Origin of the sequence: Arthrobacter sp. NPDC080073 (assembly GCF_040686575.1) — a bacterium.
In the GTDB taxonomy this organism is placed as follows: domain Bacteria; phylum Actinomycetota; class Actinomycetes; order Actinomycetales; family Micrococcaceae; genus Arthrobacter.
Window position 1 is genome coordinate 1 of sequence record NZ_JBFBKR010000004.1, and the last position, 225,892, is coordinate 225,892.

Below are 225,892 nucleotides of genomic sequence, written 5' to 3' on the forward strand. Positions count from 1 at the left end.
CCAGCTATGACGCCGGGGTGCTGACATTGCGGATCCCGGTGGCCGAGAAGGCCAAACCGCGCCGGATCGAGATCGAGTCGGAGAAGAGCCAGCACTAGGAAATCAACGCCTAGGCCCCGGACCGGGCCGGGCGCGCAAGACCGGGAGCATTGGACCGGCCGCCGGCAAGTGAAGGGCGATGCAAACCAGGCACGCCACCGCGCGAGTTGCGCACCGAAAAAGCGGCCCCCGACGATGTCTCCCGCACCGATGGTCCCCGGCCCCAGCGGGCCGGGGACCATCCCCACACCTCAGGGCCCCGGCAACAGGGACCGAAAGGAACAACAGCAGGAAAAGCGGGACCATGAAAGAGCACAGCCCGGACCTCTACAAGGTGCTCCACCTGGATCCGGCAGCCACGGCACGTGAAGTCAGCCGCGCCTACCGGGCACTTGTTCGCGCCCACCATCCCGATACCCGCGCCCCGGGAGCCGTGGCCGCAGACCCGGACTCCGGCGCACAAGAACTGCGCGACCCGGAACTGCGCGACCAGGAACTGCGCGACATCATGGACGCCTACGCCGTTCTCCGCGACCCGGTCAAACGGGCCGCGTACGACCGGCAGCGGGCGGGATCCCCACGGCCCGAAAACGTTCCGTCCCCGCGGCACCCACAAGGACCTTCCGTCCGCTCATCGCAAGGACCCTCCGGCGCCGCCCTCATCATCGGCCCTGTGCGGTGGGAAAACACCGGGAGACCGGCCCCGAGGCGGCAGGTCGCCGGGGAGCCGGTCACGGGCGCACGGGATCTGTTCCATCAATTGCAGGACCGCCGAGCAGGGGCCGGAGAACCCGCACCGGGCAGGTACCGGATCCCGTGGTGGATGCCGTGGTGGATCCTTCATTGAATCAACGCCGACACCGGCGCTGCCATCGCCGCGGTCCGGATATGGGCAGGAGATCCCCGGCACAGTTCCATCGGCGCCGGACAAGGGGATCCGGGATAGGGCCTTGACGACCGTTCCCTGCCGGCATGACGGAGTTCCTTTTCCAGGAGACCTGGACATACCACTCTAGATGGAGGGGGTCTGCTGCTCCGCCTCTGATTTCTTCGGCTCAGGACGGCTGGTCAGCATCCGCCAGGCCAGGACGGCTGCCGCTGCGGCACCTGCGGCAGCAAGAGCGGAAGCAAGAAACGTCTTTCCCGAAGGTTGTCCGGCTGGATGGAGTTTCCGTTCCGCACGCAGTACGGCCCGCGAGGCAGCCTTTCGTGCCCGGTTGGCAACCTTCCTGTTTCCTGTCAGCGTGAGAACCACACCGTGAACCACGTCGGGGACGTGGGCCTCGTCGAGCCTGGACACCGCCCACCGGATGGCCGCTTCGGCCTGGGGCGAGGACTTAACGGACGCGTTCTTGATCCATTTTTCGGCACGGTCCCGGGCAGCATATGCGGCTTCGTTCGCAGCGCGGGAAGCCTTGGTCTTTCCAATCATTGCTCACTCCTCAGCGGTGGTGGCTGGCTGTCCCGTGACAGCCTACGCCCGCACCCCGTGGCGGAGAAACCCATACCCCGCCGCCGCACCCGGACGGCCCGGGCCCCACGGCTCCCCCTGGTCTACGCTCTCAGCTTTCCGCCCCGGCCCTAACGCCGTCGGTATACCCGGGAGCCATCATGGGTCTGGGTGACAAGATAGGCACGCGGTAGAAAGGGCCAGCCGCAAAGTCAAGGAAGCAGTGCGCGACGCCACCGACAACAAAAAGCTCAAACCACAAATACGTCGTCGTCCGTGTTCAAAGCATTCGCCGCGGAAAGGATTCCCATTCTTCTGTCGCGCGACAGAGATGGCGAGTCAGCCGTCGCCCGGGTATGTGAGCGGATTCCCGCTTGGATGTTAGTGGACCAGTCCGGCGACAAGGTTGATGGTGGTGGCCAGGACGATGGCTCCCAGCACGTACGAGAGCAGCGCCTGGCGGAGGGCTGTGTACCTGATGGCGTCGGAAGTCAGGTCGGTGTCCGAGACCTGGAACGTCATGCCGATCGTGAAGGAGAGGTACGCAAAATCCGCGTACTTCGGCTGCTTCTTTTCGTTGAAGTCCACCCCGGCATTTTCGCGGTAGTAGATGGTGGCGTACCGGAGGGTAAACAGGGTATGAACCAGAAGCCAGGAAAGCGTGATGCTGCCCAGCGCCAGGGCTATGATGGCCGCCTTGAGGCCGCCCTGGGCGGACCCTGCCTCGAGCAGGATAAGACCGATACCCCCGAAGCTGGCCAAGGTCGCTGCCAGCACGAGGATGTCCGAAGCGATCCGGCCCGGGTCCTCCCGGATGGCATGCGCTGCCGTGTCCGTGGCATCCAGGCGGCTGATCACCGACCATGCCCAGATCAGATAGGTCACGCACGCTGCCGCCCATCCAACAACCGGAGCATACGCCCAGGAGCCCAGACTGCCGACGAGCAGCGCGACGGCCATCCCTATGATGGCCATGGCCGCGACGCGCACGCCGGAGCGGTGGACGGTGGCACTGAAAGTCGGCAAGCTCATCACCCGATCATTGCATCCCACGGCAGGGGCCGCTAAGCCCGCGGCTTGAGCTGTCGTGGTTCAGGGCGCCGCCGCGGTTGTTGCGGCGGGGCTTGGGCAGCCGCGAGGCGACCGAAATCGTCTTGGGGGCCAGACAGGGATGAAACTCCCGTCTGCTCCTCCACAGACCCGAGCCGAACGGTTTTCGGCGAGGCAACGCTGCGGGGCTAATCATCATGCCTGACGGTGGCGGAACTTCCGGAATTGGCCGGTGAAGAACTGTGCGGGATCCGGGAACGACTTCTGACCCTTCCGCCGGAAACCGTGCTCCGGACTGGCCATGGCGGGGACACCACCATCGGGGCCGAAGTGGAGGAACTGGCGCAAGCAAAGCAGTAGGCGTGGAGGAGTTCCGCTTACGCCTCCGCTCTGGCGGCGACTTGCAAGCAAGCGTAGCGTTTTTTCGAAGAGGCCTGCGCAAGCACGGTGTCTGACTGTACGGCGCTTAAAAGCCACAGAGGAGGCCAGAATGGCGGGGTGGAATGCGGATACGGCGGCTGGTCCACTAGGGGCTGGCTCTGTGACGTTGGTCGAGGGTTCATCCTTCTGTATTTCGTCATCCAACGGTGATATTCAGCCCGATCGTCCGCATGGCCTCTTCGTAGCCGACGTCAGGATCCTGTCGATCTGGCGCCTGACGGTGGATGGACAGGCGCTTGAACCACTCACGGCGGAGACCAAGGAGCCGTTCCGTGCCGCATTTGTTGCAAGGATTCCCCGGTCCGATGGTTACGCGGATAGCCCACTTATTGTAGAAAGGCTGCGGGAAGTCGGGGCTGGCCTCCAGGAGCAGCTCACCGTCCACAACTACTCCCAGGAGCCTGCTGAGTGCCTCATCGTCCTGGAAATAGGGGCCGACTACGCGGACCTCTTCGAGGTGAAGGAGGCACGGATCCGGCGACGGTGGGAGGAAACACGAGAAGCAGAAGACGGAATGCTCACCATTCGGGGCAGTTGGCAGGACGTCCGCAAGGGCACCGCTGTCCACGTTTCCGGTGCCGACGTTTCCGGTAACACCGTTCAATATCGGGTGTCGGTACCCGCTCATGGGCAATGGAGCACAGTCCTGACCGTCCTGCCCACCGACGATGGAAACCAGGCACCGGCTTTCACCCATTCCGAGGGGGATAGCCTGTCCCCTCGAGACCGACGCAGGCGGGAGTGGGTGGCGAAAATCCCAGTACTGCAGGTGACCAACCGCTCCGTGGAACGGACGCTGCGCCGCAGTTATGACGACCTGGGTGCTCTGCGGATCGAGGACCCCGACCATCCGGAGCGCGTTGTCGTCGCCGCCGGTGCACCCTGGTTCATGACCCTATTCGGAAGGGACTCCCTGTGGGCCTCAGTGATGGCGATGCCGGTAGACCCGTCGCTCGCCCTGGGCACACTCCAGACCCTCGCCGACCGCCAGGGCACCGTGGTGGACCCCATGACGGAAGAGGAACCCGGCAAGATCCTCCACGAGGTCCGGCTCGATGTCTCCAGCGGCCTGTCCCTGGGCGGCAAGTCGAACTACTACGGCAGCGTGGACGCCACACCCCTGTTCCTGATGGTGCTTGGAGCCGTCAGCCGATGGGGATTCGCCACGGACACCATCAAGGCCCTGCTGCCCCACGCCGACCGCGCACTGGACTGGATCGTGAACTACGGCGACAAGGACGGCGACGGCTTCGTTGAGTACCAACGGCTCAACGACCAAGGGCTGCTCAATCAGGGCTGGAAAGACTCCTGGGACGGCATCAACTTTGCCGACGGCACCCTCGCCGAGCCGCCAATCGCGCTCTGCGAAGTCCAGGCCTACGTTTACGTCGCCTATCTGTCACGGGCATGGCTGGCGTACGACGCCGGCGACATGGCCTTGGGCAACGAGCTCAGCGACCGCGCGGCGCGCCTGAAGAAGCAATTCAACGAACAGTTCTGGATCCCAGAGCGCGGGTACTACGCCATCGCCCTCGACGGCAGGAAACGGCAGGTCGATGCCTGCGCCTCGAACATGGGGCATTGCCTCCTCCAAGGCCTGATAGACGAAGACAAGGCCCAGCAGGTCGCTGCGCACCTGATGTCACCGGAAATGTTCAGCGGCTGGGGCGTGCGCACCCTGGCCAGCAACATGGGCGCCTACAACCCGGCCAGCTACCACAACGGCTCCGTCTGGCCCCACGACAACGCCATCATCGCGGCCGGCCTTCTCCGGTACGGATTCGTTGCCGAAGCACAAAGAATCGCCACCGGGATGATGGACGCCGCGGAGTTCTCCGACGGGCGCCTCCCGGAACTCTTCTGCGGCTTCAGCCGCGACCACCTCGCCACCCCCGTTCCCTACCCCACCGCCTGCTCGCCCCAGGCATGGGCAGCCACAGCACCCATCCAGATCGTGTCTAGCCTGATGCGATACGACCCGGTCGTGTCAGCCGGCAGCGTATGGCTCGATCCCGTTCTTCCGGAGTCCTTCGGTGACCTGCACATCTCCAACGCCCCGCTTGGCGACGGCCGCATCACCATCGACATTGCCGGCTCCGTCCCGTCCATCAAGGGACTACCCCCGGGGATGGCCCTTCACCGGGGTCACCGACCATGGATGTCCGAACTGGTTGAGGAAGCGGTACGCCGTCGCGTGAACGTCCGCCCCACGTCGAAACCCCTTCGTTAAGGTCCAGTTCATTCACCAACGCACGCTGTAATGGACCCCTTTCCAGGGACCCGGGGCTGTTGACCCATCTCACCCGAAGGGAGCGCCCCCAACTCTTTGAGGCCACTCCCCTCCTGTAGCCCCAGCGAAGCCAACCGGACTGCTCCCTCGCGGACGACTGGCCGCACTCGAGGCCCAGGCGTGGCCGCCGAATCCCCATGGGGAGCACGTCGTTCTTCCCTCCGGGGTACGTCGCCAAGGGCGCGGCCATCCAAGGCCACCGCCGTGTTACCAGACCATTTCTACTGGCCAATGAATGCGACTCGAGTCTCCGCCCTCGTGAGCCCCAGCGCTCGAAGTGCGTTCCGTTTGGAGCATTCAGTTGTTCCAAAGGTCTCTCGTTGTTCGACTCCATGCCATAACGAATCGCTATGTAGGTACATAAAAGCCGACTTTGTGTGACCGACACCGTAAACCTTAACTTGATGTCTACGGCCAGCCCGCAAAACCGTAACACGACAACATGCGAGTGAGCTCACAGCAGGACCAACCGGATATCTCACTCGAAATCTCTTTCCCAGAGCCCAGGTGTAGCGGCAGCCGATGTCACCCATCCCCAACGGAGAAGAAATGACTGGAACCCTTCCAAAGAAGACCCCGGCAAGGGCCGCAGTCGCGGCTTGGATCGGAACGACGCTTGAGTACTACGACTTCGCCGTGTACGGCACCTCGTCCGCGTTGATTCTGAACGTCCTCTTCTTCTCGCCCGAGCTACCCCAGGGCATCAGCGTGCTGCTCTCCATGATCACGTTCGCGGTCGGTTATGCGGTACGCCCCCTCGGCTCGCTCATCCTTGGGCCGATGGGTGACCGCCGCGGCCGCAAATTCGTCATGATGATCACGTTGTTCGGCATCGGCGGCTGCACCTTCCTGATCGGCTGCCTGCCCACGTACGCCCAGATCGGTCCTCTCGCTCCGATCCTGCTCGTTCTGATCCGCGTCATCCAAGGACTGTGCCTTTCCGGCGAGCAGCCCAGTGCCATCACCATGAGCCTGGAACATGCATCCGAGGGCCGCCGCGGGTTCCTCGCAAGCTTCACCACGTTGGGCTCCTCCTCGGGCACCCTGCTCACACTGCTGGTCTTCATCCCGATCGCCGCCATGCCCTCGGAGCAGTTGCTGACCTGGGGTTGGCGGCTTCCGTTCTGGGCCTCCGCCGTCGTAGTCGTCGCTGCATACCTGATCCGCCGCCACATCCAGGAGCCGCCCGAGTTCGTAAAGGTCCAAGCCGCCAAGGTGAACGTCGCCCCGCTTAAGCATCTCCTGCGCTTCCACTGGCGCGCGGTGCTGCGGATCGTATTCTGTGCGCTCATCGCAGGCACTAGCTACATGATGCAAACCTTCTCGGTAGCATTCGGGACCGCCGGATACAAGCTGGATAAGCCGACCATGCTCCTGACGACCACCGTCTCGGCAGTGATTGCCCTCGGAATCACGCCCCTGGCAGGATTCCTTGTGGACAAGATCGGCCGCAAAACGATGTTCCTCATTGCAACGGGCGGCGTAGGCATCACAATGGTGCCCTACCTGTGGTCAATCACGACCGGCAACTGGTCGCTGATCTTCCTGTTTGGCATCATCAACTACTCCCTCTTCTACTCAATGGTGAACGCGTCATGGCCCTCGTTCTTCGCAGAGATGTTCCCGGGCCGGCTGCGTGTCTCCGGACTCGCCCTCGGCACCCAGATCGGGTTTGCCATCTCGGGCGTCATCGGCCCCGTTCTCTCGACAGCACTCGCTGGCCCCAACCTGAAAGATTGGGTCGGCCCGTCGATGGTCGCACTCGGGTTCATGGTCCTGGCAGGAATCTCAGCCCTCACCGCCAAGGAAACCAAAAAGTACACGCTCAAGGAACTCGACGATGTGCAGCAGAGTGAGCGGGAGAAAGCCGTCATCACTGCCGCGACCGTATCCCCAAGCACGGCTACACACGGTCTCGCTGGTTAGCGTGGCATATACAAGTCACGCGTAGTTGCCGCCGACCTACCGTACATCAGCGCAATCACGATCGGGGCGGCCGCTGGTCAATAGGCCAGCGGCCGCCCCACGAGGTTGACGCAGAGAGTGAACGCAACCAAATCTGTTGCCTCGACCCGTATCGCTGTGATCTCGGAACGCGTCATCACACGCAGCCCCCAGTCTTTTAACTGCCCCATAAAGAAGAAGTGCACCCCCCACCTGACGTCAAGGCCACCTGACAAGGGAGGACTGGGCCTTAGGGTCGAGCTCCCACTCGTTCCCGGACGTCTCAATCCGGTTACACATGTGACATGGCAACCCATTCCCCACTCGGACCCTAGGTCTTCCATTACGGTCATAGTGTCATGTACCATTTCACATATCACGTGACATGGACCACAGATCGATGTTTCACTTGCTCCCCACATGGAAGATCACTATGACCCTTTCAGAAATTGCGGACGGCAGGATCGCTCCCCGTTTCGGCATCAAGCTAGACAACATTTCGAAGCACTACGGCGACCACGTCGTCCTTGATGATGTTTCCCTGCACGTCCAGCCGGGGACTGTCACTGCTCTTATTGGCCCCTCTGGCGCAGGCAAGAGCACCTTCTTGCGGTGCATCAACCTCCTGGAGCGGCCCGATTCCGGCACCATCCGGGTGGCCCAGCACACCATCGAGCCGGGCACGGACGTCAACAGCCGGGATCTCGCGGCACTTCGGCGCACTGTGGGCATGGTGTTCCAGTCATTCAATCTCTTCCCGCACATGTCCGCGCTAAAGAACATCAGCTTCCCGCAGCAGAAGGTCCTCGGGCGCAGCAAGGAAGAGGCCGACGAGCGCTCGATGCAATTGCTTGAGCGCGTGGGCCTCAAAGAGAAAGCCTCGCAGCACCCGGGGCGATGCTCCGGCGGCCAGCAGCAGCGCATTGCGATTGCCCGCGCCCTGGCCCTGGATCCGGGCATCATGCTCTTCGATGAACCGACGTCGGCGCTCGATCCGGAGGTAGGACTCGAGGTCCTGGCCGTCATGCGCGAGCTTGCCGCCGATGGCATGACGATGATCGTAGTGACCCACGAGATGCAGTTCGCCCGCGACGTCTCCGACACGCTCGTGGTCATGGCCGATTGCAAAATCATCGAGCAGGGTGATCCCCGGGCCATCATGAGCGATCCGCAGGAGGCCCGCACCCGACGATTCCTGCGCGCAGTGCTGGAGCGCTGACATGGACGCACTTTCCGCGGTCCTTCAGGGGCTCCCAATGACGATCATGCTGACGCTGTCTGCGTTCGCGATTGGCATCGTCGGTGCCGTTCCACTCGCGGTGGGCTTGTCTTCGTCGAACCTTCTGGTTCGCCTGGCGTCGCGGCTCTTCGTGGACCTCATCCGCGGCGTGCCGATCATCGTGTGGCTGTTCCTGCTCAAATTCGGCATCCAGATCGGCACTTTCAAGTTCAACCCGGTGGGCGCGGCAGTGGTTGGCCTCGGCGTCGTCTCCATTGCCTACCTTGCCGAGATCTACCGAGGCGGGCTACAGGGTGTGCCGCGTGGCCAGGGCGAGGCGGCGAACGCCCTCGGCTTGACCCGCGGGGCCACCTTCTACCGGGTGATGGTCCCGCAGGCCTTCCGGATCGTCTCCCCCTCGATCGCGACCTATCTGACGGGCCTACTGAAGGACTCCTCGATCGCCTCGACGATCATCGTCACTGAAATGGTCTTTCAGTCCCAGGCCTTCGCCCGGCAGCACCCCAGCGTGGAAGGGATCCTGCCCTACATCATCGTGGGCATTCTCTACATTGCTCTAAGCCTTCCGGTCGCCTACTTGTCCCGCCGACTCGACTCCCGCATGAGGAAGGCCATCTACGCATGACCTGGCTAACAGAATGGGCGGGCTACCTCCCGCAGATGATGTCCGGCCTCGGCGTCAGCCTCCTGATCGCCGGCATCTCGATCTTCTTCGGCTATCCGTTGGGACTGGCACTCAGCCTCATGGTGACCGCCAAGAACCTCGTCGTCCGCACCTTTGGCCTCGCCGTCGTCGAAATTGGCCGCGGCGCACCGGCCCTGGTGATCCTCTACCTCTTCTACTACGGTTTGCCGAAGTTCGGGATCGCGTTCGAAAGCATCACTGCAGCTTGCCTCGCCCTCACATGGAACTCGGCGGCGTACTCAAGCGAGATCATGCGGGCAGGCCTACAGTCGGTGGCCCGCGGACAGCTTGAGGCTTCCAACGCCCTTGGCTTGTCGAAGCGCGACACCTTCCTCCGGGTCATCATGCCGCAAGGCATGCGCTCGGCAATCCCCGGGCTCATGGGAGTCGCGATCCAGATGTTCCAAGGGACGTCCCTGGCGTACGCGATCGCAGTCCCGGAGCTCATGAAGTCTGCGTACAACATCGGCAGCCAGGACTTCAACTACCTGCAGATCTTCACGCTCGCGGGCCTCTGCTACGCCGCCATCTCCATGCCGGCCACGTGGATCACCGTCTTCTTCGAGAAGCGCATGGCCCGGCACGCGTGAATATCCCACGCGCCTCACCGCTCCACCGACATCCTGCAGCACCCCAACACCACTAGGAGGAACCATGAATACCTACCGTCTCAAAGGCGCCGGCATCCTGACTGCCAGCGCGATCGCCCTCAGCCTCGGCCTGACAGCCTGCGGCGGATCCTCGGGCGCAAGCACGGCTTCGTGCACGCCAAAGCACCAAGGCATCCAGACCGTCGCACCGGGGAAGCTCACGGTCGGCGTCATCGACATCCCGCCGTTCAGCAGCTACAACAGCGGAAAGCCCAACGGCATCGACATCGCGATCGTCAGCAAGATCGCGAAGGACGAGTGCCTCGAACCCGCCTACCAGCAGGCCACCTACGCAGATGCCGTGCAATCCATTTCCGGCGGCAACATCGACCTCGCGGTGGGCACCATCGACGCAACCGAGAAACGCCTCAAGGCCGTCGATTTCTCCGCGTCCACCTACCTCGACGGCATGGGCATCGTTTCCAAATCGGGCGCCACCACCGTCTCGGACCTAGAGAAGATGAACAAGGTCGGCACGATCGACGGCTACCTCTGGGTTGAGGACCTCAAGAAGATCCTGGGCGACAAGTTGGTCACCTACCCCAGCAGCGTCGAGCTCAAGGCGGATTTCGACGCCGGACGCCTGGACGCCGACGTCGACGCATACGGCGTGCAGGTGCTTCAGTTCAAGGGCGCCTCTGGGGTCAAGGTCGCCCTTGCGAACGAGAAGCCGGACGCACGCGTCGGAGCAATCGCACACGCACCCGAGGCCGCGTTCCCGATGACCAAAGGCAACAAGAGCCTGCAGGACGCACTCAACGCAGGCATTAGCGCACAGCGCGCCGACGGCACCATCACCAAACTCCTGACCGACGCAGGCCTGTCCGAAGGACTCGGAAAAGTCGCCGAGAAGCAGTACGTCGTTCCGGCGAGCTAGCCCCTTCCAGCTGACGCAATTCAGCAAACCCGGGTGCCGGGTTTCGGCCCGGCACCCATTTAGACCACCTGTGCAATGTCACATGGTAGAATAGCTGTGAGGTACCTCACGGCAGCACAATGACGGCGCCGCGTGTGCCCCACCGAAAGGACCAACCATGACTGAAACCCGCAAGCCCTGGCACGGCGTACTCGTCGCAACGGCGCTGCCGTTCAAGGACGATCTCAGCATCGACTACGACGCCTACGCTGAGCACGTCCGCTTCCTGGCCAACGCAGGCTGCAACGGCGTAACCCCCAACGGATCACTGGGCGAGTACCAAACGCTCAGCGATGAAGAGCGTGCCCGCGTCATCACGACGGCCGTCGAGGCCGCACCCGAGGGCTTCACCGTAATGTCCGGCATCGGCGCATACGGCGGGCTACAGACGCAGAAATGGGCCGAGCAGGCCGCCGAGGCCGGCGCCAAGGCGCTCATGTTGCTCCCCCCGAATGCATACCGCGCCAACGACGACGAGGTGGTGGACCACTACCGCCGCGCCGCCGCCGTCGGGCTGCCGATCGTGGCCTACAACAACCCCATCGACACCAAAGTGGACCTGACACCGCAGCTCATCGCCCGTCTCCACAGCGAAGGCCTCATAGTCGGCGTCAAGGAATTCACCGGCGACGTGCGCCGCGCCTACGAAATCAAGGAACTCGCCCCTGAAGTGGACCTTCTCATCGGCACCGACGACACCGTCGTCGAGATGGGCCTCGCCGGTGCCGTCGGCTGGGTAGCCGGCTACCCCAACGCGATACCGGATTCCACCCTGGAGCTCTACCGGCTCTCAACCTCAGGCGACCTCTCTGATCTGGAACGCGCCCGCGAGATCTACCGCGACCTGCACTCCCTCCTGCGTTGGGACAGCAAGACAGAGTTCGTCCAGTCCATCAAACTGTCCATGGATATCGTTGGCCTCCACGGAGGCACCTGCCGCCCACCACGAGGCCCCCTCGCCCCCGCAGTGCGCGACGCCGTCATACGCGATACAGAAGCAGCCCTCGCCAAGGGCTACAAATAAACAAGAGGTGAGCGAGCGTCTCCGCAAAACCCGCCAAAGGTGAGCGAGGGTTTGGTGGGAGATGCACAAACCGGGCCGTTGCCCGGCGACGCCGAAGGGCCGAAATCCCACCAACCCAGCCATAACAAGAGGAAAAGGAAAGCATGAGAACCAACCGCATCTTCCACGCCGTGGACTCACACACCGAGGGCATGCCCACGCGCGTTATCACGGGTGGCATCGGCACGATCCCCGGCGCCACGATGGCCGAGCGCAGGCTCTGGTTCATGGAGAACAGCGATTGGATCCGCACCCTCCTCATGACCGAGCCGCGAGGCCACGCGTCCATGAGCGGGGCAATCCTTCAGCCCCCGACGCGAGCGGATGCGGACTTCGGCGTCCTGTTCATCGAGGTCTCCGGTCTCTTGCCGATGTGCGGGCACGGCGCCATCGGCGTCGCAACAGTGCTGGTGGAAACTGGAATGGTCGAGGTAGCCGAGCCGGTCACCACCGTCCGGCTCGACACCCCGGCCGGCCTGGTTGTCGCCAAGGTGGCGGTGAAGGACGGGCACGCCGAATCCGTCACCATCCGCAACGTGGCTTCCTTCGTGGATCGCCTGGATGCGGCGGTCGAAGTCCCTGGCTACGGCGCCGTCGCTTACGATCTGGCTTTCGGCGGCAACTTCTACGCGATCGTTGACCTGGACAGCCTCGGATTGCCCTTCGAGCGCTCCCGAAAGGACGATCTGCTCAAGGCAGGTCTCGCCATCATGGACGCCATCAACGCCGACGACGAGCCTGTCCACCCTGAGCGCGAGGACATCCGCGGTTGCCACCACGTCTACCTCAAGGCCCCTGGTTCCACGGCGGAGCACTCCCGCCATGCCATGGCGATCTATCCCGGCTGGTTCGACCGCTCCCCTTGCGGCACCGGCACCAGCGCTCGGATGGCGCAGCTGCACGCGCGCGGCGAACTCGCCCTGGACACAGACTTCGTCAACGAGTCCTATATTGGTTCGCGCTTCATCGGTCGGCTGGTGGAAGAGACCGACGTGGCAGGGCACTCCGCGGTCGTACCCACCGTTACTGGACGGGCTTGGCTGACCGGAACGGCCCAGTATTTCCTCGATCCCACCGATCCTTTCCCGGAAGGATTCCTGCTGTGACCCTTCCCTACTTTGATGCTGCGGCGGTGCGGGCGGCGGCCCCGTGGACGACGGCGATCGCCGCCCTCGAGCGGGCACTCCTGGATGGCGTGGACCCTGAGGAGGACAGCCCCAGGATCTTCAGTCCCGCTCCGGGCGGGGAGTTCCTGCTCATGCCCGGGATCGGGCAATACTACAGCGGGGTCAAGGCCCTCACTGTTGCCCCTGAAAACCCGGCGCGGGGACTCGAGAAGATCCAAGGCATCTACCTGCTGCTCGATTCGGACACCCTGGCTCCCCTCGCCGTGATCGATGGCAACGAACTCACGGCCATCCGCACCCCTGCCACCACCCTCCTCGCAGTAAGGCATATTCTCGCCGCGACCCCCGGGGGTGCCCCGGAGGCGCCGCGTGTGCTCGTCTTCGGGGCGGGCGTCCAAGCCCTCAACCACCTGCGGGCGGCGAGCGCGGTGCTCCCGGCGGCAAGCTTCGCCGTCGTCGGCCAGCGCCCCGAGCGCGTGAAGATTCTCGTCGAGAAGCTTGCGTCCGAGGGAATCGAGGTCCGTACGGCGAGCGCGGCAGGGGCATCCAGCGCCGATGTGGTGCTCTGCACGACATCGGCGCGTACTCCAGTGTTCGACGGCGGTCTGGTCGCCCCGGACGCTGTGGTCGCCGCGGTAGGCCAGCACGGGCTGGACGCACGTGAGGTGGATGCTTCGCTCGTGCTGCGCAGCGACGTCGTGGTGGAGGGTCGGGCCTCGGCGTGGCGGGAAGCCGGAGACCTTATTCCGGCCCGCAGCGTCGGGGAATGGAAGACGATCCGCCCCGCCAACCTGCGCGAGCTGGTCAAAGGCGAATTCGAACGGACTCCGGGCCGGCCCTGCGTGTACGCGGGAGTGGGCATGGCATGGGAGGACCTCGTAACCGCGGCCTTGGTGTATGAAGGAGGCACTAGACCATGACGCCTGCACAAGGAGTGCCCACCGTGCCAGCCAACAACAAGCTTCCCATCGCGCCTCTGGGCCGCCAGCGAAGCCTCCGTGAGTCCGTCACCGAGTCGCTTCGCGCGGCAATCATCGCCGGCACCCTCGAGGAAGGCACCATGTATTCGGCTCCGGCTCTCGGTGCGGCCTTCGGCGTCTCGGCCACTCCGGTGCGCGAGGCGATGATGGACCTCACCCGCGAAGGCCTGGTCGAAACAGTGAAGAACAAGGGCTTCCGCGTCACCAGCATGAGCGATCGTGAACTCGACGAAATCACCCAGATCCGCCTGCTGATCGAGCCGCCGGTCATGGCGGACGTCGCCGGAGCGGTCCCACCGTCTGGCATAGCCGTTTTACGCTCATTGGCTGACAACATCGTCGAGTCGGCGCGCGAGGGAGACCTGGCCGGTTACCTTGCTGCCGACCGAGACTTCCATGCCGAGTTGCTCCGCTATTCGGGCAACAACCAGCTCGTTGAACTCGCCACCAGCCTGCGCACCCGAACCCGTATGTACGGACTCAAGACTTTGAGCGAGAGCAACCGCCTGGCCGACTCAGCCCTGGAACACCACGAACTGCTTGACCTCGTCGAAGCCGGCGAAGGGGCCGCCGCACAGGAATTCATGCGCCGCCACATCGGCCACGCCCGGGGCCTCTGGGCCACCGGGGAGAACGAGGAGGCGCCACCCGAGGAGCAACAGACATGAACCGAAGCAGCGACGTCCTCGTCATCGGTGCCGGGGTCATCGGGGCGGCCACCGCCTACTTCGCCGCGCGGCAGGGCCTCTCGGTCACGGTCATCGACAAGGGCCTGCCTGCCAGCGGCACATCATCGGCGTGCGAGGGGAACATCCTCGTCTCGGACAAGGAACTCGGTCCCGAACTCGAGCTCACGCGCTACTCCCTGGGAGTCTGGCACGGCGACCTTGGCGATCACAAGAAGCTCTGGGAGTTTGAATCCAAGGGCGGAATCATCGTGGCCTCGCGCGAGAGCAGCCTCGCTTCTTTGAACCGCGTCATGGCCGTGCAGACCGGCTACGGCGTAGCGGTTGAGGAGCTGGACCAAGACGCGCTGCGCGAAGCCGAACCGCATATTTCCACCGAGGCTCTGGGCGGCGCAAGCTATTCCGAGGACTGCCAGGTCCAGCCAATGCTCGTCGCGGCCCACCTGGTCCGGCTTGCAACCGAGGCCGGAGCGCGATTTCTGGCGGACACCCCCGTGACCGGCTTCCTGCGTAGCAGCAACCGCATCACCGGCGTCAAGACTCCTCGCGGAGACTTCTCCGCGGACGCTGTGGTGAACTGTACGGGCACTTGGGCGGGCGAGCTCGCCAGAATGGCAGGGGTCAGCGTGCCGGTCCTTCCCCGGCGCGGCTTCGTCATGGTCACCGAACCGCTCCCGCCGATGGTCCACCACAAGGTCTACGCCGCCGAGTACATCGCCAATGTCGGCAGCTCCGACGCTCGCCTGCAGGCATCACCGGTGGTTGAAGGCACCCCCAGCGGCACCATCCTGATTGGGTCCACGCGTGAACGCGTGGGCTTCGACCACACCGTGAGCACAAACGCACTGAGCCTGCTGGCTCGCAACGCCACTGCGTTGTTCCCCTTCTTGGAGCATGTCAAGGCCATCCGGCACTATCACGGCTTCCGCCCGTACTGCCCGGACCACCTGCCGGTGATCGGGCACGACGAGCGCGCTCCCGGGCTCTGGCATGCTGCCGGCCACGAAGGCGCCGGAATCGGCCTCTCCGCCGGGACCGGCAAGCTCCTTGCCCAGGCACTGGTTGGCCAAGCCCCGGACCTCGACCTTTCGCCCTTCGCTCCCGCCCGCTTCGGCGAACCCCCTTCCGGCGAACCAGCACGCCACCCCAGTTCGCATCACCCCACATCACCGCCGTCCGCAGAACGCAAGTCCGCAGAACCCCGCGAGGAGGCCAGCGCATGAGTACCCCAACACGAGGCTCAGCAGAGGCGCAGCCAAGCGCCGGCGTCGTTCGCGTGCGCTTTGATGGGCGCCCGCTTGAGGCAGCTCCGGGCCAGAGCGTCGGCGCTGCCTTGACCGCCCAAGGCATCACAGCCTGGCGTGCCACGCGCAAAGGAGAAAAGCCGCGCGGGCTGTTCTGCGGAATCGGCGTGTGCTTTGACTGCCTGTTGAGGGTCGATGGCGCCGCCAACCAGCGCGCGTGCCTCGTTGAGGTTCGCGAGGGCATGGAAATTGAGGGCTCATGCCCTGCGGATCCCTCGGAAGAACTCGGAGGACGAGCATGACGCCCATCGTCAGCGCAGACGTCGCCGTCGTAGGCGCGGGTCCCGCCGGCCTTGCCGCAGCCGTTTCGGCCGCCGAAACCGGTGCCGCGGTGGTACTCGTGGACGCGGGCGCCCAGCCGGGCGGCCAGTTTTGGCGGCACCGGCCCGAGACCGTGGTGCCGGTGCCGGATGGCCGTGGGCACCACGGCTGGAGGAGCTACCTGGACCTCCGTTCGAGGTTCGACGCCGCTCGCGGCCAAGGCCGGGTCACGTACCTTCCCGGACTCCAGGTCTGGATGGCACAGCAAAACCAGCCAACTCAAGCGGACGACGCCGGCTTCACCTTGCGCACGACGCCCACCGTCGCGGTGGCGGCTTCAGGGGCGGCCGCCGGCCCCCAAACCGTCGTCGCGCGCCGCCTTGTCCTCTGCCCCGGCGGGTACGACCGCCAGCTTCCGGTTCCCGGCTGGGATCTCCCCGGCGTGATGACCGCCGGCGGCATCCAGGCCTTCATCAAGGCCAATGGAATTCTGCCCGGGAAGCGCTTCGTGATCGCAGGGACCGGCCCTTTCCTGCTCCCGGTCGCTGCGAATATCGCCGAGGCAGGCGGCAAGGTCCTCGCCGTGCTCGAGTCCTCCTCCCCGACGGCCTGGCTGCCGCATCTGCGTGCTGCCGCGGGAGTGCCGGAGAAGGCGCTTGAGGGCGCGGCGTACGCCGCAGTCTTCGCCCGGCACCGGATTCCGTACCGCACACGCAGCATCGTCACCGAAGTCCTCGGATCCCGGATCTTCGGTATGGATCGCGCGTCCGGCGTGCGCACGGCCAAGGTCGATGTTGAGGGCAGCGCCAGGCCCGGCACAGAGCGCATCTACGAAGAGGTGGACGTGGTGGGCTTCGGCTGGGGCTTCACGCCACAAATGGAACTACCCCTGTCATTCGGCATCGAGACCCAGCTCGACGCCGACGGCTCGCTGGTCGGAGTCGTCGATGAGCGCCAGCAGTCCAGCGTCCCGGGCCTATATCTCGCGGGAGAGGTCACCGGCGTCGGCGGGGCAACATTGGCCGTCCTTGAGGGCATCACGGCCGGCACTGCCGCAGCGGGCGGTCCCATGATGCGGGAGAAAACTGCCGTGCGGCATCGCCGGTTCGCAGAGGCAATGCACGGGGCGCATCCGGTTCCCGCTGGTTGGCAGGACTGGCTCACTCCGGAGACCACCGTATGCCGCTGCGAGGAAGTCACCGCTGGCCAGATCACGGAAGCCCGGGAAACCCTGGGCGCCCGCGATGCCAAGAGCCTCAAATCCTTCACCCGCGCCGGAATGGGTTGGTGCCAAGGCCGCGTTTGCGGCTTCGCGTCGGCTTGCCTTGGCGCGCGGCCGGGCGCTTCGCCAACCGCCGAGTCCCTCTCCGGCGTCGCCAAACGGCCCCTCGCTGCGCCCGTGGGCATCGGCGAGCTCGCCGCCCTGGACGCAAACGACCACTGATTCTTCAGTCACCCCCCCTGGAAGGAGACCGAGCATGACCACCGTCGCCCAAAACACGCCCGGAAAGCAATCCGGCGCCAGCGCCGTAACGCCCACTACCGACACCGAACTGGAATCGTTCCTCGCCGCTGCCCAGGCTGCCGCGGTGCCGCTCGCCGCCTTGCGGCCTGCCGAACGGGCAGGGCTGCTCGACGCCGTCGCCGACGCCCTCGACGCCGCCGCAGACCAGTTGGTTCCGGTAGCGCAACGCGAGACCCGTCTGGCCGAAGGCCGCCTGCACGGCGAGCTCAAGCGGACCACATTCCAGCTGCGCCTTTTCGGGGAGCTGTTGCGCGACGGCGGTTACCTTGACGCCCGGATCGACCACGCCGACGCCGACTGGCCTATGGGCGCTCCCCGGCCGGATATTCGCCGTGTACTGGCGCCGTTGGGGCCGGTGGTCGTGTTCGCGGCAAGCAACTTCCCCTTTGCGTTCTCGGTGGCGGGTGGAGACACTGCCTCGGCACTTGCTGCCGGAAGCCCCGTGCTGCTCAAGGCCCACTCCGGTCATCCTGGGCTTTCCTTGCTCACCGCCGAGGTTGTCACCTCTGCCCTTGCCGCAGCCGGCGCTCCCGAAGGCACTTTCGCGCTTATCACCGGGACTGCCGCCGGAGCCGCCGCCCTGCGCGATCCGCGGATCAAAGCCGGTGCCTTCACAGGTTCCATTCCGGGCGGACGCGCACTCTTCGACATCGCGAGCTCACGTCCGGAACCCATCCCCTTCTTCGGCGAACTGGGCAGCAACAACCCCGTCTTCGTCACCGAGGCTGCGGCCGCAGAGCGCGGCCCGGAGATTGCCGAGGCCTTCGTCGGTTCCTTCACGCTTGGGGCGGGACAGTTCTGCACCAAGCCCGGCACGCTGTTCGTCCCGGCCGGTTCCGGCCTGGTGGATGCATTGCGCGACGCCGTACTGCCTCCGGCCGTGCCTCTCCTCAATGATCGGATCCAGTCCGGCTACGTCGAAGGGCTGCAGGGCTTGCAGGCCAACCCCAGGCTGAACGTCCTGGCCCAGGGCCCCGATCCCCTGGCGGACCCGCCGAGCCCCACCCTCCTGCTGACCACAGCCACGGACATGCTTGCCGAACCGCACGCGCTCCAGGCCGAGTGTTTCGGCCCCACGGCTGTGGTGGTGGCGTACGACGACGAATCCCAGCTTCCGCTGATCGCTGAAACCTTCGAGGGCCAACTGACCGCGACAATCCACGGAACGGATTCCTGCCGCGTAGACGGGCTCGTGGAGATCCTCGCACGCAAGGCCGGGCGAGTGCTCTGGAACCAGTGGTCTACTGGCGTGTCGGTCACGTATGCCCAGCAGCACGGCGGCCCCTACCCGGCGACGACGGCGGCCGGCAGCACCTCGGTGGGCACAGCCGCGATCGAACGCTTCCTGCGGCCCGTCGCTTACCAGGGCTTCCCGCAGCACCTGCTGCCCGAGGCCCTGCGCGAGGAGAACCCCCTCGGCGTGCCGCGCCTCGTGGACGGCCGTCGGGAGAATTAGCCGCTCCGGGGGCCTCATACTCATGATTCCGGCAACCCCCTCCCAAACATGTCCTGTTCCGAAGGAGTCCTGTTGCTTGTATTGAAGTGGTTGCAGCCGGTCCTCCGGCAGTACTGGAGGTTGCGATCCGGCCTGGTTGGCCTCCCCAATCCCGCCGAGGACTTGGGGCAGCAGACCCTCATCCGACGTCTGGAGGCGGATGACTCCTACTGGTGGATCCTCGTCGGCGGCATACATGTTCCGGGATTCGGTCCCCACGACAAGCAACAACAAGGCCAAGCTGGACCGGGAACATAGCCAGTTTGCTGATGCGGACATCCCATGGCCCCCGAAGGGCCCGCCACCGACGAAGGCTTTCACGCCAAAACGATGAGTTGGGCCAATTTTCGACAAAAACAAGGCCCCCAACCCTGCGTTTCCGCAGGTCGGAGGCCCTTCACTGTGTCGCTAAAACTGTGGAGCTAAGGAGATTCGAACTCCTGACCTCTTCGATGCGAACGAAGCGCTCTACCAACTGAGCTATAGCCCCTGGTCAACCGTGGGTTGCCAGTGTCCCTAGGCTACAAACTATTTTCGCGCTTCGCCAACCAAGACTCGAACGTGTCTGTTCCCGTCCGCTGGCTTGGCACCAAATTCAGTCCGTTCCGAAGATATTTGCCCATCGCTCCCGGCAACGGCACCTCCACGATCCGCCCGGCATGTCCCGGAGCTTCTCGCCAGATCTCAGCGAGTTCACGCATGGTCCGGATGTCCGGTCCGCCGATGGTTCGTGTCCGGTGCCGCTCCGGAGACGGCGCCGCCAGCGCCTCCGAAAGCAACTCGGACGCTACATCCGACGGTGAAATCGTTTGAAAGCGTGCGCCCTTGAAGACCGGTATAAGGCGAATTTTCGCCCCGGTCTGGAACACTGCCGCCACGAGGCTGTGGAATTGGGTAGCCCGTACAACCACTGTCTCAAGCGCCGAATTCGCGTAGACCCGTTCTTTCCGGGCTTTGGAGACATAGAATGCCGCGTCGCTCTTGTCGCAGTTGATGATCGAGAGGAGAACCGCCCTGCGGACGCGGGCACCGGCCGCTGCGGCGAGCAGGCGCGCGCCGCCGTCGGCGAAATTCTTGCGGGCCTTCCCGAACCGCCCTTCCAAGCAATCAATCACGACGTCGGCCCCCTGCAGGGCTTCCGCCAGCCCGGCGCCTGTGGTGACGTCAGCCTGAAAGTAGCGGGCGCCGTCGTGATGGACCGGTGACGCCTCCGACGGCGGGCGGCGGCTCAGGACCGTCACGTCCAGTCCGGCGTCGAGCGCCAGACGGACGACTTCGCGGCCGACTTGTCCCGTGCCCCCTGCGACGCAGACCGTAGTCAAGGGAGGCTATGCCCGGCGGCGCTGCAAAACGTCGTCGAGGTTGCTGAGGGCGCTCTGAGGCTTGCCGTGCTGCGCCTGGACCGACGGGCCCGTGGACGGCGGGCTGGCCGGCTTCAGCGACGGCTTGCCGAGAGGCTTGGGAGCCTCAGGCAGGTCGAGGGGCTCGGGTGCCGGCCGGGGCGCCTTGGCGGCGTCGACATACGTTGGTTTGGGAACGTCCACCGGCTGCCATTCAGATTCCTTGGATTCCGCCGTAAACCGGACCGTGTTGTCGCCAGCGGCGACGGCAACGTTGAGGGCCGCCTGCCGAAGTTCGACGGCGGTCAGGCGCGTCGCCTCATGGGCGTGGGCTTCCGCGTCGAAGATCTTGGTATCCGGGCGGTCCGATGCCGGAGGACTCTCGCGGGGACTGTCGGCTGTGGGACCCATTGCGCTGCGGAAGGCCCTGTTCATCTTCGCCCGACGGTCCCTGATGGCCAACTGGCGAAGCAGGAAGACGGTCCCGGCGACGCCGACGATGGACACCAGTGGCAGCCAACCCGAAACGAGGCCGAGAATGCGCAGCACACCGGAAACGGCTGCCGTGAGCAGCAGGAGGAGACCGGCGAGAGCAAGAGCGCACCGGCCGTATCTGACTTTGAAGACCGCTGTATCCGATGCAGCATCACGCCGTTCGCCGGCGTCGGCCGATGCCTCGGGCAATGCGGTTGCGGTGCTCTGCATGGTTTCCATTGCTTTCTCCTGCCGAGGGGTGATTGACAGAACCACCCCGGCTTGCAGTTCATGAGCGTCTTCGTCGATAACATCCGCTGGAATGTCACCGGCCACTTGGACGTGGTGGCCATGATTCCGCAGTATGTATGGCGCAACCCAAACAATCCACAGCGCGACATCAATGACCAATATCACCGAGCTGCTGAGAGGGAAGTCCACAATCAAAACCGTAGAAGCAAATACGCAGAGGCCACCGCATTGCCCGCGGTGTGTCGTCGGAGAGTCGGCAAATCAGTGGATTTACCGACTCTCTTCACCCAAACGGACTAGTTTGCTCCGCGTCTCAGCCAAGCAGCCAGCAAGCCCCCGGGGACCTCCTCCGAGGTCAAGGCAAAGCTTCGATGGTCAGCCCACTCCCCGTTGATGTGAAGGAAACGCTCACGACGGCCTTCGTCCCGGAATCCCAGCTTCTCAACAACCCGCAGGCTCGGCCCGTTCTCGGGCCTGATGTTGATCTCCATCCGGTGGAGTCCAAGTGCCCCAAAACAATGGTCAGTCGCCATGGCAACCGCAGTTGGAGCAATTCCGCGACCGGCCCGAGCCTGGTCGACCCAATAGCCGAGCGTGGCAGTCATCGCCGACCCCCACATAATCGAGGAAACCGTCAGCTGCCCGACGATCCTGGGCTCCGCGAATCCGGGAGTGCGCTCCGTGATCACAAACGGAAGGGCACTCGCTTGACGAGCCTGCGCGTTAAGGGAAGCCACCATCTGCCGGTAGTTCGGTAGTCGGCCACCAGGGGCAGGGTTCGAGGCTTCCCAAGGCGCCAGCCAATCACTATTGCGCGAGCGGACCTCGGTCCATTCCTTCTTGTCCCGGTAGCGAATGGGACGCAAGATGAGGTCCCCGCTCTCCAGCGTCACCGGCCAAATGGCCGACCCCCACACGGGACCTACTTGCTGAGGCCGGCAGCAAAGCCCGGCAGCCACTCACGCAGACCGGGACCGAGGTCTTCGCTGTCGCACGCCAGCTGGACGCAGGCTTTGAGGTAGCTGAGCTTGTCCCCGGTATCGTAACGACGGCCGCGGAAGACCACTCCGTAGACGCCGCCACCTTCGCCCTCTCCCGCCGCGAGTACCTGAAGTGCATCCGTCAGTTGGATCTCTCCTCCGCGGCCCGGCTCGGTTTTCTCGAGGACGTCGAATACGGCGGGGTGAAGCACGTAGCGGCCAATCACGGCCAGGTTGGATGGAGCCTCGTCGACAGCTGGCTTTTCCACAAGTTGCTTGATGCGGACGTAGCCGTCTTCGCCGATATCGTCGATGTCCGCGCAGCCGTAGGCGCTGATCTGGGAGGGCTCGACTTCGATCAGGGCTATAACGGATCCACCGGTTTGGTGCTGGACCTCGATCATGTCGCTGAGGAGCGTGTCCCGGGCGTCGATGAGGTCGTCACCGAGAAGGACCGCGAATGGTTCGTACCCGACGTGCTGCTTTGCACGCAACACTGCGTGCCCCAGCCCCTTGGGGTCGCCCTGGCGGACGTAGTGAATGTCGCCGAGGTTGCTGGTCGCCTGCACCGAGTCCAGCTTAGTCGTGTCTCCCTTGGCCTCCAGAGTCGCTTCCAAAGCCGGAACCCGGTCGAAGTGATCTTCCAACGCACGCTTGTTGCGGCCGGTGATCATGAGGATGTCGTTGAGTCCCACGCTCACGGCTTCTTCAACAACATATTGGATGGCCGGCTTGTCTACTACCGGGAGCATCTCTTTGGGCATGGCTTTTGTCGCAGGCAGAAACCGGGTGCCGAGCCCGGCAACAGGGATAACGGCCTTGCGGACGGCGCAGTTATTGGAAGTCACCGGACTAATCTAACGGAAGGAACTGGACAATGGGCAAAAGGGAACGTGCTGGACTGGAGAGAACCCACCACTCCTTCGCCATCTTCGGGGCCGCACAGCCGCGAGAACTGGAGCAAAAGTGACTTTGAAAGACGATATCCGCCGGGACCACCGCAAGCGCCGGCTCGCCTTGACCGGACAACAGCGTGCTGACGCTGGAACGGGGATCGCCCGCCACGGCCTCTCGTGGGCGGATGGGGTTGCCCGGCGGAAACCCTCGACTTTTGCGGCCTATGTCGGGGTGGCTGCAGAGCCGCCAACGCTGCCCTTGCTTGCGGCCCTCCATGCCGCCGGGCACAGGATCCTTCTTCCCGTCTGTGAACCGGAACGACGTCTGAGCTGGGTCTATTGGATACCAGAGACACCATTTGTCCGCTCGAAGTACGCCCCGATTGACGAGCCCGTGGGCGAGCGATACGACAGCGACGTCATCAAGGATGCGGCTGGGATCTTCCTCCCGGCGACCGCCGTCGATGAGGGCGGAAACCGTATTGGCCAAGGGGGCGGCTACTACGACCGGCTCCTCGGCAAGCTCGACGCCGACGGGCAGCGTCCGCCGACTGTCGCCGTTGTATATGACCACGAAGTGCTGCCCGCGGGGACGATCCCGGCCGAACCGTTCGACAAACCCGTGGCGGAGGCGCTGACCCCATATCGGATCGTCCGGCTGGCTCCGGTCGATTGATCCGGGGTTTCCGGCCTGTTTACTCGGTCACGTTCCGTGGTAGCGGCCCCGACTCCGGATGATAGAATTAGCACTCAGGCCCCGGGACTGCTAATGGACGGAACAATCCGCTTTGGCAGCCCAGGACCTCTAGTTCGTCCCGGAGGAGGATCACAAGTGCCCACATATGCCTATGCCTGCAGAGACTGCGGACATGCCTTTGACATCGTTCAGGCTTTCACGGACACCTCCCTGTCCGACTGCCCTGAATGCGGGGGTTCGTTGCGCAAGAAGTTCAACAGCGTGGGCGTCGTCTTCAAGGGATCGGGTTTCTACCGCACCGACTCCCGGGATTCCAAGGGAAGCACCGTTTCGGCCGCTCCAGCCCCGGCTGCGCCTGCGGCTCCAGCCTCGGTTCCGGCGGCTGCCGCGAGCTGATTGCGGTTTCCGACTGCCTTCGGTTTTTCCACATAGCTCACCGATTTCCACATAGCGCAACCGGGCCCTGTCACGGACCCGGGCGTCCGGTTAGCGTGGGCCCATGCCCGCAACCCCGAACGTATCCAAAGGCTCCACGTCTGCCGGACCTTCACCGGTTCCGCGCAATAGGCTCCTCGTGCCGGTCAACGGGGGCAACACGCGCCGTCTTCACGCTGGTCCCTTCAAGGCTGGCCGGCGCATGGGCGCTCCCGCGGGACACTCCAGGCACCGCAGCTTCGGCAGCTGGCTAAACCGCAACCGCCGCCTCGCGGTGGCTCTGCTCCTATGCGTGGCGGTGGGGATCGTCGTCCATCAACTGACTCCCGTTTCGGAACAACGAGCCACGGTCCTGGCCGCCGCGCGGGACCTTCCTGCCGGGTCCACTTTGACGGATTCCGACCTCAAGGCCCTCGACGTCCTTCCTGACGGAGTTCCGGCCGGCGCACTCACTTCCGGGGCTGGATATGGCGGGAAGCAGCTTGCCTCGCCCCTGCGGAAGGGGCAGATCCCCACAGACGCACAACTCCTGGGACCGGGTCTGCTAACCGGTACCGCGCCCGCGACGGCGGCCGTTCCACTTCGCATGGCCGATCCCGCTTCAATTCAGCTCATCTCGCCGGGCCAGTTGGTCAACGTTGTTCTCACCGCAGCTGACGGATTTGACGGGCCTGACAAGAAATCCGAGCTCCTGGCAGCTACGGTCCCGGTTTTGTGGACGTCCGCGCAAGGAGGCAAAGCCGGCCAATGGTTGGGCACGAACGAGGCGGACGGCCTTGTGGTTGTCGCTGCCACTCCGCAACAAGCCGAAATCCTTGCCGGAGCTTCGACCCGCGGGAAACTGTTCTTTGTACTCGTCAATCCCTCTGACAAGCGGCAGATCCAGACCCAGGCCGGATAGTCACGACCATGATGGAACGTTCAGCCCCAATGCGGGGGCCTTTGCTCCTTCAGCCAGGCATCGTGATCGTAACCAGGCTCATCACCCCACCGGCGTGGATCATCTTCGGAGGCTTTCTTTGGCAGAACGCTCTCGCCCGCATGCTTCCGCTCCGGCACCGGCTTCACTTGTGTTTTCTCCTGCTCGCCCAACTTTGTGTCAGCGCCTACTGCGTCGGCACCGGTGTCCGCGGAGTGCCTGGATTGAGTGCTTTTGCTTTCCGCCATTGCGCTTCCTTAGGGGATGACCGGTCCCGAGCCAAGGCCTTGCGTACCGCCAGGGCCGGCCGCGGCCGGGTCCGGGTGACCGTCCAGTTCCAATTGTTCAACATCGATGTCCAGGAATCCATCCTGGACGGCACCGTACGAGGGTGCTACCGGCTTCTCCAGTCCCAGATAGGATCCAATGCGATCAGCGCAGGACGAGGGATCCGTGAATACTTCGATGGTCCACAGGGACATGTAACGCCAGCCAAGGCGTTCCAGGAGCTGGGGCCGGAGCCGGCTTCGCTCCCTGACGCTCATGCGGCGGTATCGTTCCGTGCCATCCGACTCAATGGCCACCGGTGTTGGCATCTCGGTGTCATCACGGCCTATGGTGTGCACCGGATCTGTCGCGACGGCGATGTCCAAGGCTCCGTCATAGTGGTGCCACACCCGGGCTCCGCGGGCACGGAGTCGCTCGCCCAGATCCGCTACCAACGGATCCTCTCCGAGCGCTTGCTCGCTGGCCGCGGCCCTGGTGGCTGGCGTTCCCAGATCCGAATTCCCGGACAGTTCACGGTCAAGGAGTTCATGGAACTCCACGGCGCCGTGAGCCAACCTGTCCAGATCGAGGTCCTCCGGACGGAAGCAGCTCAGGACGTGCAACGATCTCCGGGCGCGGGTCATTGCCAAGGCAAATTTGTTTCGGCCGCCTTCGACGGACAGGGGTCCGAAACTGTGCAGCGCCCGGCCATGCGGGGTGCGCCCAAAGCCCAGGGAGAAGATGATGTGGTCGCGGACGAGTCCTTGCGCGCGCTCCAAATCCACCACGCGGAAGGACTCCGCGCCGGCGTTGAAGAAACCCGACAACAGCGGATAGTTAGGAAGCTGAAGCCTGATGGCTTCGCCGATCCTTGCGGCGTGGCGCAGGCTTGCGGTGACCACAGCGAGCGAGGTCCGCGGCCTAAGGCTGGCGTGTTCAAACACCAGGTCAACCACGCGGTTCACTTCAGCAGCGACCGATTCAACACCTTCGTGATCCGCCCCAGGCAGGCCGGTACCGTCCGGGATGTACTCAACCACTACCGAGCGGTCCAACCCTGTTACAGATTGGCCGTCCGGCAGCCGGCGCAGGCCACCGTTGTAGTAGTTCTTGCTCAGCTGGAGCAAGAGGTCTTCGTCAACCGCCCGATACACCCAGTTCAACTGCCACGTGGGCAGGACCCGGGCCAAGGCACTGAAAGCACTGTCTACGGTCTCTTGGCTGGCGGCACCGGCCATGGGGGGTTCCACGGCAACACTGAAGGTGCGGGCATTGGCGATCTTCGAGTCGCCAAAGGCAACCACTTGCCGGGCCCGGGCGATCGCCGGCAGCACGGCCTGCAAGGATGTGCTCTCAGCGTCGAGAATCACCACCGCATCGAACTTCTGCTCTGCGGGCAAGAGGCCGGTCAGCAAGTACGGACTGATGGACCACACGGGAACCAAGCGGGAAACAAGGGCAGGCGCCTGGGCGCTGAGCGCCGAGAGAGTGACGCGGCCGTCCTTGATGAGGTTCCGCAGCAGCTCAGATTGGCGGGGATGTTCAGCGATTCCAGCACGCCACATTTCGGCGAGTTTCCAGCGCAGCCGGGCGGCTCCGCTGGCGATGTGCGCGTGGTCCGCGAGACGGTACTCCGCTTCGAGACGGCGGAGGGAATCGCCGTCGGACATGGCGAGGTAGTCGTCACCGCTGATCATCGCTTCCAGGGCGGACTGCCACCAGGCAAGGTCCAGTTCCGCGGCAACGGATTCGGCGGGAACTTCGCGTTCAGCCAAGTCGGCGAGAAGCTCGGCGAGTCCATGCTCGCGCATATTCTCGACCAGAAGTGTGCGCTCCGGGAGCGTTTCCAGGGTTCCCGTGTCGGCCACAAGGCGCTCAAGGCGCTGCATGAGATCTTCGTAGCGGGTCGCGTGGAGATCGCCGCCGCCGGCAGTGTGTTTCAGGAAATCGCCCAGACGGCGGAGATCCCGGTCCAGTTCGCGGTAGCTGGCGCCCAGGTCCGCCAGCCCGGAGGGCACGGCCGGATGGCGCTGTGTGGTCGCGTACTCTGCCCACAGTGCCCGCTGTTCCTGAACGAGCACCAAGGAGCTGTGCAGATCCGCAATGTGGACACCGGGCCGGACGTACTCCTTTGCCACGCGACGCAAGCGGGAGCGCTGCATCGAGGGCATCTCCACTCCGCGCTCACGACGCCAGGCGGAGGTAGCGGTAGCCGAAATCAGATCGTGGACTGGCCGGTCAAAAATATCCGGGGTGAATTTGTCCAGGCTTTCCCGCACCGCCATCAAAAGCTCAAGCTGGGCGCCCCATTCTGCGAAGTTCGCCCCAAGCCGGATTTCGGAGTGCTCCGCAACCTGGTTCATCCGCTCCCGCAACCGGGGAAGCTGTTCGGCGGCACTGCTGGCCAGTTGCTGGGCTTCCTCAGTCTCCTTGCGGGTGACCAGGCGTGCCCCGTACCAGGGGCTCGACGTCGATGCACGGCTGAAGCTGCCAAGCTCGGCCGCGCGTCGGAGTCTTTCAGCCAGCTCAGCGCGGTCTTTGATATTGTCCAGCACGCTGCGCTTCAAGCGCACGGTCGTGGCCGGGGCAGGCTGGATCGAGGTCAGCTCCGCGAGCGACTGCATCGCCTGATAGGGCGAGCATCCCCAGCGCTGGCGTACATTATGCAAAGACGCGACATGGTCCATGAGGGCATGGCGGTGCTCGGTCAGGGTCTTGTGGAGATTCGCAAGCTGCGGCTCCAGCGACTTTTCGTTGCGGATGATCGCGCTGACCAGCTGGCCCTTGAGCTGCTGGGGCGTGGCACCGTTGCCCGGCCTGAACAGCATCGATTCAAGGCCCAGGGCTTCAAAATGGGCCGCCAGACCGTTGAGGCTCGCCCGCCGGTCGCCCACGACAAGCACCGATTTTCCCTCATTGACGAGGGCACCGATGGCATTGATCGCCGTCTGGGTCTGGCCGCTGCCTGGCGGGGTGCTCACCACGAGCGAATCGCCTGCCCGCACGGCATCCACCACGTACTGCTGGTCCGGGTCCGCATCCAGGAGCAGCGACTCTTCGGCGGGGTCGCGCTCGTCGAGGTTCGGGAACCGTCCGGACTTGATGGGTTCGGGTTCCACGTCCCCGCCGTTGGCTGCTTCAAACAGGGAGGCCACGACGCTGCTGTTCTCGTTGATCCAGGGGTCTTCCAGGTTCCCGGACAGATCCGCCAACGTCGTGATGAGGAGATTGGGGGTTACCTCGGCACCGTGGATCGGTTGCACCAACGTGGCCAGTCGGTCAAGGACCGGCTGCGGATCAAGGCGTGCGGTGTTGTACGCCATACGGCTCACGGCGTTGACGTCAAAGACAATGCCATGGACTGCCTTCAAGTGCCGGACCAACGCGGGGTTGATGCCCGCCTGCTCGGTGAGTTGCAGCTCGTAGTCATCTTCGCCCGGCCGCGCCGTGAGTGAGATGGCGGCCAACATAACAGGGGCTGAGACTCGTTGGGGTTTTCCTCCGACCGCCGATGTCCACACCACCGTGCCGCAGGACAGATAACCGGCGTCGATCCCCCGGTCGTTTCCCAATTCGAAGATCTTGGAGCGAAGGTTCCTGGCGGCACGCGCGGCAACAAGATACTGCTGACGATCCCGGATCAGGGTGGAAAGCCGGGTTCGACGCCCGGCGAGGAGCTGTGCCAGGCCTGAGGGGTGGCCGTTGCTCAGGTCTATCGACCCTTCCGGCGTCTTGACGAAACGCAGCATGCTGTCTGCACCAGTCACGGGCTTGAGCCCGGACAGCCATTTCCGGAGCTCCAGGGAGCTCTCTTCGTGGCTTTGACCTACTGACACCGCTGCCTTCTTTTCTGTGATAGCTCGAGACGACTTGGACCAAATCGGCATACTTTCGAGGGTAGCGGGAATCGACCGGCAGTCCGCACCGCAACACTGGTCGAAAGGCAAATTACCCCTGATTTCAGGGGAGATGCAAAGTGACCGGCCCCTGGAACAGGGGCCGGTCACTCAGAATGCTATTCCCACTCGATGGTTCCCGGCGGCTTGCTGGTGACATCAAGTACCACGCGGTTGACCCCGTCAACCTCGTTGGTGATCCTGTTGGAGATCCGGGCGAGGAGGTCATAAGGGAGCCTCGACCAGTCGGCCGTCATGGCGTCCTCGGAGGAAACGGGACGCAGCACGATCGGGTGTCCGTAGGTGCGCCCGTCGCCCTGCACGCCAACGCTGCGGACGTCGGCCAGCAGTACCACAGGCATCTGCCAGACGTCGTTGTCGAGTCCGGCTGCAGTGAGTTCGGCCCGCGCGATGGCGTCTGCCTTGCGAAGCAGGTCGAGTCGTTCCTTGTTCACTTCCCCGACAATGCGGATACCCAGGCCGGGTCCGGGGAACGGCTGGCGACCGACGATTTCCTGCGGCAAGCCAAGCTGTGCGCCCACGGCACGAACCTCGTCCTTGAACAAGGCGCGGAGCGGTTCAACGAGTTCGAACTGCAGGTCCTCGGGCAGGCCGCCCACGTTGTGGTGGCTCTTGATGTTCGCGGCACCTTCGCCGCCGCCGGATTCGACGACGTCCGGGTACAGGGTGCCCTGCACGAGGAACTTGATGCTCTCGCCTTCGGAGGCAGCTTCGGCGATAATGGCCCGTTCTGCTTCCTCGAACGCACGAATGAACTCGCGGCCGATGATCTTACGCTTGGTCTCGGGATCGCTGACCCCGGCCAGGGCGGAGAGGAATCGCTCCTGCTCGTTGGCGACATAGAGTTTGACTCCGGTTGCCGCAACGAAGTCACGCTCGACCTGTTCGGCTTCGCCTTCGCGCAGCAAGCCGTGGTCCACGAATACACAGGTCAGTTGATCGCCCACGGCGCGCTGCACGAGGGCTGCAGCGACGGCCGAGTCGACGCCGCCGGAGAGGCCGCAGATGACCTTGGCGTCACCGATCTGCCGGCGGATCCGGTCCACCTGCTCTTCGAGGATGTTGCCGGTGGTCCAGTTCGGCTTCAGGCCGGCTCCGTTGAACAGGAAGTTCTCCAGAACCTGCTGGCCGTGGACAGAGTGCTTTACTTCCGGGTGCCACTGCACGCCGTAGAGATGCTTCTCTTCGTTCGCGAAAGCAGCCACAGGTGCGCCTGCGGTGGTCGCGAGGACCTCGAAGCCTTCAGGAGCCTCATGAACGGAGTCTCCGTGGCTCATCCAGGTGTTCTGGGAGTCCGGGACACCCGCAAGGATGGAGCGCGGTCCGCCAACGGTGGTGGCCTCGGTTGCGCCATACTCCCGCAAACCGGTCTGCGCGACCTTGCCGCCGAGCGCGTTCGCCATCGCCTGGAAGCCGTAGCAAATACCGAAGACCGGGACGCCGGCCTCGAAAAGGTCCGCGCCAACCTTGGGGGCACCCGCGGCATAAACGCTTGAAGGTCCGCCGGAGAGGATGATCGCTGCCGGATTCTTGGCCAGAAGCTGCTCGGTGGTGAACGTGTGCGGAACAATTTCCGAGTACACATTCGCTTCACGGACGCGGCGGGCAATCAGCTGCGCGTACTGGGCACCGTAGTCAACAACCAGCACCGGCTTCTGGGAAGTCTGAGCTTCAGAACTGAAGGGTGCGGTGGGAGTAGTCACCGTAACAGCCTACTTTGCCCGGATGCCCCGGTGCACCTTGGAGCCGGTCGTGAAGCCCGGAAACCAGCCCGGAAACTGCCCGACGTTAGCGATCTCACAATGCGCGCCGGGGCACGCCCGTCAGTAGCGCTTGGAAGCCTGCGGATTCGCGGCGAGTTCCATCTCTACCTCCGAGTGGAACTTCTTCTCCACGATGAAGGACATGAGAGGGACAACGCCGCCCAGGGCGAGCAGGATGAGCTTCGTGAACGGCCAGCGCATGAGCGACCACAACCGGAAGTCCGAGATGAGGTACAGCACGTACATCCAGCCATGGACGATCAGGACGCCCACGGAGACGTTGACGCCGCCCAGGACCGCCTTGGACTCAGCATCGGCAAATCCAAAACCGAACGGCTGACCAGTGATTGCATTGGTCCCGCCGGCGAAGAGATACACGCCGAACACATAGCGCGCGACGAGCTCGGCGCACAGGAGCAGCAGCATGGTACCGGTGAGGTAGGCCATGACTTTATAGAACTTCAGGGCCGAGCGGATCTGGGCCGTTGTTCCGCCGAAGCGGCGTTTCTTGGCCGCGCTTGGCTTTGCGGCAGATTCTCCGGACTGTTCGGGCTGGATGGCCGGTTTGGGCTCAATCATGGCTTTACCTGTTCTGGCTTGGTAATTGCTGGCAAATCGTCTGGCGGGAATTCGTCCTCGGGCTCTTCCTCGTCTTCTTCGAGGGTGCGCCGGTAGTCATCGGCCACCATGCGCCACCAAATGTAGAGGGCGAATCCTGCAAAGACCACCCATTCCACGGAGTAGAAAAGGTTGAGCCAGTTGATCTGTTGGTTGGGGGGCTGGGCCGGGATATTCAACGGCTTCAGCTGCGGTGGAAGTGCGAGGGTCTTGCCCGCCGATACTTCCGAGGTGGCGGCGATGAAGCCGGGATAGCTTGAGACGTCCCATGTGTTGATGAGTTCCGCGACGGAAACCGCAGACGAGCGGCCCGCTCCGGCGTCGACGTTTGGCACTGGTGCCTCGGACGGCAGGAGCCGTCCGGTCAGCTCAATGGTGCCCGACGGCGGCGGCCCGGCTTGGGCAGGATCGGCGACCCAGCCGCGGGCCACGGGGATCCAGGTCTTCGCGGAGGCGCCTGCGCCGCGCAGGACCGGGGCGCCGTCGACAGCAAACGCGGTCACTACCCAGTACCCTCTTTGCCCGGCGAGCAACCGGCCCTCCACCAGGACCTGTTTGGTGGGGTCGTAACTGCCCTTGGCGCTGACCATTTGGTCTGATGCCGAACCCGGGAAGAACGTTCCAGGCTGAAGTTGCCCGGTAAGCGGCTTGACTTGCTCCACCGCGGGGTCCTCAACCGGGACGTCGCTCTGGGTGGATCTGCCGAACTGCCACTGGCTGAGCAGCACAAAGACCCCGGAGAGCAGGAGCGCGAAGACAAGTCCTGCGATCCAGCGGGGCTTCAGAGCGGTTTTCAACACCCCTTAACCGTACTTCGTCAAGCTGTAGAACAGCTAAACGAAAGGCCTGCCCCCTAGTGGTCGAAGAACACCAGGCTGGAATTGATCAGTTCGGCGATGACTTCGGGATCGTGGGCGCGCCGGAGGGATTCCCTGAACGATTCCTTGGACAGCGAGCGGGCCAAGGTCGCGAGGACTTCCAAATGGTCCGAGAATGAACTGGCGGGGGTAGCAATGAGCAGGACCAAGGTTGCCGGTCCGTCGCTGGCGCCGAAGTCCAAGGCGTGTCCGAACTTCGTGACACCGACAGCGATGGAGACCCGGGAGACAAACTCGCTGCGGGCATGCGGAAGGCCAATGCCGCCCGGCAACCCGGTGGCAAGTTGGTGCTCACGGGAGTTGACGACTTCGAGGAAGCCCTTGAGGTCCGTGATGCGCCCGGCGGCGTAGAGTCGTTCGGCGAGCTGGCCCGCGGCATCTGTTTTGTCGACCGCTTCCATCTCCAGGATGACGGTCTCCGGCGTCGTCAGTTCGGCATCATACGGGTCCAGTGGTTCCGCCAAGTCGTTTTCCCTCCAGTGTGCCCAGCCAACCCGGGCCGCTTAGCGGAGGGGGACGATATCATCGACACCCATGCGCGCAGCATCGGCCGATTCGTCGTCGGGCTGCTGTTGGCTGAGCCGTTCAGCTTCCACCCGGGCCAGGTAGTGCTTGATTTCGCTTTCCCGCTGCGCGTCGCTCCAGCCAAGAATATCTCCCATCAGCTTAGCGACAACAGGGACCGCGGAAACACCTCTGTCCCACGACTCGATCGAGATACGCGTGCGCCGGGTCAGGACATCATGGACATGCCGTGCACCCTCATGGGTCGCGGCATACACGACCTCTGCTGAAAGATAGTCGTCTGCCCCCGGCAGCGGCTCGGCCATGGCCGGGTTGTCCTTGATGATCGCCAGCACTTCCGGGGTCATGGAGCCATAGCGGTTGAGCAAATGTTCCACCCTTGCGACGTGGATCCCTGCCTCATCAGCGGTTCTTGCCCGCCGGTTCCATGCGGCTTTGAACCCCTCGGCGCCCAGGAGCGGGATGGTGTCGGTGCAGCTCGCGGGTACGCGCTCGTCCATGGCCCGGGTCGCTTCGTCCACGGCGTCCTTCGCCATGACCCGGTACGTGGTGAACTTTCCGCCCGCAACCACCACCAGGCCCGGAACGGGGTGCGCCACCACGTGTTCGCGTGAAAGTTTGGCGGTGGAGTCGCTCTCCCCCGCCAGCAGCGGACGGAGACCCGCATACACGCCCTCAACATCCTCACGGGTCAAGGGCCGCTTCAAGACCCGGTTGACGTGTTCAAGAACATAGTCGATGTCCTTCGAGGACGCGGCAGGATGCGCCTTGTCGAGCTTCCAGTCGGTGTCCGTCGTGCCGATGATCCAGTGCCGCCCCCAAGGGATGACGAACAGCACGGACTTTTCGGTCCTCAGGATCAATCCGACCGTGGACTGAAAGCGGTCGCGCGGGACCACAAGGTGTATGCCTTTGGAAGCGCGGACCTTGAGCTGGCCGCGATCCGTCACCATGGCCTGGGTCTCGTCCGTCCAGACTCCCGTGGCATTGACTACTTGCTTGGCGCGGACTTCGATGATGCTGCCGTCTTCCTGGTTTTCCACCTTCGCGCCCACCACGCGTTCGCCCTCGCGGACGAACGACACCACGCGCATCCTGTTCACGGCGTGCGCCCCGTAGTGTGCCGCAGTGCGGACGACGTTGACCACCAGCCTGGCGTCGTCGACCTGTGCATCGTAGTAGCGGATGGAGCCGACGAAGGCATCGCTCTTGAGGCTGGGCGCTGCCCTGAGGGTTCCGCGCCGGAAGAGGTGTTTGTGCATCGGCACACCGCGGCTGTGGCCGGACGTGAGGCCAAGCGTGTCATAGAGGAAGATCCCGGCACCAACGTAGGGCCGCTCCCAAAAACGCCGGGTCAGCGGGTACAGGAACGGGACCGGCCGGACAAGGTGGGGTGCGACCTGTTGGATCAGCAATCCGCGTTCCTGGAGAGCCTCCTGGACCAGCGCGAAGTCCAGCATTTCCAGGTATCGCAACCCCCCGTGAATCAGCTTCGAGGACCTGGACGAGGTTCCCGAAGCCCAGTCCCGGGCCTCAACGATGCCCACGGACAAGCCGCGGGTCACCGCGTCCAAAGCCGCGCCGGCCCCGACCACGCCTCCCCCGACAATCAGGATGTCGAGTTCCTTGCCAGGCTCAGTGGTGCTTTTGAGAACGTCTATGGATCTGGCCCGGGCCTGCGGACTCAATGCACCTGTTGATGCATCATCCCTTTGCGAACCATCTGCAACACTGCTCATTGGACGCCTCCCATCGCACAAAGCCCGTAGTTCCCCACACTACTTCTTGTCCAGCGGCTTGGGCAGGGTTTTCGCGGGCCGGCTAACGCGGACCGAGTGGAGGCTACCGGCCCGAGTAAGGCGAGACGACGACGTCGACCCGCTGGAACTCCTTCAGGTCCGAGTAGCCGGTGGTCGCCATGGAACGGCGAAGCGCGCCGATCAGGTTGGACGTGCCGTTGGTGTGGTGGCCTGGCCCGAAGAGCACTTCCTCGAGGGGACCGACTGTGCCGACGTTGACCCTGTCGCCGCGCGGCAGCTCAAGGTGGTGGGCTTCCTGGCCCCAGTGCCAGCCCTTGCCCGGGGCTTCTTCCGCACGGGCCAAAGCGCTGCCGAGCATGACTGCGTCGGCGCCCATGGCGATGGCTTTGACGATGTCACCCGAAGAACCCATGCCGCCGTCGGCGATCACGTGCACGTACCGTCCACCGGACTCATCCATGTAGTCGCGGCGCGCAGCAGCGACATCGGAAATGGCGGAAGCCATGGGCGAATGGATGCCGAGCGCACGGCGCGTGGTGGTCGTTGCGCCGCCGCCGAATCCCACCAGGACGCCGGCCGCTCCGGTACGCATGAGGTGCAGGGCCGGGGTGTAGCCGGCGGCCCCGCCGACGATCACCGGTACGTCGAGTTCGTAGATGAACTGCTTGAGGTTCAGCGGTTCATGATTCTTTGAGACGTGTTCGGCCGAGACGGTGGTGCCCCGAATGACAAAAATGTCGACGCCGGCGGCCACCACGGTCTTGTAGTGCTCTTGCGTACGCTGCGGCGTCAACGAGCCGGCCACGGTCACGCCGGATGTACGGATTTCCGCAAGCCTGGTGGTGATCAATTCGGGCTGGATGGGGGCCTTGTAGAGCTCCTGCATGCGCCGTGTGACCGTCGGGCTGGCCGTTTCATCCGCAAGGGCAGAGATCTCGTCCAGCACGGACTGGGGGTCCTCGTACCGCGTCCACAAGCCCTCGAGGTCCAGAACGCCCAGACCGCCCAGCCGGCCAAGTGCGATGGCCGATTCAGGCGACATCGCGGAGTCCATGGGTGCGGCGATCACCGGCATCTCAAACTTGTAGGCGTCAATCTGCCACGAGACGGAAACGTCCTTGGGGTCGCGCGTCCGGCGGTTGGGGACGATCGCGATGTCATCCAGGGAGTAGGCACGACGCCCACGCTTGCCACGGCCAATCTCAATCTCGTAAGTCACTGCTCTAGGTTATCCCAGTGCGGCGTGATGTACCGGCAGGGTGACGTACAGCATGACGACAGGCGATGCGTCGTAAAACAGGCGAGCCCGCTACCTCCATGGGGGAGGTGGCGGGCTCACATGTTGCTGCCTGGGACGGGAGCACCGTCTAGCGGGAACCGTAGTTCGGAGCCTCGACGGTCATCTGGATGTCATGCGGGTGTGACTCCTTCAGCCCGGCCGCAGTGATGCGCACAAACTTGCCGCGTGCCTTGAGCTCGGCGATGGTCGGAGCACCCGTGTAGAACATGGTCTGGCGGAGGCCGCCGACCAGCTGGTATGCCACCGAGGAGAGCGGGCCGCGGTAGGCGACGCGGCCTTCGATGCCCTCCGGGATGAGCTTGTCGTCGCCGGAAACGTCCGCCTGGAAATAGCGGTCCTTCGAGTAGGAGGTGTTCTTGCCACGGGACTGCATCGCGCCCAGGGAACCCATGCCGCGGTAGCTCTTGAACTGCTTGCCGTTCACGAAGATCAGCTCACCCGGCGACTCGTCACAACCGGCCAGCAAGGAGCCGAGCATGACCGTGTCCGCACCGGCCACGAGGGCCTTGCCGATATCGCCCGAGTACTGCAGGCCGCCGTCGGCGATCAGCGGAACACCGGCAGGGATGGCAGCCTTCGAGGACTCGTAGATGGCCGTGATCTGGGGGACGCCGACACCGGCGACAACGCGGGTGGTGCAAATGGACCCCGGGCCCACGCCCACCTTGATGCCGTCGGCACCGGCGTCGATCAGTGCCTGGGCGCCCTCACGGGTGGCGGCCTGGCCGCCGATGATGTCAACGTGCGCGGCGACGGGATCGGACTTCAGGCGCGTGATCAAGTCCAGGACGCCCTGAGAGTGGCCGTTGGCGGTGTCCACGAACAGTGCGTCGACGCCAGCGTCGATCAGGGTCATGGCCCGTTCCCAGCCATCGCCGAAGAAACCGATGGCGGCGCCGACGCGGAGCCGGCCTTCCTCGTCCTTCGTCGCGAGGGGGTATTGCTCGGCTTTGGTGAAGTCCTTGGTGGTGATGAGGCCCTTGAGGCGTCCCTGCTCGTCAACGAGTGGCAGCTTCTCGATCTTGTTCGTGGCCAGCTTGTGCGAGGCCTCTTCGCGGCTGATGCCGACTTGGCCCGTGATGAGCGGCATCTTGGTCATGACGTCGCTGACAAGCCGCAGGGGGAAGTCGGACTCCGGCACGAAGCGGGTGTCGCGGTTGGTGACAATACCCAGCAGACGGCCGTCCGTGTCGATGACAGGCAGGCCGGAAACCCGGTAACGCGAACACAGTTCGTCCAGTTCCTGAAGGGTGGCTTCCGGGTGGATGGTCAGGGGGTTGGTGATCATCCCGGACTCGGAGCGCTTGACGCGGTCGACGTGGTCAGCCTGGTCTTCGATGGACAAGTTGCGGTGGATGACGCCAAGGCCGCCCTGGCGGGCCATGGCGATGGCCATGCGCGACTCGGTGACGGTGTCCATGGCGGCGGACAACAGCGGCGTCTGGACCGAAATCCGCTTCGAGATCCGGGAGGAAGTATCAGCCTCTGACGGAATGACGTTGGTGTGGCCGGGCAGCAGCAGGACGTCGTCGTAGGTCAGGCCAACAAAGCCAAAGGGATCGTGTTCGGGCTGGGTCATGAGTGCGCCTCTTACCTTGGTTCTTGGGGGTTGCTCTGGTAGGGGTTGCAGCTGATGACCAGCCCGTCATTACGGGACTGGCCTGTGCAGAAAGGTTCTGAATAAATAGTAGAACCTCGCCGCCGATCCCCATATTCCGCGAGGGCAATGTGAGCAACAGCACCCGGCGGCCGCCGTCGAGCGCTCCGAGGTCGGGCGGCGCGGCCCGCTTAGCTCCAACCCGTGGCGGCCATCCATCTTTGCTGGAACATCGGAGCCATGCTCTCCACGTACGTCTTGGAGAGGTGGTTGTTGTCGATGTAGACGAAGGTGTTGCCCACAACCCCGGGGCATTCGCCGCCGTTGCAGATGAGGTCGGTCATATCCAGGATGGACAGGCCTTGATACTTGCCTTTGAGTGCGGCAAGGGGGTCTTCAGGCGCCAATTGCTGCGCTTGGCCGCGGTTGCAGTCAGGACTGTGCCGACCTTTGACCACGACGCAATCGGCCATGTTGAAGTCGAACCTCGGGTTGTCGCGCACGGCAACGACGTCGATGCCCTTGTCGCTGAGCCACTTCACGGTGTCTTCGAATCCGACGGTCAGCTTTTCATCGGGCGAAGAGGGTGATGCTGCGGTACCCACGAGGAACACGGCGGTGGGCTTCTTCGCATCGATTTGCTGCATGACGGCCTGGTTGAACGTCCTGCACTGATCGCCGAGGCCGGTGCTGTCAACGCTAAACGGACATCCGCCGAGCAACAGGTGGTAGAGGCTCCACTGTTGCTGGTCAGCCATCGGCGCCACGGCAGCCATCCACTGCTCTGCGTGGGAGTCCCCGAGCACCAGAATACTGCGGCTCGCGTCCGCGGGCTGGTTGTTCTGGCCGCAAGCGCCTTGGAGGAGCTTCGATGCGGGTTTCAAGTCACCCGTACACTGGCTGGGCAGGTGCACCCAATCCTGGGCCAGCTTTTCCGCCGTCGGGAGGAGGACCGCTGTAGGACTGGCTTCATTGACGTAGCCGGGGACCAAGGCAGCTGCGCCCGGATTGTCCTTTTCTGCCTGATCCATGGCGATCTTGGCGCTGACCGTCTGCTGCACGTTGAAGGCAAGCAAGGGAACGGCGGCTACGCAGATGCAGAGCGCAATTGCGACGACGGCGCGGCGGCGGTTCGCCTCAGGCCACTTCCATTCCCTGACCGGCTTTTCGACAAACTTGGTGGTCAGGACCGCCAGGCCCAGCGCCGTCGCGATAATGACCGACCCCGAGAGCCATCCGGCATGGTCTTTTCCACTCCAGACGAGGGCGAGGACCAGCAACGGCCAATGCCACAGATATAAGGCGTAGGAGTTGTCGCCCAGCCGGACAAGGGGTTTCGAGCTCAGTATCCGATCCACACCGAAGCGGCTGCTGGTCTGGCCCGCCACGATGATGAAGGCCGCTGCCAACGTGGGCCACAGGGCGACGAAACCAGGGAACGCCGTCTGGACTTGGAGCACGATTCCACAGCTCAGCATCGCAACGACGCCAACCCAGCCCATCACTACCCGAACGGACTTCGAAAGCTTCAGCGCCGGCAGGATGAGTGCAACCAGCGTTCCAACCGCGAATTCCCAGAGTCTGGCGAAGGTGTCGAAGTAGGCGGTGGTTTGGTTGACCGCGGTGGCAATGATTGAGTACGTGAGCGATACCAAGAAGATCAGGCCAAACACATACATCAGCGCTGCCCGGTAGGGCAGGGCGTATTTTCTGCAAACCAGCGCAACGAGGGCGAAGATAACCGGCCACAGGATGAACACCTGGCCTTGAACAGAGAGCGACCAGAAGTGCTGAAGTGGACTCGCCTGGCTGTGGTCGGTGGCGTAGTAGTTGACCACGTCGTGCTGCAGGAGCCAGTTCTGGAAGTAGAAGAGTGAAGCCCACACCTGGTCGACCAGAGCTGCCCAACGGGTTTTCGGTACCACCGCGAAAATGGCCGCCAAGGTGCCCAACAGGACGATGACGGCGGCAGGGAGCAGCCGACGGAACAGATGGAGCCAGTGCCTCGGCAGATCCATGGCCCGGCGCTGCTCAAAACGCCTCGTGAACTGCAAGGTCATGAGGAATGCCGAAACCAGGAGGAAGACATCCACCCCGCCGGAGACCCGGCCAAACCAGATGTGGTAGGTGACAACCATGAGGACGGCAACAGATCGAAGCCCCTGGATTTCAGGACGGAACGTCGATTTAGGCGCCGAATTCTGCATCTCGCCGCTAGTTCGCCGCAGCGCAATCGGGCGCGTGGTTGTCAAAGTCTTGCCTCCAGGGTGCTACTCAAACCGTCTACCCTACTGATTCGAAAAGTTCATCGTCAATTGAGACCGCGTTCAACCAACTTCCTACGATCCATTAGGACACAAGCGGCTGGGAGCTTCCGGAACGTTTTCTGGGTCAATCCTCCATGCCTATAGCGGGCGTCCGGTGGTCATCCGGCACCAGCGCAAATGCAGGAGGCCCGGCCCCAAAGGGGACCGGGCCTCCTGCATCGATCAACCAGTGTTAGTGGCTGTGGCCTGCGTGCTCGTCTTCCTCGGCCGGCTTCTCGACAACCAGGGTCTCGGTGGTGAGAACCAAGGCTGCGATGGACGCGGCGTTCTGGAGCGCGGAGCGGGTGACCTTGACGGGGTCGATCACGCCTGCGGCGATCAGGTCCTCGTACGCTCCGGACTTCGCATTGAAGCCGTGGTTGTCTTCCAGCTCGGCAACCTTGGCAACCACGACGTAGCCGTCGAAGCCGGCGTTCTGGGCGATCCAGCGAAGGGGCTGGGTCAGGGCGCGGCGGACGATGCCGACGGCGGCAGCCGCGTCGCCTTCCAGTGCCTTGACGGAAGCGTCCTCGTCCAGAGCCTTGAGGGCGTGGATGAGGGCGGATCCACCGCCGGAGACGATGCCTTCTTCAAGAGCAGCACGCGTGGAGGACACTGCGTCCTCGATACGGTGCTTCTTTTCCTTGAGCTCGACCTCGGTGGCTGCGCCGACCTTGATGACGCCGATCCCGCCTGCCAGCTTTGCAAGCCTCTCCTGCAGCTTCTCCCGGTCCCAGTCGGAGTCCGTGCGGGTCAGCTCGGCACGGATCTGGGCGACGCGTGCTGCGACATCCTCAGGAGTGCCAGCGCCGTCAACGATGGTGGTGTTGTCCTTCGTGACAGTGATCCGGCGGGCGCTGCCGAGGACCTCGAGGCCAACCTGGTCCAGGGACAGTCCGAGCTCCGGGGAGACAACCTGTGCGCCGGTCAGCGTGGCAATGTCCTGCAGCATGGCCTTGCGGCGGTCGCCGAAGCCCGGAGCCTTGACGGCAACCACGTTCAGGGTGCCACGGATACGGTTCACGATCAGCGTGGACAGTGCCTCGCCGTCGATGTCCTCGGCAATGATGAAGAGCGGCTTGGCAGCCTGCAGGGCCTTCTCGAGGAGCGGCAGGAACTCCTGCAGCGCGGAGATCTTGCCCTGGTTGATCAGGATGAGCGCGTCTTCCAGAACGGCTTCCTGGCGTTCCGCGTCAGTGACGAAGTACGGGGACAGGTAGCCCTTGTCGAACTGCATGCCCTCGGTGAGGACCAGTTCGGTCTGCGTGGTGGAGGACTCTTCGATGGTGATGACACCATCCTTGCCGACTTTGTCGAAAGCCTCGGCGAGGAGCTCGCCAACCTCATCGCTCTGGGCGGAGATCGCGGCAACGCTGGCAACCTGGGTGCCTTCTACTTCGCGGGCGTTCTCCAGGAGGCGGGCAGCCACGGCCCGCACGGAAACCTCGATGCCGCGCTTGATTTCGCCAGGAGCGGCTCCCGCGGCAACGTTGCGCAGGCCTTCCTTGACGAGGGCCTGTGCCAGCACGGTGGCCGTGGTGGTGCCGTCGCCTGCGACATCATTGGTCTTGGTGGCGACTTCCTTGGCCAGCTGCGCACCAAGGTTCTCATACGGGTCGTCGAGTTCGACTTCGCGGGCGATCGTCACACCATCGTTGGTGATGGTGGGAGCTCCCCACTTCTTGTCCAGAACGACGTTGCGGCCACGCGGGCCAAGGGTGACCTTGACGGTGTTGGCGAGCTTGTCAATGCCTGCTTCGAGCGAGCGACGGGCAGCGTCGTTAAACGCAAGCTGCTTTGCCATGGTTGTGTCCTTTCAAGACGGAAAACCCGCACCGCTGATCCGACCGGAAGAAGTCCGACCCGATCTGCGATGCGGGATCCAAGGGAATTACTTAACGACGATCGCCAGAACGTCGCGGGCGGACAGAACGAGGTATTCGTTGCCGCCGGTCTTGACTTCAGTTCCGCCGTACTTGGAGTAGATGACGACGTCGCCAACGGTTACGTCGACGGGCACGCGGTTGCCGTTGTCATCGAAGCGGCCGGGGCCAACTGCAACAACTTCGCCTTCCTGCGGCTTTTCCTGTGCAGTGTCCGGGATGACCAGGCCGGAAGCCGTGGTCTGCTCTGCTTCGAGCGGGCGGACAACGATGCGATCCTCGAGAGGCTTAATGGAGACCGACACTCGGATCTCTCCTTTACGTGAGGTAGTACATGGACTATCAAACCAGGGGTGCCGTGGCGGGCTTACCGTCGTCGCGGTGCCGGTAAGTTGCCTGGCGGCATGATTAGCACCCGCCTAGGGAGAGTGCTAATCAAGACTCTATGTAAGCATTAGCACTCGGTCAAGGCGAGTGCCAGAATTCAGTCATGGGTGAACGTCCGAAGGGGCAGCTTCCGGGTCAAGTAGCTCATTGCCCGGCGAGGTCGTCGAAGTCGACGTCCTCGCCGTCGTCGTATTCTTCTTTCGGTCCGGTTCCGCGGTTCAGGTAGAGGACTACGCCGCTGGCGAGCGCGACGACGCCGAACACCACCAGCCCGACGATCGCCCCGATGCGGGCACCGGTGTAGCTGTCACGGATGTCCCGGGCTTCATCCGTGGCGTCCTGGACGCTCTTTCCGGTCATGGAGTAGGTGGCGGCGTTGAAAGAGTCGAGGAAGAAAATAATGATCAAGAGCGCGATGCAGACAATGGCAATCAAAGCACCCACGATGAGCGCAGGGCGGGCATACTTGGAAAGATTTCCGGCGAAGGGACGTTTATCGGGGGCAGAGGGAGAACCATTGGCGTCGTCAGGCTGGCGTACTGGGTTGTCTTCCATGGCATCAACCCTATCGGCCCGAGTGGTCCCTGATCCCTCCCGACGCCGGATCACTGGCGAGCACTAGGCTAGTTCCCATGGCTGACACATCCCCGGACCAGATTGCCCCCTTGCTGACAACGGAAGGTTGGGAGCTGCTGGCGTCCTTGGGACCGTACCGCGATGGCGAAGCCTTCGCCCTGAATGCGCGCCTCCGCAAGGACGGCCACTCCCCCGCGCTCGTGGCCGCCGTCCTCACCCAGTCCAGGCTCCGCACCCGGGCCGAGGCCAAGTTCGGCGAATTCGCCCGGCAGATGCTTTTCACCCAGGCCGGACTGGAACAGGCCACCCGGCTCAATGTCGCAGCCAGGCATGCCGAACGCTTCGCCAAGGCGGGCACGCAGCACGTCGCGGACCTGGGCTGCGGGCTCGGAGCCGACTCCATGGCCATGGCCTCCATGGACATCAAGGTCACCGCCGTGGAACTCGACGAGACCACCGCAGCGTGCGCCACGATCAACCTCATGTCCTTCCCGCACGCAACGGTGGTGCATTCCGACGCCACGTCGGTGCCCCTCGACGGGGTCGACGGCGTGTGGCTCGATCCGGCGCGCCGCACGACGTCGTCGTCGGGAACCACACGGATCTGGGACCCCGAGGCGTTCTCGCCGCCGTTGTCCTTCGTTGAATCATTGGCCGCTACCGGCAGGTCCGTGGGGGTCAAGATGGGCCCGGGGATGCCACATGATTCGGTTCCGGCCGGCTGCGAGGCACAGTGGGTTTCGGTGGGAGGGGACGTCACGGAAGTAACGCTGTGGTTCAATGACGTCTCCCGCCCGGGCATCCGCCGCGCTGCCCTTGTGCTCGGGCCGCAGGGCGCGGCAGAGATCACCAGCGGCGAAGATTTCGACGGCGGCCCGGTGCCCGGCGTCGGGCCCGTGGAGGGATACCTGTACGAACCGGATGGCGCGGTGATCCGCGCGGGCCTGGTGGCCGACGTCGCGCTCCGGCTCGGCGGCCACCTGGTGGACCACCACATTGCCTATATCTGCGCTCCGGAACTGGTGGAGACCCCGTTCGCCCGCGCCTACAAAGTCCTGGAAGTCATGCCGCTGAACGTCAAGGCCCTCAAGGCCTGGGTGAAGGCCAACCGCATCGGCGTCCTCGACATCAAGAAGCGGGGCACCTCCGTTACCCCCGAAGAGCTGCGGAAACAATTGCTGCCGCCCGGAAAGGGCCCGGCAAAATCCCGCGGCAGCAAAACAGCCACCCTGGTCCTCACGAGGATCGGCGAGGAAAAGGTGGCTGTTGTCGTGGAGCCGGTAGCGGCCGCCTGAGCTGGACCCTGGACCGCGGCGCCCTATTGGGCGCGCGTGAACTCCTCGGCCGCGGCCACTTGCTCCGGTGTCGGTGTAATCCCCGTGTAGAGCACAAACTGTTCGAGTGCCTGGATGGTGGCCACTTCAGCGCCGCTGATCACGGTCTTCCCTGCTGCACGGCCGGCCTTGATGAGCGGCGTCTCTGCAGGGAGGGCGACGACGTCGAACACCACGTGCGCAGCCGCCACCGCCTCTTCGGGGAAGGACAGTGAGCCGGAGTCAGGTCCGCCGGCCATGCCGATCGGGGTCACGTTGACGAGCACATCCGCCGTTGACTCGCCTACGTCGGCCTGCCAGCCGAAGCCGTAGAGCCCGGCAAGGGACCGCCCGGACTGTTCGTTCCGGGCAACCACGGTAACGCGGGAGAAGCCGGCGTCGCGGAAGGCAGCCGCAGTTGCCTTGGCCATGCCCCCGGAACCACGGAGCAGAACCGAGGACGCCGGGTCGATCGCGTTGCGCTCGATCAACTGCGCGATCGCGGTGTAGTCCGTGTTGTACGCGGTCAGCACGCCGGCGTCGTTCACGATCGTGTTGACCGAGTCGATAGCGGCGGCCGAAGCGTCCATACGGTCAACCAGGGCGATGACATCTTCCTTGTAGGGCATCGAGACGGCGCAGCCGCGGATGCCCAGGCCGCGAACACCGGCGATCGCATTCCGGAGGTCGGTGGGAGCGAAGGCCTTGTAGATCCAGTTCAGGCCGAGCGCTTCGTAAAGGAAGTTGTGGAAACGCGTTCCGTTGTTGCTCGGCCGGGCAGAGAGAGAAATACAGAGCGTCATGTCTTTATTGAGGATCGGCATAACGGGACTTCCTTCGCGTAGCGGGTTCTCTGCCCAGCCTAGACGGGGAGCTAGCCTTGGCGCGCCTTGAAGCGAGGATTCAGCTTGTTGATGACAAAGGTGCGGCCGCGCCGGCGGACGACTTGCGCGCCGGGGATCTTCTTGAGGGCACGCAGCGAGTTCCTGACTTTCATGGGGTTCTCCTTCTCGGGTTTTGACTTGTTTGATTGCGGTTTTGTTCTACCGGGGCTGGAGCTCGGCTAAAGGGTGGATTCGAGTTCAAAGGGGTCCTCGAGTCCGGCGAAGCCGAGCCTCATCTCCGCTTCGCTCAGCGCGCATCCGTCCAGGAGTGCCCGGATCTCGGCGTCGTCGAGGTCTTCCCCTCGTCCGGTCACGGCCAGCACCGTGCCCCGGTCGCCGAAGTGGGGATGCCAGTCAAGGACAGCGTCGACGTCGGGGAGTCCCTTTCCTTGTTCCAGGCCCTTACCGTCGAGGACAGGGGCGTTGCCCGCGTCCGCGAGCCACTCGCCTGTGCCTTCGAGCCAGACGCGCGGCCCGATTCCCTGCACCGCGATCCGGACCTTGGCCGCCGAGGCAATCCACAAACGGCCCCGCATCCAGTGGCATCCCTCGGCCAGCTTGGGTAGCGCCTCCTGGAATCGTCGTGGATGAAGCGGACGCTCCACTTTGTGGAGCACGGTCCGGAATCGCCCTGACTCCTCCTCGAGCGGAACCCTCACGGAACCACGACGAACCCTGGCCAGAGCCTCGGCGCCGTCGTAGCAGCCGGGCCGGAAGTCGTCGTCGCCCGCGGAAACGACGGCGTGCGGCGCAAGCTGCCCGAGCAGTTCCAGCCCTAGGGTCCAGTCCTCGCTTGAGTCCGGACGCAAGCCCGCCAGCTCTGCCCCAAGACCGGCGTGCACCATGACGGTGTCCGCATGGCCCAATTCCCCGATGAGAAATTCTCCGCTGGTGCGCTCATCCTCCGGCATGGCCGTGAAGCCGGATTCATACAGGGTGTGCTTGTCCCAGATGTGGTCTTCCAGTCCTGAGGGATCGATTGCCAACACGGCGTTGTCGATGACGGCGGGCCGTTCCAGGCCGCGCTTGAGTTCGGCCACCGCCATGTCCACTGAGACCCCGGGAGGCAGGCCCAGGACGATGTGGTCATGGCCGGAGGACGCGAGGCGTTCCGCCGTCGGGACAACATCGAGGCGGACAGTACAGCTGAGGCAGCCGTGTTCCAAAGCGGTTTGCGCCTGCTCCACCAGTTCACCCTTGCGGAAGATCCTTCGCAGGACGATGGAGCCGTCCAGGAGGTCGTGCAGGACCACCACAGAATCGCGGTGGGTCCGCCCAAGCCTGGCGGTGGCCGCTTCGCGGCATTGACTGTCCAGTGAGCTGACAACAGTAAGATGCATGCCGACCATCTTAGATGCAAATCATTCTCATTAGCAAATGGCTTTGGTTCTCCTTTTTACCTCGCGGTCCATCATGCGGTACCGTACCGCCCCTGCATTAGACTTGAGCCAACCGCTGACGGCCCCACGGCGGGCATTGCTCAGGGCGTTTTTGGCAAATACCGAGGGGACCCACGTGCAGATTGATTTCGCTTCATCCAGGCAGTCGACCCTGGGGGTGGAATGGGAGCTCGCGCTCGTCAACGCACGCACCGGCGAATTGGTCTCGGTCGCCAATGAGGTCCTGCGGGGCGTGGCATCGCGGCATCCGGACCTGAACGAAGACGACGAACATCCGCACATCAAGCGGGAATTGCTCCTGAACACCGTGGAACTCGTCACGGGCGTGTGCAACACCGTCAAGGAAGCCAAGGAAGACCTGGCCCGCTCGCTTCAGGCCGTCAGGGAAGTCACCGACCCCATGGGTGTGGAGCTTTTCTGCGCCGGAAGCCATCCCTTCAGCCCGCCGCAGCTTCAGCCGGTCTCGGACAAAGAACGCTATGCCAAGCTGATCGACCGCACCCAATGGTGGGGACGGCAAATGGTCATCTACGGAGTCCACGTCCACGTCGGCCTGGACCGCAGGGACAAGGCGCTCCCCATCCTCGATGGACTGGTCAACTACTTTCCCCATTTCCAGGCATTGTCCGCCTCGAGCCCGTTCTGGGGCGGCGAAGACACCGGTTATGCGTCACAACGCGCGCTCATGTTCCAGCAACTGCCCACGGCAGGGCTGCCTTTCCAGTTCCCCAGCTGGGCCGAATACGAGTCCTATGTCCAGGACATGTTCACTACCGGGGTGATCGACACCCTGTCCGAAATCCGCTGGGATATCCGGCCCGTACCGAATCTGGGCACCATCGAAATGCGCATTTGCGACGGCCTGGCCACCCTAGAGGAAGTCGGCGCTGTTGCGGCCCTGACCCAATGCCTCGTGGACGAGTTCTCCACGATCCTGGACAACGGCGGCAGCATTCCGACCATGCCGCCATGGCACATCCAGGAAAACAAGTGGCGCGCCGCCCGTTACGGCATGGACGCGATCATCATCCTCGATGCCGAAGGCAACGAGCAGCTCGTCACTGAGCACCTGAAGGAAACGCTGCTGCGCCTGGCGCCTGTCGCGGAGAAGCTCGGGTGCTCGGCGGAACTGGCCGACGTCGAAAAGATCATCGCCCGCGGAGCAGGCTACCAGCGCCAGCGCCGCGTCGCCGCCCAGCACGACGGCGATCTTCACGCTGTCGTGCAGGATCTCGTGCAGCAAATGCGGTCCGTGCCGACCGCATAGCCTCCAGCCGGGTTCCTCCGCCTACACAGAAACCGTGGTCACCGGCAGGGAGGAATCCGGAGCGAACGCGACGCCGCTGGGGCTGATTCCCGCCATGATGAGCTGCGAGCCCAAGGCAGCGACCATGGCGCCGTTGTCTGTGCACAGTGACAGCGGCGGCACATGCAGGGTGATGCCCGCCGCGTCGCAGCGTTGCCGCGTGAGCTCACGGAGCCGGGAATTGGCTGCAACTCCGCCGCCCAGCAGAAGATCCGTGATGCCGTTCTCCTTGCAGGCCAGCACAGCCTTGGACGTGATGACATCCACGACGGCTTCCTGGAATGCGGCGGCGATATCGGCAACGGGAACGTCCTCGCCCCGGGCTTCGAATTGCTCAACGCAGCGCGCGACGGCGGTCTTGAGCCCGCTGAAGGACCAATCGTAGCGATGCGGTCCCGGCTCCTCCGCGGTTCCCATGTACTTCGGTTGCGTCAAGCCGCGCGGAAAGCGGATGGCCTTGGCGTTGCCTTGCTTGGCGAGTTTGTCGATGGCCGGTCCACCCGGGTAGCCAAGGCCCAGGAGCCTCGCCACTTTGTCGTAGGCCTCCCCTGCGGCGTCGTCGATCGTGGAGCCGAGCATCTCGACGTCGTCGGTAATGCTGCGGATGCGCAGGATTTCCGTATGCCCTCCCGAAACCAGCAACGCACCGAGATTTTCCGGCAGCCGGCCGCCCGAACCGAGCCCTCCAGTGCCGCCGGCGGCGCCGTCAAGGAGCCCGACGCCGACGTGCGCCACCAAGTGGTTGATCGCGTAGAGCGGCTTGCCCGTGGCAACCGAGAGGGCCTTGGCCGCACAGACACCCACCATGAGCGCCCCTGCCAAGCCGGGTCCGGAGGTCACGGCGATGGCGTCGATGTCTTCCAGCGTCACACCGGCCTCGTGCAGGGCCTCCCGCAGCGTGGGTACGAAGGCGTCCAAGTGAGCACGGGAGGCGATCTCCGGAATGACGCCGCCAAAACGGACATGCTCATCCATCGAAGAGGACACAGTGTTGGTCAGCAGGGTGGTGCCCCGGACAATTCCCACGCCGGTCTCGTCGCAGGAGGACTCGATCCCGAGCACGAGAGGCTGGACGGTGGCGGGTTGGTTCGCGTGGCCGGGTTGGTTCATGCCGGTGTTCCTTCAGTCAATGTCAGCCTCATGATGAGGGCGTCCGTGCCGTCGCGGTAGTACCGCCGGCGGACGTGGATCTGCTCGAAGCCGAACCGCACGTAGAGTGCCTGCGCCCGTGGATTGTCCTCGCGGACCTCCAGGAGCACTTCCACCGCGCCGCGCCGCCGGGCCTCTTCGATCAGTTCCGTGAGGATGGCGGAGCCGATTCCCCTGCCTTCGAATTCGGGCACGACGGCGATCGTCTGCACGTCCGCGATCGGTTCGATGCACATGAGCCCGGCGTAGGCCACAATCTGCCCGTCAGCTTCGGCCACCACATAGCGGCGGGTATCAACCTGGGCAAGTTCATCGAAGAACATCTGCATCGGCCACGCGTCCACCGGGAAAAGCCGACGTTCGAGTATCTCGACGGCGGTGACGTCGTCGGCGGTCATGTCGCGCAACGTCACGCCGTCGAGCTTGAACTGGTACGTGGGTTTCACAGGGCACGCTTCCTAGGGCCAGGCACTTGCGCGTCGGATTCCCGCAAATACAAGGGAGTGGAATCCGGCAGTTCCGCGCCGGCCGCGAGGAGGGCCATGGCGAACTGGCCCAACGAGGCCGCGTCGGGCTGGGTGGCGCTGAATTCCTCGTTCGCGTCGACGACGTCCGCGTAAATGCCGCCGCCGGCACCGAAGACCGGGAGATCGGGCAGCTCCGAGGCGAACCCGACGTGCGGACCGTCCACGAGTTGCGGTAGCTGGCCATCATTGAGCGTGTAGCGCGCCCAGTAGACCTCCTTGCGACGGGCATCCGTGGCCACTAGGAACTCGGCCTGCGCCTCGGTTGACTCGGCCACCTCCAAAGCGATCGCATCCAGGCTCATGAGACCGAAAAGGGGTTTGTTCCAGGCAAATGCCAAAGTGCGGGCAGTTGCAATCCCAGAACGGAGGCCCGTGAACGGCCCGGGGCCAACACCGGTGACGATCAGGTCGATGTCCGCGCCGCTCACTCCGGCGTCGGCCAGAAGCTTCTCAATCCCGGGCGCCAGGACTTCGGCATGGCTGCGGGTGTCCTCCGTGGCGAAGGACTCCACGACACCCTCGATGGCGTCGTCCGAGATGAGCGCCGCACTCGCCACGGCCGAAGTATCAATGGCCAGGATCAGCATCGGGCACTCTCCTCCAGTATTTCGGGCACGGCGCTCCAGCGAGGGCCAAAGCCGCGGAAAACGATGGTGCGGGGTTCGTCGTCGTTCTCCGGGTCGAAATCCAACACGGCATCCTGGCCAGCTTCCGGCCGGGTTGCCGCCGTGCCGCCCACCGTCCGATGCATCTCGATGTCCAGGCGGCTATCCGAAAGGTGTTCCACGCGCTCGCGCCCCCACTCGACCACTGTCACGGAGTTGTCCATCGTGTTTTCGAGGTCGATGTCGTCGATTTCGGCAGCTGATGCCAGCCGGTACGCATCAACGTGGACCAGGTCAGGGCCGCCGGGGCGCGGCCCGTCCGGCAGGTTGGGGTGGATCCGCACCAGGACAAACGTTGGTGAGATGACGCCGGCACGGACGCCCAGTCCTTCGCCGAGTCCCTGGGTGAAAGTAGTCTTGCCGGCGCCGAGTTCGCCTGTCAGGACCAGCAGGTCACCCGGCTCAAGGACCTCGGCGAGCGCCGAGCCCAAAGCGTGAGTCTGCTCCGCCGTCGCGACTTTGACGGTCCGTTCCCACAACGCTTCTTTCAACGGGATTTTGTCAATCGGGGCCCCGCTCACCGGGCATCCGCCCCCGGGGTCTCGTTGATGTAGATGCGCGGGACGCGTGGGCCGATGCGGGTGACAATCTCATAGTTGTTGGTCCCAGCGGCGGCGGCCCAGTCGTCCGCCGTCGGGCCGCCGTCGGCGCCGTCACCAAACATGACGGCTTCGGCACCGAGCCAGCCGGCTTCGTCCGTCACAGCGTTTCCAAGGTCGATGACCATCTGGTCCATGGCGATCCGGCCCACAACGGGGTAGTTGACTCCGTTGACCCGCACCGGTCCGCCGGTGGCGACGCGTGGCACGCCGTCGGCATAACCGAGCGGGATCAGGCCCAAGGCACTCTCGCTGGACGTCCGGTAGTTGAGCCCGTAGGACACCCCCTGTCCTTCGGGCACCCGCTTGCAGTTGGAAACGAGGGTCCGGACCCTCATGGCGGGACGGAGCCCAAGTTCCGCGGAGATTTGTCCTTCGAAGGGGGATAGTCCGTAAAGCCCGAGCCCCACGCGGACGAGGTCGAAATGGGCATCCGGGCGGGAAAGCGTGGCGGGCGTGTTGGCCAGATGCCGGACTTCGGTGTCCACCCCGGCGTCCTCGGCCACGGCAATCGCTTCCCGGAAAGCCGCCAACTGCTCATCGGTCTCGGGACGGTGCGGTTCATCGGCCACGGCCAAGTGCGAGAAGATGCCCACGACGCGCAGGAGGCCCTCGTCCTGGTATTCCATGGCCTGGCCCACCAATTTGTCCCATTGGGCGATCGTGGAGCCGTTGCGGCCCAGGCCGGTGTCCACCTTGAGATGGATGCGGGCGGGTCGTTCCTGTTCGCGTGCCGCGGCGACCACCGCGTCGAGTTCCCAGCCGGAGATCCCGACGTCGACGCCGGCGGCGACTGCCGCTTGGAAGTTGCTTTGGGTGGTGTGCAGCCAGGCCAGCATGGGGGCATCAATTCCAGCCGCGCGCAGGGTCAAGGCCTCCGAAATATGGGCAACACCAAGCCATCGGGCGCCGGCTTCGAGCGCCGCGCGCGCCACCTGCACCGCGCCGTGCCCATATGCGTCGGCCTTGACCACGGCCATGACCTTTGCGGGTGAGGCGATAGCCACAAATTGGCGAACGTTGTGCCGGATGGCGTCCAGGTCGATGACGGCTGATCGTTCGAGGACCGTTGCCGAACCCGATGTCGTCGAGGGCTCGAAACTGGCAGCTGCTTCGTAAGTCACCCTCACGATTCTAGTGCCGCGACGGCGATCGGGTTGACTCGCCGTGAGCGGGCTGACTGGGGTGAGCGGCTTGTCCGGCGGGGTGGGCGGCTTGTCCGGCGGGGTGGGCGCTGCTCAGGCGTCCGAGTTGTGGGCGATCGTCGCTGTTGCGCGACGTTGGGCCCCGGGCGGGACGTCCGCCACAATGTCCTCGAGGAAAGCGAACCGTTTGAGCCACTGGCTGGACTGCCGCTCCCTCCGGGCGTTCGCTCGCTGCCACCAATCCGCTATGTCTCCCCAACCGGGTGCAGCCAGCGAGCCACCCACTTCCTGTACCGCCAGCGAGGCGCAAAGATTGGCAAAGCGGAGCCGGTCTCCCAAAGGCCATCGGGCCAGGCAGCCCACAACAAACGCCGCACCGAAGCAGTCGCCCGCTCCCGTGGGGTCGTACGCTGTCACGGGAAGGGACGGGACCCACTCCTCCTCGCCGGTTTCGGAATCCACAGCCATGGCTCCCTGCGCTCCCAGCGTCACTACAGCCACCGGAACGCGGTCGGCCAGCGTGTAGAGCGCAGACCAGGGGTTGTCCTTGCCGGTGAAGGCCATCGCCTCCCGCTGGTTCGGCATGAAGGCGTGGAAATTGCTGAGCTGGTCCAGCCGCTTCGAGGACCACACTCCGGTCGGATCCCATCCGGCGTCGCCGAAGAGTTTGACGCCGGCCTTCCTCGCCGCCAGCATCCAAGGCTCCGGCTCCTCGTCGAGATCCGCGACGGCTGCGAGCGCTTTGGGCGGATCGCCAATCAGTTCGGACGCGCTCATGGGCGAAGGATGCCCGTGAGTGACCATGGAACGATCCTGATCGACGCACAAGGAGACTGTGACAGGAGAATGCCAGCCCTCGAACCGCCTGGACAGGGAGAGGTCCACGTGCTCCTGGCTTTCCAGGATCCGCCAGTTGAAGTCCCCGTACCCGTCGTCGCCGAACGCCGCAGCGAGGCTGGTCCTCAACCCAAGCCGGGCAGCCGCGATGGCTTGGTTGGCCACGCCGCCGGGGCAGGTCCCCATGCCTTGGCTCCACACTTCGGTACCCGGTTCCGGGCTCCGGTCCAGTCCGGTAAAGATAATGTCCTGGAACACAGTGCCTGTCAGAAGGAGATCGCAGCCTGAATCGGGTCCGTCCGCCTGCACATCCCCTCGGATAGCGGCAAGGGGGTCGAATCGCGTCCCGGGCGTTGCGTCCATGCACGGCAGACTACGCCGCGGCCACGATTGTGCATAGCTTTCAGAGTTCCTGGTACATCACGTGCAGCCCCACGTAGCCAAGGGTCGGATGCTGGAAGGCCTCGGGGATGGTCGCCAGGATGCGGAAGCCCATGGACTGCCACAAGCCCACCGCGCGGACGTTGCTTTCGACGACGGCGTTGAACTGCATCGCCCTGAACCCGGCATCCCGGGCAGCAACCAAGGAATAGGCACAAAGTGCTCGAGCGATTCCCTGCCCGCCGTGATCGGCATGGACCATGTAGCCGGCGTTGGCCACATGGCTTCCACCGCCGCCCTGGTTGGCGTGCAGTTCCCCGGTACCCAGCACTTCGCCGTCGCGCACTGCCACAAAGGTCAGGCCGGGCGCTTCCTTGAACCATTTGTTCCGGGCAGTTTCTTCGGAAGTGTCGCGGTCCCAGGTAAAGGTCTCCCCTGCCCGGATCACCGGTTCCAGGACCGCCCAGATCCCGGGCCAGTCGCTTGCCCGGGCGGGCCGGATCTCGTAGCTAGCGGCTGCCGACGTTCCTGCTTCGCTGGTTGAATGGCTCACCTCCGTTACGGTACCAGCCAGCCCTGCACTGATGGCCTTGTTGGGCTGGCTGCAGTGCGAGGGAGGTCAGGAGTAGTGTTTTCGCTGGGACGCAGAGGATTTTCGCTTTGCGGGGCTCGTGGAATTGCGTTGGATACAGGAGGTAGCGGTGTCGTTGATCCGTCGCGTAGCCTTCCTGTCACTCCACACTTCGCCCATGGAGCAGCCGGGTTCGGGCGACGCCGGCGGCATGAATGTCTACGTCCGGGCCCTCGCCATGGCGTTGGCGGATCTTGGCGTGGAGGTTGAGATCTTCACGCGTTCGACGTCGGCCGGGCAGCCCGCCGTCGAACATCCCGGTCCCGGCGTCTGTGTCCATAACGTCCTGGCGGGCCCGCCCCGGAAACTGCCCAAGGAGGAACTTCCCGAGCTCCTCCACACCATGGTTGCCGAAATCGAGAGGATCCGGCAACGGCAACCACACGGCCGGTACGACGCCATCCATTCCCACTATTGGGTGTCCGGCGTTGCCGGCCTTGAACTCTCCGCATTGTGGAACGTGCCGCTGATCCACACGATGCACACCATGGCGAAGGTCAAAAACCTCGTGCTCGAATCCGGCGAGCGGCCCGAACCGCGCCTACGCGAAGACGGCGAACAGAGGATTGTGGATGGAGCCGCTCGACTCGTGGCCAACACTCCCGCCGAGGCCCAAGAGCTCGTATCTCACTACAACGCCGATTTCGACCGCATAGACATCGCTCCCCCCGGAGTTGACCTCACCGTGTTCACCCCGGCGTTCCGCGCCCGGTCCCGCGCCGAGCTTGGCGTGCGGCCCGGCAGTTTCCACCTGCTCTTCGCCGGACGCATCCAGCGGCTCAAGGGCCCGCAGGTATTCATCCAAGCCGTTGGCATCCTCCGCAAGAGGCGGCCCGACATCGATCTTGAGCTGACCATCCTTGGCGCCTTGAGCGGCGCCAAGGACTTCAATCTGCAGTCGTTCATCACGGCCGCCGGGCTCGACGACGTCGTAACGCACCGTGCGCCCGTCAAGGCGCCGAAGCTGGCGGGCTGGTTCCGTTCAGCCGACGTCGTGGTGATGCCATCCTTCAGCGAATCGTTCGGGCTCGTTGCCCTTGAGGCGCAGGCCTGCGGCACTCCGGTGGTGGCCACCAACGTTGGCGGCCTGTCCCGCGCCGTTGCCGACGGACGTACGGGTATTTTGGTTGACGGCCACAATCCCTCCCGCTGGGCCGACGTCATCGAAGCCCTGTACGACGATCCCCGCACCCGCGAAGATATGGGCCGTGCCGCCGCCGTGCACGCCGAGGCCTTCGGCTGGCAGAGGACAGCGGCGTTCGCGCTCGAGAGCTACCACGCAGCCATCGGTGCTGTCCTCGTCCGCCCAAGCTAGACCCTCGCTCACCTATAAGCCCAATCCCGACGACGCTCGCTCACCTATGAGCCCAATCCCCCAAACCCTCGCTCACGTATGAAGGCGTGGCTGGTAGATTGTCGCGAACAGTGTTCCCGCGGAGTTGAGGACAAGGATGTCTGAAAACAAGAACTTGAGCGACCTTGAAATTGCCCAGAATGCAGCGATACGTCCCATCGAGGAGGTCGCGGAGCGTGCCGGGATCAACGTGGACGCATTGGAACTGTACGGCCGGTTCAAGGCGAAAATCGATCTCGCCAAGCTCCGTCTCCCGGACGTCAAACGCGCGGGCAAGATAGTCCTCGTCTCTGCCATGTCCCCGACGCCGGCGGGTGAGGGAAAGTCCACAACCACGGTAGGACTTGCCGATTCCTTGGCACGGGCCGGCCACCGCGTGATGGTCGCGTTGCGCGAACCGTCCCTCGGACCGATCCTGGGCATGAAGGGAGGAGCGACCGGTGGCGGCTATTCCCAGGTTCTCCCCATGGACGAGATCAACCTGCACTTCACCGGCGACTTCCACGCGATCACCTCAGCCAACAACGCCCTCATGGCCCTTGTGGACAACCACATCTTCCAAGGCAACGAGCTCAACATTGATCCGCGCCGCATGACGTTCAAGCGGGTCCTCGATATGAACGACCGCTCGCTGCGCGAGGTCATCATCGGCCTCGGTGGGCCCGCTCAGGGAGTGCCGCGACAGGACGGTTTCGACATAACCGTGGCCTCGGAAATCATGGCCGTCTTCTGCCTCGCGACGGACTTGGATGATCTCCGCGAGCGCCTCGGCCGCATCACTTTCGGCTACACCTATGACCGGCGGCCGGTTACGGTGGCCGATCTCGGTGTCCAGGGTGCACTGACCATGCTGCTGAAGGATGCCATCAAACCGAATCTCGTGCAGACCATCGCGGGAACCCCGGCCCTGGTGCATGGCGGCCCGTTCGCCAATATCGCGCACGGCTGTAATTCGCTCATCGCCACGCGAACGGCCCAACAGCTTGCGGACATCGTGGTCACGGAAGCGGGATTCGGCGCCGACCTCGGGGCCGAAAAGTACATGGACATCAAGTCGCGCATCGCGGACGTGGCGCCGTCCGCCGTCGTCGTTGTCGCGACCATCAGGGCGCTGAAGATGCAGGGCGGCGTTCCGAAGGAGCTTCTCAAGGAGCCGAACGTTGAGGCGCTCGCCGCCGGCGTCGAGAACTTGAAACGGCACGTGCACAACGTCGAGAAGTTTGGCGTCACACCGGTTGTTGCAGTCAATAGATTCGCGTCGGACACAGCAGAAGAGCTCGAATGGCTGCTGGCTTGGTGCGCGCGGGAGGGAGTGCAGGCGGCGGTCGCGGATGTCTGGGGCCGCGGTGGAGGGGGCGACGGCGGTGATGAGCTCGCGGCGAAGGTCGCCGCGGCGGTGGCGGCAGCAGCGCCGTCGGACTTCCGACATTTGTATCCTCTGAGCCTGTCTGTGGAGGACAAGATCCGCACGATCGCGCAGGAAATCTACGGCGCCGACGGCGTGGAATTTTCCGTTCCCGCGCTCAGGCGCCTCGCGGACATCCGGCGAAACGGCTGGAGCGGAATGCCGGTTTGCATGGCCAAGACGCAGTATTCATTCACCGACGACGCCTCCCAGTTGGGTGCCCCCAAGGGATTCACGGTGCACGTGCGCGAGCTGATTCCCAAGACCGGTGCGGGCTTCATCGTCGCATTGACAGGTGCAGTCATGACCATGCCCGGACTGCCCAAGGAGCCCGCCGCGATGCGAATGGACGTCGATGAGCACGGAAATCCGGTGGGCCTCTTCTGACGCACGCTCACGTATGTGCCATATTTACGAAACCCTCGCTCACCTATGTGCCACTTTCGCAGAACGCTCGCTCACGTATACGGCCCTTTCGGGAAACGCGCGCTCACCTACAGCTCCCGAGCACGACAAGACCTACTGCCGAATCCCGAGCCTGTGGATAACTTCTGCAGGCACCCGCCCATTTGCGCAACAATGCGGGTATGCGAAACGAGATTGCCCTTCCCTCCGAACTGCTTTCAGGACCGTTCACGCTAGCCGAGGCCCAAGCCCAGGGTGTGCCGCGCAGCCGTCTGCTTCGCGCCGACGTCGAACGCGTCAGCCGTAGCCTCTACCGTCCGATCGGCTGGGACTTCGATCTTGAGTCCGCCGCCCGTGCGCTATCGGCCGCTACTCCCGGGGCCTGGATCTCCCATGTGACGGCAGCGCGCCTTCGCTGCTCCTGCCTTCCGCCGTGGCTTGCCGATTCGACAGAGCTGCACCTCAGCAAGCCGCGATCGTTGCCTGGAGCCCGCCGCAAAGGCGTGATCGCGCACAGGGTGATCGCGGCCGTGAACGAGGTCGAATCAGTTGATGGAATACGGATCAGCACGCGCCCCCGCACTTGGCTGGACATGGCCCGGGTGCTTCCTCTGAACGACCTCGTCTGCATGGGCGACGAGCTGATTCGCGTACCCCGCCAGGCGCTGGAAGGGCGGGACACCCCGTTCGCGACCCTTGAAGAACTGCGCGCCCTCGTGGAACGGCATCCAAATTTACAAGGCGTCGTGCGTGCCCGGCAGGCGCTCGAACTGATGCGCGTGGGCGCGGATTCCGCGCCTGAGTCCCTGCTTCGCTTGGCCATGCTGGACGCTGGAATCCCCGAACCGGAACTTCAACTCAAGTTGCGAAGTGACGATCCGTTCTCGCCGTCGGCGGATTTGGGGTTCCGCCAAAGGCGGGTCGCCATTCAGTACGACGGCGGCCATCACCTCGCGGAGGCCCAGACACTCAGCGATCGACGCCGGAACAAGGCCTTCGAAGCAGCCGGATGGACGGTCCTCGTCTTCCGCAAGGAAGATTTGGCAGATGGTTTCGAGCTGGCAACCAAACAGATCAAGAAGGCACTGCGATCAGCGTGGGTCGATCCCGCCGTCGCATCCGGTTTTGCAAGCGCCGTGTAGCGAGCGACCGTTAAACGACGGACGCCCGCTCACTTGTAAGTGAGCGAGCGTCCAGCCAAAACCCGATATAAGTGAGCGAGCGTCCACCCAAAACCCCACACAAGTGAGCGAGCGTCCGGGCCAGGCCGGGCAGCCGGGCGGCCGGGAAGGGCAGCCAGTCCGGCAGGCCGGAAGCGGGCGCTAGCGCTCGACGTCGCCGCGGATGAAGGCCTCGACCTTTTCGCGGGCGAGGTCGTCGTTGAACTGCTCCGGCGGGGACTTCATGAAGTAGCTGGAAGCGGACAGCAGCGGGCCGCCGATGCCTCGGTCCAGGCCGATTTTGGCGGCGCGGATGGCGTCGATGATCACGCCGGCGGAGTTCGGGGAGTCCCAGACCTCAAGCTTGTACTCGAGCGACACCGGGGCGTCGCCGAAGTTGCGGCCTTCGAGGCGGACGAACGCCCATTTGCGGTCATCGAGCCAGGCGACGTAGTCGGAGGGGCCGATGTGGACGTCGTCGGCGTGGAGCTTGGCTTCGACGTTGGAGGTTACGGCCTGGGTCTTGGAGATCTTCTTGGATTCCAGGCGGTCGCGCTCGAGCATGTTCTTGAAGTCCATGTTGCCGCCGACGTTCAGCTGGTACGTGCGGTCCAGGGTGACGCCGCGGTCTTCGAAGAGCTTGGCCATGACGCGGTGTGTGATGGTGGCACCGATCTGGCTCTTGATGTCATCGCCGACGATCGGCACGCCAGCCGCGGTGAACTTGTCGGCCCATTCCTTCGTGCCTGCAATGAAGACCGGCAGGGCGTTGACGAAGGCAACACCGGCGTCGATGGCGCACTGGGCGTAGAAGTGCGCGGCTTCCTCCGAACCGACCGGCAGGTAGCAGACCATGACGTCGGCCTTGGCCTCGCGCAGTGCGGCGACGATGTCCACTGCGTCTTCCGGAGCCTCGACAATGGTCTCGCGGTAGTACTTGCCCAGTCCGTCCAGGGTGTGGCCGCGCTGCACGGTCACGCCGGTGGATGGGACATCGGCGATCTTGATGGTGTTGTTCTCGCTGGCTCCGATGGCGTCAGCGAGGTCGAGGCCGACCTTCTTGCTGTCGACGTCGAAGGCAGCGACGAACTGGACGTCATTGACGTGGTACTTGCCGAACTCAACATGCATCAGACCCGGAATCGTGGCCTGGGGGTCGGCATCGCGATAGTAGTGGACACCTTGGACCAGCGAAGCGGCGCAGTTACCTACGCCGACAATGGCGACACGAATCGGATGTGAAGACACGGAACTCCTTCGAGAACTAACCTCAGGTACCTAGCGCGTCCGTACCTGGATGTACGACGGCGTCTTAAAGGCACAGCGCCATTCGGCGCTCTTTGCATTGTAGCCAACCTGAACGGGGCCGGCTTTGTTCCCGGCCGGCCCCGCAAGTGTATTAAGTTTCGGAATCTACTTCTGCGCCCACAGATTGATGTCCGATTCGACGGCGAACTCGTCGATGGCAGTCAGTTCCTCTGACGTGAAGTCAAGGTTGTTGATCGCGGACACGGTGTCCTCCAGCTGCGCGACACTTGACGCGCCCACCAAGGCCGATGTCACAGGCGAACCCTTGGGCTGCTCGCGCAGGATCCAGGCGATAGCCATCTGGGCGAGGGTTTGGCCGCGTCCTTCGGCAATGGCGTTCAAACCACGCACCCGGCTCAGCTTTTCCTCGGTCAGCGCTGATTGGGACAAGAACCGTTCCTTGGCGGCGCGCGAGTCCGCGGGAATGCCGTTCAGGTAACGGTCGGTGAGCATCCCCTGTGCCAGCGGGGAGAAGGCGATGGATCCTGCGCCAACCTGGTCAAGCGTTTCGTAGAGGTTCGGCGAACCGTTCTCGGTCCAGCGGTTCAGCATGGCATAGCTGGGCTGGTGGATGAGAAGCGGCGTGCCCATCTCCTTGAGAATCCGGGCGGCCTCGAGGGTCTGCTCGGGGGTGTAGGACGAGATTCCTGCATAGAGCGCCTTGCCGGAACGGACTGCGTGGTCCAGGGCGCCCATGGTCTCTTCCAGCGGGGTTTCGGGATCGGGACGGTGGCTGTAGAAGATGTCCACGTAGTCCAGTCCCATGCGCTGAAGCGACTGGTCCAGGCTGGAGAGCAGGTACTTGCGGGAGCCCCATTCTCCATACGGGCCGGGCCACATGTAGTAACCGGCCTTGGTCGAAATGACGAGCTCGTCGCGGTACGGCTTGAAGTCGTCCTTCAGGTGCCGGCCGAAGTTCGTCTCAGCCGATCCGTCCGGCGGCCCATAGTTGTTGGCAAGGTCGAAGTGGTTGACTCCCAGATCAAAGGCCCGCCGCAGGATGGCGCGCTGCTCTTCGAAGCGCTTGTCGTCGCCGAAGTTGTGCCATAGTCCCAACGAGATCGCGGGAAGTTTGAGGCCGCTGCGTCCGACGCGGCGGTAGGGCATGGTTTCATAGCGGTTTTCCGCAGCCGAATAAGTCATACCTACCATCCTGCCACCGCCTCCCAGCCTCGAAGGCCGGTGTCCGTCATGTGGGCGCGGTCACTTCGGGCGCGCCGTCACTTCAGGCGCACGGTCACTTCAGGCGCACGACGGCGGCACTCTCCCCCGGGAGCGTCAGCTTTCCGTTCCCGACGGCGGCCGCGGAGTCCGTTGCGAGCAAGACTTCGCCATCCATGTCCTTCGTCAGGGTCCGGTCCCCGAAGTTGCAGGCTACCCTCACCGCGCCCCTGCCAAGAACCAGCCACTTGTCCTCTTCGCTGAAGTCGACATGGGTGTCCGTGAACCCGCCGCCCGCAAGCTCCGGCGTCGAGCGCCTGAGGTTCGCCAACGCCCGGTAAAGGTCCAGCAACCGGGCGTGATCGCCGTCGTGCGCCTCCTCCCACTTGAGCTTGGAGCGTTCAAACGTCTCCGGGTCCTGGGGGTTGGGCACCAGTGCGGGGTCCCAGCCCATCCGTTCGAATTCCTTGAGCCGGCCTTTTGCTGTGGCCTCGGCCAGCCATTCCTCCGGGTGCGATGTGAAAAACTGCCAGGGTGTGGACGCGCCGAATTCTTCGCCCATGAAGAGCATCGGGGTGAACGGCGAGGTCATGGTCAGTACGGCGGCCAGCGCCAGCCTGCCGTAAGACAGGCTCGAACTCAGGCGGTCCCCGGCGGCGCGGTTGCCGATTTGGTCGTGGTTTTGGTTGCAGACCACCAAAGCGGCAGGATGGACCAGCCCCGGGCGAATGGGGCGGCCGTGATGCCTGCCGCGGAAGCTTGAGTAGCTCCCGTCATGGAAGAAACCGTGTTCGAGTACCTTTGCCAGCGCACCCAGGGAATCGAAATCCGCGTAGTAGCCGGTTGTTTCCCCGGTGAGGTTCACGTGCACGGCGTGGTGGAAATCGTCGCTCCACTGCCCTTCCAGGCCGTAGCCATTGGTGTCCCGGCGGTAGATGAGGCGGGGATTATTCAGGTCCGATTCCGCGATCAAGGTCTTGGGGATGCCTGTTTCGGCTTCGATGCCGTCCGCGAGGCTGGCCAGGTCTTCCAGGATATGGACGGCCCGCTCATCGCGGAGGGCGTGTACGGCGTCGAGGCGCAGCCCGTCCACGTGGAAGTCGCTCAACCACATGGCCGCGTTGTCCAGGATGTACTGGCGGACGTCGTCGGAGCCGGGGCCGTCCAGATTCACGGAGTCGCCCCATGTGTTGCCTTCGCCGGACTTCAGGTAGGGACCGAATTTCGGCAGGTAGTTCCCGCTCGGCCCCAGATGGTTGTAGACCACATCCTGGATCACACCTAGTCCGGCAGCGTGCGCGGCGTCCACGAATCGCTGATAGGCCTCCGGTCCCCCGTAGGCCTCGTGGACGGCGAACCACAGCACGCCGTCGTACCCCCAGTTGTGGTGACCGTTGAAGGCATTGACCGGCAGGAGCTCCACGAAGTCGATTCCCAATTCAACGAGGTAGTCCAGTTTCTCCACGGCCGCGTCCAGCGTGCCCTCCGGAGTGAAGGTGCCAAGGTGAAGCTCGTAGATGACCGCGCCGCCGAGCCCGCGCCCCGCCCACTCCGAGTCGTTCCACGCATAGGACGAGGCATCGAAGGTGCGGGAAAGACCATGCACCCCGCCCGGTTGCCGTTGCGACCTCGGATCCGGGAAGGGACCCTCACCATTCACCAGATAGCCGTAGTCGGTCCCGGCCCGCCAGGGTACGTCCGCCGTCCACCAGCCCGCCGCGCCGTCGTCGTGCGACCGCATTTCGTGGTGCTGACCTTCCGCGAGCAGAGTCACGGACTCTGCAAACGGAGCCCACACATCGAACTGTTTCTTCGCGCTGGTCTTCTCAGCCATCGCTCCCCCTCAATCGTCTCGTCCGGGCTTTCGTTTGCCCGCCGTTGTTGGTGCTCTGGCTAGCTAATGGGTACGAGCAAGGCCACTGGGTATCTCTGCAGAAGCCTTGCGACGTCAACCTCGCCGGGAGGGTAGCTGTTGCCTGTGAGCTCGTCCTGGACCGCGCTCCCAAGACGAATAAAGGTGTCCATCCACCCGCCGTTCCGTTCAAGCTTCCGCGGGAGCCTCGTGGCCAAAGTGATCGCACCGCCGCCGGCGGCAAGGACGCCACGGTCGAAGGCGATGAGGTGTTCGGCCGCGGGACCCTGGGCGTCGATGGGACTGTAGCCACCGAAAAGCTCCGGCCGGTCCCGGCGCAGGCGCAGTGCACGGGAAGTCAGCAGCAGCTTGGCCAACTCGTCCCGCGCCTCAGTCTGGGCACCGGCGTCGAGGGCTGCGAGAGCGGCCCTGCGCCGTTCGAAGTCGACGGCGCGCCGGTTGTCGGGATCAGTGAGTGAACGGTCCCAGAACTCTGTGCCCTGGTAGACGTCCGGTACGCCCGGCATGGTCAGTTGGACAATCTTTGCCGACAGTGAGTTGGACGTCCCATACGGGTCGACAAGGGCAACGAACTCCTCCAGGGCGGCCGTCACCTCCGGCACATCGAAGACGGCGTCGACGGCGGAGGCGAGCTTCGCTTCGAAGCCCTCGTTCGGCTCGGTCCAGTTGGTGGAGTTGCCGGCTTCTCGTGCCGCTTTGACGACGTAACCCTGGAGGCGTTCACGGCTGGCCGGCCAGGCACCCGCGATGGCTTGCCATACGAGGACAGCGAGTGGCCCGTCGGGGATCGGTGCCAGGTCCTGCATCTGGTCCACGAACGCTTCCCATTCGGGGACCGCCTCGGAGATAACGGAAATCCTGGCCCGGGTGTCTTCGCTGCGCTTGGTGTCGTGCGTGGTGAGGGTGGTCATGGACAGCGGCAGCAGTGCCTGGCGGCGTGCCATGCGCTCGTGGAATCCAGCCGTGGACAAGGAGAATTCCGTGGGATCCGCTCCCACTTCGGTCAGCGTGCCAAGGCGCGTGTAGCGGAAGAACGCGGTGTCTTCCACGCCCTTGGCCATGACCATGCCGGAGGTCTGCTGGAAGCGCCGGCCCAGTTCACTGCCGGCGTCGAGCAGCAGCGGAAGCAGCGCCTTGAGGACCTGAGCAAGCTCCGGCCTGGTCCGGGCTGCCCGTTCAACGGCCTCTACCAAGGCGTCTTTGCCATACGGCAGATAGCTCCGGTAGACGTGAAACGAAGCGATGGTTTCAGCGAGGGCGTCGGCCACCTCTTGATTGGGTAGCTCCGGAGACTCCGGGACGAGCCGCGCGAGCCGCAGGACTTCCGAATGCAGGATGCCGTCCGTGATGCGCCGCTTGGTGCCGTGGATCATGGCCTGGTAGTCGGCGGCGGAGCCGGTGCCCCGGAGCCTGGCATCCAAGGCGTCAAGCTGCGCCTCGGCGTCGGGATCCACGAAAAGGCGGTCGACGTCGGCGAGGGCGTCGTAGCCTGTGGTCCCCTCGCAATCGAAGTTCTCCGGAAGCTCCTCCCCCGGCTCCAGGATCTTCTCGACAAGCAGATAGGAGCCACCCGTGGTTTCCTTCAGGCGTTCCAGGTACCCGGCCGGGTCCGCGAGCCCGTCGGGGTGATCGATCCTCAGTCCGTCAACGAGCCCGTCACGGAACCATCGGGCGATCTCCGCGTGGGCTTCCTGGAAGACCCAGGGAATTTCGACCCGGATCCCGGCGAGCGTGCTGACCGCGAAGAACCGGCGGTAATTCAGCTCGTTGTCGGCCCGGCGCCAGCCAACCAGCTCGTAGTGCTGGCGCGCATGGACGTCCCTGGCGTTGTCACCGCTGGTGTAGCTTCCTTCGGCCAGCGGGAAGCGGTGGTCAAAGTAGCGCAATTCGCCGTCGACCACTTCCAGCTTGTCGACGTCTGCGTCGCTGCCGAGGACCGGGAGCCGGAGCTTTCCGCCGCCGAAGTCCCAGTCGACGTCGAACGCTTCCGCATAGCGAGAGGCTTTGCCCTCTTTGAGGAGGGACCACCACCAGGCATTTTGCGGGGGCGACGCGACGCCCATGTGATTCGGGACGATATCCACCAGGACCCCGAGTCCGGCCTCCCGTGCCGCCTTGGAGAGCGCGGCGAGTCCTTCGGCCCCGCCGCGGGAAGCATCAACGGTGGAGGGGTCGGTGACGTCGTAACCGTGTTCCGAGCCCTCCTCCGCCGTCAGGATGGGCGACAAGTACACCCAGTCCACCCCGAGCTCGCGCAGATAACCCGTGAGGGCAGCCGCGTCCTGGAGCGTGAACGAGGGCCTGATCTGGAGCCTGTATGTGGAGAGGGGTGTCCTCATGATCCTCCGTCCTTGTGGGTGCGCGGCTTTCTGGGCTTCTTCGGCGCAGCGGCAGGTTTGGTTTCGGGGGCGGCCTTCGTCTCCGGGGAATGGTGCTTTTTCGGTTCAGGCTCGGTTTCCGGCACAACCTGGCGCTTCCGGGTGGAGGGTGGCGGCGTGGCTGGCGCGGTTAGGGAAGCCGTTTCGGCGGTGGTTGTCTGCGACAACGCGGCGAGGGATGCGGCCACCGAGTGATCGGGTTCCGTGTCCGGGAGGCTGTGTGCCCGCAATACGACGAGCGACTTGGCCTCGACACCGAGGACTGCTTCCGCCGGCACGAGTTCGGTGTCGGCACCGCCGCCCGCGGTGTCGATGATGATGTCCCAGGCGGGTGCGTACTCGTCCGAGGGCACCTTGAAACCGACTTCCTCGTCGTGGGCATTGAAGTAGAGCAGGAAGTTGACGTCCGTGATGCGCCGTCCCTGGTTGTCCCGGCCGCGTATCCCGTCGCCGTTGAGGAAGACGCCCACGGAGCGGCCGAAAGCGCTGTCCCAGTCCGACGGCGTCATGGTGCTTCCATCGACGTCAAGCCATACGATGTCCGGAAGCCTCTCGCCTTCGCCGCGCAGCACCGGGCGGCCGTCGAAGAAGCGGCTCCGGCGGAAGGTGGGGTGCTTGGCGCGCAGAGCGCTGACCGCGGCCGTGAACTCGACGAGGGGCTGGTCCACGCTGTCCCAGTTGATCCAGGTCAGCTCGGAGTCCTGGCAGTAGCCGTTGTTGTTGCCCCGCTGCGTCCGGCCCAGCTCGTCACCGTGCAGCAGCATCGGGACACCCTGGGACAGAAGCATCGAGGCGATGAAGTTCCGCTGCTGGCGGGCACGAAGGCCCAGGACCTTGGGATCCTCCGTGGGCCCCTCGACGCCGCAGTTCCAGGAGCGGTTGTGGGATTCGCCGTCGTTGTTGCCCTCGCCGTTCGCCTCGTTGTGCTTCTCGTTGTAGGACACCAGGTCAGCCAGCGTGAAGCCGTCGTGGGCGGTGACGAAGTTGATGGAAGCCACCGGGCGGCGGCCGGAGTGCTCGTAAAGGTCCGCCGACCCGGTCAACCGGGACGCGAACTCGCCCAGGGTGGACGGCTCGCCGCGCCAGAAGTCGCGGACGGTATCCCGGTACTGGCCGTTCCATTCCGTCCACTGCGGCGGGAAATTGCCCACCTGGTAGCCGCCCGGACCGACGTCCCACGGCTCGGCGATCAGCTTGACCTGCGAAACCACCGGATCCTGCTGAATGAGTTCGAAGAAGGTCGACAGTTTGTCCACGTCATAGAACTCCCGGGCCAGGGTGGAGGCGAGGTCGAAGCGGAAGCCGTCCACATGCATTTCGGTGACCCAGTACCGCAGGGAATCCATCAGCAGCTGCAGCGAATGCGGGCTGCGCACGTTCAATGAGTTGCCGGTCCCCGTGTAGTCCATGTAGTGCTTGAGATCGCCCTCCATCAGACGGTAGTACGCGGAGTTGTCGATGCCCTTGAAGGACAGCGTCGGGCCAAGGTGGTTGCCTTCGGCGGTGTGGTTGTACACGACGTCGAGAATGACCTCGATGCCTGCCGTGTGCAACGTCCTGACCATGGCCTTGAAGTCCTGGACCTGCTGGCCGGTGTCGCCCTTGGAGCTGTAGCTGTTGTGCGGGGCAAAGAACCCGATCGTGTTGTAGCCCCAGTAGTTGTTCAACCCCTTGTCCTGCAGGATGCCGTCATTGACGAATTGATGGACGGGCATGAGTTCGATGGCCGTCACCCCGAGCTTCTGCAGATGGGAAATCACGGCCGGGTGGGCCACGCCGGCGTACGTGCCGCGCTGCTCCTCCGGAACCTCGGGGTGGAGCTGGGTCAGGCCCTTGACGTGCGCCTCGTAGATCACGGAGCGGTGGTACGGGATGCGCAGCTGCTGGTCGCCGGCCCAGTCGAAGAACGGGTTGATGACCACGCCCAACATCATGTGCGGCGCCGAATCCTTGTCGTTCCGGGAATCCGGATCCCCCATGTTGTAAGAGAAGAGCGCCGGGTCCCAGTCGATCTGCCGGTGGACGGCCTTGGCGTAAGGGTCCAGGAGGAGCTTGTTGGGATTGAAGCGCTGCCCGGCGGCAGGGTCATACGGACCGTGCACGCGGTAGCCATACTTCTGTCCGGGCTGGACGTGCGGCAGGTAGCAATGCCATACATAGCCGTCCACCTCGTTGACCGTGTAGGAAATTTCGTCCCCGTCGTCGTCAAAGAGACACAATTCCACCTTTTCCGCCTTCTCGCTGAACAGCGCGAAGTTGGTTCCCGTGCCATCGAAAGTGGCCCCCAACGGGTATGCGCTTCCTGGCCAAACGTCCATGTGTTCTCCTTCAATTGCCGGATAACTTTCTGCCAGCCTAGCGAGACTATGTGACTTTCAAGGAACATCCGGGATCATCCGGCGCGATGTTCACCGAGAAATCGGAAGACGCCCGGGACCGCCCGGGCGATATCGGAAGCGGCCAATGGCCCACCCGCCGAGGCTGCGCTGCCCGCCATTCCGTGGATGCTGGCGCCGACGGCGGCTACCGCTGCCCAGCGCTCATCGGGGGCGATTCCCAGCGCGGCGAACGGCCCGTCGTCGTCCAGCCCGGATTCCGCGTAGGCCGCAGCCAGCGCGCCGACTATCCCGCCAAGGACGTCCCCACTGCCTGCCGTTGACATCCACGGGCATCCGTCCGATTGGCTGAAGACCGCCCCGGAGGGCGAAGCAACCACCGTTGTGGCACCTTTGAGCAGGACGACGGCACCGGTGTGCTCGGCCGCAAGCCGGGCGAAGTGCACGGCTCGCGATTCCACGTCCTCGCGCGTGACGCGCACTTCGCCTCGGCCAAGAAGTGCCGCGAGTTCCCCGGCGTGCGGGGTGAGAATCCAGTTCGGCGGGCAGCGTTCCGGCAGGAGCTCCAAGGCTCCGGCGTCGACGACGGCGGGCTGGCCGGCGCCGGCCGCCGCGTCCAATACGTCGCGGGCACGGTCGAGTTGCCCGGCTCCGTCCAGGCCAGGACCGAGCAACCACGCCTGGACCCTGCCGGGCTCGGCCGGCTCCCAGATGGCTTCGGGCGTTCGTGCCAGGACCTGCCGCGCCACGACTTCCGGGCCGAGGTACCGCACCATTCCCGCACCGGCCGCGGAGGCGGCCTCGACACAGAGCACCGCGGCTCCGGTGTAGCGCTCGGAACCTGCCACGACGCCGAGGACTCCCCTGGTGTACTTTTGGGCCCGGCGCCCCGGGTCCGGCAGGACGGCGGCCAGGTCGGGGGCGGAGAAGCGGCGCAGCGCAGGTGCCGGAAGATACTCCTCGATGCCGATAGGTACGAGCAACACCTTGCCGGCACAGCCCTCACCCGGATCGGCCATCAGTCCGGCTTTGAATCCCCCGAATGCCACGGTCAGCCGCGCCGTCAATACGGGCCAGTGGACCTCGCCTGTGTCGGCGTCCACTCCGCTGGGGATATCGCAGGCCACAACAAATTGGGGCCTTAGCTCCTCCAAGGCAGCAATCAATTCCGCGGCAGGGCCGCCAAGGCCGCCCCGGGCACCCGTGCCCAGGATCGCGTCAATGACCACGTCGTCGCCGGCAGTCAGCACGGCTAGTTCTTCGGGGTTGTCCTCGTCCAAAACATGGACGCGTCCGCCGGCAGCCCCGAAAGCCGCGAGCGCGTCAGGATGCGCGGAACCGGCGGTGAGTACCGCCGTCGTGCGCATGCCACGCCTCGCGAGCATTGCCGCGGCGTAAAGGCCGTCCCCGCCGTTGTTGCCTTTGCCCGCCAGCACCGTAATGCTCGAGCCGTAAAGGCTGCGGCCTGCCGAGCGGAGTTCACGCACGACGGCGTTTGCCAGCCCGTGTGCCGCGCGTTGCATGAGAACAGCGCCTTCGCCCGTATCGAGGAGCGGTTGTTCCGCTGCCCTGATTTGTGTTCCGGTGAAGGCGCTGATCATGGTTGCTTGCGCTGCTAGGCTTCCGCGATGACCATGGCAGTGGCGATTCCGCCATCGTGGCTCATGGACACGTGCCAGCGCTTCACGCCGATGGACTCGGCAACAGCCAGTACGGTGCCCTTCACTTGGATAGTGGGGCCGTTCTGGTCCAGGCCGATCCAGCAGTCCTGCCAGTTCATGCCCGCTGGAGCTCCGAGGACCTTGGCCACTGCTTCCTTGGCCGCGAAACGGGCGGCCAAGGACCGCGTGTTGAGTTCGCGCTCCGCGGGAACGAACAAACGGTCACGAAGGCCCGGGGTCCGTTCAAGTTGGCGCCCGAAACGCTCTATGTCTACGACGTCTACGCCTATGCCAACAATCATGCGGCTATTCTACGGTCACGCTCTTGGCCAGGTTGCGCGGCTGGTCCACGTCGTACCCCTTGGCTTTGGCCAGCTCTGCGGCAAAAATCTGCAGCGGAACCGTCGTGAGAAGCGGCATCAGGAGCGTAGGCGTCTGAGGGACGTAGAAAACGTGCTCGGCATAAGCCCGCACTGCTTCGTCGCCTTCCTCGGCGATCACCAGGGTGCGCGCACCGCGGGCGCGGATTTCCTGGATGTTGCTGACCACCTTCGCATGGAGGGAATCGCGGCCCCGCGGCGACGGAACCACCACAAAGACGGGCTGCCCCTCGTCGATCAGAGCAATCGGACCGTGCTTGAGCTCACCGGCGGCGAACCCTTCAGCGTGGATGTACGCGATTTCCTTGAGCTTCAACGCGCCCTCGAGTGCCACCGGGAAGCCCACGTGGCGGCCCAGGAAGAGCACCGACTTCTCGTCCTTCATGCTGCGGGCGAGCTCGCGGAGGGGGCCTGCGTTGTCGAGGATCTTCTGGATGTGTGCGGGTATTTTGCCAAGGTCCGCCAGGACGTCCTTGATCTGGCCGGAGAAGATATTCCCGCGAAGCTGGGCCAGGTAGAGACCAAGGAGATAAGCGGCGGTGATCTGGGCCAGGAACGCCTTGGTGGAGGCGACTGCGATTTCCGGACCGGCGTGGGTGTAGAGAACGGCGTCGGATTCGCGCGGGATGGTGGATCCGTTGGTGTTGCAGATAGAGATCGTCTTGGCGCCCTGCTCACGGGCGTAACGGACGGCCATCAGCGTGTCCATGGTTTCGCCGGACTGGCTGATGGACACCACCAGTGTGTTCGCGTCTACTATCGGATCGCGGTAGCGGAATTCGTGCGCGAGCTCCACCTCGGTGGGGATGCGGCACCAGTTCTCGATGGCGTACTTGGCGACCATTCCGGCGTATGCGGCCGTGCCACAAGCCAGAACGATGATCTTGTTGACCTGCTTCAGCAGCGCGGGGTCGATCCGGAGCTCGCTCAAGGTCAGCTGGCCGTTAATGTCCGAGCGGCCGAGGAGGGTCTGGGTGACTGCGTCGGGCTGGTCGTGGATTTCCTTTTCCATGAAAGAGCTGAAGCCGCCCTTTTCCGCCGAAGCCGGGTCCCAGTCAACGTGGTATTCCTTGCCCTTGGCGGGGGCCCCGAAGAAGTCTGTGATCTCCACGGTGTCGGCGGTGATGGTGACGATCTGGTCCTGGCCCAGCTCGACGGCGCGGCGCGTGTGGTCGATGAAACCGGAGACGTCGGATCCAAGGAAGTTCTCGCCTTCGCCCAGTCCTACGACAAGGGGGGAGTTGCGACGGGCGGCGACCACCACGTCCGGCCGCTCTGCGTGCACGGCGAGGAGCGTGAACGCGCCTTCGAGCCGCTGGCAGGCAAGCTGCATCGCTTTGGTGAGCTTGCCGTTGGATGAGTCACCGTTGAGCTGGTTGCGGAAAATATCGCCCAGAAGTGCTGCCGCTACCTCGGTGTCCGTCTCCGATTCGAAAGTGACACCCTTCGCGATGAGCTCCTGCTTGAGCTCGGCGAAGTTTTCAATGATTCCGTTGTGGATCATGGCCAGTCGTCCGCCGTCGGCCAGATGCGGATGGGCGTTCTGGTCGGTGGGTCCGCCGTGGGTGGCCCAACGGGTGTGGCCGATGCCCGTCAGCGAGTCCGGGAGCGGATTGTCCTCGAGCTCGTTCAGTAGATTGCTCAGTTTTCCGGACTTCTTCCGGGCTGTGATGGTTCCATGAGCCACCACTGCAACTCCGGCTGAATCATAACCCCGGTATTCGAGCCTCCGGAGTCCTTCAAGCACGACATCGAGGGCTGAGTGCCCGGCATCTGCCCGGCGGGATGAATTGCCAACGTAACCTACGATTCCACACATGCCTACTAGAGTAGCGGTAGCCCCGCGGAACGGACGTAGGATATCCGGGCCCGCAAGCAGGCCAGACCGCGGAATATGCCGGATCGCGTACCTTTTCCGGAGAGCGTCCTCACACAAAAATCTGCCCGCCGTTCATGCTGTATTTCCGGATCAGCCACCAGAGGGGCAGAATCTCTATAGTGACTTTGCAACGCAATGAAGCGAACGGCGACAGCTCCTCTCCGTTCGTGGAGCTGGACAGGCAGACGTGGTCCCGGCTGGCGGCACAGATGGAGCAGCCGCTTAACGAAGAGGACATCATTCGGCTTCGCGGCCTCGGTGATCCCCTGGACATGAAGGAAATCCGGGAGGTCTACCTGCCGCTCTCCCGCTTGTTGCACCTCTATGTCCAGGCATCACAACAGCTTCATGCAGCCACAACCACCTTCCTTGGCGAGCAGACCCAGCGCACGCCCTTCGTGATCGGCGTCGCAGGTTCGGTAGCTGTCGGCAAGTCCACTATCGCCCGCGTGCTGCGCGAAATGCTCCGCCGCTGGCCCGGCACCCCGAACGTCGAACTCATCACCACCGACGGTTTCCTGTACCCGCTCGCTGAGTTGAAGCGCCGGCATTTGCTCGAACGCAAGGGCTTTCCGGAATCCTACGACCGCCGGGCCTTGCTTCGATTCGTGAGTGCGATCAAGGGGGGCGCCGAAGAGGTCCGCGCTCCTTGGTATTCGCACGTCACCTACGACATCGTCCCGGACAAGGAAGTGGTGGTCCGGCGGCCTGACGTCCTCATCGTCGAGGGCCTCAACGTGTTGGCACCCGCCCGTCCCCGGCAGGACGGCCGGCAAGGCCTGGCCCTGAGCGACTTCTTTGACTTCTCCATTTACGTTGACGCCAAGACCTCATACATCGAAGACTGGTACGTGGACCGTTTCCGCAAGCTTCGAACCACTGCGTTCGCCCAGCCCGAATCCTACTTCCACCGTTACGCGACGCTCTCCGACGCCGAAGCGGAAGCTACCGCACGCGGCATTTGGAAGCGCATCAACGAACCCAACCTTGAGGAAAACGTGCTTCCTACCCGCGGCCGGGCGCAACTTGTCCTCACCAAGGACGCGGACCATTCCATCCGCCGCATGCTGCTCCGAAAGGTCTAGCACGGATGTGCCAGAACCGTGCCCCCAGCCGAAGGTCGTTCGCGACGCTACTCGCGGCAGGTGCGGGAATGGCTGCCTTGGCGGCCTGCACGCCGGATGGCCGGGCCGCGTCGCCCACGGCCGCACCGCCCCCCTCGGGTCCCCAAACCGCGACGCCGACGCCGACAGTAGCGGCCACGACGGCGGCGCCCTCCGGAGCGGCGAGCGGGCCGCCGTCGGGCGCACCGCCGTCGAAGGCTCCGCCCTCAGCGGTTCTGTCCCGACAGTTTTCCCTGAGCGACCCCGCGAGCCAGTGGGTCATCGTCAATAAGCACCGGCCACTGAGCCCCTTGCAGTTTGTCCCTGCCGACTTGGCACAGCCCCGCGTGCAACTCGCGGTCAGCGGCGAGGCGTCCCTGCTCAACAGCACCACCGCCGGAGCAGCCGAAAAGCTCTTTGCCGCGGCCGCGTCGGCCGGAGTCACAATGACCTTGGCCTCTGGATACCGTTCCTTCCAGACCCAGACCGCCACGTACAACGGCTATGTGAGCACGCGCGGCCAGGCCTCGGCGGACACGGCCTCCGCGCGTCCCGGCTTCTCGGAGCACCAGACCGGATGGGCATTCGATATCGGCGACGGCGGCGGGGCGTGCAGCTTCGAGCCTTGCTTCGCCGATCAGCCAGCTGCCGTTTGGGCCAAGGCCAACGCGTACAAGTACGGATTTGTTGTCAGGTACCCGTGGATGCTCAATGAAATCACCGGCTATTACTACGAGCCGTGGCATTTGCGGTTTATCGGGGTTGAGGCTGCAACGGATATGGCCAACCGTGGTATCCGCACCCTCGAGGAGTACTTTGGGCTCGAACCGGCGCCAGGCTACCCCTAGCGGTTGATTAACCAAGGAGACCTGAACTACCTCATCGAGCGCCGGAACGCCAAGTTAGGCATCTCGGAAGAAGAGCCGGCTGCCGATCCCACCATCACGCTCCTCACCGAGATCCGCGACTCACCTGCTCCAACGGTAGGCATTTTGAAATAACTGTGGCCCGCCTCCTCACGGAGACGGGCCACAGTTGTTTGGTTTTTGGGACCTATACCGCCAGCTCGCGCGGAATGGCGAGGCGGTCTTCGACGACGCCGGCAAGTTCAGTGCATATGCGGGTGGCGGTTTCCATGTCCGCCGCCTCCACCATCACACGCACCAGCGCTTCGGTGCCCGATGGCCGCAGGAGCACCCGGCCGGTGTCACCAAGTTCGTGTTCGGCGGCGGCCACCGCAGCGGCGACGCCTTCATCCGTGGCGGCACGTGACTTGTCCACGCCCTTCACGTTGATCATGAGTTGCGGCAGCTTGGTCATGACGCGGGCAAGGTCTTGGAGGGTCCGGCCCGTGCCGGCCACCTGGGCGGCAATCTGCAGACCGGTCAGGACACCGTCGCCTGTAGTGGCGTAATCGGAGAAGATCACGTGGCCCGACTGCTCTCCCCCAAGGCTGAAGCCGCCTTCGCGCATTGCCTCCAGGACGTACCGGTCCCCCACCGCGGTCTCGCGGAGCGTGATTCCAGCCTCGCGCAAGGCGATCTTGAGTCCGAGGTTGCTCATCACGGTGGCTACCAGGACGTCGTCCTTCAGTTTTCCGGACTTCTTCAACGCGAGGGCCAGAATCGCCATGATCTGGTCACCGTCAACCTCGTTGCCTTCGTGGTCCACGGCCAGGCAGCGGTCGGCGTCGCCGTCGTGCGCAATGCCAAAGTCCGCACCGTGCTTGACGACCGCTTCCTTGAGCTGGCCAAGGTGGGTGGAACCGACGCCGTCGTTGATGTTCAGACCGTCGGGTTCGGCACCGATCACCACAACTTCGGCGCCGGCGCTGGCGAAGACCTGCGGGGAACAACCGCTGGCTGCGCCGTGGGCGCAGTCCAGGACAACCTTGAGACCTTCGAGGCGGTGCGGCAGGGTGCCGAGCAAGTGGACGATGTAGCGGTCCTCGGCGTCCGAGAAGCGCTGGATGCGGCCGACGTCGCCGCCCACAGGACGTGAAGGTTCCTTGCCGAGTTGGGCCTCGATTGCGTCCTCCACCTCGTCCGGGAGCTTCTGGCCGCCGCGGGCAAAGAACTTGATGCCGTTGTCCGGTGCAGGGTTGTGCGAGGCCGAGATCATCACCCCGAAATCGGCATCGAGATCGGCGATGAGGTAGGCCGCCGCTGGCGTAGGCAGCACCCCGGCGTCGTAGACGTCAATGCCGGAGCTTGAAAGTCCGGCTTCCACCGCTGCAGCGATAAACTCCCCGCTGGCGCGGGGATCCCGGGCCACCACGGCGCGGGGCCGCTTTCCGTCGGCTGCACGTTCGTGGCCAAGGACCACCGCAGCTGCTTGGGCCAACTGAAGAGCAAGCTCCGCGGTGAGCAATCCATTGGCGAGACCACGCACGCCATCTGTTCCAAATAATCTAGCCATCGCGTCCCAGTCTAGACGACGGTTGCAGGGGTCGAAGGAACGAGTCCCGGAGCCCTTTGATACCCCTTCAGCCGCGCGATCGCTAGAGTGGAACTACTTGACTTGCGCTTTCTGCTCCACTCTAGTAATGCACCTTAACAAGAATCTACGATTGCCGCATGACACCTAGCTCTGGGGGCTTGGCGCTCGAAATAATTGTCCCCGTTTTCAACGAGTCCGCCATACTCGAAAGAAGCATTTACCGGCTTGTCGACTATCTTTCCCGGGAATTGTTGTACAGCTGGAAAATCACGATCGCAGACAACGCGAGCACTGACGCGACCGGTCTAATTGCGCGGAAGCTCGCTGATGAGGTTCCGAATGTCAGTTATCGGCGCCTTGAGACTAAGGGGCGGGGATTCGCGCTCCGCGACGCCTGGACATCGTCTGAAGCCAAAGTTCTGGCATATGTAGACGTCGACCTCTCAACCGATTTGGCGGCTTTGCCGCCGCTCATCGCTCCCCTGCTTTCCGGACACTCGGATGTCAGCATCGGCACCCGGCTTGGCCGCACATCCAGGGTGGTCAGGGGCCCCAAACGGGAATTCATCTCCCGGAGCTACAACCTGATTCTTAAACGGACAATGCAGGTCCAGTTTTCCGATGCCCAGTGTGGTTTTAAGGCTGTCAGGGCGGAAGTCGCGCATCGGCTGCTTCCTTATGTGGAGGACAACTGCTGGTTCTTCGACACCGAGCTGTTGATCCTGGCCGAGCGGGCAGGGCTTCGAATCCACGAGATTCCAGTTGACTGGATCGACGATCCAGACAGCAGGGTGGATATCCGCCAAACGGCCGTCGACGATGTCAAGGGCCTCGTACGCGTCGCCGGTTCCATGATGAAGGGAAATATCCCTTTGCAAGCGATATACGCGGAGCTCGGGCGAGGACCTATCGCCACGCCAACCCGCCCAAGCTTTTTCGGCCAAGTGATACGTTTCGGAATCGTCGGCGCGTTCTCCACTCTCGCTTTTGCTTTGCTGTATCTGCTATTCCAAGGCCCGTTTGGCCCACAGCAGGGAAACTTCCTGGCCCTCTTACTCACGGCCATCGCAAACACGGCCGCCAACCGCCGCTTCACCTTCAGGATCCACGGACCCGTGCGGCAGTTCACCCAACAGTTTCAAGGCCTGGTGGTTTTCCTGGTCGCCTGGGGGATCACTTCATCTTCCCTGCTATTGCTACATGCCATTCACCCGGACGCATCGCCCAGCACTGAGCTTTTGGTCCTGACCTGCGCAAACATATTCGCCACTCTTGTCCGCTTCGTCCTGCTCCGTATCTGGGTCTTCCGGGTTCGGCAGTCGGAGGAACGGCGCGGCGTGGCCACCATTAAGCAGCTGGCAGTTTGAGCAACAAAACCAGCCGACTTCCCGGACAATTAGCTCCGGATGCCGTCATCGGAGACCGTTCCCAGGTCATTCGGGAGTGGTTTCGTGGGAATCCCCTGAGTCCTGCCTGGCAGCGGCCGGCTCTATTGAGCCTTCTTGCTTTGGCGTCACTCCTCTATGTGTGGGGACTCGACCGAAACGGTTGGGCAAACTCCTACTACTCGGCCGCCGCCATGGCCGGTTCGGAAGATTGGACAGCTTTTTTCTACGGTTCCTCAGACCCGGGAAATGCAATAACCGTTGACAAGCCTCCACTGTCACTGTGGATCATGTCCCTCTCCGTGCGGATTTTCGGCCTCAACTCATGGAGCATCCTCCTGCCGCAAGCTCTGATGGGAGTACTCAGCGTCTATTTGCTGTATCGGATGGTGACGAAGCGGACCGACCCAGCAACTGGCTTGCTCGCAGGACTTTTCTTCGCGGTTACCCCCGTGGCCACCGTCATGTTCAGGTACAACAACCCGGATGCGCTGCTGACTCTGCTCATGATCGGGACGGCCTTCGCGACCCTCGAGTCAATCGACCAGGGGAAGCTGCGCTGGTTGCTCATTGCAGGCGCCCTCGTCGGCGCAGGGTTCCTAGCCAAACAACTTCAGATCCTGCTCATCCTGCCCGCCGTGGGAGTAAGTTACCTCGCCTTTTCGCGCGCCCCGATCATCAGGAGGTTCATGCATCTAGGTGCGGCGTTCTTCGTGGCGGCACTCATCGGCGGCTGGTGGTTCATGCTCGTTCAGCTAGCAGATCCGTCCTCTCGGCCTTTTATTGGAGGCACAAGGGCCAACAGCGTCGTGGAACTCACGGTTGGGTACAACGGCCTCGATCGTCTGACCGGCGAGGCCGCCGTTCGAACGATGACTCCTGGAAGTTCGGACGACCTCGCCGCCGGGTTCCAGCGATTTCTGGAACCCCAATTTACCGGTCAATTCGGATGGTTACTGCCGCTGGCCCTGGCCGGAATCTGCATCGCTGTATGGACCTTGTGGAAGCGCATCGACGGAACGCCCAGGCGCGCTGTGCTGCTTCTGTGCGCGATCTGGTTTGCTACTTCCGCGACAGTCGTTGCTTTCATGTCCGGGATTGTCCACCCCTACTACTCACTCGTGGCCGTACCACCATTGAGTTGTCTGGCCGCCTTTGGGTTCATTCACCTCGTGCGGCTTCGGAGACGCTGGAAACCGCGCCTCGGACTCGGAATAGCCTTGCTCGTTTGCGTGATAATTGCGTATGTCGCAGCGGTACGTTCAACCAGCGATTTCCCGTGGTTTCCGCAGGCGCTTCTGATCCTGGGGTCGGTATCCATCGCAGTCGTACTTGTCCCAGCGGCGGCCCGCAGTATCCGGTGGATCTCCGTGGCGGTGCCCCTGGTGAGCCTGTTGGCGGGGCCCGTGCTGTGGTCAGTCAATACGACTTTGAGCCCACACGTCGGCGCCGCCGTAATGGCGGGCCCAAGCATCCTGGTCACACGCACAGACAGCCCAGACCGGCGACAATTACCTTCCAACATGCCCCCGAAGCTTTGGGTTCTGTCCTATGGCGACATTCCTGTTCCCGGAATCATCGACCGCATGCGACCGAGCCCGGCAAATGTCACTTGGCCGGCAGCCATCGTGGGTTCTGAATCCGCAGCGAACTACCAACTGGCCAGCGGGAGGGCCGTTATACCGTTAGGGGGCTTCGACGGAACTGACCCATTTCCGACGCTTGAACAGTTCGAAGAATTCGTCGCCGTCGGCCGCATCGGGTCTGTGGTGATCCAGGACCTGCCAACGACCTTGGAAAGCAGTCATGGAGAAGCCGCGCGAATAGTCGACTGGGTGAGCACCCATTTCAAGGCAGAAACCATCGATGGAGCGCAGTATTACGACCTTCGGCCCTAACTGCTCAATTGACGTCGTCCGCCAACGACAGAGGCCCGCCCCACCAAAATGGCGGAACGGGCCTTTGAGGGGCCCCGTGGTGTTGTCGCGTCAGCGGCAACACCACGGGTAGGCGCATTTTTAGCGCTTGGAGTACTGCTGAGCCTTGCGTGCCTTCTTGAGACCAGCCTTCTTACGCTCGATGACGCGTGCGTCACGGGTCAGGAAGCCGGCCTTCTTCAGGGTGGCGCGGTTGTTCTCGACGTCGATCTCGTTCAGCGAGCGAGCAACACCGAGGCGCAGAGCACCGGCCTGGCCGGAGGGGCCACCGCCGTGGATGCGGGCGATGACGTCGTAGGCGCCTTCAAGATCAAGGATCTTGAAGGGTTCGTTGACGTCCTGCTGGTGCAGCTTGTTCGGGAAGTAGTTCGACAGCTCACGGCCGTTGATGATCCACTTGCCGGAGCCGGGTACAACACGAACGCGTGCAACGGCTTCCTTGCGGCGGCCAACAGCAGCGCCGGCAACGGTCAGTGCCGGGCGCTCTTTCTTCGGCGCGGCTTCGGCAGCCGAGCTTTCAGAGGTGTAGCTGATAAGGGTTTCCTCGGCCTCGACGGCTTCGGCGGTCAGTTCTTCGTTCTGAGCCACGATTCTCCTTGATTAAAAGTTGTTTGGTGGCCAGGACTACTGGGCGACCTGGGTGATTTCGAAAGTCTTGGGCTGCTGGGCTGCGTGGGGGTGCTCTGCACCACGGTAAACCTTGAGCTTGCCCAGCTGCTGTGCGGCGAGGGAGTTCTTCGGGAGCATGCCCTTGATGGCCTTCTCCACAGCGCGGACCGGGTTGGATTCCAGCAGTTCCGCGTAGTTGACGGAGGTCAGGCCGCCCGGGTAGCCGGAGTGGCGGTATGCGCGCTTCTGCTCCAGCTTGGCGCCGGTCAGGGCGACCTTTTCAGCGTTGATGATGATGACGAAGTCGCCCATGTCCATGTGGGACGCAAAGGTCGGCTTGTGCTTTCCGCGCAGCAGTGTTGCGGTCTGGCTGGCAAGACGACCAAGGACAACGTCGGTGGCATCGATGACGTGCCACTGGCGGTTGATATCGCCGGGCTTCGGGGTGTACGTACGCACGGTTTTGCCTCGTTCTTGTTCTGGCGTTCATGTTTTAGGCGGCACGCTTGAAGCGTGTGCCTACTAGGTATGCGTTACCGGAGCAGAGGTGAGGGCTCTATGTACCAGTCATCCCGAAGTCCCGATATGCCTGTCGAGTTAACGATCCTGCAACTGGATCCCCAAGCGGGCATGTGTCATCGAGAAAGGACACGCACAACGACTATCAACAATAGCGGCAACGAGCGTCAGGGTCAAAATAGGCTGGCAACCAGCGTGAACAACCGAGGCCCATTCTGAGCTCCTAGGAGATGCCATGACAGCAACTGCCGCCCAGCCCTTGCTTGTGGCCGCCCTCGGGCTCCTGGGGCTGCTCACGAGCCCTCTGGCGGAGGTTCTGATCACCCGGTCCCTGCCGCGGCTCGGCGGGCTCCCCTCCCTCGTTATCCGGATCACGACGGCGGTGGCTACCGCCGCGTTGTTTGCCCTCCTGGCGCTCCGGTTTGGTTTCTCACCGCCCCTCCCTGCCTATCTCCTCCTCGCAGTGCTCGCGGTGCAACTGTCACGCGTCGACGTGGTGCACCATTTGCTTCCAAACCCGCTGGTCCTGTTGCTGCTAGCGGCCGGCATCGGTCTGTTAACTATGTCGGCCGTGCTCGTTCCGGACTGGTCTGGACTGCTGCGCGCAGCTGCCGGCGCCGTCATTTTGTTCCTCGGGTACTTAATTCTTGGACTAATTTCTCCTGGCGCCCTGGGAATGGGCGATGTGAAGCTCTCGGCACCACTCGGAATGTACTTGGGCTACTTGGGTTGGAGCCACGTGTTCTACGGGGGCCTGCTGGGCTTCGTGGTGGGCGGGGTGATGACGGTGCTGGTGTTACTAGTGAAGCGCGGAATCAAGCCGAGTGAAGTGGCTCACGGGCCTGCCATGTTTGCCGCTGCCATTGGAGTGGTTCTTCTCGTTCGGTGAGGCTCAGTTGCACGCCACAGCCTCCCCATAAAGCCCACGAGCCCCATTCCCGGGCCACTTAGGTAGTAGCTAGGCAGAAAAACCGAGTACCTGCGACCCGTACTTCGAGTAGTCGAAGCCACTCGCTCTGAGAAAGACGAGTACCACTACGCATTGTTTGTTAACCCTCCCAAGCGCAATTCTTGTCCTATCGAAATCCGATCGCTAAACGGGATATGTGAGCGGCAGGAATTCGTAGACAAATTCACTTATCTGGGAAGGTTTTCCAATGTCAACTCTCATGATTCACACCCTCGCATTCATCGCCGGCGTAAAAGACCGGCTCTCTTCCGAAAAGGGCGCAACGGCCGTTGAATACGGTTTGCTGGTCGCACTGATTGCCGCGGTTATCGTCGGCATCGTTGCAACACTTGGCGGGCAAATCAACACCGCGTTCACCACGATCTCAAACAAGCTGCCGTGAAGCTCCAGGCGATCTCCTTTCTCGCAACGGCCAAGAACCGGCTTGAATCTGAGAAAGGAGCTACTGCGGTCGAGTACGGCTTGCTCGTGGCACTGATCGCCGCGGTAATCGTCGGAATAGTTGCAACGCTCGGCGGGCAAGTCAACACAGCCTTCACCACAATTTCAGGCTACCTTCCGTGAAAATGCCCAGGGGCGGGGTGGAACAGTTCGAGCGTCTGCTCGGCTGGTGCCGGCCCCGCCCCTGGACATTTTCGTTTCGGTAATCACTCTCGTCAAGGAGCGGTTGTGAAAGGTCTCAAGTTTCAGGTAAGCACTCTCTCATCACGGCTGAGGAAAATCCTCGGGGCCGCAGGTGACTCCGAAACCGGGGCGAGCGCCGTCGAGTACAGCATTCTGGTCGTGTTCATCGCCACCGCCATAGTCGCAATCGTTGGCGTCCTTGGCCTTCAACTCGTACCCGGATTTCAACAAGTTGCGGCCGGGCTGTGATGAACATTCGGCGCAGAACCGGGATGAAGCGACGTTCTCCGAGGGAATCGGGTGCCGTAGCAGTCGAATTCGCCCTCGTTCTTCCTATATTCCTTGTACTCGTGTTGGGGATTGCCGAATTTAGCAGGGCTTTCAACATTCAAGTGTCCCTCAGTGAAGCCGGGCGTGAAGCCTCACGCTACGCGGCCATTCACTGTTCCGAGTCAACATACAACGCGTCAAGCGCACAAGATGCCGGCGTGGCGGCAGCACCGTCTGTGTCGTTGACCAGGACAAACATCACCATCACCTATTCCGGCACTGGTACCTGCGATCCAGCAAACAACGCGGTGGCGACGGTGAGCTACACCACTTCGTGGATGACGGGTTTTCCCGCACTTATTCCAGGAATGCCCTCCTCTCTATCGATAGCCGGAACAGGAGTTATGCGATGCGGCGGATAAAGACTGACCATCCGGAGCGCGGTGTCATCGCGCCTTTGACGGCATTTCTCATGGTCTTCTTGCTTGGCATGGCGGCGTTCGCTGTAGATGTCGGATCCATGTATTCCGAGCACGCCCAGCTCCAAAACGGCGCAGACGCGGCCGCTATAGCCATTGCCCAAAAGTGCGCAAAACTGCCTGCCGGGACCACGTGTGCTGCCGACCAATCGACAGAAGCTGCACCGTTTGCCAACGGCAACACCTTGGACACTAACGGACGAGCAATCGTGGCAACCGTCACCGGCGGCACGGTCGATGTGACCACTCAGGCCCAGGATCCGTCGGCGAGCAATCACTTCTCGCTGGTTTTCGCCCACGCGCTGGGTATCCAGACCGCGGATATCCGTGCGACTGCCCAAGCGAAATGGCTCTACCCCACCAAAGGCCGCACAGTCCTGCCGCTCGTCTTTTCAACCTGTGAATTCGTCGATGATGGCCTTCCGCACACGATTCTGACTCAAGGCGGCGGCCACGGCGCCCAGGATTGCAACGGCAGAAACCCGTCCAATCAGATCATCCCAGGCGGGTTCGCGTGGCTGGCTCCTGACCCCGGCGGCGGATGCAATGTTACAGCCAACGTCGGCAGTTGGAGTCAATCAAGCACTGGCGCTTCCATTCCGAGTGGGTGTAGCAGCCTCTTTGATTCGTCACTGATAGGCGAGACGGTCGCGCTACCCGTGTATGGGTACACGTGCGCGGGAATGACTGCCACTGGGTCCCCGAGCTGGGGAAACTGCACAGGAAACAACGTCTACTACAAAATCACAAAATGGGCTGGATTCAAGGTCCTCGGCTTCAATTTCCCGGGCAACAGTGCTGGCGATACCAGCCATTTCGGGCCCAGCGAAAAAGGCCTCTACGGAACCTTCGTCGGATATGCGGCGGACCCAACCCTCTTCAGCGGCGGATCAAGCACACCCACCGGAAACGTCGTTGTCATCGGACTTACAAAGTAAGAGTTAAGAAGGGAGATTGAAAAGTGAAAACTCGCCTACTGGGAGGCATCGTTGCACTAGTGCTCGCAATTGTCGGCACACTGCTACTGGTCTCGTTCGTACAAGGGTCCGAAGCCCGGGCCCAAAAAGATCTTCAACCCGTTGACGTCTTGGTTGTACAGACTCAAATCCCGTCTGGAGCGACCCTCGATACCATCAGATCATCGGTCAAACTGACGTCATTACCCACAGCTTCCGTCCCCAACGGAGCACTCAAGAGCCTGGACGGAATCCAAGGGAAGGTAGCCGCCACGGATTTGATGCCCGGCGAAGCGTTGCTCGGAGCCCGTCTGGTTGACCCCAACAGTTTGGCTGCCCCAGGATCTGTTCCCGTCCCTGCCGGGATGCAGGAAATCTCCGTGCAGCTGGAGGCGCAGCGCGTGGTCGGCGGGCGAATCGCGGCCGGCGACACAGTAGGTATCGTCGTCCTCTTCGCTGCGGGATCAGGCGGTGACGCCGCGGGCGGAGCAACGTCACAGGAGGTGTTCCACAAAGTTCTGGTCACGAGTGTGCAGCGTTCTCAAGCCAAGGCAACGAACTCGACCTCAAATTCGCAGGAACAGGCGAACACCGAACTTCCAACCGGTCAGCTGCTCGTGACTTTCGCTCGCAGTGACGTGGATTCGGCCAAACTCGCTTTCGCGGCCGAGTTCGGAAAGTTGTGGCTCACCAAGGAACCGGCCTCGGCCTCAGAGAGCGCGCCTGTTGTCATCAAGAAGACGGAGTTGTACCGATGAGCCGGTTCGTAGTGATCACGTCCGATGCCGATTTTGAACGCAGGGCACGGCATGCAGCAACCGGCCTGCGCGGCACCCTTCACGTGATCACCGCCGACTATCTGCCTCCCGGTCCGGACGAAATCCTGCGGGTGCTGACTGGAGAACTTGCCGAGGTCATCCTCTTCGGCCCTGGACTTCCGCTGGAAGACTCGATCCGGCTCGCCAGTCTTTTCGATCTCCAGTTCCCGGAAATCAGCGTGGTTCTAGTGACGGAGAGCAGGTCCGATGTAGCCCTGCCAGCCATGCGTGCGGGCGTGCGGGACCTCCTGTCACCAAACGCGGACGTGGATGAAATCCGTTCGCTGTTCGAACGGGCCAGTCTTGCTGCAGCCGGACGGCGCCGAGGGCTTGGAAATTCAGTCGAGGGCCAACCCGCCGGCGGCCGAGTCATCGCGGTCATGTCCCCGAAAGGGGGAGTTGGCAAGACGACCGTCACCACAAACCTAGCCGTGGGACTGGGGAAAGTGGCGCCTATGGGGGTCGTCGTGCTGGATTTGGACCTTCAGTTTGGAGACGTTGCCTCCGGGCTCATGCTGGAACCCGAGCGAACCCTTGCGGACGCCATAACAGGAGCCGCGACTCAGGACAGCATGGTTCTCAAGTCCTACCTGTCGGTTCATCCCGCGGGCATCTATGCGCTCTGTGCTCCGCTCAACCCCGCTGACGCCGACAGGATTTCCGGTGATCAAGTGGGGCATCTGATCAAGCAGCTCTCCGATGAGTTTCAGTTCGTGGTGGTCGACACGGCGCCAGGTTTGGGTGAACATGTGCTCGCCACCCTCGAAGTGGCCACGGACGTCGTGTGGGTCTGCGGCATGGACATTCCCAGCATTCGCGGACTCCGGACGGGTTTGACCATTCTCAACGAGGTGGGCCTTCTTCCCGAGCGCAGTCACATCGTCCTGAATTTCGCCGACCGTCGAAGTGGCCTCACGCTCCAAGACGTCGAGGCGACCATCGGCGTCCCCGTGGACGTAGTTCTTCGGCGCTCCCGAGCAGTCCCGTTCTCCACAAACAAAGGGGTCCCACTATTGCAGGACGGAACCAAGGATCCTGCGACCAAAGGACTCGCGGAGCTGGTGGATCGGTTCAAACCGAATTGGGAAGAAAGACCACACAAGAAACTTCACAGAAGGGTTGTAGTCCAATGAGTCTCGCCAAACGTCTCGAGGCCAGCCGTGGTCTTGACCAGAACTCCGTGCCGGCATCAGGCTCGTCGTCACAGGCAGCCCCCTGGGCACCGAGTGCCTCCGGAGCCACAAGTAACTCGGCTCCTTCACCTGCCGACCGGCACGCGTCCGAAGACAACGAAGCCCTAAATGCAATAAAGGAACGCGCCGGCATCGCCCTCTATGAGCGAATGGGAAGCCGAATCACTGATTCCTCGGTCGATGAATCGGAACTACATCAGTACGTCAAAGACGAACTTCGGGCCATCATCGACGAGGACGAGATTCCGCTTTCCGTTCTTGAGCGGCAGCGGCTTGTCCAGGAAATTATCGATGACGTGTTGGGGCTTGGCCCATTGCAAAGGTACCTCGATGAGGAAGCCGTCACGGAAATCATGGTCAACGGACCCGACAAGGTCTATGTGGAACGGGCCGGAAAGCTCTATCTGACCGGCGCTAAATTCAGCGGTGAGGAGCACCTCAGGCGCATCATTGAGCGCATTGTCACTAAGGTGGGCCGACGGATCGATGAATCGTCGCCGCTGGTCGATGCCCGGCTATCCGATGGCTCCCGCGTGAATGCGATCATTCCGCCTCTCGCCGTCGGCGGTTCGTCACTCACCATTCGAAAATTCGGCCACGTTCCGCTCACTGTTGACAACTTGATTTCCTTCGGAACCATGTCTCCGGAGATCGCCGAACTTCTCCACGCGTGTGTGAAGGGCCGCCTGAATATCATCGTTTCCGGCGGCACAGGCACAGGCAAAACCACGCTACTCAATGTCCTGTCCTCCTTCCTTCCACCTGAAGAACGCATCATCACCATAGAGGATGCTATTGAACTTCAACTTCAGCAGGACCATGTTGTCCGGCTGGAAAGCCGGCCACGAAATATCGAAGGAAAGGGCGAAATCACCATCAGGGAGCTCGTCCGGAACGCCCTGCGCATGCGCCCGGACAGGATCGTGATCGGTGAAGTCCGCGGCGGCGAATCCCTGGACATGCTGCAGGCCATGAATACCGGCCACGACGGCTCGATCTCAACCGTTCACGCCAACTCACCACGGGATGCAATCTCACGTCTGGAAACACTGGTTCTCATGGCCGGGATGGACCTGCCGCTCCGTGCTATTCGTGAACAGATCGCCTCAGCCGTAAACCTGATCGTCCATATCTCCCGACTCAGGGATGGTACCCGTCGCATCACTCACGTTACCGAGGTCCAAGGGATGGAAGGCGACATCGTAACTCTCCAAGACGCCTTTGCCTTTGACTACAGTGCTGGCGTCGATGCCAACGGCAAGTTCCGTGGACGACCTGTCCCCACCGGGGTGCGGCCAAGATTCGTTGATCATTTCGCCGATCTGGGCATTGCACTTTCTCCTGCTGTCTTCGGCAGCGTGCCAATCGGAGGTGCATACCGATGACCGTCACCGATCCGATCTTTCTTGCAATCGGTGTCGGACTGTGCGTCTCTGCACTGGTCACACTGCTGTTCGTGGCTGTCGGACCTGGCAGGCAAATTGCCATCTCCCGCCGCAGGCCCGGGGTTATCGACCAACCCTCAATGCTCACTCGCGTTACTGATCAGGCAACAACCTTCCTTGACCGGAACGTCAGCAGGAACGCGAGCTTCGGCAGCCGCGCCTCTTTGGAACAAGCTGGGCTTAAGATGCGCCAAGCGGATTTCATTCTGCTGGTGGCTTGCATCGCCGTGACCGCCGGAGTTGTGGGGTTCATCCTGTCCGGGCCGTTACTCGGCATCGTGTTCGTCCTCCTGACGCCCGTGGGCGCAGTGGCCGCCCTGAAATTGCTGGCCAGCCGGCGCCGGGGAAAGTTCGAGGACCAGCTCGGCGACACCTTGGTAATGCTTGCCGGAGGACTTCGAGCTGGGCACAGCCTGCTACGTTCAGTTGACGCCGTAGCCAAGGAGGCTGAATCTCCCACCTCTGAAGAATTCGCACGGCTCGTCAATGAGAACCGCTTGGGACGCGACTTGAAGGACTCAATGCTGGACGCCGCCCGTAGACTCCGGAGTGAGGACTTCGACTGGACTGCCCAGGCCATCGAGATTCACCGCGAAGTTGGCGGAGATCTCGCCGATGTCCTGGACCATGTAGGCGAAACCATTCGGGAAAGATCCCAAATCAAAGGGCAGGTTCGCTCTCTCAGTGCGGAAGGCCGGCTATCTGCCTACATTCTGATGGCTCTCCCCATCGGCATGTTTCTCTACCTGAGTGTTGCCAGCTCCGCTTACATTGGAACGCTTTACACCCACGGATTGGGCTGGTTGATGCTAGCCGCCGCCGTCGTTCTGCTAACAGTCGGCGGGTTCTGGCTCAGCCGTGTTGTCAAGATCAAGTTCTAGGAGGACGTCATGACTGCTATGGCGTGGTTGATCGTTGGGCTGATTGTGTTGCCCTGCTCTTACATCGTGTGGTCGTTTGTATCCATTGATCGAAGTGGCCTCGCGGCCGTCCGGACGAATCTGGGACGCAACCGGGGCCTCGTCGTCGCACCCGACGGTACCTCAGTTGGCACAGGACCCCAGATGAAACGGGCTGTGCCCTTGGGACTTCGGCTTGCGCCAAAAGGGTACGCCGGCTGGCTGGACAAACTGCTCGCAAAAGCAGGCCGGCCAAGTGGGTGGCCCTTGGAACGGTTGCTGATTGCGAAACCAGCCCTGGCGCTGACAATCGGGATTCTCGGGATTCTTCTAATAGTTAGATCGCCAACCAGCACAACAGTGCTACTTGCAGCATCTCTAACCATCTTGGCCTACTTCGTTCCAGATATTCTTGTCCACGGCCGCGGGGCCGAAAGGCAGAAGGCAATCGAACTGGAACTGCCAAACACTCTTGACCAGATGCTGATTTCGGTCGAGGCCGGACTCGGCTTTGAGACGGCAATGGCTCGTGCTGGGCAGAACGGCAAGGGTCCGCTCGCCGCCGAGCTGATCCGCACGCTTCAAGACATGCAGGCCGGGCGAAGCCGGAAAGAGGCCTATCTGGCTATGGCCGAGCGGGCGGACGTCCCTGACCTCAGGAGCTTTGTTAGGGCGGTCGTCCAAGCTGACGTCTACGGGATCGCCATTGCAAACGTACTCCGATTGCAGGCAAAGCAAATGCGGGTCAAACGGCGCCAAAGAGCCGAAGAAAAGGCAATGAAATTGCCGATCAAAGTCTTGTTCCCGCTCATGTTTTGCATTTTGCCGGTGCTCTTCATCGTGATCATCGGGCCAGCCGTCATCAACGTGATGAACAGCTTCGCCGGGGTGTTTTAGCGACCGGTGACCACGGCGCTTTGAAAGGGGCGTCGGCCCAAGGACCGGCCCCTGCTCGACGCCCAGAATCGAGGGCGCCCACTGACTCCCCCAAGACCGGTCCTCCTCGACACCCAGAGTCGAGGAGGACCTCCTCGCGGGGTGCCTAGCACGCCCGCCCCGACCTACTCCCGTCGTGCCCGGGTCAGCTCAGCCCGCGCAAACAGTTCGTCATCGGAGGGATAGGCCACTTCCTCAAGTACCAAGGGGTGCGGCGCGGCCAGCACCGACTTGGCATCCCTCACACCCGCGAGCAGGCGCTCGTGCAGCCATTCCGGACTTTCCAGGCCCTCCCCCACACGCAATGCGGATCCCACCAAGGCACGCACCATGTTGTGGCAGAACGCGTCGGCCTGGACGTTGGCGACCAGCACGCCGTCACTGCCGCGGACGAACTCGAGCCGCTGCAGTTCGCGGATCGTGGTGGCTCCCTCACGGGGCTTGCAGTACGCTCGGAAATCCTGGAGCCCCAGCAACGCCGCGGCACCATGGTTCATCGCCCCCTCGTCCAATGCGGCCTTGTGCCAAAGGGTCAGCCTGCGCAGGACGGGGTCCCAGCGTTCCGGGCCGTCGGCAATCCGGTAACTGTAGCGGCGCCACAACGCTGAGAAGCGAGCGTCAAAACCTTCAGGTGCCAGCCCGACGTCGTGCACTTCAATGGCGCCGGTTTCGTCCTGCAGGACCCGGCTCAACGCTCCGCGAAGCCTCCGCAGCAGCGCGGCCGCGGGGTCGATCTCGTGGCCCCTCGGCAATCCGCCCCACTCGGGCCCGGACAGGTCAATGTGCGCCACTTGTCCGCGGGCGTGGACACCGGCGTCGGTCCGCCCCGCCACTGTGACCCGTACGGGGCGCCGCACGATCAGCGCCAAAGCCTCTTCCAACGATCCCTGCACGGTCCGAAGACCGGGTTGAAGCGCCCACCCATTGAAAGGGCCGCCGTCGTAGGAAAGATCCATCCGGACACGCAAAAACCCGCCGCCCCCCAAAACGGGGGCAGCGGGTTTTCGTTCGTTCATAGACTTAAGTCTACTGTGAAGAATTCAGTGAATTACTTCTTTTCCTCAGCGGCCGGAGCCTCTTCGGTTTCAGCAGCTTCAGCTTCGGGAGCCTCGGCTTCGGTCTCCGGGGCTTCAGCCTCAACGGCCTCTTCCTCGACAACCGGAGCGGTCTCTTCGGCGGCCGGAGCAGCCTTCTCAGCGTCCTTCTTGGCAGCGGCAGTTGCCTCGGCAACTACAGCCTGCTTCGGGGAAACCGGCTCAAGAACAAGCTCGATGACAGCCATGGGAGCGTTGTCGCCCTTGCGGTTGCCGATCTTGGTGATGCGGGTGTAGCCACCATCGCGGTTGGCAACGGCGCCGGCGATGTCGGTGAACAGCTCGTGGACGATGCCCTTGTCGCTGATCAGGCCGAGCACGCGACGGCGGGAGGACAGGTCGCCACGCTTGGCGAAGGTCACGAGGCGCTCTGCATACGGCTTCAGGCGCTTGGCCTTGGTGACCGTCGTGGTGATGCGCTTGTGCTCGAACAGCGATGCTGCCAGGTTCGCGAGCATCAAGCGCTCGTGAGCCGGACCGCCTCCGAGGCGCGGACCCTTAGTGGGGGTAGGCATAGTAATTTCTCCTGTAATGAAGGCCGTCCGGGTCCGAACGCGGACCTGGTGGCCAAGATCTGCTTGTTAGAGCTCGTCGTCGCTGAACGCGGCGTCGTCCTCTTCGATGGCTGCGGCGCGGGCTGCAAGATCGAAACCGGGAGGCGAGTCCTTGAGGGACAGGCCCAGTTCAACCAGCTTTGCCTTGACCTCATCGATGGACTTCGCACCGAAGTTACGGATGTCCATCAGGTCAGCCTCGGAGCGGGCAACGAGTTCACCCACGGTGTGGATGCCCTCACGCTTGAGGCAGTTGTAGGAACGGACGGTGAGGTCCAGATCCTCGATCGGCAGTGCCATGTCAGCTGCCAGGGCAGCATCCGTCGGCGACGGGCCGATCTCGATACCTTCAGCTGCGGTGTTCAGCTCACGTGCAAGACCGAACAGTTCCACCAGGGTGGTGCCTGCCGAGGCAACGGCGTCGCGCGGGGCGATAGCCTGCTTGGTCTCGACGTCGACAATCAGCTTGTCGAAGTCAGTGCGCTGCTCAACACGGGTAGCTTCCACGCGGAAGGTAACCTTCAAGACCGGCGAGTAGATCGAGTCGACCGGAATGCGGCCGATCTCGGAGTCGCCGGACTTGTTCTGAGCTGCCGAAACGTAGCCGCGGCCGCGTTCGATGGTCAGTTCGAGTTCGAACTTGCCCTTCGAGTTCAGCGTGGCAATGTGCAGATCCGGGTTGTGGAATTCGACGCCGGCCGGCGGAGCGATGTCCGCGGCGGTGACGACTCCGGGGCCCTGCTTGCGCAGGTATGCAACAACCGGCTCGTCGTGCTCGGAGGACACGGAGAGGTTCTTGATGTTCAGGATGATCTCAGTGACATCTTCCTTGACACCCGGAACCGTGGTGAACTCGTGCAGCACGCCATCGATCCGGATGCTGGTTACAGCGGCACCGGGGATGGAGGAGAGCAGGGTACGGCGGAGGGAGTTTCCGAGGGTGTAACCGAAGCCCGGTTCCAGCGGTTCAATGATGAAACGCGAGCGGTTCTCGGAGACTACTTCTTCAGACAGAGTGGGGCGCTGTGCAATAAGCACTTAGGTTTCCTTTCGGCGAGCATCCGCTATATGACGCAACACAGGTGGTGGAAATCGGCTTGGTTCCGGCTTTGCCGGCCGTACGGGGTGGAACAGTCACGCTGTTCCACCCCGGACCCGGCCGGCAAAGCCAAGAATCCAATTAGACGCGGCGGCGCTTCGGCGGGCGGCAACCGTTGTGGGCGCTGGGGGTGACGTCCTGGATGGAGCCGACCTCGAGGCCAGCGGCCTGCAGCGAACGGATTGCGGTCTCGCGTCCGGATCCCGGTCCCTTGACGAACACGTCGACCTTGCGCAGACCGTGCTCCTGGGCGCGCTTTGCAGCAGCCTCGGCAGCCATCTGGGCGGCGAACGGGGTGGACTTGCGGGAGCCCTTGAATCCAACCTCACCGGCGGAAGCCCAGGAGATTACAGCACCGTTCGGGTCCGTGATGGACACGATGGTGTTGTTAAAGGTGCTCTTGATGTGCGCCTGGCCAAGCGCGATATTCTTCTTGTCCTTCTTACGCGGCTTGCGAACCGCGCCACGAGTCTTCGGGGGCATTATTTCTCCTACAGAAAGTTATCGGGGGAAAGTCAGCTGCTATTTCTAGCGGCCGGCCTTCTTCTTGCCGGCGACGGTACGCTTCGGGCCCTTGCGGGTACGAGCGTTGGTCTTCGTACGCTGACCGCGTACGGGCAGGCCCTTGCGGTGACGCAGGCCTTCGTAGCTGCCGATTTCAACCTTGCGGCGGATATCTGCTGCTACTTCGCGGCGAAGGTCACCCTCAACCTTGTAGTTGCCTTCAATGTAGTCACGCAGCTGGACCAGCTCGGCGTCAGTCAGGTCCTTGACGCGAACGTCAGCGCTGATGCCGGTGGCAGCCAGGGTTTCGTGTGCACGGGTCTTGCCCACGCCGTAGATGTAAGTAAGCGCAATTTCCAACCGCTTTTCGCGGGGAATGTCTACGCCAGCGAGACGAGCCATAGTGGCAGTACTCCTTGTATAAACCGGAGGTCGTAGGCAGTACACCCGCACTTTCAGTGCGGCCCCAGCCTCCGACCGGGGGTTAGCTGTCCGGGCCCATACGTCCCAATTCAGCTTGTGCTGCCTTTATTTACTTGCGTGGGTTAGCAACCCAGGTTGCCCTCGCGGGCGCTAGTTCCCTTGCGGGGAATTAGCCCTGGCGCTGCTTGTGGCGCGGGTTCTCGCAGATCACCATGACCCGGCCATTACGGCGGATCACTTTGCACTTGTCGCAGATCTGCTTAACGCTCGGCTTGACCTTCATGGCGTTCCTTTGCGTGTTGCAGTTGGTCAGCTGAGGCGGCAATTACCCGGGTTTCCCAAGGCTGCCGTCCAGCAATTACTTGTAGCGGTAGACGATGCGACCACGTGTGAGGTCGTAAGGGCTTAGCTCCACCACTACGCGGTCCTCAGGGAGAATCCTGATGTAGTGCTGTCGCATCTTCCCCGAGATGTGTGCAAGAACGATGTGCTTGTTGGTGAGCTCAACGCGAAACATCGCATTGGGCAGCGCCTCAGTCACAACGCCCTCGATCTCAATGACCCCGTCCTTCTTGGCCATATCCTCCGCTAACTGTTGTTTGCCGCAGCCCTCCGGTTAGGCACCGGAAAATCTGCGGACGTTTTTTGTTTGTTTGGCCGTCCGGCTCCTGCCACTCCACGAAGCAGGACTCGCGACCTGTTAAATGGGCGTGGCTGTGCAGACAACCAACAGACAACTCTACGCCAAGTCGGCGGGAAAGTTAAATCCGCCCATGCTAGCGCAGACACTGGCACGGTGTCACCCTTTCCCGGGTTGGCGAACCCCGTGGATCCCGCTAAACCGCGCCGTAGGCAGCGAAGGTGCCTGCCGCCGTCGTGATGGATTCGGCGGACTCGACACCGTCGAGGACAGCCAGACGGACGGCGTCTGCCGCCGCACTTTGCAGGGTGATGAGCGAAACCTGCCTTGCTTGTTCCGAACTCCGGTCAAGCCCGACAGCGCCGGTCGCCAGCGCGAACACGGTGTCGCCGTCGGCGAGGGTATGGGAAGGATTCAGCGCCCGCGCAAGGCCGGCGTGCGCCGCACTGGCGGTGCGTTTGCATTCGGCGGGATCGAGGACCGCGTTGGTGGCGACGACGACGAGCGTGGTGTTCAGCGCCGGAGGCGCCGCCGGTTCGGGCCTGCCCGATTCCGCCCGCCGGGACGATGTGCCGAAAGGCATCCCGAGCGCGTTGACCACTGCGAGCGCGCCCACCACCACGCCGCCGTCCAGGGTGATGGACGAGGTGCCCACTCCGCCTTTGAACGCGCCGCGCCCAATCACGGCACCGGTACCGGCCCCCATGTTTCCACGCCCGACGTCGGCGTGCTCGCTTGAGGCCGCAGCCGCAGCGGCCGCTTCGTATCCCATTGCTTCGTCGGGGCGGGCGGCGAAGTCACCGCCGCGACCCACGTCGAAGATCGCGGCGGCCGGAACGATCGGCACCACTCCCCCGGGCACGGCGAAACCACGCCCTTGCTCCTCGCACCATCGCTGGGCACCGTGGGCCGTGATCAAACCGAAGGCACTGCCGCCGGTGAGCACTACGGCGTCGACCGTGGGCACGAGCGTGGTGGGGTCGAGCGCGTCCGTCTCGTGCGTGCCCGGTCCGCCGCCTCGGACGTCCACCGATCCCACCGTCCCCGGCGGCGGAAGGACAACGGTCACCCCGCTCAGCCAGCCCTCACCGGCCCGCTGGACATGTCCCACCCGGATTCCTGGCACATCGGTGATCTTGGAAGTCATGTGCCTATTCTGCTCCTCGCCACCCAACTAGCTCGCAGTTGTTGTCGTTATCAGCCGTCTAAACGACAACAACTGCGAGCCAGTTGGGCGTGCCTAGGATTTCGTGAGCGCGCCGCACCTTCTTCCGATCAAGCGGTAGTTGAGTCTCGAATGTAAACACTCGCCCATCCGCCACGAAACATCGAGTAAACGCGCGCAGAAGGCTTGTCCAACAATCCCGCGAGCAGCCCTCTTTTTGACTTGACAGGTGTCTCCATGTGGTGAAGTAAAACTAGCCGCCCCCTTTGACCCGATAGTTCGGGTCCGGCGCCCCGATTTCTGCGAACCGTTAGAGACCTCCCATGACAAGACAACTGACAGGCAGTCCCGCGGCCACCGCGCAGGCTGTCCCGGCCCCTCGGCGCCGGGGACGCTGGTCCGGCCGAACCCGACGCGACTTCTTTGTGTTCCTGGCACTGGCCTTGCCGAACTTGGCGCTGATCGCGGTGTTCACCTACCTGCCGTTGATCAACAACATGTATTACTCGACCCTTGACTGGACCTTGGGCTCCACCTCAGCCACCGTCGTCGGCATCGAGAACTATGTCACCTTCTTCACCAGCTCCGATGCCCCGCAAGTACTTGGCACCACCCTCATTTTCACCGTGGTCACTGTCGGCGGTTCCATGGTGCTGGGGCTCCTGGTGGCCTTGGCCTTGAACGCGAAAGTCCGCGGCACCACCTTTGCGCGATCTGCCGTCTTCGCCCCCTACGTCCTCAGCGGAGTTGGCGTTGGCCTCGTGTGGCTGTTCATCTTCGACCCCGGATACGGAGTGCTGTCATGGCTGCTCCGGGGCATCGGCCAGCAAAGCCCCCAATGGATCAACGATCCGAAGCTCTCCCTTGTGATGGTCATCATCGTCTACGTCTGGAAGAACCTGGGCTACTGCGCCGTCGTCTACCTCGCCGGGCTCCAGTCGCTCCCGAAGGACGTCATGGAGGCAGCTTCCCTGGACGGCGCCAACGGCGTCCGCCGCTTCATGAGCATCTCCGTTCCCCTGCTCTCGCCCACCACGTTCTTCCTGCTGATCACCACGATGATCAGCTCGCTGCAGGCCTTTGACCTGATCCGCATCATGACCCCGCTGGGCAACGGCACCAGCACGCTGATCTACGAGGCCTATCTGCAGGCCTTCGGCGCCTACAACCGCGCCGGCTACTCCGCCGCGATCTCAGTGGTGCTCTTCGCCATCCTGCTCATCATCACCGTGCTCCAGTTGCGGTTCGTCGAACGGAAGGTGCACTACTCATGAGCACGCTCTCTCCCGTCAGCCCCAACCCCGCAAGCGGCGTCGGGACCTTGAAAGCTCCCGACGGCGGTCCGGAGCTCCCAGCGCGGCGCGACAAGCCGTTCTCCCGCGCAAACCTGGTCCAGACACTCGCCGGAGGCTATATCCCGCTGATCGTGGCCACGCTCGTGGTGGTCCTGCCCCTGCTGTGGATGTTGCTCAGTTCCTTCAAACAGCCCGGCGAGATCGTCACCACGGACCTCAGGATCCTGCCGCAGGGCCTGAACCTGGAGAACTACCACACGGCCATGACCACGGTGCCGTTCGCGCGGTTCTTCCTGAACAGCCTGATCGTCACAGTGGTCGGTTCCACGGTCAAGGTGATCCTGGCCATCCTGACGGCATACGCCCTGGTTTTTGTCCGTTTCCCGTTCAAGAGCATCATCTTCGTGGTGATCCTCGTGGCCCTGATGGTGCCGCCGCAGGTGTCGATCCTCCCCAACTACATCCTGATAGCTGGAATCGGCGGGAAGAACACCCTCTGGGGAATCATTCTTCCGGGACTCGGCACGGCCTTTGGAACCTTCCTCCTCCGCCAGCATTTCAAAACGCTCCCGGGGTCCATCCTCGAAGCCGCGGAAATCGACGGCGCGGGCCATTGGCGCAGGTTGTGGCAAGTAGTTGTCCCCGTGTCCCTCCCTTCCATCGCTACCGTTGCCCTCGTCACCGTGGTCAGCGAGTGGAACGACTACATCTGGCCGCTGATCATCACGGACCGGCCTGAAACCATGACCCTCCCGGTCGGCCTGACCCTGCTCCAGAACTCTGAAGGAAACGGCGCCGGTTGGGGAATCCTGATGGCCGGGGCCGTTCTGGTGATTATCCCCATCCTCCTGGTTTTCGCAGCGCTGCAACGCTACATCGTTGCCGGGCTCACCCAGGGCAGCGTCACCGGCTAGCAACCCCGCACCTTCCACACAACCCTTCACCACTTTTGCATCCTTGAGAGGACCCACCATGGCAATGAATCTTGATCGTAGAAACTTCCTCGGGCTCGCCGGACTTGGAGTCGGCGCCGCCGCCCTGGCAGCGTGCGGCGGTCCGTCGACCAGCGGCAGCGCTGCGAGCAGCAGCCCTTCAGACATCGACTTCACGGGCGTCAAGCCGGCCGGCTCGTTCGACTTTTGGACCAGCCACCCCGGACAGTCCCAAGCCGTCGAGCAATCCATCATCGACAAGTTCCAGGCGAAGTTCCCGGACATCAAGGTGAACCTCGTGACCGCCGGCGCCAACTACGAGGAAATCGCCCAGAAGTTCCAGACCTCCCAGGCCGCGAAGTCGGCCCTTCCCGGCCTCGTAGTGCTCTCCGACGTCTGGTGGTTCCGCTACTACACCAACGGCAACATCATTCCGTTGGACGGACTCATCAAGCAGCTGGACGTCAAAATCGACGACTTCCAGAAGTCGCTCGTAGCGGACTACCAATACGCCAACAAGCAGTGGGCGCTCCCCTACGGCCGCTCCACGCCGCTCTTCTACTACAACAAGGACCACTTCAAGGCCGCGGGCCTTCCGGACCGGGCTCCCAAGACCTGGCAGGAGTTCGCCGAGTGGGCCCCGAAGCTCCAGGCCAGCTCGGGCGCGAAGTACGCCTACATCTACCCGGCCCTCGCCGGATACGCCGGCTGGACCCTGCAGAACAACCTGTGGGGCTGGGGCGGCAGCTGGTCCAACGGCTGGACCTTCAACTGCGATTCCGCAGAGTCCGTCGCGGCCCTGCAGTGGGCACAGGACTCCATCTACAAGGACAAGTGGGCCGGCGTCTCCTCCAAGAACGCCGCGGACGACTTCTCGGCAGGCATTACGTCCACCACAATCTCCTCCACCGGGGACCTGTTGGGCGTGCTGAAGTCCGCCAAGTTCAACGTCGGCGTCGGCTTCCTGCCGGGCGGGCCCAAGGCCGAGACCAACGTCTGCCCCACCGGCGGCGCCGGACTCGGGATTCCCAGCGGTGTCAGCAAGGAAGTCCAGCTCGCGGCCGCCACCTTCCTGAAGTTCATGACCGAGCCGGAGAACACCGCGGCATTCTCCGCTGCGACCGGCTACATGCCCACCCGCGTCTCGGCGGACATGACGGCAGTCCTCGCCAAGACTCCCCAGATCAAGACGGCCATGGACCAGCTCGCCGTGACCAAGGTGCAGGACAATGCCCGCGTATTCCTGCCCGGCGCCGATCAGGAGATGGCCAAGGCTGCCGCGAAGATCCTCACGCAGCAGGGCGACGTGAAGGCCACCATGACGGACCTCAAGGCAACCCTCGACGGCATTTACACCAAGGACGTCAAGCCCAAGCTCAAGAGCTAGGCCTCTGCGCGCCCAGTGCGATCCCGCTGCCCAACTAGCTCGAAGTTAATGTCGTTTTGACGGGTCAGAACGAGAACTAATTCGAGCTAGTTGGGCAGCCGCGTCTGTTCAGGGAATCGGAACCGGCACGACGCCGAGCGGCACCAGCTGCTCTGCACCGCCGTCGGGCGCGGAAAGGACCCAGATGCCCTTTTCGTGGACGGCAACCGAATGCTCCCACTGGCACGAACGCTTGCCGTCGGTGGTCACCACGGTCCAGTCGTCGTCGAGGGTCGCTGTTTCGATGCCGCCGCGGACGAGCATGGGCTCAATCGCAAGGCACAGTCCCGGCCTGATCTTCGGGCCGCGGTGCGTGGTGCGATAGTTCAACACATCGGGGGCCATGTGCATCTCGGAACCGATGCCGTGGCCCACGTAGTCTTCCAGGATGCCCAGCGGCTTTCCCGGAACGGACGAAACATAGTCGTCCACGGCGTTGCCGATGTCGCCCACAAACTTGCCCTTGGCCAAGGCCGCAATGCCACGCCACATGGCGGCCTGGGTGACATCGGAGAGCCGCTGGTCTTCAGGATCAGCCGCACCGACTATCACTGTTCGCGCGGAGTCGGAGTGCCAACCGTCAACGATCGCTCCGCCATCAATCGAAATGATGTCCCCGTCCTGGAGGACCCGGTCACCGGGGATGCCGTGGACCACTTCCTCGTTGACGGACGTACAGATGGTGGCCGGGAAGCCGTGGTAACCGAGGAAATTCGACTTCGCTCCGGCGTCGATGAGGACCGCCGCGAACACGGCGTCGATCTCACGCGTGGTCACGCCCGGCTTCGCAGCTTCAACGGCCGCGTCGAGCGCTCTGCTGAGGACCAATCCGGCCTCATGCATTTTGCGCATTTGCTCGTTGGTCTTGTATTCGATGCGGGGCTGGCCGAACGCCATGGTCTCCTCTTGTCGTGTGCTCCTTGTGGTGGGCTGTGGAACCAGATCACCATTTGATCCTCTATTTTCCCGCATCGGCGGTCCTGCCCGAAACCGGCGCCGCGAACGCCGCGAACGCCCCGGCAACTGTCCAAGGTCCCGGGGCCCGCCGAAGGGGAACAGAAAAGGGCGTGTCCCGCGCGGGAGCAGTTCACTCCGGGCGGGACACACCCTTTCAACAGTCGTGCGGCGACTAGACTGCCTTGGCTGCCTCGATGGCCAGCAGGACGCGATCCGTGACCTCGTCGATGTCGCCAATGCCATCGACCTGGGTCAGGATGCCGCGTTCGGCATATTTGGCCACGACGGCCTCGGTCTGCTCGTGGTAGAGGTCCAGGCGGTGGCGGATGACACCTTCGTTGTCATCCGAGCGCCCGGTCTCCTTGGCACGGCCCAGCAAACGCTTGACAAGTTCCTCGTCGTCGGCCGTCAGCTGAAGCACGACGTCGAGCTTCTCGTCCGTGTCGGCGAGGATCTGGTCCAGGTATTCCACCTGGGCGGTGGTGCGCGGGTATCCGTCGAGCAGGAAGCCGTTCTCGACGTCGTCCTCGCTCAGGCGGTCACGGACCATCTTGTTGGTGACGCTGTCCGGAACGAAATCGCCGGCGTCCATGTACTTCTTGGCTTCGATACCCAGAGGGGTTTCGCCCTTGACGTTTGCACGGAAGATGTCGCCGGTGGAGATGGCGACTACGCCCAGGCGCTCGGAAATCCGCTCAGCCTGGGTTCCCTTGCCCGAACCCGGGGGTCCAATGATCAGCATTCTCGTCATCGCAAAAGCCCTTCGTAGTGACGTTGTTGTAGCTGCGCATCAATCTGCTTGACGGTTTCCAGGCCTACGCCCACCATGATCAGAATTGACGTGCCACCGAACGGGAAGTTCTGGTTGGCACTGATCAGGACGAGTGCGACCAGCGGAATCAACGCCACGAAGCCCAGGTAAAAGGCGCCGGGGAGGGTGATCCTGGAAAGCACGTACTGCAGGTAGTCCGCGGTCGGTTTACCCGCCCGGATGCCCGGAATGAACCCGCCGTACTTCTTCATGTTGTCCGAGACCTCTTCGGGGTTGAAGGTGATCGCGACGTAGAAGTAGGTGAAGAACACAATCATGACGAAGTACAGCGCCATGTAGATGGGGTGGTCGCCCTTGGTGAGGTTGTTGTTGATCCACTCAACCCACGGGGCAATGGACTCTCCTGCCTTCGGCTGGTTGAACTGCGCAATCAGCCCGGGCAGGTAGAGCATGGAGGAAGCGAAGATGACGGGCACGACGCCGGCCATGTTCACCTTGATGGGGATGTAGGTGCTGGTGCCGCCCACGGTGCGCCGGCCGATCATACGCTTGGCATACTGGACCGGAATGCGCCGCTGGGACTGCTCCACGAAGACAACGAGTGCGACGGTCACGAGGCCGATCGCCAACACAGTGAAGAAGGTGCCCGGTCCCTTGGAGTTCCAGATGGCACCAAGCGAGGTTGGGAAGCCTGCGGCGATGGAGGTGAAGATGAGCAGGGACATGCCGTTGCCCACGCCCTTCTCGGTAACCAGTTCGCCCATCCACATGATGAGGCCCGTACCGGCCGTCAAGGTGATGACCACAAGAATCGTGGCGATGATGCTGGTGTCGGGGATGATCGGCAGCTGGCAGTTAGGCAGCAACTGGCCCGAGCGTGCCAGGGACACCAAAGTGGTGGCGTTCAGCAGGCCAAGCGCAATGGTCAGATAACGCGTGTACTGCGTCAGCTTCGACTGGCCGGAGGCACCTTCGTCGTACAGCTGCTGGAACCGCGGAATGACCACGCGGAGCAGCTGCACGATGATGCTGGCCGTGATGTACGGCATGATCCCCAGGGCAAAGATCGAAACCTGCAGCAGTGCACCACCGCTGAACAGGTTGACGAGCTGGTAGAGGCCGCCCTGGTCCTGATTGCTTGACAAACATTGCTGAACATTTTGGTAGCTCACACCAGGCGAGGGGATAAAAGCTCCCAAGCGGAAGATTGTGATGATTCCCAGCGTGAACAACAACTTGCGTCGCAGATCAGGCGTACGAAATGCCCGGCCGAATGCGCTTAGCAAGCGTCCTCCTGAGTTAAAAGTCCAAGGGTGTCGAAAGGGGTCATTGAAACCCAACACCCGAGTCTAACGGTTTGATGCGCCATGCGAACAATCGAGGGGTGTGCGCCATGTGAAAAAACTCCCGGCGCGAGGGGCCGAAGCCCTCCGCACCGGGAGTCTTTTTACAGCGGGCGAACGCCCCGGAGCCCTTTAGAGGGCAGTGGTGGTTCCGCCTGCTGCTGCGATCTTCTCAGCTGCGCTGGAGGAGAAAGCGTGGGCGGTGACATCAACCTTGACGGTGATGTCGCCGGTGCCCAGCACCTTGACGGGCTGGTTCTTGCGAACGGCACCCTTCTCAACCAGGGACTCGACGGTGACAGCGCCACCTTCCGGGAACAGCTCGTTGAGCTTGTCCAGGTTTACAACCTGGAACTCAACCCGGAACGGGTTCTTGAAGCCGCGAAGCTTCGGCAGGCGCATGTGCAGCGGCAGCTGGCCGCCGGCAAAGCCAGCCTTGACCTGGTAGCGGGCCTTCGTACCCTTGGTACCGCGACCGGCGGTCTTACCCTTGGAGCCTTCACCACGACCAACACGGGTCTTGGCAGTCTTGGCACCGGGGGCGGGACGCAGGTGGTGGACCTTCAGAGTGTTCTGCTTGTCGGCAGCCTCTGCCTTATCGGCGGTCTTGTTCTCAGCCATTACTTCGCCTCCTCTACATTCACGAGGTGCGGAACCGTGTTGAGCATTCCGACGGTCACGGCATCAGCGGTACGGACAACAGTGTGTCCGATGCGCTTGAGGCCGAGGGACCGCAGGGTCTCACGCTGGTTCTGCTTGGCGCCGATGACGCCCTTGATCTGGGTGATCTCCAACTGAGCGTCGGAGGGAGTCAGGTTCTTAGCCATGACTAGACACCTGCCTTCTGGTTCTGGAGTGCGCGCACCAGAGCAGCAGGAGCGATCTCGTCCAGCGGCAGGCCACGGCGGGCTGCCACGGAAGCGGGCTCTTCCAGTCGCTTCAGGGCGTCAACAGTCGCGTGAACGATGTTGATGGCGTTCGAGGAACCGAGCGACTTGGAGAGAACGTCGTGGATACCGACGCATTCCAGTACCGCGCGGACCGGACCACCGGCGATAACACCGGTACCCGGGGAAGCCGGACGCAGCATGACAACGCCTGCTGCGGCTTCACCCTGCACGCGGTGCGGGATGGTGTTGCCAACGCGGGGAACGCGGAAGAAGGACTTCTTAGCCTCTTCAACGCCCTTTGCGATAGCTGCCGGAACTTCCTTGGCCTTGCCGTAGCCGACGCCAACCAGGCCGTTGCCGTCACCGACGACGACGAGTGCGGTGAAGCTGAAGCGACGACCACCCTTGACGACCTTGGCAACACGGTTGATGGTTACAACGCGCTCTACGAACTGGCTCTTCTCGGCCTCGCGACCGCCGTCGCGGCCACCACGGCCACCACGGTCGCCGCGGCCCTGGCCACGGTCACCACGCTCGCCACGACGGCCGCCGCGGCGGTCGTCGGTGGCAGCAGCAGTCTCAGTTGCCTCAGCAGCTGCAGCTTCAGTCACCTGAATGTCCTTTTCGTTATTCTCAACGGTCACAGTGCCAGCCCACCTTCACGTGCGCCGTCAGCGACGGCGGCGATCCGGCCGTGGTACTTGTTACCACCGCGGTCGAAGACAACTGCTTCGATGCCTGCAGCCTTGGCACGCCCGGCAACGAGCTCGCCGACGCGCTTGGCCTTGGCAGTCTTGTCGCCGTCGAATGCACGAAGGTCAGCTTCCAGAGTGGAAGCGTAAGCCACGGTTACACCCTTGCTGTCATCGACAACCTGGACGAAGATGTGGCGTGCGGAGCGGTTGACGACCAGACGAGGACGAGCAGCCGTGCCGGTGATGCGCTTGCGGATACGAAGCTGGCGACGGCTGCGTGCAGCAGACTTGCTCTTGTTCGTACGCTTCTTGTTAATTGCGATGGCCATGGTTTACTTACCAGCCTTTCCGACCTTGCGGCGGATAACTTCGCCGGCGTAACGGACACCCTTGCCCTTGTAGGGGTCGGGCTTGCGCAGCTTGCGAATGTTGGCAGCAACCTCGCCGACCTGCTGCTTGGAGATACCAGCGACGGAGAGCTTGGTCGGCCCCTCCACCGTGAAGGTGATGCCTTCGGGAGCGGAGACATTGACCGGGTGGCTGAAGCCAAGAGCGAACTCAAGGTCAGAACCCTTGGCCTGAACGCGGTAACCGGTACCAACGATTTCAAGCTTCTTTTCGTAGCCCTTGGTGACGCCCTCGATCATGTTGGCGATCAGGGTGCGGGTCAGGCCGTGCAGGGAACGCGAAGCGCGCTCGTCGTTCGGGCGGGTGACAGTCAAGGTGCTTTCGTCCAGGGTGACCTCGATCGGGCTGGCTACAGTGTGGCTCAGCTCGCCTTTGGTGCCCTTGACGTTGATGACAGAGCCATCAACCTTAACTTCAACGCCGGCAGGAACGGTGATGGGGAGACGTCCAATACGTGACATTATTCTCTTCCTTTCCCGTTACCAGACGTACGCGAGGACTTCGCCGCCCACGCCCTTCTTGCCGGCCTGCTTGTCAGTCAGGAGGCCGGAAGAGGTGGACAGGATTGCGATACCCAGGCCACCCAGCACGTGAGGCAGGTTGGTGGACTTCGCGTAAACGCGGAGACCAGGCTTGGAAATGCGACGGACACCAGCGATCGAACGCTCGCGGTTCGGGCCGAACTTGAGGTCGATGGTCAGCTTCTTGCCGACTTCGGCTTCCTCTTCCTTCCAGGCAGCAATGTAGCCTTCTGCCTTCAGGATGTCGGCAACGCGTGCCTTGAGCTTGCTGTACGGCATGCTCACGGTGTCGTGGTATGCCGAGTTGGCGTTGCGCAGACGCGTAAGCATGTCTGCGACAGGATCTGTCATAGTCATTGTGGGCTCTTGCCCTTCCTCGTAATGGTTTCCGCGTTGGCTACAAAGCAGCCGCGGCCGGACCTACTACGTAGTTGTTAGTCTTCGGATTTGAACGGGAAGCCAAGTGCCTTGAGCAGCGCACGGCCTTCGTCATCGGTCTTTGCAGTGGTGACGACCGTGATGTCCATACCGCGAACGCGGTCGATGGAGTCCTGGTCGATTTCGTGGAACATAACCTGTTCGGTCAGACCGAAGGTGTAGTTGCCGTTGCCGTCGAACTGCTTGCCGTTGAGGCCGCGGAAGTCGCGGATACGGGGCAGGGCGAGGGTCACGAGGCGGTCCACGAATTCCCACATACGGTCCCCACGCAGAGTTGCGTGTGCACCGATGGGCATGCCTTCGCGCAGCTTGAACTGGGCGATGGACTTGCGGGCCTTGGTTACCTGCGGCTTCTGGCCGGTGATCAGGGTGAGGTCGCGGACAGCGCCGTCGATCAGCTTGGAGTCCTTGGCGGCATCTCCAACACCCATGTTCACTACAACCTTCACCAGGCGGGGAACCTGGTTCACGTTCTCGTACTTGAATTCCTCAACCAGGGTCTGCTTGATGGAATCGGCGTACTTCGTCTTCAGACGCGGAACGATCTTCGCTGGAGTCTCGAGAGTCTCAGTCATTAGATGTCCTTCCCGGATGCCTTGGACACGCGGACACGGACGGTCTTGGAGACGCCGTCCTTCTCAACGGTCTCGAGACGGAAACCAACGCGGGTCGGCTTCTTGGTCGAGGGGTCAACAAGAGCAACGTTGGAGACGTGGATCGGGGCCTCAACGACCTCGATGCCACCGGTCTTGGTGCCGCGCTGCGACTGACCGACCTTGGTGTGCTTGGTGACGCGGTTGATGCCTTCTACCAGAACGCGGTTGGCATCCGGGTAAACGCGCAAAACCTTACCCTGCTTGCCGCGGTCGCCGCCGCGCTCCTGCTTGGCTCCGGTGATGACCTGAACGAGGTCACCCTTCTTGATTTTAGCCATGGACTAAAGCACCTCCGGGGCCAGGGAGACGATCTTCATGAACTTCTTGTCACGGAGTTCACGACCAACCGGGCCGAAGATACGGGTACCGCGGGGGTCGCCGTCGTTCTTCAGAATCACAGCTGCGTTCTCGTCAAACTTGATGTAGGAACCATCCGCACGGCGGCGTTCCTTCTTGGTACGAACGATGACAGCCTTGACGACGTCACCCTTCTTTACGTTGCCGCCCGGGATAGCGTCCTTGACGGTTGCGACAATGACGTCGCCAATGCCTGCGTAGCGACGGCCGGATCCACCGAGAACGCGAATGGTAAGGATTTCCTTAGCACCCGTGTTGTCGGCGACCTTCAGTCGCGACTCCTGCTGAATCAATTTTTACTCCTTGCGTCGCGCCGGTTCTCAGACCGAAATGGAGCATACGGAATGAGCCTTGCGGAACGGTTGATCGGGGTGTCTCTTGACCTGCCTGGATTTTGCCAGTGCAGGCCTAAACTCCCGTGCCGCCAGCATCAGCTTCCCTTGCGGAAATAACTGCGCGGGGCAGTATGCCGCGGCACGATTGTTTACGAGGTGGTTGTTGGCGCACAACTGACGCCATACAAACTCAATATCCTAGCACGGTTTATGCTAAGCACCGAAACGCGGAAAGGCCCGCATCCCTTACGGGATACGGGCCTTTCTGCCAATCCATGTCGCTGCCGGGCGCAAGGCCAAGCGCGGGACTACTTAGCCTTTTCGAGGATCTCCACGAGCCGCCAGTTCTTGGTGGCGGACAGCGGACGCGTCTCGGCGATGAGAACGAGGTCGCCGATGCCGGCGGTGTTCTGCTCATCGTGAGCCTTGACCTTCGAGGTGCGGCGAATAACCTTGCCGTACAGAGCGTGCTTCACGCGGTCTTCAACCTGAACAACGATGGTCTTTTCCATCTTGTCAGAGACAACGTAGCCGCGACGCGTCTTACGGTAACCGCGCTGTGTAGCGCTGGCTGCTGCTTCCGTCACAGTTTCCTTCTGTTCGCTCACTTGGCGTCCTCTCCAGCCTCAGCTTCGGCCTTTTCAGCCTTGGCTTCTGCCTTCTTGGACTTCTTTTCTTCCTTGGCTTCCACAACCGGTGCGGCAACCTCGGCACGAATGCCCAGCTCGCGCTCACGGAGAACGGTGTAGATGCGTGCGATGTCCTTCTTTACCGCGCGCAGACGACCGTGGTTCTCCAGCTGTCCGGTGGCGGACTGGAAACGCAGGTTGAACAGCTCTTCCTTGGACTTGCGGAGTTCTTCAACGAGACGCTCGTTGTCGAAACCGTCCAGCTGTGCGGGTGCGAGATCCTTCGACCCTACTGCCATTTCTATTCACCACCTTCGCGACGCACAATGCGTGCCTTCAACGGCAGCTTGTGGATTGCCAGGCGCAATGCCTCGCGAGCTACCTCTTCATTGACACCGGCGAGTTCGAAGAGAACGCGGCCCGGCTTGACGTTTGCGACCCACCATTCCGGAGAACCCTTACCGGAACCCATGCGGGTTTCGGCCGGCTTCTTCGTCAGCGGACGGTCCGGATAAATGTTGATCCAGACCTTGCCGCCACGCTTGATGTGGCGGGTCATCGCGATACGGGCAGACTCGATCTGACGGTTCGTGACGTAGGCCGGGCTCAGTGCCTGGATGCCGTACTCACCGAAAGTGACCTTGGTGCCGCCCGTTGCAGCGCCGGAACGACCCGGGTGGTGCTGCTTACGGTGCTTGACTCGACGTGGGATAAGCATTTAAGCCTGTCCTCCTTCTGCTGCCTGTGCCGAACCTGCGGTAGCGGCTTCAGCTGCCGGAGCCTCTGCAGCAACAGGTGCCGCGTCAGCTGCCGGACGGTCGGTACGACGACGGCGGTCACCACGGTCGGCGCCACCCGGGCGGCCCGGACGGTCGCTGGCACCGCGGCCGCGGGACGGAGCAGCAGCTGCCTGCTGAGCCAGTTCCTTGGCGGTGACGTCGCCCTTGTAGATCCAGACCTTCACGCCGATGCGGCCGAAGGTGGTCTTGGCCTCGTAGAAGCCGTAGTCGATGTTCGCACGCAGGGTGTGCAGGGGCACACGGCCTTCGCGGTAGAACTCCGAGCGGGACATTTCTGCGCCACCCAGTCGACCGGAGCAAGCAATACGGATACCCTTAGCACCCGCACGCTGTGCGGACTGCATGGCCTTCTTCATCGCACGGCGGAAAGCCACGCGGGAAGTCAGCTGCTCAGCGACGCCCTGGGCAACAAGCTGGGCTTCCATCTCGGGGTTCTTGACCTCGAGGATGTTCAGCTGGACCTGCTTGCCGGTGAGCTTTTCGAGCTCGCCGCGAATGCGGTCCGCTTCTGCACCGCGGCGGCCGATGACGATACCCGGGCGGGCCGTGTGGATGTCCACGCGGACACGGTCACGGGTGCGCTCGATTTCGACCTTGGCGATACCAGCGCGCTCCATGCCCGTGGACATGAGCTGGCGGATGCGGATGTCTTCGCGAACGAAGTCCTTGTACCGCTGGCCGGCCTTCGTGCTGTCAGCAAACCAGTGCGATACGTGATCGGTGGTGATGCCGAGTCGGAACCCGTGCGGGTTTACTTTCTGTCCCACTTAGCGAGCCTCCTCTTTCTCCGGGGTAGCGACTACCACGGTGATGTGGCTCGTGCGCTTCTTGATCTGAAATGCGCGACCCTGGGCACGCGGCTGGAACCGCTTCATGGTCGGGCCTTCATCAACAAACGCTTCGCTGATGTAGAGGTCTCCTTCGTCAAAGGCAACGCCGTCGCGGTCCGCGAGGACCCGTGCGTTTGCCATTGCCGACTGAACTACCTTGAATACCGGCTCCGAAGCTGCCTGTTCGGCGAACTTCAGAATTGCCAGAGCCTCATTCGCTTGCTTACCACGAACAAGGTTGACGACGCGCCGGGCCTTCATAGGCGTTACGCGGATGTGACGCGCAATAGCCTTGGCTTCCATTGCTTTCCTTCTCTCGTCTTTGACGTAAGTGCAGGCGCCTAGCGGCGCTTGCCCTTACGGTCGTCCTTGACATGGCCGCGGAATGTCCGCGTGGGAGCGAATTCGCCGAGCTTGTGCCCGACCATCGACTCGGTGACAAACACCGGAATGTGCTTGCGTCCGTCGTGCACGGCGATCGTGTGGCCGAGCATGTCGGGGACGATCATCGAACGGCGGGACCAGGTCTTGATGACGTTCTTGGTGCCCTTTTCGTTTTCCCTGGCTACCTTTACAAAGAGGTGCTGGTCAACGAAAGGACCTTTTTTCAGGCTGCGTGGCATGTGTCCAGGCTCCTATCGCTTGTTCTTGCCAGTACGACGGCGACGAACAATAAGCTTGTCGCTCTCTTTGTTGGGGCGGCGGGTGCGGCCTTCACGCTTACCGTTCGGGTTGACGGGGTGACGTCCACCGGACGTCTTACCCTCGCCACCACCGTGCGGGTGGTCGACCGGGTTCATCGCGACACCACGGACGGTCGGGCGAACGCCCTTCCAGCGCATGCGGCCGGCCTTGCCCCAGTTGATGTTCGACTGCTCGGCGTTGCCGACCTCGCCGACCGTTGCGCGGCAGCGCACGTCGACGTTGCGGATTTCACCGGAGGGCAGACGCAGCTGGGCGAAACGGCCTTCCTTGGCGACGAGCTGGACCGAAGCACCTGCGGAACGGGCCATCTTGGCGCCGCCACCCGGACGCAGTTCAACTGCGTGGATGGTGGTACCGACCGGGATGTTGCGCAACGGCAGGTTGTTGCCCGGCTTGATGTCAGCGTCGGGACCAGCCTCGACGAAGTCACCCTGGGACAGCTTGTTCGGGGCGATGATGTAACGCTTGGTGCCATCAACGTAGTGCAGGAGGGCGATGCGAGCCGTACGGTTCGGATCGTACTCGATTTCGGCAACGCGGGCGTTGACGCCGTCCTTGTCGTGACGACGGAAGTCGATCAGACGGTACTGGCGCTTGTGGCCACCACCCTTGTGACGGGTAGTGATCTTACCGGTGTTGTTACGGCCGCCAGTCTTGTGCAGCGGACGCAGCAACGACTTTTCCGGAGTCGATCGCGTGATTTCGGAGAAGTCGGCTACGCTCGAGCCGCGACGGCCCGGGGTAGTCGGCTTGTATTTACGGATTCCCATAATTCATTTCCTCGTTAAAGTGGTCTCCGCTACGCGAGCGGACCGCCGAAGATGTCGATTGTGCCTTCTTTGAGGGTGACAATTGCACGCTTGGTGCTCTTGCGCTGTCCCCAGCCAAATTTGGTGCGCTTGCGCTTACCGGCACGGTTGATGGTGTTGATCGATTCGACCTTGACGGAGAAAATCTTCTCCACGGCCAGCTTGATCTCGGTCTTGTTCGAGCGGGGGTCCACCAGGAAGGTGTACTTGCCCTCATCGATCAGGCCGTAGCTCTTTTCCGAAACGACGGGTGCAATGACGACGTCGCGCGGGTCTTTGATGGTGGCTGCACTCACTTGGCATCCTCCTCGTTCTTTGCCTTGTCAGCGATGAAAGCCTCGAAAGCAGCCTTGGTGAAGACCACGTCGTCGGAAACCAGCACGTCGTAGGTGTTCAGCTGGTCTGCGTACAGAACGTGAACATCTGCGAGGTTGCGCACGGACAGTGCTGCAACGTCGTTGGCGCGCTCGATGACAACGAGCAGGTTCTTGCGCTCGGAGACTGCACGCAACGCGGCCAGTGCTGCCTTGGAGGACGGCTTGGAGCCGGCGACCAATTCATCAACGACGTGGATGCGGCCGTTACGGGCGCGGTCAGACAGGGCGCCGCGCAGGGCAGCAGCCTTCATCTTCTTGGGGGTCCGCTGGCTGTAGTCGCGCGGCGTCGGGCCGTGGACGATGCCACCACCGGTCATGTGAGGAGCACGGATGGAACCCTGACGGGCGCGGCCGGTGCCCTTCTGCTTGAACGGCTTGCGGCCTGCACCGGAAACTTCGGCGCGGGTCTTGGTCTTGTGGGTACCCTGGCGAGCAGCAGCGAGCTGTGCGACGACGACCTGGTGCAGCAACGGCACGTTGGTCTGGACGTCGAAGATCTCTGCAGGCAGGTCTACCTTGACAGTGCTAGTCATTGAACTAGGCTCCCTTCACGGCGGTGCGTACGAGGACGACCTGGCCGCGGGCACCGGGGACGGCACCCTTGATAAGGAGCAGCGACTTCTCGGCGTCAACAGCGTGAACCGTGAGGTTCAGCGTGGTGTGACGTACTGCGCCCATGCGGCCGGCCATTTTCAGACCCTTGAAGACGCGGCTCGGGGTGGATGCGCCACCGATGGAACCGGGCTTGCGGTGGTTCTTGTGCGCACCGTGGGAGGCTCCAACGCCGTGGAAGCCGTGGCGCTTCATCACACCGGCGAAGCCCTTACCCTTGCTGGTGCCGACGACGTCGATCTTCTGGCCGGCTTCGAAGAGCTCAACAGAAAGCTCCTGGCCCAGTTCGTAAGACGCGGCGTCTGCAGTGCGCAGTTCGACGACGTGGCGGCGAGGAGTTACGCCAGCCTTTTCAAAGTGACCAGCCAGCGGCTTGGTGACCTTGCGGGGATCGATCTGGCCGTAGCCGATCTGAACGGCGACATAGCCATCAGTCTCTGCATTGCGCAGCTGGGTGATGACGTTGGAGTCAGCCTGGACGACAGTTACCGGGATGAGCTTGTTGTTCTCGTCCCAGACCTGGGTCATGCCGAGCTTCGTGCCCAGCAGGCCCTTTACGTTACGGGTTGCGGTCATAGTTTTCTCAGCACCTCCCTACAGCTTGATTTCGATGTTCACGTCGGCCGGCAGGTCGAGACGCATAAGCGAGTCGACAGCCTTCGGCGTGGGGTCGATGATGTCGATCAGACGCTTGTGAGTACGCATTTCAAAGTGCTCACGGCTGTCCTTGTACTTGTGGGGAGAGCGGATAACGCAGTACACGTTCTTCTCCGTCGGCAGCGGCACGGGGCCTACTACCGTTGCGCCTGCGCGCGTGACCGTCTCAACGATCTTCCGCGCTGAAACATCAATGACCTCGTGGTCATATGACTTCAGCCGGATGCGGATTTTTTGTCCCGCCATGTCGCCTGACTCTCTTTCAGTCTGTGCGGCCCTCGATTAAAGGCTGCCCTGTTCACTTACGTGTTGCATGTGGCTGCCGAAGCATTTGAAGTAGTACTACCACCCGCCGCACAAGCTGAATCCGGAGGGATCCGGGTTCCTCAACTTGCCGGTGTAACCGACCCCCGCGGTCGGGCGTGTCGCGATTTCCACGCAGACGCGTCCGAATTCCTTTGGGGATCTGGGTTATGTTTGGGCTTCAGCTTGGACCCTGGCACCCGGCATTATCCGGATCGGGACGCGAAGAAGCGCTTGAACAACTCACCTAGTATGCCGGAATTCTCCGGCATACGCCAATCGGACCTCGTCCGACCATTGCCATCGGCTCCCGCGCTCGGGATGATGGGGGCATGACCGTCCAAGATACTGCCACTGTGGGGGATCTTGCAAACCGCATCAGGCCGGACTTCACCCTGGGGGTCGCCGCGGCCGCCTTTCAGATCGAGGGCTCGCTCACGGCGGATGGACGCGGACCATCAAGCTGGGATGCATTTGCCGAAAAACCAGGGGCGATCGTCGACGGGCACTCCCCCGCGGTCGCGTGCGACCACTACAACCGGACAGATGAAGACATTGCCCTCATACAGGAGCTGGGCGTGGATTCCTACCGGTTCTCCCTCTCCTGGCCGCGGATCCAACCCGGCGGCAAGGGGCCCATCAACCAACAGGGCCTGGACTTCTACGACCGTCTGATCGACAAGCTCCTCAAAGCCGGGGTCTCCCCCATGGTGACCTTGTTCCATTGGGACACTCCCCTGCCCTTGGAGCACGACGGCGGCTGGCTGAACCGGGCGACGGCGGAACGGTTCGCCGAATACTCCGCAGCGGCCGCACACCGCTTCGGTGACCGCGTTGCGCAATGGGTCACCCTCAACGAACCCGTTTCGGTAGCGTTGCAAGGATATGCGCTCGGTGTCCACGCTCCCGGCAGGCGGCTGCTTTTCGATGCCCTGCCCGCAGCCCACCACCAGTTGTTGGGGCACGGCCTCGCCGTCCAGGCCCTGCGCGCTGCCGGGGTGGCGGGAACTATTGGCGTAGCCAATGTCCATTCGCCGGTCCTGCCCGCAACCAAACGCTTGGCCGACGTCCTCATGGCCAAGGCCTTCGACCTCATCTTCAACCGGGTCTATGCCGATCCCATCCTCCTGGGGCGGTACCCGAAACCTCCGCTGCAGGTGAGGCCCTGGTTCCGGGCTTTGGGCAAGGTCCGGGACGAGGATCTGAAGACTATCCACCAGCCGTTGGATTTCTACGGCTTGAACTACTACTACCCCGTCAAGGTAGCCTCGGGCCGCGGCGACGGAAGCACCCCGGTCAGCAACCCGGAGATGATGGCCAAGCTGCCGTTCCACCTGGCGGCCTTCCCGGAATACGAAACAACAGGATTTGGTTGGCCTGTGGCTCCCGAGCACCTCGGAATCCTCCTGCGGGAACTGAAAGACCGGTACGGGGCAGCGCTGCCTCCCCTCTTCATCACGGAGAGCGGCGCCAGTTTCCCGGAACCGGACCACACACGGGGGCCAGTGCACGACGCCGACCGCATCAGCTACCTTGCTTCGCACCTTGGCCAGGCCTTGAGGGCCACGGCGCCTGGCGGGATCGCCCACGACGTCGAACTTCTGGGCTACTACGTCTGGACGCTCCTGGACAACTTCGAATGGGCTGCCGGATATTCACAGCGATTCGGGCTGGTGCACGTTGATTTCGACACGCTGGAAAGAACCCCCAAGGACTCCTACTACTGGTACCAGTCCCTGAGCAAGGCGCGCCGGAGCTGATTCGAAGTCCCCCTTTTGTGGACCGATCGTGCTAAATCAATCTTTCCTGTTCGCACGTTTGATGCGCTTTGCCCGCTCGATCTCGCGGCGGAAGTATTTCCTTCCCCACATCACGCCAGCTACCACCACAACCACCAGGACCAGAAAAATCAGCGTTCCCATTCGGCATTCCTCCTTTGAGGCAACGCTATCAGGGCGCGCTCCGCATCCGGCAGTGCAGGCGTGCACCCCGGCCGGACGCACGAGTCCGAAACGGCACCTTGAGCAGCAAAGAAGAACCCCGCCACGATAGTGACGGGGTTCTTCTTTGGCTTGCTACCGGTCGCCAGGCGCCCGGTCCTTCACCGATCTACAAGTAGGAACTACTTGAGGATCTTGGTGACACGTCCCGAACCAACGGTGCGGCCACCTTCACGGATTGCGAAGCCGAGGCCCTCTTCCATAGCGATCGGCTGGATGAGCTCAACGGTCATCTCAGTGTTGTCGCCAGGCATAACCATTTCCGTGCCTTCCGGCAGGGTGATAACGCCGGTTACGTCCGTGGTACGGAAGTAGAACTGCGGGCGGTAGTTCGAGTAGAACGGGTTGTGACGTCCGCCTTCGTCCTTGGAAAGGATGTAGACGTTGGCCTCGAAGTCGGTGTGCGGGGTGATGGAACCCGGCTTGACGACAACCTGGCCACGCTCGACGTCGTCGCGCTTCAGACCGCGGAGCAGGAGGCCACAGTTCTCGCCGGCCCATGCTTCGTCGAGCTGCTTGTGGAACATCTCGATACCGGTAACGGTGGTCTTCTGGACCGGACGGATACCAACGATTTCAACTTCAGAGTTGATCGCGAGGGTACCGCGCTCGGCGCGACCCGTAACAACGGTGCCACGACCGGTGATTGTGAAGACGTCTTCGATCGGCATCAGGAACGGCTTGTCGCGGTCACGAACGGGGTCCGGAACCGAGTTGTCGACAGCTTCCATGAGGTCCTCGACGGACTTGACCCAAACCGGGTCGCCTTCGAGTGCCTTGAGGCCGGAAACACGCACAACCGGAGCGTCGTCGCCATCGAAGCCCTGAGCGCTGAGCAGCTCGCGAACTTCCATTTCAACGAGGTCGAGAAGCTCTTCGTCCTCGACCATGTCGGACTTGTTCAGCGCGACCAGCAGGTAGGGAACGCCAACCTGGCGGGCGAGCAGAACGTGCTCGCGGGTCTGAGCCATCGGGCCGTCAGTGGCGGCAACCACGAGGATCGCACCGTCCATCTGGGCAGCACCGGTGATCATGTTCTTGATGTAGTCAGCGTGACCCGGAGCGTCTACGTGTGCGTAGTGGCGCTTCTCGGTCTGGTACTCAACGTGGGAGATGTTGATGGTGATACCACGCTGGCGCTCTTCCGGAGCAGAGTCAATCGACGCGAAGTCGCGCTGCTCGTTGAGAGTGGGGTACTTGTCGTACAGCACCTTGGAAATGGCGGCAGTCAGCGTCGTCTTACCGTGGTCAACGTGACCAATGGTGCCGATGTTGACGTGCGGCTTAGTCCGCTCGAACTTTGCCTTTGCCACAGGTTCCTCCTAGAACGATTTCAAGTGAGTTGCTCCTCGGCCGCGCTTTTCGCGGCAGAAACTCCAGCAAGTCTACTTGGGGGCTTTGGATTTGGTGAAATTGCAGATTCAGGGACCAATGCTGGTGCCTGGAGTCTGTTCGTGCAAGGACCGGACTGCGGCCTGGGCCACAGCCCGGCGCCTGCACTGAATGCTTTCCCGGAACGGGCCAGCATCCTGGTTTATCCGTCGGTGATTACTCGCCGCGGTTCTTCTGGATGATCTCGTCGGCAACTGCCTTCGGGACCTCGGCGTAGCTGTTGAACGTCATGGAGTACACAGCACGGCCCTGGGTCTTCGAACGCAGGTCACCGATGTAGCCGAACATGCCGGACAGCGGAACGTGCGCACGGATCACCTTGACGCCAGCGGCATCTTCCATGGACTGCATCTGGCCACGGCGGGAGTTCAGGTCACCAATTACTTCACCCATGTATTCCTCAGGGGTGCGGACCTCAACATCCATCAGCGGTTCGAGCAGAACCGGGTTCGCCTTGCGTGCGGCTTCCTTGAAAGCCATACGGCCGGCGATCTTGAACGCCATTTCCGAGGAGTCAACATCGTGGTATGCGCCGTCAATCAGCGTGGCCTTGATGCCGACAACCGGGTAGCCGGCCAGAACGCCGTCGTTGAGTGCATCCTGGATACCCGCGTCAACGGACGGGATGTACTCGCGGGGCACGCGGCCACCGGTGACTTTGTTCTCGAACGCGTAGAGCTCGCCGTCGGCGGTGTCCATCGGCTCGATGGCGATCTGGATCTTAGCGAACTGACCCGAACCACCGGTCTGCTTCTTGTGCGTGTAGTCGTGACGCTCTACAGCGCGCTTGATGGTCTCGCGGTAAGCAACCTGCGGCTTGCCGACGTTTGCCTCGACCTTGAATTCGCGGCGCATGCGGTCCACCAGGATGTCCAGGTGGAGCTCGCCCATGCCGGCGATGATGGTCTGACCGGTGTCCTCGTTGAGGGAGACCTGGAAGGTCGGGTCCTCAGCGGAGAGCTTCTGGATGGCCGTGGAGAGCTTCTCCTGGTCACCCTTGGTGTTCGGCTCGATGGCAACCGAGATCACGGGCTCCGGGAAGCTCATGGACTCGAGCACGATCTGGTTGTTCGCGTCGCACAGGGTGTCGCCCGTCGTCGTGTCCTTCAGACCGATTGCTGCGTAGATGTGGCCCGCGGTAGCGCCTTCAACAGGCATTTCCTTGTTGGCGTGCATCTGGAACAGCTTGCCGATGCGCTCCTTCTTGCCCTTGGTGGAGTTGACCACCTGGGCACCTGCTTCTACGTGACCGGAGTACACGCGGATGAAGGTGAGCTGGCCGAAGAACGGGTGCGCGGCAATCTTGAACGCCAGGGCCGAGAACGGCTCTTCGGCAGAAGGCTTGCGGGTGAGCTCCTTCTCTTCGTCGCGCGGGTCGTGACCGACCATGGGCGGGACGTCGAGCGGGTTCGGCAGGAAGTCGACGACAGCATCCAGCATCGGCTGTACGCCGCGGTTCTTGAAGGCAGAACCACAGAGAACCGGGTAGAGCTCGGAGTTGATGGTCATCTTGCGGATGCCGGCCTTGAGCTCCTCGACAGTGAGTTCTTCACCTTCGAGGTACTTCTCCATGAGTTCTTCGGAAGCCTCGGCAACAGTCTCAACGAGCTGTGCACGGTATTCCTCAGCCTTGGCCTGGAGATCAGCGGGGATCTCCTGGACCTCGTACTTGGCACCCATGGTGACGTCACCCTTGGCATCGCCCGGCCACACCAGGGCGCGCATCTCAAGGAGATCCACGACGCCGATGAAGTCGTTCTCCGCACCGATCGGCAGCTGGAGAACCAGCGGCTTGGCACCGAGGCGGCTGATGATGGTGTCTACGGTGAAGTAGAAGTCAGCGCCGAGCTTGTCCATCTTGTTGACGAAGCAGATGCGCGGCACGTTGTACTTGTCGGCCTGGCGCCAAACAGTCTCGGACTGCGGCTCGACGCCTTCCTTGCCATCGAAGACAGCGACGGCGCCGTCGAGGACGCGCAGCGAGCGCTCGACCTCAACCGTGAAGTCCACGTGGCCCGGGGTGTCAATAATGTTGATCTGGTTCTTGTCCCAGAAGCAGGTCACGGCGGCCGACGTGATGGTGATGCCGCGTTCCTTTTCCTGTTCCATCCAGTCGGTCGTCGAAGCGCCGTCGTGCGTTTCGCCGATCTTGTGGTTCACACCCGTGTAGAACAGGATGCGCTCGGTGGTGGTGGTCTTGCCGGCATCGATGTGGGCCATGATGCCGATGTTGCGGACCTTGCTAAGGTCGGTAAGCACGTCCTGTGCCACGGTGTCTCCCTTTCGGATGGACTACACGTTCGCCGCCAGCTCGTCGGAGCCGGCGGCGTACGGGAAGTTTTACCAGCGGTAGTGTGCGAAGGCCTTGTTCGACTCGGCCATCTTGTGGGTGTCTTCGCGACGCTTCACAGCGGCACCGAGACCGTTGGACGCATCCAGGATTTCGTTCTGGAGGCGCTCGGTCATCGTCTTCTCGCGGCGAGCCTTGGAGTAGCCGACCAGCCAGCGGAGAGCGAGGGCGGTGGAACGGCCCGGCTTGACCTCAACGGGAACCTGGTAGGTTGCGCCACCGACACGGCGGGAGCGGACCTCGAGGGAAGGCTTGACGTTGTCCATGGCCTTCTTGAGGGCGGCGACGGGGTCGCCACCGGACTTGGCGCGTGCACCTTCGAGTGCGCCGTAAACGATGCGCTCTGCGGTGGACTTCTTGCCGTCGATCAGAACCTTGTTGATCAGCTGGGTGACCAACGGGGAACCGTATACGGGATCGGAAACTAGCGGCCGCTTCGGGGCCGGACCCTTGCGAGGCATATTACTTCTTCTCCATCTTTGCGCCGTAGCGGCTGCGGGCCTGCTTGCGGTTCTTGACACCCTGGGTATCGAGGGCACCACGGACGATCTTGTAACGGACACCCGGAAGGTCCTTCACACGACCACCACGGACCAGCACGATGGAGTGCTCCTGGAGGTTGTGGCCAACACCGGGGATGTAGGCGGTAACTTCAACGCCACCGTTGAGGCGCACACGTGCAACCTTACGGAGAGCCGAGTTCGGCTTCTTCGGGGTGGTCGTGTAAACGCGGGTGCAAACACCGCGGCGCATCGGGCTGCCCTTAAGCGCGGGAGCCTTGGTCTTGGAGACCTTAGGCGTGCGGCCCTTGCGGACCAGCTGGTTAATCGTAGGCACTTTCGTGTTCTCCGTTGGTTGATCTCTGCTCCGCGCCAGGCGAGGGCCTGTGTTGCGTGAGAGCTTTGGCGTTGTCCATGCGGCCCTGGTCCGAAGACCCGATGGGCGTGCAAAAGTGCGGCATTCGTTGCGCACGTAGCCCGCAACCCGGAAACAGGCTCCACCCAAGCATCATGAGAACAAAACCGAAATGATGCTGCGGCGGCCTTCATCCACTGCCACACAGAACAATTACCAAAATTCTAGCATGGCTTGATCTGAGGCCTTAATCGGGTGTAAAGGGGGCGCACGACGACGGCGCGTGCCGCCCGCCGTCGTCGTGCGCCTAATGGCGCAAGGTCCGTCAAACGGGAAGGACCCCGCACTCACAGAGTGCGGGGTCCTTCCTTTGCGTTTCAGACTCCGGGTTAGCGGAAGTCGTTGCCGAGATCGTAGTCATCCAGCGGGATGGCGTGGAACTCGGGAGCTCCGTCGCCGCCCAGGGCGTCGTACGAGAAGTCGGTGAAGGCGCTGGGGCCCGTGAACAGGCTTGCCTTTGCTTCTTCAGTCGGCTCCACGGTGACCTCGGTGTAACGGGGCAGGCCCGTACCGGCCGGGATGAGCTTACCGATGATGACATTCTCCTTGAGGCCAAGCAGCGGGTCGCTCTTGCCTTCCATGGCCGCCTGCGTCAGAACGCGGGTGGTCTCCTGGAAGGAAGCGGCCGACAGCCAGGACTCGGTTGCCAGGGATGCCTTCGTGATACCCATGAGTTCCGGACGACCGGAAGCCGGGGTACGGCCTTCGGACACCACGCGACGGTTCTCGTCCTCGAAGCGGCTGCGCTCAGCGAGCTCGCCCGGAAGCAGCTCGGAGTCGCCGGATTCGATGACGGTCACGCGGCGCAGCATCTGACGGACGATGACTTCCACGTGCTTGTCGTGGATGCCGATGCCCTGGCTGCGGTAAACGCCCTGGACCTCGTCCACCAGGAACTTCTGGGCGGCACGCGGACCCATGATGCGCAGAACCTGCTTCGGGTCCACAGGACCGTTGATCAGCTTCTGGCCGACGCTCACGTGCTCGCCATCCTCGATGAGGAGGCGGGAACGGCGCAGCACCGGGTAGGCGATCTCCTCGGAACCGTCGTCCGGGGTGATGATGAGGCGCATCTGGCGCTCGGACTCTTCAATGGCGATGCGGCCGGCTGCTTCAGCAATCGGTGCAACACCCTTCGGAGTACGGGCTTCGAAGAGCTCCTGGATACGGGGCAGACCCTGGGTGATGTCGTCCCCACCGCTGGCCGAAACAGCACCACCGGTGTGGAACGTACGCATGGTCAGCTGGGTACCGGGTTCACCAATGGACTGAGCGGCGATGATGCCGACGGCCTCTCCGATGTCCACGGTCTTGCCGGTGGCCAACGAACGGCCGTAGCAGAGCGCACAGGTACCGACCTTGGACTCACACGTGAGCACGGAGCGGACCTTGACCTCGGTGATGCCGGCTGCGAGCAGCTCGGCAATGACGACGTCGCCGCAGTCGGTGCCGGCAGCCGCCAGCACCGCGCCCTTGGAGTCGACGACGTCGACGGCGAGGGTACGTGCGTAGGCGCTGTTCTCGACGTTCTCGTCAAGGACCAGCTCACCGTTGGAGTCCGGCACCGCGATTGCGGTCATGAGACCACGCTCGGTGCCACAGTCCTCTTCACGGACGATGACGTCCTGCGAAACGTCCACCAGGCGACGGGTCAGGTAACCCGAGTTGGCGGTACGCAGCGCGGTGTCGGCCAGACCCTTACGGGCACCGTGCGTGGCGATGAAGTATTCCAGCACCGACAGGCCCTCGCGGTACGAGGACTTGATCGGACGCGGGATGATCTCACCCTTCGGGTTGGCCACAAGTCCACGGATACCCGCGATCTGGCGGACCTGCATCCAGTTACCACGTGCACCGGAGGACACCATGCGGTTGATGGTGTTCATCGGGGACAGGCTGTCACGCATCGCCTGGGCGATTTCGTTGGTGGCCTTGTTCCAGATCTCGATCAGTTCCTGGCGACGCTCGTCGTCGTCGATCAGGCCCTTGTCGTACTGGCCCTGGATCTTGGCAGCCATCGTCTCGTAACCGGCCAGGATGGCCGGCTTGGAGGTGGGCACCTCGATGTCGGAGATTGCCACGGTGACGCCCGAGCGGGTTGCCCAGTAGAAACCGGCGTCCTTCAGGTTGTCCAGCGTTGCAGCCGTGACAACCTTCGGGTAGCGCTCTGCGAGGTCGTTGACGATCCGGGACAGCTCGCCCTTGTCGGCAACAGCCTCAACCCACGGGTAGTCCTCCGGCAGGGTCTCGTTGAAGAGAACCTGGCCGAGGGAGGTCTGGACCAGCGCGGTCTGACCGGGCTCCCAGCCTTCCGGAGCTTCCCAGCCGGCGTAAGGGACAAAGCCCTCAAGGCGGATCTTGACCTGGGAGTTCAGGTGCAGCTCGCGGGCATCGTAGGCCATGATGGCTTCAGCAACCGAGGAGAAGATGCGGCCTTCGCCTGCGGAACCAACGCGCTTGGTGGTCAGGTGGTACAGACCGATGATCATGTCCTGCGAAGGCAGGGTCACCGGACGGCCATCAGAGGGCTTCAAGATGTTGTTGGAGGACAGCATCAGGATGCGGGCTTCAGCCTGCGCTTCGGGGCTCAGCGGCAGGTGGACTGCCATCTGGTCGCCGTCGAAGTCGGCGTTGAAGGCGCCACAAACCAGCGGGTGAAGCTGGATTGCCTTGCCTTCAACAAGCTGCGGCTCGAATGCCTGGATGCCGAGGCGGTGCAGGGTAGGTGCACGGTTGAGCAGCACCGGGTGTTCGGTGATGATCTCTTCCAGGACGTCCCAGACCTGCGGGCGGTAACGCTCGACCATGCGCTTTGCCGACTTGATGTTCTGCGCGTGGTTGAGGTCAACCAGTCGCTTCATCACGAACGGCTTGAAGAGCTCCAGGGCCATCTGCTTGGGCAGACCACACTGGTGCAGCTTCAGCTGCGGGCCGACGACGATGACCGAACGGCCGGAGTAGTCGACGCGCTTGCCGAGCAGGTTCTGGCGGAAACGGCCCTGCTTGCCCTTGAGCATGTCGCTCAGGGACTTCAGCGGACGGTTGCCCGGACCCGTGACCGGACGGCCGCGGCGGCCGTTGTCGAAGAGGCTGTCAACAGCTTCCTGAAGCATGCGCTTCTCGTTGTTGACGATGATCTCCGGAGCACCGAGGTCAAGCAGTCGCTTGAGTCGGTTGTTGCGGTTGATCACACGGCGGTAGAGGTCGTTGAGGTCGGAGGTGGCGAAGCGGCCACCGTCCAGCTGGACCATCGGGCGCAGTTCCGGCGGGATCACCGGGACGGCGTCCAACACCATGCCAAGCGGGCTGTTGTTGGTGGTCAGGAATGCGTTGACAACCTTCAGGCGCTTAAGTGCACGGGTCTTGCGCTGGCCCTTGCCGTTCTGGATGGTGTCGCGCAGGGACTCCGACTCTGCCTGCATGTCGAAGTTCTCAAGACGCTTCTTGATGGCTTCGGCACCCATGGAGCCTTCGAAGTACATGCCGTAGCGGTCGCGCAGTTCGCGGTACAGGCCTTCGTCACCTTCAAGGTCGGCGACCTTGAGGTTCTTGAAGCGGTCCCAGACCTGCTCGAGGCGCTCGATCTCAGCGTCCGCGCGCTTGCGGACGTTGGCCATCTGACGGTCCGCGGAGTCGCGGGCCTTCTTCTTGTCTGCAGCCTTGGCGCCTTCACCTTCGAGGCGGGCAAGCTCGTCCTCAAGGTCGCGGGCAATCGTGGCGATGTCGCTGTCGCGGTTGTCGACGAGCTGCTTCTTCTCGAGGTCGTGCTCCACCTGGAGGTTCGGCAGTTCCGCGTGACGGCTCTCGGTGTCGACGCTGGTGATCATGTAGGCAGCGAAGTAGATGACCTTTTCAAGGTCCTTCGGTGCCAGGTCAAGGAGGTAGCCCAAGCGGGAGGGAACACCCTTGAAGTACCAGATGTGCGTGACGGGAGCGGCCAGCTCAATGTGGCCCATGCGCTCGCGGCGCACCTTGGCGCGGGTGACTTCAACGCCACAACGCTCGCAGATGATGCCCTTGAAGCGCACGCGCTTGTACTTGCCGCAGTAGCATTCCCAGTCCCGGGACGGGCCGAAGATCTTCTCGCAGAAGAGGCCGTCCTTCTCGGGCTTGAGCGTGCGGTAGTTGATGGTTTCCGGCTTCTTGACCTCACCGTAAGACCAGCCGCGGATGTCTTCCGCGGTGGCGAGGCCGATCTGCATGAGGCCGAAGGAGGATTCGCTGGACATATGGTCCCTGTTCTCTCTTGTTCTCTAAATTCTGAAGTCTTGGGTTTACGGAAAGAGGCAGCTGCCTTGGCTGGCGGTCTGCACCGCCAGCCAGAGCGGCTGTTTAGACCTCTTCTACGGAGCTGGGCTCTGCGCGAGACAGATCAATGCCCAGTTCTTCCGCAGCCGTAAAGACTGCGTCATCAGAGTCACGCATTTCGATCGTCGTACCGTCCGTGGAAAGAACTTCCACGTTCAGGCACAGCGACTGCATTTCCTTGATCAAGACCTTGAAGGATTCCGGAACGCCAGGCTCGGGGATGTTCTCGCCCTTGACGATGGCTTCGTAGACCTTCACGCGGCCGTGGATGTCATCGGACTTGATCGTCAGCAGTTCCTGGAGGGTGTAGGCAGCGCCGTATGCTTCGAGCGCCCACACTTCCATTTCACCGAAGCGCTGGCCACCGAACTGTGCCTTACCACCCAGCGGCTGCTGCGTGATCATGGAGTACGGGCCGGTGGAGCGTGCGTGGATCTTGTCGTCCACCAGGTGGTGGAGCTTCAGGATGTACATGTAGCCCACGGAGATCGGGTCCGGGAACGGCTCGCCGGAGCGGCCGTCGAACAGACGGGTCTTACCGGAGGAGTCGATCAGGCGGTCACCGTCGCGGGTCACGTTGGTGGAATCCAGCAGACCTGTGATTTCCTCTTCGCGCGCACCGTCGAACACCGGGGTGGCGACAGTGGTCTGGCCGGTTTCACGAGGCAGGTTCGGGAGGTTCTTGACCCACTCCGGCTCGCCTTCGATCTTCCAACCGGTCTTGGCAACCCAACCGAGGTGCGTTTCGAGCACCTGGCCGACGTTCATGCGGCCCGGAACACCGAGGGGGTTCAGGACGATGTCCACCGGCGTACCGTCGGCAAGGAACGGCATATCTTCCACAGGCAGGATCTTGGAGATGACGCCCTTGTTACCGTGGCGGCCGGCGAGCTTGTCGCCGTCGGTGATCTTGCGCTTGGCAGCAACGTAGACGCGGACCAGCTGGTTGACGCCCGGGGGCAGCTCGTCGTCGTTGTCACGGTCGAAGACGCGCACGCCGATAACCGTGCCGGACTCACCGTGGGGAACCTTCAGGGAGGTGTCACGCACTTCGCGGGACTTCTCGCCGAAGATCGCACGGAGGAGGCGCTCTTCCGGAGTCAGTTCGGTTTCACCCTTAGGGGTGACCTTTCCGACCAGGATGTCGCCGGCTTCAACCTCTGCACCGATGTGGATGATGCCGCGCTCGTCCAGTCCTGCGAGGACTTCCTCGGACACGTTGGGGATGTCACGGGTGATTTCCTCGGCACCAAGCTTGGTGTCGCGGGCGTCGATCTCGTGCTCCTCGATGTGGATGGAGGAAAGAACGTCCTCAGCGACGATGCGCTGGGACAGGATGATGGCGTCCTCGAAGTTGTGGCCTTCCCAGGACATGAATGCCACGAGGAGGTTCTTGCCGAGGGCGAGTTCACCCTGGTCCGTTGCCGGTCCGTCAGCGATGATGCCGCCGACTTCGAGGCGCTGGCCTTCGTTGACCAGGACACGGTGGTTGTAGCAGTTGCCCTGGTTGGAACGGGCGAACTTGTTGATGCGGTAGCTGGTTTCCGTGCCGTCGTCGTTGAGCATGGTGACGAGGTCAGCGGAAACTTCGTTGACCACACCGGCCTTCTTCGCGATGACAACGTCACCGGCGTCGACGGCGGCAGCGCGCTCCATGCCGGTGCCCACGAACGGGGCCTCGGAACGGACCAGCGGCACGGCCTGGCGCTGCATGTTGGCACCCATGAGTGCGCGGTTTGCATCGTCATGCTCGAGGAACGGAATCAGGGCGGTAGCTACGGACACCATCTGGCGCGGGGAAACGTCCATGAACTGAACGTCGGCAGCCGGAACCAGGACGGGCTCGCCTCCACCACCACGGGCACGGACAAGCACGGTTTCTTCCGCGAACTTCTTGTCGGCGTCCAGCGGTGCGTTGGCCTGTGCGATCAGGACTTCGGCTTCGTCGTCGGCGGTGAGGTACTGGACCTCATCGGAAACGACACCCTCGGACACCAGGCGGTACGGAGTCTCGATGAAACCGAACGGGTTGATGCGGCCGTAGGAAGCCAGCGAACCGATCAGGCCGATGTTCGGGCCTTCAGGAGTTTCGATGGGGCACATACGTCCGTAGTGGGACGGGTGAACGTCTCGGACTTCCATGCCTGCGCGGTCACGGGACAGACCACCCGGGCCAAGGGCCGACAGGCGGCGCTTGTGGGTCAGACCCGACAACGGGTTGTTCTGGTCCATGAACTGCGACAGCTGGGACGTTCCGAAGAACTCCTTGATGGCTGCCACAACGGGGCGGATGTTGATCAGGGTCTGCGGCGTGATCGCTTCGACGTCCTGCGTGGTCATGCGTTCGCGGACGACGCGTTCCATGCGGGACAGGCCGGTGCGGACCTGGTTTTCGATCAGTTCGCCGACGGCGCGGATTCGACGGTTGCCGAAGTGGTCGATGTCATCGATCTCGACGCGGAGCTCGTGGTCTTCGCCATCGCGCTTGCCCATGAGGGTCTTCTCGCCGGCGTGAAGCGCGACGAGGAACTTGATCATGGCCACGATGTCTTCAACGTGCAGGACCGAAGCTTCCTTGTCGCCAAGGGAGCGGTCGATGCCGAGCTTGCGGTTGATCTTGTAACGGCCAACCTTGGCCAGATCGTAGCGCTTGGCGTTGAAGTACAGGTTGTCCAGCAGGGACTGGGCAGCCTCGACGGTGGGCGGCTCGCCCGGACGCAGCTTGCGGTAGATGTCCAGCAGGGCGTCTTCGCGGGTTTCGGTGGCGTCCTTCTCCAGCGTTGCGCGCATGGAGTCGTACTGGCCGAACTCTTCGAGGATCTGGCCTTCGGTCCAACCAAGGGCCTTCAGCAGAACGGTGACCGACTGCTTGCGCTTGCGGTCGAGGCGTACGCCGACCTGGTCGCGCTTGTCGATTTCGAGCTCGAACCATGCACCGCGGGACGGGATGATCTTTGCAGTGAAGATGTCCTTGTCGCTGGTCTTGTCAGCGGTGCGCTCAAAGTAGGCGCCCGGCGAACGGACCAGCTGGGAGACGACGACACGCTCGGTGCCGTTGACGACGAACGTTCCCTTCTCGGTCATGAGAGGGAAATCGCCCATGAACACGGTCTGCTGCTTGATTTCACCCGTGTTGTTGTTCATGAACTCGGCCTTGACATACAGCGGTGCCGAGTAAGTGGCGTCACGGTCTTTGCATTCGGCCATGGTGTACTTCGGATCAGCGAACTCCGGCTCGGAGAAGCTCAGGGACATGGTGCCCTGGAAGTCCTCGATGGGGGAGATCTCTTCGAAGATGTCAGCAAGTCCAGAGGTGGTGGCGACGCTCAGGTCGCCTTCCTCGACGGCCTTCGCTACACGCGACTGCCAGCGTTCGTTTCCGACCAGCCAGTCAAAGCTGTCTGTCTGCAATGCGAGCAGATTCGGAACGTCCAGCGGTTCGTGAATCTTTGCGAATGAGAGCCGGCGAGTGGCACCATCGGTGCTTGCCGTATTAGCGGTTTCGTTATTAGAGGTGCTCGAGGCGACCAAGAGGGATCCTTCCACAGACCTTCAGGCGTTTTCAGATCTCCCCCGCTTGCACCCTGCAGATTGAATCCGCAGTGTACCTTTCCGGTTCCGCTATATGACCCGGGACCCCGGCTGACCAAGACCATGCTCGTTCTAACGGCACGTCGATGGCGCAGCTGAGAGGTAAAGCCCACCGCTATATGAAGGCTGAAGGTTAACAGGGAAGACGCAAATATCCACAATACGGCAAATCAACCAACCTGTCTACCCCACATCCGGCCTGAATGCAAGCACAGTTGCCGCAGGCACCTTTGGGGCCCGGCCCCATACAGCCGTGGGCGGAATGTTGATCCAGGCTCCATTGTTGAATGGAGAGGTGATGTACGCCACGGTAACCTAGGCTCACCACCCTTGATCGGAAGAGAGACAATGAGCACCCCCTCAGACACAGCGGACAACAACAACGACGTTGTCATCCTTTCCGCAAGCCGTACCCCACAGGGACGGTTGAACGGGCAACTGGCCGGGCTCACCGCCGTCGAGCTCGGTGGCCACGCCATTTCGGGCGCCATTGCCGCGAGCGGACTCACCGCGGACAAAGTGGACGCAGTGATTATGGGACAGGTCCTGCAGGCGGGTGCCGGCCAGAATCCGGCCCGGCAAAGCGCCATCGCGGCCGGAATCGGCTGGAACATCCCGGCCGTCACCATCAACAAGGTCTGCCTCTCCGGACTGACTGCCGTGATCGATGCCGCGCGAATGATCCGCAGCGGAGACGCCGTCGTCGTGGTTGCCGGCGGCCAGGAATCGATGAGCCGCGCTCCCCACTTGCTGCCCGGTTCGAGGCAAGGGTGGAGCTATGGGGCGGTCCAGGCCCTCGACGTCGCGGCCCATGACGGCCTCACCGATGCGTTCGATGGCCAGTCAATGGGCCTGTCCACGGAGATCAAGAACCTCTCCCTGGGCATCGACCGCCTGTCCCAGGACGAAGTGGCCGCCGCTTCGCACCAGCGCGCGGCCGCGGCCGCCGCGCAAGGGGTGTTCGACGGCGAGATCACGCCCATCAGCGTCAAACAGCGCAAGGGGGAACCGCTGCTGCTGACAAGTGACGAAGGCGTCCGCCCCCAGACAACGCTTGAGACCCTGGCCCCGCTGAAGGGCGCCTTTGCCACCGACGGAACCATCACCGCCGGCAACTCCTCTCCCCTGTCCGACGGCGCCTCCGCACTCGTGCTCACAAGCCGCCGCTTTGCCGAGGAAAACGGCCTTGACTACCTTGCCGTCGTCGGCAAGCCCGGCCAGGTGGCGGGACCTGACAACAGCCTGCATTCGCAGCCTTCCAACGCGATACTTCGCGCGCTGGACCGCGCGGGGTGGAAGACGGCCGATCTGGACTTCATCGAGATCAACGAAGCCTTCGGCTCGGTTGCGGTGCAGTCCTTGAAGGACCTGGACTATCCCTTGGAGAAGTGCAATGTCCACGGCGGGGCGATTGCGATTGGACACCCGATCGGCGCTTCGGGAGCCCGGCTTGCCCTCCACGCAGCCCACGAGCTGAAGCGCCGCGGCAAGGGCAAAGCGGCGGTCGCCCTCTGTGGTGGCGGCGGCCAGGGCGAAGCGCTGCTTCTCTACCGCGACTAGGTATTCGGCGTGTTCGGGTATTCGGCGTATTCGGCAGCGGGAGCAGCCATAACGGAAATGGAGCATGATGCGGGGCACTGAGCGATTCCTCGCCGACGCGGCAGCGCGCGGACTCGACGTCCAACTCGTGGAGCGGGCTGCGGCAAGCAGCCTTGACGAAGCGGCCCGCATCATGGGGATCACACCGGCCGACATCGTGAAGTCCCTTGTGGTCAAGCATCGGGATGGCACGTTCCTGTTTGCCTTGGTTCCGGGTGACCGGCAGATCTCCTGGCCCAAGCTGCGTGCCCTTCTGGGCGTCAACAAGCTGTCCATGCCCTCCGCCGATATCGCTTTCGAGGCAACCGGCTATGAGCGCGGCACCATCACGCCGCTGGGAAGTTCGAAGCCCTGGCCCGTCTATGCCGATGCCAGCATCGCCGGACGCAGGATCTCCATGGGCGCAGGCGAGCACGGATTCAGCGCCTTCGTGAAGGCCGATGAGCTGGCGCAAGCGCTGCAGGCCGTAGTAGCCGACATCAGCGACCCCATCTGATCCTTCCAACCGCAACGCGGGGTCACTTACGGCCCATCCAGCGCCACCCAATGGGCCGTAAGTGACCCCGCGTTGCTCTTAAAAGCAGGAAGCCCCGCCCGGACGGATCCGGACAGGGCTTCCTGTGTAAAGCGAATTACCTGAAAACGCGAGTTACTTGACAGTAACCGTGGCGCCGGCAGCTTCGAGCTGCTCCTTGGCCTTGTCAGCGGCTTCCTTGGTGGCGCCTTCGAGAACAGCCTTCGGTGCACCGTCAACCAGGTCCTTGGCTTCCTTGAGGCCGAGGGAGGTGATGGCGCGAACTTCCTTGATCACTGCGATCTTCTTTTCACCGGCAGCTTCGAGGATGACATCAAATTCGGTCTTCTCTTCAACTTCTTCGCCAGCGCCGGCGCCAGCCGGGCCTGCAACTGCAACAGCAGCAGCAGTAACTTCGAAGGTCTCTTCGAAGAGCTTGACGAACTCGGAGAGCTCGATGATGGTCAGTTCCTTGAAAGCTTCAATGAGCTCTTCGTTGCTGAGCTTCGCCATGTTTGGCGTCCTTCCTTTAGGTGGTGCTGCCACGGACGTCGTCCGTTACTGCACCGCAGTTTGAATGGGGAGAACTTAGTTCTCTTCGGTTGCTGCTTCAGCCGCTTCCGCCGGAGCGGCAGCCTCTTCTGCAGCAGCCTCGGCGGGAGCCTCTTCGGCAGCCGGTGCTTCTTCAGCGGCCGGTGCTACAGCGCCGCCCTCTTCTTCAAGCTTGAGGCGCAGAGCGTCAATGATGCGTGCGGCAGCGGCAGCAGGTGCCTTGAGGACGCCGGCAACCTTGGCGAGCTGCAGCTCACGGGACTCGAGGGCTGCCAATGCGGCAACCTCTGCTGCGTTCAGTGCCTTGCCCTCGAAGTAGCCGGTCTTGATGACCAGCTGCTTGTTGACCTTGGCAAAGTCCGTCAGGCTCTTGGCGGCAGCAACCGCGTCACCCTTGATGAATGCAATTGCAGTGGGGCCGGCGAGCTGACCGTCGAATGCTTCGACACCAGCTTCCTTGGCTGCAATGGCGGTCAGGGTGTTCTTGACGACCGAGAACTTGGTGTCCAGGCCGAGAGAAACACGCAGCTGCTTGAGCTGTGCAACAGAGAGCCCGCGGTATTCGGTCAGGACAGCGGCGTTCGATTCCTTGAAATCGTTGGTGATCTCAGCTACTGCGGAGATCTTGCTAGGCGTTGCCATAACCCTCCTTCCGGGGAATAAAGCCGGTTTTCCGGGTCCCCGCTCAAAAGAGCTGCAACTAAAAAACGCCCCGCGCAGATGCACGGGGCTTGGCTCAACACGATCCAGTGATCGTGGAGATTTGCTTCGTTCACCTGCGCCGGCCGCCCTTTGTCAGGGTCCTTCGTCAGGGAAACCACTTGGTTCTTCCGCGCGTGGCTGCAGAATTGAGCTGCGCCCGGAGGAGTGGATTCCCATCAACCGACGGTCTTTGGTAGTTCAAGCTTACGGGACGGGCAAGTGCATCGCCAAATCGCGCCGCTTCACTCGGATGAGGTGACCCTCGGGCCCATGTCCGGCAGTTCCTTCTGCCACAGACCGGTAACCCCGGCCGTGGTGAACCCCAATTGCTTGTTCACGGTCAGCAGGTACCGGTTTTCCGGGGCGTTCCAGGTGTAGATCACCCGGGCATCGGGAAACTGTTCGCTGAGGCGTTGCATATTGGCGACCTTGATGAGGAGCCCGAGTTTGTTTCCCCGGTGCTCCTGCAGGACGATCGTGTCGTCCTGGAAGACGACATCCTGGCGTTGCGCCAGGACGCTGATCGTGGTGAGCCCGACGATCCGCCCGCTGGCGACGTGCTCGACGGCGGTGACCACCGTTCGGCGCCCCTGCGCGACGGCGGCGTCTTCCGCCTGGCGCAACACGCCGGCGTCGAACACTAACTGCTGCTGCTCCGCTTCCGCTGTCTCACTGCCCTCTGACACCACTTCCCCGGCCGCGTTCTCCAGCGCGGCCACAGCTTCGAGCCACTGTTGCGGGCAACGGTCGGTCCAGTGGTGGAGCCGATAGCGACCGGCGTTCGCGGCTTCCGCTTCGGCTTCAAGCTCAGCGACGAGTTTTGAATCCAGCGGAAGCGTACAGGAACTGAACTGTTCTATGTGCTGGAGTGTGTAGCCGGTGCGACGGGCAAAATCGACCTCGCGGCTGGCCAGGGGAACAAACCCCAGGCCGCTGCCAGGCACGAGCTGGCCCTCGGCACCACCGCGCAAGGACTCCGCCGGGTGGTTGGTGTCCACCATGATCATCGTCCGGCCCTCGCTTCTAGCGAAGTGCTCGGCAGCTTCCAGGAGCTGCCGGCCGACGCCCCTGCGCTGGAACTCAGGAAGGATGTCGAGGGTGAACTCGGCCAGGTCCATGTTGTCGGCAAGGGGCAGCGCGATGTCCACGGTACCGACAATGCTGCCGTCAACACGGGCCACGAGAATGACCTGGCGTTCGTAAGGATCACCGAGCTCGAGCAGTTTCTCCAACGGTGTGTAGGCGAGATCGTCCGTGCCCCAGATCTGCATCCGGACCCTGCGGCTGACTTCGACGGCGGCCAGGAAGTCCTTTGCGTCCTCGGCGTCAAGGGAATCCGGGATCCAGAGTTGGCCAATCTCCACCGTGCTCGTCATTTGATCCTCTTTTGCCATTCGCCGTCGTATCCCGCCGCTTTGAAGCCGAGCTGTACGTTGATGGAAAGCATATGTTCGTTTTCCTCGGCGTTATAAGTCATGACGCGCCGGACCTCTGGACATTCCGTTTGCAGCCTGCGCAGATTGGCCAGTTTCACGAGCATTCCCAGTCCGTGGCCCCGGTGCGGCTTCGCCACCAGGGTATCGTCCTGCTCGGCCACCCAGGGCTTCGAAGGATCAAGGTAGATCACGGTGTAGGCCACGAGATCCCCCGTCGACCGATGCTGGGCGGCGGCCACAAGGGAAGTCTGGCCTTCGGCAAGTGTGGTGTCCTCGAGTTGCCTGACACGGGCGGCGTCCCAGGCCTCTGCCTCGATCTCAAGGCCTCCCGCCGGGGTATCCGTGCTCATCCGGCCCATCAGCCCGGCCATGTGGTCCACGTATTCGCCGGGGCAACGGTTCGTCCACGCAAGGACCTTATAAGCGGCGTCGGCTTTGGAACGCGCCGCAAGCTCCAGCCTTGCCCACTCCGCGTCATGGTCCATGTCCAGGCTGCTGAACCTGCTGGTCTGTTCCAGGGCGTATCCGTTCTTGAGGCAAAAGGCTACTCCCGGACCATCGTCGGTTACTCCCCCGGGCGCCCCTGCTCCTGCGGCGCCGATCGGGTGCTCGGTGTGCGCCTGCAGGACGTGCCTCCCCTGGGCCATCGCAACCCCCTCGACGGTGCGGAGCAATGCGGTCCCGATTCCTTGCCGGCGGTGCCCCTCCAGAACATCCACCTGGAGCCAAGCGGTATGGACGTTGTCCTTGAGCGGAACCTGGCAGGAAGCGTGCCCGACGATTCTTCCGCCGACCCGGGCGAAGAAGTTCCTCGAGGCCTCGTACGGGGTATCGCGCCATCCGGCGAGCCGGGACTGCGCCGACGATGCCCGGTCCAGGCTTCCCCAGGTTTCCAACACCATGGTGTCCAGCACGGAAGTGAGCTCCCGGAAATCCTTGCCGTCCGGCCCGTCCAGGGACTCCGGCAGGTGGAGCTCATGGATGCTGAAATCCGGAACCCGGCCTGTCATGCCCTCAGCCTAATCAGCGGCCGCCACCCGCGATAGGTGCCGGTTGCATACGAAGAAAGGACCGCCCGGCATTGCCGGACGGTCCTTTCAGAGTCGATGCTCCCGGTGGCTTACGCCTCGGTGAGGACCTTGGTGACGTTCGGGTCAACCGAGATGCCCGGGCCGAACGTGGTGGCGACGGTGGCCTTCTGGATGTAGCGGCCCTTGGAAGCGGACGGCTTCAGGCGAAGCACCTCTTCCAGAGCGGCTGCGTAGTTCTCGGCCAGCTTCAGTTCATCGAAAGAAACCTTGCCGATGATGAAGTGCAGGTTCGAGTGCTTGTCGACGCGGAAGTCGATCTTGCCACCCTTGATGTCGTTGACAGCCTTGGTGACGTCTGCGGTTACGGTACCGGTCTTCGGGTTCGGCATGAGGTTACGCGGGCCGAGGACCTTACCGAGACGGCCAACCTTGCCCATGAGGTCCGGGGTTGCCACTGCTGCGTCGAAGTCGGTCCAGCCGGCTGCGATCTTTTCGATCAGGTCATCGGAACCAACGAAGTCGGCGCCAGCAGCGATTGCCGCTTCAGCCTTGTCGCCCGTTGCGAAAACCAGGACGCGGGCAGTCTTACCCGTGCCGTGGGGCAGGTTGACGGTGCCGCGGACCATCTGGTCGGCCTTACGCGGGTCAACGCCCAAACGGAAAGCGACCTCAACGGTGGCGTCGAACTTGGACGGGTTGGTGTCCTTGGCGAGCTTGATGGCCTCGAACGGGGCGTAGAACTTGTCTGCCTCGATCTTGGCTGCGGCTGCCTCATATGCTTTGCTGCGCTTTGCCATGCTGCTTATTCTCCTTGTGCAGTTGTGGTCTGCGGACCGCGCTGGGCCCTGCCACAGTTGGAAATCCGGCGTGGATCTCCAACATTTTCAATGATTCAATGGTGCCGGTTTCCCGGCGGATTCACTTCCGGCGAGTGCTTCGTTCCTCAGCCCTCACCGTCCGTTCATTCCTCGACTATTCGACAGTGATGCCCATGGAGCGTGCGGTGCCGGCGATGATCTTGGCAGCACCCTCAAGGCTGGTGGCGTTGAGGTCTTCCATCTTGGTGCTGGCGATCTCGTTAACCTGCGCCTGGGTCAGCTTGGCAACCTTGACGGTGTGCGGCGTGGCCGAACCCTTGGCAACTCCGGCAGCCTTCTTGATGAGCTCTGCGGCCGGCGGGGTCTTGGTGATGAAGGTGAAGGAACGGTCTTCATAGACCGTGATTTCAACCGGGATAACGTTTCCGCGCTGGGCTTCCGTTGCAGCGTTGTACGCCTTGCAGAATTCCATGATGTTGACACCGTGCTGGCCAAGCGCAGGACCGATCGGCGGGGCCGGGTTGGCGGCACCTGCCTGGATCTGCAGCTTGATGAGGCCGGTGACCTTCTTCTTGGGAGCCAATGTAGGTCCTTCTCTCAATAACTTCCTAGGACACAGGAGCGTGCCTCAGGTTTGTGGCCGCCATGGCAAGGCGACCGACCGCTCCGTGGCTGCTAAGCGGGCAACCGCGGGGCGAAATTCCTGGATCAACTAGATCTTGGTGACCTGGTTGAATGCGAGCGTAACCGGGGTTTCGCGTTCGAAGATCGACACCAGGACCACAAGCGTCTGGGAATCCATCTTGATCTCGGAAATCGTGGCGGGAAGGGTCTCGAACGGACCTTCCTTGACGATGACGGACTCTCCGACCTCGAAGTCGATGTCGACAGGCGTCTGGTGCTGCTTGTTGACCGGCTTGCCCTTTTCGGCCTGCTGCTCTTCGAAGACCGGAGCCAGCATGGAAAAGACCTCATCGAGGCGAAGCGGGACCGGGTTGTGAGCGTTGCCCACGAAGCCTGTGACACCGGGGGTGTGCCGGACGGCGCCCCAGGATGCGTCCGTCAGGTCCATGCGGACGAGGACGTAACCCGGAATGCGTACACGGTTGATGATCTTCCGCTGGGCGTTCTTGATCTCAACGACTTCCTCCATGGGCACCTGGATCTCGAAGATGTAATCTTCCATGTCCAGGGTCTGGATGCGGGTCTCAAGGTTGGCCTTGACGCGGTTTTCGTAGCCGGCGTAGGAGTGGATGACGTACCAGTCACCCTCCTGGCGGCGAAGCTTGGCCTTGAACTCCTCAGCGGGGTCGGCGGGCGCTACAGCTGCAGCGGCGGCCAGGGCGTCGTCGGCAGACTCGTCCTCGGCGTCGTCGGACTCATCGGCGTCGGACTCGTCGGCGTCGACGTCGTCAACGTCGGCAGTTTCGGGCGCAGCAGAATCGACCTCGGATCCTTCCACGGCGTCAGCCGTGGCGTGGGCCGTGCTTTCAGCGGGCCCATCCAGCTCAGTCTCAGTTACCTCGAGCTCCTGCTCAGACACTTGGTCTCCTGCTTCCTCATTGCCTAACATGCCTATTTAAATGGCTCAATTCCGCAAACCCTGCGAAATCCCTTGGTTTTCCGGGGATTCCACGCGGTTTGCGGAGCGATCCGCTTAGTGGTTCGTGGTGCCAGTAGCGCCGAAAACCCATTTGATTCCCGTACCGAAAGCCAGGTCCAGGATGGTGACGACAAGCATCATGATGGCCACGAACACCAGCACCACGACTGTGTAGTTGACCAGTTCCTTACGGGTGGGGGCAACTACCTTCTTGAGCTCGCCAATTACCTGGCGGACAAAAAGCGCAATTCGAGCGAAGAGGCCGGAATCGGACTTCTTGGCAGGGCGGCCCTTCGAGCTGCTCGCAGCTGTTTCGGTCACCTGATCCTCACTCATCTATGCAAACGTCGTTGACCCGACTCTGATCAGAGTCATGGTTGCTGCGCTTGTTCCGAAGAAAACCCCGGAACAGCTTGCGCAGGGCAGACAGGACTCGAACCTGCAACCTGCGGTTTTGGAGACCGCTGCGCTACCAATTGCGCCACTACCCTATGGAACGAATCCACATTTTTGGCCACACCACCAAAGCCAAGAATCGCCTGAGAACAGGAGATCCCGGACCCAGTCTGGGGCGCGAACCATTGTGATGTTTTTCAACACCGGTGAACCAGTCTACGCAACAACGTCGCGATAGTCGAACCGGGCCATTTCCGGAGGGTTCAGGCCGCCCCGCTCGTGTGATCAGCGCTCGGTTGACCAACCTGCACTGACACTTTCCCGGCGTTAGCCCGATAGCTCCGCAGAACAGCATAAAGTAGATTCCGTCGAATCCCACCATCCAGCTCATGAGCTGCCCGCGAAGAACGGTGCTTTAATGTCTGCCGGAATACCTGCCGCCCGCATTTCACAGCGAATTTCCGCCATCGCCGAATCCGCCACCCTTGCCGTTGACGCCAAGGCCAAGGCGCTCAAGGCAGCGGGTCGCCCCGTGATTGGCTTCGGCGCCGGGGAGCCCGACTTCCCGACACCGGACTACATCGTCAAGGCCGCCGTCGAGGCCGCCGCCCAGCCGAAGTACCACCGCTACTCCCCTGCCGCCGGCCTGCCGGAGCTGAAGCAGGCCATTGCGGACAAGACGTTCCGCGATTCCGGCTACAAGGTTGACGCTTCCCAGGTGATGGTCACCAACGGCGGCAAGCAAGCTGTCTACAACACCTTCGCCACACTGGTTGATCCGGGCGACGAAGTAATCATCCCCACGCCGTTCTGGACCACCTACCCGGAGGCCATCCGCCTGGCCGGAGGCGTTCCCGTTGAGGTCTTCGCCGGTCCGGAACAGGGTTACCTGGTCACCGTGGAGCAGCTCGAGGCCGCAGTCACCGACAAGACGAAGATCCTGCTTTTCGTTTCGCCGTCCAACCCGACCGGCGCCGTCTACAGCGCCGACCAGGTGGCCGAAATCGGAAAGTGGGCAGCGGCCAAGGGCCTCTGGGTTGTCACCGACGAAATCTATGAGCACCTGACGTACGACGGCGTCCCCTTCACCTCGATTGCCACCGCCGCCCCCGAACTCGGCGACAAGGTGGTCATCCTCAATGGTGTCGCCAAGACCTACGCCATGACCGGATGGCGCGTCGGATGGATGATCGGCCCGGCCGACGTCATCAAGGCCGCCACCAACCTCCAGTCGCACGCGACGTCGAACGTTTCGAACATCATGCAGATCGCGGCCCTGGCTGCAGTCTCGGGCCCGCTGACCGCCGTCGACGAGATGAAGGTCGCCTTCGACCGCCGCCGCAAGGCGATTGTCGCCGGACTGAACGCGATCGAGGGCGTGGAATGCCCGACGCCGACCGGCGCCTTCTACGCGTACGCCGACGTCCGAGGACTGCTGGGCAAGGAATTCCCGGCGTCGAACGGTCCGGTCCGTCCGTCAACGTCCGCTGAGCTTGCCTCACTGATCCTCGACGAGGTTGAGGTCGCGGTTGTTCCGGGCGAGGCCTTCGGCCCCTCCGGTTTCGTGCGCCTCTCCTACGCCCTGGGCGACGACGACCTCGCCGAAGGCGTTCGACGCCTCCAGGAATTCCTCGGCAAGGCCAAGTAGCCCTCCGCCTCCACAAACGCCCGCTCGCCTTGGGATCAGGTGAGCGGGCGTTTGGGTTTAAGCCGCCATAGGTGAGCGGGCGTTTGGGTTTAAGCCGCCATAGGTGAGCGGGCGTTTGGGTTTAAGCCGCCATAGGTGAGCGGGCGTCAGAGGAGGCGGCGCTCGGCGGCCCACTTGGTCAGTTCGTGGCGGCTGGAAAGCTGGAGTTTGCGGAGCACCGCGGAGACATGGGTTTCCACGGTCTTGATGGAAATGAACAACTCCTTGGCCACCTCCTTGTAGCTGTAGCCACGGGCGATGAGGCGCATCACTTCTAGTTCCCTTGCGGAGAGACGGTCCAGTTCGTCGTCGGCGATCTCGGCCGGCGAGGTTCCGAACGCGTCCAGGACAAAACCCGCCAGCCTCGGCGAGAAGACGGCGTCACCGTCGGCCACGCGGATCACGGCATCGGAGATCTCGGGACCGGAAATGGTCTTGGTGACATAGCCCCGTGCGCCGGCCCGGATGACGGCGACGACGTCCTCGGCCGCATCTGAGACGCTCAACGCCAAGAAGCTCGTGCTCCCGCGCAACGGAGCGGATGCGCCGATGACCTCCCGCCCGCCGCCACCAAGGCCGCCGGGCAAATGGACGTCAAGCAACACCACTTCCGGGTGAACCTCGGAGATCACGGAGACGGCTTGTTCCACCGTTCCGGCTTCACCCACGACGTCGATCCTGGAATCGAGGTCGGCTTTCAGTCCGGACCGGAAAATGGCATGGTCGTCCACGATCACCACGCGCACCTTCCGCGGCTCTTGCCCGGCTGCTAGCTGCTCCGGCTTGATATCTTCTGGGGTGCCGCTCATGCTTTGGCCTCTCCGTTTCGGTTCTCCGCTTTGTCGGCGTTCTCGGCGGGCAGGTTCAGGCGTACTTCCGTGCCCTCGGAACTACTGGTGATGACTGCCGTACCGCCGTGGCGCTTCATCCGTCCGATGATTGACTCCTTGACTCCGAGCCGGTCTTCCGGGACGGCATCCGGGTCAAAGCCGGGTCCGCGATCCCTGATGAAAACCTCGCTGCCCGTGTCCGAGCTCTCGAGATAGACAGACACGGCTCCGGCGCCATGCCGGGCAGCATTGTGCATGGCCTCCCGAGCCGCGAGGACGAGGGCTTCGTGCCGGTCCGTCATGGCTGCGTCTCCCACGCTGACGACGTCGACGGCGTGTCCGTGCGCGTCCTCCACTTCGGCGGCAGCCGCGGCAATCCGCTCCGCCAAGAGTCCCGCGTCCTTGGCGGCGTCCCGGTACAGCCAGGTGCGCAGTTCACGCTCCTGGGCACGGGCGAGGCGGACCACGTCCTGTTCGGAGCCGGCGCGGCGCTGGATCAAGGCGAGTGTCTGCAGCACCGAGTCGTGCAGGTGGGCGGCAATTTCGGCACGCTCCGTCTCGCGGACCCGCGCTGCCCGCTCGGTTTCAAGGTCCTTCCAGAACTTCAGGCCCCACGGCAGCAGCACCAGGGCGACACCGCCCAGCACGGCGATGGAAGCCAGCAGTGCGAGCCAGGTCTGCTCCCACGAGCCGGAACCGGACACCATGACCAACACCCCGGCAACCACCAAGGCCAGGCCGGCAGCAAGGCGGACCCAGCCGCCGGCTTGGTCGGCCTTGGTCTTGTCCACCAGTCCGGCGCGGCGCGTCTCGTCCAGCTGCATCCACGCGATCGCGGCTCCGCCGAGTATGGCTGCCGCCGGGATCAGCGTGCCGAGAGGGACCTCGACGCCGAATTGCCGGGCGATGAGGATGGCGGCCACGAGGAGCAGGCCGGCTCCCAGGAGGATCTCTTTCCCGTACTGGATGCGCCGCAACCTGAACCAGGAGGCGGCCACCGGAGCCGGAGCGGACAGCGGCGGCTGCGCTCCGCCGTCGGGCGCTGTTACGTCGGGAAGCATGCTCACGGAAGGAGGCACGCTGACCGAAGGAGCGATGGGCGACGCCGGGCGGCGGCTATTGCGGCGGGCGCTTTCGTCGGCGGTGGGCACCATGACCCACAGCCAGGCGTAGAAGGCCAGTCCCGCGCCGCCGGCGAACGAGGCAAGGACCATTCCGAGGCGGATGTACTTCACAGGCCAGCCAAGGTGGTCCGCCAGGCCGCTGCACACGCCGGCAATCATCCGGTCGCTGCTCCGGACCAGCGGCGGGCGCTGCATGGCGGTTGTCATGAATCCATCCAAACACGTATCAGGGCCTTCGGCGCCCGCAGCCAAGGCATCTCAGGGGGCCACTCAGGGAACGTTCAGGGTATCCCCCAATAGAGGGCGGCGTCGCCGGGCGGCAAGATCGAAGTATGAACGCGAACAGCATGAATCCCGAGGACTCCGGACAAGCAGCGGAGCCCGGACAACCTGCAGAATCCAGCCATCGGGCAGGAACAGGCTCGGCGGAAGAACCGGCCCAGCCGAACGCCGGCAGCGCCGGCGGCACGGCACCGAACAACGCAGTGCCCGCTCCCCCGCAGAACTTCTTCAACTGGATCCGAAGCCAAGGCATCAGCCGCGGCCGCGACCGGTGGATGGGCGGCGTGGCCAGCGGCATCGCGCACCGCTTCGGCATCGATCCATTGATCGTCCGCGGCATCTTCATCATCCTCACGCTCTTCGCCGGCATCGGCATCCTGCTCTACGGCCTCGCCTGGGCGCTCCTTCCCGAACCCGATGGCCGCATCCACGCCCAGGAGGCCGGAGCAGGGCGTTGGTCCGCCGGCATGACCGGTGCCCTCATCACAACCATCATCGGATTGCCAAGCCTTGGCCACGGCTTCTGGGGCTGGGGCTGGAACGGCGTTCCAGGAATCCTGTGGACGCTGTTCTGGGTAGGCGGCATCATCTATCTGGTCTACTTCCTGGTCCAGCGCAGCAAACCCCGTAACGGAAGGCAGACTCCGGCCGGCCCTTACGGCGCAGTTCCTTACGGCGCAGTTCCTTATAGCGCAGGTCCGTACGGCTCAAGTGGTTACGGGACCGGCGCTTACGGGGCCGGTGCTTACGGGACCGGCGGCCCGGCAACCCCCTCGGGCCCTGTCAATCCCGCAGGTCCCTACCCGCCGGCTGGCGTTCCCAACCGCCCCGAGCGGCCGACGCGGCAGGGACCCGGCGCGGCCATCGTGGCAGTCTCAGCAGGGGCAGCCCTGCTGGCCGGCGGAACGCTCAAGCTGCTCGACGCCGGCAATGTCATCCAACTGGGTGACGCCGCCAACGCGGTGGTCTGGGCCACGGGCGCCGCAGTCCTTGGTCTCGGCATCCTTGTTGCGGGGCTTCGTGGCCGCACATCGGGGCTGCTCGGCTTCCTGGCCGTTGCGACGCTGGTGATCGGGGGCATATTCAATATCGCCCCCGCCGCAGACCACTTCCGTCTCCAGAATGCTCAATGGAATCCGGTGAGCATCGACGATGCCCGCAAAGGCTTCGACATTACCGGGGCCAACGGGACGGTTGACTTGACCAAGCTGAACCTGAGCGCACCGCTGAGTTCCGACGTCGTGGTTCCGATGGACGTGACCGCAAGCAATATCAAGCTCCTCATCCCCGCGACCGTGCCGGTGGAGGTCCAAGCAGACATGACCTTCGCGAACCTCAAGCAGGACGGCAGCGCCGTCACCCAAAGCAACGGTGGCACCCGGGACAGCTTCAACACGGGCAAGCCCGGCGCCAAGCTGGTCGTCAAACTCAACGGCACCTTCAGCAATGTGACCGTCCAGGAAGGAAACTGACATGAGCACCCACGAACCCACGCGGGCATTTGAAACGGCGCCGGCACCGGAACCCACGGCGCAAACCGCCCAGGCCAGGGTGAGCACGGTGGTCTGGGGGCTGGTTGTGCTGGCACTCGCAGCTTTGATCATCATTTCAAAGCTCGGCCTCGTGGCGCTCAACGGCAACTATGTACTGATCGGGCTCATGATCGGGGCCGGCGCGGCACTCGTGATCGGAGGCCTTTTGTCGGCCCGCTCCCGGAAGGGCAGCGGATCCGGCCCGGACTCCGGGGCTGGATCCGCCGATTCCGGCCACCCGTAACAAGCAGCACGTGACAAAGCAGCCACAACAGGGAAGGCTCTAGCCATGAACAAGTTCTTCAGCATCGTACGGGGCATCGGCCTGAAGCGCGGTCCGCAGCGTTTGATCGGAGGCGTTTGCGGCGGGATTGCCGCCAAACTCAACGTGGACGTGGCCTACGTCCGCATTGGCTACCTGATCTTCTGCCTGCTCCCCGGGCCCGCCGTGATGATTTATGTGGTGGCATGGCTGCTGCTTCCCAACCAAAGCGGCACCATTGCGCTGGAATCCTTCCTCAGCCAGCGCTCGCAAGGCAGGAATTAGCACTAGCACGGCCCCGGGTTTACGGGCCGGCGGGTTCACCAGCGCTCCGCCAATGCGGCGGGGCGCCGCGCTCGTTAAGCCGGATTCCATAAGCCGGTCATTTAGGCCGGGCTTTCCAGTCCGATTTCCACGTTGTTTCAAAAGTCTCATCCCCGGCGACGGTCATGTTTGTGTCGCACCCCACATTGCCCCCTACAATCGTTGTGAGCTCAGCGTGGCGCTCTGCACGTATACCTCCTAGCCAGGATTTGAGCCCTCATGAAAATTGGAATCCTTACCAGCGGTGGCGACTGCCCCGGACTGAACGCCGTCATCCGCGGCGCCGTCCTCAAGGGAATCGCCATTCACGGCCAGGAATTCGTCGGTTTCCGGGACGGTTGGCGAGGCGTCGTGGAGGGCGACGTCATTGACATTCCCCGCACCATGGTCCGCGGTATCGCCAAGCAGGGTGGAACCATCCTCGGTACGTCCCGCACCAACCCGTTCGAGAACGGCGGCGGGCCGGATGTCATCAAGGCCCACATGGACCGCCTCGGCATCGACGCCATCATTGCCATCGGCGGCGAAGGCACCCTGGCTGCCGCGAAGCGCCTTACCGACGCCGGGCTAAAGATCGTCGGTGTCCCCAAGACCGTGGACAACGACCTCGACGCCACCGACTACACCTTCGGGTTCGACACCGCAGTCCAGATCGCCACTGAAGCAATCGACCGGCTCCGCACCACTGGAGAATCCCACCACCGCTGCATGATCGCCGAGGTCATGGGACGCCACGTCGGCTGGATTGCCCTGCACGCGGGCATGGCTGCCGGCGCGCATGCCATCCTGATCCCCGAGCAGAAGGTCAGCATCGAGCAGATCACCGAGTGGGTCCAGGAGGCCCACGATCGTGGCCGCGCGCCGCTGATTGTTGTTGCCGAGGGGTTTGTTCCCGAGCATATGGAAGCCCCGCACTCCGAACGCGGACTGGACACCTTTGGCCGGCCCCGCCTGGGTGGCATCGCCGACCAGCTCGCCCCCGAGATCGAGGCCCGCACCGGCATCGAGACCCGCGCCACGATCCTCGGCCACATCCAGCGCGGCGGCGTCCCCTCGGCTTTTGACCGCGTCCTGGCCACCCGTTTGGGCATGGCAGCCACCGATTCCGTCGTGGAAGGCCGCTGGGGAACCATGGTGGCCCTCAAGGGCACGGACATCGAGCACGTTGGCTTCGAAGCTGCCCTCGGCAAACTCAAGACCGTCCCCCAGAACCGCTACGACGAAGCCGCGGTACTGTTCGGCTGAGCGATCGAAGCCCTCGTCAAAGGGGGAAAGGTGTGATTTGCTCGTCACAGGCAACCAGCCGTTAGAAGGGGGAACCACGGTGGGGGAAAGCCAGGGGACGAAGGCGGGCGAAACACGCTACAGGGCTCGGGCGTTGCCCTTCCTGGCATCGAAGTGGCCGGGGCGGGTGCGCGTCCTCATCGGCGTCGCGGCGATTGTGCTCGGCGTCCTCCTGGTCTCCCGGCCCTCCAGCTCGCTGCAGACGCTCACCGCCTACACAGGACTCAGCCTGGCCCTCTCTGGAGTCGGCGACCTGCTCGATGCACGGGTCATGACGGGACGCCGTCCAGCCTTTGAATCCCCCTGGGTTCACCGCGTCCTCGGCGGCTTTTGGATCTGCGCCGGCATCCTGATCGCGCTGTGGCGGGGCCTGGCGATGGATGTGCTCATTGTTGTGGTGGGGGTCTCGCTTGCGCTGTCCGGGGGCCTGCGGATAGTTCGGGCCCTTCGCGGCGGGACAGACTCGCGAGCCGCTTCGGCGCTCTTGGGCGTGTCCGATATCGTGTTTTCCTCTCTTGTGTGGTGGTGGCCAGACGTGACCCTGTTGCTGGTCGCGGCCCTGTTCGGTGTCCGCACGGTCCGCTTCGGGATCTCGCAGCTGGCGCAGGTTTTCCAGGAGAGGCAGCAGCCTCGCCCTCGTGGTGCCGTGGGCGGTTGGCGTGCTGGACGATGGCCGAGGCTCCTCGGCGCTGTTGCCGCGTTGGCGTTGGCACTGGGCTGCGCAGGAGTCGGGGTTCAGCTCCGAAGCGGATCGCCTGCCCTGGAGCCGTTCTACACAGCCCCCGCTGATGTGCCCGCGCAGCCAGGCCGGCTTGTGCGTAGCGAACCGTTTGACCGGGCCGTCCCAACAGGAGCGCGAGCATGGCGGATCCTGTACACGACGACGAACACGGCCGGATCCCCGGTGGTGGCCAGCGGCCTCGTCATCGTTCCTGTGGCTTCCGTCCCCGGCGGCCACAAGGTCATCGCGTGGGCCCACGGCACAACCGGGTACGCCCGGGACTGCGCTCCTACCCTCCTGACGGACCCGCTGGGTTCGGGGGCGTTCCCGTCTCGGGACGCAGTCATTGCCAATGGATGGGCGATCGTATCGACTGATTACGCCGGGATGGGCACCGGCGGTCCCCAGCCCTACATCATCGGTGAAGGCGAAGGTCGCTCGGTTCTGGACTCGGTCCGCGCCGCACGCCAGCTCAGCGAGGCCCAGCTGAACCGCGAGACGGTGGTGTGGGGCCATTCGCAGGGTGGGCATGCCGCACTGTGGAGCGGTCAGATTGCTCCGGCCTACGCGCCCGATGTCCGGCTGGATGGAGTAGTGGCGATGGCTCCCGCCAGCGACACGATCGGTCTTGTGCGGAGCCTTCCCTCCCTCAAGGGCGGCAGCGCGCTGGCAGCATTCGTCATCGCCGCCTACAGCGCCACGTATCCTGACGTGAACTTCAACTCGTACGTGCTGCCTTCGGCCCGGACCATGGTGCGCGAGATGGCGACTCGATGCCTCTCCAGCCCGGATGAGTTCGTCTCCATCCTCACGGCATTGTCGCTGGATAACGACCAGGGCATCCTCGCCGCCGATCCGGCGCAAGGCCCCTTGGGTGCGAGACTCCGCGAAAACATTCCCACAGGGCATACCGAGGCCCCGCTGCTGCTAGCCCAGGGCCTTGCGGACCAGCTCATCCGCCCCGACATGCAAAGCGCGTACGTTTCCTCGCTCTGCGCCGCTGGAGAGCACGTCGACTACCACCAGTTCGCCGGCCGGGACCACCTCTCCCTCGTCGCTGACACCTCCCCGCTGATGCCCCAACTCCTCAGCTGGACCACCGATCGTTTCGCCGGGAAGCCTGCCCAGGCCTCCTGCACCCGGTCTTGAAGCGTCTGGGTCCCGCAAGCGCGGAAGTGCAAGCAGGCGATTCCTCTTCCGATTCCAGGACTGCCTAGACTCGATGTCATGGAACTTGATGCGGGATCGGCGGAAATTGTGCTGCTGGCCTGGGCCCGGCATTTAGGGTTCGACGACGAGGCCTTCAGTTTCGTCTCCGGCTCACCTGCCGCCCGCGGCGAGGAGCGTCTTGTCCGGGAAGATGACGACGCGGGCTCCATCACCTTCGTGAGGCTCTTTGGCCGTTCCGCTTTGGTAGGCCCCGCGTGGGCGGTGGCAGCCGCCGTCGAGCTCTCGGACGATCAACTGAGCGAGCACTCCGCGCTGTTGCGGATCAGCCGCGAACACGGCGGCCATGGACTCGGGACGTCGGCGCTGCTGTTCGCCGACGACCTTCCCCTCTTCCAGCCGGGCGGCGAAGTCACCGTCTCCCACGGCCATCCGGAGGCGATCGAGTTGGAGGGCAGGTGCCCGCCGGACGACGTCAATGAAGTCCACCTCTCGAGGATGGACCACCATTTCACCGTGATGGATGGCAACGAACCGGACCGCAAACCGGTGGCCTGCGGCGCCTATGCAGAATGGCAGGGGATCCTCGCAGACATGGGGGTCCTGGTGCCGCCCGAATTGCGCAGGCAAGGACTCGGAACCCTCGCTGCTTCGATCGCGGCCCACGAGGCACTCGCCTCGGGCCTGACACTGCAATGGCGGACCGCGCTGGATAACCGGGGTTCCATGGCCCTGGCCAGAAGGCTGGGATTCGTCGACGGCGGTATCCAGACCTCCGTGCTGCTCCGCTGACGCCCTCCCTTGACCGCGAGTTGGCAGATGATGCCCTCAAAATCGAATTTTGAGGGCATCGTCTGCCAGTTCGCGCGGGGCTAACCGTCTTGCGAAACAGTCTCAGGCTTGGCTGCGGCCGGGGCACCCCAACCCTGGACGGCCTTGGGCTTGCCGAAGAACAACGCCGCTACCGCGCCCAGCAGAATCGCAAAGGCCGGCAGCAGGACCGACTGGCTCATTGCCGTCGAGAAGCTGTCATGCAGGAATTCAGGCAACTTGCCGGTAAATCCGCCTTCACCTGCCGGGGCGGCCCCTGGCGGAGCCGCGGGCAGCTCCGCCGCGAGCCGGGACTGGATGAGGGCGGCAATAGCGGCCGATCCCAGCACCGCACCGATCTGGCGCGTCGTGTTGAAGACACCGGAGCCGGCTCCCGCTGAGCGCGGCGGGAGGTTGCGCGTAGTGGCGTTGGAGACCGGGCCCCAAATGAAACCGTTGGCCACACCCTGGAGAGCGCTGGGCAGCAGGAACATCCAGATGGGAGTGTCCGGTTTCAGGAGCGTCCCGGTCCAGAACAAGGCACCCGACAAGCAGACGAGGCCGAAAGCGGCGAACCAGCGCGGGTTGATCCGGTCGATGAGCTTGCCAACGAAAGGTGCCAGCGCGCCGGAGATCACGGCCATGGGGATCATGAGCAATGCAGACTGCGTCGGGGACAACCCGCGGACTACCTGGTAGTAGAAGATGGTCGGCAGCGGGAACGCAGTGATGGTGAAGCCCACCGCCATGATGGTGGTGTTGCCCAAGGAGAAATTGCGGTCCTTGAACAGCCCCAACGGCAGCAAGGGTTCGCCGCCGCGGCGCTCCAGAAGCCACTGCCACCATACGAACACGGCCAGGACAACAAGCCCGGTGATGATCAGTCCCCACACGGTAATGGGTCCGCTGACGGTGCCCCACTTGTAGCTTTGGCCTTCCTGGATGCCGAAGACCAGCAGGAACATGCCTACTGCGGACAGCAGGACACCCACGACGTCGAACTTGTGGCTGTGCGTGGTCAGCTTCGGTACCAGCCTGGTCACGAGGACGAAGGCAACGACGCCGATGGGAACGTTGACGAAGAAGATCCACTGCCAGCCGAGGCCGTCAACCAACACACCACCGAGGATCGGGCCGACGAGGATGGCCATGCCGGCCGTGGCGCCCCAGAGGCCCATGGCCGCGCCGCGGCGGTCCGGCGGGAAGATCCGGGTGATGACGGCCATGGTTTGCGGCGTCATCATGGCCGCGCCGATGCCCTGAACCACCCGGGCCGCGATCAGCGTGCCGATGTCGCCCGAGAGGCCGCACCACAGCGAAGCCAGGGTAAAGACCACGAGGCCGATCAGGTAGAGGTTCTTGGGCCCGAAGCGGTCACCGAGCCTTCCGGTGATCAGCAACGGTACTGCGTAGGCGAGGAGGTAGGCGCTCGTCACCCAGATGACGGCATTGATATCGGTATGCAGGCCCTCCATGATCCGTGGGTTCGCCACGGAAACAATGGTCGTGTCGATCAGGATCATGAAGAACCCGACCACGAGGGACCACAGTGCGGGCCACGGTTTAGCTACGTTTTCCATGGGATTCCTTTGACTGTGCTGAATTTCTTGCAAGTTGGTGCGTGGGATGGGCTGTCACCATGGCAACTGCCCGCTGCGGAGATCATTCTGGAAGCTGCGTATCCAGTCGATTTCCGTCCGCAGCATGGTCTGCTGGTACTTGACGTCGATCCAGAACTTGGGCTCGACGCCTTTTGCAGCGACAGCTTCTTCACCCCGGACCAGGAAATCGAGTTGGTTTTCCAGGTTCGCCACGCGACGGTCCAGGAGGTCGAGTACGACGCCGGACGGCAGGTTGTGTGCCTCGGCGATCGCGTGCGGGAAGACCGGGTATTCGTTCACGGGTTCCGCCAGCATGTCCTGGAGGCGCTCGGTCAGGGCGTCCCTGCCGGTCCCGGTGATTCGGTAAGTGGTGCGCTCGGGCCGGTTGCCGGCACGGTCGATACCTGTGGACTCGACCAAACCCGCCTCTTCCAGGCGGCCGACTGCGTGGTAGAGCGTACCCGGGCGGACTTTGACCAGGCGGTCCTCGTGGCGGGCCATCAGGAGCTGGTACATCTCGTATGGATGCATCGGCGCCTCGACAAGGAGGGCCAACGCAGCGACGCCAAGTGGAGTCAGCGCGGCTCGTGCCATTTCCCCATCCTCCATACGAACTATTCCACAACAACTATTCCACATGGAATATTTGAGCGCAAGGCAACCGCCGCAGCGAGGCGGTCAATACTATCCGAGCAGTCCGAGAATCTCCGTGCGGGCAAACATCCGGGCGGCTTCGCGCGCCGTGGGGGCGCCGGCGTCAGGATCGGCCCCGGCGTCGATCAGAACGCGGGCCACCTCGGTGTACCCCTTGAAAACTGCGCCGGCCAGCGGCGTCTGGCCGCGGTCGTTCGCGCCGTTTGCCTCGGCGCCGTGGTACAGCAGAAGCTGAACGGTTTCAGCGTGGCCATGGTATGCGGCCAGCATCAGGAGCGAATCGCCCGCGGCCGTCCGCATTCCAACCGGCGCGCCGGCATTGAGGTAGCTGCGCAGGAGTTCCGAGTTGCCTTCCCTGGCGGCGTCGAACAAGGTGTGCGCCAAAGCGATGGCCTCGTCATCGGCACCCGTCGCTTGGGCGTCGGCGCCCGTCGTTTCGCTCATCGGTGGGGTCCCTTCAGGAATCCGGTCTGGCGCCCCACCACCTGTCCGGCATCGGGCGCAACGATTACTTCCTGGGCGGCCGGATAAGGCTCCTCGCCGTCCAGCACGGTCAGCACTTCCTGCGGGTCCACAGACCGCTTGATGAGCGCCAGTCCTATTGCCCCCATCTCGAAGTGCTGGGCCACGGATGTCAGCGTACCCACCTTGCGCTCTCCGGCAAATACGACGCTACCCGGCGCCGGGAGGGTGTGCTGCGAGCCGTCCAATTGGAGGAAGACGAGCCGCCGGGGCGGGTGTCCAAGGTTGTGGACGCGGGCGATGGTCTCCTGGCCCTTGTAGCAGCCCTTGGACAAGTGGACCGAGGTCCGCAGGAGATCGAGCTCGTGCGGGATGGTCTTCTCGTCCGTCTCCGCGCCGAGCCGGGGACGCCAGGCGGCGATGCGAAGCGCCTCCGCGGCCAACGAGCCGGCGAGGGCCATACCCTCAACGGCCGCTTCAAGCTCGGCCGCGGGAATGAGGTACTCGAACCAGGGACGCTCCAGGCCGGGATGGGAGCTTTCCTCCACCACGCTGTAGGAGTAGCCGCCGACGCCGATGTGCGGCCACGGATCCTCCCACACGAGCCGTCCGGACCAGGCGTCAACAGGCTTGGTTGAGCCGACGACGGCCCAATCGGCGGACACGTCGGCCACCTCGACGCGCAACATGAACCGCATTTTGTCGAGCCACTCCGCCAGCGGAGCGGCCTCGGCGGCCTCGACCAGCAGCCAGGTGGTCTCGCCGTCGTCCACCACGCGGGCGTCGAACTCGATGCGGCCCTGGATGGTGAGGAGCAAAAGCTCGCTGGAGACGCGTGGCTGGAGGTTGGTCAGTTGCTGCGAGGAAAGAGTGTTGAGCCAGCTGAGGCGGTCCGGTCCGGTGACCGTGACAACGCCCCGGTAGGAAAGGTCGACGACGGCGGTGCCGGCGGCGAGTGCGCGCTGCTCACGCAGGGGCTCGCCGTAGTGGGCCGCGACGCCGGAGTCCTCGCCGCCGCCTTCGACAGCTCCGGGGCGCGACAATAGGGGGCTCTTGTAAGTCATATGTAGTAGAAGTCCTTGGGGCTCAGCGGTATTCCGGGTTTTCAAAATCGAAGCGCGTGCCGGCTTTCCATTCATCCGGGAGGTTGCCGTAGGCAGGAATGCCGCCTACGTCCTTGAGCATCCGGGCGTAGTGGAGCAGGTTCCAGGTCATGAAGGTGGTGTTCCGGTTGGTGAAGTCGCTCTCGGGACCACCGGATCCTTCGTCGAGGTAGCTGGGTCCGGGGCCCACGGCCCCGATCCAGCCGGCATCGGCCTGGGGCGGAATGGTGAAGCCGACGTGCTGGAGGCTATACAGGACGTTCATTGCGCAGTGCTTGATGCCGTCCTCGTTTCCGGTGATCAGGCAGCCGCCGACTTTTGGATAGTAGGCCCATTGGCCTTTGCTGTTGAGCTGGCCCGAATGGGCGTAGAGCCGCTCGATGAGCTTCTTGGTCTGGGAGGAGTTATCGCCCAGCCAGATAGGACCGGCCACCACCACGATGTCGGCCTCAAGCACGGCCGGATACAACTGGGGCCATTCATCCGTGGCCCAGCCGTGTTCGCGCATGTCCGGATAGACGCCGGCGGCAATGTCGTGGTCCACCGTGCGGATTACGCGGGTACTGACGCCCTGCTTTTCCATGATGCGCCGGCTGAGAGCAATCAGTCCGTCGGTATTGCTCACTTGCGGGGATGGTTTGAGCGTCCCGTTGAAAAAGACGGCCTTGAGATCGTCATAGCGGGCGGGCTTTGTTGCTTCGTTCACTTGCTGCTCCCCTTTGGTTCGGACTGCGAAACGGGACGTTCAGTGAGACCTCTTCGGTGAGACCTTGAAGCCAGGGAAAAGCCCTCCTAGGAGAGCCTGTTCAGGAAAGCCGAAGCGTGGGCCTCGAGCGACTTACCCGGAGTGGACACATCCCAGCGCCACAACAGATTGCCATCGACGAGTCCGAAGATCCGTGTGGCCGCAGTGTATTCCTTGGAGTGGCCGCCGCGCATCACCATATCGGTGCTCATCTGGATCTGCGGCCCCTTGATTTGGCCGTAGTACAGCTCGCTGATGCCACCGGGATGGGCGATCGTCACGGCGATGTCGAACCCGCCGTCGGCGTTCCGGTGGGCCTCGACGTCGTCGGCCGTCTTCAAGACGGGGACGATCTCGGCGGGAATCAGGCCGGGGCCGCCGTCGGCGTCGAGCATTTTCCGCTCCAGGGCCCAGAAGCCTGTCTCCACGGTGAGCGGCCGCAACTTGGTGCCGTCCTCGTCGCTGAGCCAGCTTTCGGCGCGGTACTCCAGATACGGCAGACCGTGGTGCGTAAAGGAGACATGCTGGATGAAGTGTTCCGAGTCTTCCTCGCCGCTTCCAAGCCGTCCCCGGCCTTCCCACTCACCAATGAGCCAGGAAAGGGGTACCAATTCGGGTGTCAGGTCGGAAGGGAGTTCGATGGGCACAGCAATTACCTCAGTGGACCGGAAGGTACAGAAGCTCTACTTCTGGCCCTTGAAGAGACGGTAAACGACAAAACCAGCGAACCACGCCATCGAGAGGCTGGCCAGGCCGAGGAGGACAAGGAAGAAGATTTCAAATGCAAGTACGGACATGATGCCATCCTAACTGTTAGTAGATGAGTAGTTTGTCGATGAAGTAGCACAACGCGCCAACCGCCCAGACGGGGGCGACGCCCATTCCAAGGACAGCCGGGAAATTCAGGCGGCCGAGCCGAAGGGTCACCATCCGGCGGAAACTGACCAGGACCGAAGCGATGGCGACGCCCACTACGATGGCAGCCACGATAGCGATGTTGGAGAACACCAGGCCGGCCAGCGGAGCCACCAACCCGGCAGCCACGATGCCCAAAGGCGCCACGACGCGGTCCGGCCAGCGCAACAAGCCGGCGAGCAGGGCGACCGCCGCGCTGAGGGCGGCGACCAACACCATTTCCTTGATCCCGTTGAATCTCGCCCCCGCAATCCAGCCCGCGCCAAGGCAGCTCAGCAGGACGCCGGCGCAGCTACCAAGGGTGGATTCGAGCCGTTGGGCCTGCCCGGTTCCGCGAATCAGCTGGACGACGAACACCGCGATCACGCCTGCGGCGATGAAGGCGGGAGTTGCGTCGAGAAATCCGGGGGCTGGCATCAATCCGGCTGCCAAGGCCGAACCGGCACCGCTCAGCCCGATCACCGCGGCAAGGGTCTTCTTGGCGGGAACCGCCAGAAAATGGGGCCAGCCGATGCCTACCGCGGCCGAGGCCAGAATTCCGACGGCGACCAGGCCTTCCGTGGGGCCGTAAGAGCTGGCGACGAAAACCGCGAGCGCCGCGAGGCCGACCACGCCGATGCTCCAAGACTTCACTGCGCCCCTGACCTCACTGTGTCCCTAACCTCACTGCGCCCTCGTGGGATCCTCGATGGGCCCCATTTCGTTCCAGGCTGAGAGCAACCTCCTGCCAATCCTGCCTTATGCGGCACGAATATGTCGCAAACAGGGGTTGAAGGTGACACGAATCCCTGACGTTGCAGGGGCCTTTGGGTATACTCGGTTGTCAACAGCGCTTCTTGTTGCAACGCTTCCGTTACAACGGAACCACGCCCCATAAGCAGCTACCGGCCGGTGGAAACCCGGTTCAGACGCCCGATGATGCGCGGACCGCCCATTGGAGGAACTATGTCGCACATCCTGCTCCTGACGAACAGCACCGGCTCGTCGGTAGACATCCTGCCCGCCTTGGAGCTATTGAACCACCGGGTCCACATCCTTCCGGCAGAGCCAACGGCCTTGCTCGAAACCGACCCCACCGACGTCGTGTTCCTCGATGCCCGCAAGGACCTCGTAGGAGCCCGCTCCTTGACCCAGCTGCTCAAAGCCACGGGCTTGAGCGCCCCCCTGATCCTGATCCTCACCGAAGGCGGCATGGCTGCCGTCTCTTCCGCCTGGTCGGTAGATGATATCGTCCTCGACTCCGCAGGGCCGGCCGAGGTCGAAGCCCGGATCCGCCTGGCCGTGGCCCGTGCCATCCCCGGCGAAGAGGAGGCCAATACCGAGATCCGGGCGGCCGGCGTCGTGATCGACGAGGCAAGCTATACGGCCCGCGTGAACGGGCAGCCGCTCAACCTGACCTTCAAGGAGTTCGAACTCCTGAAGTACCTGGCCCAGCACCCGGGCAGGGTGTTCACGCGCCAGCAGCTTCTCACCGAGGTGTGGGGCTACGACTACTACGGCGGCACGCGCACTGTGGACGTCCACGTCCGGCGCCTGCGTGCCAAGCTGGGCGCGGACCACGAGAACCTCATCAGCACCGTCCGCAACGTCGGCTACCGGCTGACGTTGGCCCGCTTGCCGGAAGATGAGCTCACGGAGGCCTAGGCTTCGAAAGCCCAAGCTGCGAACGCAGGGAAGGCCCGGACTCACTGAGTCCGGGCCTTCCCTGTGCTTGAGTAGCGGAGTGCTTGAGTGGAGGACATACGGGTCGAACGTATCGAGGCCACCCCACTGGTGGATCCCCCTCGTATCCTGCTTCGCGAAGCCGGACGAGATATAGACCTTACACGGCCAGGACAGTGCCCGCAAAATCCATCCCGCCAAACCGGCCGGAGGCGTATAGCCTTGCAGCATGAGCCTTGCGCACCCGGAGAACTGGCCCGTCCTCGTCGTCAAAGGCGCCTCGGATAACGAGTTGTTGAAAGACATCAAGACGCTCGCCGCAGCTGCCGAAGAGTCCGACGGCAATCCCCCGCTGTCCGAACAGACCCTGGTCATGCTGCGCGGAGCAGATGCCGGCGACCACTCTGTGCTCACGCTGGCCTTGTATGCTCCGGACGAGCAGTCCGATCCGGCGAGCGGGCAGGATCTGGCGGGAATCGCCGTCGTGGTTGAAGCGGACGACGGGACCGGGGTCCTGGAAATGGCAGTGCACCCCAGCTACCGCAACCAAGGTGTCGCAGGCCGGCTGCTGGATTCACTCCAGTCCAGCCGCGGGCTCGAGGGGCTGAACGCGTGGTCCCATGGGAACCACGAGGCCGCAGCGGAGCTTGCGGCCCGTTACGGCTACGGCCCGGCGCGCGAACTGTGGAAGATGCGGCTCATGTCCTCCACGGCGGAACTGCCCGACGCCGGCCTGCCTGAGGGAGTTTCACTGCGCGCCTTCGTGCCGGGCCAGGATGAGTCCGCCTGGCTGGCAGCCAACAAGGCAGCATTCGCCCACCATCCCGAGCAGGGTTCCCTGACCAGGGCCGACCTGGAAGCCCGGATGGCCGAGGACTGGTTCGATCCCGCAGGTTTCCTGCTGGCTGTGAACCCGGCCGGGGAGCTGCTCGGATTCCATTGGACCAAGGTGCACCCCCGGAGAGGACCCCATCCGGCTATCGGCGAGGTTTACGTCGTGGGCGTGACGCCTGCGGCCCAGGGGCTGGGGCTAGGCAAGGCGCTCACTGTCGCCGGGATCAGGTATCTCCAGAGCCACGAGTTGCACTCTGTGATGTTGTACGTGGATGCCGACAACACCGCGGCCGTTGCGCTGTACCAGAAGCTGGGCTTCGTCCGCTGGGACGTCGATGTGATGTATGCGCCGTTAACCCGGAAGTGACCCGGAACCGAGGCGTATCTGAAAGGCTAGGACATCTAGGATTCCGGCACGTGGAATCCTTGTAGGGTTGAATCAAACCCCGCGCTGAACGAAGGAGAGCCCGATGAATCCGGACCCGGTCGGAACCACCAAAACCGAGGTCAAGGGCGCAACCTTGCCTCCCCGCTTCGGATCTTCCGAAGTCCCGGCTGCGCGGGCAACCCAGGACCGCATCGACATTCCCGAGTTTGCGCCCTCCCTTGAGCCCGAAGGCGACATCACTCCGGACCGCTTCCTGGACCGCGAGCTGAGCTGGCTCGCATTCAACTCCCGGGTTCTTGAGCTCGCGGAGGATCCGGATCTTTTCCTGCTGGAGCGGGTCAATTTCCTCTCCATCTTCGCCTCGAACCTGGATGAATTCTTCATGGTCCGGGTTGCGGGCTTGAAGCGCCGCATCGCCACCGGACTTGCGGTGCCTTCCCCCGCCGGGCTGAGCCCGATCGAAGTCCTGGAGCAGATCGGCGATGCCGCCCGGAAGCTGCAGGAACGCCACGCACGCGTGTTTGCCGAGCAGATCCGCCCGGCTTTGGCCTATGAGCACATCCACCTCATGCGCTGGGACGAACTCGACGACGAGGCCCAGCACCGCTTGAGCATCATGTTCGGCGAGAAGGTCTTCCCGATCCTCACCCCGCTCGCCGTCGATCCTGCCCACCCCTTCCCGTATATCTCCGGCCTTTCCCTCAACTTGGCCGTGATTGTCCGCAACCCCGTGAGCGACAAGGAACTCTTCGCCCGCGTCAAGGTGCCGGACCAGTTGCCGCGGCTCGTCTCGATCGACGGACCGCGCGCCGGCGCGGTCCCGGGCCGCGTGGCACGATTCATCGCGCTCGAAGAGGTCATCGCGGTGCATCTGGACAAGCTCTTCCCCGGAATGGAAGTCATGGAGCACCACTCCTTCCGCGTCACCCGCAACGAGGACGTGGAAGTTGAAGAGGACGACGCCGAGAACCTCCTGCAGGCGCTTGAAAAAGAACTGCTGCGCCGCCGCTTCGGCCCGCCCGTCCGGCTTGAGGTCACCACGGACATCAACCCGAACATCCGTGCGCTCCTGGTGCGCGAACTCGGCGTCGAGGAATCCGAGGTCTACTCCGTTCCGGCTCCCCTGGACCTCCGGGGCCTGTCGGTCATCGGCGGAATCGACCGCGCCGACCTCCACTATCCGAAGCACGTGCCCCACACCTCGCGGTACTTGAACGAATCCGAGACGTCCAAGGCCGCCAACGTCTTCGCGGCGATGCGTCGCCGCGACATCCTGCTGCACCACCCGTACGACTCGTTCTCGACGTCGGTCCAGGCCTTCCTGGAGCAGGCGGCGGCCGACCCCAAGGTCCAGGCCATCAAGCAGACCCTGTACCGCACCTCCGGCGATTCCCCCATCGTGGACGCGCTGATCGACGCCGCCGAGGCCGGCAAGCAGGTCCTGGCCCTCGTGGAGATCAAGGCCCGCTTTGACGAGCAGGCCAACATCTCCTGGGCCCGCAAACTGGAGCAGGCCGGCGTGCATGTGGTGTACGGCATCGTGGGACTCAAGACGCACTGCAAGTTGTCCCTGGTTGTCCGCCAGGAAGTGGATGGCCTCCGCAGGTACTGCCATATCGGCACCGGCAACTACCACCCGCGGACGGCCCGCTACTACGAGGACCTTGGCCTGCTGACCTCCAATGAGCAGGTGGGCGAGGACCTGTCCAAGCTCTTCAACCAGCTCTCCGGATACGCCCCCAAGTCGACCTTCAAGCGGCTCCTCGTGGCGCCGCGTTCCGTGCGGTCCGGGCTGATCGACAGGATCGAGACCGAGATCCGCAACGCCCGCGCGGGAATTGCCGCCAAGGTGCAGATCAAGGTCAACTCCATGGTCGACGAGGCCACCATCGATGCCCTCTACCGGGCATCACAGGCCGGGGTGAAGGTTGACGTCATTGTCCGTGGCATCTGCTCGCTGCGCCCGGGAGTGCCTGGGCTGAGCGAGAACATCACGGTCCGCTCCGTCCTGGGCCGCTTCCTGGAGCACTCGCGGGTGTTTGCCTTCGCCAATGCCAACGATCCCGTGGTCTACATCGGCTCCGCGGACATGATGCACCGCAACCTCGACCGCCGGGTCGAGGCCTTGGTGCAGCTCTCCAGCCGCGAAGACACAGCCGAGGTCATGGACCTGCTGCGCCGTTACATGGACCCCGGCACTGCCAGCTGGCACCTCGACAACCAAGGCCAATGGACCAGGTTCCACCGGGCCGAAGACGGCACGCCGCTGTTGGACATCCAGTCCTGGCTGCTTGCCTCCCGGTCCCGCCAACGTGCAGTTGCCCGGCGGTAGGCAGCAAAAAGTTGAAGAGCGATACACCTGTTGCAGACCAGACGGACCATCCCGGGGAGCCGATCGCCGTCACGGCGGCCGGCGCCATTCCCTGGCGCGTCACCAAGGGCGCCCTTGAGGTCCTGCTGATCCATCGGCCGAAGTACGACGACTGGTCCTGGCCCAAGGGCAAGCTCGACGCCGGGGAAACCATCCCGGAGTGCGCCGTCCGCGAGATCAGGGAAGAAATCGGCCTCAAAGCCGCCCTCGGCATCCCCCTTCCTCCGACGCACTACCACGTGGCGGCCGGGCTGAAGGTCGTTCACTATTGGGCCACCCAGGTCAATGGGTCCGTCATCAAGCCGGACGGCCAAGAAGTGGACGCCTACATGTGGGCCGCACCGGACAAGGCGGCACGTTTCCTGAGCAACCCGACGGATGTAGCCCCGCTCCAGGCACTGGCGAAAGCCCACCTGAATGATGAGCTGGAGACGTGGCCCCTGATTCTGGTGCGCCATGCCAAAGCCAAGCCACGATCCTCCTGGAGCAAGGCCGAAGGCAGCCGGCCGCTGGCCGTGACAGGTCTGCGGCAGGCGCTTGCCGTGGAGCGGCTACTGGGCGTCTGGAAGCCCATGCGGATCGTGAGCAGTCCCTGGGCGAGGTGCGTATCCACTATCGCGCCCTACGCCAAGTCAGCCGGTGCCAAGGTGAAACTTGTGGATGCCTTGACCGAGCACAACCACCAGCGGAGCCCGAAGAAGACGTCCGCCGTCGTCGAGGGCTTGTTCGACAAGCAGCGCGGGGTTGCGCTGTGCACCCACAGGCCGGCACTCCCCACCGTCTTGAAGACGCTCGGCGAGCGCATGGGTGCCGAGCTTCGCGAGATGCTGCCTGCCCAGGATCCGTACCTGGCACCTGGCGAGATGATCGTGTGCCATGTGGCCCGCGGAAACGGCCAGCGGGTCGTGGCCGTGGAACAGATCAAGCCCTTCGACGACTGACTCCAGTAAGCTGGGTGCGTGAGCATCCCAACCCCATATGAAGACCTCCTGCGTGACGTCATGGCCAACGGCACGCATAAGTCGGACCGCACGGGCACCGGCACGCGGAGCGTTTTCGGCCGCCAGTTGCGCTTCGATTTGAGCCAGGGTTTCCCGCTCATAACCACCAAGCGGGTGCACTTCAAATCGCTCGCGCTGGAGCTCTTGTGGTTCCTCCGCGGCGAGTCGAACGTGAAGTGGCTCCAGGAGCAGGGTGTCACCATCTGGGATGAATGGGCGGACGCCGACGGCGAACTCGGCCCGGTGTACGGCGTGCAGTGGCGCAGCTGGCCGACCCCCGATGGCGGGCACATTGACCAGATCGCCGAGCTCATGAAGGGCCTGGCCGCCAACCCGGATTCCCGCCGCCACATCGTCTCGGCATGGAACGTGTCCGAGATCAAGGACATGGCCTTGCCGCCGTGCCACGCGTTCTTCCAGTTCTACGTTGCCGACGGCAAGTTGTCCTGCCAGTTGTACCAGCGTTCAGCAGACATGTTCTTGGGCGTTCCTTTCAACATCGCTTCCTATGCGCTTCTGACCTGCATGGTGGCCCAGCAGCTGGGCCTTGAGCCCGGCGATTTCGTCTGGACCGGCGGGGACGTCCACGTCTACGACAACCACGTCGAGCAAGTCAGAGAGCAGCTCTCCCGGGAGCCTTACGAGTACCCCCAACTGCGCTTCGCCCGCAAGCCGGACTCGATCTTCGACTACACCTTCGAGGACTTCGAAGTAGTCGGCTACCGCCACCACCCCTCGATCAAGGCGCCGGTGGCAGTATGAGCACCGAAGAAACCGGCCCGGGCGCCGAGGCGTTCAGCGAGGGCATCGCGGCGGGCATGACCGGAATCGGCTTGATCTGGGCGCAAACCACCTCAGGCGTCATCGGCAAGGACGGCGATATGCCGTGGCACCTGCCCGAAGACCTGAAGCACTTCAACAAGGTCACCAGCGGCCATCCCGTGATCATGGGTCGCAAGACCTGGGAGTCCTTCCCGGATAAGTACCGTCCGCTGCCCAACCGCACGAACATCGTCATCACCCGGCAGGAAGGCTGGGGCAGCACGCCTGGCGCGGAAGGCGCCGTCGTCGTCAATTCCATGGACACCGCGCTGCTCGAGTCGCAGTTCGCGCCGGGCCACGAGGCGGTCTGGATCCTGGGTGGCGGCGAGATCTTCGAGCAAGCCGCGGACCTCGCAACCGCCGCCGTTGTCACCACGATCGACGTCGAGACGGACGGTGACACTTTCGCGCCGACGCTCGACGAGAAGTGGACGTTCGAGTCCGTGGTGCCAACTGAAGGCTGGCTGACCTCGAAGAACGGCACCAACTACCGGATCGCCACGTGGCGCCGGACGGAAGACTGAGAATGCTGAAGAAACCTGAGACCCTGTTCGTGCTCGGCTACATGTTGTTGCCGCTCTTCGCGCTCTTGTCCGCGATCGTTGGGCTCACCATGATCCTCGGCGGCAACAAGATCTTGGGGATCATCGTCCTGGTAGTGGTGACCCAGGTCTTCGCCTTTGGCGCGTTCTACGCCTTGCGTGCCCGCAAGGCGGCCCTGCTGGAGGAACCCGACTCCTCCCCCAAGTAACTCGCACTAGGTGTCGTTTTGGGGCGTCAAAACGACACCTACTGCCAGTCAGTTGGGTCCGGGTCACCTCGTGACGTAACCGACAGCGGCCGGGAGCCGCGAAAGTCTAGACTGGTCCAATGACTACAGCAGCTAATCCGTCCGTTGGACTGGTCGGTTGGCGTGGCATGGTCGGCTCCGTCCTGATGCAGCGCATGCAGGAAGAGGGCGACTTCGCCAACATCAACCCGGTATTTTTCTCCACCTCGAACGCAGGAGGTGCCTCGCCGTCATTCGCTGGTACAGCGGAAGGCAGCGCAGGCAAGCTCGAGAACGCGTTCGACATTGAGACTCTTGCCAAGCTGCCGATTATTGTCACTGCCCAGGGCGGCGACTACACGAAGCAGGTCCACGGCGAGCTGCGCAGCCGTGGCTGGGACGGGCTATGGATCGATGCCGCGTCCACGCTGCGCATGAACGAGGACTCCATCATCGTGCTGGACCCCATCAACCGCGACGTCATCGACGCAGGCTTGTCCGGCGGCGTGAAGGACTACATCGGCGGCAACTGCACGGTGTCCTGCATGCTCATGGGGCTTGGTGGCCTGTTCAAGAACAACCTGGTCGAGTGGGGTACCTCCATGACCTACCAGGCGGCCTCGGGCGGCGGTGCCCGCCACATGCGCGAACTGCTCAACCAGTTCGGCACCCTCAACAACGAAGTCAGCAGCGAACTGGACGATCCGGCGTCGGCGATCCTGGAAATCGACCGCAAGGTCCTGGCGACCCAGCGCTCCGGCGTCGACGCCACCCAGTTCGGCGTCCCGCTGGCCGGTTCCCTGATCCCCTGGATCGACGCCGACCTCGGCAACGGCCAGTCCAAGGAAGAGTGGAAGGCAGGGGTGGAAACCAACAAGATCCTCGGCACGGGCAACGGAAAGCCCGGCAAGGACCACGTGGTGATGGACGGCCTTTGCGTCCGTATCGGCGCCATGCGCTCCCACTCCCAGGCACTGACGCTCAAGCTGCGCGAGGACTTGTCCGTCGCCGAAATCGAAAAGCTGCTGGACGCTGACAACGAGTGGTCCAAGGTTGTGCCCAACACCAAGGAAGCCTCCATGGCGGACCTCACCCCGGTTGCTGCCTCCGGCACTTTGGAGATCCCCGTGGGCCGTATCCGCAAGCTTGAGATGGGCCCGGAATACATCAGCGCCTTCACCGTGGGCGACCAGCTTCTCTGGGGCGCTGCCGAGCCGCTGCGCCGCATGTTGAAGATCGCCACGGGCAACCTCTAGGACTCGTTGCTTTTAAACAACTGACTCGCAGTTGGGTGCCCTCAACTCTCCATGAACCGAAGGTACTTTGCTGCCTGGAGTTCGAAGGACCGCTTGGCTGCCGGAGCCAGGCCTTCCGGGGCGAACGGTTCGGGCACGACGACGGCGCTCCGGCCGGTGCCGCTGCGGGACCACGTGCCCACCACCTCGCCGCCGGACACGATCATCCGCTTGAAGACCCCGTTGCCGCCCGGAACGACCTTCTGGAAATGCTCCTGTGGCAGGACAAGGCTGCGGTCCGCATACCCGAGCAGGAATTCATCGAATCCCGGCAAGGCGAGGACCGTCCGTGAGCCGGGGACGCCGTCGTCGAGCAGTGCCGCCGTCTCGGGCGACAGCCAATAGGACGTTTCCCGGAAGACGAGCTCCACGAGTTGGCCGCGGATAGCCTCGTGGGCTGCGCGGACCTCGGCTTTGGGGATCTGGGTCCACCACGCGAAGTCCAAGAGCGTGGCCGGTCCGTGGCTGCGTATATACCTGAGCAGGAATTCGGCAATCCCTTCTTCCCTGCTCAGCATCGCGGATTCCGGAATCCACTCATCGAAGGGCACGAAAAGTTGCTGTCCAAGGGCTTTGCCCGCTGTGCCGGCCGGGGGCCCTTGGACCAGCCAGGCGTTCTGGCACAGAATCCAAAGCAAATGGATGCCGCGTTGGGCCGCGGTCACTTGGCCCGCGGATTCGAAGATCTTAAAAAGCTCCTCGCGCGTGGCGCCGGGGCTGCCCGCGACGCGTTCAAGCGCAAGGTCCCGGCACGTTGCGATGTCTGCTTCGTCGATGCCGAGTTCCCGGTGCCGCGCGGCCACCGAACGCATGGATCGTTCGGTGGTGATGGCCAGGATCCAGCGCAAGTCCCGTGGTGGCACCAGGTGCAGCGTTCCCCGCATAGGCCAGGACCGGACCACTGTGCCGTTCTCCAGCGCCTCCAATACCTTCGAGAGGCCGGAACCAGGAACCCGCTGCCCCACGGCCCAGAACGCCGAGGCCAGGTCCTGGGCCTGCATGGCGCCCATCCTGGAAACGCATTCGGCGGGGCTACTGAAACCCCCAAGCAATCCTTGGCTCGCAAGGCGCAGCCTGCCCATGACTTTGGGAGTGACGCTGATCTTAGCCGAAGCTGCCATGGCCCCATCATAGGGCGCACGGCGGACAGCTTCGGTCCTCCATAGCACGGGAGAAGAACTCCCACTCCGCTCACAGGGGCCTTCCAGCGGGCCCACCTACGCTAGGGGAATGCTGTTCGGTGAGTTAGGTCCGCTGCTGCGGCCGCTCAGCCGGCGGTTAGCGGCCGCTGGTTGGTGCGCCGCCGCCGTCGGGCTTGTCTGCGGCCTGGCAATAGCTGTTGGCGCGGGGGTGCGATTGTCCCCGTCGATGCAGACTGTCCAGGAAGTGGGACTCGCCGCTACCGGCGCCGCGGCCCTCCTCCTTGGCCTTGCTACCGCATGCCAGCCACCGTCCGACCGGGACCTCGACGATACCGAATCGGCGTTCCAGACAGGCGCGGGCGATCACGTGCGCAGCTTCCTGCTCGCAGCCATCGTCATGCTCCTGGGCGTGGCAGGCTTCGCGGCAGCCGGCTGGATTTCGCCTGGCGGTCCGTCGCCGCAGAGCATAGCGTTCAGCCAGATCTTCCTCCTGGGGGCCGCCAGTTGCGGGCTGACGTTCCTGCTGCTCAACAAGGTCCTTCCGACCGGAAAGCGCTGAGCGCCCTCCTACAGGGCCAGACCGATCAACAGCGGCTCCGGGTGCAGTTCAATGCCAAAACGCTCGACGACGCCGCGACGCACCTCGCGGGCGATCGCCACCATGTCCTCCGCGCTGGCTCCTCCCCGGTTGGTGATAGCCAGGGTGTGTTTGGTGGACAGCGAGGCGCGGCCGCCGGAGACGCTTTCGGGTTCGAGTCCGAAGCCCTTTCCGAAGCCGGCCTGGTCGATCAGCCAGGCCGCAGACAGCTTGACGAGGCCATCGTTTCCGGCCGGGTACTGCGGCGCTCCCTCGGGCAGCGCTGCCGCCGCTGTGGCCGGCACAATCGGGTTGGTGAAAAAGGAACCCGTGGAATACGTGTCCCTGTCCGAAGCGTCCAGGACCATGCCCTTGGAGGCACGCAGCCGCAGGACTTCACGCCGGACGTCGTTGGAATACGCGCGCTTCCCGGCTTCGACCCCGAGGGACCGGGCCAGCTCCGCGTACCGGATGGGCGCGCTCATGCGTCCAAGCGGCAGCTGGAATTCAACCGTCAACACCACGTAGCGCGGTGAGCCCTCGGTGGTGGTCTGTTTGAGGATGGAGTCCCGGTAGCCGAACTTGAGCTCGGAGTTGGTGAAGGTTTGAACGGCGTTGCGTTCGCGGTCCCAGGTACGCACTGCGGCGATGGTCTGGGAGACGTCGGCACCATAGGCGCCCACATTCTGCACAGGAGTGGCGCCCGTGGCGCCCGGGATGCCTGAGAGGGCTTCCAGCCCGGACCACGCGTGCAGCACGGAGTGCTCCACGAGGGCATCCCAATTGTGACCGGCCTGGACCACCACAGAGACCCCTCCGCAGCTATCCTCCGAGTTCACGGTGAAGCCTTGCGAGGCGATCTTGAGGACGGTGCCCGGATATCCGGCGTCGGAGATCAGAAGGTTGGATCCCCCACCGATGATGAGCAGTTTCTCGCCCGCGGCATCCGCCGAGCGGACGGCGTCGATGATTTCCCCTTCGGTGCGGGCCTCCACCAAGGTGCCGGCAGGCCCACCAACGGCGGCCGTGGTCAGTTCGGAAAGCATCGTCTGGGTCACCAAACAAGCCTAGCGGGGATTGCCTGCCCTGGCCGACTCAGGGGCGCGCCGACTCACGGGCGCCCCGACTCAGGGGCGCGCCAGCTCAGGGGCGCGCTTCCGCGAGACGGGCGCCAGGAAGAAGCTTGCTACGAGCAGGACCAGGACGGCGAGCAAGGAATGCAGGATGCCGAAGTGCTCCGCCAGCAGTCCCAACAGCGGCGGACCGCAAAGGAACGCCCCATAGCCGATCGTGGAGACCACAGAAACCCGGGCCGCTGCGTGGGCCGGATCGTCCGCGGCAGCGGACATGCCCACCGGGAACCCCAAAGAAGCACCCAGGCCCCAAAGGGCCAGTGCCGCAAAGGCGAGCCACGGTACCGGGGAGAAGACAAAGAGTGCCAGCCCCACCACGGCCGTGGCCGAGCACCAGCGCATTACAGGCACGCGTCCGAAGCGGTCCAGGACCACGGTCCCGGCAAAGCGGCCCACAGTCATGAACGTCACGAAGATTCCATAGCCGATGGCTCCGGCGGCATCGGATTGACCGTGGCCGTCGGCCAAGGCCAAGGCCACCCAGTCCCCCGCCGCGCCCTCAGCCAAGGCGAGCCCCAGGACGAGCAATCCAAGCAGGAGGGTCCGGCGTTCGCGCCACGCCCGCGCCACCATGCGCTTGCTGTCCAATGGTTCGGCCGGTCCCTGCTTGCCGGGCCGGATGATGGGCAAGGGACCGGTTGAAGGATCTTCAAAGGTGTCCGTTTTTCCGGGTTTGAAGGCCTTTGCGGGCGCTACCGGCGTCGAGTCCGCACGGAACCATGCAGTTGCTGTCACCACCGAGACCGCGACCACCACGCCGGCCGCAGCCAGATGCCAGAAGACCGGCAGTCCCGCGGCAGCGGCCCAAGCGCCGAGCCCTGCGCCCGCAACGGTGCCGAGGCTGAAGGATCCGTGGAGACGGGGCATGATGTGCCGCTCAAGGGCGCGTTCAAGCGACGCTCCCTCTACGTTGGATGCCGTGTTCCAGCTGGCCGTGCCGAGCCCGATCACCATGAGTCCAAGCGCCACCACCACGGGGTTGGCCAGCACGGACGTGCCAAAACCGGCCACCGCCAGGCCGAGGCCCACCATGGCGCCGCCAATCCGCGTGGTCAGTCGTGATCCGAGCCGGATCACGATCATCCCGGACGCGGACACCGAGAGGAACGATGCCACCGTCATGCACATGAGCAGGAGGCCAACCGTGCCGGGCGTCAGGTTCAGGCCATCGCGGATCGCGGGCAAGCGGGAGACCCAGGACGAGAAGGCCAGGCCGCTGGCGCCGTACGCGGCCACCACAGCATTGCGCCACCGCGACAATTCCGCCGCGGTGGCGCGAGGTGCTGATTGTTGCAGCCTGCTCAAGCGAGCTTCACAACGGCCTGGGACTTCATGAGGACCTTCTGGCCGGCAAAGGTGACGGTCAGGTCAATGCGCGCGGTGCGGGCTTCGGCGTCGAGCGCTCCCACCACTCCGGCAACCTCGATCACGGCGCCGGGCTCGCTGGTACCGGTGGTGTCGGCGACCAGCACCGGTTTGGTGAAGCGCGTCTGGTAGTCGACGACGGCGGCGGGGTCGCCGGCCCAGTCGCTCACCAATTGCACGGCGGAGCCCATGGTGAACATGCCGTGGGCGATGACTCCGGGAAGTTCGACGCTGGTGGCGAAGGATTCGTTCCAGTGGATCGGGTTGAAGTCGCCGGATGCGCCGGCGTACTTGACCAGGTCCTGGCGCGTGACCTCGATGCTGCGGGTGCCGATTCCCTGACCGACGGCGAGTTCTTCAAGTTTCAAGCTCATGGTTACTGTCCCTCTCCGCGGACCAGGATGGACGAAGTGGTGGTGGCGACCCTCTCGTGCTGGTTGTCCTCGCGGACCGCGAAGATTTCCGAACGCGTGGTGATCATGGCCCCGCCGCCCATGGCGCGGACGCCGTCGACGTGCAGTTCGGCCCGCAACCGATCCCCGGCAACGATCGGGCGGTGGTGCGTGAAGCGCTGGTCGGCGTGCACTACGCGGCTGAAGTCGATCCCGGAATCGGGGTCCTCGATCAGCTGCGCATCGGCCCGCTGGGCGACAATGATGGCGAAGGTCGGCGGGGCGACGAGGTCGCTGTGGCCCAGGGCCTTGGCGGCTTCGACGTCGAAGTGGGCGGGATGGGTGGCCTTCACGGCCCGGGCGAACTCCCGGATCTTTTCGCGGCCGACGTCGTACACCTCTGCGGCAGGGTAGCTGCGGCCCTGCAAATCCGGGTTAATAGTCATGCTCCAACCCTATCGGCCCGGGACGTGTCTCCGGATTAGCGTCGACGCCGGGCCGCTACCCCGCGGCAGGCGGTCCGAACCATCGGCTCAGCGCGACGTCGAGGCCCAGCCGGGTTCGGTCTCCCACCCAGGCCACGTATCCGTCGGGCCGGATCAATACGGCGGCGGGAGGAGTGACCGCGCCGAGTGCCGGGAGCTCCCAGGTCCCGGTGTATGTGGCGTCAATCAGCTGAACGCGGTCCGCCCACGGCATGATGTCGATGCCGCCCGGCTCGCCAAGGTTGAGGAGCACCGGCCGGGCGTCGTGCAGCAGCGTGAAGACACGCAGCGGACCGCTTGGGGTGGCGAGGTCGAGATCGGGCATGCGGCGTCCGAGCAGCGGGTGCCCCTCGCCGACGTCGTAATGCACATCGAGGCCGGACTGCATCGCGGCGTAGCGCTTGCGCGGTTCCTCCATGCCGAGGAGTTCGACAATGACCTCGCCCACGGCTTTCGTGCGTTCGTCCGGCCGGCGAAGCGCGACACTCGCCATCGTGTTGCGCAGCACGCGGGCGGCCACCGGGTGGCGCTCGGCGTGGTAGGTGTCGAGGAGGCTTTCAGGCGATGCCCGCTTGAGAACCTGGGCCAGCTTCCATCCCAGGTTCACGGCATCCTGCACACCGGTATTGAGGCCCTGTCCACCGTCCGGGGCATGCACGTGTGCGGCGTCGCCGGCGAGCAGGACCCGCCTGTCGCGGTAACTCGCGGCCTGCCGGGTCATGTCGGTGAACCTGGAGATCCAGATGGGACTGTGGATCCCGTAATCCGTCCCGCAAACGGCGATGAGCGCCTCGCTCAAGTCTTGGAGGGTGGGTTCGGTGGCGGGTCCCACGTGCTGTTCGGTCACCATGACTCCGACGGGCCCGCCATCCGCGTAGACCACCTTGCCGTCGAGAATCTTGTACTCCAACTTGCCGAAGGAGTGGATGCCGAAAGGATTGGTGTGGACGCCCAAGGGCGGCTGCTCGGCCATCTCCACTTGGGCGATCAGGGCGCTCGTGGTCGGATCCCACCCGGGGAATTCGATTCCGGCCGCCTTACGGACCAGGCTGCGGCCGCCGTCGCACCCGACAAGGTATTCCGCGCGCAGCGCCTGGTCGGCGGACAGCTCGACGTCGACGCCGGTCTGGTCCTGCGCGAATCCGGTCACCTCGCGTCCGTAATAGATCGGCACCGCCAGCTCGGCAACCCAGCCTGCCAGGATGCGCTCGATGTGGTTCTGCCACAGCCCGAGCCCGTAGTTGTGCCGGGTGGGAAAGTCGCTGATGTCAAAACGGACGCCGCCGAACCCGGCGACCTGGGCCACCTGCCCCTCGGACAGGAACCGATCAGCGATTCCGCGCTGATCGAGGATCTCGATGGTGCGTGAGTGCAGACCACCTGCGCGTGAGCCGGCGAGGTCCTGGTTTGGACGCCGCTCGACAATCGCGACGTCGACGCCGGCCAATGCCAACTCGCCCGCCAGCATCAGCCCAGTGGGGCCACCTCCGGCGATCACCACCGCATGCTGGGTCATCGCCATGCTCCGCAGGCTACTTCTTCAAGCCCTTGCGGACCTGCTGTCCGCGTACCACCATGCCCACGACATGCAGGACCAGGCCGAGGCCGATCACGAACAACGACGTCAGCGCAAGGCCTTGGTTATGGGAAGTGTTGCCGATGATCGTGAGGATGATCCCGACGGCGATAAGCCCCATCGCGCCGAAAACCAGCGTCTTGTAGGTGGTGGAAGCAGTAGCCCAGAATTCGTTCAGCACCACCCAAGTTTAGGGCACTTGGCAGAACAGCGGGTCCTGCAGGGCCGGAAACCCGACAAACCTACCGACCCTCGCTCAGCTATGACCGCCTTTCCGCAAACCCCCGCTCACCTATGGCCCGCTTTCCTCAAACCCTCGCTCAGATGATCTGCAGGAGGATCCCGTCGTTTGGGCTTGTTTGTGAGCTAGCGTCATGAAAAAGCCGGACATATGTGAGCGAGCGTCGGTGGGTGCCCCTACGTCGGCGGGTGTGACGTGTGCCCTTACAGGGAGGGCTGGACTCCGAAGGCCACGGCGAGCTTCATGATCTTTTCGGCGCGGCCGAGGCGCGGAAGGTCCGAACCGTCGCGGATGACCCTGCCGTTGGCTTCGAAGTCGTTCATGAAGTCGGTGGCCCAGGCGACGTCCGACGGCGTGGGGCTGATGACCTCGTTGATGACCGTGGTCTGGTCGATGGCCAGGCAGAGCTTGCCGGTCATGCCCATGGTCACCGTAATGCCGGTCTGCTCGCGCAGGATCGGGTGGTTGGTGCCGACGGTCGGGCCGTCGATGGGGCCCGGCAGGTTGCCCACGCGGCTCGCGACGACGAGCTTGGCACGCGGGTAGGCCATTGCTTCAGGCGTGGCGGCCATGCCCGTGTCCCGGCGGAAGTCGCCCGAACCGAAGGCCAGGCGGAAGGCGCCCTGGGCACGGGCGATGTGGTTGGCTTCCTCGATGCCGAGGGCCGATTCCACAAGGGCGACCACCGGGGTCTTGCCGTCCATGCGGTGGAAGGACTCGGTGACCTGGTCCGCGGACTCGGTCTTGGCCAGCATGACGCCCAAGAGGCCGGGCGTGCCACGCAGGCCGGCGAGGTCGTCGGCCCAGAACGGGCTTGTGGCGTCGTTGATGCGGACCCAGGCCTGGCCGCCGCCGCGCAGCCAGTTGATGACATTGTCGCGGGCAATGTCCTTCTGGGACGGGTCCACAGCGTCCTCGATGTCAAGGATGATGGCGTCCGCGCGCGATGAGGCCGACTGGTCGAAAAGCTCTGTCTTCATGGCGTTCACGAGAAGCCAGGAGCGGGCAATGTCGGCGGGAATTTTGCGGGTGGACCGAATGGACTCGGCGGCGGTGCTAGACGTCATGTATCTACCGTATCCGGCCAGCCGCCGGGAACGCTAAGAATCGGGCGCCGGCGTGGGCATCAATACGAACAAAACAATTGTGACAGGCACACCCCCGCCCCAACTGGCTCACAGTTGTTGTCGTTATGCGCCGTCAAAACGACAACAACTGCGAGTCAGTTGGGTTTGGCGCACTTCGGGGAGCCCGCAGCGCAATGCAGCTCAACCCGGAGACGCAGTGCGAAATGAGTCCTTGCATTGCCCGGAGTTGCGCGTGCATTTCGCCGGATTTCGCCCGGTTTCCCGGCGTTTCCGGGCGTTACCGCCGGGCTTCCCCTGAGCAGTGGACATGCGCTTACATCGTTCCCACCGGCGGTTCGGTCTTCTCCTGACCGCGTCCGGAGAAACGAAATCCACTCCCCAGAAAGTAGCTCCCATGAAACTGCACCAGCCCCTGCTAAGCGTCGCGGCCGCCGTCGTACTTGCGCTGACGGTGACCGGCTGCGGCGGCAATGCCCAAGCGGGAAACCAGACAGCCGGCCAACCGGAGGTCAAGGAGCTCCGCTACCAGGGCTCGGCCAACAACGTCGGCCTCCCCGAACTGGCGGCGGACCTCGGTTACCTGGGTGACCTCAAACTCAACTGGGTAGGCAACACCATCAGCGGTCCCCAGGACATCCAGTCGGCGGCCACCAACCAGACCGACTTCGGCGGAGCGTTCGCCGGAGCCGTGGTGAAGCTGATTGAGGCAGGGGCTCCGGTGACCGCCGTCGTGAACTACTACGGCGAAGATGCGAAGACCTTCAACGGCTTCTACGTCAAGGCGGACAGCCCCATCAGAACCGCCAGGGACCTCATCGGCAAGAAGATCGGCGTCAACACCCTGGGCGCGCATTCCGAAGCCGTCATCAACACCTACCTCAGCAAGAACGGCCTCAGCCAGGACGAAATCAAGCAAGTACAACTAGTAGTGCTCGCGCCCAACGACACGGAAGAAGCCGTGCGCCGCGGCCAGGTAGACGCAGGCAGCCTGGGCGGGGTCCTGCAGGACCATGCCGTTGCCGCGGGCGGGCTGCGCTCGCTCTTCAACGACTATGAACTCTTCGGCACCTTTGCCGGCGGACAGTACGTGCTCCGCAACGACTTCATCGAAAAGAACCCCAACACGGCCCGGACTTTTGCAACCGGCGTGGCCAAGGCCATCAAGTGGGAGACCGAGACGCCGCGCGAACAAGTGATCGCACGCTTCAAGAAGATCATCGAGGCCCGCGGACGCAACGAGAGCACCGCGAACCTGCAGTACTGGAAGAGCCCCGGCGTACCCGACAACGGCGTGATCAAGGACGAGGACTTCACCCGCTGGTCCGCGTGGCTGAAGAGCTCGGGAATCGTCAAGAACGATCTCACGCCGTCGAAGTACTACACGAACAAGTTCAACGATCTCGCATCGAACTCCCCAACCCCAAGCACAGCGAAGGGATAGTGATGACCGCAAAAATCAGCCTCCGCAATGTCACCAAGCAATTCACCGTCCGCCCCGGCAAGGGCTCCAAGGCCTCCCAACGCGGCGCGGCTGGCAAGACCGGCACGCAAGAGCCCGCCACGCTGACCGCCCTCGACTCCCTGAGCCTGGACCTGCGCGACGGCGAGTTCCTCACCTTGGTGGGGCCGAGTGGTTCGGGCAAGACGACCTTGCTGGATCTCGTGGCTGGCCTGTCCACGCCCACCTCCGGCGAGGTATTGGTGGACGGCCGGCCCGTGACGGGACCTGGAAAGGACCGTGCCGTTGTTTTCCAGCAGTACGCGCTCTTTCCCTGGCGCACGGCATCGGCCAATGTGTCGATCGGGCTCGAAGGCAAAGGCCCGGACGGGCGCAGGCTCAACCGGCGCGAACGTGCCGCCAAGGCAAGCGAATACCTCAAACTGGTTGGCTTGGCCGGTTTCGAGGACCGTTTCCCGCATGAGCTCTCGGGTGGCATGAAGCAGCGGGTGGCCATCGCCCGGAGCCTCGCCTACGAGCCCGATGTGCTCCTCATGGACGAACCCTTCGCAGCCCTGGACGCCCAGACCCGCGAACAGCTCCAGGACGAGCTCCTGCGGATCTGGCGGGCCACGGGAAAGACGATTGTCTTCATCACGCACGGCATCGACGAGGCCGTGTACCTCGGGCAGCGTGTCGCCGTCCTCAGCGCCCGGCCCGGACGGCTCAAGGAAATCGTGGACGTGGACATCCCGGACCGCGACGGCGGCGACGACATCCGTTCGCACCCCGCCTTCGTCGAACAACGGCACAAGGTCTGGACCCTGTTGCACGACGAAGTCCGCCTCGCCCAGGACGCCGGGCACCGCAAGATCCAGCCGGACGGCACCGCCCCGGATGAAGCCCCTGGAACAACTCCCGAAAGGAGCGCAGCCTGATGACCACAACACTCGCGCAACAGCCCGCGGCGAGCGCCGCGCCAAAGCAAGCGCCCGCCGTCGGGCACTCCGGTCCGGCGCAGGAGGGGCGTAGGAGCACGACGGCGGCACCCGCCTTTGTGCGGACAGCCGCCGCCCGCGCCGGTTCCGTCCTGTGGAAGTCCGCCGGGATCATCGCGTTCCTGGGTCTCTGGGAGCTCGGGCCGACATATCTGGCGAGGCCGTCAACCCGGGTATTCCTGCCGCCCTTGCACGAGGTCCTGGCCGCGTGGGGCAAGCTGTTCGAATCCGGCACCATCCAGGGGCATTTGGCCGCGAGCCTCACCCGTTCGGTGTCGGGATTCGGCGCGGCCCTCGTGGCCGGCGTTTCCCTCGGGCTGCTGATCGCCTGGTACGGGCGGCTCAATTCGGTGTTGAACCCGCTCCTGGAGTTGTTCCGCAACACTGCCGCGCTTGCACTGCTGCCTGTTTTCACACTGCTGCTGGGGATCGGCGAGGAGTCCAAGATCAGCATCGTGGCCTACGCGGCGTTCTTCCCGGTCCTGCTCAACACGATCGCGGGCGTCAAGACCGTGGATCCGCTGCTCATCCGGGCCGCGAAGTCGCTCGGCCTCTCGAGCCTCGCCCTGTTCCGCAAAGTGATCCTGCCTTCCGCTGTGCCCACCATTTTCACGGGAATCCGCATGGCCGGCACGGCCTCCATTTTGGTGTTGATCGCGGCGGAAATGGTGGGGGCGAAGGCCGGCCTCGGCTACCTCATTGTGAATGCCCAGAGCAGTTTCCTGATCCCGGATATGTACGCCGGCATTCTCACGGTGTCCCTTCTGGGATTGGCCGTGAATTTCCTCCTTGTAGCCCTGGAACGGCATTTCTCCCGCTGGCGGACCGCCGTCGGGTCCGGGTCCTGACCGTCAATCCATCCATCCCGCAAGTCACAACAGAACAGGAACAAAATGTCCGTCATTACCGAAACAAAGTTGGAATTCGCCAAGCTCGGATCCCGTATCGGCGCCGAAATCCGCGGCTTCGACCTCAGCGGCGATCTCTCCCCGGAAACCGTGGGGCAGATCCGGGCCGCGCTCAACGAACACAAGGCCCTCGTTTTCCGGGAGGCCAACATTCTCAGCGACGAGGCCCAGGTGAAATTCGCCAGCCACTTCGGGCCGCTCACCACGGCGCATCCGACGGTTGCGTCCGTGGAGGGCGAAGAGAACGTCTTGCCCGTGGACAGCGAGAACGGTTCGGCCAACAACTGGCACACCGACGTCACGTTCGTGGTCAACCCGCCGCAGGCTTCGACCCTGCGCAGCATCGACCTTCCGTCCTACGGTGGCGAGACGCTGATTGCTTCTTCGGCCGGGGCATACTCGGATTTGCCGGATGAGCTCCGGAATTTCGCGGACACGCTCTGGGCGATCCACACCAACGACTACGACTACTCGGTGCCGAAGAACCTGGAACATGAGAATGCCGATGAGCGCCGCAAGGAATTCACCCGCATCAAGTTCGAAACCGCCCACCCTGTGGTGCGTGTCCATCCCCTGACCGGCGAGCGCGGATTGTTCATTGGGGGCTTCGCGCAGCGCCTTCGGATCGTGGGGCTGTCCAACACGGAGTCCAAGGACATCATCCGCTTGCTGCAGGCCTACGTCACCCGTCCGGAGAACGTGGTGCGCGTGAACTGGGAGCCGAACCAGCTGGTGCTCTTCGACAACCGCATCACCCAGCACTACGCCCCCGACAACTACGACGGCCAGCCGCGCAAGCTCAACCGTGTGACGATCGCCGGCGATATCCCGGTGGGAGTGGACGGCAAGCCGAGCCAGTCGATCCAGGGTGACTCGTCCGCCTACTCCCCTGTCGCGCCGTTGTAGCTGCCTTTAACGCGCTTTAGGGGAGTTTGCTGCCCCGCGCAGCCACCCACAGGCTGTACCACTCGGTCCGGGTCATGGCTGCGGCGACGGCGGCAGCATCCGCGCAGGCCGCGATCCGGGCCGGGTTGGAACTGCCCAGCACAGGGGAAATGCGTGCCGGATGCTTCATGAGCCACCCCAACAACACGGCCTCAGGAGTGACACCCTTTGCTTCCGCGAGCTGGGCGACCAGAGCGGCAGTTGCGGTGTCGGCGGCAGTCTGGGAATCCGGCGTCGATCCCGTGTACCTGCCCTGGGCGAGGGATCCGTAGGCCTGCAGCTCAATCCCCTGGCTGATGCAGTGTTCCAAGGTGCCGTGCGGGAAACTGTAGCCGAGGGCATCGTCGTGGTTGACCAGCACAGTGCCCTCAAGCCAAGCCCGCCGGTGCAGGCTCATTTCCAGCTGGTTGGCCACGATCGGCACCTCCAGCTGGTCCTGCAGGAAGGCGATCTGGGCGCCGGACATGTTGGACACGCCCAATTGCCGCACCTTGCCTTCCGCCATGAGCTGCCCGACGGCGGACGCCACCTCTGCTGGTTCCATCAGGGGATCGGGGCGGTGGAGCAGCAGCACGTCGACGTAGTCGGTCCTGAGCCGTTCCAGGCTTCCGTTGACCCGTTCCAGGATGGCGTCCTTGCTGAGGTCGTAGTGGCCTTCGACTCCGGGCTGGCCGAGCCGGATGCCGCACTTGGTCTGGAGCTGGATCTTCTCCCGCAGCCCAGGCGTCCCGGCCAGGACCTCGCCGAACACTGCCTCGGACTTGCCGCTGCGGTAGATGTCGGCATGGTCGAACAGGACGATCCCGATGCCCATCGCGGCTTCGATCGCGGACGCGGCCTGCTCAATTTCGGCAGCCCCGTATTCGCTGCCTTCCCACGGACCTCCGAGGCCCATGCAGCCATAGATGAGCCGGCCGGTGGGGGTTTCACTCTTTGCAGTCATTTTTCCAACTCTTTCACAACGCACAGCAACGCGGGGTCACTTACGGCCCGTCCCGAGGGACATTATGGGCCGTAAGTGACCCCGCGTTGCATGGAGGGACTAGACGATCCAGGCAGTCGTGTTCGCCGGGAGCTTGCCGGCCTCGAGCGGTGCGCTGCTCACGACGACGGTACCTTCCGGAAGTGCCACCGGCTCGGTGCCGAAGTTCGTCACCGACTGCCAGCCGTTGGGCCGGGCGAAGTGCAGCACGGACTCGTTGCTGGAGGGGATCCATTCAAGATCCTCGGCTGCCCGGAGTTCCGAACGCAATTTCAGGGCCTTGCGGTACAGCTCCAGCGTGGAGCCGGGAACGTTCTCCTGCGCGTCCACGGCGTAGCCTGCGAACCATTCGGGCTGCGGCAAGTGGGCATGTCCATCGCCGAAGCCGAACGACGAACCTTCGCTGGTCCACGGCAGCGGGACACGGCAACCGTCGCGGCCGACGTCCACTCCCGGGTTGCGGAAGAACGCCGGGTCCTGGCGCTGGCCGGCGGCGATGTTGCCGACTTCCTGCAGCCCCAGTTCTTCGCCCTGGTACAGGTACGCGGAGCCTGGCAGGGCGAACATGAGCAGGGACGCGGCGCGGGCACGGCGCAAGCCGAGTTCGGCGTCGACGTCGGCGGCCGAACCGCCGTCGAGCAGCCATTGCTTGCCGTCCTGGCCCAGGCCGTCACGGCCGCCACCCGCGGGCAAGCCGTAGCGCGTGGCGTGCCGGACGACGTCGTGGTTGGAGAAGACCCACGTGGACGAAGCACCGGACGCGGCAGCCTCGCTCAGGTTCTTGGTGATGATCGTGCGGAACTGGCCGGCATCGAAATCGGCCTGGAGGAGGTCGAAGTTGAAGGCCTGGCCCAGGCCCTCGGGGCTGGCGTAGCGGGCTCGGCGGTCCGCGTGGACCCACGCTTCGGCGACGGCCGTCCGGGGCGGGTTGTACTCGTTGAAGACCTTGCGCCACTCGGCGTAGATCTCGTGCACCTCGTCGCGGTCCCAGAACGGGTGGGCGCCCAAAGCGTTTTCGCCTTCTTTGGGCAGCTCGTTCTTGGAAGGCAGAACCTCCGGCAGGTCCTTCGTGAGGGCATGCGCGACGTCGATGCGGAAGCCGTCCACGCCGCGGTCGGACCAGAAGCGCAGGGTCTTCAGGAAGTCCTCGCGGACCTCGGGGTTGTCCCAGTTGAAGTCCGGCTGCTCCTTGGTGAAGATGTGCATGTACCACTGCCCCGGGGTGCCGTCAGGTTCGGTGATGCGTTCCCAGGCCGGGCCCCCGAATACCGAGTCCCAGTCGGCCGGGGGCAGTTCGCCGTTCTCGCCCAGTCCGTCGCGGAAGATGTAGCGCTCACGGGCAGCCGAGCCCTTCGGGGAAGCCAGCGCCTCCTTGAACCATTCGTGCCGGTCCGAGGAGTGGTTCGGGACGATGTCCGCGATCAATTTGATCCCTGCAGCGTGCAGGGCGGCCGCCATCTCATCGAAGTCGGCCAGGGTGCCCAGCTTGGGGTCCACGTTGCGGTAGTCGTCGACGTCGTAGCCACCGTCAGCAAGGGCCGAGGGGTAGAACGGGCTCAACCAGACCGCGTCAATGCCGAGGGACTTCAGGTACGGCACCTTGGCGGTAATGCCCTTGATATCGCCCAAACCATCGCCGTTCGCATCCGAAAAACTGCGAGGGTAGATCTGGTAGACAGCCGCTTGGCGCCACCAGTTGGGATCGGCCATGCGCTCGGAGCGCTCGGAGTCGAAGTGGGTTGCCATGGTGGCGGTGGAGGACAAAGGGAATCCTGTTCTGTGTCGGCGCTTCGATGGATGGGACTTTTATTTAGAATCTAAATTTAGTACCTCAAGTATTATGTGACGCATACCTACAGGAGGTCAACAGGGCATGCCTGACATCGCGACTGCCACTCCGCAGATGCTCCGGCGGTTCAACGCGGCCACGGTGCTCGGAGCCATCCGTTCCTCCAACGCCGTGACCGTTTCCGAGCTGATGGACGCCACCGGACTGACCCGCGCCACCACCATTTCCGTGTGCGAAGACCTCATGGCCCGGGGCTGGATCCGCGAGCTGGAAAAAGATTCGGATACCTACCAGAAAGGCCGGCCCGCACGGCGCTTCGAGCTCGACGAAAGCGCCGGCTGCGTCTTGGGAATCGACGTCGGCATCCTCAAGACCACCGTGGTGGTGGCCGATCTACGCGGCAAGTTCACGGGACGGGCCAGCAAGCCATTTCGCGCCAGGGAGATCGACGCCGAGGAACGGATCGGCGTCATCAGCCAGACCGCGCTGATCGCCCTCGAGGCTGCCGGAGTGGCACCGGACAAGGTCCTTGCGGTGACGGTCGGGCTTGCCGCCCCGGTGGGCCGGGACGGAAACATCCTCGTCAGCCAGCCGTTCTGGAGCCTGTTCGACGTCGGCCTGAAGAAGGCCCTGCACGACCTGCACGGATGGGCGGTAATGCTGGAGAACGATGCCAACTTGGCGGCATTGGGCGAATGTTGGCGGGGCGCCGGCAGCGGCGTGCAGGACCTCGCAGTGCTCCTTGCCGGTGAGCGTTTCGGCGCGGGCCTGGTGGAATCCGGCCGTCTGCTTCATGGCAGCCGCGGCGGCGCCGGCGAGATGGCCTACCTGGACATGGTTGACGGAGTCGGATCGGCACACGGCCTCGCCGCGCTGGCCAGATTGTGGGCAGCGGAAGCCCTTGCGGGAAAATCGAAAACCACGCTGCGGACCGCAGTCCCGGCGGGCCAGGAGGTCACGGCACAGCAGGTCTTCGCCGCCGCTGCCCAGGGTGACGAGGTGGCGCTGGACATCCTGGACCGGCTTTCGGACCGGCTTGCCCGGGTGGTCTCCACGGTGGCCATCTTGCTCAACCCGGAGCTCGTGGTGATCGGCGGCGCCGTGGCAGATTCGGCGTCGGTCCTTCTTGAGCCGGCCGCCCGAAAACTGGCCGTCTACACCGCCACTCCCCCGCGGTTGGCGGCATCGCCGTTGGGCGATGCGATTGTGGGCATCGGCGCCGTGCGCCACGCACTGGACCACGTAGAGAAGAACTCCTTGGATCTGGTGTTGCGGCGCGCCTAGTCGCGTCTGCGGTGCCGGCCGTTCCCGTCGGCGCGGGCCGCTAGTCCGGCATCGCCATGGTGCGCAGGTCCAGCTGGCGCAGCACCCGGTCCGCCACCTCGGGATCCATGCCAGGCTCGGCCCGCGCCGCGACCACTTCCTGGCGCGCGGCGTCCAGGGCGATGGTCTGGACCGCGATCGCCAGTTCCCTGCCGCGTTGGCGCTTTTCGGCGTCGGACTCGTTCTTCAATGTCCCGTCCAGCAGCTCGGCATGCAGGCGGGTCATCTTTTCCTTGACGAGGGCCACCTTGTCCGCGGGCAGCTCCTTCATCAGATCATGCTCCTTGAGCGCCGAGATCGCGGCAGTCTGGGCGCGCTTGGCCAAGAGCCTCGCGGCATCCTTTTCCTGCGAACCGTCCCCGGATGCCTTGAGCACGCGCATGAGCCACGGAAGGGTCAGCCCCGGCAGCACCAGGGTGGCCAACAGTACGGCGCAGGCGATGACCAGGATCTCGTGCCGGGCAGGGAAGTCGCTGCCGTCGGCAATGGTCAGCGGAAGGGCCAGGGCAAGGGCGAGCGTCGCGAGGCCGCGCATGCCGCACCAGGTCAGGATCAGGACCTCTTTGGGGGACGTTGGCTGCAGCAGGTTCTTCCGCTTGCGGGCCGAAACTGCCAAAAGCCCGAGCCAGGCGAAACGGACAACGAACACGAGCGCGCACACCGCCACGGCCGGGCCGATCATGCCGTAGATGGCGGCGCCCTCGTCCCGGATCACATGCCGGATCTCCAGCCCGACAAGGCCGAAGGCCAGGCCCGTCGCAAGGAGGTCCACCACATCCCAGAAGGCGGTGCGCGTGACGCGCTCGGCCGCGTCCTGCGACCGCGCGTGCCGCTGTGTCTCGAGGGCGGTGACGACGACGGCGATCACCCCCGAAGCGTGCAGCTCTTCAGCCAGGATGTATGCAGCGAAGGGAATCACCAGTGTCACGGCACTTCGGGCCACCATCGAGGTGACGAGCTTGGTGATCAGCCGCGTCAACCAGCCCATCGCGATGCCGACAATGACGGCCAAAGCAGCACCGATGACGAACTGGAGTACGACGCCGGCCCCCAGCTTGGTGCCTGAAACCGTCGCTGCCACTGCGGCCTGGAAGATCACGATCGCGGCCGCGTCGTTGAACAGGCCTTCGCTTTGCAACACGGTGATGAGCCTGCGCGGCATGTGGACGCGCCCGGCAACGGATTCAACCGCCACGGGGTCCGGCGGAGCCACCATGGCACCCAGTGCGATCGCCGCAGGAATGCCGATCCCCGGAATCATGAGCCACGCGGCTCCGGCAACCGCCGCCGTCGAAACCACCACCAGCGCCACCGCCATGAGCAGAAGCGTCCGCCACCGGACCCGGAAGACCGCCCAGGAACTCTTCTGCGCGGTCGCGAAGAGCAACGGGGGCAGGAAGATCGGGAGGATCAGTTCAGGTGCAAGCTCAAAGTCGGGGAACCCCGGGATGAAGGTCATCGCCGCAGCAAGCAACAGCATCAGCACCGGGTACGGAAGCTAGGACGCGGTGAGGGCCTCCACCACAGGCACCGAGCCGTCCCGGAACTCGATGGTGCGGCGGACAGTCTCGGGCAGTTCCAAGGCGGCGGCGGCCACCAAGGCGACATTGGCCCGCGAGGTTTCGGTCCCTGTGCCCGGATCCGCGGGGCTTACCTCAATGCGCGCAGAACCCGGCTTACTGGTCAGCGCGCCCGGGCCCAGGACCGTCCAGTCGAGATCAGTCGCGCGAAGGTACTCGTCGGCCGCGGCTTTGGCTTCCGCATATGCGTAGAAGCTGTTGCCCTCGGGAACGCCATGGCCGGGTCCCGCGCCGAAGTAGGACACCATCACATAGCGGGCCACGCCCGCCTGCGCCGCAGCATCCATCGAGCGGATGGCGGCGTCCCTGTCCACGGCATACGTACGTTGCGGATTCCCTCCGCCTGCCCCGGCGGACCACACCACAGCGTCGTGGCCGTCAAGCGCAGAGGCGATCTCCGCCGTCGTCGAATTCTCGACGTCAAGTATTACCGGAGCCGCACCCGTGACTGTGACGTCGGCCGCGTGTTCCGGATTGCGAATGAAGGAAGTGACCGTGTGACCTTCGTTGCTCAGGATGCGGGAGAGTTGCAAGGCCACTTTGCCGTGGCCGCCGATGATTGCGATTCGACTCATGGACCCATTCTGTCGCAGTGGTCAAGCACAGTGGACAAACCCCGTGGACAAGCCCCTCCCCAAGGCGGCTGATGAATTCTCGAAAATTGCCGCTCCGCATTTGCGCATCGCCGAATTCGTCAATTTTCCGGATAAATATGACTACTAATTACTAAGCAGACTTAGGTTAGTCGTAATCACGCCTCCCGCCCGGGGCCCCGGGAGCCCTGGCCCCTGCAGGCACCCTCCCGTCGCCGAAGAAGACTTACGAGTGTTTGGCGGGCAGTCGTAAATAAAAGCAAGTGGCACCCACTCGTGTGGAGGGAATTTCCCATTCCTACACTCAAATCACCTGCAGCAGGAAAAGGAATGCCTCATTCGTAAATCTCATTGATGGATATATCCAAAAAACGGGGCCCCTCCCGTTGATGGCCATATTCAAATTGGGCGGAGTCGAGGGATTCCTCAGTGCTGCGCATTTAAGCAAAAGGGTCTCAACAAGCGCCATCCCCTGCGCCTGCGTATCACTTCCCGGGCCAGCCAACCGACCGGCCACCAGAAACGATGAACTACGGGGATCGGACATGTATCAGCAGGAGTACAGGCACAGCGGGATCAGCGGAGGCAACGTCCTCGCCCTGATATCCGCGGGGGTAAGAACACTCACCAGGTACAAAGCATCAATAGCCACCTGGGCGATAGTGGCACTGGTCGCCGTTGCGGCCGTGACGATGCAGAACCACGCACAGGTACTTGCACCGGCAGGCACGAGCGCCGCAATCGCCCCGCACGTCGGTCCGGGAGCCGGGATTGCCGCGCCTTCGCCGGCCGCTGCAAGTCCGACGCCGGCATCCACGCAGGTGCCAGTACAGTCGCAGGCACCGGCCGCCGTCGCGCCGTCAGCTCCCGCCGCGGCGCCGGCCGCAGTCGCAGCTCCACCCGCTCCGGCTCCTGCTCCCGCTGCTGCGCCTGACACGAACGCCTACACGGTAGTCAGCGGCGACACCGTTGGCTCGATAGCTGCCAGGTTCGGCGTCGACGTCAACGGGATGCTGGCAGCCAATGGGCTCAGCGCCTATTCGGTCATCGTGCCCGGCCAGGTGCTGAAGCTGACAGGGCCGCCGGTTGCCGCGGCCCCGGCGCCCGCACCAGCTCCGGCCCCGGCACCCGTTCCGGCTCCCGCACCAGCCCCCGCTCCGGCGGTGCGGACCATCTACGTTGCGGGTTCAGGCGGCCAGGCCGCCGTGGACAGCTGCATTGGCCCGATCCACTTCACCCCCACGGACGCCTACTCGCTGTTCATCACCGAACATGATTTCTGCGGCGGGTGGGCACGATTCTCGGGCATCGGCGTCGGCGAAACAGTGAGCATCCCCGGTTACGGCACGTACACGGTGACGGCACGCGGCCAGGTGCCCCAAGGCGGGACCACCAACAACGTCGCAGCGGTATTCGGCGGCTTTCCTCGGGCGGTACTGCAGACCTGCATCCCGGGAACCAACCAGATGCTTGTCATCGCACTGAACTAGGGGGTCCCGGCCACGGGGTCTGTACGCGCTCCAATCCTGACCCTCTTTGAATCCGGGATGGCATCGTCAGCGGCGTGTCGCCGGCGTGTTGCGCGGCATCGCTATTCAAAGAAGGTCGGAACGGGAGGCCTTCGGGCTCCAGCGTCATGGCGGGGGCATCCGGCCAGAGCTCGCTCAATGCTCTCCATTTTGGGAGACTGGACCAAGACCTGAGAGTGGGGCGACCTTGGACGGGCAACAATGGATCTGGGTTGCGACGGTGCTGGTCGTCGCCGCGATAGTAGCCATTGTCATGGCCTTTGGACGCCGGTGACAGCCGCCCGTTGCTCAGGCTCGATCAGGGACCGATATCATCCGCCCCGAGGCGGCCTGGGTGTCGCGGCCCGGAAGTGGCCGCTTCCCGGGGCGCGACAACTTCGCTAACTTCCGCTTCTTGTGCCCCAGCGCGAGCACGTGGAATGAACACATAAGCACAACTGTGATGCCAACGAAGACCACAAGGTCAATGAGATAGCGGCCAAAGTCCACGAGCGGGGATGCCTTTCGGTCCGGACAACCCCCTGATCGTAGCTGGAGATAGCCCGCAGACGAAACGGCCCCACTACCGGGTGAACCTCAAGGAAACACTAAGAAAAGATCAAGATTCAACTCAGGCTGCCCGCTCGCAGCCAAATGCTTATGCAAGGATCTGTTTGTCATCGAGGGCGTGGCCAACTTCGGAGAAGCGCCGCCACCTGAGGATTGGGGGACACCCAAGTGGCGGCGCCTCTAAAAACTACCGGCAGCTTGTGCGTGCTCTCAGCTTTTCGGCAGGATCTTTACGAAACCTTTACGGCAAGTGCCCAGCAGGCTTGCGGGTTTCGGCCAGGACCAAGGCCCCGTCCGGCCTACCTGGGAAGGGCGGCTTCTTCAATCGGCATCCGGCTCGGCGCGACCATACCTGGATGCGAAAAAATCCCCGCCGTAGCGGGGATTTTCTTGGTAGCGGTGGGGAGGCTCGATCTCCCGACCTCACGATTATGAGTCGTGCGCTCTAACCAACTGAGCTACACCGCCACGAATGAGAAAAACCTGCATCAAGCCGGTCAAAAACCGCCTTGACACAGGCCCTCATTCAGAGCCCCCCACCGGAATCGATCCGGTGACCTCGTTCTTACCAAGAACGCGCTCTACCACTGAGCTAGGGGGGCAACGAGTAAATACTCTACCGGACGATTTCTCAGGCCACAAATCGGCTGCGGGACAGGGAAAAACGGCGCCGACACAATTTGCATCCGCACCGGATTCTTGAGCCGGAAGGAGCCTGAATCAGGGCAAACGGAGCACCTGGCCCGGGTAGATGTGGTCCGGGTTGGGCACGGTATCCGCGTTCGCTGCGATCAGGGCGTCCAAGTCAACACCGAACTGCATGGCGATGCCGCTGAGGGTATCGTCTGCTTCCACGACCACTTCGGTGACCTGCCGTGCGCTGGCGGCGGGAGCACCGGCGTCGGACACTGCGGCGTCCGGAGCCGCGAGAGCTCCTGCTTCCGCTGACGGGTCCGGCCCGGCACTTTGGACCGTCTCCCCCGATGAGGCCTCAGCGGCCTTCTGCGGGGCCTCGGAGGGCCGTCCAGTCACCTTCGGTTCGGCCTTGTCGAACCCGAGGTTCTTCTTCAATCCATCGAGGAATCCCATGAACCTAGCTTTCCACAGCGGGGCCGCACCGATTTCCCCTTCTTTGGTTTGGGAAAGCGTTTACGACACGGCGAGTCTGCCATCCTTGGGCCTTTGGGGCGGCAAACATGGGGAGAACGGTACAGCCAGGCGCTGCGCTTCGGACGTGGCAGCCGTTAAACAGCCAGAGGCCGGCTCGAAAGCCGGCCTCTGACCAGAAACCCAGGAACTAGTCCTGATTACCACTTACCCTTGCGGTTGAAATCGCGGTTGCCTGCGTCGCCGCCAGTGCGCGGCTTGCGTGCGCCGCGGTCGCCGTAGCTGCCCGTCCCGGCACCGGCGCTGCTGCGCTCGCTGTAGGAACGGCCGCCGCGGTCAGCGGAAGAACGCTCGCCACCGGCGTAGCCGCCGCGGTCGCCTTCAGTCTTACGGAACTCCTTTTTGAAGCCACCGTTGCCCTTGAAGTTTCCGCCACGGTCTCCTCCGGAGTAGCCGCCACGGTCGCCGCCACGGCTGCCACCGGAGTAGCCGCCACGCTCGCCACCCCGGTCAGAGGCCGGCTTGCGGCCGTTGTCCAACTCGAGGTGGATCAGCTCGCCGCCGATCCGGGTGCGGGACAGTGCACGCAGTTGCTCGGGGCTCAGGTCCGCCGGAAGCTCCACGAGGGAGTGGTCCGAGCGGATGTCGATGCCGCCGATCTGTGCCGAGGAGATGCCGCCTTCGTTGGCGATGGCGCCGACGATCGAACCCGGCATGACGCGCTGGCGGCGTCCGACGGCGATCCGGTAGGTGGCGTTGCCCTCGGTCAGGGTGCGGGTGGGGCCACGTGAACCGAAGCCGTCCTTGGAGCGCTCGCGCTTCTGGAATTCGGGTGCAGCCGGGAGTTCCTTGACCAGGAGCGGCTGGCCGCCCTGTGCCATGACGGCCAGTGCAGCGGCGATCTCCGAAGCCGGAACGTTGTGCTCCTCTTCGTAGGAGGAGATCAAGTCACGGAACGCTGCAACGTCCTCGGACTCGAGGGTCTCCGTGATCTTGTCTGCGAACTTGCCCAGGCGCAACGTGTTGACCGTCTCGGCGGTGGGCAGGTGCATTTGCTCAACCGGCTGGCGGGTGGCCTTCTCGATCGAACGCAGCAGGTACTTCTCACGCGGCGTCATGAACAGGATGGCGTCGCCGCTACGGCCTGCACGGCCGGTACGGCCGATGCGGTGGACGTAGGACTCGGTGTCGTGCGGGATGTCGTAGTTGACCACGTGGCTGATGCGCTCAACGTCAAGGCCACGGGCCGCGACGTCGGTGGCCACGAGGATGTCGATGCGGCCTTCCTTCAGCGCGTCGACAGTCCGTTCGCGCTGCTGCTGCGGAATGTCACCGTTGATCGCGGCGGCCTGGAAGCCCCGGGACTTCAGCTTGTCAGCGAGGTCCTCGGTGGCCATCTTGGTGCGCACGAAGGCGATAACGCCGTCGAACTCTTCCACCTCGAGGATGCGGGTCAGCGCATCGAGCTTGTGCGGGCCCATGACCTGCAGGTACCGCTGGCGCGTGTTGGCGCCCGTGGTGGTCTTGGACTTGACCGAGATCTCGGCCGGGTTGTTCAGGTACTGCTTGGACATGCGGCGGATCTGGCCCGGCATGGTGGCAGAGAACAACGCAACCTGGCGGTCTTCCGGGGTCTGCTGGAAGATCTGCTCAACGTCCTCGGCGAAGCCCATGCGGAGCATCTCGTCGGCTTCGTCCAGTACGAGGTACTGCAGCTCGGACAGGTCCAGGGAACCCTTGGAGATGTGGTCGATGACGCGGCCCGGGGTACCGACAACAACCTGTGCACCGCGGCGCAGGCCGGCAAGCTGGGGGCCATAGGCGGAGCCACCGTAGACGGGGAGGACCGTGAAGTCATCAATGTGCTTGGCGTACGAGGTGAAGGCCTCGGCAACCTGGAGCGCGAGCTCGCGGGTCGGAGCGAGAACCAGGGCCTGGGTCTTGCGGGAGGGGCCGTTGAGGTCGTGGAGTTCGGCCAGGCGGGACAGCGCCGGTACTGCGAATGCTGCAGTCTTACCGGTACCTGTCTGGGCGAGGCCGACGACGTCGCGGCCTTCGAGCAGCAGCGGAATGGTTGCTGCCTGGATCGGAGACGGCTTCTCGTAGCCGACGTCCTGCAGTGCGGCCAGGACGCGGGGGTCGATTCCGAGGTCGACGAAGCGGATGCCCTCTTCCTCTTCCTCGGCGGGCGCTTCAGCCTGGGCTTCAGCCTTGGCGGGCGCTGCAGCGGGCGCTTCAGCCTCGATGAACTCGGCGGCGGGCGCTTCAGCCTCGATGAACTCAGCGGCGGGCGCGGTTTCGGCGATCTCGACGGCGGTCTCTGCTACTTCGGCAGACTCGGCGACGAACGGGTCGTTCAGGTTTTCGGGCATAGGGGAAAGTTTCCTCATCCATAGGGGGCCAGTCGGCGCGGCCCGGTTGGGCTTGGCCGCAGTACACGTTGCGGGCAGAAGAACCGTGAGGTTCTGGTGCTCGCAAGAAGTCCGGCGCTGTCGCAATCCCATGGCAGGACTTCCCGCTGCATCTCTTGGCTGCTATCTCAGCAGTCTGTACAGCGTTTTCTTCGCCCGGCTCTCCCTATGAAACTGCCCACACACATTTTGCGGGCCCCAACACTGACCAGTCCTGCCTCAAGAATTGGGCAGGAAAAAGGGATTTCCGGAGTGGGGGATATTTCAAGTGTACGGCACAGATTGGTCCCTTCGCGACATAACCGGCGACGGCGGTGGTGAGCTTGCGCACAAACCGGCGCCGAGCGGCCTCGCCACCGCCCTTCAGGACGGCCGGTCAGAAGGTCCGTTCAAGTGCAGCTTTCAGGCGTCAACCCCGTTGCGGCGCATGAGCTTTTCGAAGGTGTCGTGGTAGTCAGACTGCAGAAGGACCTCTCCGTCTGCCTCGGCGTCGAGAAGCAATTGCATGTCATCGAGGTTGGGGTTGCTGAACCACTGCCCCACCGTGATGCCATGTTTCGGCACGAAGAGTTTGTGGATGTAGTCGCCGGCCGAAATGGTGCCGGTCTTGACCACGCGCAGGTAGGTGCCGACCCGCCCTGCGTCCGTGAAGCGCTTGACCCACTGTGGTTCATTCATGCGGCGCTGGAAGGTTGCGCACGGCACGCGCGGGGATGTGACCTCGACTTCGACGTCCAGGCCGATCTTCCACCGTTCGCCGATCACGGCACCGCTGGTCTCGATTCCGCGCACGCGGAGGTTCTCCCCGAAAATTCCGGCGGGCATGTCCCTCTGGAGTTCATTCGCCCAGTAATCGGCATCCGCCTGCGAATACGCATAGAGCGCTTGGTCCTCGCCGCCGTGATGGATCCGGCTCGCCTGGATGTCCCCGTGGATTCCCAGCTTGTGGACCTTCACGGGCCCGTCGACGGGGCGCTTGTCAATGGCCGTCACTCCTACCGACCCTTCAGGATCGGGCAGGAGCTCGTATACCCGGCAAACAGCAAGCAACGATGCGGTATCCATGACTACAGTCTACGTACGCAGCTACGGATCGAAACGATATCCCATGCCGGCCTCGGTGTGGAGATGGCGGGGCTGGGCGGGGTCGCGTTCGAGCTTGCGCCGGAGCTGGGCAATGTAGACGCGCAGGTATTGGGTCTCCTTGGCGTAGGCCTGCCCCCAGACCTGGGTGAGGATCTGCTGCTGGCTGACCAGTCTTCCGGCGTTGCGCACCAGCAATTCCAGGATGTTCCACTCCGTGGGCGTCAGCCGCACTTCTGCGCCGTCCTTGGTGATCTTCTTTCCGGCCAGGTCAACCAGGAAGTCGGCGGTCTGGAGTGTCGGTACTTCGTGCCGTGGCGCCGCCCGCCGCGAGGCCGCACGGAGCCGCGCCAGGAGTTCGTCCAGGCCGAAAGGCTTGGTCACATAGTCGTCGGCTCCGGCGTCGAGGGCCTCTACCTTGTCTTCCGAACCGTGCCTGGCGGACAACACGATAATCGGCATACTGCTCCAGCCACGGATGCCTTTGATCACCTCCACGCCGTCCATGTCCGGCAGCCCAAGGTCGAGCACCACGATGTCCACTGGCTGCTGGGCCGCAGCCTTGAGTGCGTCTGCGCCGTTGCCGACGCTGATGGCGTGGTAACCGTGGGCATGGAGATTGATTTGCATCGCCCGGGCGATCTGCGCCTCATCTTCCACGATCAGCACGAGGTTCAAGGCCGCCCTCCTGTCCATAGAGGAAGTGTGACCACCATGGTCAGCCCGCCTCCCGGCGTCGCCTCAGCCATGAGCGTACCGCCCATGGCCTCGGTGAATCCTTTGGCGACAGCGAGTCCCAAGCCGATGCCGCTGCGACCGTCCCGGCTGGTTGGGGAATCATCGAGTCGTTGAAAAGGCTGGAAAAGCTCCAGGACTGCCGCGGGTGCGATCCCCCGACCGTGGTCCATCACCCTCAGTTCGCTGGCCGGACGCCCGTCCACCGTGATGCCCGCACCGGTCCGCGCCACCAGCACTACATCGGAGTCAGGCGCGTATTTCACTGCGTTTTCCACGAGGTTCGCCACGACGCGTTCCAATATCCCGGCGTCGGCCTCTATATACGGAAGGTTGGCAGGGAGTTCGTTGCGGACGCGTTCCCTCGGCACGCCCCGCAAAGCCTCCGGAATGATCTGGTGCCAGCCGAGTCCGCGCAGCAGCGGGTTCACGGCATCCGCGGTGATTCGGGACATGTCCAGCAAGTTGTCCACCAGGTGATCCAAGCGGTCCGCGTAGTCCTCGATCGTGGCCAAAAGTTCGCGCTCGTCTTCGGGGGCAAATCTCACGTCTTCCTGTCGCAGGCTGCTGACAGCAAGCTTGATTCCCGCCAGAGGAGTGCGGAGGTCATGGGAGACGGCGCGCAGGATGGAGGTCCGCATTTTATTGCCTTCCGCGAGGCGCACGTTGTCCTGCCTGCTCTTGACGAGCTGCTGGCGCTCCCGCAACGCCACCACGAAGGCGCCGAACGCAGCGAGCATGCGCCGATGCTGTTCGGAAAGCGGGCCGCCCCGCAGCAGGAGCGTGTAATTGGGATCGACGACGGCGGCATGGTCCGCCGCCGCGTGGGTCACCGGCGGTTGAAGCCCGGAGCTTGCAAGGACCTGCCAGTTGGGCCCCGGCACGTCCGGCGAGTCAAATGTGGAGAGCAGCGTCACCGCGTCCATGCCGAGGTTGACCCGGATCTTGTCCAGGAAAGATTCGAGGCTGCCGTCCGAGCTCAGGATCCGAAGCGCCAGTTCGCTGAGGGCTCTTGCCTCGGCTCCGGAATGCGCGGCCTCCTGGGCCCGCCGGGTCGCCAGGCCGACGGCGAGCGCCACCCCGCACGCTACAGCCAGGAAGATGACCAGGGTGAAAAGCGTGGCGGGATCCGCGATGGATAGGGAGCCCACCGGGTCGGCGGAGAAGTAGTTCAAGAGCATACTGCCGAGGACGGCGGATACCACGGCCGGCCACAACCCCCCGATTGCGGCCACCGCGGCGGAGACGGCCAGCTGGAAGAGCATGATCATGGCGAAGTTCCGGTATTGCAGCGCGGATACCACGACTTCGATGGCCGAGGGTAGCAGCAGGGCCAGGACGAGGCCCGCCAGAATGCGGCGTCGCCCGATCCCCCTGACTGCCGGTAGCGGCAGTCCCATTGCGTTCACGTCCGCCGCGGCCATGGCTCAATTCTGGCACGGCGCGCGTCCCGCGCCGGCGTTCGCCGTAGCTGCGAGGCCGCTGCAGGCCGCTGCGGACCGCTGCGGCCCGCTGCGGCACGCTGCGGGGAACATGTCCGGCCTTAGGATGCTGGCATGAGCCATTCAACGACGAAAACCTCCGATGTCCTTGCCCTCGATTCCCTCTTGAGCTCCGAGGAACTGGAGCTTCGCGAGAAGGTACGCGATTTTACGGACCAGCGGATCCGGCCGAACATCGCCCGCTGGTACGAGGACGCGGTGTTCCCGCGGGAACTGCCGGCGGAACTCGGCGAACTCGGCGTCCTCGGCATGCATCTGGAGGGCTACGGCTGCCCGGGCCGCACCGCCGTCGAATACGGCCTCGCCGCCATGGAACTCGAGGCCGGCGATTCCGGCATCCGTACCTTCGTGTCCGTCCAGGGCTCTCTGGCCATGACGGCGATCCACAGGTGGGGCAGCGAAAAGCAGAAGGAACAATGGCTCCCGCGCATGGCCGCCGGCGAACTGATCGGTTGCTTTGCCTTGACGGAGCCGGCGGCGGGTTCGGACCCCTCGTCGATGGCCAGCTTTGCGCGCCGCGACGGGGCGGACGACGACGCCGGCTGGGTGCTCAATGGTTCGAAGCGCTGGATCGGGATGGCCTCGATCGCCGACGTCATGGTGGTGTGGGCAAACACCGACGACGGCATCCGGGGCTTCCTGGTTCCGGCCGGAACTCCGGGAGTCACCGTGACTCCGATCGACGCGAAGCTCTCCCTGCGTGCCTCGATCCAGTGCGATGTAGGGTTCGACGCCGTCCGGTTGGGTCCGGAGGCCATCCTCCCGGGTGCCCTGGGTCTCCGCGGCCCGTTCACTTGTCTCAACGAGGCCCGGTACGGCATCGCTTGGGGCGCGATGGGCGCGGCCCGCGACTCCTACGAGGCGGCGCTTGAATATGCCGGAAGCCGCATACAATTCGACAAGCCCTTGGCCGGCTACCAGTTGACCCAGGAGAAGCTGGTGAACATGCTCCTGGAGATCCAGAAGGGCACCATGCTCGCGCTGCATCTTGGCCGGCTCAAGGATGCAGGCAAGCTGCGCCCGGAGCAGATCTCGGTGGGCAAGCTCAACAATGTGCGCGAGGCAATCAAGATCGCCCGCGAAGCCCGCACCATTCTGGGCGGCAACGGCATCACGCTGGACTACCCGCCCTTGCGCCACGCCAACAACCTGGAATCCGTGCGCACTTACGAAGGGACGGACGAGGTACACCTGCTGATCCTCGGCCAGCACATCACAGGTGTTCCGGCGTTCCGGTAGCCGGCTCTTCCCGGCCTAGGCTCCGACCGGAACGGGTTCCTTCTTCCCCGCGTCCTTGCGGATTGTCGCGCTGATCACGGCCGCCACGGAGCACATCGCTGCGGCGCCGATCCATGCATAGGTGTAGTGGCCCGTGGTGTCGCGGATGTAACCCGCGAGCAGCGCGGCAGCCGCGGCCCCGAGCTGGTGAGCCGCGAAGACCCAGCCGAACACCACCGAACCGTCCGCCCCGAACACTTTCCGGCAGATGGCCGCCGTCGGGGGCACAGTGGCAACCCAGTCCAGGCCATACACCACCACGAACACGATCATGCTCGGTTGCACCGTGGAGCCCAAGAGCACGGGCAGCACCAGCAGTCCGACCCCGCGGAACTGGTAATACACAGCCAGGAGCACCTTGGGATTGAAACGGTCCGTCAACCAACCGGAAGCAATCGTGCCCACGATGTCGAAGATCCCGACGACGGCCAGCAAGCCTGCCGCAGTGGTTTCCGGCATGCCGTGGTCGTGCGCCGAGGGAATGAAGTGGGTGCCGATCAGGCCGTTGGTGGTGGCCCCGCAGATGGCAAAACCGGCAACCAAGGCCCAGAACGTGCGCACTTTGCTGGCGCGCTTGAGCACCTGCAGTGCCCGCACGGCGGCGTTGGGCGTCCTGGCGCCTTCGGCTTTGGCGGCGTCCGCGGCCGGGGCGGTGTCCGCCGTCGTCGGCTGCTCTTCTTCGGCACCGTAAGGCTGGACCCCGACGTCGGCGGGCGAGTTCTTGAGCCAGCGCAGCACGAGCGGCACTACCGCGAGCGCGCCGGCAGCGATCAGCAGCGAGGCGCCGCGCCAGCCCGGGCTCTGCGCAAGCAACGCGATGAAGGGCAGGAACACAAGCTGCCCGGCGGCGCTGCCCGCGGTCAGGATGCCGATCACCAGTCCGCGGTTCTTCGAGAACCAGGTATTCGCGATAGTGGCGGCGAAAACAAGGGCCATGGAGCCGGTGCCCAGTCCGATCAGCACACCCCAGGTCAGCAGGATCTGCCAGGACTGGTTCACGAACACCGTCAGGGCGGACCCGAGGCCGATCAGGCAGAGGGCAATCGAGGTGACGGTGCGGATGCCGAAGCGCTCCATGAGCGCGGCAGCGAAGGGCGCGGTGAGGCCGAACAACACCAGGTTGATGCTGACGGCGAGCGACAGCACGGTGGTTGACCAGCCGAATTCCTGCTGCAGCGGCACCATGAGCACGCCCGGCGCAGCCCGGAATCCGGCTGCGCCCACAAGTGCCAGGAACGCGACGGCGGCCACCATCCAGGCGGGGTGGAGGCGCCGCTTCCGCGGGGTCTTGCCGGCGGAAAGTCTGGTCGTGTTGGGTGCGGTCATGCGGAGGGCTCCGATTCGTTCGGGAGGTCATGTCTGCTGGGTGCAGTGGCCAACGCCAATGGGTGTTCCGATCGTGTGAGGCTATGCCAGCTGGTGTTGGCGGCAGTCAGCCGGGACCCGCAGTGGGAGCAGGTATCAGCCGACGCCGTCGGCAGTCCGCAGCCGTTGTGGATCACGCGCATGTGGGCATTGTCGGCCGGGGCATCGAGATGTTTCTCGGACCACAGGATGATGGCGTTCAAGACAGGCAGGGCATCTTCGCCCTTGGGGGTGAGGACATACTCTTGCCGCGTGCGGGCGCCATCCAGGTAGGGCCGTTGGGCGAGGAGGCCGGCTTCAACCAGCCAACCGAGTCTTTTGCTGAGGACGTTGGCCGCGATGTCCAGACGCGTCTTGATGGCGTCGAAGCGGCCGTTGCCGAAGAAGACCTCCCGCAGCACCAAGCTTCCCCAGGGGTCTCCGAGGATATCGAGGCCACGTGCCAGGCTGCACGTCCGCTCGGACCAATCGGATCGTAAAGGCATGGTTTGACCTTAGCTGGCTTTTCTAAAGAAAGCTAGGCGTCTCCGGCTAGGGGAACTCCATAACTGACCATATTTGAACGCAGATCGGCCGGGACACGCCACTGTAATGGCGTGTCCCGGCCGATCGCTTGATCAAAGAAGGTCAGAAGTTGAGGGGCCCTTAGTCCGTGATGTTACCGATCGCCTGTTCAAGGTCCGCGATCAGGTCTTCGACGTCCTCGATGCCGCAGGAAAGCCGGATCAGGTTCACCGGCACGGCCAGCTCCGTGCCCTTGACCGAAGCGTGCGTCATCTCCGAGGGGTAGTTCATGAGGGACTCGATGCCGCCCAGCGACTCGGCCAGCGTGAACACCTGGGTGGACTCCGCCACTTTGCGGGCCGCAGCTTCCCCGCCCTTGAACTGCACGGAAATCATGCCGCCGAATTTCTTCATCTGCTTGGCGGCGAGCTCGTGGCCCGGGTGGGAAGGCAGTCCCGGATACAGGACGGCTTCAACCTCGGGTCGCTCGAGCAACCATTCAGCGACTGCCTGTGCGTTCTGGCTGTGGCGGTCCATGCGCACGCCCAGTGTCTTGAGCCCGCGGGTCGTCAGGAACGCGTCCATGGGTCCCGATACGGCGCCGACGGCGAACTGGACAAAGCCGATCTTTTCGGCCAGTTCGGCGTCCTTGACCACGATCGCACCGCCTACGACGTCCGAGTGGCCGCCGATGTACTTGGTGGTCGAGTGGACCACGACGTCGGCACCCAAGGCGAGCGGGGTCTGCAAATAGGGCGAAGCGAAGGTGTTGTCGACGACAAGGAGGGCACCGGCGTCGTGCGCCACTTTGGCGAGCGCCTCGATATCGGTGATCTTCATCATCGGGTTGGAAGGAGTCTCCACCCAGACGATGCGGGTCTTGTTCGCCGCCACGGCCGCCGCAACCGCGTCAAGGTTGGACATGTCCACCGGTGTGTTGCCGACGCCCCACTCGCCGAGCACGCGGTTGATGAGCCGGTACGTTCCACCGTAGGCGTCGTTGCCGAGAACGATGTGGTCGCCGGGCCGCGCAACCGCACGGATCAGGGAGTCCTCCGCGGCAAGGCCCGAGCTGAAGCTGTAGGCGTGGGTTCCGCCCTCGAGCGCGGCGAGCTGCTCCTGCAGCGCGTCACGGGTGGGGTTGGTGCCGCGGCCGTACTCGTAGCCGTCGCGCAAACCGCCTATGCCGTCCTGGGCATACGTCGAGCTGAAGTGCAGCGGCGGAACCACGGCGCCGGTGCGCGGTTCGAAGGCCTGGCCGGCGTGGACGGCACGCGTGTTGAATCCTGCTTCGTTTGCAGACATTTGAACTCCTAGTGTCAGTTGCTCAGGTAGGCGAGAAGGTCGTGGCGGGTCAGGATGCCCACGGGGGCTCCGACGAACGTCACCATGACGGTGTCGACGTCGGAAAGCAGCTCGCGTGCAGCGGAGATGGTTTCCAGGGAGCCGATCACGGGCAGGCGCTCCCCCATGTGCTCGGAGATCTTGTCGGTCAATTTCGCCTCGCCGCGGAACAGCTTGGTGGTCAGCGTGCGCTCATCGACGGCGCCGAGGACCTCGCCCATGACAACAGGTGGTTCCTGCGAGAGGACCGGGATGTGCGAGACCCCGAATTCGTTCATGATGTTGATGACATCGCGGACGGTCTCGTTGGGGTGGATGTGGACGAGGTCCGGCATCTCGCCGGTCTTGGACTTCAAAACCTCGCCAACGGAGGCTTCCTCGCCGCCGGAGAGGAAGCCGTAGGAGCGCATCCACTTGTCGTTGAAGATCTTCGCCAGGTAGCCGCGGCCGGAGTCCGGCAGGATCACGACGACGACGGCTTCCTCGCCGAGGTCTTTGGCCACCTGCAACGCGGCAACAACTGCCATGCCGGAGGAACCGCCCACGAGGAGGCCTTCCTCGCGGGCCAGTCGCCGGGTCATCTCGAAGGAGTCGGCGTCGCTCACGGCAATGACATCGTCCGGCACGGTCTTGTCGTAGTTGGCCGGCCACATGTCCTCCCCGACGCCCTCGACGAAGTAGGGCCGCCCGGTGCCGCCCGAGTAGACCGAGCCTGCCGGGTCAGCGCCGATGACCTTGACGCGGCCGCCGTCGGACTCCGGCCGGTTGGCGGAGACTTCCTTGAGGTACCGTCCCGTACCAGTGATGGTGCCGCCCGTGCCGGCGCCGATCACAACGTGGGTGATCTTTCCGTCGGTATCACGCCAGATCTCGGGCCCGGTGGTTTCGTAGTGGCTGCCGGGAGCGGCGGGGTTGGAGAACTGGTCCGGCTTGTAGGCTCCCGGGATTTCCGACACGAGCCGGTCGGAGACGCTGTAGTAGCTTTGCGGGCTGTCCGGGGCCACGGAAGTGGGAGTAACGACAACTTCGGCTCCGTATGCCTGAAGCACGGCGCGCTTGTCCTCGCCCACTTTGTCCGGGACCACGAAGATGCACTTGTAGCCCTTTTGCTGGGCCACCAGGGCAAGTCCGACGCCGGTGTTGCCGGAGGTGGGTTCCACGATGGTTCCGCCCGGCTTGAGCTTTCCGTCCCGCTCCGCTTCCTCGATCATCTTCACCGCGATCCGGTCCTTGATGGAGCCGCCGGGGTTCACATATTCGAGCTTCACCAGAATGGTGGCTTTGAGGTCCCCGGTCACGTGGTTGAGCTTGATGAGCGGTGTATTGCCAATGAGGTCCAGGACGGACTGGGCGTACTTCATAGGTACCAAGTTACCGCCTGGTCAGGATTGCTTCGGTGCAGACGAGGCCCGGGTCGGTGGCTGGTCCGCGTGTAGCCGTCCGCGTCTAGCCGTCCAAGTCCAGCCGTCCGCGTCTAGCCAAAGGATGGGCTCGCGCGGCAAGCTAGCGGGGACACCCTCCAAGGAAAGGACATGCACCATGGATTGGACCCTCGAAGTGGTTGTGCTCCCTGTGAGTGACATTGACCGTGCCATCGAGTTCTACCGCGACAAAGTGGGCTTCAACCTTGACCACAACACCACCAACGAGCACATGCACGTGGCGCAACTGACTCCGCCGGGCTCCGGATGTTCGATCGTCATCGGAGACCTGCCGGCGCAGAATGAGATGGCGCCGGGTTCCATGCGGGGTCTTCAACTTGTGGTCTCGGATGCGCGCGCTGCACGCGAAGAATTGCTCGGCCGCGGGGTCGAGGCCAGCGAAATCACCGTCTTTGACGAGCGCGACGGCGGCACGTTCTTCGGCTTCAGCGATCCGGACGGCAACACGTGGGCGGTGCAGGAACTCAAGGTCCGCGCCGAGAAGCCGTTGATCCCGGCGGAGGCCCGCGGGCGCTTCGGGGAATAGGGCTAGCCCCGGAATCAGTGTGAACTAGCCCTGAACAATCGACTCACTCAGCCGGTGCCGGGCTACCTGCCGAAGAGTCGGTCTGCCAGAGGCCCAGGATGTTGCCTTCAGTGTCCTTGAAATAGGCGTAGTAGCCCATGCCCGGAACAGCGTCCTTGCCTTTGACAACCGAACCGCCAGCACTCTCGATCTGGCCAAGCGAAGCCTCGATGTCTTCGACGTCAACCGTGATGACGGGCGTCTTCAACTCTTCCGAGCGCGGGAACAGTGCGCCATTGATGGCCCCGGGCGTGCTCGGCATACCGGTCTGCGGATCTGAAGGCGTGGTGATTGCGATCGTGTAGTCCATCTCCTGCATGGGGTTGAGCGTCCAGCCGAAGGCACCCTGGTAGAAAGTGTTGGCCCGCTCCTTGTCGTCCGCGGGGATTTCAAAATGCACAACACCGGCCATTGCGTTCTCCTGAGATTGTCATGGAAGGCGCAGACGCCCCGCGCCACACGTGGAGTCTAGTCTTGTGGGTTTCGCGGTGTAAGGGCCTGGACGCCGCTCTTTTGGAGTGTTGTCGGACGAGCATGCGACCATGAATGAATGACCATCGTCGACGTCCCACCCGCCGCCGCGGCTGCGGCCGACGCCTCCGTTCGATGGCACCCCGGCGGTCCCTTCGACCTTCTGCAGACCCTGGGAATCCTCATGCGCGGCAACGGCGATCCCTCGTTCGCGGCGCGGCAGGACGGTGTGTGGATGGCCTTCACGACGCCGGACGGTCCGGCCACCTTGCGCCTCACCGCCGCGGGAACCGGCCAAGACACGCATGTCGATGCCCAGGCTTGGGGCTCCGGGTCGGGCTCCGCCATCGCCTCTGTGCCTGCACTGTTGGGAAGCGGCGACGACTGGTCCGGCTTCGACGATGCCGCCTTCCATGCCACCCTCCCGCGGATGGTCAGGGAAGCCCGACGCCGGAACCTCGCCGTCCGTTTACCAACCACCGGCCGGGTAGTCGACTCCCTCGTGCCCACCATTCTTGAGCAAAAGGTCACCACTATCGAAGCCCGGCGGGGATACCGCTACCTGATGTACCGGTACGGAACCGCAGCCCCCGGCGCTGGCCGACTTTCGACGTCGAGCCTGCTCGTCGCACCCACCGCCGCCCAGTGGTTGGCCATCCCTTCATGGGAATGGCACAAGGCCGGCGTGGGTCCCCAACGTTCGGCAACCGTCATGCGGGCGCTGCGATCCGCCGTCGCGCTTGAACGTCTCGCCTCGCTCAGCGCGGCCGAAGCCGGGGCCAAGATGCAGACCATTCCGGGCATTGGCATCTGGACGGCAGCCGAGGTTGTCCAGCGGACCCATGGCTGCCCGGATTCGATCGCGGTGGGCGACTACCATTTGGCCTCGTACGTCGGGTACGCACTTACGGGCAGGAAAACGGACGACGCCGGAATGATCGCCCTCCTGGAACCGTGGCGGGGGCACCGGCAACGGGTGGTCCGGATGCTTGGACTCAGCGGCTTCCGCAAGCCCACCTTCGGACCCCGGATGACCATCCAGGACCACCGAGGACACTGACTCCCCCAACGCGGGGTCACTTACGGCCCATGTTGCTGCCCGGCATCGGCCGTAAGTGACCCCGCGTTGGGGGTTTCGCCTGCTTGATCCGGACAATGAGGCCGGTGAACCCTTCGGCCAGGTCATCGGCGTTGGCCTTGAAGTAGGACCAGCCGGCGCTTGTGAAGGCCTCGTCCCTCCGGTTGTCCCTTGTCTGCCGCTCCCGAGCGAGATGCGGAGCGCCGTCATACTGCACGGCGATCCGGAACCGCCGGTACCCCAGGTCCGCGGACGGCGACCATGGATCGTCCGGATCGAGGCGGAGCTGCAATTCCGGTTCAGGCAACCGCGCATCCACCATGGCCAACCGAAGGAACGTCTCCGGAAACGAGTCTGCTCCGACCCGCATGTCTTCGAGGGCAAGCCGGGCCTTCTCCACGCCTTTCATGTTCGGATGCTGCCGGATCAACAGGCGCAGCCCTTCCTTGTGCGCGTAGGGCTCCGTCCTTCCTTCAAAGCCGGGCCGGGGCATGCGGATCAATTGGTCGCCCATGGCAATCACGTACCGCAGCGGCAACTGATGCGCCAGGTCAAGCCATGTACGGGATGGGGAAGACACTGGGATTCCGTCTATTTCCGTGACTTCGCCCGGCAGGACACGGACGCGGTGCCCCGTCACTCCGGTCCGGCGGACCCGCGGGAGCCCATGGGGCTTGCTGAGGTGGACCGTCTTACCGCCGCCAAGCCATGGTGGAAGGCCGAGCCGGGTGAGGATCGCGGCGCTCTCATGGGACACCCAGGCACCGGGTGTTGCTGCGGCAAGGATCCGCGCCCGTTCGGCAAACGCGAACTCACGACCCGCAGGCAAGTAGATCAGGCGGCCGCCGTCGGACACATCCCTGGCCCGTAGCCGCTTGGGAGCGACGCCCAGTACACGCGATTCATAGACCGTGAAAGGACGGCTACTGAGTTCCTTCGGCAACGGAGTGATGCGGACCATGGGATCCAGTTTGTCCGCAATTTGACCCCGGAAAGGAGTTATCCACAGGCTGACTTTCAACCACCCCAACGCGGGGTCACTTACGGCCCGTGTTGCTGCCCGACACGGGCCGTAAGTGACCCCGCGTCGGATCAGAGCTTAGAGTCCCAGGCGGGCGATCGCTTCTTCGCGCATGTCGATCTTGCGCACCTTGCCGGACACCGTCATGGGGAAGCTCTCCCTGATGTCCACGTAGCGCGGGATCTTGTAGTGGGCCAGTTTGCCCCGGCAGAACTCCTGCACTCCCTCCAGGTCCAGAGCTGCTCCGGGTTTGAGGATGATGCAGGCCATCAGCTCTTCGCCGTACTTGGCATCAGGAACCCCGATGACCTGGACATCCTGGATGGCAGGATGCCGGTACAGGAACTCCTCGATTTCGCGGGGATAGACGTTCTCTCCGCCACGGATGACCATGTCCTTCATGCGGCCCTCGATCACGATGAAACCGTCCGGGTCCATCCGGGCAAGGTCGCCGGTGTGCATCCAGCCTTCGTCGTCGATTGCCTCGGCTGTCTTCTCCGGCTGGCCCCAATACCCGGCCATCACGGCGTAGCCCCGCGTGCACAGTTCACCGATTCCCCCGCGTTCCAGGGTTTCGCCGGTCCCTGGATCCACGATCTTGGACTCGAGCCGGGGCATGGTGCGCCCGACGGTCGTGGTCCTTTGCTCGAGGGTGTCAGCCGCGAGGGTCATGGTGGACACGGGCGAAGTCTCGGTCATTCCGTAGCAAATGGCCACGTCCCGCATGTTCATCTCGGAGATGACACGCTCCATGACCTCGATCGGGCACAAGGAGCCCGCCATGACGCCGGTACGCAGCGTGGAGAGGTCGTAGGAGGCGAAATCGGGCAAAGCCAGCTCGGCGATGAACATGGTGGGCACCCCGTAAAGCGAGGTCCCGCCAAAATCCTGCACGGCTTCCAAGGCTGCCGCAGGGGTGAATCCGCGGCCCGGAATGACGGTGGCCGCGCCGTAGCTGAGGGCATTCAGGTTCCCGATGACCATGCCGAAACAGTGGTAGAACGGCACCGGGAGGACCACCCGGTCGCGTTCCGTGTAACCCAGCAGCCTGCCGATCTGGTTGCCGTTGTTGAGTATGTTGTGGTGGGTCAGCGTGGCACCTTTGGGGAAGCCTGTGGTCCCCGAGGTGTATTGCAGATTGATCGGATCATGCGGGTCCAGTTCCGCCATGCGAGCCTTGAGCATTGAGGGCGCGACGTCGTCTGCCCGCTTGAGCAGTTCGGCGTACGTGAGCTCGGCGTCCGTTTGCGGTTCGCCTGCGTTGAGCATGTCCAGTCCTAGATCGGGAAGGAACACCAGCTCCCGAAGCTCCGGGCAGCTGGCCAAAGCTTCCCGGGCCATGCCCACGTAGTCGCTGTTCTTGTCCGATGGAGCGGCCACCAGCATCCGCATGCCGTTCTGGAGGACCACGAATTCGAGTTCGTGGCTGCGGTACGCCGGATTGACGTTGACCAGGATCGCGCCGACCTTCGCCGTCGCGTACTGCAGGATGGTCCATTCGGCGCAGTTCGGGCTCCAGATGCCCACCCTGTCACCCTTGGCGACGCCCGTGGCGAGCAGCGCACGTGCGAGCCGGTCGACGTCGTCGTTCAGCTTTTCGTAGCTCCAGCGCCGAGCCTCATCGCCGGGTACCACGGCGGCTTCGATGAGCGCGTCCCGCAGCGGAAACTGCGCCGCGATGCGTTCAAAGTTGGCGCCGATGGTCTCTTCAAGCAGCGGGACGTCAGTGTCCCCGGCTGTGTAGGAAAGCATGAACGCACGCTACCAACTCCGCGGAGCCAAGAGAAGACTTTTGCTTGGAAGTCCTACAAAATATTTCAGGGCCTTGCCGGGCCAACCGGTAATGTGAATCCCATGAGTGCACCCATTGACCTGCAGGCCACGTTCATTCCCAACGACGGCGAATTCTTCCGCGTCAAGCTCGCGCTGGAAATCGCGATCGACGAAGTGGTGAACGAACCCGGCTGCATCCGCTACGAGCTCACCGAAGCCAACGAGGACAAGCTGGTCCTGACCGAGCAGTGGGCCTCGGAGGAACACCTCGACATCCATTCCAAGGGCATCGCCGTCCAGGACCTCAATGAATCCCTCAGCGCGCTGCTGGCGGAGCCGGTGAAGCTCGAGCGCCTCTAGGAGTTTTCTGCGCGCTGCTTTGCGATGTGCGCGTGGACCTCATCCATGTCGAGCCCCTTGACGGCCTCGATGACCTGCTCCAGCTGGGGTCCGTTCAGTGCCCCCGGCTGCGAGAACACGAGGACCTTTTCGCGGAAGGCCATGAGCGTGGGGATCGAGGAGATACCGGCTTCGGCGGCAAGCTGCTGCTCGGCCTCGGTGTCCACCTTGGCGAAGAAGACATCTTGATGCTTCTCGGAAGCGGCCTGGTATGTGGGGGCAAACTGCCTGCACGGGCCGCACCACGCAGCCCAGAAATCCACCAGGACAATGTCATTGCCCTCGATGGTCGATGCGAACTGCTCGCCGGTGATGTCAACTGTAGCCATGCTTCCACGGTACGCGACGCCGCGTTCGAAGTCGCGCTTGTTCGCTACCCGGCAAACCGGGAATAAACCACGACGGTGGGCAGTCGAGACCCGATCGAACCGAGCCTCTTAGGGAAATCACCCTAGCGAACCATTGAACGCATGTTTAGTATGTTAAACATGCGTTCAGCAGTCGACGATCTCAGCACCCGCGCCCGCATCCGGGACGCCGCCATTGCCGTGTTCGGCAAGCAAGGCTTTTCCGCCACCATCCGGGCCGTCGCCGCCGAGGCAGGAGTCAGCCCTGGCCTCGTGATCCACCATTTCGGCAGCAAAGCCGGTCTCCGCGAAGCCTGCGACCACCACGTCTTGGCGGAAACGGCCGGACAGGGCATCCGGAAAACCGACCCCGAGGCAGTGGGCACACAGATCCAGGACTTCCTGTCCCACCCTGAGCAATACGCCCACGAGATCGCGTATGTCCGGCAGGCCCTCGGCGACGAGTCCGACGCCGGTGACGCCTTCTTTGACGCCGTGGTTGCGCAAACCCGGGCCATCATCGAAGCCGGAATCGCGGGCGGCACGATCCGCGCCTTCGACGACGTGGCAACCACCGCCGTCGTGGTCGCGACGAATAGCCTTGCCATGCTGGTACTGGGCAGGCACGCGGCCAGGGCGTCCGGGACGAGCGAGCTGGGTCCGGACATGCTCCGCGCACTGACACTCCCTACCGTTGACCTGTACACCCACGGCTTCTACACCGACACCCGGTTCCTCGATGCCGCGCGTGCCGCGCTGGCGGAACCGGCACCCGAACCCACTGGAACCGGGACCGCATCATGAAACAGGCAATCGTCGTCGAAGGCCTGCGCAAGAAGTTCGGCCGCCGGGAAGTCCTGCACGGAATCGACTTCAGCGTGGAACCGGGCAGCGTGTTCGGCGTCATCGGTCCCAATGGTGCCGGCAAGACCACCACCATGCGCTGCCTGCTGGACATCATCCGCCCAAGCGGTGGACATGTTCAGGTGCTCGGCGAAGATCCGCGCCACGCAGGACCGGAGCTGCGGCGCAGGATCGGCTACCTCCCGGGCGAGCTTTTCCTGGAGCAGCGCATCACCGGACGCAGGCTGCTGGACCACTATGCTGCGATCAGCGGCCCGGTGAAACCCGGACGCATCGACGAACTCGCTGAACGCTTGGACCTGGACCTCGACCGCCACACGCGCAAGCTTTCCAAAGGAAACAAACAGAAGCTCGGGCTGGTCCAGGCATTCATGCACAGCCCCGAGCTCCTCGTTCTGGACGAACCTACCAGCGGGCTGGATCCCTTGGTCCAACAGGAGTTCCTGGCCATGGTGCGGGAAGCCCGCGACAACGGACAAACCATCTTCCTGAGTTCGCATGTCCTCAGCGAAGTCCAACAGGCCGCGGACGAGGTCGCGATCCTGCGGGACGGCAAGATCGTCACGGTCGCCACCGTGGATGCCCTCCGCGAGACCGCCCTCCGGCATTTGCGGCTCACCGCCAGCGGCATCACGGCGGACGACGCCGGTGCGCTGCTGGGCCGGGTATTCGGCGTCGGGGCGCTTGAGGTGCTCAAAGTGGCCGATGGCGTGGAGGTCTCCGCAGTTCTGGAAGGCGGCATCCAACCGTTGGTACAGGCACTGTCCACGCTTGAACTGAAGGACCTGGTGCTGGAAGAGCCGGACCTGGAGGAATCGGTGCTCAAGCTCTACGGGATGACGGGCAACGGCAAGCGCAACGGCACCGGCCGCAAGCCGCTGAAGGCAATGAAAGGGGCCGGCAATGAATAGGAAACTACCTCTCTTCAGGCGCGCATTCCTGGATCCCTGGCGTTCCTCCCTCGGCTGGGCGGCCGGGTTGGCGGCCGCCATCGCCCTCTACCTTCCACTCTTCCCTTCGATCGGCGGCAGCTCGCAAATGCAGGGCATGATCAATGCCCTGCCACCGGAAATGACCAAGGCCTTGAATTACGACCAGATCGCCACAGGCACCGGGTACACCCAAGCCACCGTGTTCGGGCTCATCGGCTTCCTCCTCATGACGATTGCCACCGTATCCTGGGGCGCTGCGGCAATAGCGGGCGACGAGGAGTCCGGACAATTGGAACTCACGCTCGCCCACGGCGTGACCAGGATCCAAGTCGCGTTTGAGCGGGCGCTGGCTATCGCCTTGCGCGTGGTCCTGCTCGCTTTCCTGGTCCTCGTGCTGATCCTCTCGCTCAATGAATCGGCGCAACTGAAGATCAACCCGCAAAACCTGTTCGGCGCCACGGTCATGTTTGCCGGGCTCGCACTCCTTAGCGGCACAGGGGCGCTGTTCGCCGGCGCACTGACAGGGCGGAAAGCATACGGGCTCGCGGTGGGGGCAGCCATCGGGGTGCTGGGTTACGTGTTCAATGCCGTGGGCAGGCAAAGCCCGGACCTTAACTGGCTGCTCAATCTCTCCCCGTATCACTGGGCCTACGGCAACTCACCGGTGACCAATGGGGCGGATTGGGCCGCAGCCGGCTGGCTCTGGGGAATCTCGGCAGGACTGGTGCTGCTGAGCGCGGCTGCGCTGCAAAGGCGCGACGTCGGGGCGTAGCGACGCTTGCGGGCGCCGGGCCCCAAGTGCCCGGCGGGACCAGCGCCCTGAGGCGTAAGTGCCAGAGATGCTAGTGCCAGAGATGCTAGTGCCAGAAATGCGGGGCGGTTTTGCGCGCGCCGGGGAGCGCGTTGTTCTCGCGCCACTCGTGGATCCATTCGGGAAACTCGAGGTCTGCGGGAGGCTCGCCGAACTCGGCCAGGATTTCTTCCTGGCTGACGGGCCGGCCCTTGGCGACAAGCCGGGTGGCAATGTGCGCGCGGGCGTAGATCTCGCCGTCGACCACCATGCGTTGCTCAAAGTAGATCGCCTTGGAATCGAGCCCGATGATCTTGGACTCGATGGTGTATTGCTGCCAAAGCTGCAAGGACTTCCGGAAGGCGATTGTCTCCCCCGCAGCAACCGGGCTCCAGCGGCGGCGGCGCATCTTTTGCCAGATCCCTGCGCGCACCATGAGGTCGAAGCGTCCGAGATCCATGAGCGAGAAATACATGCCGTTGTTGACATGCATCGCAATGTCGATGTCCGTGGGCAGCACACGCATGGGCAGCGAGGATGTGCCCCAAACGCTGAGCCGGCTCCGCCTGGACGAAGTGAACAAGATCAAGAGGGTTCGGAGAAGCAAATGCATATGCGCCATGTTACTCCGCAGTAACATGGCAAGACAGCCTTGTCTTGTGTGTCGCTGCATGGCATGTCGTTTACCGCCGGTTCACATGCCACGGGAAGAATGTCTGAAAACAAATTGCAGAAGGCACCAAGGAGATCCCGTGAGCACCACCCAAACCATCAGGGCACACGCAGAGGTGTGGCCTGAACTGCCGCCCCACCAGGAGTTGGTGTTGCAGGACACCCGCGGCAACAGGATCATCGGCACCTTGGACGGCATGACCGAGGACCGCAGTACGCTCTGGATCCAGTTGTCCGGAGGCCTGGGCCGGCAACTCGTGCACCACCAGGACGGGTACTGGCTGGAGCCGGGCAGCGCGAGCTAAAAGCGGCGGGGGCGTGTCGCCGGTCCGCTTGCGCGACGCGGAACATTTTCCGCGTCAAACCGGGAGCCGGACACACAAAAAAAATCCCCGGAACCAATGGTTCCGGGGATTTAATTTTGTGGCAGATGAGGGATTCGAACCCCCGTAGGCGTTGCCAGCTGATTTACAGTCAGCCCCCTTTGGCCGCTCGGGTAATCTGCCGAACTTCAAAAGAAGTCACTCCCGATCATCGTTTCGTTTCCGATCCGGTAAGCGCGAGCAAGACAACCTTACAGAACTTCCGCCGAAGAATCGAATCGAGGCCTCAAGGCCCCAAAATTAGCGGAAATCTCAGGCGTCTCCGAGTATCCGGCCGGCCAGCTTAGCCTCGAAACTGGCCGCCTGCTCCAAGGTGATCTGGTTGAGCTGCACGGCCCGCAACAAGTCCGCGTGGACGCCATCCATCCGCGATGCCGCGTCAGGGACCGGGCTCAAGACCACGGACGCCGCGAGCGCTGCGGCTGCAACCGCGCTTGCGGCGGTGGCGGCAGCGACTCCGATGGAACCGGCCGCGGCAGCAGCTGACTTGGTGACGTATCGGACGGCCTGGTTGCTCATAGTGCTCCCTTTCAGGATGGGGTCTTCAAACTGATACAACTCTGTCCGGGCTGTCTCAGTTCCGGCCATGCGTGTGCTGTGAGCGAACTGTGAACGCCCAGCACACGCCGGGCGCTTCCGTATTAGGCTGGTTGGCAGACAAAGCCGCCCGTTTCCGGGCCGCAACGCACCAATCAAACGCAACGCACCAATCAAAGGAGAGTCATGGCAGGCGAATCCACATTCGACGTCGTCAGCAAGGTAGACAAGCAGGAAGTCGCCAACGCGCTCCACCAGTCCCAGAAGGAAATTGCACAGCGATACGACTTCAAGGGCGTCGGCGCCGAGATCGACTTCAGCGGCGAAAAGATCCTCTTGAAAGCCAATTCCGAGGACCGCGTTCTTGCCGTCCTGGACGTGTTCCAGTCAAAGCTCATCAAGCGCGGCATCTCCCTGAAGTCCCTCGACCAGGGCGAGCCTTACCCCTCCGGCAAGGAATTCCGCCTGGAATGCTCCATCAAGGAGGGCATTGCCCAGGACATCGCGAAGAAGATCAACAAGATCATTCGCGACGAAGCCCCGAAGTCCGTCAAGTCCCAGATCCAGGGCGACGAGCTCCGCGTCACCTCGAAGTCGCGCGATGACCTGCAGGAAACCATGAACATCCTGAAGAAGTTCGAAGAGGCCGATCTCCAGTTCGTGAACTTCCGCAGCTAAAGCTTCGCTGCGGCCCAGGCCGCCATACAGAAGTACGACGACGGCGCGTTGCCCCCTGAGCGGGCAACGCGCCGTCGTCGTTAATGCGGTGAGGCGCGTCACGCCGGGCAACTTTTTGGAGTCGAAGTCTGGCGAAGACCCCGGGATTCCGCGACTTCACCGATTCGCGAAGGCCAAAAGACTGCAGCGCGTGACAAGCACCCGCGCGTAATTTCCGCCAATTACGACACGTTTCATTTGCGTAATCCGATCAAACCGGTACTGTACTTCCTTAGGCGAGCCTAAGTGTGGCTCCCCTAACGAAAGATTCCACATGACCGCGAACTTCCTGATCGGCCTGCGCGAGGGCCTTGAAGCCACCCTCGTGGTGGTCCTTCTTATGGCCTACCTGGTCAAGACCGGACGGCGCTCGCTGCTCCCCCGGCTTTGGGCCGGAGTCGGCATCGCCGTGGCCGTATCCATCGCCTTCGGTGCCTTGCTCACCTTCGGTCCCCAGGGACTGACTTTCGAGGCGCAAGAGGCGATCGGGGGCGGACTGTCCATTCTCGCCGTCGCGCTCGTCACCTGGATGGTCTTCTGGATGGCGCGCACTGCCCGCAGCCTCGGCGGCGAGCTGAAGTCCCAGGTGGACAAAATGGCCGACGGCGCCGCGTGGGGCCTCGTGGTCGTGGCGGCACTCGCGGTGGGCCGAGAAGGACTCGAGACGGCACTGTTCCTTTGGGCTGCCGCCCAGGCCGCCGGCGAATCGTCGCAGCCGCTGCTCGGCGCGCTGCTCGGGCTGGCCGTTGCCGCCGGGCTCGGATACCTGCTGCACCGCGGAGTACTCAAGGTCAATCTCTCGCGGTTCTTCACGTGGACCGGCGTCGGCCTCATCGTCATCGCGGGCGGCGTGCTGGCTTACGGCATCCACGACCTCCAGGAAGCCGGAATCCTGCCCGGGCTCCACAACCTCGCGTTCAACGTCTCGGCGGCCATCCCGCCGTCGTCCTGGTACGGCACCCTGCTGAAGGGCACCCTCAACCTCTCCCCGGCAACCACCTGGCTCGAAGCCGGCGCTTGGTTGCTGTACGTGATCCCGGTGCTCTACTTCTACATTCGGGCCAACGGTTCCGCTCCAGCGAAATCTTCCGGCAACGCCGCCACCTCCCCGGCCGCTTCCCAGGCCGCCTAAACGCTTCCCGCACTCCACAACTGAAGGAAACCCCATGCCTGGCACTCCCCTGCCCAAAATCGCGCTGCCCAAAATCGCCTCGCGCCGGCGGAAGTCCCTTGCCCTCGTTGCCGCGGCCGCCGCCGTTCCCCTGGTACTCGCGGGCTGCACGGCCAACACAAAGACGCCCGGCTCCAGCGCCTCCGCCGGACCGATCCAGGTCACCAGCACCAAAACCGAGTGCAACGTCTCCACCGGACGCGTCCCGAGCGGAAACCTGAGCTTCGCGGTCAAGAACGAAGGCACGGAAATCACCGAGTTCTACCTCCTCGCCGAAGACGGCTTACGGATCGTCGGCGAAGTAGAGAACATCGGTCCCGGCCTGACCCGCAACCTGGTAGTCACGGCTCCCGCGGGAAAGTACACCACGGCGTGCAAGCCAGGTATGCAGGGCGACGGAATCCGTGCGGCCTTTGAAGTCACGGATTCCGGAAACAAGACCGGCGTCGCTGCCGATTTCCAGAAGCTTGTGGACACCGGCGTCCAGCAATACACCGCGTACGTCAAAGACCAGACCGAGCAGCTCGTCACCGGCACCAAGGCCTTCGCCGATGCCTACTCTGCTGGCGACGCAACCAAGGCCCGCGAACTCTACGCCGCGACCCGCATGCACTGGGAGCGGATCGAACCCGTCGCGGAATCCTTCGGCGACCTCGACCCCAAGCTCGATGCACGCGAAGCCGATCTTGGGCCCGGCCAGGAATGGACCGGCTGGCATCGCGCGGAGAAGGACCTGTTCCCGCCCGCAGGCTACACGGCGCTGACCGCCGCCGAGCGGGCCAAAATCGCCACGCAGCTCGTCTCCGATACCGAGGAGCTCGGCAAGCGCACCCGGACTGTAGTGCTCTCCGCGGACAAGCTCGGCAACGGGGCCAAGGAACTCCTGGACGAAGTCGCGCGCGGCAAGGTCACCGGCGAGGAAGAAATCTGGTCCCACACGGACCTCTGGGATTTCCAAGCCAACGTCGACGGTGCCCGGATCGCCTTCGAAAACCTCAAGCCCGCGCTCGCGCAGAAGGATCCCGGCCTGGCGACGGGCCTCGACGAGAAGTTCGCTGCCTTGCAGGCCGAGCTCAAGAAGCACGCCAAGGGTGACGGTTTCGCGTACTACAACGAGCTCAGCCCCGCCGAGGTCGAGCAGCTCGCTGCGCTGGTCGACGCCTTGGGAGAACCATTGTCCAAGCTCACCTCAGCTGTGGTCCTGTGAGCGGCTGCCCTTTCAACCACGAGCCCGCGGTCGCGCCCGACGGCGGCGAGCGCGGCCTGTCCCGTCGCGGACTGTTCTGCCTTGCCGGCGTAGGCGGCGCCGGTGCCGTGGCGGGCCTTGCCGCCGGGTTCTTGAGCCATGATGCCGTAGCAGCCGTGGCCGCCCCGGCCAGCGTGGCAAGCAATGTGGTCCCTTTCTACGGCGAACGCCAAGCCGGTATCATCACTCCCGCCCAGGACCGCCTCCACATGGCTGCCTTCGACGTCACTATTGAGGACCGCGCCGCACTCATCCAGCTCCTGAAAGACTGGACTGCTGCGGCGGAAGCCATGACAGCAGGCCGCGCAACGGGCGCGGATGGCGCCGTCGACGGTCCCTACGATGCCCCGCCGGAGGACACCGGAGAAGCCCTCGATCTGGCGCCAGGCAAGCTGACGTTGACGTTCGGCTTTGGGCCGGGGCTCTTCGAAAAGGACGGCAAGCCCCGCTTCGGCCTGGACGGCCGCAGGCCCGACGCCCTGATCGACTTGCCGCGTTTTCCCGGCGACGCCCTCGAGGCTGCGCGCACCGGGGGTGACCTTGTGGTCCAGGCCTGCGCCGACGATCCCCAAGTCGCCGTGCACGCGATCCGGAACCTCGCACGCATCGGCTTCGGCAAAGTGAGGGTCCGCTGGTCCCAGCTGGGCTTCGGCCGGACCTCCTCCACGTCGCGGGCCCAAACTACCCCACGCAACCTTTTCGGCTTCAAGGACGGCACGGCCAACTTGAAGGCGGAAGAAGCGGCGCTCCTGGACCAGCACGTCTGGGCCACCGCCGGAGCCCGCCCGGGTGAAGCGTGGATGGAGGGAGGCAGCTACCTCGTCTCCCGGCGGATCAGGATGCATATCGAAATCTGGGACCGAACTTCACTGCGGGAACAGGAAGGACTGATCGGCCGCACGAAAGGTGACGGAGCGCCATTGTCCGGAGGGGAAGAATTCACGGCGCCGGACTTCGGGATCAAGGGCCGCGACGGCGAGCCACTGATTCCGATCGATTCCCACGTCGGCCTCGCCCACGCGGACCAGAACAACGGCGTCAAGATGCTTCGCCGCGGATACAACTACACCGACGGCTCGGACGGACTCGGCCACCTCGACGCAGGCCTGTTCTTCATCGCCTTCGTCAAGGACCCGCGAACGCACTACGTACCGATGCAGATGGCCATGGCAAAGAGCGACAAACTGGCCCTGGAGTACCTCAAGCACACGGGATCGGGCCTGTTCGCGGTGCCTCCGGGCATCAAGGCGGGCGGCTTCATTGGTGAGGGCTTGTTCGCACGAAGCCGCCCGTCGTCGCGCAGCCGCGAGCTGGCAGCTATTGCCCGCAAAATCGGAGTTTCAGGGCATTAACTGCCTGTTCGCGCATCTAGGGACCGCGGGCTAGGAGAGCGGCCGGCCAGCCATGCGTTCGAGCCGCTCGATGCGCTCACGCATGGGCGGGTGGGTGGCGAACAGCTTGGTCATGGCCCCGCCGCGGAACGGGTTGGCAATCATGAGGTGTGAAGTATTCACGAGGCGCTGATCCTGGGGCAGCGGCACCTGCTTCACGCCCGCTTCGATCCTGCGGAGGGCTGAGGCGAGCGCCAGCGGATCCCCGGTGAGCTCCGCGCCGTCGTGGTCGGCGTCGTACTCCCTCGTGCGGGAAATGGCGAGCTGGATCAGAGAGGCGGCAAACGGCGCGAGGAGCGCCATGGCGATCATGGCAATGGGGTTGGCGTTCCGCCGGTCCCCACCGCCGAAGAACAGCAGCATCTGGCCCACCGAGGTAATGACGCCGGCGACGGCGGCCGCGATGGACGAGGTGAGGATGTCGCGGTTGTAGACGTGCATGAGTTCATGCCCGAGGACGCCGCGGAGCTCGCGCGCATCGAGCAAGTTCAGGATACCCGCGGTGCAGCACACGGCGGCGTTCTTCGGATTGCGTCCCGTGGCGAAGGCATTGGGGGTCATCGTCGGAGAAATGTAGATCCGCGGCATGGGTTGGTTCGCCCGCACCGAGAGTTCCCGGACGATCTGGTACAGCTGCGGAGCCTGCGCTTCCGAAACCGGGTACGCGGCCATGGAGCGGATGGCGATCTTGTCGCTGTTCCAATATCCATAAGCAGTTGTCGCGACGCCGATCAGTGCCATGATCCAGATGGGCGACGCACTGCGGGTGCCCACGCCGATCACGGCTCCGAGTCCCAGCAGCACCGCCCAGAGCACACCGAATAGCGCTGCGGTCTTCAGGCCATTGTGATGATTATGCACTTCATTACTTTCTTGCAGTACGGCTTTTGACTTGCATTGCATGCTGGTTCTGATCCGATTAACGCCGACGGCGGCCCGGACGTTCCAGCGTAGGGATACCGAATGCTGCGGCGGCCTAGGGCACCGGGTGGAGGGAATCGTACCTGAGGAAACCCCGCTGCCCGCGCGCCACGAGCCACGCCAGCACTGCGCACAGCACGCCGCCGAGGAGCAGCACCCAGCCTTCGCTGAGAACTTTGGTGACCCCACCGGCGAGCATGTCTCCCACTCTCGGACCACCGGAAACCACCACGATGAACACGCCTTGCAACCTTCCCCGCATGTGGTCCGGAGTGGCCGATTGCAGGATGGTGGTGCGGAAGACCGCACTGACGGAGTCCGAGATCCCTGCCAGTGCACAACACAGGGCCGCCGGAATAATCCAGAGCGTCACCCCGCCGCGCCCCGCATCCCCGGCCAGGACCACGACCAGGCCGAAAGCTGCGATCGAGAAGCCCCATCCGGCCACGGACCATACCACCGCACTCCCCTGGCGCCGCACCCTTCCCAGTGGTCCGGAGAACAGCCCCGCAAGGAAGGCGCCGACAGCCACGGAGGCGAGCAGCACACCCACGGTGGTATCGCCACCCCCGATCATCGTGGCTCCGATCGCGGGCATGAGGGCGCGCGGCTGGGCGCAGATCATCGCAATGAGGTCGATGATGAAGGTCATGCGGAGGTTGGGCCGGGTGCCCAGGAAACGGAAGCCCTCGACGACGGAACGCAGGCCGGGTGCCGACGCGTTCTTGGCCGCGGGAAGAGCCGGGAGCTTGAAAAGGCTCCACAGCGCGAACGCGAAGCTCAGGGCATCGATCGTGTAGGTTCAGCCAAAACCGCTCGACGCAACCAGCACACCGGCCAGCAGGGGGCCGGCCGTCATGGAAATGCCCATGTTGAGCATGCTCAGCGCGTTGGCGGCGGGCAGCAGCTCCTTCCGGACCAGCAAGGGAATGATGGCGCTGCGTGCCGGCCCGTTGATGCCCTGCGCGCCGCTCTGGATCGCGACGAGGACGAACAGGATCCAGACATTGTTCAGCTGGAACCACGCTTGGAGTGCCAGGGCCACGCTGCAGCCCCACAAAACGAGGGACGCAACAATGGCGACTTTCCGCCGGTCATAGGCATCCGAAAGCGCACCGCCGAACAAACCCGCGATCACCAGCGGAACCAAGGCAAAGATGCTGAGCAGGCCCACGTAAAGGCTTTGTTGGGTGATGCTGTAGACCTCAAGGCTCACGGCAACCAGGGTCAGCTGGGATCCGACCATCGACACCGAGGACCCCAGCCATAGGCGGCGGAATGCGGGGCTTTCGCGAAGCGGGGTCATGTCAGCCAGGAGTTTCGCCACCGTCCAACCCTACCCACCAATGCGTCCGCCCTCCCGGAGCGCCGCGGGCCGCCGTCGGGCGCCCAAGTCCGGGCCGCCGTCGGGCGCCCAAGTCCGGGCCGCCGTCGGGCGCCCAAGTCCGGGCCGCCGTCGGGCGGGTTCATCCAAAGTTAGCCTCCCCTTATTGTGAAGTACTCATAATAAGTGCTTCAATGGGCGTATGGCAGATCACACGGCAGACCAGGAAGCGTGGGCTTCCGCCCTGCATTCCCACGGACGCCGCGTGACCAAGCAGCGTCTTGCGGTTCTTGCTGCCGTTCAGCACAATCCACACTCCCCGGCCGAAGGCATTCTGGCGGCCGCGCGCAAGGATCTTCCCGAACTGACAGCGCAGTCTGTTTATGTGGTGCTGAGCGACCTCACGGACCTGCAGATGCTGCGACGCTTCGAGCCACCCCACTCTCCCGCCCTGTACGAGACCCGGGTGGGCGACAATCACCACCACGCCGTCTGCATCAGTTGCGGCCGCGTGGAGGACGTCGATTGCGCCGTGGGCCATGCACCCTGCCTCACCCCGCACTGGGATGAGCATTCCAAACCCATGACCATCCAGATCGCAGACGTCCTGTACCAAGGCATCTGCCAGGACTGCCAGGCCAAACAACAGCTTCCTACTCAAACGCAAGTAACCCACGAAATAGGAGAACGATGACCGCGAACATTTCTGTGCCCCTCTCGACCACCCAGTCGGGAGCGCCTGTCACTTCCGACGCGCATTCCAAGTCCGTTGGCGCCGATGGTGCCATCATCCTGACCGACCACTACCTGGTGGAAAAGCTCGCACAGTTCAACCGCGAGCGCGTCCCGGAGCGTGTTGTCCACGCCAAGGGTGGCGGCGCTTTCGGTACCTTCAAGACTTCCTCGGACGTTTCCCAGTACACCAAGGCAGCCCTGTTCCAGCCGGGCGTCGAGACGGACATGCTCATCCGTTTCTCCTCCGTTGCAGGCGAGAACGGCTCCCCGGACACCTGGCGCGACCCCCGCGGCTTCGCCGTCAAGTTCTACACGTCCGAGGGCAACTACGACCTCGTGGGCAACAACACCCCGGTGTTCTTTATCCGCGACGGCATCAAGTTCCCGGACTTCATCCACTCCCAGAAGCGCCTCCCGGGCACCCACCTGCGCGACGCCGACATGCAGTGGGACTTCTGGACCCTGTCCCCCGAGTCCGCACACCAGGTCACCTGGCTCATGGGCGACCGTGGCCTGCCGGCTTCCTGGCGTGAAATGCAGGGCTACGGCTCGCACACCTACCAGTGGATCAACGCCGAGGGCGAGCGCTTCTGGGTCAAGTACCACTTCAAGTCCAACCAGGGCGTCAAGACCATCACGGGCGACCAAGCAGCTGAGCTGGCCGGCTCGGACGCGGACTTCTACATCCGCGACCTCCAGGAAAACATCGCCGCCGGCAACTTCCCGTCCTGGGAACTGCACGTCCAGGTCATGCCCTACGAGGACGCCAAGACGTACCGCTTCAACCCGTTCGACCTCACCAAGGTGTGGCCGCACGGGGACTACCCGCTGATCCACGTGGGCACCATGGAGCTCAACAAGAACCCGGAGAACTACTTCGCGCAGATCGAGCAGGCCACCTTCGCGCCCTCGAACTTCGTTCCGGGTATCGCTGCCTCCCCGGACAAGATGCTGCAGGCCCGCATCTTCTCCTACGCTGACGCACACCGCTACCGCGTGGGCACCAACCACGCCCAGATCCCGGTGAACCAGCCGAAGAACCAGGTCAACAACTACAGCCAGGACGGCGCAGGACGTTACCTGTTCAATGCTCCTTCGGTTCCGGTCTACGCACCGAACTCCGTGGGTGGCCCGGCCGCTGTTGAGCCGCAGAACCCGGCCGGCGGCTGGGAGAACGACGGCGAGCTGACGCTCTCCGCACACTCCCTGCACGCCGAGGACAGCGACTTCGGCCAGGCCGGCGCGCTGTACCGCGAGGTTTACGACGACGGCGCCAAGGCCCGCCTGCTGGAAACCATCACGGGCGCTGTGGGCGGCGTCAAGAGCCCCGGCATCAAGGAACGCGCCATCCAGTACTGGACCAACGTCGATGCCGAACTCGGCGCCAAGCTGCGCGCCAACCTCGGCGCAGGCCAAGGCGAGTCGGCTGCAGAGGCAGCCAACAAGCTGTAACAACGTCGATAAACGAAGCAACCCCGCTGCGGATCCTCCGCGGCGGGGTTGCTTTCTTAATTCACGCCGCAGGGCACGTCGAACCGGGGCTTGGGGGCGGGTTTTCCGTGACGGTTTTTCCACCGGGGCTTTCCGCCAGGGTTTTCCACATAGCCGACAATGACTCTGGCTAGCTCGGCATTGTGATCCATAGGATCCTTACATGAGCACATTTACCGGGATCCCCGCAGCGGCCATCGCCTTCTATGCCGAACTTGAAGAGAACAACAACCGCGAATGGTGGCTGGCGCACAAAGACATCTACGACTCCGCCGTGAAGGAGCCATTGACGCTGTTGCTGGAGGAGCTTGAGCCACGTTTCGGGCCGGGCAAGGTTTTCCGTCCGAACCGGGATATCCGCTTCTCCCAGGACAAGTCCCCTTACAAGACGGCACAGGGAGCGTTTGCGGCGGACAAGGAGGGCGTGGGCTACTACCTCCAGCTCAGCGCAGACGGCCTGTTGGTCGGCGGCGGATGCCACTCCCGCACCCCGGAGCAGATTGCCCGGTTCCGCGCCGCCACGGATTCGCCGGCCAGCGGGGAGGAACTCCAGAAGATCGTCGATTCCATCGCCGCGGCCGGTTTCGCGGTGGAAGGCGAGAAGCTCAAGACCGTGCCGCGTGGTTTCGACAAAGACCATCCACGCGCCGAGCTCTTGAAGCACAAATCGTTGTCTGCCGGGGTGACCTTGGGCGAACCGGAATGGATGTCCCAGCCCTCAGCCAAGGAAGAAATCGCCAAGCGTTGGGAGGTATTGCGCCCGCTCGTGGAGTGGGTCAACGAGCACGCGGCCCCGTAGTCGCGCGTAGCCGCCCGTAGTCATTGGGTCGAAAGCGTTGAGGTCGAAAGGGTTTGAGGTCGAAAGGGTTTGAGCGGCCCTATGCCTAGGAACCGGATCGCTTGGAATCCGACGGCCACCCCCTCGAGCCATGGAACATGTGTCGTAAGCTCGAGGGGGCCGTGAGTCCGGCCTGAGCAGTGAATCCGTCCCCGGGTCAGACCTTACTGAGGCTGTCCTCGTCGTCGCCGGATCCGCCGGAATCGCTGGAGTCGCTGGAATCGCGGGAGTCGCTTGAATCGCCATTCCTGCCGAAAGCAGATGCCGCCCCGGACACAGCGGCCTTCGCCGAAGCGAACTTCTCGTTCAGGCGGGAGTGGCGCTGCCCGTAAGCAAAGTAGATGGCCAGTCCGATTGCCAGCCAGATGGCGAAGAAGATCCAGGTCTCCACGGCCAGGTTTGTCATCAGGTAGACGCACAGGACGGCCGAGACCACGGGAAGCACCTTGCCGAACGGAACCCGGAAAGCCGGCTTCAGGCCCGGTCGCTTCTTACGCAGGACCAGGATGCCCAGGCTCACCATCACAAAGGCCGAGAGGGTACCGATGTTGATCATTTCTTCGAGGAGATCCACGTTGGTCAGACCCGCGACGATTGCCACGGCAGCGCCACAGATGATCTGGAGCCGGACCGGCGTCGAACGCTTGGCGCTGGTCTTGGACAGCGCGCGGGGAAGCAGGCCGTCGCGGCTCATGGCGAGGACCACGCGGGCGAGGCCCATGAGCAGCACCATGATGACGGTGGTCAAACCAATCAGGGAGCCAAAGGCAATGACCTTGGCCGCGTCGGTGTTTCCAACCGCCTCGAAGGCCGTGGTGAGGGTGGGGTTCTTCGCTTCGGCCAGCTGCGTGTAGGACACCATGCCGGTCAGGGCCAGGGAGACCAGGATGTAGAGCAACGTCACCAGCGCCAGTCCGCCGAAGATGCCACGGGGCAACGTCTTCTGCGGGTTCTTGACCTCTTCCGCGGAGGTCGCAACCACATCGAAGCCAATGAACGCAAAGAACACCAAGGCTGCGCCGGCAAAGATGCCCAGCGTTCCGTACTGGGCCGGAACCGCCCCAGTGAGGAAGCCGAAGAAGGACTGCTTCATGACATCCGCGCCGTCGCTTCCTCCGGTAGGCTGCGACGCCGGGACAAAGGGCGCGTAATTGGAGAATTTCACGTAGGTGAAGCCGACAACAATCACGAACAACACCACGGCGATCTTGATCAGCGTGAAGACGTTGCCTACGCGCGCGGAGAGCTTGGTGCCGAGCACCAGGAGCACCGTGAAGATGGCAACAATCAGGAAAGCGCCCCAATAGAGATCCACCCCGCCGATGTTCAAGGCCGGGGGCATATCCACACCCATGAGAGCGAACACTTTGCTCAAGTAGATTCCCCAGTACTTGGCGATCACGGCAGCAGCCGTAAACAGTTCGAGGATTAGGTTCCAGCCAATGATCCAGGCGAGGACTTCGCCCATGGTGGCGTAGGTGAAGACGTAGGCGGACCCGGCGACCGGGATCGCAGTAGCGAATTCGGCGTAGCACATGATGGCCAAGGCACAGGTGACGGCTGCGACGGCGAAGGAGATCGTCACGGCGGGTCCGGCAAAGTTCGCAGCGGCCTTGGCGCCGACAGAGAAGATCCCGGCGCCGACGGCCACGGCAACGCCCATGATCATCAGATCCCAGGTGCTGAGGGAACGCTTGAGCTTGCGTCCGGGCTCATCGGCGTCCGCAATGGACTGCTCGATCGATTTGGTCCGGAAGAGGTTCATAGAAGAGTCCACAATCTTGATGGGGTGCTGGAAACAGACTCATCAAGAGTAGTGTCCAGCCAATGGACCCCCACATTTGTCCCAAATTGTGAGACGCGAGGACGGTGTATCTTCAGAGCTTGGGGACATTCCAGTCCATCAACGTCGAACGGATAAGGAAGCGTTTCCCCTCCGGCGATTCCACGGAGAAGCCGCTGCCGCGACCATCCACGACATCCACCGTCAGATGCGTGTGGGACCAGTAATTGAACTGCTCTCGGGACATCCAGAACTCCAAAGGTTGCGGCCGTTCGGGCCCGCCGATGTCGAAAAGCCCAAGCAAAACGTCCGAATCACCGGTAATGAATTCGCCGGCGGGGTAACACATGGGTGAGGAACCGTCGCAGCAACCACCTGACTGGTGGAACACGAGGGGACCATGTTGCTCCCACAGCTTCCGGAGCAGTTCGATGGAAACGGCGGTGAGCGCCACCCGGGAAAAGTCTTCTCCGGGCAGCGTCACCGCGGCGTCAAGCCTGTCGTGGGACATTAGAACCTCAGCACTACGCGGCCGTCGATCTTGGCGTGCTTCATTTGCATTGTCGTCGTCATTGGCGAAATCCTTGCGTCGTTTAAGCGTTTTTCGAGGGGAGCTGCTGCTTTCCTGAGGGGTGGCCAGGCGTGGTTCGGCGGGGAGGGATCTATGTTGACCCCTCCCCGCACGGTCAAGTGCGGCTTAGAAGAAGCCGAGCTTGTTCTCGTTGAAACTGACCAGGAGGTTCTTGGTCTGCTGGTAGTGGTCCAGCATCATCGCGTGGTTCTCACGACCAATGCCGGAGGACTTGTACCCGCCGAACGCGGCGCCGGCCGGGTAGGCGTGGTAGTTGTTGACCCAGACGCGGCCGGCCTGGATTTCCCGGCCCGCCCGGTAGGCGACGTTGCCGTTGCGGGACCAGACACCGGCGCCGAGTCCGTAGAGGGTGTCGTTGGCGATGCCGATGGCGTCGTTGTAGTCGCTGAACTTCGTCACGGACACCACCGGGCCGAAGATCTCCTCCTGGAAGATCCGCATCCGGTTGTGGCCTTCGAAGATGGTCGGCTGGACGTAGTAGCCGCCGGCCAGGTCGCCGTCGAGCTGTGCGCGGGCGCCGCCGGTGAGGACCTTGGCGCCTTCCTGCTTTCCGATGTCGATGTAGGAAAGGATCTTCTCGAGCTGGTCGTTGGAGGCCTGGGCACCGAGCTGGGTGTCCGTGTCCAGCGGGTTGCCCTGGATGATCTTGTTGGTGCGGGCCACAGCGTCGGCCATGAAGGAGTCGTAGATCCCTTCCTGGACCAGTGCGCGGGAGGGGCAGGTGCAGACTTCGCCCTGGTTGAAGGCGAAGAGCGTGAAGCCTTCCTGGGCCTTGTCGTAGAACGCGTCGTTCTGCGCGGCGACGTCATCGAAGAAGATGTTCGGGCTCTTGCCGCCCAGCTCAAGGGTCACCGGGATCAGGTTCTGGGACGCGTACTGGCTGATCAGCCGGCCCGTGGTGGTCTCGCCGGTGAAGGCGATCTTGCGGATCCGGGGGCTGGAGGCCAGGGGCTTGCCGGCCTCGACGCCGAAACCGTTGACGACGTTGACCACGCCGGCGGGCAGCAGGTCACTGATCAGTTCCATCAGCACCAGAATGGAGGACGGGGTCTGCTCGGCGGGTTTGAGGACGACGGCGTTGCCCGCGGCCAGTGCCGGGGCCAGCTTCCACACGGCCATCAGGATCGGGAAGTTCCACGGGATGATCTGGCCCACGACGCCCAGCGGCTCACGGAAGTGGTAAGCCGTGGTGTCCTCGTCCAGTTGGGACAAGTGGCCTTCCTGGGCGCGGATCGCGGAGGCGAAGTAGCGGAAGTGGTCCGCCGCGAGGGGGATGTCCGCGTTCAGGGTTTCCCGGATGGGCTTGCCGTTGTCCCAACTCTCGGCCACGGCCAGCAGTTCGAGGTTTTCATCTATCCGGTCCGCGATCTTGTTCAGGACCGCGGCGCGCTCCGTGGCCGAGGTCTTGCCCCAGGACGGTGCTACTTTGTGCGCGGCGTCCAGTGCCAGCTCGATGTCCTCGGCCGTGCCCCGCGCAACCTCGCAGAAGGCCTTACCGGTCACCGGGGTGATGTTTTCGAAGTACTGCCCCTTGACCGGGGCAACCCACTCGCCGCCGATCCAGTTCTCGTAACGGTCCTTGAAGGTGACCTTCGAACCCTCGGCACCCGGCTGTGCATAAACAGTCATCTGTAGCTCCTTTGCTGCGCGTGATGGTGGCTTTGCTGTGCCATCAGCGTAGGAGCGGGAAGGTTGCAAGCAGGTTGCAACCTTGTGTTTCAGATCACGTCCTGACGGTACTCACCTACAGGGGTCAGAAGCTAAAGGCCCGCGGGGAAAGCGTAGGAGCTTGGAACCGGCGAAGGTGCGGCACCAAAGGAGAGCACTACTTCGTCGTGGGCCTTGAGGACCACGTCAGACACCGGCGCACTCTGCTTTGCGCCGTTGACGTAGGCGGTCCAGCCGCCGGTCCCGCCGTGCGGTGCTCCGGTGGCATCTTTGCCGTCCAGGACTCCCCATTCGCTGAGGACCTGGCCCAGCGTGTACTTCAGGCCGGGAGTAGGCGCTTCGATGTGGATGACACCGGAGGTGTCGTGGGTGTGAAGCGCCGAGATCCCGTTGGGCTGCCCGTTGGCCCCGAAACTGAAACCGATCTCGGCCGGGACAGTGACGGCTTTGCCATCGACAAGCACGTCCAGATGGGCGTGATAATGCTCGGCGGTGCCTTCGGCGGTCAGGATATCCAAGCCCGCGGCCTTGATTCTCCGGGCGCCGGCGGCCGGATCGAGTTCCCAGCCGGCTGCGGCAGCTGTGGTGGCCGAAGCCGAAGGCATTGCCGATGCCGGCGCAGTCTGGGCCGGCGCAGTCTGAGCGGGTGCCCCGCAGGCTGTGGCTCCGGCAAGGAGTCCGGAAACGGTCAGGGCAACGGCGAGGCGTTTGTTCAACACGGAGAAAGCTTCTTTCGTTCGGCTCGGTCCTACGATACGGGCCGAAACCCCATATTTCCCGAGTGCCACACGAGGGGCCCGCGTCAAGCCGACAGTTCGCTTTCCAGGCGTTCGAGCTCGGCGACGACGGAAGCCCGCTTGGGCGAGCGCGGCGGCAGGAGCTTAAGGGCGGCAAGCCGGACGTCGACGTCGTTCTTCGCCTCAGGCAGCCCGGCATACTTGAGCAACGCCTCGGCACTGCCGTCGTTGAGGACCGCCTCGCGCAAGAGTGCCGAGACCTTCCCGCGGAGCTCCACAATGCCGGGCGCTTCCGAATGCGGAAGGACGGCGCCTTTGTAGATCTCCAAGGCAATGCGGTGGGCGCCCCTCTGCAGGCAGGACAGGACCTGGGCGGCGTCCTGGCCGAGGTCGATCGGGAGCCGGTAGGGGCGGGATTCCGGAACTGCCGCGGGATCGAGTTCGTGCAGGACCTTGCGCAGGCGCACCATTTCCGCCCGGAGGGTGACGCTCGAACCGTCGCCGGGATACAAGGCAAGAGCGAGCTCCTCGGCACTGAGCCCCTCGGGACGGGTTCCCAGCAACGCCAGGATCTCGCTGTGCCGCGCGGAAAGCGGAATGCTGCGTCCTCCCATGCTCAACAGGGCCTGGTCGCGGCCCAGCAGCTGGAGGCTGTTCCGGTACAGCCCGGTTCGCCGGGGCGAGCCGGCGGCGGCAGGCAAGTTCCGGCGTCGGGCAGGCGCCGAGTGCTTGGTCGCCGCGAGCTGGAGCCTTTCCACGCGCAATTGCGCTTGCGCTGCCGCCACGGTTGCTTCAACGAGGGAAAGCGTGTGGGGTGCGACGGCGGCTTCCGTGCCGGTGATGTCGACGACGCCGAGGAGCGCGCCGGAGTCAGGGTCATGGAACGGCACCGCGGTGCAGCTCCACGGGTGGACGGAGCGTTTGTAGTGTTCGGCGCCGGAAATCTGGATGCCGCGGCCCAAGGCGAGCGCCGTGCCGGGCGCACTCGTCCCGACAGCGGCTTCGGACCAGTCCGCGCCTGCCACGAACATCATGCCTTCGGCGCGGCGCCGCATCGCGGGATTTCCGTCCACCCACAGCAGGCGGCCGAGCTCATCCCCCACGGCCACCAGCAGCCCGCTCTCATAGCTGGGCTGGATGAGGAGCTTCTGGATGACCGGCATGATGATGGCCAGCGGGTGTTGGCGGCGGTATTCTTCGAGCTCGTCGACGTCCATAGCCACGGGAGCTTCGGGCTGGTCCGGGTTCGCCTTGAGCTGTGCGGAACGCTGCCAGGATTCCTTGATCAGGCTACGCAAACCATGAAGCTCCGTGGCATCGGGAAGCCCAAAGCGCCACGTATCGATTTGCTCATGTCCAGCGCGGGCATGGCGCTGCAACAGCTCGGCGACATCATTGACCGAAGCTGCCGGATGGATCGGATTCTTCATCGAACTCCCAAAACCGGACGCAGCACAGTACCGGCCAGTCTAGTTGCGAGCCGAGGCTTTGCCTATGGGGCGGCAGCGAGTAACGGTCGTCCGGTCGAATTCGCGGCTGCGGGCCGAAGGCTAGGTTCCGGAACGCAGCGTGCGGCCCGCACCCACGGTTCCGGCACCGAACGGCACCCGAGAGCCGCTAGCCGCGCGAGATCTCGATCATGTCCTCGCGCGGAACCACCTTGATGCGTTCGCGTACGATGCCGGCGTCCGGGTTTTCGGCGGTCCATTCGGCGCCCAGGGCTAGTTCGTGCGCATCGAGCTTGTTCCAGCCTTCCCAGGTGGTGTACTCGATCCCCCGCTCTTCAAGGAGGTTGATGATGGCCTGCGGGTCCGGGTTTTCGGCCGGGGGCAGCGTGAGTCGGTCCTCCAGGAGGCAACCGATGGTCTCCAGCGCGTCGCCCTTGGTGTGCCCGATCAGGCCCACGGGTCCGCGCTTGATCCAGCCGGTGGCATAGATGCCGGGAACGGGTTTGCCGTCGCTGTCCAGTACCCGTCCGCCGTCGTTGGGAATGACACCGCGGCGGGCGTCGTACTCAAGCTCGTCCAGCGGGGAGCCGTGGTAGCCGATGGCGCGGTAGACGGCCTGGACCGGATAGTCCACGAACTCGCCGGTACCTTTGACGTTGCCTGTGCCGTCCAGTTTCATGCGCTCGAACTTGATGCTGGAGACCTTCCCGGAACCGTCTTCGGAAAGGATCTCCACCGGGCTGTGCAGGAAATGCAGGTGCAGGCGGCGGGACGAGGGCTGCTCGGCTTCGGCATGTTCCTCGACGAGCCAGTTGGTCAGCGTGTTGACCATGGTCTTGATCTGGTTGTTGCTGCGGATGGCCTCGTCCGAGGCTTCATCAAACTCGAAATCTTCCGGGTACAGCACAATGTCCACGTCGTTGGAGTGCGAGAGCTCTCGCAGTTCAAGCGGAGTGAACTTGATCTGGGCCGGGCCGCGCCGTCCGAAGACATGCACGTCCGTGACCGGGGAGGCTTTGAGGGCGGCATAGACGTTGTCCGGGATTTCGGTCACCAGGAGGTCATCTGCGTGCTTGGAGAGCATGCGGGCCACGTCCAGCGCGACGTTGCCGTTGCCGATGACTGCCACTTCCTTGGCATTCAAGGGCCACTCGCGGGGCACGTCCGGGTGTCCGTCATACCAGGAGACGAAGTCGGCTCCGCCGAAGGAGCCTTCCAGCTCGATGCCGGGGATGTTCAGGTCCGCGTCCTTGATGGCTCCCGTGGAGAAGATCACCGCGTCGTAGAAGGCGCGGAAGTCGTGCAGCGTGAGGTCGCGGCCGTAGGTCACGTTGCCGAGGAAGCGGATGTCTCCGCGGTCCAGGACCTTGTGAAGCGCGTTGACGATGCCCTTGATGCGGGGGTGGTCCGGCGCCACGCCATAGCGGATCAGGCCGTACGGTGCGGGGTATGCCTCGAAAAGGTCGATGCTGACCTCGACGTCGCCGTCCTTGACCTCGTTCGATTTGGTCAGGATATCCGCGGCGTACACGCCGGCCGGCCCTGCGCCGACAATAGCGACGCGCAATGGACGTTTTGAGGTGGTTTCGGCCGAGTTGGACACCGTGAACCCTTCTGAGACAGGAATCCGCCCCGCGTGGTGGGGCGCGCAGTTTCCAATTCTAGTTCTCAGTTGTGCCCGGAGTGTCAGTACGTGGCGGGAGGTGACACAACCGGGCGAGGAAACTCACACTAACTTTCCGGCCGTACGGTCAGGAATACCTTCGCAAAATGTGATGTTGTTGACTTTGTGTCTACGCCCGAGCAAACCGTACCTGCCCAGTCCGCCACAAGCGCTTCCAGCGCTTCGAATGCTTCGGCTACAGCAGCCGCCGCCGCTGCCACGGCAAAGAAGGAGACGACGGCGGGTGTGGTGTTCGGCATCGGGGCGTACGGCCTGTGGGGGCTGCTTCCGCTCTACTTCCTGGTGCTGCAACCCGCCAGTGCGGTCGAAATCGTCGCCAACCGGGTGGTGTGGTCCCTTATTTTCTGCGCCCTTCTCATCACCATCACCCGGACATGGCGCCTCCTCGGCAATGCCTTCCGGGACCGGGCCGTCCTGGGGCCACTCGCCATAGCGGCCGGACTGATCGCCATCAACTGGCTGACCTACACCTTCGGCGTCACCACCGGACATGCCGTCGAAGCCTCGCTCGGCTACTTCATCAACCCGCTCGTGTCGGTGCTCCTTGGTGTGTTCGTCCTGAAGGAAAAGCTCCGCCCGCTTCAGTGGGCCGCCGTCGGGATCGGCTTCATCGCCGTCGGCGTCTTGACGGTTTCCTATGGCAAGCTGCCGTGGATCGCGCTGGTCCTGGCGTTCAGCTTTGGACTTTACGGTTTCGTGAAGAAGCGCGTGGGGCCCAAGGTCAATGCCATCACGAGCCTCACCGTGGAGACCGTGGTCCTCGCGCCGATCGCGGGCGCCACCATGATTGTCCTCGGCCTCACGGGAGCCGGGACTCTGGGTAGCAACGGCCCGGGGCACTTCTGGCTATTGGCGGCTTCAGGCATCATCACGGCCGTGCCGCTCCTGTTCTTCGGTGCCTCCGCGCGCCGCCTGCCCATGACCACCATCGGCCTGCTGCAATACTTCGCGCCGGTACTCCAGTTCATCGTGGCCCTTGCCGTCTTCCACGAGGCAATGACCCCCGACCGCTGGGTCGGCTTCGGGATCGTGTGGCTGGCGTTGCTGCTCCTGACCCTTGACATGCTGCGCACGGCACGCAAGAACTCGGTCATCAGGAAAAGCGCACGGCTCAGCGCTGCCTAAAACCCCGGACATGCTCAGCGGCGTCCAGCACGAGTGGACATGCTCAGCGCTACCCAGTGGACATGCTCATTGTTAAACGCAAGGGATGGACATAGTCGCACTATGTCCATCCCTTGCACCTGGAGGTGGGCATGTCCACCTGGAGGTTGTGGCTAAGCGTTGGCCTTGATTGCCGCTGCCAGGACCTCGAGGCCGTCCAGGAGCAGTTCGTCGCTGATGACCAGCGGCGGCAGCAGACGGATCACGTTGCCGTAGGTGCCACAGACATGCTCAGCGCTACCCAGCACCAGTGGACATGCCCAGCGCTACCCAGCACCAATGGACATGCTCACCGGCGTCCAGCGGACATGCCCAGCGCTACCCCGCACCAATGGACATGCTCACCGGCGTCCAGCGGACGTGCTCAGCGCTACCCCGCACCAATGGACATGCTCATTGGTATCCAGTGGACATGCTCATTGTTAAACGCAAGGGATGGACATAGTCGCACTATGTCCATCCCTTGCACCTAGAGGTGGGCATGTCCACCTGAAGGTTGTGGCTAAGCGTTGGCCTTGATTGCCGCTGCCAGGACCTCGAGGCCGTCCAGGAGCAGTTCGTCGCTGATGACCAGCGGCGGCAGCAGTCGGATCACGTTGCCGTAGGTGCCACAGGTCAGGATGATGACGCCTTCCTGGAGGCACGCGGCGGCAACAGCCTTGGTCAGTTCCGCGTTCGGTTCCTTGGAGCCGGCCTGGACCAGTTCGATCGCCAGCATGGCACCGCGTCCACGGACGTCGCCGATGACAGCGCCTGCGGAAGGATCAGCCGCGAGTTCACGCAAGCGTCCGAGTGCGATTTCCTCGATGTGGCGGGCGCGTGCGTTGAGGTCGTGCTGCTCCATGGTGCCGATGGCAGCAAGAGCTGCGGCGCAGGCAACCGGGTTGCCGCCGTAGGTGCCGCCGAGGCCGCCCGGGTGGACGGCGTCGAGCAGGTCTGCGCGGCCGGTGATCGCGGACAGGGGGAGGCCGCCGGCAATGCCCTTGGCCATGGTGATGATGTCCGGGACAACAGCCTCGTGGTTGACGGCGAACCATTCACCCGTGCGGCAGAAACCGGACTGGACCTCGTCGGCGATGAAGACGATGCCCTTGTCCTTGGCCCATGCGGACAGTGCCGGCAGGAAGCCCTCAGCGGGAACAATGAAGCCGCCCTCGCCCTGGATCGGTTCGATGATGATCGCGGCAACCTGGTCGCCGCCGATCTGCTTCTCGATCATGGTGATGGCGCGCTTGGCGGCCTCGGCACCGGTGATCTCCGGGTTTTCCTCGCGGAACGGGTAGCTCATCGGCATGCGGTAGACCTCGGGCGCGAACGGGCCGAAGTTGGTCTTGTACGGCATGGCCTTGGCGGTGAGCGCCATGGTCAGGTTGGTGCGGCCGTGGTAGGCGTGGTCGAAGGCGACGACGGCGTCACGGCCGGTTGCCAGGCGTGCCACCTTGACTGCATTCTCCACTGCTTCGGCGCCGGAGTTGAAGAGCACGGTGCGCTTCTCGTGGTCGCCCGGGGTGAGGCGGTTGAGCTGCTCGGCGACGGCGACATAGCCCTCGTAAGGCGTGACCATGAAACAGGTGTGGGTGAAGTGCGCTGCCGCGTCCTGGACAGCGGCGACGACGGCCGGGTCCGAAGCGCCAACGCTCGTCACGGCGATGCCGGAGCCGAGGTCGATGAAGGAGTTGCCGTCGACGTCGCGGATGATGCCGCCGTCGGCGTCCTCAACGTAGACCGGCACGCCCGAGGACACGCCGGCAGCGACGACGGCCGCGCGGCGCTCGTTCAGGGCCTGCGACTTGGGGCCGGGGAAGGCGCCGTTGATGCTGCGCTTCTGGTCCAGGCGGTAGGTGATTTCATGTGCTGTTGCGGTCATGATGGTTCTTTCTTTCTTACGCGTCCAGTGCAGACATCACGTGCTTGATGCGCGTGTAGTCCTCGACGCCGTACATGGACAGGTCCTTGCCGTAGCCGGACTGCTTGAAGCCGCCGTGGGGCATCTCAGCGGTCAGCAGGATGTGGGTGTTGATCCAGACCGCGCCGAAGTCCAGGTCGCGGCTCATCCGCATGGCGGTGCCGTGGTCCGTGGTCCAGACGCTGGAGGCCAGGGCGTATTCGACGTCGTTGGCCAGCTCGAGTGCCTCGGCTTCGGTGGTGAACTTCTGGACGGTGATGACGGGCCCGAAGGTTTCCTTTTGGACGACGTCGTCGGTCTGCTTGGCGCCGGTGATGATGGTGGGCTCGAAGAAGAAGCCCTTCTCACCCGCACGGTGGCCGCCGGTTTCGATCTTGCAGTTGGCCGGCAGGTGCTCCACTACCGAGTTCACGGCATTGAAGTGGTTCACGTTGTTGAGGGGCCCGAAGTAGTTTTCCTCGTCGTTCTGCGAACCCGTGTGCAGCGTCTTGGTGTGCTCCACCATCGCCGCAACCATGTCGTCGTGGATCGAATCTTCGATCAGCACGCGGGTGATGGCCGTGCAGTCCTGGCCGGCGTTGAAGAAGGCGAATTCGGCGATGGCCGCGGCGCTCTTCTTGATGTCGGCGTCCTTGAAGACGATGGCCGGAGCCTTGCCGCCAAGTTCCAGGTGGGCACGCTTGAGGCCCTTGGCCGCTCCGCTGGCCACGGCAATGCCGGCGCGCACGGAACCGGTGATCGAGACGAGGCCCGGGACCTTGTGCTCCACCATCATGGAGCCGGTGGCCGCGTTGCCGAGGACCACGTTCAGAACGCCGGCCGGGAAGATCTCCCCCGCCAGGCGGGCCAGGACCAAGGTGGATTCCGGAGTGGTGTCGGAGGGCTTGAGAACAACGGTGTTGCCTGCGGCGAGGGCGGGGCCGATCTTCCAGATGCCCATGAGGAACGGGTAGTTCCAGGGTGCAACCTGGGCGACGACGCCGATCGGTTCGCGGCGTACGTACGAGGTGTGGCCCTCGAAGTACTCGCCGGCGGACTTGCCTTCCATGATGCGCGCGGCGCCGGCGAAGAAGCGGAGCTGGTCTGCACCAGCGGCAACTTCCTCGGATGCGATGAGGGCGCGGACCTGGCCGGTGTTGCGGTGCTGTGCCTCAACGAGCTCGTCGCTGTTGGCTTCGATGGCATCAGCGAGCTTGAGCAGCATGAGCTGGCGCTGGCCAGGCGTGACATGCTTCCAGGACTTGAAGGCTTCCTTGGCCGCATTCATGGCCGCATCGACGTCGGCCGCCGTGGAGATAGGCGCATGAGCGACAATCTCCCCGTTGGTGGGGTTCACGATGTCGAGCAGTTCGGTGCCTGCCGGCGTGACGAACTCGCCGTTGATGAAGTTCTGCAAGGTTTGGACCACGGTGTACAACCTCTTTCGGTGTCTAGGCATTGGTTGCAGCTGCTCCGAGCCTATGCCAGCACCCCGCGGCGCGGAATAGTCAGGTGCACACCCCGACCACCCCGGCTTAGTGCGAATGACCAGTGCCGGGATATCCTTTTTGGCATGGCAATGTCACTCGCCGCGCTCGTCGCCGTCCCCTCACTTCGGCTCCGCAAAGCCGGTCTCGCGGAAACCACCTGGAACGAAGATATCCGCTGGGTGGCCGTGACCGAGCAGGAAGATCCCCAACGCTTCCTCAATGGCGGAGAGTTGATCCTGACCACAGGCCTCAGGCTTAGCGGGGCCGCGGAACAGCGCCGATTCGTGCGCCAGGTCCAGCGCGCGGGAGCCGTCGGCATCGGCTTCGGCACCGGATTGACCCACGAGTCCGTACCCCCTGCCCTCATTGCGGAAGCGAACCGCTGGGGCCTGCCCCTCGTGGAAGTCCCGTACGAGACCCCCTTCATCGCCATCGGTAAACTCGTCGCGGATTCCCAATCCGCTGACCACTACTCGAAGCTGGAGCGCCTCATCGCCGGGCACCAGATCCTGGCCCGGGCCCTGCTGACCGGCGGCGGGCTCGGCGAATTGCTCAAGCAATTGGGCAGCATGCTCCGGACCGACATCGCGCTCACGCAGTTCAGCGCCCAGCTCTACAACAGCGTGGCCGGCAACCCCGCACCCACGGCTGACGACTGGGCGACCTTCCCCATCCCGACGGGCCGCCGCGACGCCTGCACCCTATGGATCAAGCAGCCGTTCGGCGACACCGGGATTGTCAGTTATGCGCAGAACCTGATCAGCGTGGAACTCAACAACATGGTCAAGCAGCGCCAGAGCCAGCGGGCCCTGGCGGGCCAGGTGCTGGACGATGTCATCCACGGAACCCTGGACACGGTGGAGGGCGCCCGCCGCCTGGCCGGCGTTGGAATCAACAGCACCCGCAAGAACGTGGTGCTGCTGGTGGTCTCCGCTGCCCACCACAAACAACTCGGCAGCACCTCGCTTCCGCAATCGCTCGACGGCGGGGTGACCGCCGTCGTCGGGAAGGACCTGGTGACTGTAGTTCCCGACGACGGCAGTTCCGCAAGCGCGCTCGCGAAGGATCTCAGTGATCACCTTTTGGAAGCGGGGATCCACGCGGTGATCGGGATCGGCGGCGCCTACACGAAGCCGAACGGCGTGCGCTGGAGCTACTTCGAAGCGCGCGACGCCGTGGCGCACGGCCTGCCGGTCAACGAACCTGAGCGACTCAGCCTGACTTCGCTGTTGCTGGCCAGCGAGGACGTGCCGCTGGCGGACATGGCCAGCGAGGCGCTCACTCCCCTGCGCAAGTTCGACGCCGCTCATGGCTCCGAGCTTGTTCCGACCCTGGAAAGCTACCTCAACCACAATGGCTCGGTGGCCGCCGTCGCCGAAGCCCTGACCCTGCACCGCAATACGGTGCGCTACCGCTTGGCGCAAATCACGGACCTCACCGGCTACGACCCTGCCCAGACCCCGGACCGGGTGCAGCTGTGGCTTGCGCTCGCGGTGCAACGGCTGGGAGCGCGCAACCCGCGCTGAGGTTCACGGAGATTTTCACCACAAAACTTCCCCCGGAAAACATCAAACGTCTAACCTTTAAGCATGGCTTCAACTCCCCCGACTCCCCATGCAACGGAAGCAACAACTGTCCCGGCCAGCGGCGGTACGGTCGCGCCGAAATCCCGGGTGGTCGCCGTCGTCGGGATCGTCGCCGTCATCCTGATCGGCCTGAACCTACGCGCCGGCATCACGAGCGCGGCGGCGCTGTTCCACGATTTGCAGGCATTCCTCGGCTACGGGGCGCTCGTCGCGTCGATTCTTCCGTCCATCCCGTTGCTGTGCTTCGCCGTCGCAGGGCTGGGCACCTCGTGGCTGTCGCGCCGGATCGGCGTCGAGAAGTCGATCTTCGTGGCGCTGGCCATGCTGGCTGCCGGGCTCCTGGTCCGCAGTATCCCCGCCACCGGCGCCCTCCTCGCCGGAACGGTGCTGGCGATGTCCGGCCTCGCGGTGTGCAACGTGGCCATGCCGTCGTACATCCGCGAGCACTATGCGAGCAAGACGTCCATGATGACCGGCCTCTACACCTTCACGATGTCCGGCGGTGCCACCTTCGCAGCCGCGGTCAGCGTGCCCCTGGCCCAGCAACTCGGTTCGCCGTCGATGGGCCTGGCGGCATGGGGACTCCTGGGCGTCGCCGCGCTTCTCGGCTTCCTCCCGGTGGTCCTCCACACACACCGCACTTCACGCAAGGCCAACCAGGAGCACGTTTCCATGTGGCCGCTCCTGCGCACCCGGCTGGGATTCCTCATCACCTCCGTCTTCACCTTGCAGGGCCTCCTGGCCTATGCCGTGATGAGTTGGTTTGCCTACATCCTGACGACCCAAGGTCTCAGCGCCTCCGAGAGCGGCCTCCAGTTCGGGCTCATGCAGCTGGTTTCGGTGGCCGCCGGCATGATCCTCCTCGCGATCGGCTCGCGGCCCGGCATGATGCGGCCTGCCCTGTACCTGGGTAGCGGGACCACCCTCCTGGCAATCCCGGCAATGCTGTTGCTGCCGACGTCGTTCGCATCGATTCCCGCCGTCATGTTCGGTTTCGGCCTGGGCATCTTCCCGCTGGTCCTGGTGATCATCAGCCGCAGCGGGCGTACGACGGCGGAAACCACCGCCATGT

General features: G+C 63.6%; 216 protein-coding genes, 5 tRNA genes and 3 pseudogenes (1 of these 224 cut by a window edge). 87 read left to right on the forward strand and 137 right to left on the reverse strand.

The window, feature by feature from the left end:
* Positions 1–343 precede the first annotated feature (343 nt).
* On the forward strand, positions 344–886 hold the full coding sequence (locus AB0O52_RS06025) for a DnaJ domain-containing protein (protein WP_364534828.1): 543 nt from the start codon (positions 344–346) through the stop codon (positions 884–886).
* A gap of 165 nt (positions 887–1,051) precedes the next feature.
* On the opposite strand, the gene AB0O52_RS06030 is transcribed toward AB0O52_RS06025, so the two are convergent.
* Positions 1,052–1,471 (reverse strand): hypothetical protein, encoded by a 420-nt coding sequence (locus AB0O52_RS06030; protein ID WP_364534831.1) that lies wholly within the window; start codon positions 1,469–1,471, stop codon positions 1,052–1,054.
* Between the two features lie 399 nt (positions 1,472–1,870).
* Positions 1,871–2,521, reverse strand: a complete 651-nt coding sequence (locus AB0O52_RS06035) for a DUF1345 domain-containing protein (RefSeq protein ID WP_364534834.1) — start codon at positions 2,519–2,521, stop codon at positions 1,871–1,873.
* Positions 2,522–2,788: 267 nt separating this feature from the next.
* Here AB0O52_RS06035 and AB0O52_RS06040 point away from each other — a divergent pair.
* The 16 genes and pseudogenes from AB0O52_RS06040 to AB0O52_RS06115 form a co-directional block, all read left to right on the forward strand.
* Positions 2,789–2,899: pseudogene (locus AB0O52_RS06040) on the forward strand (MBL fold metallo-hydrolase); the annotation flags it as partial.
* Between the two features lie 130 nt (positions 2,900–3,029).
* The gene (locus AB0O52_RS06045; RefSeq protein WP_364534837.1) at positions 3,030–5,210 is read left to right on the forward strand and encodes a glycogen debranching N-terminal domain-containing protein; all 2,181 of its coding nucleotides are present in this window, start codon (positions 3,030–3,032) and stop codon (positions 5,208–5,210) included.
* Positions 5,211–5,819: 609 nt separating this feature from the next.
* Positions 5,820–7,196, forward strand: coding sequence for an MFS transporter (locus AB0O52_RS06050; protein WP_364534840.1), 1,377 nt, complete (start codon positions 5,820–5,822; stop codon positions 7,194–7,196).
* 451 nt (positions 7,197–7,647) lie between these two features.
* The gene (locus tag AB0O52_RS06055) at positions 7,648–8,433 is read left to right on the forward strand and encodes an amino acid ABC transporter ATP-binding protein (RefSeq protein WP_364534843.1); all 786 of its coding nucleotides are present in this window, start codon (positions 7,648–7,650) and stop codon (positions 8,431–8,433) included.
* Between the two features lies 1 nt (position 8,434).
* Positions 8,435–9,079 carry an amino acid ABC transporter permease gene (locus tag AB0O52_RS06060; RefSeq protein WP_364534846.1) on the forward strand — a complete coding sequence of 215 codons (645 nt, stop codon included), beginning with the start codon at positions 8,435–8,437 and terminating at the stop codon, positions 9,077–9,079.
* Positions 9,076–9,729, forward strand: a complete 654-nt coding sequence (locus tag AB0O52_RS06065) for an amino acid ABC transporter permease (RefSeq protein ID WP_364534849.1) — start codon at positions 9,076–9,078, stop codon at positions 9,727–9,729. The genes AB0O52_RS06060 and AB0O52_RS06065 overlap by 4 nt, the downstream gene beginning before the upstream one ends.
* Positions 9,730–9,793: 64 nt before the next feature.
* The gene (locus AB0O52_RS06070; protein ID WP_364534852.1) at positions 9,794–10,666 is read left to right on the forward strand and encodes an ABC transporter substrate-binding protein; all 873 of its coding nucleotides are present in this window, start codon (positions 9,794–9,796) and stop codon (positions 10,664–10,666) included.
* A 157-nt stretch (positions 10,667–10,823) separates the two neighbouring features.
* The gene (locus AB0O52_RS06075; protein ID WP_364534855.1) at positions 10,824–11,729 is read left to right on the forward strand and encodes a dihydrodipicolinate synthase family protein; all 906 of its coding nucleotides are present in this window, start codon (positions 10,824–10,826) and stop codon (positions 11,727–11,729) included.
* 143 nt (positions 11,730–11,872) lie between these two features.
* Entirely contained in the window at positions 11,873–12,874 is a 1,002-nt protein-coding gene (locus AB0O52_RS06080) for a proline racemase family protein (protein WP_364534858.1), read from the forward strand.
* Positions 12,871–13,815: an ornithine cyclodeaminase family protein gene (locus AB0O52_RS06085; protein ID WP_364534861.1), complete on the forward strand. Its 945-nt coding sequence runs from the start codon at positions 12,871–12,873 to the stop codon at positions 13,813–13,815. Before AB0O52_RS06080 ends, AB0O52_RS06085 begins: the two co-directional genes overlap by 4 nt.
* Positions 13,812–14,543, forward strand: a complete 732-nt coding sequence (locus AB0O52_RS06090) for a GntR family transcriptional regulator (protein WP_364534863.1) — start codon at positions 13,812–13,814, stop codon at positions 14,541–14,543. The genes AB0O52_RS06085 and AB0O52_RS06090 overlap by 4 nt, the downstream gene beginning before the upstream one ends.
* Positions 14,540–15,784, forward strand: a complete 1,245-nt coding sequence (locus AB0O52_RS06095; protein WP_364534866.1) for an FAD-binding oxidoreductase — start codon at positions 14,540–14,542, stop codon at positions 15,782–15,784. The genes AB0O52_RS06090 and AB0O52_RS06095 overlap by 4 nt, the downstream gene beginning before the upstream one ends.
* On the forward strand, positions 15,781–16,107 hold the full coding sequence (locus AB0O52_RS06100) for a (2Fe-2S)-binding protein (protein ID WP_364534869.1): 327 nt from the start codon (positions 15,781–15,783) through the stop codon (positions 16,105–16,107). The genes AB0O52_RS06095 and AB0O52_RS06100 overlap by 4 nt, the downstream gene beginning before the upstream one ends.
* Positions 16,104–17,570 (forward strand): NAD(P)/FAD-dependent oxidoreductase, encoded by a 1,467-nt coding sequence (locus AB0O52_RS06105; RefSeq protein WP_364534872.1) that lies wholly within the window; start codon positions 16,104–16,106, stop codon positions 17,568–17,570. The genes AB0O52_RS06100 and AB0O52_RS06105 overlap by 4 nt, the downstream gene beginning before the upstream one ends.
* A 34-nt stretch (positions 17,571–17,604) precedes the next feature.
* Positions 17,605–19,107 (forward strand): aldehyde dehydrogenase (NADP(+)), encoded by a 1,503-nt coding sequence (locus tag AB0O52_RS06110; RefSeq protein ID WP_364534875.1) that lies wholly within the window; start codon positions 17,605–17,607, stop codon positions 19,105–19,107.
* A 72-nt stretch (positions 19,108–19,179) separates the two neighbouring features.
* Positions 19,180–19,404 carry a hypothetical protein gene (locus tag AB0O52_RS06115; RefSeq protein WP_364534877.1) on the forward strand — a complete coding sequence of 75 codons (225 nt, stop codon included), beginning with the start codon at positions 19,180–19,182 and terminating at the stop codon, positions 19,402–19,404.
* A gap of 159 nt (positions 19,405–19,563) precedes the next feature.
* On the opposite strand, the gene AB0O52_RS06120 is transcribed toward AB0O52_RS06115, so the two are convergent.
* From AB0O52_RS06120 to galU, 5 genes are all read right to left on the reverse strand, one after another.
* Positions 19,564–19,636, reverse strand: a tRNA-Ala gene (locus AB0O52_RS06120).
* Between the two features lie 31 nt (positions 19,637–19,667).
* A complete protein-coding gene (locus tag AB0O52_RS06125) occupies positions 19,668–20,468 on the reverse strand; it encodes an NAD(P)H-binding protein (protein ID WP_364534880.1) in 801 nt (266 codons plus the stop codon).
* Between the two features lie 6 nt (positions 20,469–20,474).
* Complete coding sequence (locus AB0O52_RS06130; protein ID WP_364534883.1) at positions 20,475–21,200, reverse strand: hypothetical protein; 726 nt, start codon at positions 21,198–21,200, stop codon at positions 20,475–20,477.
* 308 nt (positions 21,201–21,508) lie between these two features.
* Complete coding sequence (locus AB0O52_RS06135) at positions 21,509–22,129, reverse strand: GNAT family protein (protein ID WP_364534886.1); 621 nt, start codon at positions 22,127–22,129, stop codon at positions 21,509–21,511.
* A 5-nt stretch (positions 22,130–22,134) separates the two neighbouring features.
* Entirely contained in the window at positions 22,135–23,040 is a 906-nt protein-coding gene (galU, locus tag AB0O52_RS06140) for a UTP--glucose-1-phosphate uridylyltransferase GalU (protein WP_364534889.1), read from the reverse strand.
* A gap of 118 nt (positions 23,041–23,158) precedes the next feature.
* Here galU and AB0O52_RS06145 point away from each other — a divergent pair, with 118 nt between their 5' ends.
* From AB0O52_RS06145 to AB0O52_RS06155, 3 genes are all read left to right on the forward strand, one after another.
* Complete coding sequence (locus AB0O52_RS06145) at positions 23,159–23,764, forward strand: 5-formyltetrahydrofolate cyclo-ligase (RefSeq protein WP_364534892.1); 606 nt, start codon at positions 23,159–23,161, stop codon at positions 23,762–23,764.
* Positions 23,765–23,920: 156 nt separating this feature from the next.
* Positions 23,921–24,181: an FmdB family zinc ribbon protein gene (locus AB0O52_RS06150; RefSeq protein ID WP_364534895.1), complete on the forward strand. Its 261-nt coding sequence runs from the start codon at positions 23,921–23,923 to the stop codon at positions 24,179–24,181.
* Positions 24,182–24,284: 103 nt separating this feature from the next.
* Positions 24,285–25,121, forward strand: coding sequence for an RcpC/CpaB family pilus assembly protein (locus tag AB0O52_RS06155; RefSeq protein ID WP_364534898.1), 837 nt, complete (start codon positions 24,285–24,287; stop codon positions 25,119–25,121).
* A gap of 20 nt (positions 25,122–25,141) precedes the next feature.
* On the opposite strand, the pseudogene AB0O52_RS06160 reads toward AB0O52_RS06155, so the two are convergent.
* From AB0O52_RS06160 to AB0O52_RS06215, 12 genes and pseudogenes are all read right to left on the reverse strand, one after another.
* Positions 25,142–29,293 (reverse strand): annotated as a pseudogene (locus AB0O52_RS06160) (AAA family ATPase).
* A gap of 128 nt (positions 29,294–29,421) precedes the next feature.
* Positions 29,422–31,026: a glutamine-hydrolyzing GMP synthase gene (gene guaA, locus AB0O52_RS06165; protein ID WP_364534901.1), complete on the reverse strand. Its 1,605-nt coding sequence runs from the start codon at positions 31,024–31,026 to the stop codon at positions 29,422–29,424.
* Positions 31,027–31,146: 120 nt separating this feature from the next.
* On the reverse strand, positions 31,147–31,665 hold the full coding sequence (locus AB0O52_RS06170; RefSeq protein ID WP_284980769.1) for a DUF3817 domain-containing protein: 519 nt from the start codon (positions 31,663–31,665) through the stop codon (positions 31,147–31,149).
* Positions 31,662–32,504 (reverse strand): SURF1 family protein, encoded by an 843-nt coding sequence (locus AB0O52_RS06175; protein ID WP_364534903.1) that lies wholly within the window; start codon positions 32,502–32,504, stop codon positions 31,662–31,664. Before AB0O52_RS06175 ends, AB0O52_RS06170 begins: the two co-directional genes overlap by 4 nt.
* A 53-nt stretch (positions 32,505–32,557) precedes the next feature.
* On the reverse strand, positions 32,558–33,046 hold the full coding sequence (locus tag AB0O52_RS06180) for a PTS sugar transporter subunit IIA (protein WP_364534905.1): 489 nt from the start codon (positions 33,044–33,046) through the stop codon (positions 32,558–32,560).
* A 39-nt stretch (positions 33,047–33,085) separates the two neighbouring features.
* Positions 33,086–34,846 carry a glycerol-3-phosphate dehydrogenase/oxidase gene (locus tag AB0O52_RS06185; protein ID WP_364534908.1) on the reverse strand — a complete coding sequence of 587 codons (1,761 nt, stop codon included), beginning with the start codon at positions 34,844–34,846 and terminating at the stop codon, positions 33,086–33,088.
* Between the two features lie 103 nt (positions 34,847–34,949).
* Positions 34,950–36,086 carry a GuaB3 family IMP dehydrogenase-related protein gene (locus AB0O52_RS06190; RefSeq protein WP_364534910.1) on the reverse strand — a complete coding sequence of 379 codons (1,137 nt, stop codon included), beginning with the start codon at positions 36,084–36,086 and terminating at the stop codon, positions 34,950–34,952.
* Positions 36,087–36,234: 148 nt separating this feature from the next.
* Positions 36,235–37,746 (reverse strand): IMP dehydrogenase, encoded by a 1,512-nt coding sequence (guaB, locus tag AB0O52_RS06195; RefSeq protein ID WP_364534913.1) that lies wholly within the window; start codon positions 37,744–37,746, stop codon positions 36,235–36,237.
* Positions 37,747–37,955: 209 nt separating this feature from the next.
* The gene (locus AB0O52_RS06200; RefSeq protein WP_364535594.1) at positions 37,956–39,971 is read right to left on the reverse strand and encodes an acyltransferase family protein; all 2,016 of its coding nucleotides are present in this window, start codon (positions 39,969–39,971) and stop codon (positions 37,956–37,958) included.
* 292 nt (positions 39,972–40,263) lie between these two features.
* Entirely contained in the window at positions 40,264–41,874 is a 1,611-nt protein-coding gene (gene groL, locus AB0O52_RS06205; protein ID WP_364534916.1) for a chaperonin GroEL, read from the reverse strand.
* Between the two features lie 87 nt (positions 41,875–41,961).
* Positions 41,962–42,258 (reverse strand): co-chaperone GroES, encoded by a 297-nt coding sequence (gene groES, locus AB0O52_RS06210; RefSeq protein WP_028265041.1) that lies wholly within the window; start codon positions 42,256–42,258, stop codon positions 41,962–41,964.
* Positions 42,259–42,484: 226 nt separating this feature from the next.
* Positions 42,485–42,895 carry a hypothetical protein gene (locus AB0O52_RS06215; protein ID WP_364534919.1) on the reverse strand — a complete coding sequence of 137 codons (411 nt, stop codon included), beginning with the start codon at positions 42,893–42,895 and terminating at the stop codon, positions 42,485–42,487.
* 77 nt (positions 42,896–42,972) lie between these two features.
* On the opposite strand from AB0O52_RS06215, the gene AB0O52_RS06220 reads away from it, so the two are divergent.
* Positions 42,973–44,211, forward strand: a complete 1,239-nt coding sequence (locus tag AB0O52_RS06220; RefSeq protein WP_364534922.1) for a class I SAM-dependent methyltransferase — start codon at positions 42,973–42,975, stop codon at positions 44,209–44,211.
* A gap of 23 nt (positions 44,212–44,234) precedes the next feature.
* Here AB0O52_RS06220 and AB0O52_RS06225 read toward each other — a convergent pair whose 3' ends face one another.
* The 3 genes from AB0O52_RS06225 to AB0O52_RS06235 form a co-directional block, all read right to left on the reverse strand.
* Positions 44,235–45,053 (reverse strand): shikimate 5-dehydrogenase, encoded by an 819-nt coding sequence (locus tag AB0O52_RS06225; protein WP_364534925.1) that lies wholly within the window; start codon positions 45,051–45,053, stop codon positions 44,235–44,237.
* A 50-nt stretch (positions 45,054–45,103) separates the two neighbouring features.
* Entirely contained in the window at positions 45,104–45,226 is a 123-nt protein-coding gene (gene ykgO / locus AB0O52_RS06230) for a type B 50S ribosomal protein L36 (protein ID WP_184740519.1), read from the reverse strand.
* Between the two features lie 66 nt (positions 45,227–45,292).
* Positions 45,293–46,453, reverse strand: a complete 1,161-nt coding sequence (locus AB0O52_RS06235; RefSeq protein WP_364534928.1) for a GTP-binding protein — start codon at positions 46,451–46,453, stop codon at positions 45,293–45,295.
* Between the two features lie 175 nt (positions 46,454–46,628).
* Between AB0O52_RS06235 and AB0O52_RS06240 the strand changes: the two genes are divergently transcribed.
* A complete protein-coding gene (locus AB0O52_RS06240; RefSeq protein ID WP_364534931.1) occupies positions 46,629–47,780 on the forward strand; it encodes a glutamate--cysteine ligase in 1,152 nt (383 codons plus the stop codon).
* Between the two features lie 21 nt (positions 47,781–47,801).
* Here AB0O52_RS06240 and tsaD read toward each other — a convergent pair whose 3' ends face one another.
* The 7 genes from tsaD to AB0O52_RS06275 all read right to left on the reverse strand — a co-directional run bounded on the left by tsaD (position 47,802) and on the right by AB0O52_RS06275 (position 53,675).
* Positions 47,802–48,929 (reverse strand): tRNA (adenosine(37)-N6)-threonylcarbamoyltransferase complex transferase subunit TsaD, encoded by a 1,128-nt coding sequence (gene tsaD / locus AB0O52_RS06245; RefSeq protein ID WP_364534934.1) that lies wholly within the window; start codon positions 48,927–48,929, stop codon positions 47,802–47,804.
* Positions 48,926–49,414 carry a ribosomal protein S18-alanine N-acetyltransferase gene (rimI, locus tag AB0O52_RS06250; protein ID WP_364534936.1) on the reverse strand — a complete coding sequence of 163 codons (489 nt, stop codon included), beginning with the start codon at positions 49,412–49,414 and terminating at the stop codon, positions 48,926–48,928. The genes tsaD and rimI overlap by 4 nt, the downstream gene beginning before the upstream one ends.
* Positions 49,411–50,082 carry a tRNA (adenosine(37)-N6)-threonylcarbamoyltransferase complex dimerization subunit type 1 TsaB gene (gene tsaB / locus AB0O52_RS06255; protein ID WP_364534939.1) on the reverse strand — a complete coding sequence of 224 codons (672 nt, stop codon included), beginning with the start codon at positions 50,080–50,082 and terminating at the stop codon, positions 49,411–49,413. The genes rimI and tsaB overlap by 4 nt, the downstream gene beginning before the upstream one ends.
* A complete protein-coding gene (tsaE, locus tag AB0O52_RS06260) occupies positions 50,076–50,651 on the reverse strand; it encodes a tRNA (adenosine(37)-N6)-threonylcarbamoyltransferase complex ATPase subunit type 1 TsaE (RefSeq protein WP_364534942.1) in 576 nt (191 codons plus the stop codon). The genes tsaB and tsaE overlap by 7 nt, the downstream gene beginning before the upstream one ends.
* A gap of 26 nt (positions 50,652–50,677) precedes the next feature.
* Complete coding sequence (alr, locus tag AB0O52_RS06265) at positions 50,678–51,883, reverse strand: alanine racemase (protein ID WP_364534945.1); 1,206 nt, start codon at positions 51,881–51,883, stop codon at positions 50,678–50,680.
* A 114-nt stretch (positions 51,884–51,997) separates the two neighbouring features.
* A complete protein-coding gene (locus AB0O52_RS06270) occupies positions 51,998–53,104 on the reverse strand; it encodes a carbohydrate kinase family protein (protein WP_364534947.1) in 1,107 nt (368 codons plus the stop codon).
* Between the two features lie 40 nt (positions 53,105–53,144).
* The gene (locus AB0O52_RS06275) at positions 53,145–53,675 is read right to left on the reverse strand and encodes a GNAT family N-acetyltransferase (RefSeq protein ID WP_364534950.1); all 531 of its coding nucleotides are present in this window, start codon (positions 53,673–53,675) and stop codon (positions 53,145–53,147) included.
* Positions 53,676–53,823: 148 nt separating this feature from the next.
* Between AB0O52_RS06275 and mshA the strand changes: the two genes are divergently transcribed.
* The 3 genes from mshA to AB0O52_RS06290 all read left to right on the forward strand — a co-directional run bounded on the left by mshA (position 53,824) and on the right by AB0O52_RS06290 (position 58,059).
* Entirely contained in the window at positions 53,824–55,068 is a 1,245-nt protein-coding gene (gene mshA, locus AB0O52_RS06280; protein ID WP_364534953.1) for a D-inositol-3-phosphate glycosyltransferase, read from the forward strand.
* Positions 55,069–55,204: 136 nt separating this feature from the next.
* Positions 55,205–56,899: a formate--tetrahydrofolate ligase gene (locus tag AB0O52_RS06285; protein WP_364534956.1), complete on the forward strand. Its 1,695-nt coding sequence runs from the start codon at positions 55,205–55,207 to the stop codon at positions 56,897–56,899.
* Between the two features lie 200 nt (positions 56,900–57,099).
* On the forward strand, positions 57,100–58,059 hold the full coding sequence (locus tag AB0O52_RS06290) for a DUF559 domain-containing protein (protein ID WP_364534959.1): 960 nt from the start codon (positions 57,100–57,102) through the stop codon (positions 58,057–58,059).
* Between the two features lie 180 nt (positions 58,060–58,239).
* Here AB0O52_RS06290 and AB0O52_RS06295 read toward each other — a convergent pair whose 3' ends face one another.
* From AB0O52_RS06295 to glmS, 8 genes are all read right to left on the reverse strand, one after another.
* Positions 58,240–59,325 (reverse strand): inositol-3-phosphate synthase, encoded by a 1,086-nt coding sequence (locus tag AB0O52_RS06295; protein ID WP_364534961.1) that lies wholly within the window; start codon positions 59,323–59,325, stop codon positions 58,240–58,242.
* Between the two features lie 165 nt (positions 59,326–59,490).
* Positions 59,491–60,528, reverse strand: a complete 1,038-nt coding sequence (gene mgrA / locus AB0O52_RS06300; RefSeq protein WP_364534964.1) for an L-glyceraldehyde 3-phosphate reductase — start codon at positions 60,526–60,528, stop codon at positions 59,491–59,493.
* 94 nt (positions 60,529–60,622) lie between these two features.
* Complete coding sequence (gene treZ / locus AB0O52_RS06305) at positions 60,623–62,380, reverse strand: malto-oligosyltrehalose trehalohydrolase (protein WP_364534966.1); 1,758 nt, start codon at positions 62,378–62,380, stop codon at positions 60,623–60,625.
* Between the two features lie 59 nt (positions 62,381–62,439).
* Positions 62,440–64,758 (reverse strand): malto-oligosyltrehalose synthase, encoded by a 2,319-nt coding sequence (treY, locus tag AB0O52_RS06310; RefSeq protein WP_364534969.1) that lies wholly within the window; start codon positions 64,756–64,758, stop codon positions 62,440–62,442.
* Positions 64,755–67,115 (reverse strand): glycogen debranching protein GlgX, encoded by a 2,361-nt coding sequence (gene glgX, locus AB0O52_RS06315; protein WP_364534972.1) that lies wholly within the window; start codon positions 67,113–67,115, stop codon positions 64,755–64,757. Before glgX ends, treY begins: the two co-directional genes overlap by 4 nt.
* Positions 67,116–67,189: 74 nt before the next feature.
* Positions 67,190–68,734 (reverse strand): NAD(P)H-hydrate epimerase, encoded by a 1,545-nt coding sequence (locus AB0O52_RS06320; RefSeq protein WP_364534975.1) that lies wholly within the window; start codon positions 68,732–68,734, stop codon positions 67,190–67,192.
* 14 nt (positions 68,735–68,748) lie between these two features.
* Positions 68,749–69,096 carry a holo-ACP synthase gene (locus tag AB0O52_RS06325; RefSeq protein ID WP_364534977.1) on the reverse strand — a complete coding sequence of 116 codons (348 nt, stop codon included), beginning with the start codon at positions 69,094–69,096 and terminating at the stop codon, positions 68,749–68,751.
* A 4-nt stretch (positions 69,097–69,100) separates the two neighbouring features.
* Entirely contained in the window at positions 69,101–70,993 is a 1,893-nt protein-coding gene (gene glmS, locus AB0O52_RS06330; RefSeq protein ID WP_364534980.1) for a glutamine--fructose-6-phosphate transaminase (isomerizing), read from the reverse strand.
* Positions 70,994–71,127: 134 nt separating this feature from the next.
* Here glmS and coaA point away from each other — a divergent pair, with 134 nt between their 5' ends.
* The 3 genes from coaA (at position 71,128) to AB0O52_RS06345 (ending at position 73,157) form a co-directional block, all read left to right on the forward strand.
* Entirely contained in the window at positions 71,128–72,138 is a 1,011-nt protein-coding gene (gene coaA, locus AB0O52_RS06335; RefSeq protein ID WP_364534983.1) for a type I pantothenate kinase, read from the forward strand.
* Positions 72,139–72,206: 68 nt separating this feature from the next.
* A complete protein-coding gene (locus tag AB0O52_RS06340; RefSeq protein WP_364534986.1) occupies positions 72,207–73,004 on the forward strand; it encodes a M15 family metallopeptidase in 798 nt (265 codons plus the stop codon).
* Between the two features lie 3 nt (positions 73,005–73,007).
* A complete protein-coding gene (locus AB0O52_RS06345; RefSeq protein ID WP_364534988.1) occupies positions 73,008–73,157 on the forward strand; it encodes a hypothetical protein in 150 nt (49 codons plus the stop codon).
* A 52-nt stretch (positions 73,158–73,209) separates the two neighbouring features.
* Here the strand turns inward: AB0O52_RS06345 and glmM are convergent, their stop codons facing one another.
* Positions 73,210–74,574, reverse strand: coding sequence for a phosphoglucosamine mutase (gene glmM / locus AB0O52_RS06350; protein ID WP_364534991.1), 1,365 nt, complete (start codon positions 74,572–74,574; stop codon positions 73,210–73,212).
* Positions 74,575–74,732: 158 nt separating this feature from the next.
* On the opposite strand from glmM, the gene AB0O52_RS06355 reads away from it, so the two are divergent.
* Together AB0O52_RS06355 and AB0O52_RS06360 are read left to right on the forward strand one after the other, a co-directional pair.
* The gene (locus tag AB0O52_RS06355; protein ID WP_364534994.1) at positions 74,733–75,962 is read left to right on the forward strand and encodes a bifunctional glycosyltransferase family 2/GtrA family protein; all 1,230 of its coding nucleotides are present in this window, start codon (positions 74,733–74,735) and stop codon (positions 75,960–75,962) included.
* A gap of 140 nt (positions 75,963–76,102) precedes the next feature.
* Entirely contained in the window at positions 76,103–77,878 is a 1,776-nt protein-coding gene (locus AB0O52_RS06360) for a glycosyltransferase family 39 protein (protein WP_364534997.1), read from the forward strand.
* A gap of 120 nt (positions 77,879–77,998) precedes the next feature.
* Here the strand turns inward: AB0O52_RS06360 and rpsI are convergent, their stop codons facing one another.
* Complete coding sequence (gene rpsI / locus AB0O52_RS06365; RefSeq protein WP_364535000.1) at positions 77,999–78,505, reverse strand: 30S ribosomal protein S9; 507 nt, start codon at positions 78,503–78,505, stop codon at positions 77,999–78,001.
* A 36-nt stretch (positions 78,506–78,541) separates the two neighbouring features.
* Complete coding sequence (gene rplM, locus AB0O52_RS06370; protein ID WP_024817563.1) at positions 78,542–78,985, reverse strand: 50S ribosomal protein L13; 444 nt, start codon at positions 78,983–78,985, stop codon at positions 78,542–78,544.
* Between the two features lie 295 nt (positions 78,986–79,280).
* On the opposite strand from rplM, the gene AB0O52_RS06375 reads away from it, so the two are divergent.
* The 11 genes from AB0O52_RS06375 (at position 79,281) to AB0O52_RS06425 (ending at position 87,596) form a co-directional block, all read left to right on the forward strand.
* Positions 79,281–79,934 (forward strand): prepilin peptidase, encoded by a 654-nt coding sequence (locus AB0O52_RS06375; RefSeq protein ID WP_364535003.1) that lies wholly within the window; start codon positions 79,281–79,283, stop codon positions 79,932–79,934.
* 268 nt (positions 79,935–80,202) lie between these two features.
* Positions 80,203–80,397: a Flp family type IVb pilin gene (locus AB0O52_RS06380; RefSeq protein ID WP_364535006.1), complete on the forward strand. Its 195-nt coding sequence runs from the start codon at positions 80,203–80,205 to the stop codon at positions 80,395–80,397.
* Positions 80,394–80,579: a Flp family type IVb pilin gene (locus AB0O52_RS06385; protein WP_364535009.1), complete on the forward strand. Its 186-nt coding sequence runs from the start codon at positions 80,394–80,396 to the stop codon at positions 80,577–80,579. The genes AB0O52_RS06380 and AB0O52_RS06385 overlap by 4 nt, the downstream gene beginning before the upstream one ends.
* A 105-nt stretch (positions 80,580–80,684) precedes the next feature.
* A complete protein-coding gene (locus AB0O52_RS06390) occupies positions 80,685–80,888 on the forward strand; it encodes a Flp family type IVb pilin (protein ID WP_364535012.1) in 204 nt (67 codons plus the stop codon).
* Between the two features lie 23 nt (positions 80,889–80,911).
* Positions 80,912–81,331, forward strand: coding sequence for a TadE/TadG family type IV pilus assembly protein (locus AB0O52_RS06395; protein ID WP_364535015.1), 420 nt, complete (start codon positions 80,912–80,914; stop codon positions 81,329–81,331).
* Positions 81,319–82,326 (forward strand): pilus assembly protein TadG-related protein, encoded by a 1,008-nt coding sequence (locus AB0O52_RS06400; RefSeq protein ID WP_364535018.1) that lies wholly within the window; start codon positions 81,319–81,321, stop codon positions 82,324–82,326. Before AB0O52_RS06395 ends, AB0O52_RS06400 begins: the two co-directional genes overlap by 13 nt.
* A 23-nt stretch (positions 82,327–82,349) precedes the next feature.
* Complete coding sequence (cpaB, locus tag AB0O52_RS06405; RefSeq protein ID WP_364535021.1) at positions 82,350–83,102, forward strand: Flp pilus assembly protein CpaB; 753 nt, start codon at positions 82,350–82,352, stop codon at positions 83,100–83,102.
* Positions 83,099–84,295 carry an AAA family ATPase gene (locus tag AB0O52_RS06410; protein ID WP_364535024.1) on the forward strand — a complete coding sequence of 399 codons (1,197 nt, stop codon included), beginning with the start codon at positions 83,099–83,101 and terminating at the stop codon, positions 84,293–84,295. The genes cpaB and AB0O52_RS06410 overlap by 4 nt, the downstream gene beginning before the upstream one ends.
* Positions 84,292–85,740 (forward strand): CpaF family protein, encoded by a 1,449-nt coding sequence (locus AB0O52_RS06415; protein WP_364535597.1) that lies wholly within the window; start codon positions 84,292–84,294, stop codon positions 85,738–85,740. Before AB0O52_RS06410 ends, AB0O52_RS06415 begins: the two co-directional genes overlap by 4 nt.
* Positions 85,737–86,681: a type II secretion system F family protein gene (locus AB0O52_RS06420; RefSeq protein ID WP_364535027.1), complete on the forward strand. Its 945-nt coding sequence runs from the start codon at positions 85,737–85,739 to the stop codon at positions 86,679–86,681. Before AB0O52_RS06415 ends, AB0O52_RS06420 begins: the two co-directional genes overlap by 4 nt.
* 9 nt (positions 86,682–86,690) lie before the next feature.
* A complete protein-coding gene (locus tag AB0O52_RS06425) occupies positions 86,691–87,596 on the forward strand; it encodes a type II secretion system F family protein (protein WP_364535030.1) in 906 nt (301 codons plus the stop codon).
* Positions 87,597–87,760: 164 nt separating this feature from the next.
* On the opposite strand, the gene AB0O52_RS06430 is transcribed toward AB0O52_RS06425, so the two are convergent.
* The 8 genes from AB0O52_RS06430 to AB0O52_RS06465 all read right to left on the reverse strand — a co-directional run bounded on the left by AB0O52_RS06430 (position 87,761) and on the right by AB0O52_RS06465 (position 93,096).
* A complete protein-coding gene (locus AB0O52_RS06430; protein WP_364535033.1) occupies positions 87,761–88,651 on the reverse strand; it encodes a tRNA pseudouridine synthase A in 891 nt (296 codons plus the stop codon).
* Positions 88,652–88,683: 32 nt separating this feature from the next.
* Complete coding sequence (gene rplQ, locus AB0O52_RS06435; RefSeq protein WP_364535036.1) at positions 88,684–89,244, reverse strand: 50S ribosomal protein L17; 561 nt, start codon at positions 89,242–89,244, stop codon at positions 88,684–88,686.
* Positions 89,245–89,310: 66 nt separating this feature from the next.
* Entirely contained in the window at positions 89,311–90,321 is a 1,011-nt protein-coding gene (locus tag AB0O52_RS06440) for a DNA-directed RNA polymerase subunit alpha (protein WP_011692778.1), read from the reverse strand.
* Positions 90,322–90,463: 142 nt separating this feature from the next.
* The gene (rpsK, locus tag AB0O52_RS06445) at positions 90,464–90,865 is read right to left on the reverse strand and encodes a 30S ribosomal protein S11 (RefSeq protein ID WP_028265083.1); all 402 of its coding nucleotides are present in this window, start codon (positions 90,863–90,865) and stop codon (positions 90,464–90,466) included.
* Between the two features lie 45 nt (positions 90,866–90,910).
* The gene (gene rpsM, locus AB0O52_RS06450; protein ID WP_011775569.1) at positions 90,911–91,288 is read right to left on the reverse strand and encodes a 30S ribosomal protein S13; all 378 of its coding nucleotides are present in this window, start codon (positions 91,286–91,288) and stop codon (positions 90,911–90,913) included.
* Positions 91,289–91,478: 190 nt separating this feature from the next.
* Complete coding sequence (rpmJ, locus tag AB0O52_RS06455; protein ID WP_011775570.1) at positions 91,479–91,592, reverse strand: 50S ribosomal protein L36; 114 nt, start codon at positions 91,590–91,592, stop codon at positions 91,479–91,481.
* 75 nt (positions 91,593–91,667) lie between these two features.
* Entirely contained in the window at positions 91,668–91,889 is a 222-nt protein-coding gene (infA, locus tag AB0O52_RS06460; RefSeq protein ID WP_009358723.1) for a translation initiation factor IF-1, read from the reverse strand.
* Positions 91,890–92,145: 256 nt separating this feature from the next.
* Positions 92,146–93,096 carry a P1 family peptidase gene (locus AB0O52_RS06465; RefSeq protein WP_364535038.1) on the reverse strand — a complete coding sequence of 317 codons (951 nt, stop codon included), beginning with the start codon at positions 93,094–93,096 and terminating at the stop codon, positions 92,146–92,148.
* Between the two features lie 341 nt (positions 93,097–93,437).
* Between AB0O52_RS06465 and AB0O52_RS06470 the strand changes: the two genes are divergently transcribed.
* From AB0O52_RS06470 to AB0O52_RS06480, 3 genes are read left to right on the forward strand one after another with little or no spacing between them, the layout of a single operon-like run.
* Positions 93,438–94,388 carry a sugar ABC transporter permease gene (locus tag AB0O52_RS06470; RefSeq protein ID WP_364535041.1) on the forward strand — a complete coding sequence of 317 codons (951 nt, stop codon included), beginning with the start codon at positions 93,438–93,440 and terminating at the stop codon, positions 94,386–94,388.
* Entirely contained in the window at positions 94,385–95,323 is a 939-nt protein-coding gene (locus AB0O52_RS06475) for a carbohydrate ABC transporter permease (protein ID WP_364535044.1), read from the forward strand. Before AB0O52_RS06470 ends, AB0O52_RS06475 begins: the two co-directional genes overlap by 4 nt.
* Positions 95,324–95,381: 58 nt before the next feature.
* On the forward strand, positions 95,382–96,728 hold the full coding sequence (locus tag AB0O52_RS06480; protein WP_364535047.1) for an ABC transporter substrate-binding protein: 1,347 nt from the start codon (positions 95,382–95,384) through the stop codon (positions 96,726–96,728).
* A gap of 108 nt (positions 96,729–96,836) precedes the next feature.
* Here the strand turns inward: AB0O52_RS06480 and map are convergent, their stop codons facing one another.
* The 23 genes from map to rpsJ all read right to left on the reverse strand — a co-directional run bounded on the left by map (position 96,837) and on the right by rpsJ (position 109,804).
* The gene (gene map, locus AB0O52_RS06485) at positions 96,837–97,664 is read right to left on the reverse strand and encodes a type I methionyl aminopeptidase (RefSeq protein ID WP_364535050.1); all 828 of its coding nucleotides are present in this window, start codon (positions 97,662–97,664) and stop codon (positions 96,837–96,839) included.
* Between the two features lie 232 nt (positions 97,665–97,896).
* The gene (locus AB0O52_RS06490; RefSeq protein ID WP_364535599.1) at positions 97,897–98,466 is read right to left on the reverse strand and encodes an adenylate kinase; all 570 of its coding nucleotides are present in this window, start codon (positions 98,464–98,466) and stop codon (positions 97,897–97,899) included.
* 5 nt (positions 98,467–98,471) lie between these two features.
* Positions 98,472–99,782: a preprotein translocase subunit SecY gene (secY, locus tag AB0O52_RS06495; protein ID WP_059387373.1), complete on the reverse strand. Its 1,311-nt coding sequence runs from the start codon at positions 99,780–99,782 to the stop codon at positions 98,472–98,474.
* A 189-nt stretch (positions 99,783–99,971) separates the two neighbouring features.
* Positions 99,972–100,460, reverse strand: coding sequence for a 50S ribosomal protein L15 (rplO, locus tag AB0O52_RS06500; protein WP_364535054.1), 489 nt, complete (start codon positions 100,458–100,460; stop codon positions 99,972–99,974).
* Positions 100,460–100,666 carry a 50S ribosomal protein L30 gene (gene rpmD, locus AB0O52_RS06505; protein WP_059387371.1) on the reverse strand — a complete coding sequence of 69 codons (207 nt, stop codon included), beginning with the start codon at positions 100,664–100,666 and terminating at the stop codon, positions 100,460–100,462. Before rpmD ends, rplO begins: the two co-directional genes overlap by 1 nt.
* 2 nt (positions 100,667–100,668) lie before the next feature.
* Complete coding sequence (rpsE, locus tag AB0O52_RS06510) at positions 100,669–101,340, reverse strand: 30S ribosomal protein S5 (RefSeq protein ID WP_364535058.1); 672 nt, start codon at positions 101,338–101,340, stop codon at positions 100,669–100,671.
* Between the two features lie 29 nt (positions 101,341–101,369).
* Complete coding sequence (rplR, locus tag AB0O52_RS06515; protein WP_236812276.1) at positions 101,370–101,753, reverse strand: 50S ribosomal protein L18; 384 nt, start codon at positions 101,751–101,753, stop codon at positions 101,370–101,372.
* Positions 101,754–101,756: 3 nt separating this feature from the next.
* Positions 101,757–102,293: a 50S ribosomal protein L6 gene (gene rplF, locus AB0O52_RS06520; protein ID WP_059387368.1), complete on the reverse strand. Its 537-nt coding sequence runs from the start codon at positions 102,291–102,293 to the stop codon at positions 101,757–101,759.
* A gap of 18 nt (positions 102,294–102,311) precedes the next feature.
* A complete protein-coding gene (gene rpsH, locus AB0O52_RS06525) occupies positions 102,312–102,710 on the reverse strand; it encodes a 30S ribosomal protein S8 (RefSeq protein WP_028265096.1) in 399 nt (132 codons plus the stop codon).
* Positions 102,711–102,787: 77 nt separating this feature from the next.
* Entirely contained in the window at positions 102,788–103,366 is a 579-nt protein-coding gene (gene rplE, locus AB0O52_RS06530) for a 50S ribosomal protein L5 (protein WP_059387367.1), read from the reverse strand.
* Positions 103,366–103,725 carry a 50S ribosomal protein L24 gene (gene rplX / locus AB0O52_RS06535; RefSeq protein WP_364535063.1) on the reverse strand — a complete coding sequence of 120 codons (360 nt, stop codon included), beginning with the start codon at positions 103,723–103,725 and terminating at the stop codon, positions 103,366–103,368. The genes rplE and rplX overlap by 1 nt, the downstream gene beginning before the upstream one ends.
* A gap of 3 nt (positions 103,726–103,728) precedes the next feature.
* On the reverse strand, positions 103,729–104,097 hold the full coding sequence (gene rplN, locus AB0O52_RS06540; protein WP_003803789.1) for a 50S ribosomal protein L14: 369 nt from the start codon (positions 104,095–104,097) through the stop codon (positions 103,729–103,731).
* A 350-nt stretch (positions 104,098–104,447) separates the two neighbouring features.
* On the reverse strand, positions 104,448–104,747 hold the full coding sequence (gene rpsQ, locus AB0O52_RS06545) for a 30S ribosomal protein S17 (RefSeq protein ID WP_364535066.1): 300 nt from the start codon (positions 104,745–104,747) through the stop codon (positions 104,448–104,450).
* Positions 104,744–105,067, reverse strand: a complete 324-nt coding sequence (gene rpmC / locus AB0O52_RS06550) for a 50S ribosomal protein L29 (protein WP_059387364.1) — start codon at positions 105,065–105,067, stop codon at positions 104,744–104,746. Before rpmC ends, rpsQ begins: the two co-directional genes overlap by 4 nt.
* A 2-nt stretch (positions 105,068–105,069) precedes the next feature.
* Positions 105,070–105,486, reverse strand: coding sequence for a 50S ribosomal protein L16 (gene rplP / locus AB0O52_RS06555; RefSeq protein ID WP_028265101.1), 417 nt, complete (start codon positions 105,484–105,486; stop codon positions 105,070–105,072).
* Entirely contained in the window at positions 105,487–106,335 is an 849-nt protein-coding gene (gene rpsC / locus AB0O52_RS06560) for a 30S ribosomal protein S3 (RefSeq protein WP_306863854.1), read from the reverse strand. It abuts the gene before it with no gap.
* Positions 106,336–106,701, reverse strand: a complete 366-nt coding sequence (gene rplV / locus AB0O52_RS06565; RefSeq protein ID WP_028265103.1) for a 50S ribosomal protein L22 — start codon at positions 106,699–106,701, stop codon at positions 106,336–106,338.
* 38 nt (positions 106,702–106,739) lie between these two features.
* Positions 106,740–107,021 (reverse strand): 30S ribosomal protein S19, encoded by a 282-nt coding sequence (rpsS, locus tag AB0O52_RS06570; RefSeq protein ID WP_018773666.1) that lies wholly within the window; start codon positions 107,019–107,021, stop codon positions 106,740–106,742.
* A 12-nt stretch (positions 107,022–107,033) separates the two neighbouring features.
* Complete coding sequence (gene rplB, locus AB0O52_RS06575) at positions 107,034–107,873, reverse strand: 50S ribosomal protein L2 (protein WP_028265104.1); 840 nt, start codon at positions 107,871–107,873, stop codon at positions 107,034–107,036.
* A gap of 29 nt (positions 107,874–107,902) precedes the next feature.
* Positions 107,903–108,208 carry a 50S ribosomal protein L23 gene (gene rplW, locus AB0O52_RS06580; RefSeq protein WP_059387362.1) on the reverse strand — a complete coding sequence of 102 codons (306 nt, stop codon included), beginning with the start codon at positions 108,206–108,208 and terminating at the stop codon, positions 107,903–107,905.
* Positions 108,205–108,822 (reverse strand): 50S ribosomal protein L4, encoded by a 618-nt coding sequence (gene rplD / locus AB0O52_RS06585; protein WP_364535073.1) that lies wholly within the window; start codon positions 108,820–108,822, stop codon positions 108,205–108,207. The genes rplW and rplD overlap by 4 nt, the downstream gene beginning before the upstream one ends.
* Positions 108,823–108,826: 4 nt before the next feature.
* On the reverse strand, positions 108,827–109,477 hold the full coding sequence (rplC, locus tag AB0O52_RS06590) for a 50S ribosomal protein L3 (protein ID WP_306863871.1): 651 nt from the start codon (positions 109,475–109,477) through the stop codon (positions 108,827–108,829).
* An 18-nt stretch (positions 109,478–109,495) separates the two neighbouring features.
* Entirely contained in the window at positions 109,496–109,804 is a 309-nt protein-coding gene (gene rpsJ / locus AB0O52_RS06595; RefSeq protein ID WP_003803825.1) for a 30S ribosomal protein S10, read from the reverse strand.
* Positions 109,805–110,193: 389 nt separating this feature from the next.
* Here rpsJ and AB0O52_RS06600 point away from each other — a divergent pair, with 389 nt between their 5' ends.
* Complete coding sequence (locus tag AB0O52_RS06600; RefSeq protein WP_364535076.1) at positions 110,194–111,621, forward strand: GH1 family beta-glucosidase; 1,428 nt, start codon at positions 110,194–110,196, stop codon at positions 111,619–111,621.
* A gap of 36 nt (positions 111,622–111,657) precedes the next feature.
* On the opposite strand, the gene AB0O52_RS06605 is transcribed toward AB0O52_RS06600, so the two are convergent.
* The 7 genes from AB0O52_RS06605 to rpoB form a co-directional block, all read right to left on the reverse strand.
* Positions 111,658–111,783, reverse strand: coding sequence for a hypothetical protein (locus tag AB0O52_RS06605; RefSeq protein WP_364535079.1), 126 nt, complete (start codon positions 111,781–111,783; stop codon positions 111,658–111,660).
* Positions 111,784–111,983: 200 nt separating this feature from the next.
* Positions 111,984–113,174, reverse strand: coding sequence for an elongation factor Tu (gene tuf, locus AB0O52_RS06610; RefSeq protein ID WP_364535082.1), 1,191 nt, complete (start codon positions 113,172–113,174; stop codon positions 111,984–111,986).
* Positions 113,175–113,409: 235 nt separating this feature from the next.
* Positions 113,410–115,524 (reverse strand): elongation factor G, encoded by a 2,115-nt coding sequence (gene fusA, locus AB0O52_RS06615; RefSeq protein WP_236812282.1) that lies wholly within the window; start codon positions 115,522–115,524, stop codon positions 113,410–113,412.
* Between the two features lie 69 nt (positions 115,525–115,593).
* Positions 115,594–116,064 carry a 30S ribosomal protein S7 gene (gene rpsG / locus AB0O52_RS06620; protein ID WP_059387355.1) on the reverse strand — a complete coding sequence of 157 codons (471 nt, stop codon included), beginning with the start codon at positions 116,062–116,064 and terminating at the stop codon, positions 115,594–115,596.
* Between the two features lies 1 nt (position 116,065).
* Positions 116,066–116,440 carry a 30S ribosomal protein S12 gene (rpsL, locus tag AB0O52_RS06625; RefSeq protein WP_009358312.1) on the reverse strand — a complete coding sequence of 125 codons (375 nt, stop codon included), beginning with the start codon at positions 116,438–116,440 and terminating at the stop codon, positions 116,066–116,068.
* A gap of 407 nt (positions 116,441–116,847) precedes the next feature.
* Positions 116,848–120,747: a DNA-directed RNA polymerase subunit beta' gene (locus AB0O52_RS06630; protein WP_364535086.1), complete on the reverse strand. Its 3,900-nt coding sequence runs from the start codon at positions 120,745–120,747 to the stop codon at positions 116,848–116,850.
* Positions 120,748–120,850: 103 nt separating this feature from the next.
* Positions 120,851–124,357, reverse strand: coding sequence for a DNA-directed RNA polymerase subunit beta (rpoB, locus tag AB0O52_RS06635; RefSeq protein WP_364535089.1), 3,507 nt, complete (start codon positions 124,355–124,357; stop codon positions 120,851–120,853).
* 408 nt (positions 124,358–124,765) lie between these two features.
* Between rpoB and AB0O52_RS06640 the strand changes: the two genes are divergently transcribed.
* A complete protein-coding gene (locus AB0O52_RS06640) occupies positions 124,766–125,977 on the forward strand; it encodes an acetyl-CoA C-acetyltransferase (protein ID WP_364535092.1) in 1,212 nt (403 codons plus the stop codon).
* Positions 125,978–126,041: 64 nt separating this feature from the next.
* On the forward strand, positions 126,042–126,512 hold the full coding sequence (locus AB0O52_RS06645; RefSeq protein ID WP_364535095.1) for a YbaK/EbsC family protein: 471 nt from the start codon (positions 126,042–126,044) through the stop codon (positions 126,510–126,512).
* A 153-nt stretch (positions 126,513–126,665) separates the two neighbouring features.
* Here AB0O52_RS06645 and rplL read toward each other — a convergent pair whose 3' ends face one another.
* The 9 genes from rplL to AB0O52_RS06690 all read right to left on the reverse strand — a co-directional run bounded on the left by rplL (position 126,666) and on the right by AB0O52_RS06690 (position 133,163).
* Positions 126,666–127,043, reverse strand: coding sequence for a 50S ribosomal protein L7/L12 (rplL, locus tag AB0O52_RS06650; RefSeq protein WP_364535098.1), 378 nt, complete (start codon positions 127,041–127,043; stop codon positions 126,666–126,668).
* A 75-nt stretch (positions 127,044–127,118) separates the two neighbouring features.
* Positions 127,119–127,724: a 50S ribosomal protein L10 gene (rplJ, locus tag AB0O52_RS06655; protein ID WP_364535101.1), complete on the reverse strand. Its 606-nt coding sequence runs from the start codon at positions 127,722–127,724 to the stop codon at positions 127,119–127,121.
* A gap of 302 nt (positions 127,725–128,026) precedes the next feature.
* Positions 128,027–129,160 carry a GNAT family N-acetyltransferase gene (locus AB0O52_RS06660; protein ID WP_364535104.1) on the reverse strand — a complete coding sequence of 378 codons (1,134 nt, stop codon included), beginning with the start codon at positions 129,158–129,160 and terminating at the stop codon, positions 128,027–128,029.
* On the reverse strand, positions 129,157–130,230 hold the full coding sequence (locus AB0O52_RS06665) for a GNAT family N-acetyltransferase (protein ID WP_364535107.1): 1,074 nt from the start codon (positions 130,228–130,230) through the stop codon (positions 129,157–129,159). Before AB0O52_RS06665 ends, AB0O52_RS06660 begins: the two co-directional genes overlap by 4 nt.
* 110 nt (positions 130,231–130,340) lie before the next feature.
* Positions 130,341–131,048 (reverse strand): 50S ribosomal protein L1, encoded by a 708-nt coding sequence (gene rplA, locus AB0O52_RS06670; RefSeq protein ID WP_028265118.1) that lies wholly within the window; start codon positions 131,046–131,048, stop codon positions 130,341–130,343.
* 175 nt (positions 131,049–131,223) lie between these two features.
* Positions 131,224–131,652, reverse strand: coding sequence for a 50S ribosomal protein L11 (rplK, locus tag AB0O52_RS06675; protein ID WP_043483056.1), 429 nt, complete (start codon positions 131,650–131,652; stop codon positions 131,224–131,226).
* Positions 131,653–131,781: 129 nt separating this feature from the next.
* Positions 131,782–132,612 carry a transcription termination/antitermination protein NusG gene (gene nusG / locus AB0O52_RS06680; RefSeq protein ID WP_364535110.1) on the reverse strand — a complete coding sequence of 277 codons (831 nt, stop codon included), beginning with the start codon at positions 132,610–132,612 and terminating at the stop codon, positions 131,782–131,784.
* Positions 132,613–132,726: 114 nt separating this feature from the next.
* A complete protein-coding gene (gene secE / locus AB0O52_RS06685; protein WP_059387348.1) occupies positions 132,727–133,008 on the reverse strand; it encodes a preprotein translocase subunit SecE in 282 nt (93 codons plus the stop codon).
* 82 nt (positions 133,009–133,090) lie between these two features.
* Positions 133,091–133,163, reverse strand: a tRNA-Trp gene (locus AB0O52_RS06690).
* Positions 133,164–133,486: 323 nt separating this feature from the next.
* On the opposite strand from AB0O52_RS06690, the gene AB0O52_RS06695 reads away from it, so the two are divergent.
* Positions 133,487–134,716 carry a pyridoxal phosphate-dependent aminotransferase gene (locus AB0O52_RS06695; protein WP_364535113.1) on the forward strand — a complete coding sequence of 410 codons (1,230 nt, stop codon included), beginning with the start codon at positions 133,487–133,489 and terminating at the stop codon, positions 134,714–134,716.
* Between the two features lie 146 nt (positions 134,717–134,862).
* Here the strand turns inward: AB0O52_RS06695 and AB0O52_RS06700 are convergent, their stop codons facing one another.
* Together AB0O52_RS06700 and AB0O52_RS06705 are read right to left on the reverse strand one after the other, a co-directional pair.
* Positions 134,863–135,564 carry a response regulator transcription factor gene (locus AB0O52_RS06700; protein ID WP_364535116.1) on the reverse strand — a complete coding sequence of 234 codons (702 nt, stop codon included), beginning with the start codon at positions 135,562–135,564 and terminating at the stop codon, positions 134,863–134,865.
* Positions 135,561–136,916: a PspC domain-containing protein gene (locus AB0O52_RS06705; protein WP_364535119.1), complete on the reverse strand. Its 1,356-nt coding sequence runs from the start codon at positions 136,914–136,916 to the stop codon at positions 135,561–135,563. Before AB0O52_RS06705 ends, AB0O52_RS06700 begins: the two co-directional genes overlap by 4 nt.
* 125 nt (positions 136,917–137,041) lie before the next feature.
* Between AB0O52_RS06705 and AB0O52_RS06710 the strand changes: the two genes are divergently transcribed.
* The 6 genes from AB0O52_RS06710 to AB0O52_RS06735 all read left to right on the forward strand — a co-directional run bounded on the left by AB0O52_RS06710 (position 137,042) and on the right by AB0O52_RS06735 (position 143,073).
* A complete protein-coding gene (locus tag AB0O52_RS06710) occupies positions 137,042–138,463 on the forward strand; it encodes a PspC domain-containing protein (RefSeq protein WP_364535122.1) in 1,422 nt (473 codons plus the stop codon).
* Between the two features lies 1 nt (position 138,464).
* On the forward strand, positions 138,465–138,767 hold the full coding sequence (locus tag AB0O52_RS06715; protein WP_364535125.1) for a hypothetical protein: 303 nt from the start codon (positions 138,465–138,467) through the stop codon (positions 138,765–138,767).
* A gap of 45 nt (positions 138,768–138,812) precedes the next feature.
* On the forward strand, positions 138,813–139,070 hold the full coding sequence (locus AB0O52_RS06720; protein ID WP_364535127.1) for a PspC domain-containing protein: 258 nt from the start codon (positions 138,813–138,815) through the stop codon (positions 139,068–139,070).
* 258 nt (positions 139,071–139,328) lie between these two features.
* Positions 139,329–140,354, forward strand: coding sequence for an ATP-dependent 6-phosphofructokinase (locus AB0O52_RS06725; RefSeq protein WP_364535130.1), 1,026 nt, complete (start codon positions 139,329–139,331; stop codon positions 140,352–140,354).
* A 79-nt stretch (positions 140,355–140,433) separates the two neighbouring features.
* Positions 140,434–142,263 (forward strand): lipase family protein, encoded by a 1,830-nt coding sequence (locus tag AB0O52_RS06730; protein WP_364535133.1) that lies wholly within the window; start codon positions 140,434–140,436, stop codon positions 142,261–142,263.
* Positions 142,264–142,341: 78 nt separating this feature from the next.
* Entirely contained in the window at positions 142,342–143,073 is a 732-nt protein-coding gene (locus tag AB0O52_RS06735) for a GNAT family N-acetyltransferase (protein ID WP_364535136.1), read from the forward strand.
* An 80-nt stretch (positions 143,074–143,153) separates the two neighbouring features.
* Here AB0O52_RS06735 and AB0O52_RS06740 read toward each other — a convergent pair whose 3' ends face one another.
* The 7 genes from AB0O52_RS06740 to AB0O52_RS06770 form a co-directional block, all read right to left on the reverse strand.
* A complete protein-coding gene (locus tag AB0O52_RS06740) occupies positions 143,154–144,671 on the reverse strand; it encodes a DHA2 family efflux MFS transporter permease subunit (protein WP_364535139.1) in 1,518 nt (505 codons plus the stop codon).
* A gap of 54 nt (positions 144,672–144,725) precedes the next feature.
* Positions 144,726–145,286, reverse strand: a complete 561-nt coding sequence (locus AB0O52_RS06745) for a PadR family transcriptional regulator (RefSeq protein WP_364535142.1) — start codon at positions 145,284–145,286, stop codon at positions 144,726–144,728.
* Positions 145,287–145,376: 90 nt separating this feature from the next.
* Positions 145,377–145,790 carry an ankyrin repeat domain-containing protein gene (locus tag AB0O52_RS06750; RefSeq protein WP_364535145.1) on the reverse strand — a complete coding sequence of 138 codons (414 nt, stop codon included), beginning with the start codon at positions 145,788–145,790 and terminating at the stop codon, positions 145,377–145,379.
* Positions 145,787–146,872, reverse strand: a complete 1,086-nt coding sequence (locus tag AB0O52_RS06755; protein ID WP_364535148.1) for a folate-binding protein — start codon at positions 146,870–146,872, stop codon at positions 145,787–145,789. The genes AB0O52_RS06750 and AB0O52_RS06755 overlap by 4 nt, the downstream gene beginning before the upstream one ends.
* A gap of 22 nt (positions 146,873–146,894) precedes the next feature.
* Positions 146,895–147,617, reverse strand: coding sequence for a flavodoxin family protein (locus AB0O52_RS06760; RefSeq protein WP_364535151.1), 723 nt, complete (start codon positions 147,615–147,617; stop codon positions 146,895–146,897).
* Between the two features lie 86 nt (positions 147,618–147,703).
* Entirely contained in the window at positions 147,704–148,303 is a 600-nt protein-coding gene (locus AB0O52_RS06765; RefSeq protein WP_364535154.1) for an FABP family protein, read from the reverse strand.
* Between the two features lie 166 nt (positions 148,304–148,469).
* Positions 148,470–149,204, reverse strand: a complete 735-nt coding sequence (locus AB0O52_RS06770; RefSeq protein ID WP_364535157.1) for a permease — start codon at positions 149,202–149,204, stop codon at positions 148,470–148,472.
* 312 nt (positions 149,205–149,516) lie between these two features.
* On the opposite strand from AB0O52_RS06770, the gene AB0O52_RS06775 reads away from it, so the two are divergent.
* From AB0O52_RS06775 to asd, 8 genes are all read left to right on the forward strand, one after another.
* Positions 149,517–150,215: a response regulator transcription factor gene (locus AB0O52_RS06775; protein ID WP_364535160.1), complete on the forward strand. Its 699-nt coding sequence runs from the start codon at positions 149,517–149,519 to the stop codon at positions 150,213–150,215.
* Positions 150,216–150,462: 247 nt separating this feature from the next.
* Positions 150,463–151,434: a mycothiol synthase gene (gene mshD, locus AB0O52_RS06780; protein WP_364535163.1), complete on the forward strand. Its 972-nt coding sequence runs from the start codon at positions 150,463–150,465 to the stop codon at positions 151,432–151,434.
* A 103-nt stretch (positions 151,435–151,537) separates the two neighbouring features.
* Complete coding sequence (locus AB0O52_RS06785) at positions 151,538–153,787, forward strand: RNA degradosome polyphosphate kinase (RefSeq protein WP_364535166.1); 2,250 nt, start codon at positions 151,538–151,540, stop codon at positions 153,785–153,787.
* A gap of 11 nt (positions 153,788–153,798) precedes the next feature.
* Positions 153,799–154,767, forward strand: a complete 969-nt coding sequence (locus tag AB0O52_RS06790) for an NUDIX hydrolase (RefSeq protein ID WP_364535169.1) — start codon at positions 153,799–153,801, stop codon at positions 154,765–154,767.
* An 18-nt stretch (positions 154,768–154,785) separates the two neighbouring features.
* Positions 154,786–155,589: a thymidylate synthase gene (locus tag AB0O52_RS06795; RefSeq protein ID WP_364535172.1), complete on the forward strand. Its 804-nt coding sequence runs from the start codon at positions 154,786–154,788 to the stop codon at positions 155,587–155,589.
* Positions 155,586–156,173 (forward strand): dihydrofolate reductase, encoded by a 588-nt coding sequence (locus tag AB0O52_RS06800; RefSeq protein WP_364535175.1) that lies wholly within the window; start codon positions 155,586–155,588, stop codon positions 156,171–156,173. The genes AB0O52_RS06795 and AB0O52_RS06800 overlap by 4 nt, the downstream gene beginning before the upstream one ends.
* Positions 156,174–156,175: 2 nt before the next feature.
* On the forward strand, positions 156,176–156,400 hold the full coding sequence (locus tag AB0O52_RS06805; RefSeq protein WP_236812320.1) for an NF038396 family protein: 225 nt from the start codon (positions 156,176–156,178) through the stop codon (positions 156,398–156,400).
* A 119-nt stretch (positions 156,401–156,519) separates the two neighbouring features.
* On the forward strand, positions 156,520–157,674 hold the full coding sequence (gene asd, locus AB0O52_RS06810) for an aspartate-semialdehyde dehydrogenase (RefSeq protein WP_364535178.1): 1,155 nt from the start codon (positions 156,520–156,522) through the stop codon (positions 157,672–157,674).
* A 41-nt stretch (positions 157,675–157,715) separates the two neighbouring features.
* Here the strand turns inward: asd and AB0O52_RS06815 are convergent, their stop codons facing one another.
* On the reverse strand, positions 157,716–158,834 hold the full coding sequence (locus AB0O52_RS06815) for a winged helix DNA-binding domain-containing protein (protein WP_364535181.1): 1,119 nt from the start codon (positions 158,832–158,834) through the stop codon (positions 157,716–157,718).
* 109 nt (positions 158,835–158,943) lie between these two features.
* Here AB0O52_RS06815 and AB0O52_RS06820 point away from each other — a divergent pair, with 109 nt between their 5' ends.
* The gene (locus AB0O52_RS06820; protein WP_364535184.1) at positions 158,944–159,414 is read left to right on the forward strand and encodes a hypothetical protein; all 471 of its coding nucleotides are present in this window, start codon (positions 158,944–158,946) and stop codon (positions 159,412–159,414) included.
* Positions 159,415–159,422: 8 nt separating this feature from the next.
* Here AB0O52_RS06820 and AB0O52_RS06825 read toward each other — a convergent pair whose 3' ends face one another.
* The 7 genes from AB0O52_RS06825 to AB0O52_RS06855 form a co-directional block, all read right to left on the reverse strand.
* A complete protein-coding gene (locus tag AB0O52_RS06825) occupies positions 159,423–160,490 on the reverse strand; it encodes a UDP-N-acetylmuramate dehydrogenase (RefSeq protein ID WP_364535187.1) in 1,068 nt (355 codons plus the stop codon).
* Between the two features lie 69 nt (positions 160,491–160,559).
* Positions 160,560–161,870: an MFS transporter gene (locus AB0O52_RS06830; protein ID WP_364535189.1), complete on the reverse strand. Its 1,311-nt coding sequence runs from the start codon at positions 161,868–161,870 to the stop codon at positions 160,560–160,562.
* On the reverse strand, positions 161,867–162,304 hold the full coding sequence (locus tag AB0O52_RS06835) for a MaoC family dehydratase (protein WP_364535192.1): 438 nt from the start codon (positions 162,302–162,304) through the stop codon (positions 161,867–161,869). Before AB0O52_RS06835 ends, AB0O52_RS06830 begins: the two co-directional genes overlap by 4 nt.
* A gap of 2 nt (positions 162,305–162,306) precedes the next feature.
* Positions 162,307–162,768 carry a MaoC family dehydratase N-terminal domain-containing protein gene (locus AB0O52_RS06840; protein ID WP_364535195.1) on the reverse strand — a complete coding sequence of 154 codons (462 nt, stop codon included), beginning with the start codon at positions 162,766–162,768 and terminating at the stop codon, positions 162,307–162,309.
* 55 nt (positions 162,769–162,823) lie between these two features.
* The gene (locus tag AB0O52_RS06845) at positions 162,824–164,329 is read right to left on the reverse strand and encodes an FAD-dependent monooxygenase (protein WP_364535198.1); all 1,506 of its coding nucleotides are present in this window, start codon (positions 164,327–164,329) and stop codon (positions 162,824–162,826) included.
* A gap of 10 nt (positions 164,330–164,339) precedes the next feature.
* A complete protein-coding gene (locus AB0O52_RS06850) occupies positions 164,340–164,564 on the reverse strand; it encodes a DUF3188 domain-containing protein (RefSeq protein ID WP_364535201.1) in 225 nt (74 codons plus the stop codon).
* Between the two features lie 263 nt (positions 164,565–164,827).
* A complete protein-coding gene (locus AB0O52_RS06855) occupies positions 164,828–165,691 on the reverse strand; it encodes a CoA ester lyase (protein WP_364535204.1) in 864 nt (287 codons plus the stop codon).
* Positions 165,692–166,106: 415 nt separating this feature from the next.
* Between AB0O52_RS06855 and AB0O52_RS06860 the strand changes: the two genes are divergently transcribed.
* The 4 genes from AB0O52_RS06860 to AB0O52_RS06875 are packed head-to-tail and all read left to right on the forward strand — an operon-like array spanning position 166,107 to position 169,962.
* Positions 166,107–167,153 carry an ABC transporter substrate-binding protein gene (locus AB0O52_RS06860; RefSeq protein ID WP_364535207.1) on the forward strand — a complete coding sequence of 349 codons (1,047 nt, stop codon included), beginning with the start codon at positions 166,107–166,109 and terminating at the stop codon, positions 167,151–167,153.
* A gap of 2 nt (positions 167,154–167,155) precedes the next feature.
* Complete coding sequence (locus AB0O52_RS06865; protein WP_364535210.1) at positions 167,156–168,088, forward strand: ABC transporter ATP-binding protein; 933 nt, start codon at positions 167,156–167,158, stop codon at positions 168,086–168,088.
* Positions 168,088–168,996, forward strand: coding sequence for an ABC transporter permease (locus AB0O52_RS06870; protein WP_364535213.1), 909 nt, complete (start codon positions 168,088–168,090; stop codon positions 168,994–168,996). Before AB0O52_RS06865 ends, AB0O52_RS06870 begins: the two co-directional genes overlap by 1 nt.
* Before the next feature lie 45 nt (positions 168,997–169,041).
* Positions 169,042–169,962, forward strand: coding sequence for a TauD/TfdA family dioxygenase (locus AB0O52_RS06875; protein WP_364535215.1), 921 nt, complete (start codon positions 169,042–169,044; stop codon positions 169,960–169,962).
* Positions 169,963–169,978: 16 nt separating this feature from the next.
* Here the strand turns inward: AB0O52_RS06875 and AB0O52_RS06880 are convergent, their stop codons facing one another.
* Positions 169,979–170,944 carry an aldo/keto reductase gene (locus AB0O52_RS06880; protein ID WP_364535218.1) on the reverse strand — a complete coding sequence of 322 codons (966 nt, stop codon included), beginning with the start codon at positions 170,942–170,944 and terminating at the stop codon, positions 169,979–169,981.
* A gap of 99 nt (positions 170,945–171,043) precedes the next feature.
* On the reverse strand, positions 171,044–172,747 hold the full coding sequence (locus AB0O52_RS06885) for a glycoside hydrolase family 13 protein (RefSeq protein ID WP_364535221.1): 1,704 nt from the start codon (positions 172,745–172,747) through the stop codon (positions 171,044–171,046).
* A gap of 109 nt (positions 172,748–172,856) precedes the next feature.
* Between AB0O52_RS06885 and AB0O52_RS06890 the strand changes: the two genes are divergently transcribed.
* On the forward strand, positions 172,857–174,056 hold the full coding sequence (locus tag AB0O52_RS06890) for an ROK family transcriptional regulator (protein ID WP_364535224.1): 1,200 nt from the start codon (positions 172,857–172,859) through the stop codon (positions 174,054–174,056).
* A 40-nt stretch (positions 174,057–174,096) separates the two neighbouring features.
* Here the strand turns inward: AB0O52_RS06890 and AB0O52_RS06895 are convergent, their stop codons facing one another.
* Together AB0O52_RS06895 and AB0O52_RS06900 are read right to left on the reverse strand one after the other, a co-directional pair.
* A complete protein-coding gene (locus AB0O52_RS06895) occupies positions 174,097–175,575 on the reverse strand; it encodes a Na+/H+ antiporter (RefSeq protein WP_364535227.1) in 1,479 nt (492 codons plus the stop codon).
* Positions 175,576–175,593: 18 nt separating this feature from the next.
* The gene (locus AB0O52_RS06900) at positions 175,594–176,250 is read right to left on the reverse strand and encodes an NAD(P)H-binding protein (protein ID WP_364535230.1); all 657 of its coding nucleotides are present in this window, start codon (positions 176,248–176,250) and stop codon (positions 175,594–175,596) included.
* A gap of 563 nt (positions 176,251–176,813) precedes the next feature.
* Between AB0O52_RS06900 and AB0O52_RS06905 the strand changes: the two genes are divergently transcribed.
* Positions 176,814–177,758 carry a LysM domain-containing protein gene (locus AB0O52_RS06905; protein WP_364535233.1) on the forward strand — a complete coding sequence of 315 codons (945 nt, stop codon included), beginning with the start codon at positions 176,814–176,816 and terminating at the stop codon, positions 177,756–177,758.
* Positions 177,759–178,737: 979 nt separating this feature from the next.
* Here AB0O52_RS06905 and AB0O52_RS06910 read toward each other — a convergent pair.
* From AB0O52_RS06910 to AB0O52_RS06940, 7 genes are all read right to left on the reverse strand, one after another.
* Positions 178,738–178,814, reverse strand: a tRNA-Met gene (locus AB0O52_RS06910).
* Between the two features lie 62 nt (positions 178,815–178,876).
* Positions 178,877–178,948 (reverse strand) — tRNA-Thr (locus AB0O52_RS06915).
* A gap of 118 nt (positions 178,949–179,066) precedes the next feature.
* Entirely contained in the window at positions 179,067–179,435 is a 369-nt protein-coding gene (locus AB0O52_RS06920; RefSeq protein ID WP_364535236.1) for a LysM domain-containing protein, read from the reverse strand.
* A gap of 218 nt (positions 179,436–179,653) precedes the next feature.
* Positions 179,654–181,825 carry a DEAD/DEAH box helicase gene (locus AB0O52_RS06925; protein WP_364535239.1) on the reverse strand — a complete coding sequence of 724 codons (2,172 nt, stop codon included), beginning with the start codon at positions 181,823–181,825 and terminating at the stop codon, positions 179,654–179,656.
* 441 nt (positions 181,826–182,266) lie between these two features.
* A complete protein-coding gene (locus AB0O52_RS06930; protein WP_364535242.1) occupies positions 182,267–182,929 on the reverse strand; it encodes an MOSC domain-containing protein in 663 nt (220 codons plus the stop codon).
* A gap of 21 nt (positions 182,930–182,950) precedes the next feature.
* The gene (locus AB0O52_RS06935; protein WP_364535602.1) at positions 182,951–183,625 is read right to left on the reverse strand and encodes a response regulator; all 675 of its coding nucleotides are present in this window, start codon (positions 183,623–183,625) and stop codon (positions 182,951–182,953) included.
* Positions 183,622–185,106, reverse strand: a complete 1,485-nt coding sequence (locus tag AB0O52_RS06940) for an ATP-binding protein (RefSeq protein WP_364535245.1) — start codon at positions 185,104–185,106, stop codon at positions 183,622–183,624. Before AB0O52_RS06940 ends, AB0O52_RS06935 begins: the two co-directional genes overlap by 4 nt.
* A gap of 132 nt (positions 185,107–185,238) precedes the next feature.
* Here AB0O52_RS06940 and AB0O52_RS06945 point away from each other — a divergent pair, with 132 nt between their 5' ends.
* Entirely contained in the window at positions 185,239–186,423 is a 1,185-nt protein-coding gene (locus tag AB0O52_RS06945) for an acyl-CoA dehydrogenase family protein (protein ID WP_364535248.1), read from the forward strand.
* Between the two features lie 15 nt (positions 186,424–186,438).
* Here the strand turns inward: AB0O52_RS06945 and AB0O52_RS06950 are convergent, their stop codons facing one another.
* The 4 genes from AB0O52_RS06950 to AB0O52_RS06965 all read right to left on the reverse strand — a co-directional run bounded on the left by AB0O52_RS06950 (position 186,439) and on the right by AB0O52_RS06965 (position 191,036).
* Positions 186,439–187,788, reverse strand: coding sequence for an MFS transporter (locus AB0O52_RS06950; RefSeq protein WP_364535250.1), 1,350 nt, complete (start codon positions 187,786–187,788; stop codon positions 186,439–186,441).
* Positions 187,785–188,312, reverse strand: coding sequence for a helix-turn-helix domain-containing protein (locus AB0O52_RS06955; protein ID WP_364535253.1), 528 nt, complete (start codon positions 188,310–188,312; stop codon positions 187,785–187,787). Before AB0O52_RS06955 ends, AB0O52_RS06950 begins: the two co-directional genes overlap by 4 nt.
* 160 nt (positions 188,313–188,472) lie before the next feature.
* A complete protein-coding gene (locus AB0O52_RS06960) occupies positions 188,473–189,636 on the reverse strand; it encodes a cystathionine gamma-synthase (RefSeq protein WP_364535256.1) in 1,164 nt (387 codons plus the stop codon).
* Between the two features lie 14 nt (positions 189,637–189,650).
* Complete coding sequence (locus AB0O52_RS06965; protein WP_364535259.1) at positions 189,651–191,036, reverse strand: cystathionine beta-synthase; 1,386 nt, start codon at positions 191,034–191,036, stop codon at positions 189,651–189,653.
* A 178-nt stretch (positions 191,037–191,214) separates the two neighbouring features.
* Between AB0O52_RS06965 and AB0O52_RS06970 the strand changes: the two genes are divergently transcribed.
* Positions 191,215–191,643 (forward strand): VOC family protein, encoded by a 429-nt coding sequence (locus AB0O52_RS06970; protein WP_364535261.1) that lies wholly within the window; start codon positions 191,215–191,217, stop codon positions 191,641–191,643.
* Between the two features lie 43 nt (positions 191,644–191,686).
* On the opposite strand, the gene AB0O52_RS06975 is transcribed toward AB0O52_RS06970, so the two are convergent.
* A complete protein-coding gene (locus AB0O52_RS06975) occupies positions 191,687–192,094 on the reverse strand; it encodes a VOC family protein (RefSeq protein ID WP_364535264.1) in 408 nt (135 codons plus the stop codon).
* A 138-nt stretch (positions 192,095–192,232) separates the two neighbouring features.
* Between AB0O52_RS06975 and AB0O52_RS06980 the strand changes: the two genes are divergently transcribed.
* Complete coding sequence (locus AB0O52_RS06980) at positions 192,233–193,213, forward strand: 3-methyladenine DNA glycosylase (protein WP_364535266.1); 981 nt, start codon at positions 192,233–192,235, stop codon at positions 193,211–193,213.
* A gap of 16 nt (positions 193,214–193,229) precedes the next feature.
* On the opposite strand, the gene AB0O52_RS06985 is transcribed toward AB0O52_RS06980, so the two are convergent.
* Entirely contained in the window at positions 193,230–194,192 is a 963-nt protein-coding gene (locus AB0O52_RS06985) for a hypothetical protein (protein ID WP_364535269.1), read from the reverse strand.
* Positions 194,193–194,330: 138 nt separating this feature from the next.
* A complete protein-coding gene (locus AB0O52_RS06990; RefSeq protein WP_364535271.1) occupies positions 194,331–196,004 on the reverse strand; it encodes an AMP-binding protein in 1,674 nt (557 codons plus the stop codon).
* Positions 196,005–196,106: 102 nt separating this feature from the next.
* Between AB0O52_RS06990 and AB0O52_RS06995 the strand changes: the two genes are divergently transcribed.
* Positions 196,107–196,385 carry a putative quinol monooxygenase gene (locus AB0O52_RS06995; RefSeq protein WP_284753335.1) on the forward strand — a complete coding sequence of 93 codons (279 nt, stop codon included), beginning with the start codon at positions 196,107–196,109 and terminating at the stop codon, positions 196,383–196,385.
* On the opposite strand, the gene AB0O52_RS07000 is transcribed toward AB0O52_RS06995, so the two are convergent.
* Entirely contained in the window at positions 196,382–196,753 is a 372-nt protein-coding gene (locus AB0O52_RS07000; protein ID WP_364535274.1) for a thioredoxin domain-containing protein, read from the reverse strand. The two genes, AB0O52_RS06995 and AB0O52_RS07000, sit on opposite strands and share 4 nt — an antisense overlap.
* 159 nt (positions 196,754–196,912) lie before the next feature.
* Here AB0O52_RS07000 and AB0O52_RS07005 point away from each other — a divergent pair, with 159 nt between their 5' ends.
* Genes AB0O52_RS07005 through AB0O52_RS07015 form a run of 3 tightly spaced genes read left to right on the forward strand, consistent with a single transcriptional unit; the run spans position 196,913 to position 199,339 of the window.
* Positions 196,913–197,575: a TetR family transcriptional regulator gene (locus AB0O52_RS07005; protein WP_364535277.1), complete on the forward strand. Its 663-nt coding sequence runs from the start codon at positions 196,913–196,915 to the stop codon at positions 197,573–197,575.
* Entirely contained in the window at positions 197,572–198,546 is a 975-nt protein-coding gene (locus AB0O52_RS07010; protein ID WP_364535280.1) for an ABC transporter ATP-binding protein, read from the forward strand. The genes AB0O52_RS07005 and AB0O52_RS07010 overlap by 4 nt, the downstream gene beginning before the upstream one ends.
* A complete protein-coding gene (locus AB0O52_RS07015) occupies positions 198,539–199,339 on the forward strand; it encodes an ABC transporter permease subunit (protein WP_364535283.1) in 801 nt (266 codons plus the stop codon). Before AB0O52_RS07010 ends, AB0O52_RS07015 begins: the two co-directional genes overlap by 8 nt.
* An 85-nt stretch (positions 199,340–199,424) precedes the next feature.
* Here AB0O52_RS07015 and AB0O52_RS07020 read toward each other — a convergent pair whose 3' ends face one another.
* Positions 199,425–199,970, reverse strand: a complete 546-nt coding sequence (locus AB0O52_RS07020) for an acyl-CoA thioesterase (protein WP_364535286.1) — start codon at positions 199,968–199,970, stop codon at positions 199,425–199,427.
* Between the two features lie 139 nt (positions 199,971–200,109).
* Here AB0O52_RS07020 and AB0O52_RS07025 point away from each other — a divergent pair, with 139 nt between their 5' ends.
* Positions 200,110–200,334, forward strand: a complete 225-nt coding sequence (locus AB0O52_RS07025) for a hypothetical protein (protein ID WP_364535289.1) — start codon at positions 200,110–200,112, stop codon at positions 200,332–200,334.
* Between the two features lie 119 nt (positions 200,335–200,453).
* Here AB0O52_RS07025 and AB0O52_RS07030 read toward each other — a convergent pair.
* Both AB0O52_RS07030 and AB0O52_RS07035 read right to left on the reverse strand, forming a co-directional pair.
* Positions 200,454–200,535: transfer RNA gene (locus tag AB0O52_RS07030), tRNA-Tyr, on the reverse strand.
* A gap of 129 nt (positions 200,536–200,664) precedes the next feature.
* Positions 200,665–200,931 carry a hypothetical protein gene (locus tag AB0O52_RS07035; RefSeq protein WP_284753323.1) on the reverse strand — a complete coding sequence of 89 codons (267 nt, stop codon included), beginning with the start codon at positions 200,929–200,931 and terminating at the stop codon, positions 200,665–200,667.
* Between the two features lie 204 nt (positions 200,932–201,135).
* On the opposite strand from AB0O52_RS07035, the gene AB0O52_RS07040 reads away from it, so the two are divergent.
* From AB0O52_RS07040 to efeB, 4 genes are all read left to right on the forward strand, one after another.
* A complete protein-coding gene (locus AB0O52_RS07040) occupies positions 201,136–201,627 on the forward strand; it encodes a YajQ family cyclic di-GMP-binding protein (RefSeq protein ID WP_364535292.1) in 492 nt (163 codons plus the stop codon).
* A 313-nt stretch (positions 201,628–201,940) separates the two neighbouring features.
* Positions 201,941–202,798 carry an iron uptake transporter permease EfeU gene (gene efeU / locus AB0O52_RS07045; protein ID WP_364535294.1) on the forward strand — a complete coding sequence of 286 codons (858 nt, stop codon included), beginning with the start codon at positions 201,941–201,943 and terminating at the stop codon, positions 202,796–202,798.
* 34 nt (positions 202,799–202,832) lie between these two features.
* A complete protein-coding gene (efeO, locus tag AB0O52_RS07050) occupies positions 202,833–204,044 on the forward strand; it encodes an iron uptake system protein EfeO (protein WP_364535297.1) in 1,212 nt (403 codons plus the stop codon).
* Positions 204,041–205,435, forward strand: a complete 1,395-nt coding sequence (gene efeB / locus AB0O52_RS07055; protein WP_364535300.1) for an iron uptake transporter deferrochelatase/peroxidase subunit — start codon at positions 204,041–204,043, stop codon at positions 205,433–205,435. The genes efeO and efeB overlap by 4 nt, the downstream gene beginning before the upstream one ends.
* A gap of 30 nt (positions 205,436–205,465) precedes the next feature.
* On the opposite strand, the gene htpX is transcribed toward efeB, so the two are convergent.
* Both htpX and AB0O52_RS07065 read right to left on the reverse strand, forming a co-directional pair.
* Positions 205,466–206,335 (reverse strand): zinc metalloprotease HtpX, encoded by an 870-nt coding sequence (htpX, locus tag AB0O52_RS07060; RefSeq protein ID WP_364535303.1) that lies wholly within the window; start codon positions 206,333–206,335, stop codon positions 205,466–205,468.
* Positions 206,336–206,450: 115 nt separating this feature from the next.
* Positions 206,451–207,722: pseudogene (locus tag AB0O52_RS07065) on the reverse strand (MFS transporter).
* A gap of 199 nt (positions 207,723–207,921) precedes the next feature.
* On the opposite strand from AB0O52_RS07065, the gene AB0O52_RS07070 reads away from it, so the two are divergent.
* The 3 genes from AB0O52_RS07070 (at position 207,922) to AB0O52_RS07080 (ending at position 210,744) form a co-directional block, all read left to right on the forward strand.
* Positions 207,922–208,413, forward strand: coding sequence for a Fur family transcriptional regulator (locus tag AB0O52_RS07070; protein ID WP_184738401.1), 492 nt, complete (start codon positions 207,922–207,924; stop codon positions 208,411–208,413).
* A complete protein-coding gene (locus AB0O52_RS07075) occupies positions 208,410–209,906 on the forward strand; it encodes a catalase (RefSeq protein WP_364535306.1) in 1,497 nt (498 codons plus the stop codon). The genes AB0O52_RS07070 and AB0O52_RS07075 overlap by 4 nt, the downstream gene beginning before the upstream one ends.
* A 202-nt stretch (positions 209,907–210,108) precedes the next feature.
* A complete protein-coding gene (locus AB0O52_RS07080) occupies positions 210,109–210,744 on the forward strand; it encodes a DUF2461 domain-containing protein (protein WP_364535309.1) in 636 nt (211 codons plus the stop codon).
* 196 nt (positions 210,745–210,940) lie between these two features.
* On the opposite strand, the gene AB0O52_RS07085 is transcribed toward AB0O52_RS07080, so the two are convergent.
* The 6 genes from AB0O52_RS07085 to AB0O52_RS07110 all read right to left on the reverse strand — a co-directional run bounded on the left by AB0O52_RS07085 (position 210,941) and on the right by AB0O52_RS07110 (position 218,614).
* Positions 210,941–212,548 (reverse strand): amino acid permease, encoded by a 1,608-nt coding sequence (locus AB0O52_RS07085; protein WP_364535312.1) that lies wholly within the window; start codon positions 212,546–212,548, stop codon positions 210,941–210,943.
* 112 nt (positions 212,549–212,660) lie between these two features.
* Complete coding sequence (locus AB0O52_RS07090) at positions 212,661–213,077, reverse strand: DUF779 domain-containing protein (protein ID WP_364535314.1); 417 nt, start codon at positions 213,075–213,077, stop codon at positions 212,661–212,663.
* A gap of 186 nt (positions 213,078–213,263) precedes the next feature.
* Positions 213,264–214,787 carry an aldehyde dehydrogenase family protein gene (locus AB0O52_RS07095; RefSeq protein ID WP_364535317.1) on the reverse strand — a complete coding sequence of 508 codons (1,524 nt, stop codon included), beginning with the start codon at positions 214,785–214,787 and terminating at the stop codon, positions 213,264–213,266.
* 131 nt (positions 214,788–214,918) lie between these two features.
* The gene (locus AB0O52_RS07100) at positions 214,919–215,545 is read right to left on the reverse strand and encodes a hypothetical protein (RefSeq protein ID WP_364535320.1); all 627 of its coding nucleotides are present in this window, start codon (positions 215,543–215,545) and stop codon (positions 214,919–214,921) included.
* An 83-nt stretch (positions 215,546–215,628) separates the two neighbouring features.
* On the reverse strand, positions 215,629–216,993 hold the full coding sequence (locus AB0O52_RS07105; protein WP_364535323.1) for a GAF domain-containing protein: 1,365 nt from the start codon (positions 216,991–216,993) through the stop codon (positions 215,629–215,631).
* 187 nt (positions 216,994–217,180) lie between these two features.
* Entirely contained in the window at positions 217,181–218,614 is a 1,434-nt protein-coding gene (locus tag AB0O52_RS07110) for an FAD-dependent oxidoreductase (protein ID WP_364535326.1), read from the reverse strand.
* A gap of 306 nt (positions 218,615–218,920) precedes the next feature.
* Here AB0O52_RS07110 and rarD point away from each other — a divergent pair, with 306 nt between their 5' ends.
* Complete coding sequence (gene rarD / locus AB0O52_RS07115) at positions 218,921–219,820, forward strand: EamA family transporter RarD (protein ID WP_364535605.1); 900 nt, start codon at positions 218,921–218,923, stop codon at positions 219,818–219,820.
* Positions 219,821–219,972: 152 nt separating this feature from the next.
* Here the strand turns inward: rarD and AB0O52_RS07120 are convergent, their stop codons facing one another.
* From AB0O52_RS07120 to AB0O52_RS07130, 3 genes are all read right to left on the reverse strand, one after another.
* A complete protein-coding gene (locus AB0O52_RS07120; protein WP_364535329.1) occupies positions 219,973–220,107 on the reverse strand; it encodes a hypothetical protein in 135 nt (44 codons plus the stop codon).
* A gap of 254 nt (positions 220,108–220,361) precedes the next feature.
* Positions 220,362–221,726 carry a 4-aminobutyrate--2-oxoglutarate transaminase gene (gene gabT, locus AB0O52_RS07125; RefSeq protein WP_364535332.1) on the reverse strand — a complete coding sequence of 455 codons (1,365 nt, stop codon included), beginning with the start codon at positions 221,724–221,726 and terminating at the stop codon, positions 220,362–220,364.
* Positions 221,727–221,742: 16 nt separating this feature from the next.
* Positions 221,743–223,173 (reverse strand): gamma-aminobutyraldehyde dehydrogenase, encoded by a 1,431-nt coding sequence (locus tag AB0O52_RS07130; protein ID WP_364535335.1) that lies wholly within the window; start codon positions 223,171–223,173, stop codon positions 221,743–221,745.
* A 144-nt stretch (positions 223,174–223,317) separates the two neighbouring features.
* Between AB0O52_RS07130 and AB0O52_RS07135 the strand changes: the two genes are divergently transcribed.
* Positions 223,318–224,760, forward strand: a complete 1,443-nt coding sequence (locus AB0O52_RS07135) for a PucR family transcriptional regulator ligand-binding domain-containing protein (protein ID WP_364535338.1) — start codon at positions 223,318–223,320, stop codon at positions 224,758–224,760.
* 63 nt (positions 224,761–224,823) lie between these two features.
* Positions 224,824–225,892: the 5' portion of an MFS transporter gene (locus AB0O52_RS07140; RefSeq protein WP_364535341.1), read on the forward strand. 197 nt of this gene lie beyond the right edge of the window; 1,069 of the gene's 1,266 nt are visible here — the first part of the coding sequence; the start codon lies at positions 224,824–224,826; its stop codon lies off the right edge, out of view.

What these genes read in the sequence shown, in the direction of transcription:
- AB0O52_RS06025 (WP_364534828.1), top strand. Translation starts at nt 344, where the DNA reads ATGAAAGAGCACAGCCCGGACCTCTACAAGGTGCTCCACCTGGATCCG.
- AB0O52_RS06030 (WP_364534831.1), bottom strand. Translation starts at nt 1,471, where the DNA reads ATGATTGGAAAGACCAAGGCTTCCCGCGCTGCGAACGAAGCCGCATAT.
- AB0O52_RS06035 (WP_364534834.1), bottom strand. Translation starts at nt 2,521, where the DNA reads ATGAGCTTGCCGACTTTCAGTGCCACCGTCCACCGCTCCGGCGTGCGC.
- AB0O52_RS06045 (WP_364534837.1), top strand. Translation starts at nt 3,030, where the DNA reads ATGGCGGGGTGGAATGCGGATACGGCGGCTGGTCCACTAGGGGCTGGC.
- AB0O52_RS06050 (WP_364534840.1), top strand. Translation starts at nt 5,820, where the DNA reads ATGACTGGAACCCTTCCAAAGAAGACCCCGGCAAGGGCCGCAGTCGCG.
- AB0O52_RS06055 (WP_364534843.1), top strand. Translation starts at nt 7,648, where the DNA reads ATGACCCTTTCAGAAATTGCGGACGGCAGGATCGCTCCCCGTTTCGGC.
- AB0O52_RS06060 (WP_364534846.1), top strand. Translation starts at nt 8,435, where the DNA reads ATGGACGCACTTTCCGCGGTCCTTCAGGGGCTCCCAATGACGATCATG.
- AB0O52_RS06065 (WP_364534849.1), top strand. Translation starts at nt 9,076, where the DNA reads ATGACCTGGCTAACAGAATGGGCGGGCTACCTCCCGCAGATGATGTCC.
- AB0O52_RS06070 (WP_364534852.1), top strand. Translation starts at nt 9,794, where the DNA reads ATGAATACCTACCGTCTCAAAGGCGCCGGCATCCTGACTGCCAGCGCG.
- AB0O52_RS06075 (WP_364534855.1), top strand. Translation starts at nt 10,824, where the DNA reads ATGACTGAAACCCGCAAGCCCTGGCACGGCGTACTCGTCGCAACGGCG.
- AB0O52_RS06080 (WP_364534858.1), top strand. Translation starts at nt 11,873, where the DNA reads ATGAGAACCAACCGCATCTTCCACGCCGTGGACTCACACACCGAGGGC.
- AB0O52_RS06090 (WP_364534863.1), top strand. Translation starts at nt 13,812, where the DNA reads ATGACGCCTGCACAAGGAGTGCCCACCGTGCCAGCCAACAACAAGCTT.
- AB0O52_RS06095 (WP_364534866.1), top strand. Translation starts at nt 14,540, where the DNA reads ATGAACCGAAGCAGCGACGTCCTCGTCATCGGTGCCGGGGTCATCGGG.
- AB0O52_RS06100 (WP_364534869.1), top strand. Translation starts at nt 15,781, where the DNA reads ATGAGTACCCCAACACGAGGCTCAGCAGAGGCGCAGCCAAGCGCCGGC.
- AB0O52_RS06105 (WP_364534872.1), top strand. Translation starts at nt 16,104, where the DNA reads ATGACGCCCATCGTCAGCGCAGACGTCGCCGTCGTAGGCGCGGGTCCC.
- AB0O52_RS06110 (WP_364534875.1), top strand. Translation starts at nt 17,605, where the DNA reads ATGACCACCGTCGCCCAAAACACGCCCGGAAAGCAATCCGGCGCCAGC.
- AB0O52_RS06130 (WP_364534883.1), bottom strand. Translation starts at nt 21,200, where the DNA reads ATGGAAACCATGCAGAGCACCGCAACCGCATTGCCCGAGGCATCGGCC.
- AB0O52_RS06155 (WP_364534898.1), top strand. Translation starts at nt 24,285, where the DNA reads ATGCCCGCAACCCCGAACGTATCCAAAGGCTCCACGTCTGCCGGACCT.
- AB0O52_RS06170 (WP_284980769.1), bottom strand. Translation starts at nt 31,665, where the DNA reads ATGATTGAGCCCAAACCGGCCATCCAGCCCGAACAGTCCGGAGAATCT.
- AB0O52_RS06185 (WP_364534908.1), bottom strand. Translation starts at nt 34,846, where the DNA reads ATGAGCAGTGTTGCAGATGGTTCGCAAAGGGATGATGCATCAACAGGT.
- guaB (WP_364534913.1), bottom strand. Translation starts at nt 37,746, where the DNA reads ATGACCCAGCCCGAACACGATCCCTTTGGCTTTGTTGGCCTGACCTAC.
- AB0O52_RS06200 (WP_364535594.1), bottom strand. Translation starts at nt 39,971, where the DNA reads ATGCAGAATTCGGCGCCTAAATCGACGTTCCGTCCTGAAATCCAGGGG.
- groL (WP_364534916.1), bottom strand. Translation starts at nt 41,874, where the DNA reads ATGGCAAAGCAGCTTGCGTTTAACGACGCTGCCCGTCGCTCGCTCGAA.
- AB0O52_RS06215 (WP_364534919.1), bottom strand. Translation starts at nt 42,895, where the DNA reads ATGGAAGACAACCCAGTACGCCAGCCTGACGACGCCAATGGTTCTCCC.
- AB0O52_RS06220 (WP_364534922.1), top strand. Translation starts at nt 42,973, where the DNA reads ATGGCTGACACATCCCCGGACCAGATTGCCCCCTTGCTGACAACGGAA.
- AB0O52_RS06225 (WP_364534925.1), bottom strand. Translation starts at nt 45,053, where the DNA reads ATGCCGATCCTCAATAAAGACATGACGCTCTGTATTTCTCTCTCTGCC.
- ykgO (WP_184740519.1), bottom strand. Translation starts at nt 45,226, where the DNA reads ATGAAAGTCAGGAACTCGCTGCGTGCCCTCAAGAAGATCCCCGGCGCG.
- AB0O52_RS06235 (WP_364534928.1), bottom strand. Translation starts at nt 46,453, where the DNA reads ATGCATCTTACTGTTGTCAGCTCACTGGACAGTCAATGCCGCGAAGCG.
- tsaD (WP_364534934.1), bottom strand. Translation starts at nt 48,929, where the DNA reads ATGAACCAACCCGGCCACGCGAACCAACCCGCCACCGTCCAGCCTCTC.
- tsaB (WP_364534939.1), bottom strand. Translation starts at nt 50,082, where the DNA reads ATGCTGATCCTGGCCATTGATACTTCGGCCGTGGCGAGTGCGGCGCTC.
- AB0O52_RS06270 (WP_364534947.1), bottom strand. Translation starts at nt 53,104, where the DNA reads ATGGACGCAACGCCCGGGACGCGATTCGACCCCCTTGCCGCTATCCGA.
- AB0O52_RS06285 (WP_364534956.1), top strand. Translation starts at nt 55,205, where the DNA reads ATGTCTGAAAACAAGAACTTGAGCGACCTTGAAATTGCCCAGAATGCA.
- AB0O52_RS06290 (WP_364534959.1), top strand. Translation starts at nt 57,100, where the DNA reads ATGCGAAACGAGATTGCCCTTCCCTCCGAACTGCTTTCAGGACCGTTC.
- mgrA (WP_364534964.1), bottom strand. Translation starts at nt 60,528, where the DNA reads ATGACTTATTCGGCTGCGGAAAACCGCTATGAAACCATGCCCTACCGC.
- treZ (WP_364534966.1), bottom strand. Translation starts at nt 62,380, where the DNA reads ATGGCTGAGAAGACCAGCGCGAAGAAACAGTTCGATGTGTGGGCTCCG.
- treY (WP_364534969.1), bottom strand. Translation starts at nt 64,758, where the DNA reads ATGAGGACACCCCTCTCCACATACAGGCTCCAGATCAGGCCCTCGTTC.
- glgX (WP_364534972.1), bottom strand. Translation starts at nt 67,115, where the DNA reads ATGGACGTTTGGCCAGGAAGCGCATACCCGTTGGGGGCCACTTTCGAT.
- AB0O52_RS06320 (WP_364534975.1), bottom strand. Translation starts at nt 68,734, where the DNA reads ATGATCAGCGCCTTCACCGGAACACAAATCAGGGCAGCGGAACAACCG.
- AB0O52_RS06325 (WP_364534977.1), bottom strand. Translation starts at nt 69,096, where the DNA reads ATGATTGTTGGCATAGGCGTAGACGTCGTAGACATAGAGCGTTTCGGG.
- glmS (WP_364534980.1), bottom strand. Translation starts at nt 70,993, where the DNA reads ATGTGTGGAATCGTAGGTTACGTTGGCAATTCATCCCGCCGGGCAGAT.
- coaA (WP_364534983.1), top strand. Translation starts at nt 71,128, where the DNA reads ATGCTGTATTTCCGGATCAGCCACCAGAGGGGCAGAATCTCTATAGTG.
- AB0O52_RS06340 (WP_364534986.1), top strand. Translation starts at nt 72,207, where the DNA reads ATGGCTGCCTTGGCGGCCTGCACGCCGGATGGCCGGGCCGCGTCGCCC.
- glmM (WP_364534991.1), bottom strand. Translation starts at nt 74,574, where the DNA reads ATGGCTAGATTATTTGGAACAGATGGCGTGCGTGGTCTCGCCAATGGA.
- AB0O52_RS06355 (WP_364534994.1), top strand. Translation starts at nt 74,733, where the DNA reads ATGACACCTAGCTCTGGGGGCTTGGCGCTCGAAATAATTGTCCCCGTT.
- AB0O52_RS06375 (WP_364535003.1), top strand. Translation starts at nt 79,281, where the DNA reads ATGACAGCAACTGCCGCCCAGCCCTTGCTTGTGGCCGCCCTCGGGCTC.
- AB0O52_RS06380 (WP_364535006.1), top strand. Translation starts at nt 80,203, where the DNA reads ATGTCAACTCTCATGATTCACACCCTCGCATTCATCGCCGGCGTAAAA.
- AB0O52_RS06395 (WP_364535015.1), top strand. Translation starts at nt 80,912, where the DNA reads ATGAAGCGACGTTCTCCGAGGGAATCGGGTGCCGTAGCAGTCGAATTC.
- AB0O52_RS06400 (WP_364535018.1), top strand. Translation starts at nt 81,319, where the DNA reads ATGCGGCGGATAAAGACTGACCATCCGGAGCGCGGTGTCATCGCGCCT.
- AB0O52_RS06410 (WP_364535024.1), top strand. Translation starts at nt 83,099, where the DNA reads ATGAGCCGGTTCGTAGTGATCACGTCCGATGCCGATTTTGAACGCAGG.
- AB0O52_RS06415 (WP_364535597.1), top strand. Translation starts at nt 84,292, where the DNA reads ATGAGTCTCGCCAAACGTCTCGAGGCCAGCCGTGGTCTTGACCAGAAC.
- AB0O52_RS06420 (WP_364535027.1), top strand. Translation starts at nt 85,737, where the DNA reads ATGACCGTCACCGATCCGATCTTTCTTGCAATCGGTGTCGGACTGTGC.
- AB0O52_RS06425 (WP_364535030.1), top strand. Translation starts at nt 86,691, where the DNA reads ATGACTGCTATGGCGTGGTTGATCGTTGGGCTGATTGTGTTGCCCTGC.
- AB0O52_RS06430 (WP_364535033.1), bottom strand. Translation starts at nt 88,651, where the DNA reads ATGAACGAACGAAAACCCGCTGCCCCCGTTTTGGGGGGCGGCGGGTTT.
- rplQ (WP_364535036.1), bottom strand. Translation starts at nt 89,244, where the DNA reads ATGCCTACCCCCACTAAGGGTCCGCGCCTCGGAGGCGGTCCGGCTCAC.
- rpsK (WP_028265083.1), bottom strand. Translation starts at nt 90,865, where the DNA reads ATGCCCCCGAAGACTCGTGGCGCGGTTCGCAAGCCGCGTAAGAAGGAC.
- rpsM (WP_011775569.1), bottom strand. Translation starts at nt 91,288, where the DNA reads ATGGCTCGTCTCGCTGGCGTAGACATTCCCCGCGAAAAGCGGTTGGAA.
- rpmJ (WP_011775570.1), bottom strand. Translation starts at nt 91,592, where the DNA reads ATGAAGGTCAAGCCGAGCGTTAAGCAGATCTGCGACAAGTGCAAAGTG.
- infA (WP_009358723.1), bottom strand. Translation starts at nt 91,889, where the DNA reads ATGGCCAAGAAGGACGGGGTCATTGAGATCGAGGGCGTTGTGACTGAG.
- AB0O52_RS06465 (WP_364535038.1), bottom strand. Translation starts at nt 93,096, where the DNA reads ATGACTTCCAAGATCACCGATGTGCCAGGAATCCGGGTGGGACATGTC.
- AB0O52_RS06470 (WP_364535041.1), top strand. Translation starts at nt 93,438, where the DNA reads ATGACAAGACAACTGACAGGCAGTCCCGCGGCCACCGCGCAGGCTGTC.
- AB0O52_RS06475 (WP_364535044.1), top strand. Translation starts at nt 94,385, where the DNA reads ATGAGCACGCTCTCTCCCGTCAGCCCCAACCCCGCAAGCGGCGTCGGG.
- AB0O52_RS06480 (WP_364535047.1), top strand. Translation starts at nt 95,382, where the DNA reads ATGGCAATGAATCTTGATCGTAGAAACTTCCTCGGGCTCGCCGGACTT.
- map (WP_364535050.1), bottom strand. Translation starts at nt 97,664, where the DNA reads ATGGCGTTCGGCCAGCCCCGCATCGAATACAAGACCAACGAGCAAATG.
- AB0O52_RS06490 (WP_364535599.1), bottom strand. Translation starts at nt 98,466, where the DNA reads ATGCTGATCATTGGACCCCCGGGTTCGGGCAAGGGAACCCAGGCTGAG.
- rplO (WP_364535054.1), bottom strand. Translation starts at nt 100,460, where the DNA reads ATGGCTGAGAACAAGACCGCCGATAAGGCAGAGGCTGCCGACAAGCAG.
- rpmD (WP_059387371.1), bottom strand. Translation starts at nt 100,666, where the DNA reads ATGGCTAAGAACCTGACTCCCTCCGACGCTCAGTTGGAGATCACCCAG.
- rplR (WP_236812276.1), bottom strand. Translation starts at nt 101,753, where the DNA reads ATGGCCATCGCAATTAACAAGAAGCGTACGAACAAGAGCAAGTCTGCT.
- rplF (WP_059387368.1), bottom strand. Translation starts at nt 102,293, where the DNA reads ATGTCACGTATTGGACGTCTCCCCATCACCGTTCCTGCCGGCGTTGAA.
- rpsH (WP_028265096.1), bottom strand. Translation starts at nt 102,710, where the DNA reads ATGACTATGACAGATCCTGTCGCAGACATGCTTACGCGTCTGCGCAAC.
- rplE (WP_059387367.1), bottom strand. Translation starts at nt 103,366, where the DNA reads ATGACTGAGACTCTCGAGACTCCAGCGAAGATCGTTCCGCGTCTGAAG.
- rplX (WP_364535063.1), bottom strand. Translation starts at nt 103,725, where the DNA reads ATGGCTAAAATCAAGAAGGGTGACCTCGTTCAGGTCATCACCGGAGCC.
- rpmC (WP_059387364.1), bottom strand. Translation starts at nt 105,067, where the DNA reads ATGGCAGTAGGGTCGAAGGATCTCGCACCCGCACAGCTGGACGGTTTC.
- rplP (WP_028265101.1), bottom strand. Translation starts at nt 105,486, where the DNA reads ATGCTTATCCCACGTCGAGTCAAGCACCGTAAGCAGCACCACCCGGGT.
- rplV (WP_028265103.1), bottom strand. Translation starts at nt 106,701, where the DNA reads ATGGAAGCCAAGGCTATTGCGCGTCACATCCGCGTAACGCCTATGAAG.
- rpsS (WP_018773666.1), bottom strand. Translation starts at nt 107,021, where the DNA reads ATGCCACGCAGCCTGAAAAAAGGTCCTTTCGTTGACCAGCACCTCTTT.
- rplB (WP_028265104.1), bottom strand. Translation starts at nt 107,873, where the DNA reads ATGGGAATCCGTAAATACAAGCCGACTACCCCGGGCCGTCGCGGCTCG.
- rplD (WP_364535073.1), bottom strand. Translation starts at nt 108,822, where the DNA reads ATGACTAGCACTGTCAAGGTAGACCTGCCTGCAGAGATCTTCGACGTC.
- rplC (WP_306863871.1), bottom strand. Translation starts at nt 109,477, where the DNA reads ATGACCGCAACCCGTAACGTAAAGGGCCTGCTGGGCACGAAGCTCGGC.
- rpsJ (WP_003803825.1), bottom strand. Translation starts at nt 109,804, where the DNA reads ATGGCGGGACAAAAAATCCGCATCCGGCTGAAGTCATATGACCACGAG.
- AB0O52_RS06600 (WP_364535076.1), top strand. Translation starts at nt 110,194, where the DNA reads ATGACCGTCCAAGATACTGCCACTGTGGGGGATCTTGCAAACCGCATC.
- AB0O52_RS06605 (WP_364535079.1), bottom strand. Translation starts at nt 111,783, where the DNA reads ATGGGAACGCTGATTTTTCTGGTCCTGGTGGTTGTGGTGGTAGCTGGC.
- rpsG (WP_059387355.1), bottom strand. Translation starts at nt 116,064, where the DNA reads ATGCCTCGCAAGGGTCCGGCCCCGAAGCGGCCGCTAGTTTCCGATCCC.
- AB0O52_RS06630 (WP_364535086.1), bottom strand. Translation starts at nt 120,747, where the DNA reads ATGTCCAGCGAATCCTCCTTCGGCCTCATGCAGATCGGCCTCGCCACC.
- AB0O52_RS06640 (WP_364535092.1), top strand. Translation starts at nt 124,766, where the DNA reads ATGAGCACCCCCTCAGACACAGCGGACAACAACAACGACGTTGTCATC.
- AB0O52_RS06645 (WP_364535095.1), top strand. Translation starts at nt 126,042, where the DNA reads ATGATGCGGGGCACTGAGCGATTCCTCGCCGACGCGGCAGCGCGCGGA.
- rplL (WP_364535098.1), bottom strand. Translation starts at nt 127,043, where the DNA reads ATGGCGAAGCTCAGCAACGAAGAGCTCATTGAAGCTTTCAAGGAACTG.
- rplJ (WP_364535101.1), bottom strand. Translation starts at nt 127,724, where the DNA reads ATGGCAACGCCTAGCAAGATCTCCGCAGTAGCTGAGATCACCAACGAT.
- AB0O52_RS06660 (WP_364535104.1), bottom strand. Translation starts at nt 129,160, where the DNA reads ATGACGAGCACGGTGGAGATTGGCCAACTCTGGATCCCGGATTCCCTT.
- AB0O52_RS06665 (WP_364535107.1), bottom strand. Translation starts at nt 130,230, where the DNA reads ATGACAGGCCGGGTTCCGGATTTCAGCATCCATGAGCTCCACCTGCCG.
- rplA (WP_028265118.1), bottom strand. Translation starts at nt 131,048, where the DNA reads ATGGCAAAGCGCAGCAAAGCATATGAGGCAGCCGCAGCCAAGATCGAG.
- secE (WP_059387348.1), bottom strand. Translation starts at nt 133,008, where the DNA reads ATGAGTGAGGATCAGGTGACCGAAACAGCTGCGAGCAGCTCGAAGGGC.
- AB0O52_RS06695 (WP_364535113.1), top strand. Translation starts at nt 133,487, where the DNA reads ATGTCTGCCGGAATACCTGCCGCCCGCATTTCACAGCGAATTTCCGCC.
- AB0O52_RS06700 (WP_364535116.1), bottom strand. Translation starts at nt 135,564, where the DNA reads ATGAGCGGCACCCCAGAAGATATCAAGCCGGAGCAGCTAGCAGCCGGG.
- AB0O52_RS06705 (WP_364535119.1), bottom strand. Translation starts at nt 136,916, where the DNA reads ATGACAACCGCCATGCAGCGCCCGCCGCTGGTCCGGAGCAGCGACCGG.
- AB0O52_RS06710 (WP_364535122.1), top strand. Translation starts at nt 137,042, where the DNA reads ATGAACGCGAACAGCATGAATCCCGAGGACTCCGGACAAGCAGCGGAG.
- AB0O52_RS06715 (WP_364535125.1), top strand. Translation starts at nt 138,465, where the DNA reads ATGAGCACCCACGAACCCACGCGGGCATTTGAAACGGCGCCGGCACCG.
- AB0O52_RS06720 (WP_364535127.1), top strand. Translation starts at nt 138,813, where the DNA reads ATGAACAAGTTCTTCAGCATCGTACGGGGCATCGGCCTGAAGCGCGGT.
- AB0O52_RS06725 (WP_364535130.1), top strand. Translation starts at nt 139,329, where the DNA reads ATGAAAATTGGAATCCTTACCAGCGGTGGCGACTGCCCCGGACTGAAC.
- AB0O52_RS06735 (WP_364535136.1), top strand. Translation starts at nt 142,342, where the DNA reads ATGGAACTTGATGCGGGATCGGCGGAAATTGTGCTGCTGGCCTGGGCC.
- AB0O52_RS06740 (WP_364535139.1), bottom strand. Translation starts at nt 144,671, where the DNA reads ATGGAAAACGTAGCTAAACCGTGGCCCGCACTGTGGTCCCTCGTGGTC.
- AB0O52_RS06745 (WP_364535142.1), bottom strand. Translation starts at nt 145,286, where the DNA reads ATGGCACGAGCCGCGCTGACTCCACTTGGCGTCGCTGCGTTGGCCCTC.
- AB0O52_RS06750 (WP_364535145.1), bottom strand. Translation starts at nt 145,790, where the DNA reads ATGAGCGAAACGACGGGCGCCGACGCCCAAGCGACGGGTGCCGATGAC.
- AB0O52_RS06755 (WP_364535148.1), bottom strand. Translation starts at nt 146,872, where the DNA reads ATGACTTACAAGAGCCCCCTATTGTCGCGCCCCGGAGCTGTCGAAGGC.
- AB0O52_RS06775 (WP_364535160.1), top strand. Translation starts at nt 149,517, where the DNA reads ATGTCGCACATCCTGCTCCTGACGAACAGCACCGGCTCGTCGGTAGAC.
- mshD (WP_364535163.1), top strand. Translation starts at nt 150,463, where the DNA reads ATGAGCCTTGCGCACCCGGAGAACTGGCCCGTCCTCGTCGTCAAAGGC.
- AB0O52_RS06785 (WP_364535166.1), top strand. Translation starts at nt 151,538, where the DNA reads ATGAATCCGGACCCGGTCGGAACCACCAAAACCGAGGTCAAGGGCGCA.
- AB0O52_RS06800 (WP_364535175.1), top strand. Translation starts at nt 155,586, where the DNA reads ATGAGCACCGAAGAAACCGGCCCGGGCGCCGAGGCGTTCAGCGAGGGC.
- AB0O52_RS06805 (WP_236812320.1), top strand. Translation starts at nt 156,176, where the DNA reads ATGCTGAAGAAACCTGAGACCCTGTTCGTGCTCGGCTACATGTTGTTG.
- asd (WP_364535178.1), top strand. Translation starts at nt 156,520, where the DNA reads ATGACTACAGCAGCTAATCCGTCCGTTGGACTGGTCGGTTGGCGTGGC.
- AB0O52_RS06815 (WP_364535181.1), bottom strand. Translation starts at nt 158,834, where the DNA reads ATGGCAGCTTCGGCTAAGATCAGCGTCACTCCCAAAGTCATGGGCAGG.
- AB0O52_RS06820 (WP_364535184.1), top strand. Translation starts at nt 158,944, where the DNA reads ATGCTGTTCGGTGAGTTAGGTCCGCTGCTGCGGCCGCTCAGCCGGCGG.
- AB0O52_RS06835 (WP_364535192.1), bottom strand. Translation starts at nt 162,304, where the DNA reads ATGAGCTTGAAACTTGAAGAACTCGCCGTCGGTCAGGGAATCGGCACC.
- AB0O52_RS06840 (WP_364535195.1), bottom strand. Translation starts at nt 162,768, where the DNA reads ATGACTATTAACCCGGATTTGCAGGGCCGCAGCTACCCTGCCGCAGAG.
- AB0O52_RS06845 (WP_364535198.1), bottom strand. Translation starts at nt 164,329, where the DNA reads ATGGCGATGACCCAGCATGCGGTGGTGATCGCCGGAGGTGGCCCCACT.
- AB0O52_RS06855 (WP_364535204.1), bottom strand. Translation starts at nt 165,691, where the DNA reads ATGACGTCTAGCACCGCCGCCGAGTCCATTCGGTCCACCCGCAAAATT.
- AB0O52_RS06860 (WP_364535207.1), top strand. Translation starts at nt 166,107, where the DNA reads ATGAAACTGCACCAGCCCCTGCTAAGCGTCGCGGCCGCCGTCGTACTT.
- AB0O52_RS06865 (WP_364535210.1), top strand. Translation starts at nt 167,156, where the DNA reads ATGACCGCAAAAATCAGCCTCCGCAATGTCACCAAGCAATTCACCGTC.
- AB0O52_RS06870 (WP_364535213.1), top strand. Translation starts at nt 168,088, where the DNA reads ATGACCACAACACTCGCGCAACAGCCCGCGGCGAGCGCCGCGCCAAAG.
- AB0O52_RS06875 (WP_364535215.1), top strand. Translation starts at nt 169,042, where the DNA reads ATGTCCGTCATTACCGAAACAAAGTTGGAATTCGCCAAGCTCGGATCC.
- AB0O52_RS06880 (WP_364535218.1), bottom strand. Translation starts at nt 170,944, where the DNA reads ATGACTGCAAAGAGTGAAACCCCCACCGGCCGGCTCATCTATGGCTGC.
- AB0O52_RS06890 (WP_364535224.1), top strand. Translation starts at nt 172,857, where the DNA reads ATGCCTGACATCGCGACTGCCACTCCGCAGATGCTCCGGCGGTTCAAC.
- AB0O52_RS06895 (WP_364535227.1), bottom strand. Translation starts at nt 175,575, where the DNA reads ATGCTGTTGCTTGCTGCGGCGATGACCTTCATCCCGGGGTTCCCCGAC.
- AB0O52_RS06900 (WP_364535230.1), bottom strand. Translation starts at nt 176,250, where the DNA reads ATGAGTCGAATCGCAATCATCGGCGGCCACGGCAAAGTGGCCTTGCAA.
- AB0O52_RS06905 (WP_364535233.1), top strand. Translation starts at nt 176,814, where the DNA reads ATGTATCAGCAGGAGTACAGGCACAGCGGGATCAGCGGAGGCAACGTC.
- AB0O52_RS06920 (WP_364535236.1), bottom strand. Translation starts at nt 179,435, where the DNA reads ATGGGATTCCTCGATGGATTGAAGAAGAACCTCGGGTTCGACAAGGCC.
- AB0O52_RS06925 (WP_364535239.1), bottom strand. Translation starts at nt 181,825, where the DNA reads ATGCCCGAAAACCTGAACGACCCGTTCGTCGCCGAGTCTGCCGAAGTA.
- AB0O52_RS06930 (WP_364535242.1), bottom strand. Translation starts at nt 182,929, where the DNA reads ATGGATACCGCATCGTTGCTTGCTGTTTGCCGGGTATACGAGCTCCTG.
- AB0O52_RS06940 (WP_364535245.1), bottom strand. Translation starts at nt 185,106, where the DNA reads ATGGCCGCGGCGGACGTGAACGCAATGGGACTGCCGCTACCGGCAGTC.
- AB0O52_RS06945 (WP_364535248.1), top strand. Translation starts at nt 185,239, where the DNA reads ATGAGCCATTCAACGACGAAAACCTCCGATGTCCTTGCCCTCGATTCC.
- AB0O52_RS06950 (WP_364535250.1), bottom strand. Translation starts at nt 187,788, where the DNA reads ATGACCGCACCCAACACGACCAGACTTTCCGCCGGCAAGACCCCGCGG.
- AB0O52_RS06955 (WP_364535253.1), bottom strand. Translation starts at nt 188,312, where the DNA reads ATGCCTTTACGATCCGATTGGTCCGAGCGGACGTGCAGCCTGGCACGT.
- AB0O52_RS06960 (WP_364535256.1), bottom strand. Translation starts at nt 189,636, where the DNA reads ATGTCTGCAAACGAAGCAGGATTCAACACGCGTGCCGTCCACGCCGGC.
- AB0O52_RS06965 (WP_364535259.1), bottom strand. Translation starts at nt 191,036, where the DNA reads ATGAAGTACGCCCAGTCCGTCCTGGACCTCATTGGCAATACACCGCTC.
- AB0O52_RS06970 (WP_364535261.1), top strand. Translation starts at nt 191,215, where the DNA reads ATGGATTGGACCCTCGAAGTGGTTGTGCTCCCTGTGAGTGACATTGAC.
- AB0O52_RS06975 (WP_364535264.1), bottom strand. Translation starts at nt 192,094, where the DNA reads ATGGCCGGTGTTGTGCATTTTGAAATCCCCGCGGACGACAAGGAGCGG.
- AB0O52_RS06980 (WP_364535266.1), top strand. Translation starts at nt 192,233, where the DNA reads ATGACCATCGTCGACGTCCCACCCGCCGCCGCGGCTGCGGCCGACGCC.
- AB0O52_RS06985 (WP_364535269.1), bottom strand. Translation starts at nt 194,192, where the DNA reads ATGGTCCGCATCACTCCGTTGCCGAAGGAACTCAGTAGCCGTCCTTTC.
- AB0O52_RS06990 (WP_364535271.1), bottom strand. Translation starts at nt 196,004, where the DNA reads ATGCTTTCCTACACAGCCGGGGACACTGACGTCCCGCTGCTTGAAGAG.
- AB0O52_RS06995 (WP_284753335.1), top strand. Translation starts at nt 196,107, where the DNA reads ATGAGTGCACCCATTGACCTGCAGGCCACGTTCATTCCCAACGACGGC.
- AB0O52_RS07000 (WP_364535274.1), bottom strand. Translation starts at nt 196,753, where the DNA reads ATGGCTACAGTTGACATCACCGGCGAGCAGTTCGCATCGACCATCGAG.
- AB0O52_RS07005 (WP_364535277.1), top strand. Translation starts at nt 196,913, where the DNA reads ATGCGTTCAGCAGTCGACGATCTCAGCACCCGCGCCCGCATCCGGGAC.
- AB0O52_RS07010 (WP_364535280.1), top strand. Translation starts at nt 197,572, where the DNA reads ATGAAACAGGCAATCGTCGTCGAAGGCCTGCGCAAGAAGTTCGGCCGC.
- AB0O52_RS07015 (WP_364535283.1), top strand. Translation starts at nt 198,539, where the DNA reads ATGAATAGGAAACTACCTCTCTTCAGGCGCGCATTCCTGGATCCCTGG.
- AB0O52_RS07020 (WP_364535286.1), bottom strand. Translation starts at nt 199,970, where the DNA reads ATGCATTTGCTTCTCCGAACCCTCTTGATCTTGTTCACTTCGTCCAGG.
- AB0O52_RS07035 (WP_284753323.1), bottom strand. Translation starts at nt 200,931, where the DNA reads ATGAGCAACCAGGCCGTCCGATACGTCACCAAGTCAGCTGCTGCCGCG.
- AB0O52_RS07040 (WP_364535292.1), top strand. Translation starts at nt 201,136, where the DNA reads ATGGCAGGCGAATCCACATTCGACGTCGTCAGCAAGGTAGACAAGCAG.
- efeU (WP_364535294.1), top strand. Translation starts at nt 201,941, where the DNA reads ATGACCGCGAACTTCCTGATCGGCCTGCGCGAGGGCCTTGAAGCCACC.
- efeO (WP_364535297.1), top strand. Translation starts at nt 202,833, where the DNA reads ATGCCTGGCACTCCCCTGCCCAAAATCGCGCTGCCCAAAATCGCCTCG.
- AB0O52_RS07070 (WP_184738401.1), top strand. Translation starts at nt 207,922, where the DNA reads ATGGCAGATCACACGGCAGACCAGGAAGCGTGGGCTTCCGCCCTGCAT.
- AB0O52_RS07075 (WP_364535306.1), top strand. Translation starts at nt 208,410, where the DNA reads ATGACCGCGAACATTTCTGTGCCCCTCTCGACCACCCAGTCGGGAGCG.
- AB0O52_RS07080 (WP_364535309.1), top strand. Translation starts at nt 210,109, where the DNA reads ATGAGCACATTTACCGGGATCCCCGCAGCGGCCATCGCCTTCTATGCC.
- AB0O52_RS07085 (WP_364535312.1), bottom strand. Translation starts at nt 212,548, where the DNA reads ATGAACCTCTTCCGGACCAAATCGATCGAGCAGTCCATTGCGGACGCC.
- AB0O52_RS07090 (WP_364535314.1), bottom strand. Translation starts at nt 213,077, where the DNA reads ATGTCCCACGACAGGCTTGACGCCGCGGTGACGCTGCCCGGAGAAGAC.
- AB0O52_RS07095 (WP_364535317.1), bottom strand. Translation starts at nt 214,787, where the DNA reads ATGACTGTTTATGCACAGCCGGGTGCCGAGGGTTCGAAGGTCACCTTC.
- AB0O52_RS07105 (WP_364535323.1), bottom strand. Translation starts at nt 216,993, where the DNA reads ATGAAGAATCCGATCCATCCGGCAGCTTCGGTCAATGATGTCGCCGAG.
- gabT (WP_364535332.1), bottom strand. Translation starts at nt 221,726, where the DNA reads ATGACCGCAACAGCACATGAAATCACCTACCGCCTGGACCAGAAGCGC.
- AB0O52_RS07135 (WP_364535338.1), top strand. Translation starts at nt 223,318, where the DNA reads ATGGCAATGTCACTCGCCGCGCTCGTCGCCGTCCCCTCACTTCGGCTC.